The sequence below is a fragment of the Klebsiella sp. RHBSTW-00484 genome, from assembly GCF_013705725.1.
GTDB lineage: Bacteria > Pseudomonadota > Gammaproteobacteria > Enterobacterales > Enterobacteriaceae > Klebsiella.
Genome location: NZ_CP055481.1, coordinates 4,764,649 through 4,995,334 on the forward strand (window position 1 = coordinate 4,764,649; position 230,686 = coordinate 4,995,334).

The 230,686-nt window shown below is 52.5% G+C and carries 201 protein-coding genes, 5 tRNA genes, 3 rRNA genes and 3 pseudogenes (2 of these 212 running past the window's edge); 77 read left to right on the top strand and 135 right to left on the bottom strand.

The annotated features are described in order from the left end of the window. The 3 genes from HV213_RS22455 to HV213_RS22465 all read right to left on the bottom strand — a co-directional run. On the bottom strand, positions 1-20 hold the start of the coding sequence (locus HV213_RS22455) for an amidohydrolase (RefSeq protein WP_181483366.1). Its footprint begins 1,849 nt before the window's first position; only the first 20 of its 1,869 coding nucleotides appear in the window; it begins with the start codon at positions 18-20; the stop codon falls past the left edge of the window. Between the two features lie 24 nt (positions 21-44). Then, positions 45-590 carry an antibiotic biosynthesis monooxygenase gene (locus HV213_RS22460; RefSeq protein WP_181483367.1) on the bottom strand — a complete coding sequence of 182 codons (546 nt, stop codon included), beginning with the start codon at positions 588-590 and terminating at the stop codon, positions 45-47. A 185-nt stretch (positions 591-775) separates the two neighbouring features. Next, complete coding sequence (locus HV213_RS22465) at positions 776-1,417, bottom strand: hydrolase (protein ID WP_112214107.1); 642 nt, start codon at positions 1,415-1,417, stop codon at positions 776-778. Positions 1,418-1,708: 291 nt separating this feature from the next. Between HV213_RS22465 and HV213_RS22470 the strand changes: the two genes are divergently transcribed. Beyond that, on the top strand, positions 1,709-2,611 hold the full coding sequence (locus HV213_RS22470; protein ID WP_181483368.1) for a LysR family transcriptional regulator: 903 nt from the start codon (positions 1,709-1,711) through the stop codon (positions 2,609-2,611). Here the strand turns inward: HV213_RS22470 and malZ are convergent. The 5 genes from malZ to phoB form a co-directional block, all read right to left on the bottom strand. Further along, positions 2,608-4,425, bottom strand: coding sequence for a maltodextrin glucosidase (gene malZ, locus HV213_RS22475; RefSeq protein WP_181483369.1), 1,818 nt, complete (start codon positions 4,423-4,425; stop codon positions 2,608-2,610). The two genes, HV213_RS22470 and malZ, sit on opposite strands and share 4 nt — an antisense overlap. A gap of 152 nt (positions 4,426-4,577) precedes the next feature. Beyond that, positions 4,578-5,948: a proline-specific permease ProY gene (gene proY / locus HV213_RS22480; RefSeq protein ID WP_181483370.1), complete on the bottom strand. Its 1,371-nt coding sequence runs from the start codon at positions 5,946-5,948 to the stop codon at positions 4,578-4,580. A 249-nt stretch (positions 5,949-6,197) separates the two neighbouring features. Continuing rightward, positions 6,198-7,517 carry a branched-chain amino acid transporter carrier protein BrnQ gene (brnQ, locus tag HV213_RS22485; protein WP_181483371.1) on the bottom strand — a complete coding sequence of 440 codons (1,320 nt, stop codon included), beginning with the start codon at positions 7,515-7,517 and terminating at the stop codon, positions 6,198-6,200. A gap of 412 nt (positions 7,518-7,929) precedes the next feature. Further along, positions 7,930-9,225 carry a phosphate regulon sensor histidine kinase PhoR gene (phoR, locus tag HV213_RS22490; protein WP_181483372.1) on the bottom strand — a complete coding sequence of 432 codons (1,296 nt, stop codon included), beginning with the start codon at positions 9,223-9,225 and terminating at the stop codon, positions 7,930-7,932. 21 nt (positions 9,226-9,246) lie between these two features. Then, the gene (gene phoB / locus HV213_RS22495; RefSeq protein WP_181483373.1) at positions 9,247-9,936 is read right to left on the bottom strand and encodes a phosphate response regulator transcription factor PhoB; all 690 of its coding nucleotides are present in this window, start codon (positions 9,934-9,936) and stop codon (positions 9,247-9,249) included. A gap of 386 nt (positions 9,937-10,322) precedes the next feature. Between phoB and sbcD the strand changes: the two genes are divergently transcribed. The 3 genes from sbcD (at position 10,323) to HV213_RS22510 (ending at position 15,289) form a co-directional block, all read left to right on the top strand. Then, positions 10,323-11,525 carry an exonuclease subunit SbcD gene (gene sbcD, locus HV213_RS22500; RefSeq protein WP_181483374.1) on the top strand — a complete coding sequence of 401 codons (1,203 nt, stop codon included), beginning with the start codon at positions 10,323-10,325 and terminating at the stop codon, positions 11,523-11,525. Next, positions 11,522-14,656, top strand: a complete 3,135-nt coding sequence (sbcC, locus tag HV213_RS22505; protein WP_181483375.1) for an exonuclease subunit SbcC — start codon at positions 11,522-11,524, stop codon at positions 14,654-14,656. The genes sbcD and sbcC overlap by 4 nt, the downstream gene beginning before the upstream one ends. 270 nt (positions 14,657-14,926) lie before the next feature. Next, positions 14,927-15,289, top strand: coding sequence for an NUDIX hydrolase (locus tag HV213_RS22510; RefSeq protein WP_181483376.1), 363 nt, complete (start codon positions 14,927-14,929; stop codon positions 15,287-15,289). A gap of 174 nt (positions 15,290-15,463) precedes the next feature. Here the strand turns inward: HV213_RS22510 and HV213_RS22515 are convergent, their stop codons facing one another. Continuing rightward, on the bottom strand, positions 15,464-15,940 hold the full coding sequence (locus tag HV213_RS22515; RefSeq protein ID WP_181483377.1) for a hypothetical protein: 477 nt from the start codon (positions 15,938-15,940) through the stop codon (positions 15,464-15,466). Then, entirely contained in the window at positions 15,937-16,725 is a 789-nt protein-coding gene (locus tag HV213_RS22520) for a winged helix-turn-helix domain-containing protein (protein ID WP_181483378.1), read from the bottom strand. The genes HV213_RS22515 and HV213_RS22520 overlap by 4 nt, the downstream gene beginning before the upstream one ends. Positions 16,726-16,994: 269 nt before the next feature. Between HV213_RS22520 and HV213_RS22525 the strand changes: the two genes are divergently transcribed. Beyond that, the gene (locus HV213_RS22525; protein ID WP_181483379.1) at positions 16,995-17,648 is read left to right on the top strand and encodes an EAL domain-containing protein; all 654 of its coding nucleotides are present in this window, start codon (positions 16,995-16,997) and stop codon (positions 17,646-17,648) included. Between the two features lie 42 nt (positions 17,649-17,690). Here the strand turns inward: HV213_RS22525 and HV213_RS22530 are convergent, their stop codons facing one another. From HV213_RS22530 to mak, 5 genes are all read right to left on the bottom strand, one after another. After that, positions 17,691-18,836, bottom strand: a complete 1,146-nt coding sequence (locus HV213_RS22530) for a fimbrial protein (protein ID WP_181483380.1) — start codon at positions 18,834-18,836, stop codon at positions 17,691-17,693. A gap of 4 nt (positions 18,837-18,840) precedes the next feature. Further along, positions 18,841-21,291: a fimbria/pilus outer membrane usher protein gene (locus tag HV213_RS22535; RefSeq protein WP_181483381.1), complete on the bottom strand. Its 2,451-nt coding sequence runs from the start codon at positions 21,289-21,291 to the stop codon at positions 18,841-18,843. A 21-nt stretch (positions 21,292-21,312) separates the two neighbouring features. Beyond that, the gene (locus HV213_RS22540) at positions 21,313-22,035 is read right to left on the bottom strand and encodes a fimbrial biogenesis chaperone (protein WP_181483382.1); all 723 of its coding nucleotides are present in this window, start codon (positions 22,033-22,035) and stop codon (positions 21,313-21,315) included. 55 nt (positions 22,036-22,090) lie between these two features. Further along, positions 22,091-22,699 (bottom strand): fimbrial protein, encoded by a 609-nt coding sequence (locus HV213_RS22545; protein ID WP_228288568.1) that lies wholly within the window; start codon positions 22,697-22,699, stop codon positions 22,091-22,093. A 380-nt stretch (positions 22,700-23,079) separates the two neighbouring features. Continuing rightward, positions 23,080-23,985 (bottom strand): fructokinase, encoded by a 906-nt coding sequence (mak, locus tag HV213_RS22550; protein WP_181483383.1) that lies wholly within the window; start codon positions 23,983-23,985, stop codon positions 23,080-23,082. A 91-nt stretch (positions 23,986-24,076) separates the two neighbouring features. On the opposite strand from mak, the gene rdgC reads away from it, so the two are divergent. After that, positions 24,077-24,988 (top strand): recombination-associated protein RdgC, encoded by a 912-nt coding sequence (rdgC, locus tag HV213_RS22555; protein ID WP_110273804.1) that lies wholly within the window; start codon positions 24,077-24,079, stop codon positions 24,986-24,988. A gap of 42 nt (positions 24,989-25,030) precedes the next feature. On the opposite strand, the gene ppnP is transcribed toward rdgC, so the two are convergent. The 4 genes from ppnP to aroL form a co-directional block, all read right to left on the bottom strand. Continuing rightward, entirely contained in the window at positions 25,031-25,315 is a 285-nt protein-coding gene (gene ppnP, locus HV213_RS22560; protein ID WP_004099395.1) for a pyrimidine/purine nucleoside phosphorylase, read from the bottom strand. Positions 25,316-25,402: 87 nt separating this feature from the next. After that, positions 25,403-26,083: an AroM family protein gene (locus tag HV213_RS22565; RefSeq protein ID WP_181483384.1), complete on the bottom strand. Its 681-nt coding sequence runs from the start codon at positions 26,081-26,083 to the stop codon at positions 25,403-25,405. A 255-nt stretch (positions 26,084-26,338) separates the two neighbouring features. After that, a complete protein-coding gene (locus tag HV213_RS22570; protein ID WP_110273805.1) occupies positions 26,339-26,530 on the bottom strand; it encodes a YaiA family protein in 192 nt (63 codons plus the stop codon). 71 nt (positions 26,531-26,601) lie between these two features. Next, positions 26,602-27,129 carry a shikimate kinase AroL gene (aroL, locus tag HV213_RS22575; protein WP_181483385.1) on the bottom strand — a complete coding sequence of 176 codons (528 nt, stop codon included), beginning with the start codon at positions 27,127-27,129 and terminating at the stop codon, positions 26,602-26,604. A gap of 335 nt (positions 27,130-27,464) precedes the next feature. Between aroL and HV213_RS22580 the strand changes: the two genes are divergently transcribed. Then, positions 27,465-28,163 (top strand): DUF2076 domain-containing protein, encoded by a 699-nt coding sequence (locus HV213_RS22580; protein ID WP_181483386.1) that lies wholly within the window; start codon positions 27,465-27,467, stop codon positions 28,161-28,163. On the opposite strand, the gene HV213_RS22585 is transcribed toward HV213_RS22580, so the two are convergent. Further along, positions 28,160-28,618: a YaiI/YqxD family protein gene (locus HV213_RS22585; protein ID WP_112214093.1), complete on the bottom strand. Its 459-nt coding sequence runs from the start codon at positions 28,616-28,618 to the stop codon at positions 28,160-28,162. The two genes, HV213_RS22580 and HV213_RS22585, sit on opposite strands and share 4 nt — an antisense overlap. Before the next feature lie 112 nt (positions 28,619-28,730). On the opposite strand from HV213_RS22585, the gene proC reads away from it, so the two are divergent. Then, complete coding sequence (gene proC, locus HV213_RS22590; protein ID WP_181483387.1) at positions 28,731-29,540, top strand: pyrroline-5-carboxylate reductase; 810 nt, start codon at positions 28,731-28,733, stop codon at positions 29,538-29,540. A 246-nt stretch (positions 29,541-29,786) separates the two neighbouring features. On the opposite strand, the gene psiF is transcribed toward proC, so the two are convergent. From psiF to HV213_RS22630, 8 genes are all read right to left on the bottom strand, one after another. Beyond that, positions 29,787-30,107, bottom strand: coding sequence for a phosphate starvation-inducible protein PsiF (gene psiF, locus HV213_RS22595; RefSeq protein ID WP_110273810.1), 321 nt, complete (start codon positions 30,105-30,107; stop codon positions 29,787-29,789). A 91-nt stretch (positions 30,108-30,198) separates the two neighbouring features. Then, entirely contained in the window at positions 30,199-31,629 is a 1,431-nt protein-coding gene (gene phoA, locus HV213_RS22600; RefSeq protein WP_181483388.1) for an alkaline phosphatase, read from the bottom strand. Between the two features lie 90 nt (positions 31,630-31,719). Next, positions 31,720-31,980 carry an anti-adapter protein IraP gene (iraP, locus tag HV213_RS22605; protein WP_181483389.1) on the bottom strand — a complete coding sequence of 87 codons (261 nt, stop codon included), beginning with the start codon at positions 31,978-31,980 and terminating at the stop codon, positions 31,720-31,722. A 228-nt stretch (positions 31,981-32,208) separates the two neighbouring features. Continuing rightward, positions 32,209-33,201: a DNA-binding transcriptional regulator IdnR gene (gene idnR / locus HV213_RS22610; protein WP_061155604.1), complete on the bottom strand. Its 993-nt coding sequence runs from the start codon at positions 33,199-33,201 to the stop codon at positions 32,209-32,211. A 66-nt stretch (positions 33,202-33,267) separates the two neighbouring features. Continuing rightward, positions 33,268-34,557: an MFS transporter gene (locus tag HV213_RS22615; RefSeq protein WP_181483390.1), complete on the bottom strand. Its 1,290-nt coding sequence runs from the start codon at positions 34,555-34,557 to the stop codon at positions 33,268-33,270. 218 nt (positions 34,558-34,775) lie between these two features. After that, on the bottom strand, positions 34,776-35,540 hold the full coding sequence (idnO, locus tag HV213_RS22620; protein WP_061155606.1) for a gluconate 5-dehydrogenase: 765 nt from the start codon (positions 35,538-35,540) through the stop codon (positions 34,776-34,778). A gap of 177 nt (positions 35,541-35,717) precedes the next feature. Beyond that, entirely contained in the window at positions 35,718-36,917 is a 1,200-nt protein-coding gene (locus HV213_RS22625; protein ID WP_181483391.1) for a multidrug efflux MFS transporter, read from the bottom strand. A 169-nt stretch (positions 36,918-37,086) separates the two neighbouring features. Then, positions 37,087-37,770, bottom strand: coding sequence for an extensin-like domain-containing protein (locus HV213_RS22630; RefSeq protein ID WP_181483392.1), 684 nt, complete (start codon positions 37,768-37,770; stop codon positions 37,087-37,089). Positions 37,771-37,869: 99 nt separating this feature from the next. Here HV213_RS22630 and ddlA point away from each other — a divergent pair, with 99 nt between their 5' ends. Continuing rightward, a complete protein-coding gene (gene ddlA / locus HV213_RS22635; RefSeq protein WP_181483393.1) occupies positions 37,870-38,967 on the top strand; it encodes a D-alanine--D-alanine ligase in 1,098 nt (365 codons plus the stop codon). A 238-nt stretch (positions 38,968-39,205) separates the two neighbouring features. On the opposite strand, the gene HV213_RS22640 is transcribed toward ddlA, so the two are convergent. Further along, entirely contained in the window at positions 39,206-39,409 is a 204-nt protein-coding gene (locus HV213_RS22640) for a DUF2754 family protein (RefSeq protein ID WP_110273818.1), read from the bottom strand. A 381-nt stretch (positions 39,410-39,790) separates the two neighbouring features. On the opposite strand from HV213_RS22640, the gene HV213_RS22645 reads away from it, so the two are divergent. Continuing rightward, positions 39,791-40,093, top strand: coding sequence for a DUF2755 family protein (locus HV213_RS22645; protein WP_112214084.1), 303 nt, complete (start codon positions 39,791-39,793; stop codon positions 40,091-40,093). On the opposite strand, the gene HV213_RS22650 is transcribed toward HV213_RS22645, so the two are convergent. From HV213_RS22650 to HV213_RS22660, 3 genes are all read right to left on the bottom strand, one after another. Then, positions 40,090-41,196, bottom strand: a complete 1,107-nt coding sequence (locus tag HV213_RS22650; protein WP_181483394.1) for a DUF1615 domain-containing protein — start codon at positions 41,194-41,196, stop codon at positions 40,090-40,092. The two genes, HV213_RS22645 and HV213_RS22650, sit on opposite strands and share 4 nt — an antisense overlap. A gap of 18 nt (positions 41,197-41,214) precedes the next feature. Further along, positions 41,215-42,435, bottom strand: a complete 1,221-nt coding sequence (sbmA, locus tag HV213_RS22655; protein ID WP_181486482.1) for a peptide antibiotic transporter SbmA — start codon at positions 42,433-42,435, stop codon at positions 41,215-41,217. A gap of 116 nt (positions 42,436-42,551) precedes the next feature. Further along, the gene (locus tag HV213_RS22660) at positions 42,552-43,064 is read right to left on the bottom strand and encodes a cysteine hydrolase family protein (protein ID WP_181486483.1); all 513 of its coding nucleotides are present in this window, start codon (positions 43,062-43,064) and stop codon (positions 42,552-42,554) included. 222 nt (positions 43,065-43,286) lie between these two features. Between HV213_RS22660 and ampH the strand changes: the two genes are divergently transcribed. Further along, positions 43,287-44,447: a D-alanyl-D-alanine-carboxypeptidase/endopeptidase AmpH gene (ampH, locus tag HV213_RS22665; RefSeq protein ID WP_181483395.1), complete on the top strand. Its 1,161-nt coding sequence runs from the start codon at positions 43,287-43,289 to the stop codon at positions 44,445-44,447. Positions 44,448-44,553: 106 nt separating this feature from the next. Continuing rightward, positions 44,554-45,528 (top strand): porphobilinogen synthase, encoded by a 975-nt coding sequence (gene hemB / locus HV213_RS22670; protein WP_181483396.1) that lies wholly within the window; start codon positions 44,554-44,556, stop codon positions 45,526-45,528. Positions 45,529-45,613: 85 nt separating this feature from the next. Here hemB and HV213_RS22675 read toward each other — a convergent pair whose 3' ends face one another. Then, positions 45,614-46,105: an REP-associated tyrosine transposase gene (locus tag HV213_RS22675; RefSeq protein ID WP_181483397.1), complete on the bottom strand. Its 492-nt coding sequence runs from the start codon at positions 46,103-46,105 to the stop codon at positions 45,614-45,616. Positions 46,106-46,364: 259 nt separating this feature from the next. Here HV213_RS22675 and HV213_RS22680 point away from each other — a divergent pair, with 259 nt between their 5' ends. Continuing rightward, positions 46,365-48,083, top strand: a complete 1,719-nt coding sequence (locus HV213_RS22680; protein WP_181483398.1) for a bifunctional ornithine lipid synthase OlsF — start codon at positions 46,365-46,367, stop codon at positions 48,081-48,083. A gap of 152 nt (positions 48,084-48,235) precedes the next feature. Here the strand turns inward: HV213_RS22680 and tauD are convergent, their stop codons facing one another. From tauD to tauA, 4 genes are read right to left on the bottom strand one after another with little or no spacing between them, the layout of a single operon-like run. Next, on the bottom strand, positions 48,236-49,087 hold the full coding sequence (gene tauD, locus HV213_RS22685) for a taurine dioxygenase (RefSeq protein WP_181483399.1): 852 nt from the start codon (positions 49,085-49,087) through the stop codon (positions 48,236-48,238). Further along, a complete protein-coding gene (gene tauC / locus HV213_RS22690) occupies positions 49,084-49,911 on the bottom strand; it encodes a taurine ABC transporter permease TauC (protein ID WP_181483400.1) in 828 nt (275 codons plus the stop codon). The genes tauD and tauC overlap by 4 nt, the downstream gene beginning before the upstream one ends. Next, on the bottom strand, positions 49,908-50,675 hold the full coding sequence (tauB, locus tag HV213_RS22695; RefSeq protein ID WP_181486484.1) for a taurine ABC transporter ATP-binding subunit: 768 nt from the start codon (positions 50,673-50,675) through the stop codon (positions 49,908-49,910). Before tauB ends, tauC begins: the two co-directional genes overlap by 4 nt. A gap of 10 nt (positions 50,676-50,685) precedes the next feature. After that, positions 50,686-51,648 carry a taurine ABC transporter substrate-binding protein gene (tauA, locus tag HV213_RS22700; protein ID WP_181483401.1) on the bottom strand — a complete coding sequence of 321 codons (963 nt, stop codon included), beginning with the start codon at positions 51,646-51,648 and terminating at the stop codon, positions 50,686-50,688. Positions 51,649-52,026: 378 nt separating this feature from the next. Here tauA and HV213_RS22705 point away from each other — a divergent pair, with 378 nt between their 5' ends. The 6 genes from HV213_RS22705 to fbpC all read left to right on the top strand — a co-directional run bounded on the left by HV213_RS22705 (position 52,027) and on the right by fbpC (position 59,937). Continuing rightward, a complete protein-coding gene (locus tag HV213_RS22705; protein ID WP_181483402.1) occupies positions 52,027-52,656 on the top strand; it encodes a response regulator transcription factor in 630 nt (209 codons plus the stop codon). Further along, the gene (locus tag HV213_RS22710; RefSeq protein WP_181483403.1) at positions 52,656-54,197 is read left to right on the top strand and encodes an MASE1 domain-containing sensor histidine kinase; all 1,542 of its coding nucleotides are present in this window, start codon (positions 52,656-52,658) and stop codon (positions 54,195-54,197) included. The genes HV213_RS22705 and HV213_RS22710 overlap by 1 nt, the downstream gene beginning before the upstream one ends. Before the next feature lie 209 nt (positions 54,198-54,406). Then, on the top strand, positions 54,407-55,708 hold the full coding sequence (uhpC, locus tag HV213_RS22715) for an MFS transporter family glucose-6-phosphate receptor UhpC (RefSeq protein WP_181483404.1): 1,302 nt from the start codon (positions 54,407-54,409) through the stop codon (positions 55,706-55,708). After that, positions 55,708-56,739 (top strand): ABC transporter substrate-binding protein, encoded by a 1,032-nt coding sequence (locus HV213_RS22720; RefSeq protein WP_181483405.1) that lies wholly within the window; start codon positions 55,708-55,710, stop codon positions 56,737-56,739. The genes uhpC and HV213_RS22720 overlap by 1 nt, the downstream gene beginning before the upstream one ends. 70 nt (positions 56,740-56,809) lie before the next feature. Beyond that, positions 56,810-58,888, top strand: a complete 2,079-nt coding sequence (locus HV213_RS22725; protein WP_181483406.1) for an ABC transporter permease — start codon at positions 56,810-56,812, stop codon at positions 58,886-58,888. Positions 58,889-58,899: 11 nt separating this feature from the next. Then, positions 58,900-59,937, top strand: a complete 1,038-nt coding sequence (gene fbpC, locus HV213_RS22730) for a ferric ABC transporter ATP-binding protein (RefSeq protein ID WP_181483407.1) — start codon at positions 58,900-58,902, stop codon at positions 59,935-59,937. A gap of 264 nt (positions 59,938-60,201) precedes the next feature. Here the strand turns inward: fbpC and mmuM are convergent, their stop codons facing one another. After that, positions 60,202-61,134, bottom strand: coding sequence for a homocysteine S-methyltransferase (mmuM, locus tag HV213_RS22735; protein WP_181483408.1), 933 nt, complete (start codon positions 61,132-61,134; stop codon positions 60,202-60,204). After that, positions 61,121-62,527, bottom strand: coding sequence for an S-methylmethionine permease (gene mmuP, locus HV213_RS22740; protein ID WP_181483409.1), 1,407 nt, complete (start codon positions 62,525-62,527; stop codon positions 61,121-61,123). Before mmuP ends, mmuM begins: the two co-directional genes overlap by 14 nt. Positions 62,528-62,756: 229 nt before the next feature. On the opposite strand from mmuP, the gene HV213_RS22745 reads away from it, so the two are divergent. From HV213_RS22745 to HV213_RS22785, 9 genes are all read left to right on the top strand, one after another. Then, the gene (locus HV213_RS22745) at positions 62,757-64,139 is read left to right on the top strand and encodes a glycoside hydrolase family 28 protein (protein ID WP_181483410.1); all 1,383 of its coding nucleotides are present in this window, start codon (positions 62,757-62,759) and stop codon (positions 64,137-64,139) included. A 308-nt stretch (positions 64,140-64,447) separates the two neighbouring features. After that, entirely contained in the window at positions 64,448-65,827 is a 1,380-nt protein-coding gene (gene eat / locus HV213_RS22750; protein ID WP_181483411.1) for an ethanolamine permease, read from the top strand. Between the two features lie 11 nt (positions 65,828-65,838). After that, positions 65,839-67,227 carry an ethanolamine ammonia-lyase subunit EutB gene (locus HV213_RS22755; RefSeq protein WP_181483412.1) on the top strand — a complete coding sequence of 463 codons (1,389 nt, stop codon included), beginning with the start codon at positions 65,839-65,841 and terminating at the stop codon, positions 67,225-67,227. Then, on the top strand, positions 67,224-68,000 hold the full coding sequence (eutC, locus tag HV213_RS22760) for an ethanolamine ammonia-lyase subunit EutC (RefSeq protein ID WP_181483413.1): 777 nt from the start codon (positions 67,224-67,226) through the stop codon (positions 67,998-68,000). Before HV213_RS22755 ends, eutC begins: the two co-directional genes overlap by 4 nt. A gap of 396 nt (positions 68,001-68,396) precedes the next feature. After that, positions 68,397-69,503 carry an ABC transporter substrate-binding protein gene (locus HV213_RS22765; protein ID WP_181483414.1) on the top strand — a complete coding sequence of 369 codons (1,107 nt, stop codon included), beginning with the start codon at positions 68,397-68,399 and terminating at the stop codon, positions 69,501-69,503. A 73-nt stretch (positions 69,504-69,576) separates the two neighbouring features. Then, positions 69,577-70,476: a branched-chain amino acid ABC transporter permease gene (locus tag HV213_RS22770; protein ID WP_112214060.1), complete on the top strand. Its 900-nt coding sequence runs from the start codon at positions 69,577-69,579 to the stop codon at positions 70,474-70,476. Continuing rightward, positions 70,476-71,525, top strand: coding sequence for a branched-chain amino acid ABC transporter permease (locus HV213_RS22775; protein WP_181483415.1), 1,050 nt, complete (start codon positions 70,476-70,478; stop codon positions 71,523-71,525). Before HV213_RS22770 ends, HV213_RS22775 begins: the two co-directional genes overlap by 1 nt. After that, complete coding sequence (locus HV213_RS22780; RefSeq protein WP_181483416.1) at positions 71,512-72,294, top strand: ABC transporter ATP-binding protein; 783 nt, start codon at positions 71,512-71,514, stop codon at positions 72,292-72,294. Before HV213_RS22775 ends, HV213_RS22780 begins: the two co-directional genes overlap by 14 nt. Continuing rightward, the gene (locus HV213_RS22785; RefSeq protein WP_181483417.1) at positions 72,287-72,982 is read left to right on the top strand and encodes an ABC transporter ATP-binding protein; all 696 of its coding nucleotides are present in this window, start codon (positions 72,287-72,289) and stop codon (positions 72,980-72,982) included. The genes HV213_RS22780 and HV213_RS22785 overlap by 8 nt, the downstream gene beginning before the upstream one ends. Positions 72,983-73,100: 118 nt before the next feature. On the opposite strand, the gene HV213_RS22790 is transcribed toward HV213_RS22785, so the two are convergent. Further along, positions 73,101-73,277, bottom strand: a complete 177-nt coding sequence (locus tag HV213_RS22790) for a hypothetical protein (RefSeq protein ID WP_110273846.1) — start codon at positions 73,275-73,277, stop codon at positions 73,101-73,103. Between the two features lie 302 nt (positions 73,278-73,579). On the opposite strand from HV213_RS22790, the gene HV213_RS22795 reads away from it, so the two are divergent. Genes HV213_RS22795 through HV213_RS22810 form a run of 4 tightly spaced genes read left to right on the top strand, consistent with a single transcriptional unit; the run spans position 73,580 to position 76,644 of the window. Continuing rightward, the gene (locus HV213_RS22795) at positions 73,580-74,389 is read left to right on the top strand and encodes an ABC transporter substrate-binding protein (RefSeq protein ID WP_110273847.1); all 810 of its coding nucleotides are present in this window, start codon (positions 73,580-73,582) and stop codon (positions 74,387-74,389) included. A gap of 14 nt (positions 74,390-74,403) precedes the next feature. Continuing rightward, positions 74,404-75,222: an amino acid ABC transporter ATP-binding protein gene (locus tag HV213_RS22800; protein ID WP_181483418.1), complete on the top strand. Its 819-nt coding sequence runs from the start codon at positions 74,404-74,406 to the stop codon at positions 75,220-75,222. Then, entirely contained in the window at positions 75,219-75,971 is a 753-nt protein-coding gene (locus HV213_RS22805; RefSeq protein WP_181483419.1) for an amino acid ABC transporter permease, read from the top strand. The genes HV213_RS22800 and HV213_RS22805 overlap by 4 nt, the downstream gene beginning before the upstream one ends. Further along, positions 75,961-76,644 carry an amino acid ABC transporter permease gene (locus HV213_RS22810; protein WP_181483420.1) on the top strand — a complete coding sequence of 228 codons (684 nt, stop codon included), beginning with the start codon at positions 75,961-75,963 and terminating at the stop codon, positions 76,642-76,644. The genes HV213_RS22805 and HV213_RS22810 overlap by 11 nt, the downstream gene beginning before the upstream one ends. A gap of 426 nt (positions 76,645-77,070) precedes the next feature. Here the strand turns inward: HV213_RS22810 and ecpR (HV213_RS22815) are convergent, their stop codons facing one another. From ecpR (HV213_RS22815) to ecpR (HV213_RS22845), 7 genes are all read right to left on the bottom strand, one after another. Continuing rightward, complete coding sequence (gene ecpR / locus HV213_RS22815) at positions 77,071-77,613, bottom strand: ECP biosynthesis operon DNA-binding transcriptional regulator EcpR (protein WP_181483421.1); 543 nt, start codon at positions 77,611-77,613, stop codon at positions 77,071-77,073. Positions 77,614-78,302: 689 nt separating this feature from the next. Next, on the bottom strand, positions 78,303-79,007 hold the full coding sequence (locus HV213_RS22820; RefSeq protein ID WP_181483422.1) for a fimbrial biogenesis chaperone: 705 nt from the start codon (positions 79,005-79,007) through the stop codon (positions 78,303-78,305). Continuing rightward, entirely contained in the window at positions 78,976-80,589 is a 1,614-nt protein-coding gene (gene ecpD / locus HV213_RS22825; protein WP_228288636.1) for a fimbrial adhesin EcpD, read from the bottom strand. The genes HV213_RS22820 and ecpD overlap by 32 nt, the downstream gene beginning before the upstream one ends. Before the next feature lie 19 nt (positions 80,590-80,608). Next, positions 80,609-83,134, bottom strand: coding sequence for a fimbrial biogenesis outer membrane usher protein (locus tag HV213_RS22830; protein ID WP_181483424.1), 2,526 nt, complete (start codon positions 83,132-83,134; stop codon positions 80,609-80,611). A gap of 25 nt (positions 83,135-83,159) precedes the next feature. Next, a complete protein-coding gene (locus HV213_RS22835; protein ID WP_181483425.1) occupies positions 83,160-83,828 on the bottom strand; it encodes an EcpB family pilus assembly chaperone in 669 nt (222 codons plus the stop codon). A gap of 60 nt (positions 83,829-83,888) precedes the next feature. Beyond that, the gene (gene ecpA / locus HV213_RS22840) at positions 83,889-84,476 is read right to left on the bottom strand and encodes a common pilus major fimbrillin subunit EcpA (RefSeq protein WP_181483426.1); all 588 of its coding nucleotides are present in this window, start codon (positions 84,474-84,476) and stop codon (positions 83,889-83,891) included. A gap of 160 nt (positions 84,477-84,636) precedes the next feature. After that, positions 84,637-85,179 carry an ECP biosynthesis operon DNA-binding transcriptional regulator EcpR gene (gene ecpR / locus HV213_RS22845; RefSeq protein WP_181483427.1) on the bottom strand — a complete coding sequence of 181 codons (543 nt, stop codon included), beginning with the start codon at positions 85,177-85,179 and terminating at the stop codon, positions 84,637-84,639. Positions 85,180-86,302: 1,123 nt separating this feature from the next. On the opposite strand from ecpR (HV213_RS22845), the gene phnC reads away from it, so the two are divergent. The 4 genes from phnC (at position 86,303) to phnE (HV213_RS22865) (ending at position 89,929) form a co-directional block, all read left to right on the top strand. Continuing rightward, a complete protein-coding gene (gene phnC, locus HV213_RS22850; protein WP_181483428.1) occupies positions 86,303-87,145 on the top strand; it encodes a phosphonate ABC transporter ATP-binding protein in 843 nt (280 codons plus the stop codon). A gap of 23 nt (positions 87,146-87,168) precedes the next feature. Next, positions 87,169-88,110, top strand: a complete 942-nt coding sequence (phnD, locus tag HV213_RS22855; protein WP_181483429.1) for a phosphonate ABC transporter substrate-binding protein — start codon at positions 87,169-87,171, stop codon at positions 88,108-88,110. Between the two features lie 68 nt (positions 88,111-88,178). Beyond that, positions 88,179-89,051 (top strand): phosphonate ABC transporter, permease protein PhnE, encoded by an 873-nt coding sequence (gene phnE, locus HV213_RS22860; protein WP_181483430.1) that lies wholly within the window; start codon positions 88,179-88,181, stop codon positions 89,049-89,051. Next, positions 89,048-89,929, top strand: a complete 882-nt coding sequence (gene phnE / locus HV213_RS22865; RefSeq protein WP_181483431.1) for a phosphonate ABC transporter, permease protein PhnE — start codon at positions 89,048-89,050, stop codon at positions 89,927-89,929. The genes phnE (HV213_RS22860) and phnE (HV213_RS22865) overlap by 4 nt, the downstream gene beginning before the upstream one ends. A gap of 108 nt (positions 89,930-90,037) precedes the next feature. Here phnE (HV213_RS22865) and HV213_RS22870 read toward each other — a convergent pair whose 3' ends face one another. Then, positions 90,038-90,700: an HAD family hydrolase gene (locus HV213_RS22870; protein ID WP_181483432.1), complete on the bottom strand. Its 663-nt coding sequence runs from the start codon at positions 90,698-90,700 to the stop codon at positions 90,038-90,040. 293 nt (positions 90,701-90,993) lie between these two features. Here HV213_RS22870 and HV213_RS22875 point away from each other — a divergent pair, with 293 nt between their 5' ends. After that, positions 90,994-91,554: a C40 family peptidase gene (locus HV213_RS22875; RefSeq protein WP_181483433.1), complete on the top strand. Its 561-nt coding sequence runs from the start codon at positions 90,994-90,996 to the stop codon at positions 91,552-91,554. A gap of 62 nt (positions 91,555-91,616) precedes the next feature. Here HV213_RS22875 and phoE read toward each other — a convergent pair whose 3' ends face one another. Then, on the bottom strand, positions 91,617-92,672 hold the full coding sequence (phoE, locus tag HV213_RS22880; RefSeq protein ID WP_181483434.1) for a phosphoporin PhoE: 1,056 nt from the start codon (positions 92,670-92,672) through the stop codon (positions 91,617-91,619). A 290-nt stretch (positions 92,673-92,962) separates the two neighbouring features. Here phoE and proB point away from each other — a divergent pair, with 290 nt between their 5' ends. The 4 genes from proB to HV213_RS22900 all read left to right on the top strand — a co-directional run bounded on the left by proB (position 92,963) and on the right by HV213_RS22900 (position 97,876). Next, a complete protein-coding gene (gene proB, locus HV213_RS22885) occupies positions 92,963-94,066 on the top strand; it encodes a glutamate 5-kinase (protein ID WP_181483435.1) in 1,104 nt (367 codons plus the stop codon). Between the two features lie 10 nt (positions 94,067-94,076). Further along, positions 94,077-95,330, top strand: coding sequence for a glutamate-5-semialdehyde dehydrogenase (gene proA, locus HV213_RS22890; RefSeq protein WP_181483436.1), 1,254 nt, complete (start codon positions 94,077-94,079; stop codon positions 95,328-95,330). Between the two features lie 112 nt (positions 95,331-95,442). Further along, positions 95,443-95,518, top strand: a tRNA-Thr gene (locus tag HV213_RS22895). A gap of 1,131 nt (positions 95,519-96,649) precedes the next feature. Next, positions 96,650-97,876, top strand: a complete 1,227-nt coding sequence (locus HV213_RS22900; protein ID WP_181483437.1) for a cytochrome P450 — start codon at positions 96,650-96,652, stop codon at positions 97,874-97,876. A gap of 125 nt (positions 97,877-98,001) precedes the next feature. Here HV213_RS22900 and HV213_RS33800 read toward each other — a convergent pair whose 3' ends face one another. The 3 genes and pseudogenes from HV213_RS33800 to HV213_RS22915 form a co-directional block, all read right to left on the bottom strand. Next, on the bottom strand, positions 98,002-99,630 hold the full coding sequence (locus HV213_RS33800; protein WP_181483438.1) for a class I SAM-dependent methyltransferase: 1,629 nt from the start codon (positions 99,628-99,630) through the stop codon (positions 98,002-98,004). A gap of 24 nt (positions 99,631-99,654) precedes the next feature. Then, positions 99,655-100,199 (bottom strand): annotated as a pseudogene (locus HV213_RS22910) (GNAT family N-acetyltransferase); the annotation flags it as partial. Positions 100,200-100,209: 10 nt separating this feature from the next. After that, positions 100,210-100,467, bottom strand: coding sequence for a YjhX family toxin (locus HV213_RS22915; RefSeq protein WP_110273875.1), 258 nt, complete (start codon positions 100,465-100,467; stop codon positions 100,210-100,212). 685 nt (positions 100,468-101,152) lie between these two features. On the opposite strand from HV213_RS22915, the gene HV213_RS22920 reads away from it, so the two are divergent. Then, the gene (locus HV213_RS22920; RefSeq protein WP_181483440.1) at positions 101,153-102,727 is read left to right on the top strand and encodes an aminoacyl-histidine dipeptidase; all 1,575 of its coding nucleotides are present in this window, start codon (positions 101,153-101,155) and stop codon (positions 102,725-102,727) included. A 31-nt stretch (positions 102,728-102,758) separates the two neighbouring features. Then, the gene (locus HV213_RS22925; RefSeq protein WP_181483441.1) at positions 102,759-104,084 is read left to right on the top strand and encodes an aminotransferase class V-fold PLP-dependent enzyme; all 1,326 of its coding nucleotides are present in this window, start codon (positions 102,759-102,761) and stop codon (positions 104,082-104,084) included. 83 nt (positions 104,085-104,167) lie between these two features. On the opposite strand, the gene HV213_RS22930 is transcribed toward HV213_RS22925, so the two are convergent. After that, positions 104,168-105,142, bottom strand: a complete 975-nt coding sequence (locus HV213_RS22930; protein ID WP_181483442.1) for a LacI family DNA-binding transcriptional regulator — start codon at positions 105,140-105,142, stop codon at positions 104,168-104,170. Positions 105,143-105,242: 100 nt separating this feature from the next. Further along, the gene (locus HV213_RS22935; protein WP_181483443.1) at positions 105,243-106,175 is read right to left on the bottom strand and encodes an ROK family protein; all 933 of its coding nucleotides are present in this window, start codon (positions 106,173-106,175) and stop codon (positions 105,243-105,245) included. Between the two features lie 525 nt (positions 106,176-106,700). Between HV213_RS22935 and uxuA the strand changes: the two genes are divergently transcribed. From uxuA to gabD, 6 genes are all read left to right on the top strand, one after another. Continuing rightward, positions 106,701-107,885: a mannonate dehydratase gene (gene uxuA, locus HV213_RS22940; protein WP_181483444.1), complete on the top strand. Its 1,185-nt coding sequence runs from the start codon at positions 106,701-106,703 to the stop codon at positions 107,883-107,885. A gap of 75 nt (positions 107,886-107,960) precedes the next feature. After that, the gene (locus HV213_RS22945; protein WP_181483445.1) at positions 107,961-109,436 is read left to right on the top strand and encodes a fructuronate reductase; all 1,476 of its coding nucleotides are present in this window, start codon (positions 107,961-107,963) and stop codon (positions 109,434-109,436) included. Between the two features lie 135 nt (positions 109,437-109,571). Continuing rightward, on the top strand, positions 109,572-110,348 hold the full coding sequence (gene uxuR, locus HV213_RS22950) for a Uxu operon transcriptional regulator (RefSeq protein ID WP_181483446.1): 777 nt from the start codon (positions 109,572-109,574) through the stop codon (positions 110,346-110,348). Between the two features lie 166 nt (positions 110,349-110,514). Further along, on the top strand, positions 110,515-111,507 hold the full coding sequence (locus HV213_RS22955) for a helix-turn-helix transcriptional regulator (protein ID WP_181483447.1): 993 nt from the start codon (positions 110,515-110,517) through the stop codon (positions 111,505-111,507). Positions 111,508-111,628: 121 nt separating this feature from the next. Next, positions 111,629-113,737: a ferrioxamine B receptor FoxA gene (foxA, locus tag HV213_RS22960; protein WP_181483448.1), complete on the top strand. Its 2,109-nt coding sequence runs from the start codon at positions 111,629-111,631 to the stop codon at positions 113,735-113,737. Between the two features lie 225 nt (positions 113,738-113,962). Then, positions 113,963-115,411 (top strand): NADP-dependent succinate-semialdehyde dehydrogenase, encoded by a 1,449-nt coding sequence (gene gabD / locus HV213_RS22965; protein WP_181483449.1) that lies wholly within the window; start codon positions 113,963-113,965, stop codon positions 115,409-115,411. 116 nt (positions 115,412-115,527) lie between these two features. Here gabD and crl read toward each other — a convergent pair whose 3' ends face one another. The 3 genes from crl to gpt all read right to left on the bottom strand — a co-directional run bounded on the left by crl (position 115,528) and on the right by gpt (position 117,793). Next, positions 115,528-115,926 (bottom strand): sigma factor-binding protein Crl, encoded by a 399-nt coding sequence (gene crl / locus HV213_RS22970; RefSeq protein WP_181483450.1) that lies wholly within the window; start codon positions 115,924-115,926, stop codon positions 115,528-115,530. 57 nt (positions 115,927-115,983) lie between these two features. Continuing rightward, complete coding sequence (gene frsA / locus HV213_RS22975; protein ID WP_181483451.1) at positions 115,984-117,228, bottom strand: esterase FrsA; 1,245 nt, start codon at positions 117,226-117,228, stop codon at positions 115,984-115,986. A gap of 106 nt (positions 117,229-117,334) precedes the next feature. After that, positions 117,335-117,793: a xanthine phosphoribosyltransferase gene (gene gpt, locus HV213_RS22980; protein WP_110273886.1), complete on the bottom strand. Its 459-nt coding sequence runs from the start codon at positions 117,791-117,793 to the stop codon at positions 117,335-117,337. Between the two features lie 257 nt (positions 117,794-118,050). On the opposite strand from gpt, the gene pepD reads away from it, so the two are divergent. Then, positions 118,051-119,508: a cytosol nonspecific dipeptidase gene (gene pepD / locus HV213_RS22985; RefSeq protein WP_181483452.1), complete on the top strand. Its 1,458-nt coding sequence runs from the start codon at positions 118,051-118,053 to the stop codon at positions 119,506-119,508. Positions 119,509-119,566: 58 nt separating this feature from the next. On the opposite strand, the gene prfH is transcribed toward pepD, so the two are convergent. From prfH to HV213_RS23040, 11 genes are all read right to left on the bottom strand, one after another. Next, a complete protein-coding gene (gene prfH, locus HV213_RS22990; protein WP_181483453.1) occupies positions 119,567-120,166 on the bottom strand; it encodes a peptide chain release factor H in 600 nt (199 codons plus the stop codon). Next, positions 120,163-121,302, bottom strand: coding sequence for an RNA ligase RtcB family protein (locus HV213_RS22995; protein ID WP_181483454.1), 1,140 nt, complete (start codon positions 121,300-121,302; stop codon positions 120,163-120,165). The genes prfH and HV213_RS22995 overlap by 4 nt, the downstream gene beginning before the upstream one ends. Before the next feature lie 175 nt (positions 121,303-121,477). Then, positions 121,478-121,930: a GNAT family N-acetyltransferase gene (locus HV213_RS23000; RefSeq protein ID WP_442788172.1), complete on the bottom strand. Its 453-nt coding sequence runs from the start codon at positions 121,928-121,930 to the stop codon at positions 121,478-121,480. Positions 121,931-121,935: 5 nt separating this feature from the next. Continuing rightward, a complete protein-coding gene (gene dinB, locus HV213_RS23005) occupies positions 121,936-122,991 on the bottom strand; it encodes a DNA polymerase IV (protein WP_181483456.1) in 1,056 nt (351 codons plus the stop codon). Positions 122,992-123,130: 139 nt separating this feature from the next. Continuing rightward, a complete protein-coding gene (gene nqrM / locus HV213_RS23010) occupies positions 123,131-123,346 on the bottom strand; it encodes a (Na+)-NQR maturation NqrM (RefSeq protein WP_167492892.1) in 216 nt (71 codons plus the stop codon). A 2-nt stretch (positions 123,347-123,348) separates the two neighbouring features. After that, positions 123,349-124,572, bottom strand: coding sequence for an NADH:ubiquinone reductase (Na(+)-transporting) subunit F (gene nqrF / locus HV213_RS23015; RefSeq protein WP_181483457.1), 1,224 nt, complete (start codon positions 124,570-124,572; stop codon positions 123,349-123,351). A gap of 11 nt (positions 124,573-124,583) precedes the next feature. Continuing rightward, complete coding sequence (nqrE, locus tag HV213_RS23020) at positions 124,584-125,180, bottom strand: NADH:ubiquinone reductase (Na(+)-transporting) subunit E (protein ID WP_181483458.1); 597 nt, start codon at positions 125,178-125,180, stop codon at positions 124,584-124,586. A 6-nt stretch (positions 125,181-125,186) separates the two neighbouring features. Then, on the bottom strand, positions 125,187-125,825 hold the full coding sequence (locus tag HV213_RS23025) for an NADH:ubiquinone reductase (Na(+)-transporting) subunit D (protein WP_110273895.1): 639 nt from the start codon (positions 125,823-125,825) through the stop codon (positions 125,187-125,189). Then, on the bottom strand, positions 125,818-126,612 hold the full coding sequence (locus HV213_RS23030; protein ID WP_181483459.1) for a Na(+)-translocating NADH-quinone reductase subunit C: 795 nt from the start codon (positions 126,610-126,612) through the stop codon (positions 125,818-125,820). Before HV213_RS23030 ends, HV213_RS23025 begins: the two co-directional genes overlap by 8 nt. Further along, positions 126,605-127,843: an NADH:ubiquinone reductase (Na(+)-transporting) subunit B gene (locus HV213_RS23035; RefSeq protein ID WP_181483460.1), complete on the bottom strand. Its 1,239-nt coding sequence runs from the start codon at positions 127,841-127,843 to the stop codon at positions 126,605-126,607. The genes HV213_RS23030 and HV213_RS23035 overlap by 8 nt, the downstream gene beginning before the upstream one ends. Before the next feature lie 3 nt (positions 127,844-127,846). After that, positions 127,847-129,190, bottom strand: a complete 1,344-nt coding sequence (locus HV213_RS23040; protein WP_181483461.1) for a Na(+)-translocating NADH-quinone reductase subunit A — start codon at positions 129,188-129,190, stop codon at positions 127,847-127,849. 414 nt (positions 129,191-129,604) lie between these two features. Between HV213_RS23040 and dpaA the strand changes: the two genes are divergently transcribed. Next, a complete protein-coding gene (dpaA, locus tag HV213_RS23045; protein ID WP_112214007.1) occupies positions 129,605-130,345 on the top strand; it encodes a peptidoglycan meso-diaminopimelic acid protein amidase in 741 nt (246 codons plus the stop codon). Here dpaA and HV213_RS23050 read toward each other — a convergent pair. Next, positions 130,316-131,083: a class II glutamine amidotransferase gene (locus HV213_RS23050; RefSeq protein WP_181483462.1), complete on the bottom strand. Its 768-nt coding sequence runs from the start codon at positions 131,081-131,083 to the stop codon at positions 130,316-130,318. The two genes, dpaA and HV213_RS23050, sit on opposite strands and share 30 nt — an antisense overlap. A 43-nt stretch (positions 131,084-131,126) precedes the next feature. Further along, entirely contained in the window at positions 131,127-131,708 is a 582-nt protein-coding gene (gene lpcA, locus HV213_RS23055; protein ID WP_112214005.1) for a D-sedoheptulose 7-phosphate isomerase, read from the bottom strand. Between the two features lie 238 nt (positions 131,709-131,946). Here lpcA and fadE point away from each other — a divergent pair, with 238 nt between their 5' ends. Continuing rightward, positions 131,947-134,391: an acyl-CoA dehydrogenase FadE gene (gene fadE, locus HV213_RS23060; protein WP_181483463.1), complete on the top strand. Its 2,445-nt coding sequence runs from the start codon at positions 131,947-131,949 to the stop codon at positions 134,389-134,391. A gap of 56 nt (positions 134,392-134,447) precedes the next feature. On the opposite strand, the gene HV213_RS23065 is transcribed toward fadE, so the two are convergent. From HV213_RS23065 to HV213_RS23150, 14 genes are all read right to left on the bottom strand, one after another. Further along, entirely contained in the window at positions 134,448-135,779 is a 1,332-nt protein-coding gene (locus tag HV213_RS23065; RefSeq protein ID WP_181483464.1) for an HlyD family type I secretion periplasmic adaptor subunit, read from the bottom strand. Beyond that, positions 135,776-137,878, bottom strand: a complete 2,103-nt coding sequence (locus HV213_RS23070; RefSeq protein WP_181483465.1) for a type I secretion system permease/ATPase — start codon at positions 137,876-137,878, stop codon at positions 135,776-135,778. The genes HV213_RS23065 and HV213_RS23070 overlap by 4 nt, the downstream gene beginning before the upstream one ends. Before the next feature lie 58 nt (positions 137,879-137,936). Beyond that, on the bottom strand, positions 137,937-141,092 hold the full coding sequence (locus HV213_RS33375; protein ID WP_327021768.1) for a calcium-binding protein: 3,156 nt from the start codon (positions 141,090-141,092) through the stop codon (positions 137,937-137,939). 587 nt (positions 141,093-141,679) lie between these two features. Beyond that, positions 141,680-142,231 (bottom strand): hypothetical protein, encoded by a 552-nt coding sequence (locus HV213_RS23100; RefSeq protein WP_181483466.1) that lies wholly within the window; start codon positions 142,229-142,231, stop codon positions 141,680-141,682. A 1,073-nt stretch (positions 142,232-143,304) separates the two neighbouring features. Then, a complete protein-coding gene (locus tag HV213_RS23105) occupies positions 143,305-143,814 on the bottom strand; it encodes a hypothetical protein (RefSeq protein WP_181483467.1) in 510 nt (169 codons plus the stop codon). Positions 143,815-143,957: 143 nt separating this feature from the next. Next, on the bottom strand, positions 143,958-144,230 hold the full coding sequence (locus HV213_RS23110) for a hypothetical protein (RefSeq protein ID WP_181483468.1): 273 nt from the start codon (positions 144,228-144,230) through the stop codon (positions 143,958-143,960). A 176-nt stretch (positions 144,231-144,406) separates the two neighbouring features. Continuing rightward, positions 144,407-144,976: a hypothetical protein gene (locus HV213_RS23115; RefSeq protein ID WP_181483469.1), complete on the bottom strand. Its 570-nt coding sequence runs from the start codon at positions 144,974-144,976 to the stop codon at positions 144,407-144,409. A gap of 14 nt (positions 144,977-144,990) precedes the next feature. Continuing rightward, positions 144,991-145,542 (bottom strand): hypothetical protein, encoded by a 552-nt coding sequence (locus HV213_RS23120; RefSeq protein ID WP_181483470.1) that lies wholly within the window; start codon positions 145,540-145,542, stop codon positions 144,991-144,993. 207 nt (positions 145,543-145,749) lie between these two features. Then, entirely contained in the window at positions 145,750-146,289 is a 540-nt protein-coding gene (locus tag HV213_RS23125; protein ID WP_181483471.1) for a hypothetical protein, read from the bottom strand. Between the two features lie 14 nt (positions 146,290-146,303). Further along, entirely contained in the window at positions 146,304-146,855 is a 552-nt protein-coding gene (locus HV213_RS23130) for a hypothetical protein (protein WP_181483472.1), read from the bottom strand. A 392-nt stretch (positions 146,856-147,247) separates the two neighbouring features. Then, on the bottom strand, positions 147,248-147,601 hold the full coding sequence (locus tag HV213_RS23135; protein ID WP_181483473.1) for a hypothetical protein: 354 nt from the start codon (positions 147,599-147,601) through the stop codon (positions 147,248-147,250). 14 nt (positions 147,602-147,615) lie between these two features. Continuing rightward, a complete protein-coding gene (locus HV213_RS23140; protein WP_181483474.1) occupies positions 147,616-148,167 on the bottom strand; it encodes a hypothetical protein in 552 nt (183 codons plus the stop codon). A 318-nt stretch (positions 148,168-148,485) separates the two neighbouring features. Continuing rightward, positions 148,486-149,031: a hypothetical protein gene (locus HV213_RS23145; protein WP_181483475.1), complete on the bottom strand. Its 546-nt coding sequence runs from the start codon at positions 149,029-149,031 to the stop codon at positions 148,486-148,488. Between the two features lie 29 nt (positions 149,032-149,060). Beyond that, positions 149,061-149,546: a hypothetical protein gene (locus HV213_RS23150; RefSeq protein WP_181483476.1), complete on the bottom strand. Its 486-nt coding sequence runs from the start codon at positions 149,544-149,546 to the stop codon at positions 149,061-149,063. Positions 149,547-150,437: 891 nt separating this feature from the next. On the opposite strand from HV213_RS23150, the gene HV213_RS23155 reads away from it, so the two are divergent. Next, a complete protein-coding gene (locus HV213_RS23155) occupies positions 150,438-151,208 on the top strand; it encodes an amidohydrolase (protein ID WP_181483477.1) in 771 nt (256 codons plus the stop codon). A gap of 147 nt (positions 151,209-151,355) precedes the next feature. On the opposite strand, the pseudogene HV213_RS23160 reads toward HV213_RS23155, so the two are convergent. Next, positions 151,356-151,544: pseudogene (locus HV213_RS23160) on the bottom strand (cysteine/O-acetylserine transporter); the annotation flags it as partial. Between HV213_RS23160 and HV213_RS23165 the strand changes: the two are divergent. Further along, positions 151,540-151,980: pseudogene (locus HV213_RS23165) on the top strand (substrate-binding domain-containing protein); the annotation flags it as partial. The pseudogenes HV213_RS23160 and HV213_RS23165 sit on opposite strands and share 5 nt — an antisense overlap. Before the next feature lie 68 nt (positions 151,981-152,048). Here HV213_RS23165 and HV213_RS23170 read toward each other — a convergent pair. Next, a tRNA-Asp gene (locus tag HV213_RS23170) sits at positions 152,049-152,125 on the bottom strand. A 132-nt stretch (positions 152,126-152,257) separates the two neighbouring features. Further along, positions 152,258-152,989, bottom strand: coding sequence for a DNA polymerase III subunit epsilon (gene dnaQ / locus HV213_RS23175; RefSeq protein ID WP_197975052.1), 732 nt, complete (start codon positions 152,987-152,989; stop codon positions 152,258-152,260). A gap of 65 nt (positions 152,990-153,054) precedes the next feature. On the opposite strand from dnaQ, the gene rnhA reads away from it, so the two are divergent. Beyond that, positions 153,055-153,522 (top strand): ribonuclease HI, encoded by a 468-nt coding sequence (gene rnhA / locus HV213_RS23180; protein WP_110273908.1) that lies wholly within the window; start codon positions 153,055-153,057, stop codon positions 153,520-153,522. On the opposite strand, the gene HV213_RS23185 is transcribed toward rnhA, so the two are convergent. Further along, entirely contained in the window at positions 153,519-154,241 is a 723-nt protein-coding gene (locus HV213_RS23185; RefSeq protein ID WP_181483479.1) for a class I SAM-dependent methyltransferase, read from the bottom strand. The two genes, rnhA and HV213_RS23185, sit on opposite strands and share 4 nt — an antisense overlap. Before the next feature lie 33 nt (positions 154,242-154,274). On the opposite strand from HV213_RS23185, the gene gloB reads away from it, so the two are divergent. Together gloB and mltD are read left to right on the top strand one after the other, a co-directional pair. Beyond that, the gene (gene gloB / locus HV213_RS23190; protein ID WP_181483480.1) at positions 154,275-155,030 is read left to right on the top strand and encodes a hydroxyacylglutathione hydrolase; all 756 of its coding nucleotides are present in this window, start codon (positions 154,275-154,277) and stop codon (positions 155,028-155,030) included. A 71-nt stretch (positions 155,031-155,101) separates the two neighbouring features. After that, positions 155,102-156,469, top strand: coding sequence for a murein transglycosylase D (mltD, locus tag HV213_RS23195; RefSeq protein WP_181483481.1), 1,368 nt, complete (start codon positions 155,102-155,104; stop codon positions 156,467-156,469). Between the two features lie 55 nt (positions 156,470-156,524). Here the strand turns inward: mltD and HV213_RS23200 are convergent, their stop codons facing one another. The 3 genes from HV213_RS23200 to HV213_RS23210 form a co-directional block, all read right to left on the bottom strand. Continuing rightward, entirely contained in the window at positions 156,525-157,295 is a 771-nt protein-coding gene (locus HV213_RS23200) for a class I SAM-dependent methyltransferase (protein WP_181483482.1), read from the bottom strand. Between the two features lie 84 nt (positions 157,296-157,379). Continuing rightward, a complete protein-coding gene (locus HV213_RS23205; protein WP_181486486.1) occupies positions 157,380-158,177 on the bottom strand; it encodes an endonuclease/exonuclease/phosphatase family protein in 798 nt (265 codons plus the stop codon). A gap of 103 nt (positions 158,178-158,280) precedes the next feature. Beyond that, positions 158,281-159,471, bottom strand: a complete 1,191-nt coding sequence (locus HV213_RS23210) for an MFS transporter (protein WP_181483483.1) — start codon at positions 159,469-159,471, stop codon at positions 158,281-158,283. A 104-nt stretch (positions 159,472-159,575) separates the two neighbouring features. Here HV213_RS23210 and yafC point away from each other — a divergent pair, with 104 nt between their 5' ends. Continuing rightward, positions 159,576-160,478 (top strand): DNA-binding transcriptional regulator YafC, encoded by a 903-nt coding sequence (gene yafC / locus HV213_RS23215; protein ID WP_181483484.1) that lies wholly within the window; start codon positions 159,576-159,578, stop codon positions 160,476-160,478. 49 nt (positions 160,479-160,527) lie between these two features. Here yafC and dkgB read toward each other — a convergent pair whose 3' ends face one another. The 8 genes from dkgB to gmhB form a co-directional block, all read right to left on the bottom strand. Continuing rightward, on the bottom strand, positions 160,528-161,331 hold the full coding sequence (dkgB, locus tag HV213_RS23220; RefSeq protein ID WP_181483485.1) for a 2,5-didehydrogluconate reductase DkgB: 804 nt from the start codon (positions 161,329-161,331) through the stop codon (positions 160,528-160,530). A 163-nt stretch (positions 161,332-161,494) separates the two neighbouring features. Beyond that, a tRNA-Asp gene (locus tag HV213_RS23225) sits at positions 161,495-161,571 on the bottom strand. A 56-nt stretch (positions 161,572-161,627) separates the two neighbouring features. Then, a 5S ribosomal RNA gene (gene rrf, locus HV213_RS23230) occupies positions 161,628-161,743 on the bottom strand. Positions 161,744-161,941: 198 nt separating this feature from the next. Beyond that, a 23S ribosomal RNA gene (locus HV213_RS23235) occupies positions 161,942-164,850 on the bottom strand. A 206-nt stretch (positions 164,851-165,056) separates the two neighbouring features. Beyond that, positions 165,057-165,132 (bottom strand) — tRNA-Ala (locus HV213_RS23240). Between the two features lie 109 nt (positions 165,133-165,241). Beyond that, a tRNA-Ile gene (locus HV213_RS23245) sits at positions 165,242-165,318 on the bottom strand. 71 nt (positions 165,319-165,389) lie between these two features. After that, positions 165,390-166,929 (bottom strand): 16S ribosomal RNA (locus tag HV213_RS23250). Together the 16S, 23S and 5S rRNA genes with 3 tRNA genes alongside form the textbook arrangement of a ribosomal RNA operon. Positions 166,930-167,296: 367 nt before the next feature. After that, complete coding sequence (gmhB, locus tag HV213_RS23255) at positions 167,297-167,863, bottom strand: D-glycero-beta-D-manno-heptose 1,7-bisphosphate 7-phosphatase (RefSeq protein ID WP_110272441.1); 567 nt, start codon at positions 167,861-167,863, stop codon at positions 167,297-167,299. A 188-nt stretch (positions 167,864-168,051) separates the two neighbouring features. Between gmhB and metN the strand changes: the two genes are divergently transcribed. From metN to HV213_RS23290, 7 genes are all read left to right on the top strand, one after another. After that, positions 168,052-169,083 carry a methionine ABC transporter ATP-binding protein MetN gene (gene metN, locus HV213_RS23260; RefSeq protein ID WP_181483486.1) on the top strand — a complete coding sequence of 344 codons (1,032 nt, stop codon included), beginning with the start codon at positions 168,052-168,054 and terminating at the stop codon, positions 169,081-169,083. Beyond that, on the top strand, positions 169,076-169,729 hold the full coding sequence (locus HV213_RS23265; RefSeq protein ID WP_110272443.1) for a methionine ABC transporter permease MetI: 654 nt from the start codon (positions 169,076-169,078) through the stop codon (positions 169,727-169,729). Before metN ends, HV213_RS23265 begins: the two co-directional genes overlap by 8 nt. A 39-nt stretch (positions 169,730-169,768) precedes the next feature. After that, positions 169,769-170,584 carry a methionine ABC transporter substrate-binding lipoprotein MetQ gene (gene metQ / locus HV213_RS23270; protein ID WP_110272444.1) on the top strand — a complete coding sequence of 272 codons (816 nt, stop codon included), beginning with the start codon at positions 169,769-169,771 and terminating at the stop codon, positions 170,582-170,584. Between the two features lie 108 nt (positions 170,585-170,692). Beyond that, positions 170,693-171,100 (top strand): Rcs stress response system protein RcsF, encoded by a 408-nt coding sequence (gene rcsF / locus HV213_RS23275; protein ID WP_110272445.1) that lies wholly within the window; start codon positions 170,693-170,695, stop codon positions 171,098-171,100. Further along, positions 171,097-171,804 (top strand): tRNA (N6-threonylcarbamoyladenosine(37)-N6)-methyltransferase TrmO, encoded by a 708-nt coding sequence (gene tsaA, locus HV213_RS23280; RefSeq protein ID WP_181483487.1) that lies wholly within the window; start codon positions 171,097-171,099, stop codon positions 171,802-171,804. Before rcsF ends, tsaA begins: the two co-directional genes overlap by 4 nt. Positions 171,805-171,915: 111 nt before the next feature. Then, positions 171,916-173,634, top strand: coding sequence for a proline--tRNA ligase (gene proS, locus HV213_RS23285; protein ID WP_181483488.1), 1,719 nt, complete (start codon positions 171,916-171,918; stop codon positions 173,632-173,634). Positions 173,635-173,688: 54 nt separating this feature from the next. After that, the gene (locus HV213_RS23290) at positions 173,689-174,510 is read left to right on the top strand and encodes a YaeF family permuted papain-like enzyme (RefSeq protein WP_181483489.1); all 822 of its coding nucleotides are present in this window, start codon (positions 173,689-173,691) and stop codon (positions 174,508-174,510) included. Here the strand turns inward: HV213_RS23290 and nlpE are convergent, their stop codons facing one another. The 3 genes from nlpE to HV213_RS23305 are packed head-to-tail and all read right to left on the bottom strand — an operon-like array spanning position 174,511 to position 176,208. Further along, positions 174,511-175,212 (bottom strand): envelope stress response activation lipoprotein NlpE, encoded by a 702-nt coding sequence (nlpE, locus tag HV213_RS23295; RefSeq protein ID WP_228288569.1) that lies wholly within the window; start codon positions 175,210-175,212, stop codon positions 174,511-174,513. It lies immediately after the preceding gene. A gap of 40 nt (positions 175,213-175,252) precedes the next feature. After that, the gene (gene arfB / locus HV213_RS23300) at positions 175,253-175,666 is read right to left on the bottom strand and encodes an alternative ribosome rescue aminoacyl-tRNA hydrolase ArfB (RefSeq protein ID WP_181483491.1); all 414 of its coding nucleotides are present in this window, start codon (positions 175,664-175,666) and stop codon (positions 175,253-175,255) included. Beyond that, positions 175,663-176,208, bottom strand: coding sequence for a YaeQ family protein (locus tag HV213_RS23305; RefSeq protein WP_181483492.1), 546 nt, complete (start codon positions 176,206-176,208; stop codon positions 175,663-175,665). The genes arfB and HV213_RS23305 overlap by 4 nt, the downstream gene beginning before the upstream one ends. Before the next feature lie 196 nt (positions 176,209-176,404). Here HV213_RS23305 and HV213_RS23310 point away from each other — a divergent pair, with 196 nt between their 5' ends. Next, a complete protein-coding gene (locus HV213_RS23310; protein WP_110272452.1) occupies positions 176,405-176,605 on the top strand; it encodes a YaeP family protein in 201 nt (66 codons plus the stop codon). Beyond that, complete coding sequence (rof, locus tag HV213_RS23315; RefSeq protein WP_110272453.1) at positions 176,592-176,852, top strand: Rho-binding antiterminator; 261 nt, start codon at positions 176,592-176,594, stop codon at positions 176,850-176,852. Before HV213_RS23310 ends, rof begins: the two co-directional genes overlap by 14 nt. A gap of 1 nt (position 176,853) precedes the next feature. Here rof and tilS read toward each other — a convergent pair whose 3' ends face one another. The 21 genes from tilS to rpsB all read right to left on the bottom strand — a co-directional run bounded on the left by tilS (position 176,854) and on the right by rpsB (position 202,572). After that, entirely contained in the window at positions 176,854-178,170 is a 1,317-nt protein-coding gene (tilS, locus tag HV213_RS23320) for a tRNA lysidine(34) synthetase TilS (protein ID WP_181486487.1), read from the bottom strand. 69 nt (positions 178,171-178,239) lie between these two features. Continuing rightward, positions 178,240-178,629: a VOC family protein gene (locus HV213_RS23325; RefSeq protein WP_181483493.1), complete on the bottom strand. Its 390-nt coding sequence runs from the start codon at positions 178,627-178,629 to the stop codon at positions 178,240-178,242. Between the two features lie 62 nt (positions 178,630-178,691). Beyond that, a complete protein-coding gene (locus HV213_RS23330) occupies positions 178,692-180,830 on the bottom strand; it encodes a lysine decarboxylase LdcC (RefSeq protein ID WP_181483494.1) in 2,139 nt (712 codons plus the stop codon). Positions 180,831-180,906: 76 nt separating this feature from the next. Continuing rightward, the gene (locus HV213_RS23335; RefSeq protein WP_181483495.1) at positions 180,907-182,703 is read right to left on the bottom strand and encodes a chitinase; all 1,797 of its coding nucleotides are present in this window, start codon (positions 182,701-182,703) and stop codon (positions 180,907-180,909) included. Positions 182,704-182,893: 190 nt separating this feature from the next. Beyond that, complete coding sequence (gene accA / locus HV213_RS23340) at positions 182,894-183,853, bottom strand: acetyl-CoA carboxylase carboxyl transferase subunit alpha (RefSeq protein ID WP_181483496.1); 960 nt, start codon at positions 183,851-183,853, stop codon at positions 182,894-182,896. Between the two features lie 12 nt (positions 183,854-183,865). Further along, the gene (dnaE, locus tag HV213_RS23345) at positions 183,866-187,348 is read right to left on the bottom strand and encodes a DNA polymerase III subunit alpha (protein WP_181483497.1); all 3,483 of its coding nucleotides are present in this window, start codon (positions 187,346-187,348) and stop codon (positions 183,866-183,868) included. Positions 187,349-187,386: 38 nt separating this feature from the next. Further along, entirely contained in the window at positions 187,387-187,983 is a 597-nt protein-coding gene (rnhB, locus tag HV213_RS23350) for a ribonuclease HII (protein WP_181483498.1), read from the bottom strand. Continuing rightward, a complete protein-coding gene (lpxB, locus tag HV213_RS23355) occupies positions 187,980-189,128 on the bottom strand; it encodes a lipid-A-disaccharide synthase (RefSeq protein WP_181483499.1) in 1,149 nt (382 codons plus the stop codon). Before lpxB ends, rnhB begins: the two co-directional genes overlap by 4 nt. Further along, entirely contained in the window at positions 189,128-189,916 is a 789-nt protein-coding gene (gene lpxA, locus HV213_RS23360; RefSeq protein WP_110272459.1) for an acyl-ACP--UDP-N-acetylglucosamine O-acyltransferase, read from the bottom strand. Before lpxA ends, lpxB begins: the two co-directional genes overlap by 1 nt. A 3-nt stretch (positions 189,917-189,919) precedes the next feature. Then, on the bottom strand, positions 189,920-190,375 hold the full coding sequence (fabZ, locus tag HV213_RS23365) for a 3-hydroxyacyl-ACP dehydratase FabZ (RefSeq protein ID WP_004145858.1): 456 nt from the start codon (positions 190,373-190,375) through the stop codon (positions 189,920-189,922). Positions 190,376-190,476: 101 nt separating this feature from the next. Continuing rightward, entirely contained in the window at positions 190,477-191,502 is a 1,026-nt protein-coding gene (gene lpxD, locus HV213_RS23370; RefSeq protein ID WP_181483500.1) for a UDP-3-O-(3-hydroxymyristoyl)glucosamine N-acyltransferase, read from the bottom strand. Positions 191,503-191,505: 3 nt separating this feature from the next. Then, the gene (gene skp, locus HV213_RS23375; RefSeq protein WP_110272461.1) at positions 191,506-191,991 is read right to left on the bottom strand and encodes a molecular chaperone Skp; all 486 of its coding nucleotides are present in this window, start codon (positions 191,989-191,991) and stop codon (positions 191,506-191,508) included. 124 nt (positions 191,992-192,115) lie between these two features. After that, entirely contained in the window at positions 192,116-194,545 is a 2,430-nt protein-coding gene (bamA, locus tag HV213_RS23380; protein ID WP_181483501.1) for an outer membrane protein assembly factor BamA, read from the bottom strand. 31 nt (positions 194,546-194,576) lie between these two features. Continuing rightward, positions 194,577-195,929, bottom strand: coding sequence for a sigma E protease regulator RseP (rseP, locus tag HV213_RS23385; protein WP_181483502.1), 1,353 nt, complete (start codon positions 195,927-195,929; stop codon positions 194,577-194,579). 11 nt (positions 195,930-195,940) lie between these two features. Next, positions 195,941-196,798 (bottom strand): phosphatidate cytidylyltransferase, encoded by an 858-nt coding sequence (gene cdsA / locus HV213_RS23390; RefSeq protein WP_181483503.1) that lies wholly within the window; start codon positions 196,796-196,798, stop codon positions 195,941-195,943. A 12-nt stretch (positions 196,799-196,810) separates the two neighbouring features. After that, positions 196,811-197,569 carry a (2E,6E)-farnesyl-diphosphate-specific ditrans,polycis-undecaprenyl-diphosphate synthase gene (gene ispU / locus HV213_RS23395; RefSeq protein ID WP_181483504.1) on the bottom strand — a complete coding sequence of 253 codons (759 nt, stop codon included), beginning with the start codon at positions 197,567-197,569 and terminating at the stop codon, positions 196,811-196,813. Positions 197,570-197,811: 242 nt separating this feature from the next. Beyond that, positions 197,812-199,011, bottom strand: coding sequence for a 1-deoxy-D-xylulose-5-phosphate reductoisomerase (gene ispC / locus HV213_RS23400; protein WP_181483505.1), 1,200 nt, complete (start codon positions 199,009-199,011; stop codon positions 197,812-197,814). 227 nt (positions 199,012-199,238) lie between these two features. Next, on the bottom strand, positions 199,239-199,796 hold the full coding sequence (gene frr / locus HV213_RS23405; RefSeq protein ID WP_110272467.1) for a ribosome recycling factor: 558 nt from the start codon (positions 199,794-199,796) through the stop codon (positions 199,239-199,241). Positions 199,797-200,000: 204 nt separating this feature from the next. Beyond that, positions 200,001-200,726 (bottom strand): UMP kinase, encoded by a 726-nt coding sequence (pyrH, locus tag HV213_RS23410; protein ID WP_110272468.1) that lies wholly within the window; start codon positions 200,724-200,726, stop codon positions 200,001-200,003. A gap of 148 nt (positions 200,727-200,874) precedes the next feature. Further along, complete coding sequence (tsf, locus tag HV213_RS23415) at positions 200,875-201,726, bottom strand: translation elongation factor Ts (RefSeq protein WP_110272469.1); 852 nt, start codon at positions 201,724-201,726, stop codon at positions 200,875-200,877. 120 nt (positions 201,727-201,846) lie between these two features. Further along, on the bottom strand, positions 201,847-202,572 hold the full coding sequence (gene rpsB, locus HV213_RS23420) for a 30S ribosomal protein S2 (RefSeq protein ID WP_110272470.1): 726 nt from the start codon (positions 202,570-202,572) through the stop codon (positions 201,847-201,849). Positions 202,573-202,895: 323 nt separating this feature from the next. Here rpsB and map point away from each other — a divergent pair, with 323 nt between their 5' ends. The 4 genes from map (at position 202,896) to HV213_RS23440 (ending at position 207,894) form a co-directional block, all read left to right on the top strand. After that, entirely contained in the window at positions 202,896-203,690 is a 795-nt protein-coding gene (gene map / locus HV213_RS23425; RefSeq protein WP_110272472.1) for a type I methionyl aminopeptidase, read from the top strand. A gap of 62 nt (positions 203,691-203,752) precedes the next feature. Further along, on the top strand, positions 203,753-206,416 hold the full coding sequence (gene glnD, locus HV213_RS23430; RefSeq protein WP_181483506.1) for a bifunctional uridylyltransferase/uridylyl-removing protein GlnD: 2,664 nt from the start codon (positions 203,753-203,755) through the stop codon (positions 206,414-206,416). Between the two features lie 156 nt (positions 206,417-206,572). After that, entirely contained in the window at positions 206,573-207,397 is an 825-nt protein-coding gene (gene dapD / locus HV213_RS23435) for a 2,3,4,5-tetrahydropyridine-2,6-dicarboxylate N-succinyltransferase (protein ID WP_110272474.1), read from the top strand. Between the two features lie 107 nt (positions 207,398-207,504). After that, positions 207,505-207,894, top strand: coding sequence for a DUF3461 family protein (locus tag HV213_RS23440; protein ID WP_110272475.1), 390 nt, complete (start codon positions 207,505-207,507; stop codon positions 207,892-207,894). Positions 207,895-207,942: 48 nt separating this feature from the next. On the opposite strand, the gene cdaR is transcribed toward HV213_RS23440, so the two are convergent. The 3 genes from cdaR to dgt form a co-directional block, all read right to left on the bottom strand. Continuing rightward, on the bottom strand, positions 207,943-209,100 hold the full coding sequence (gene cdaR, locus HV213_RS23445; protein ID WP_110272476.1) for a DNA-binding transcriptional regulator CdaR: 1,158 nt from the start codon (positions 209,098-209,100) through the stop codon (positions 207,943-207,945). Positions 209,101-209,290: 190 nt separating this feature from the next. After that, positions 209,291-210,730 (bottom strand): serine endoprotease DegP, encoded by a 1,440-nt coding sequence (gene degP / locus HV213_RS23450; protein WP_181483507.1) that lies wholly within the window; start codon positions 210,728-210,730, stop codon positions 209,291-209,293. A 134-nt stretch (positions 210,731-210,864) separates the two neighbouring features. Next, positions 210,865-212,379 carry a dGTPase gene (gene dgt, locus HV213_RS23455; RefSeq protein WP_181483508.1) on the bottom strand — a complete coding sequence of 505 codons (1,515 nt, stop codon included), beginning with the start codon at positions 212,377-212,379 and terminating at the stop codon, positions 210,865-210,867. An 84-nt stretch (positions 212,380-212,463) separates the two neighbouring features. Between dgt and mtnN the strand changes: the two genes are divergently transcribed. From mtnN to HV213_RS23470, 3 genes are read left to right on the top strand one after another with little or no spacing between them, the layout of a single operon-like run. Then, positions 212,464-213,162, top strand: coding sequence for a 5'-methylthioadenosine/S-adenosylhomocysteine nucleosidase (mtnN, locus tag HV213_RS23460; RefSeq protein WP_181483509.1), 699 nt, complete (start codon positions 212,464-212,466; stop codon positions 213,160-213,162). Further along, the gene (btuF, locus tag HV213_RS23465) at positions 213,155-213,955 is read left to right on the top strand and encodes a vitamin B12 ABC transporter substrate-binding protein BtuF (protein WP_181483510.1); all 801 of its coding nucleotides are present in this window, start codon (positions 213,155-213,157) and stop codon (positions 213,953-213,955) included. Before mtnN ends, btuF begins: the two co-directional genes overlap by 8 nt. A gap of 26 nt (positions 213,956-213,981) precedes the next feature. Continuing rightward, positions 213,982-214,605 (top strand): TRIC cation channel family protein, encoded by a 624-nt coding sequence (locus HV213_RS23470; protein WP_181483511.1) that lies wholly within the window; start codon positions 213,982-213,984, stop codon positions 214,603-214,605. A gap of 97 nt (positions 214,606-214,702) precedes the next feature. Here HV213_RS23470 and erpA read toward each other — a convergent pair whose 3' ends face one another. Both erpA and clcA read right to left on the bottom strand, forming a co-directional pair. Further along, positions 214,703-215,047 carry an iron-sulfur cluster insertion protein ErpA gene (erpA, locus tag HV213_RS23475; RefSeq protein ID WP_110272482.1) on the bottom strand — a complete coding sequence of 115 codons (345 nt, stop codon included), beginning with the start codon at positions 215,045-215,047 and terminating at the stop codon, positions 214,703-214,705. Positions 215,048-215,128: 81 nt separating this feature from the next. Next, the gene (gene clcA / locus HV213_RS23480; RefSeq protein ID WP_181483512.1) at positions 215,129-216,547 is read right to left on the bottom strand and encodes a H(+)/Cl(-) exchange transporter ClcA; all 1,419 of its coding nucleotides are present in this window, start codon (positions 216,545-216,547) and stop codon (positions 215,129-215,131) included. Between the two features lie 373 nt (positions 216,548-216,920). Between clcA and hemL the strand changes: the two genes are divergently transcribed. Further along, the gene (gene hemL, locus HV213_RS23485; RefSeq protein ID WP_181483513.1) at positions 216,921-218,201 is read left to right on the top strand and encodes a glutamate-1-semialdehyde 2,1-aminomutase; all 1,281 of its coding nucleotides are present in this window, start codon (positions 216,921-216,923) and stop codon (positions 218,199-218,201) included. Positions 218,202-218,409: 208 nt separating this feature from the next. After that, positions 218,410-219,330: an Rpn family recombination-promoting nuclease/putative transposase gene (locus HV213_RS23490; RefSeq protein ID WP_181483514.1), complete on the top strand. Its 921-nt coding sequence runs from the start codon at positions 218,410-218,412 to the stop codon at positions 219,328-219,330. 71 nt (positions 219,331-219,401) lie between these two features. Here HV213_RS23490 and fhuB read toward each other — a convergent pair whose 3' ends face one another. The 5 genes from fhuB to mrcB all read right to left on the bottom strand — a co-directional run bounded on the left by fhuB (position 219,402) and on the right by mrcB (position 228,346). Then, positions 219,402-221,384 (bottom strand): Fe(3+)-hydroxamate ABC transporter permease FhuB, encoded by a 1,983-nt coding sequence (fhuB, locus tag HV213_RS23495; RefSeq protein WP_181483515.1) that lies wholly within the window; start codon positions 221,382-221,384, stop codon positions 219,402-219,404. Then, entirely contained in the window at positions 221,381-222,271 is an 891-nt protein-coding gene (gene fhuD, locus HV213_RS23500) for a Fe(3+)-hydroxamate ABC transporter substrate-binding protein FhuD (protein WP_181483516.1), read from the bottom strand. The genes fhuB and fhuD overlap by 4 nt, the downstream gene beginning before the upstream one ends. After that, positions 222,271-223,068: a Fe3+-hydroxamate ABC transporter ATP-binding protein FhuC gene (gene fhuC, locus HV213_RS23505; protein WP_112215816.1), complete on the bottom strand. Its 798-nt coding sequence runs from the start codon at positions 223,066-223,068 to the stop codon at positions 222,271-222,273. Before fhuC ends, fhuD begins: the two co-directional genes overlap by 1 nt. A gap of 45 nt (positions 223,069-223,113) precedes the next feature. Continuing rightward, on the bottom strand, positions 223,114-225,357 hold the full coding sequence (fhuA, locus tag HV213_RS23510) for a ferrichrome porin FhuA (protein WP_181483517.1): 2,244 nt from the start codon (positions 225,355-225,357) through the stop codon (positions 223,114-223,116). A gap of 430 nt (positions 225,358-225,787) precedes the next feature. After that, positions 225,788-228,346 (bottom strand): bifunctional glycosyl transferase/transpeptidase, encoded by a 2,559-nt coding sequence (gene mrcB / locus HV213_RS23515; protein WP_181483518.1) that lies wholly within the window; start codon positions 228,344-228,346, stop codon positions 225,788-225,790. Positions 228,347-228,928: 582 nt separating this feature from the next. On the opposite strand from mrcB, the gene pulS reads away from it, so the two are divergent. Continuing rightward, positions 228,929-229,303, top strand: a complete 375-nt coding sequence (gene pulS / locus HV213_RS23520; protein WP_181483519.1) for a GspS family T2SS pilot lipoprotein variant PulS — start codon at positions 228,929-228,931, stop codon at positions 229,301-229,303. A gap of 29 nt (positions 229,304-229,332) precedes the next feature. Here the strand turns inward: pulS and gspB are convergent, their stop codons facing one another. Further along, a complete protein-coding gene (gspB, locus tag HV213_RS23525; RefSeq protein WP_181483520.1) occupies positions 229,333-229,872 on the bottom strand; it encodes a type II secretion system assembly factor GspB in 540 nt (179 codons plus the stop codon). A gap of 81 nt (positions 229,873-229,953) precedes the next feature. Continuing rightward, a protein-coding gene (gene pulA, locus HV213_RS23530) for a pullulanase-type alpha-1,6-glucosidase (protein WP_181483521.1) crosses the window boundary here: on the bottom strand, positions 229,954-230,686 show its final stretch. 2,540 nt of this gene lie beyond the right edge of the window; 733 of the gene's 3,273 nt are visible here — the last part of the coding sequence; its start codon lies beyond the right edge, outside the window; it ends in the stop codon at positions 229,954-229,956.

Here is a 230,686-nt window from a genome sequence, read left to right on the forward strand (position 1 = left end):
AGTGTGGCAGTTTGCGACATAACGCTCTCCTTCAGGAGGCTGACTCAGTTTTTCTTTAACCAGCCAGCAAACAGACGGGTCACGATGGGCATCCAGAACCAGACCACCAGCGCGACCACACAGGCATCATTGATCAAATGCAGTAACAGACTTCCCTTCAGCGAGGGCAATAGCATTCCGGTTACCGTGGGCACCAGATTGGTACTGGGGAAAATCACCAGCAAGGTGATAAAAAATTGCTTCCAGCGCAGCGGCTGACGGACGTTGGCAGCCGGTGGCGTAAACCAAAAGGCCGGTTCGGTGCGTACTTCGGTCCGGTCGCCTTCGCTCAGCAGCGGTGCGATTTCGGCCACCAGCTCGCGACGCGTTTCTGACTGCGTCCAGGCGTAAAGATGCTCAATGGTGTCAAAGCGAATGATAACGCTCCATAACTTCTGCCCGGCGACCGGGCGAATCACGTTGGCGCCAAGATGTCCGGGAAACTCCGCCGCAATCGGCATAATTTTACCCAGCCACTCTTCATAACGTTGGCCATGTTCGGGGTCGAGTACATGACTGATAACCAGGGTCACCGATTTCTGCTGCGCCATTAAGAGTTCCTTGCTTCAGGGTAATGACGGGATTTACCCCGCCATCAGCCATAAATGACAATACACAAAATCATTCATGCTGCATCGAGGCGGCAAGGTTGTACGTCCCCGGGAGGTGACATAAGTCAGTGACCGGGGCGGGCAAACGAAGCCAACAAAGAGGCAGCTTGAAGGATGAAGTGTATTTAGGCTTGACGCTCCGGCGCGCCATGCACCATGGTATACGCGTAATCCACGCCCATTCCGTAAGCGCCGCTGTGCTCGCGCACCAGGTCCATCACTGCGTCATAGGTCTCTTTACGTGACCAGTCGCGCTGATACTCAAGCAGCACCTGCTGCCAGGTCACCGGCACCGCACCGGCCTGAACCATACGATCAATTGAGCGTTCGTGGGCATCAACCGAGGTGCCGCCAGAGGTATCGGTCACCACATAAACTTCATATCCTTCATCCAGCGCCATCAGCGCCGGGAAGGTCAGGCACACTTCGGTCCACAGAGCAGAGATAATCAATTTTTTACGCCCCGTCGCTTTTACCGCCGCCACAAAAGCCGCATCTTCCCAGGAGTTCATCGACGTGCGTTCAATGGGCTTCACATCAGGATGTACCGCCAGCAGTTCTGGCCAGATATAGCCGCTGAAGCTTTTAGTTTCTACTGAAGTATAAATCACCGGAACATTAAAAATTTTCCCAGCCTTGGCCAGAGCCACCGTATTATTTTTCAGCGTCTGGCGATCAATATTAGCCACGCCAAAAGACATTTGCGGCTGGTGGTCAATAAAAATAAGAGCAGAGTTAGAGGGATCGATCAGTTCACGAATAGACATAACATATCCTGTTAATCAATGAGTTAAAAAGATACTACCGTAGCCGTTGTACTGTCTGGATCCTGACTGATAAAGCATGGTGAGTATAGTCAGTAATTTCTAACGAGTTATTAAAGTTTTTTTTCTAATTTATTTCTGAAGAAAAAGTTATGGCTATTAAATTATCCATCACCATATTAATGAATTTATGTTCATCAAAATTTTACGCTTAACTGTTCTAAATTATTCACTGGAACTGAATATCAGCCTTCGGTAAAACGTAGAGACTATTTTTTTGTTGGAATTTGACTCATGCGTTTAAACCTTGATGTCCTGCTGATCCTCGACGCGCTGGACAGATATGGCTCTTTTGCCACCGCCGCCGAGTCACTCTTTAAGACCCCCGCCGCGCTGAGCTACATGATCCAAAAACTGGAGAACGATCTGAATATTACCTTGCTGGATCGCTCCGGACATCGGGCTAAATTTACCGATACTGGCAGAATGATGCTGGAGAAGGGGCGATTGTTGCTGAATGCTGCCAAAGATCTGGAAAAGCAGGCGGTTCAGCTCAGCGCCGGTTGGGAACGGGATCTGGCCATCGCACTGGATGACTCTTTCCCTTTTAATGCACTGTTACCGCTGATCGACGAGTTCTACTCACTGCATCCGCAAACCCGGCTTAACTTTACCCATCATACTCTCGCCGGTTCATGGGAAGAACTCACCCACAACGGGGCGGATATTATTCTCGGAGCGATTAATGAACCGCCAACGTCTGCCGAATGGTCGTGGAAAATGCTCGGCACAATGGACAATATTTTCGTCGTTGCGCCGGGGCATCCACTGGCGAAAACCACCCAATCGCTGACCAACAAACAGCTGAGCCTGCATCGCGCGGTGGTGATCAGCGACAGCGCACGCAATTGCCATCCACTTAACAGCAATCTGCTGGATGAACAGCCGCAAATTCGCGTCGATAGCTTCGCCAGCAAAGTAGAATTGTTACGCGCCGGGCTGGGCTGCGGCTTTTTACCGCGCCATATCGCCCGGCAGTGGCTGGAAAGCGGCGAGCTGGTGGAAAAGCCCGTCACTTCGTTTCGTGAGAAAGATATTACCTATATGGCCTGGCGTAGCGGGAATGACGGGCTGGCCCAGCGCTGGTGGCGTGAGGCCATTCTCCAGGACGAAAGACTGAGCCAGCTCTATCATTAACGGCTAAACCACACGTTGGCCGAGATAGCGGGTAGCGTCAGCACACCGTCGTGCAGTGCACCGGCTCCCTCTTTCAACTGCCAGCCGTTAACATCAAGCAGCGGTGAATCCTCAATAACGACCTCGCAGGCTTCGCCACGGTTAATCGCCACCAGCACCCGCTGCTGCTTATAGACGCGCGCGAACACTACCACGTTCTCTTCGGCATAAATCACCTGGCAGCCGCCGTAGCGCAGCGCCTGATTAGCCTTACGCAGCTTGCTCATACGCTTATACAAGCCGAGCAGACAGCCATCCTGTAATGCCGGATCCCACGGGAACGGCTTACGGCAGAACGGATCGTTATTGCCATCCACGCCGACTTCATCACCGTAATAAATGCACGGTACGCCCGGCCAGCTAAACAGCCATACCACCGCCAGCGGCAAACGTGCCACATCCTTACCCAGTAGAGACTTAAAGCGGGCAGTATCGTGGCTATCGAGCTGATTGAACATCCGCAACTGCTGCTGATGCGATAGCCCGGCGCGATAGTTATCCATCCACGCCATGCAGGTTTGCGCATCGATTTTCTGCGGATCGTAGGAGATATCGGTATTGGCGAGGAAGCCCCACAGCGGGAAGGTAAACCCGCGGTAGTTCATCGCTGAATCTTCGGCATCAGCCTGTAGCCACTGGCGCGCATCGCCGAAATGCTCACCAAACACAAAGGCGTCCGGCCGCTCTTGCTTCGCCGCCTGAGTAATTCCGGCGATATGGCGCAGGTTATTACGCGCCCCGCCGCCCTCGCCCAGCATATGCACCACGTCCAGCCGCCAGCCGTCCATGCTCCACGGCGCTTTTAGCCAGTGGCGCACGACGCTATCTTCTCCGCCGTAGATTTCATTGACCAGGGTCTCTGATCGATAATCCAGCTTCGGCAAGCTGGCGTATCCCAACCAATCGTGGGCAACGCCCTCTGGGGAAAAGTTATACCAGCCGCGCCACGGCGAAGCGGCATCGTGACAGGCACCGCCGCTGCCGCGCTGATGGCGATCGAACCAGGCGTGCGAATCACCGCTGTGGTTGAACACGCCATCAAGGATCAGACGCATTCCCTCTTTTTGCGTATTGTGGCGCAGGCGCAGCAGCGCCGCATCGCCGCCAAACTGCGGGTCAACGCGCCGATAATCTTCGGTGTCGTATTTATGCACGCTGGGGGCGACAAAGACCGGGTTCAAATACAGCGCCGTGACGCCAAGCTGCTTCAGATACGGCAGCTTTTCGCTGATACCATCCAGATCGCCGCCATAAAAGGTGGAGCCGCCCGCCTCGCCGGTGAGCGGTTCATCCCACTCTTTACGCACAATGTCGTGACCGGCTGCGTGATGATAGTAAACCTTGTCCTGTTCAGCCTCGCGCGACTGGCTGCGGGCAAAACGGTCGGGGAAAATCTGGTAAAACACCTGGTCGGCCACCCACTGCGGCCCGCTGTCCGGAACATCGACGGCAAACTGCTCCAGCCGCGCCGGTGGAAAACGGTTGAACCCCTGCGGCGTGAACCACAGCTGACGGTCGGCCCACAGCAGCTTGAAGCTATAGCGCCGACGCGGCTGCCCGTTGACGAGGTTGATTTCCCCGCGCCAGGCTACCACGCCTGGATGCGGCTCCTGCCGCAGACGATGCATCGGCAGCGAAAGCTCTTCATTGTCCTCCTCCGCACGCAACGTCACTCGCGGCGGCAAATCGTCGCCGCTTAGCCATAATGTAATAAACAGTCGTTCCTGCTGTTCCTTAATAAACGGAGCAACCGGGAGGTGCCATGCCTTCAACATCGTTATTCCTCTCTTTGCAGAATGGGCACACCTTGCCACAGCGTACAGGCGTATGACTCATCATCGGCAGAATTATTGGGGGAGGATGGCGGGGGTGGAGGGATCTCTTGCCGGATAGCCTGAGCGTATCCGGCAAAGAGAGAACAAAATGGCTACGCCTTCGCCAGCTTACGGTCGCGACGAGTTTTAAACTGCCAGCCCACCAGCAGCAGGATAATCCACGCAAAACCGACGTACAGCGAGATGCGGGTATCCGGATGATAACCAATCAGACCAATAATAAAGACGAGGAATATCAGTCCGATAACCGTCGTCGTTACCCCGCCCGGCACCTTAAACTTCAGCGCTTGCGCCTCTTCCGGCGGCAGACGGCGGCGGAAGGCAATCTGCGACAGCAGGATCATAATCCACACCCACACCGTGGCGAAGGTGGCCAGCGAGGCAATCACCAGGAAGACGTTCTCCGGCATGATGTAGTTAAGATAGACCGCAAACAGCAGCGCAATGGTCATCACCATTACCGTCACCCACGGCACCCCGCGGCGTGACGTTTTGGCAAACATTTTCGGCGCGCTGCCCTGCTCCGCCATACCGTGCAGCATGCGCCCCACGCCAAAGACGTCAGAGTTAATCGCCGACAGCGAAGCGGTCAGCACCACAAAGTTCAGGATGCTGGCGGCAAAGGTGATACCCAAATGCTGGAAGGTTAAGACAAACGGGCTACCGTTCGTTCCAACCTGATTCCACGGGTAGATAGACATAATCACGAACAGCGTGCCGACGTAAAACACCAGGATACGCATCGGGACCGAGTTAATGGCGCGCGGAATGGATTTCTCCGGGTCTTCCGCTTCACCAGCCGTGATACCGATGATTTCAATCCCGCCGTAGGCGAACATCACCATCTGCAACGACATCACCATCCCCAGCCAGCCGTTGCTGAAGAAGCCACCGTTGCTCCATAGATTATGGATGCCGGTCGGCTGGCCGCCGTTACCAATACCCCAGATAATGATGCCGAAACCGGCCAGAATCATGATGATAATAGTGGCGACTTTGAAGAAGGAGAACCAGAACTCCAGCTCGCCAAAGACCTTCACGCTCATCAGGTTGACGGCGCAGATGATCAACACCACGCTGAGCACCCAAATCCAGTGCGGCACTGCCGGGAACCAGACGCCCATATAGATGCCGAAGGCTGTTACATCGGCGATGGCGACGATCAGGATTTCAAAACAGTAGGTCCAGCCGGTGATGTAACCCGCCAGCGGGCCAAGGTAGTCCTGCGCGTAGCGTGAGAACGAGCTGGCGGCAGGGTTATGCACCGACATCTCGCCCAGCGCGCGCATAATAATGTACGCCGCAACGCCGCCGATAATATAAGCCAGCAGGACGCTCGGCCCCGCCATTTTAATCGCATCAGCCGAGCCATAGAAAAGCCCGGTACCGATTGCCGAACCAAGAGCCATAAAACGAATATGCCGGGTACTTAGCCCACGCTTAAGCTTGTTACTACTTTCCATCGTGTTCCATGCCGTTTGTCTCCCCTGGCCTTTGCGGGGGCAAAGTTCAAAAGGAGCATATACCCTAAATAATTCGAGTTGCTTGAAGGCGGCAAGGGAGCGAATCCCCAGGAGCATAGATAACTATGTGACTGGGGGAGCGAGCGTAGCCAACGCACAAGCAACTTGAAGTATGACAGGTAGAACCAAAAAACAAAAAACCACGGGAAGTTAAACCCCGTGGTTCATCACTTAAATTTTCGACGTCGTTTAGTGTGCGCCGGATGTCACCTGACGCCCTACGGCACGATCCCAAACAACGGCCAGAATCAGCATTACTGCGGTCGGCATCAGCCAGGCCAGTCCCTGTTCTGCCAGAGGCAGACGCGCGGCCCAGGATGGCATAAAGTCGGCAAACGGTGACGCTTTAATGCCGTCAATAATACCAAACATCAGGCTGATAAACATGGCCGGTGCAATAACGCGGGACGAATTATGCCACCAACCGCGGGTAAAGCTTAATACAACCAGTGCGATACACGGCGGGTAGATTGCCGTCAGCACCGGAATCGAAATCTGAATCAGATGGCTCAGCCCCAGATTGGAGACCGCCATCGAGAACAGGCCGAGGATAAACACCAGCGTGCGGTAAGAGAACGGCAGATACTGGGCGAAGAACTCCGCACAAGCACAGGTCAGGCCAACCGCCGTGACCAGACAGGCGAGAAAGATCAGCGCCGCCAGCAGGAAACTCCCCGCACCGCCGAAGGTGTGCTGTACGTAAGCGTGCAGAATCGCCGCGCCGTTGGCGGATTGCTCGACCAGCATGCCGCTATCGGAACCGAGGCGGAACAGCGCCAGATACAACAGCGTCAGGCCAACACCGGCCATCAGGCCTGCCCAGACAGTGTAGCGGGTCAGCAAGCGGGCTTCAGTGACGCCACGGGAACGCGCGGCGTTGACAATCACGATACCAAAGACCATCGCCCCGAGGGTATCCATGGTCAGGTAACCGTTGACGAAGCCGTTAGAAAACGGTGCGGTGCGATAGGCTTCCATCGCGTGGCTCAGCGGACCGGCAGGCCAGACGAACGCCGCAACGGCAAGAATAATCAGCGCGATGATTTTCAGCGGCGCGAGAAAATTTCCCACCGTATCCAGCAGCTTGCCCGGATAGAGCGAAACGAGGATCACCAGTGCAAAATAGATAACGCTATAAATCAGCAGCGGCAGCGGACCATCACCGGTTAGCGGGGCAATCCCTACTTCAAAAGAGACGGTAGCGGTACGCGGAGTAGCGAACAGCGGCCCCACAGCCAGATAGCAGACCACAGCCAGCAGGATACCGGCGACTTTACCAATCGGCGTGCTCAGGCTCTCGACGCCGCCGCCGACTTTCGCCAATGCCACGACCGTTAGCACCGGTAAACCCACGGCGGTAATCAGAAAGCCAATAGCCGCGGTCCAGACGTGTTCACCAGCCTGTAAGCCAACCATCGGAGGGAAGATAATATTGCCTGCGCCGACGAACAGCGCGAAGGTCATAAAGCCCAACGCAATGATGTCGCGAGATTTTAACTGATGGGTCATAAATTCATTACTGCCTGTGGATGTGGTGTTGTAAAAACGGATAAATACCGCGCCTTCCCTTAGGGGATGATACAGCGGCCATTGTCAGTAAACTCAGCGGGATATGCTCCCAAAGCGGCGTGGAAAAGAATTGTTTTTTGAATTACCACGCAAAAACAGTCTGTCTGCGACTGTAGGGGGGCAATTTAAACGCTTATAACGTTTTAAAGCAAGGAGGGATCGTAAAAGCAGATGATTATGCTAACTCTATTTTCATAGTCAGAATGATTGACCTGACTGATGGAAAACATGTGGCTTATCATGCGAACAAAAAAGCAGCGAACGTTCGTTAATTACGCAAAACGAAATTGCCTGCAAATGAAAATGACCAGCCGAAGCTGGTCATTGGCAACTAATGCTGACAGGGCAGGAACTAGGGCTCATTTTTGGCAATTAAACGTTCCGGCAGCAAGAAGCTAAAACGCGTCCCTTTGCCCAGCGTGCTTTCAATTTCAAGACGGCTGTCGTGATGACTGATCGCGTGTTTAACAATCGCCAGCCCCAAACCGCTGCCGCCGGTTTGCCGCGATCGTGCCTTATCAACGCGGTAGAAACGTTCGGTCAGGCGCGGAATATGCTCCGGAGAAATTCCCGGCCCGTTATCCTCGACGCTAAACAACGCGCCGTGGGATGCCCGCTGCCAGCTCACGGTGATTTCCGTTCCCGCCGGGGTATGATTGACCGCGTTATACACCAGGTTGGAAATCGCGCTACGCAGTTGTTCTTCATTCCCCAACACTTTCAGCGACTCATCGACGGAAAAATGCAGAACATGCTTCTGCTGACTCAGGGTTTGCGCCTCGCGCTCCACCACCCGCAGCATCATCGGCACATCGATTCTATCGTTCATCGCCAGTACCGGAGCGGCCTCTATCCGTGACAGCGTCAGTAGTTGTTTCACCAGGCCTTCCATACGCTGGGTTTGCTCGCGCATGGTGTGTAACGCTTTCTCGCGCGTGCCCCCTTCCAGTATCTGTTCCTGCATCATCTCCAGATACCCCTGCAACACCGTTAGTGGGGTTCGCAGTTCGTGGCTGACGTTAGCAAAGAAGTTACGTCGCGCCCCTTCGAGCTGATGCATCTGCGTAACATCGCGCGCCACCATCAGCAGCTGTTTGTCGCTGTAGGGCATCACGCGAATTTCCAGATGGCGGGCGTTATTCAACACCAGATTCAAAGGCTTCGAGAAATCACGATATTTCAGGTAGTTGGCAAATTCCGGGTAGCGCAGCAGGTTAAGGATGTTCTGTCCGTTATCGTCCGGCCAGCGCAGATTAAGCGTCTGCTGGGCCAGGCCATTACACCAGAACATCACGCCATCTTCGGTAGTTAAAACCACGGCATCAGGGAGAGATTCTGCGCCGCTGCGAAAACGCTTTATAAGACTACCCAGCTCGCGGCGGCGCTTTTTATTACGCATCTGCATCTGATGCAGGCCGTACAGCAGCGGTTCCCAACTGCCGCTGCCCGGCGGTGGCGTCATGCTGCGGTCAACCCACAGCCACCACGACAGACGCATAAGATTCCAGAAATGCCAGATAAGAAGGCCCGTTACCGCCGCCAATAAAAACCACGGCAGATAACCAAAAAACGCCCCAAGGATCAGGGCCGGGATACAACATAAGAAAAGCTCAAGCGCCAGCCTTTTCCATGACAGCCGTTCCAGCACGGTTCACACTCCTGTCGAGATTCAGAAACGGGCGGAGAAACGATATCCCGTGCCGCGAACCGTTTGTACCATCCGGTCATGGCCGCTATGTTCCAGCGCTTTACGCAGGCGGCGAATATGCACATCCACCGTTCTGTCTTCTACATATACGTTAGTTCCCCAAACGTGGTTGAGCAGCTGTTCGCGGCTATAAACACGCTCCGGGTGGGTCATAAAGAAGTGTAATAATTTAAACTCGGTCGGCCCCATATCCAGCGGGTTTTCACCGGTCATGACGCGATGTGAAGAAGGATCGAGGCTCAGCCCCTGCATTTCAATCACCTCTTCCACCGCCATCGGCGAAATGCGCCGCATCACGGCTTTAATTCGCGCCACCAGCTCTTTCGGCGAGAATGGCTTGGTGATGTAATCATCCGCGCCGGTTTCCAGGCCGCGAACGCGATCTTCCTCTTCACCACGGGCGGTTAACATCACCACCGGAATCTCGCGGGTCATCGCTTCGCGCTTGAGCTGTTTAATAAACTGTAAACCTGAACCACCCGGTAGCATCCAGTCGAGCAGGATCAAATCAGGCCAGGGTTCATTGAGTTGATTGACCGCGCTGTCAAAATCTTCCGCCTCGATGGGCTGAAAGCCGTTTTGCTCCAGAACAAAGCAGACCATTTCGCGGATTGGAGCTTCATCTTCAACGACCAGAATTCTTCTCGCCATTATTTACCCTGTATTTTTTAGCCATCAGTATAGAAGTGCGCGGCCATTATGCGTCAGATTTATGACAGATTTATGAAAAAAATGACGGGCAGATGAACAAGGGATTTTGAATTGTGACACGGACTTAACTCACCGGAGTGCAGTGTTATACCCGTCATACTTCAAGTTGCTTGTGCGTTGGCTGCAGATTACTCGGCCCATCCATGGGCCTCGCCCTGGCGGGCCGCCGTTACACGGCGTTCAAATCTGCTCCCGGCAGATTTGTCACTCACCCCAGTCACTTACTCATGTAAGCTCCTGGGTACTCGCTCTCTTGCCGCCTTCCTGCAACTCGAATTATTTAGGGTATATAATGCCGCTTACGCTTTTTTCGCTACGGGACCACTATGCGCATCCTTCACACTTCTGACTGGCACCTTGGGCAAAATTTTTACAGCAAAAGCCGCGCCGCTGAGCATCAGGCGTTTCTCGATTGGCTGCTGACCAGCGCCCAGGAGCATGAGGTTGATGCCATTATTGTCGCGGGCGATATTTTTGATACCGGCTCCCCGCCAAGCTACGCGCGTGAGCTGTATAACCGGTTTGTCGTTCAGCTACAGCAGACCGGCTGCCAACTGGTAGTACTGGCGGGAAACCACGATTCAGTGGCGACCCTCAATGAATCGCGGGATATTCTCGCCTTCCTGAAAACCACGGTAGTCGCCAATGCCGGTCACGCTCCTTTTGTTCTGCCCTTGCGTGATGGTTCAGCGGGGGCGATTTTTTGCCCTGTGCCGTTCCTGCGCCCGCGCGAGCTGGTCACCAGCCAGGCCGGTCACTCCAGCGGTGAAAAGCAGAAGCAGCTCCTCACCGCCATCAGCGACTACTACCAGCAGCAGTATCAGCAGGCCTGCGAACTGCGCGGCGACCGGCCGCTGCCGATTATCGCCAGCGGTCATTTGACCACCGTCGGCGCCAGCAAAAGCGACGCGGTTCGCGAAATCTATATCGGCACACTCGACGCCTTCCCGGCAAGCCACTTTCCTCCTGCCAATTACATCGCGCTTGGCCATATTCACCGGGCGCAAGTGGTGGGCGGCTGCGAGCATATTCGCTACAGCGGATCGCCCATCCCGCTGAGCTTTGACGAAACCGGGAAAAACAAAAGCGTCAACCTGGTGACCTTCACCAACGGATGCCTAACAGACGTCACGCCGCTCATCGTCCCCATTACCCAGCCGCTGGCGGTATTAAAGGGCGATTTCGCCAGCATCAGCGAGCAGTTGAATCAGTGGCAAGATAATAGCCAGCAACCCGCCGTCTGGCTGGATATTGAGATCACCAGCGACGAGTATTTGCATGATATTCAACGTAAAATTCAGGTGCAGACCGAAACGCTACCGGTAGAAGTGCTGCTGGTGCGCCGCAGTCGCGCCCAGCGCGAGCGCATTCTGGCGGGCGAGCGCCGGGAAACGCTCAGCGAACTGCAGGTCGAAGATGTGTTTGCCCGTCGCCTGGCGCTGGAAACCCTGGAAGAGTCGCAGCAACAGCGCCTGGAGCAGCTGTTTAACGAGACGCTGCATAGCCTGAACGATGAGGATCGTCTGTGAAAATCCTGAGCTTACGTCTGAAAAACCTCAACTCGCTAAAAGGCGAGTGGAAAATCGATTTCACCGCCGAGCCGTTCGCCAGCAACGGGCTGTTTGCCATTACCGGGCCGACCGGTGCCGGAAAAACCACCCTGCTCGACGCCATCTGTCTCGCGCTGTATCACGAAACCCCGCGCCTGAGCAGCGTGTCACAATCACAAAACGATCTGATGACCCGCGACACCGCCGAATGTCTGGCAGAAGTGGAGTTCGAGGTCAAAGGCATCGCCTACCGCGCCTTCTGGAGCCAGAATCGGGCGAGAAACCAGCCGGATGGTAATCTACAGGCCCCGCGCGTCGAACTGGCGCGCTGCGACGACGGCAAAATCCTCGCCGATAAAGTCAAAGATAAGCTGGAAATGACCGCCACCCTCACCGGGCTGGATTATGGTCGCTTCACCCGTTCGATGCTGCTGTCGCAGGGGCAGTTCGCCGCCTTCCTCAACGCCAAACCCAAAGAGCGCGCCGAGCTGCTGGAAGAGCTAACCGGCACCGAAATTTACGGCCAGATTTCAGCACAGGTTTTTGAAAAACATAAGCTTGCCCGCATCGAGCTGGAAAAACTTCAGGCCCAGGCTTCCGGCGTCCTGCTGCTGAGTGACGAGCAGCAACAAGCGCTCCAGCAAAGTTTGCAAGTACTTACCGATGAGGAAAAACAGCAGGTTAGCGAGCAAACCAGCCTGCAAAACGCCCGCCAATGGCTGATGCGTCGTGAAGAGCTGACGACAGAAAATCTGAAGGCCCAGGCCACGCTGCGCGAGGCGCAGTCTGCGCTCGAACAGGCGCAGCCGCAGCTGACCGCACTGCTCAATGCGCAGCCCGCCGAACACTTGCGCCCGCATTGGACACGCCAGCAGGAACAAGCCGCCGCGCTGGCGCAAACCCGCCACCAGAGAGAAGAAGTAAATACTCGCTTACATGAACGGCTACGGCTGCGGGCAGGCATTCGCCTCGCCGCCCAGCAGCAGTCCGAACGCCTGCGCGCCCACCAGCACACGCTATCCGCATGGCTAAAAGAGCACGACCGCTATCAGCAGTGGGGAAATGCGCTGGCGGGCTGGCGGGCAGCGTTTCAACAGCAGGCCCGCGATGCGCAGCAGCAATCCACCCTGCAACAGCGCCTGACGGAAACGACCCGCAGGCTGGCTGAACTCCCTTCCGCCACGCTAACGCTGGATGCCGAACAAGTGGCCCTCGAGTTGACGCAGCACGCAAAGGCCCGGCCTCTGCGTCAGCAGCTTTCTTCTCTCTATAGCCAGCTACAGCCGCTCAGCCAACGGTTATTACAGCTAAATGCCGCCGAACAGGCCAGCAAACAGGAACAGGAAAAGCTAGAAGCGACTCTGGCCCAGCGCCGACAGGCCTATAAAGAGAAGAATCAGCAGTTCAGCGATGTGAAAGCCCTGTGTGAAATGGAGGCGCGGATTGCCGGACTTGAGGCCGATCGCGCCCGTCTCCAGCCCGGCTCGCCGTGCCCGCTCTGCGGTTCCGAACAGCATCCGGCTATCGCCGAGTATCAGGCGCTGGTTCCCGGCGTTAACCAGGCGCGTCGTGATACGCTAGAGCGCGAAGTTAAACAGCTAGCAGAGGCCGGGGCACAGCTTCGCGGCGAGCTGGATGCGCTGCTTAAACAGCAGCAAAAAGAGACCGCCGAGAAAACATCCCTTCTCCAACAGGAGCAAGCGCTCACATCACAATGGCAGGAGACGATCGCCGGATTAAATATCGACCTGAAGCCGAAGGATGATATTCCCGGCTGGCTGGATGCGCAGCAAGAGCATGAACAACGGCTATATCAACACCAACAACGCTTGAACTGGCAGGCCCAGCAGCATGAGTGCCAGCAGCAGCTGCAACAGCTTCAGCAAGAACAAGAGCAGCGCAGCGTCGCACTGGCGGCTGAGCTGAGCGCGTTTGCTCTGAGCTTACCCGCCCCAGACCAGGCCACGAACTGGTTAGCGCTGCGGGAAGAAGAGACACGCAGCTGGCAAAACAAACAGAACGAAGCCACGGCTATTCAGGAGCAGCTCCAGCAGTTGACGCCGCTACTGGAAGCACTACCGGAAACCGAGCAACAGGCCGAGCCCGCGCCGCTGGAAGGCTGGCGTCAGGTGCACGACGATTGCCTGGCGCTTCAGAGCCAGTGGCAAACGCTGGGGCAACAGGAAAATCAGCAGCAAACTCAGCTAACGGAGACCGAAAAACAGTTCAGCACCGCGCTGGCCGCCAGTCCGTTCTCCGACCAGCAGGCATTCCTTGCCGCACTGCTGGATGAAGAGACGCGCCAGCGCCTCGAACGGCTGAAGCAGACGCTGGAGAGCACGCTACAGCAGAATCAGGCGCTGGCGCTACGGGCCCGTGAAACGCTGGATAGCCACAGTCAGCAACCGCCAGCAGAAACGGACATCAGCCAGCCGCTTGAGCAAGTACAAGAAAAACTCCAGCAACTGGCATTGCGACTGCGCGAGAACAGTGCCCGTCAGGGCGAGATTCGCCAGCAACTGAAGCAGAATAGCGAAAACCAGCAGCGTCAGCAGGCGCTGCGTCAGGAGATGGAACGCGCGGCTCAGGAAGTGGAGGACTGGGCGTGGCTGAACTCGCTTATCGGCTCCAAAGAGGGCGATAAATTCCGTAAATTCGCCCAGGGGCTGACGCTGGATAATCTGGTGTGGCTGGCCAACCATCAGCTCAACCGCCTGCATGGTCGCTATCTGTTGCAACGTAAAGCCAGCGAAGCGCTGGAGCTGGAAGTGGTCGATACCTGGCAAGCGGATGCGGTGCGCGACACGCGAACCCTTTCCGGTGGCGAGAGCTTCCTCGTTAGCCTCGCGCTGGCGCTGGCGCTGTCCGACCTGGTGAGTCACAAAACGCGGATTGATTCGCTATTTCTTGATGAGGGATTCGGTACTCTGGATAGCGAAACCCTTGATACCGCGCTGGATGCGCTGGATGCGCTTAACGCCAGCGGCAAGGTCATCGGCGTGATTAGCCACGTCGAGGCGATGAAAGAGCGTATTCCGGTACAAATCAAGGTTAAGAAAATCAACGGACTGGGCTATAGCCGCCTGGATAAAACCTTCGCCGTCGACTAGTTCTCCCCCCATCAATATCCTCAAAAAAGGCCTCTTCCTTCGGGGAGAGGCCGCATTTTGCCGTTCGGCGCATTACATACAACCATTCCATTCACGATTAATCTTGATATTGCACGAATTTGCATGATAGTTTATCTTAAAGCTCAGTTATGATTGTTAATCATGTATTTCGTGCAAATTCGTGCATTAACAGTTTTGACTGACGGAAAGTGCCACAGGAAAGGAAACCTTCAACAGCACTCCCTTTCACGCATCAAGAAGGTCTTAAACATGAAAAGCTCTCTTATTTTGATCGCCGGCCCGGTACGCAGCGGCACCAATAATCGTCCGGAATTAATCGACGCTAACCTGAACAACATGGCGCAGGTTGCGCTAAGCGTTTACCAAAAAGGTCATATCCCCGTGGTCGGCGAATGGTTGGCTTTACCTGTTGCCAAAGCGGCAGGTTCAAAGGAAATTGGCGATCCGATTAGCGAGGAGTATCTCTATCCCGTCGCGCACCGTTTGATTAGCCGTTGTAACGCTATTTTGCGGATGCCGGGCGAATCCAAAGGGGCAGATCTGGATATTCAGGAAGGAGAAAAACTGGGGATCCCCATTTACTATGGTCTGGAAGAGATCCCAGATTGCTGACAGCATCATCCCTTTCCCATATTTGAATAGATAATGAATGAAATGGGGCGCAAATCGGCTTGAATTCCCCTTGCCGGAAGGGAATATTTTTGCGCCCACATATGCTCTCTGCTATTAACAGAGGTGATTACACTTATATCCTTCAAAGGCTATCAACTGCGTATTCTGAGCCTGTCAGGTAACTTTACCTATCTTATTTTGCCGGGCACAAAGAAAAAAAGGTGTCGAAACACCACGTAAATAGAGACCATTTTGACCAACGCGGTACATTCCCAAATTGAACCGATGACTATATATTTCCTCCATCAATGCATCAGGGGCTTTATCCGTCTCGGTTTTAATATCAACTCGATTGATCATGATGTCATATAGATTACCATTAAGCTCATCGCTCCAGCTAAACCATATTTTTCGATTGACCAGCCATAGTTCTTTATGGTCAGTTAGCGTGCCATAAAGATTCACAAACCCCTTACCATTTTCCATCATAAATAATGATGCCGTGATGTCCAGAGTCACTTTATTATCTTGTCTTTCAATGGTATGTAACACTTCAGCCTCACAGCGAATCCCCAAATCTGACGATGATCTGTCCATCACTACTAATACGACCGCCACTAAAACAACAATAACGACAAGGTAATATTTCATGCCCCCCTCCATGAAACTGTTTTACTATTTTCACAGCGAGTGTATTTCCCGTTACCTGCGCGCTGACACCAGGCAAAAAAAGTCATTATTCTCCGTTTCCCTGGTTCTTCATAATGGGTGATAAATACATCTCGTGGGTAGCCTTCACAGTTCAAGCTGATATTATCTTTATCCATAATTGATACAACTTCATGCTGACTCAATGGCGTATCCTGTACCGAATAAAAACGGCATTGAGAAAGAGTAAAAAGATAGCGTTCAGAAATTACCGGTAAAGATGAAGGCGGCAACCACCAGATAGCCGCCGCGATCGCTAACCCGCCGCAGCCAATAAAAAAAATTACCTGAGTTATTTTTCGCCAGTTTATAAGCGGTTTAACCTCAGGTTGAGTCTCGACATACTCAATCATCCCGGTGTTTGAGATAGGTTCTTCTTCGCTGGCGCTGACTATATTTTCTTCAACTTGTGCCTGAAAAACGATGCCCTTTTTTGGCAACGTCGTTATCAATACCGTTTGCGGCAGTAAAGAGGTAAGATTTCGACGCAATATGCTTAAATAATTATTCAGATTACTATTGGATGCCCGATAGCCATATTCTTCCCAAACGCGCACCAATAATTCTTCACGCGTGATCATAGTTCCGTTTGTTTTTATAAGCTCACTAAGCAATCGTGCCGATGGCGCGGGCAAGACAAGCGTATTTTCCTGCTCACCGTTAATAGATAACGCCATCGTTTCTTCGTCAAAATAAATACAGCCTTCAATAATGTATAATTTATTCATTGCTATTTACATCTACTTGCAGCATTGATCCGCCTGGAAAAACAACTACCGCAAATTTTTGCCCCAGTTTTATTTCCGATGGGTTAAAAACTCATTTTATCGAATATGGTATCAACAACAAAAGAATTAAATACCATAATTACCCATAAAAAACATAAATAACAGTACAAAAAACTATGTTTTTCGCTTTAATTCAATTAATAACACCAATAAAAAGTCTAATAACTAGAATAATAATCCAATATGAACGTAAGAGTACAAACAAAGTAATGGATAGAGTAAAAAACATTCGCCTACAACCAATATTCGATCTGCACAACGCACAGATCTTTGGTTATGAAGTGTTGTCCGAAATTTCTACGACAACTGATAATGAAGCGTGGTTTCACCATCAATCTGCCAATCAACTACTGGCTCTATACCAATGGCAACTACAGCAGCCGGAACTTTTATCGATAAAAGGCATGTTGTTTTTAAATCTACCTTTCGCCGCATTACAGCTTCCAGAAATCGAAAAGCAGCTTGCTGGGAAGCCTCGCAATACTATTATTGAAATGCAGGATCCTGAAATACTCCTGACAATGAATGCAGAGCAGGTTATGAAACTGCGCCAACAATTGGCAAAACTCAGCCGGGCAGGACTCTCTATTTGGCTTGATGATTATCATCCAAACTATAGCGCTGCACTTAATCAACTCAACTGGCATTTCGGTGGAGTGAAAATTGACCGCCATGCTTTTCAAATGCACCGCCATTCACCGGATATGCTCATTGAACTGGTTAACCGAGCTCGTCGCTATGGCAGCAATATATTGATTGAAGGGATAGAAACGGAAGACGATCTGTTCGCGGTACTGCAGTCATCTGCCGATTTAGCGCAGGGGTTCTTCTGGTCGGAACTACGAATCCCCGTCATTCATTGAAACCATCCCGACCAGCGCAACTGCTGGTCGGGACAAGAGATGCTAATCGTAATTAAACATCAGCTGCGCTGTTCCAAGCACACTGCCTGTTGATAGCACAGACCTATCGTAGACCTGATAGTAAGCAACGAGTCTTAGCGATGTGAGTGGAGAAACTTCCTGTCCTTCTGAATAGCGCATCAATTCGGTAGAGCCTGGCGCACTCCCGATCCCATTGGCAATGGCCACCTTTGTACCTCCAGGCAAACGCAAAGCAATCCCTACCCCTAACGCATCGCTGTCATCGTTCACCAGCACATAGCCAGTCTCGCCATCATCAATCAAATCATTACTCGCCAGCCATGCGGAGATATTACGAGTAACCTGAGTCCCCCCCTTAAGGTTGACGCATTCAACAGGGATACTAAACGCTCGCTCACCAGCCGTGTTTTTGACCTGAAGTTCATCAATTGAAATGGGGTTCAGAAGTACTGTTAAATCATGGGGTAAGTCACAGGTTGTCTCATTGGGTTCGAACTGAATGGACAACATTTCAAAAGCGATAAAGTGATCGGTATTCCATCCCGATGCTGGTGTGCTCTGTTGAACATACCCCATGACCTCGTCACCATAGGTATATTTATTCCCGGTAATCCCACCATATCCGTTATCTGCCCCACCATGACCGCTCATGACCACAGAAGGCAGATTAAATCTGCCGTTAACAACAGTAACAAATCGCCCTTCAACATCTTGTGGCCTTTCTTTGAGCAATTCAGCCGTCATGACATAGGTAGTTTGATAACGTGCAATACTGTAAACCCCCGGTAACCCGCGGATTTTTGTTTTCTCCGGCCCTGTGACTTTGACGTTAAATTTAATCCAGTCATAAGAGTCATTTCTGGAACTGGTAAATAATACATAAAATGGCCCATCACCAATCGCACTAAAAAAAAAGGCATTATCTGCTGTACCCAGGCAGTTCATTTTTCCTGTCCAACTGGTATTCCAGGTAAATGATACCTTGTTTTTATTCAGGAATGCCGTCGATAAGTTGAGCGATTTTAACGACTCCTGAACACGTTTTTTTTTAAAAACAAAACCGTAGGGATCGCAGGTGTTCACCACCACACCTTTATCCATATCCGCTCTGGCACCAGTAGCATATCCAGAAATTACTAACACCATTAACAACCATAACTTAGACATGAAACTAAACCTTTTTTGGTTTGCAAATATTGATATTCTTCTCTGTTGGCTGGGTGATAACACAACTATTAGCCCGTGTTTTATTTCCTATCTGAAGTTGAGCAGATAATGAATCGGCTTTTATGAAGGCCTGACTACCCTGAGCGACATAGCCCACCTCTTCTCCAGATTCGTTATAGACTGTTGTGCCAAAAGCCACGGGAGAATTATTTTCACGGCGTAATTTGAGAATAAATAGCTTACGGGTGTCCGTCTTATATTTTATCCACGAAATACTCCCCTCATAAGGGGCAAGGTGCGCCACATTACCGATAACGTCCACATCAGGATTTTCGCTGTTGGAAGTATCAAGCCAGTACTGATTCATACGGTAGGCAACCGCGCCAGAAACCAGCGCCTGACCACGACTGTTGGTCCTCTGAGCGCTATCACTATTGATCACCGCCCCTTCAATACCCGGCGCTTCAACGATGACAAAGTTATTCCCGGCATCCGGCCCGGCCAGCACTCCACCTCGCCATCCAAGTAACCCTCCGCTAGCTCCCACCGACAGTTGCCGGTAGTCACTGGAATTCGCAACCCCCGCATTCAAGCGCATCCAGGACGTTTTCCAGCCAGCATACAAGTCACTGGATATGCCGCTACCATCGCGGCTATGGGTCATATCAGCACTATAATCCACTTCATTGGCCGTACCGCTGAATCCAAGACTCGTTGAATCATAGTGACCATTATTTATGCGGGTACGAGAGTTGATACTGGCCGGGGTATCAAATATAGAGAACGGTACCGTCAGGGAAAAGGTCACGTTAGTTTCACTACGCATTTTATTTTGATCGGTGATTCCTGATGACCGGCTATATTCGCTACGCCCCAGAGATAAAATGTAGTTAACCTTTTGGAACCGATTGCTGTAGGTCAGGTTATATTGCCTGGTATCTTCGCGATAGTTTCTAAACCAGGCATCAAAAGCCAACCTTCCCGCATCCTCTCCTAGCGGCTGGCTAAGAGAGAGACTAAAGGCTTGTTTACTTCCCCTGGCAGTATCATATTGCGGTTGTTTATCACGATCAGCGAACTCTTGTAGCGTAGTGTAATCACGGGTACGGTAATACCAGGTTGCCAGCGCAATATTCGTTCTGGTGGGTAGATATTTACTCCATGCCAGAGAATATTTTTCACCATGATGGCTCTGCTCATCACGCCAGCGAGTTTGTTCCGCACTCGCGCTCACTGAACCCAACCATGGAAACGATATGGCACTACCCAGCATAATTGCATGGTAGCGCTCGCTAATGGTCAGGCCGTTAAACCAGGTGAGATAGTTATTTAACCCTTTCGTATAGTCCATTTGCCCAAACCAGGCGCGATCGCCTCCACTTGATGAGCGCAGTTTTCCCATATTGAAACGAAAATCCGCTGTGCCTGGGCGCAGCATTGATGACATCGTGGCAAAAGGAACGGTAAAACGCTCGGTCACACCGCCGCTATTTTGCACTTCAACCTTCAGGTCATCTCTTGACCCTGTCGGCATCAGATCGCGAATAGCAAACGGACCAGCCGGTACCGTCACCTGGTAAATGACTTTATTACCCTGCGAAATGCTGACCATGGCGTTTGATGTCGCATTGCCGCTAATCACTGGCATATAAACCTGATCTTTATCAGGAAGCATTTGCAGGTCTTTATTAAGCGTGACCCCTCGAAAAGCGAGAGTGTCAAAATAATCTGAAGAGGTGTACATATCCCCAGCACGCATGAGCATCGTTAGCGGAGCAATGGGCTTTTCAACATAGCGGCTAGAAGTAAACCACTGGGAATTATTACTGTTGTCGGTTTGCCATGATGAGTTATCAACCAAACGCCAGCCAAACAGATTCAGGCCACTACGCAAGCTCAGAAAAGCCGATCGTGACGTATCGCTTTGCGCCCCTTTATCACGCCCGCTATAACCATTAAAACTGTAGTTAGTATATATTCCATTAATACCTTTATCCCACAGTGCTGGCGCAACCCAATTTTTATCATTATACATGACATAAGCTTGGGGAATTTCCAGATCAAGGCGTAGTTCGCCTGTACGTAAAATGCTTTTACCACCATGCAAGATGTCATGAATAATAATATCATCGCTATCATCTTTAGCATCAAGGTGTTCGATACCGCTGATACCTAACAAAAAGACATCTCTTTTCTTCATTGTTATTTGATAGCTGTCAACTCCATTGACTTTTACCGAGTATTTACCTTTCCACTCGTCATCCACAAAGACATCAAGATCATAGCTGCCCGGTGAAATAACTGGTGCAACGCCGCCCCACTCCTGCTGTGAGGAGTCGCCGACAAGTAAACTACTATTAAAGGATTTTGCGTAACCGTAATATGGCCACAAGGCAAGGGTTATTGCATTCAGCAGTAATCCTTGCCTTATTTTACTGGCAATATTCATTTTCATATCAAGCTCTATTTTTGCATATTAAAGCGTGCTGGAAATTACTGCATAGTGCTTGCTACCAAAGTCATTCATACGCGCAATTCGATATTGAGAATTGCCACTTACCCCAGAAGGTAGCGCATAGCAGTTAAATGGAGCAATAAATGCGGTATCAGAAAGTAGATTAGCTTTTACGGTTTTTTTAATATCTCCGCCTTGCCAGGTTACCATTTCCATCAACGTAACATAATATGGGGACTTATTATTTAAACAGAATTTTCCGTCCTGATGACGTACAGAAAGATGCTGATCGATATCATCAGATTTCACTTTCAAATCGTTGGGCCGATAAAACAGCTTTACCCTGCTACGTAGCGCCACCTGCAGATAGTTAGCCTTATCCTCGCTCACTTCGGGTACAGGGGGAACATCCAGAACATTCAGCCAGAAAACAGATTCCCGGTCTTTCGGCAACAACGCCGCATCCCGCGACATTAACTTTAATATTTGCCCTTCATTCGTACCTATTTGCACCACCGCAGGCGCTACGGAGAACGGCACATCAATTTTTTCTGGTGAAACGCTCGGATTGCCGTCATCAATCCAGCTTTGTACCAGATGGGGTGTAGTGCTTTTATTCACTAACTGTACATTAACAACTTTTGTATCTTGCGGGTAAATCACTCGGGTGGAATTAATGACCACGCTGGCCGCTGCGGACCCCGAATAACAGAGAATAGCCAGTAGCGTAAAATAGCGTAACATTATCTCATTCACTCTATTCATTAAAAAAACGGGGGGGAAATCCCCCCGTGAGATATTATTCGTAATTAAACGTATAGGTCGCAGTGGTTACAATGCTACCGGTAGCAATGTTGTTACCGCCGTAGTTGTAGTAGTTAGCGAAGAAACTCACATCCGCGCCAGATTCATTACCTGCTACATCAGTTTTGATGCCGGTATCGACTGCTTTATCAAACTCGATGGTATTAGAGCCATCGGTAGTCAGAGCAATACCAACGCCTTCTGCAGTACCAGACGAATTCTTCAGATACAATTCATCATCAGATACGTGCGGGCTGGAGAAGGTGATTTTCAGTGCCGATGCATTCTCTTTCGAGCTCTTACAGCCGGAGACATGCATGGTGAATTTCTGCGCATTGTGAGTCACTACGCCTGGTTTAACCCCAACCTGCTCGGTCGTAACCGGAGACAGATCGACGGTAAAATCTGCGCCTTTATTAGTGGTCACATTACAAGTTGTATCAGTAACCATCCCACTGAAAGTAATCGTACCACCAGCAACACCAGCATCGGTCACAGCCATAGCCTGGCCAGCAGTCAGCAGCAGCGAAGCTGCAATTATACTTTGTTTTAACATCATAATATCCTGATTAATATAAAGATAATTTTCGTCCTGCTTGCGCATAGCTATCTCTCCATGAGCACTTTCTCTGCTCCATTCACTTTCGCTTGCAGAACGTGATTATCATCACACAACAGAAACCATGCCGACATCTAACTCCGAAAAATAGCGAAAACATAGATTATTTATCTATTATATTTATTTAAATTAGATTTTAATTTCATTAAATGGATTTTATATCTAAGGGCGACCTTAAAAAATCATCAGCAAATCAGTTGGTTGATCCGCTACACCTGAATAATTCTGGAAAGCGTCTGATGATGAGACACACAGGAAGGCAAATTATTGAGATATGAGGCGAAAGGATAAGGGACGAGAGGGTGAAAATGGACAGATGCTACTGGTGGTCGCTTACCCCTTCCTTTTTGGAAGGGGTAATTCTATTACAGCGGCCACAGCCAGGCCGCGCCGCGCACGCCGCTGGAATCACCGTGCATCGCCTGGCGAATCGGCGTCTCGCACTCGCCGCCGAAGACCCAGAGTTTCAGCAGATTCGGCAGCGTTTGATACAACCGTTCGATATTGCTCATCCCCCCGCCCAGCACAATGACGTCCGGGTCGAGAATATTCACCACGTGAGCCAACGACTTCGCCAGCCGCATTTCATAGCGGCTCAGCGCCAGTTCAGCCAGCGGATCCTGCTCATCGACGCGCAGCATAATCTCGCGGCCTTTCAGCGGATTACCGCTCAGCCGCTGATAATCGGTCGCAAAGCCGGTGCCGGAAATAAAGGTTTCGATACAGCCTTGCTTGCCGCAGTAGCACGGCACTTGCGCGCGATAGCGCAATTCGTCTTCATCCATCCACGGCAGCGGATTATGCCCCCACTCGCCCGCCGTACCGTTACCACCAATATGGGCACGCCCATTTAGCGCCACGCCGGAACCGCAGCCGGTACCGATAATCACCGCAAATACCGTTTGCGCCCCAGCCGCCGCGCCGTCTACGGCTTCCGATACCGCCAGGCAGTTGGCATCATTCGCCAGACGCACTTCGCGATTCAGGCGCTGACTGAGATCTTTATCAAACGGCTGGCCGTTGAGCCAGGTCGAGTTGGCATTTTTGACCACGCCGGTATAGGGCGAAATCGAGCCGGGGATCCCCATACCGACCGTGCCGCGCTGCCCCGTACCCCGCTCAGCCATCTCCACCAGCGAGGCAATCGTCTCGATAGTCTGATGATAATCATCCCTTGGCGTAGGCAGGCGATGGCGAAATAGTTGCTCTCCCCGGTCGCTCAACGCGATGACTTCCGTTTTGGTCCCGCCTAAATCAATCCCAATGCGCACTGTAAATTCCTCTCCCCGATTAACAATGCAAGCATAGCGACAATTCGCTATCATGCCCGCTGGATTTAACGACAAAGCCGTGGAAATTATCATGCTGTGGTTCAAAAATTTAATGGTTTATCGTCTCAGCCGCGACATTTCCTTGCGTGCCGAGGAGATGGAAAAACAGCTGGCCGAGCTGACATTTACCCCGTGTGGCAGCCAGGATATGGCCAAAACTGGTTGGGTTTCGCCGATGGGCTCGCACAGCGATGCGCTGACGCATACGGCAAATGGCCAGATAGTTATCTGCGCACGTAAAGAAGAAAAGATCCTGCCGTCGCCGGTGATCAAACAGGCGCTGGAAGCGAAGATCTTTAAGCTGGAAGCCGAACAGGGCCGCAAGCTAAAGAAAACCGAGAAAGACTCGCTGAAAGACGAAGTGCTGCACTCTCTGCTGCCGCGCGCTTTCAGCCGTTTCAGCCAGACCATGATGTGGATCGATACCGTCAACGGGTTGATCATGGTGGACTGCGCCAGCGCCAAAAAAGCAGAAGATACGCTGGCGCTGCTGCGTAAAACCCTGGGCTCGCTGCCGGTCGTCCCGCTGGCGCTGGAAAACCCGATCGAGCTGACGCTCACCGAGTGGGTTCGTTCCGGTACCGTGGCTCAGGGCTTCCAGTTGCTGGATGAAGCCGAGCTGAAAGCAATGCTGGAAGATGGCGGCGTGATCCGCGCGAAGAAACAGGATCTGGTCAGCGACGAAATTGCCGTGCACATTGAAGCCGGCAAAGTGGTTACCAAGCTGGCTCTCGACTGGCAGCAGCGTATTCAGTTCCTGATGTGCGATGATGGTTCGATTAAACGCCTGAAGTTCTGTGATGAGTTGCGCGATCAGAATGAAGATATCGACCGGGAAGATTTCGCTCAGCGCTTTGACGCGGACTTTATTCTGATGACCGGCGAACTGGCCGCGCTAATTCAGAATCTGGTGGAAGGATTAGGCGGCGAAGCGCAGCGTTAATCTCACTCATTCCTTCCTGCCTGAGCAGGAAGGATATTTGTCTTACAGATAGCGGCACAGATAGGAAGTTGGCTCAGCCACCTGCAAATTAAACTCGCTATTCCCCGGAACGTTGAATACTTCACCGGCGGCATACACTTTCCACTCGGTCTCTCCCGGCAGAAGCACGTTCAGCGCGCCGCTAACCACGGTCATCTCTTCTGGCTGCGCGGTACCAAAGGTATATTCCCCTTCCGCCATCACGCCCACGCTCGCACGACCGGTACTGCTGCTGGTGAAGCCAATAGATTTTACTTTTCCGTCAAAGTATTCATTGCTTTGAAGCATAAACTCGCCCTTATGATCTGGTGTTGAAGGCACAATATAGGGGGCGCTCCTTGCCCCTGTCACGTAAAATTAACGCGTTACATCAGGTTAAACTAATAGTTCTGCCGCCAGTCGGGAAACCAGCACATTTGACAACAGAACCGGAATATCCAGCGCTTTTTGTAACACGTCACGATGCTGCTGGTGGTAGCACAGACAATCCAGCATCAGTACATCAGCCCCTTGCGCTATCAACTCCCTGGCCGCGGCCAGTAAATCATCTTTGCTACCGCTAACCGGATTGGAGATGGCATACAGCGGTGTATTTTCCAACACCTGCCATTTCTCCTGCTGTAGCGGCAAAATCTCTTCAACCGGAACAATTACCCCGACCTGGTGACCGTCAACAATGGATGCCACCAGCGGCGGGATGATCCTTTGCGGTTCGAGCAGGATCGCATTATTCGCCGCAAAGCCGCGAAAAGGATGGGTACTCATCAGTAAAATAAGATCGTAATTTTGTTTGTCGAGCATCGCGATAGCACTACGCAAATCCCGCTCTACCTTTTGCCGGGAGACCTGCGCAATTTGATTATCGCTCAGCAAGGTCAGTAACGTCTCTTCGCCGGATTCCACGGCATACTCCTGCATAACCTCTTCACGCGCCATTTTGCCAAGCAGGCTAATGTGGGTGATTTGATCTTCCCTGATATGCTCGGTTAAAAGCGGCAACATCTCCGCCACCGGTACTACCCCAATGGTCAAAATAGCCATCGATGCACTACTCATATCATGTACCTTTTCAGTACCGCTGTTTAAAAACAGGCTTCTATTAACAACATCTGCCCCATGGTGACTAAAAATCAACCGTCGAGAAGCGTAGCAGGTTAACGCCGCTATGGAATGTAAAGATTCCAGAAGCGTTAGAAACGCTCCTGAAAATCCGTAACTTAGGTAATCATTAGTACTGTTAATAGATTAAAAATGTGATATATGCCCGGTAACGGGCCTTTTCAGAGTGAATCCCGGACATTAATAGGGAAATTATGATTTGTCAGGATCTTCGTAGCGCTGTTTTGCATCTCGAGCTTCTTGTTCTGAGGGATGCTCGCTGATAAGCGAATTGGGCGTGGGATGATCAGCGCGTAGTTCATACCATGTCACCGATTGACCTTCCGGCCCTTTTTCAACAGCAACGATACGCGCTTCTCTTGGATATGGAGGTCTGGTCGGCATAACGCTTCCTTTTTCTACTTTAAGAATTTTAAAGTATAGGCGCTGCCGATCCGTTTACCGTAAGCAAAATCTTAACTGCTGTAGGTCTCCCCGCAAACCGTCGCCATAATCTGCTCAACCACTTCATCCGGTGATACGGTGGCATTAATAATATGATGCGCGGCAGCACGATACAGCGCTTCTCTCTGCGCCAACACCTCACCCACTTCATCACGGATGGGTTTCCCGGTCAGCGTCGGACGCTGCTCAGCTTTCGGATAGGCTTCCAGGCGGTCAATCAGTGCAGAAACCGAGGCTTCCAGATAAATCACTACGCCGTTCTCACGCATAAACTGACGATTGTATTCACTAAGAATAATGCCGCCACCAGTGGCGATAATCGTCGCCGGCTGCGCGACTCTTTCCAGAGCCTGAGTTTCCAGCGCGCGAAAACGTTCCCAGCCTTCCTGCTGGACGATAGCCGCGACCGTGCGCTGCTCATGTTCCTGCAGCTCATGGTCCGTGTCAGCGAACTGGAAACTGCGAACTTGCGCCAGCGCGTGACCGATGGTTGTTTTACCGCAGCCGCGAGGCCCGACAAGAAAAATTAGCTGTGCCATTACCGAAGACCCCTTGGTTCCGCGTTTTGCGGATATAAAGAAAGCGAAAAGAGAAACAATGGTACCGCAAACTTACTCAATGACATTCGTAAAATAAACGTTACACACCATCTACAAACCCTTTCACCTTAGTATTTGAAAGGACTTTACATGTAAACTTATCATTGCATTTGGTGTTATGCCAGCTTTACTTTCCCGCAAAAGTTATTTTTTGTTCGCAGTCTGGCGTAAACAGTAACACATTTCTGCATAGCTTTACGCGGCAACATATTTACAACATGAGTCGTTCAGAGAGACTCTGGCGCTCATTAATTAGTATGACTGAGGAATGTATTATGCAATCTGAAGAGCAACGCCTTATTGATGGACTGTTTTCCCGGCTGAAAGAGGCCGAGACCCGCAGCGCATCCCGCGATGCCAGCGCTGAAGAGCGGATTGCCCAGCACGTCAGCGAGCAGCCTTCCGCCCCCTACTATATGGCGCAAACTATCCTGATTCAGGAGGCGGCTATCAAACAGCTCAACGACCGCATTCAGGCGCTGGAAGGTCAGGTGACGCAGCTTCAGGCGGCGAAACCAAGCAGCGGCGGATTTCTCTCTGGGCTGTTTGGTGGCGCCCAGTCTCGCGGCTCCGACTCGATTCCTGGCGCAGAGCAATACGGCCGGCCGCAGGCTAACACGCAGCCGCAGTACGCCCAGCAGGCGCAAAACTATGCTCCTCAGGCGACGGCACGCAGCGGCGGGGGATTTATGGCAGGCGCGCTGCAAACGGCAGCAGGCGTTGCTGGCGGTGTGGTGCTCGGGAATATGCTGACGAATATGTTCAGCAGTTCGCACCCACAGGAGATCGTCAATATTATTGAAGATAAACCGCAGCCGGACCTTAGCCAGGCACAGGACACCAGCGCGGCAGACGATACCTTCCGCCAGGATGATGGACAGTTCCTTGCCGATAACAGTGCTTATAATTCCGATTTCGACGCCGGTTTTGGCGACGATAGCGATTTCGGCAGCGACGACGACAGCTGGGTTTAATTCTGCTGTCGTTTGACCTCTAACAGCCATTTCTCCAGCGCGGCGGCAAACTGTTGTCGGTCGCGCTGGGATAAACTATCCGGGCCGCCGGTCTGCACGCCGCTGGCCCGCATCGTTTCCATAAAATCACGCATCGTCAGACGCTCGCGAATAGTTGCCTCGCTATAACGCTCACCGCGCGGATTCAGCGCCGCGCCGCCCTTTTCCAGAACTTCAGCTGCCAGCGGGATATCTGCCGTAATAACCAGATCTCCCGGCTCGCATAAGCGTACGATTTCGTTATCCGCTACGTCAAAACCCTGGGCCACGCGCAGGGTGCGGATGAAACGCGACGGTGGAACGCGCAGCGGTTGATTAGCCACCAGCGTCGTTGAGATTTGCGCGCGCTCGGCGGCACGGAACAAAATATCTTTAATCACATTCGGACACGCGTCCGCATCAACCCAAATAGCCATTGCGGCTCCTGTCGACGAAAAAGAGAAGCCGTATTGTTACCTGCTTTTGCCTTTCGTGAAAGCGACAAGATGGTAAGCTAGAGAGCTAACGACAAAACAAAGGGGATTGGTGATGGAGAAGAAAATCGGCTTTATCGGTTGCGGCAATATGGGCAAGGCCATCCTGGGCGGCCTGATCGCCAGCGGACAGGTTCAGCCGGGACAAATCTGGGTCTACACCCCGTCGCCGGACAAAGTCGCGGCCCTGCACGACCAGTACGGCATTAATGCGGCACAAAGCGCGCAGGAAGTCGCCCAGGTGGCGGATATCGTTTTCGGCGCCGTAAAGCCGGGAGTGATGATCAAAGTGCTCAGCGACGTGGCCTCCAGCCTGAATAAAGACTCGCTGGTCGTTTCCATTGCCGCGGGCGTAACGCTAGACCAGCTGGCACGCGCGTTGGGCCATGACCGCAAAATAGTTCGCGCCATGCCCAACACGCCGTCTCTGGTCAATGCAGGCATGACCTCGGTCACGCCAAACGCACTGGTCAGCCCCGAAGAAACAGCCGAAATCCTGACTATCTTCCGCTGTTTTGGCCAGGCAGAGCTAATCGCCGAGCAGATGATTCACCCGGTAGTTGGCGTCAGCGGCTCCGCCCCAGCCTATGTCTTTATGTTTATCGAAGCGATGGCCGATGCCGCGGTACTCGGTGGAATGCCGCGCGCTCAGGCTTACAAATTTGCGGCACAGGCGGTGATGGGTTCCGCCAAAATGGTGCTCGAAAGCGGGGAGCATCCGGGTACGCTGAAAGATATGGTTTGCTCGCCTGGCGGCACCACAATCGAAGCCGTCCGCGTGCTGGAAGAGAAAGGTTTTCGCTCCGCCGTTATCGAAGCGATGGTCAAATGCATGGAAAAATCAGAGAAGCTGAGCCGCTCCTGATTTAAATGCCGAATAGCGGGTGAGGCTTTACTCACCCGTCAGGTTACCGACAAAGCGCCGACCTGCGGGAAATGCCCGGCGGCGCTACGCTTGCGCGGGCCTACAAAACCACACCGCGGTTTGATACTGCAAATATTTGTAGGCCGGGTAAGGCGACAACCGCCACCCGGCAGAAACGCGGGCACCAGGTTTAAAACAGCGTTGTCATCAGTGAAACGGGTGAGGTTTCCCTCACCCGCTTATTTCTTACACCTGTTTTTTCAGGCAGGCGCTCATAAATTTGCTGCGATCGTCCCCTTTCAGAGACTGCTGGGTCGCCTGAGCGTTGCACTCACGCATTTTTTGCTGCTGAGGCGTTAGCCCCTTGCCGTCCTGCGTGGTGGCATCTTTCTTCAGGCAGTTACTCATAAACGTCTTACGCTCATCCCCTTTCAACGACTTCGATGACGCCTCTTTATTACAGACGCTCATCTTCTGCTGCTGTGGGGTCAACTCTTTTTCCGCGGCACTCACCGCCGTCATAAATACCAAGCCAAAAAGTAGGGTCACAAGTAATGTTATTTTCATCGCACCATCCTTCTATGAGTGGATCTCTGTAAGTCTGGTCGCTGATGAAGAAAAAACCAGCCGGTAACGAAAATTCGCTACCGGCGGCGGGCTATTTCAGATTTAGCGCGGCTTTCATGGTGTAGAACAGATCGGTCTGATCGGTTAAACCGACCACGTTAGCGGCGTGCGGGCCATAGGCGGCGATACGCAGCTGGGTGCCAGTATGCTCCATCGATTCTTCTTCGGAGTTACCATAGCTCATCACCATCACCGCACCATCTTTGGTGTTCAGCGCCTGCGTCAGACCCGGAGCTTTGGTGTCTGCCGGAATAATCTGGCTGGAGTGTGCGTGGTCGGCGGTAACGATGACCAGGGTATTGCCATCTTTTTTGGCGAATTCCAGCGCCTTCTGCACCGCTTCGTCCAGATCGACGGTTTCACCAATCTGACCGCACGGATTCGCCGCGTGGTCCTGTTTATCAATAGACGCGCCTTCCACCTGCAGGAAGAAGCCTTTTTCATTGCTGCTCAGCAGGTCGATAGCTTTTTCCGTCATCTGGGCCAGCGTCGGCACCGAGGCATCACGTTTCGGGTTCGGAGTACAGGTCACCGCGGCTTTGTCGATATTGCCATGATAAGAGGCTTTCGGCCCCTCCCAGCGTACCGGCATATTGCCCTGAGAGAAGAGCCCCAACAGCGGCTTGTCCTGGCTCGCCTGGTTGATAGCGCTCAAAGAGCTGGCATCGGTTACAATCTGGTAGCCACGAGCGATTGCCTGATCGTGCAGCGTTTTACCCTGCCACTCGCCGGCAGTCGCGCTCTCAGCGAAGGTTTTCGCCCCGCCTCCCAGCGTCACGTCGGCGCGGGCATTCAGCAGTTGTTCGGTAATAGAACCTTTACCGCCCTTTTCCAGCGCGTTGCTGGCGCATTTTTCGCTGGTCACGCTTGGGCCATAGCATTTACGCGAAGTGACGTGGGCCACCAGCGCTGCCGGGGTCGCATCCTGTAGCTCCGCCGTTGAGACGTTACCGGTCGCTAAACCTGCCGCTTTTGCCAGCTCAAGGATGGTCTGATGATCTTTTTCATGGATATCTACACCCAGCGCGCCGTTGTAGCTTTTGACACCGGTGGTCCAGGCCGTTGCGGAAGCGGCGGAGTCGGTAACATAATCCGGCTTGCCGGTTTTCTTATCCAGAGAATAATGAGTGTACTGGCCGGTCAGCGGCAGCGCGTCAATACCTTTAAAGAAACCGCCCGCCCCTTCAGCATAATTTCGCGCGGCGGTAATTTCAGAATCACCCATCCCGTCGCCAATCAGCAAAATAATGTTTTTGGCCGGCTTGTTGATTAACGAAGCACGCAGCGCCTCGGTCTGATCGCCGCTTAAACGACGCGCTCCGCCCGGCGTGGTGATATCGCCCTGAGCGGCACGATTTTCCAGAACCGGTGCGGGTGTCGTTTCAGCATGAATAATCGGGGAGCCCAGCAGAGGTATCAGGGCAATAAACAGGGCGCTTAATTTCACTTTTATCGTCTCCATGTAAAAAATACTTTAAAAAAACAAAACGAGGGAGACTGTATAAAAGCGATGTGACAGTAAAATGACAGCATCCATATCTTGTCACAGAGACTAACTACGAGGATGCTGTAACAGCTTCTTTATATATTGCTGCAATAGCTGGGTGTCACGATCATCGACCAGCGGACCAGGGCTTGCCTGCTCGATGGCCTGCTCAATATCGTTGATTAATGCCTGCTGGGCATCCTGCGCCATATGGCGCAACAGCGCGGTGACGACCACTTCCAGCGCCTCAACCTGGGCCGTTAATTCCTTTGCTTCCTCTTCCTTCTGTGCCAGTTTCACCAGTAGCTCAGCAATGAGATTCTTCACAATGCGTTATCCTTAATGTGAGGTCCGTAGGCTGCTATTTATGTCATACATTAGCCATCGGACACCAGTATTATTTTAAAAATAACATCTCTTTCCATCCCATATTAAGCGAAACGTTTTTCTCATTGCTTATTCAGACTATGGAATATACTCAATAGCAATTAATAAGCCTCATAACCAAATTCATCAACATAAGAATAAAATGGAATATTGCTATTCCATCGATAACTATAACGTATCACCATAATATATCTGGTAGGCCAGATTAACGCTGTCCGGTGCGTCTTTACCTGCCAATCGGGCAATCAGTATTTCACTTGCTGTTTTACCGATGTCATAACGTGGGGTAATGACGCTGGCTATTTTCTGTAAACGTGCGCGACCAATTTCCAACCCATGAAAACCGGCTATGGCTATCTCTTTTGGTACCGCTTTGCCCTGTGACTGACATTCCAGCAATACCCCCACCGCCAGATCGTCATTGGTACAAAAAATGGCGTCGATATCCGGGCGCGACTGCTGCGTTTGCAGGAACATCTGCCGGCCAAGGGCGACCGAGGAGATGGTGCGCGGAGCCATGTGATACGCCTTCAGACCATGAACCTCCAGCGCCAGCTCGGTGCCGCGAAAACGACTGAGATCGCGAGGGTCGTCCATCGAACCAAAAAAGGCAATTGACCGTTTGCCGCTTTCGAGAAAGGCGTTAGTCATATCCCACGCCGCCTTTTCGTTATCGAACCCCACCTGAATATCAAGCTGCTGGCCGCCGAAATCCATCAGTTCCGCAACCGGAATACCGCTGGCGCGTACATATTGAATCATGCGATCGCTATGCTGCTTGCCGGTCAGGATCAGGCCATCAATATTATAGGAGAGCAAATTGAGCACTTCGCGCTCTTCGCGCTGCGGGTCATATTCGTAGTTGGCGATCAGGGTCTGGTACTGATGCGCGGAGGTTACCGATTCAATACCGGCCAACACATCGGCGAAAATCTGATTGCGAAAAGAGGGGATCAGCACGCCTATCGTTTTACTGCGCGCGTTAAGCAGAATTTCCGGCGCCCGATTAGGGATATAGTTATTCTCTTCCATGACCTTTGAAATCAGCTCACGGCTGCGCTGAGAAACCTGGCCGGGGTCGCGTAAATAACGGCTCACCGTCATCTTATTCAGCCCTGCCAGGTTGGCGATATCCTGCAATGTCATCCGGTTGTTTTTCATCGGGTTCTCTGCGATAAACGACTTATGTACTCGCAGAGAACCTTACCACAGCAGCTACGGTTTATGTTAACCCGCGACCTTTTTTGCCGTGACCGATGACGAGGAAGGTTCGTTATTGGCATGCACGTTGTACATCAGCACCACCGAAGCCAACAGCGCGATCGCCATAAAGGTGTAAGAAACGCCAGGCCCGCCCATAATCCCATTCAAATAACCTACCAGCCACGCGCCGAGGAAAGCACCGAGAGCACCGAAGCTGTTAATCAAGCCCATCGACACGCCGGAGACGTTACGCGGCAGCAGTTCCGGGATCAGCGCGAAGAAAGGACCGTAAGGCGCATACATACAGGCAGCAGCGATCACCAGCAGCGCATAGGAGAACCAGAACGCCTGATCACCCACCATCCAGGAACCAAAGAAGGCGATAGCGGCAATCAGCAGCAACGGCCAAATAAACAGCTTACGATTCTGGAACTTATCTGACAGCCAGGAGACCGTCAGCATCAGACAGATCGCCGCCAGATATGGCACCGCCGCCAGCCAACCTACCGCCACAATATCCATCTGCGCGGCGTTTTTCAGAATCGACGGCATCCACATCATGAAACCGTATACGCCAATACTCCACAACGCATGCACGGCGCACAGCATAATCACGTTGCGCGAGCGCAGCGCTTCGCCATAGTTACGTACCGGCTTGATATTGCTCTGTTCGCTATCCATCGCCTTCTGCAGGGTCTCTTTTTCCTGCTCATTCAGCCAGGAAACCTCAGAAGGTTTATCACGGACCAGGATCCACCAGCATACTGCCCACAACACCGCCGGAATACCTTCGATGATGAACATTTCACGCCAGCCCCAGGACTGAATCAGGTAGCCGGATACGATAGACATCCACAGCACGGTCACCGGGTTTCCGAGGATCAAGAAGGTATTGGCGCGCGAACGCTCGGTTTTGGTAAACCAGTTGCTGATGTAAATCAGCATCGCGGGCATCACCGCCGCCTCAACCACGCCAAGAGTAAAGCGAATCGCCATCAGCATCGGAATATTACTGACGAACCCGGTCGCCGCCGCGCAGAAGCCCCATAAAATAAGGCTAAAGAAAATCATTTTGCGCACGCTGCGTTTTACCGCATATATCGCACCGGGCACCTGGAAAAAGAAATAGCCGAGAAAAAAGAGTGCGCCAATCAGCGACGCGGTGCCTTTAGTAATGCCTAAATCACTTTCAATTCCCGCCGCAGCGGCAAAGCCATAATTCGCGCGGTCAAGGTAGGCCAGACTATAGGTAATAAAAATAATCGGCATTAAATACCACCAGCGACGCGCTGGTAATTTCGCGAGCATTTGCATAAGCAATCCTCAGATAATGAATATCATCCACGAGTTTAATTATCTTTTCAGGCTCACGCTGTAAGTCTGCGCCTGAAAGTAACAAAACCTTATATACCCTAAATAATTCGAGTTGCAGGAAGGCGGCGACGCAGGGAGTCCCCAGGAGCTTACTCCAGTAAGTGACTGGGGTGAGCGAGGAAAGCCAACGCACTTGCAACTTGAAGTATGACGGGTATTTAAACGGCAGCAAGCATCCCGCCGTCCACAAACAACAAATGACCGTTAACGAAGTTTGCCGCAGGCGAAGCCAGATACACCGCCGCGCCAATCAACTCTTCCGGTTTTCCCCAGCGTGCTGCCGGGGTGCGCTGATATAGCCAGGCGGAAAACGCCTCGTCGTTCACCAGCGCGGTCGTCATTTCGGTGGCAAAATAGCCCGGCGCAATCCCGTTGACCTGGATATTATATTCCGCCAGCTCCACGCACATTCCGCGAGTCAGCATTTTAACTGCCCCTTTCGATGCGGCATACGGAGTAATGGTTTTGCGACCTAATTCACTTTGCATTGAACAAATATTAATTATTTTTCCCGCACGGCGCGTCATCATATATTTCGCCACCTGCTGCGAGACAAGGAAAACGCCTTTCTGGTTAACTTCAATAACCCGATCCCACTCCTCTTCGGGGAATTCAGTGAAAGGGTAGCGGCGCTGGATCCCGGCGTTATTAATTAAAATATCAATTGCACCGAATTCCTCTTCGATACGGGCGATGGCCTGCTCGACCTCCGCCGCCTGAGTCACGTCAAACGCATAACCTACTGCGCGGTGGCCCTGAGCCACCAACGCCTGCGCCGCCTGGTCTGCCCGCTCCTGAGTACGGTCGTTAATGATTATCTCTGCGCCATACTCTGCAAGGCCACCGGCCAGCAGATTGCCAATCCCCTGAGCAGAACCGGTGATGAGCGCACGTTTCCCTGATAAATCGAATAAATTTCTCATAAAACCTCTTTTTCAATAACTGTTACGCGTAACTGTATACGCGTAACAGTTACAAATAGAAGGGGGTAAGAGGTGAAAATGATCGTTTTGTGATCGGTGATGCATTTACAGATGAGGAAGATCAAAAACCGGCATTGACGTAGTGACGTCAATACCGGTCGAAGAGAAAGAAAGGGGTCAGGCGGCGGTACGGCGACTACGACGCAGCATGATAGCCAGCTGCCAGATATTGATCAGCACAATAATCGCCGTAGCGATAAATACCCAACGGAAACCCGCCATCGCCGATACCGATGCGCCAATCAGCGGGCCGACAACGTTACCGAGATACATAAACGACTGGTTATAACCAAAAATACGCCCAGTGACGCTATCGCTACAGTACTTCAGCAACAGAGTTTGTACCGCAGGCAACATCGCCCCATCGGCAAAACCGAGCAGAAAACGCAGAACCCCGAGCTGGAATGGCGTCGTGACGAACGACATGGCAAAGAACATCACCACCGCGCAGCACAGCGTCGCCAGCAGGATCCGCGAGGTGCCAATCCGGTCGCCAAGTTTGCCCAACTTCGGGGCGGAAATCAGCGCGGAGACGCCCGGTACGGCGGCGATCATCCCAGCCAGGAAGGCGATATTATTGCTGTCTGGTGCCATCGACTTGATAAACAAGGCAAGAATCGGGCCGATTGAGCCATTGCACAGCTGAATCACCAGGGTAGTGAAGAACAGGCTAATCACCAGCCCCGGATAGGGCAGCGAGGCAAACACCGCCTTACCGCTGAGCCTTTGTGCTTTACTAGCCTGTGGGCGAGCGCCCTCTTTAATCAGGAACAACGTGACCAGGAAGCTCACCGTCAGCAGCGCAGCGGTGATAATAAACACCGCCCGCAGGCCTACGTGGTCAGCAAGAAACCCACCGAGCAGCGGCCCACCGATAACCCCGCTGATTTGCGCCGTCGAAAGCGTACTCAGCGCCCAACCGCTGCGCTCGCGCGGGACCTGAGAAGCGACCAGCGCCATAGCGTTGGGAATATAACCAGAAGTCAGCCCCATCACCGCGCGCAGGATAAACAGCTGCCAGACGTTAGTGGCAAACGCCTGTAATAAAATAGCGATAGCCATACCGAGCGAGGCGCGCAGCAGCATCAGCTTGCGCCCTTTGCGGTCTGCCAGACTCCCCCACATCGGCGAAACAATCGCCGACACCAGGAAAGTGACGCTGAAGGTCAAACCAGACCACATGGATAAGGCTTCGTGCGAGGTGACGCCAAGCTGGGACACGTACAGCGGTAAAAAGGGGAGAATTTGGCTGATAGCCAGTCCGGTAAAAAAACAGCCAAACCAGACGGAGATAAGATTAACCTTCCAGGATTCCATAACTACGCGTATTCATTAATTTTTTGGAAATTATTAACTAGCTTAGCAATTTCCCTCCTGCGAGGTAGTACCAGAGGTGCGCTGGCGCAGAGTTTGGTGTTTTATGGCATCTGATTACGCTCAGGCAAACAATTTCATGGTGAAAAACCTTGTATGTAGCGCGATATGCTCAGAAACAGAAACGCTGGCCGCGCATCCCGAGGTGAAAATGATTAGCATGGGCCGCGTTATAGTCCGGCCCTAACGCGTTACCAAAATAACTGCATCCGTTGGTCAGCAGCGCTTGCAGCCAGGGGTGATACTGCGCATCGGGCCATCCCTTCAGCACGCTTATCCGTCGCCCATCGGTCAAGCGAAAACCGCTAATATCCAGCGCCTCCGCGGTGGCATGTTCGCTGCGCCGCGCGTTCTGGCGATGATAAATATTGCGACAGGCAAAGCTGCCAAAATGCTCGACCTGGCGCAGTTCGCTCGCCAGTAGCTGACGAGTCAGCGGTTTTGCCTGCTGCTCCATATATAGCGCGCTGCTCAGCGCCAGCGGACAGCTTGCAAGGAAGCTGCTGCTCAGCTTTATCGCACCAAAATCGCGTACCCGCACCACGTTTTGTAAAGGACACTCTCCCCCGCTATCGGCGACCGGCTGGCTGGTTATGATCTGCCTACGATTGGCCTCCTCTAGCAGGCCAGAGCACTGCTCGGGCGTCAATCGACGCAGCTTGTAGTGACTGATTAACCCGGGCGGATCTTCCAGGCGCAACGGCACCAGCGGATTATACTGCGGTGGAAGATAACGATATCCGTAATACCCGGCTGACAGCAGCGCTAACAGAGCGATAAGACCTTTTCCTTTCACGCCACCTCCCAATGCTTTACAAGGTGAATATTATGGCAGCCAGGCGGCTCTTTCACATGCTATGTTATGCGCTTTGATGTAATCAGGATGGAAGTTGAAATGGCTAAGATGAGGGTTGGGATCGTTTTTGGCGGTAAATCGGCAGAGCATGAAGTGTCGTTACAGTCAGCGAAAAATATCGTGGAAGCGATTGATAAAACGCGCTTCGACGTGGTTCTGTTAGGGATTGATAAGCAGGGAATTTGGCATATCAACGATGCCAGCAACTATCTGCTCAATCCTCAGGACCCTGCCCACATTGCCCTGCGTCCATCCGATGTTACGCTGGCGCAAATCCCGGGCCGTGATACCCAGCAGCTGATTAACGCCGATAGCGGTCAGCCGCTGGCGGCCATCGATGTGATCTTCCCGATTGTCCACGGTACCCTCGGGGAAGATGGCTCCCTGCAAGGCATGCTGCGGATGGCAAATTTGCCTTTCGTCGGCTCCGACGTCCTCGGTTCCGCCGCCTGCATGGACAAAGATGTCACCAAGCGTCTGCTGCGCGATGCCGGTCTGTCGATTGCACCGTTTATCACCCTCACTCGCGCCAACCGCAATCAGCTGAGCTTCGCCGATGTGCAGGCGAAGCTGGGCCTGCCGCTGTTCGTTAAACCGGCGAACCAGGGTTCCTCAGTAGGCGTCAGTAAGGTAAATAGCGAAGAGCAGTATCAGCAGGCCGTCGCGTTGGCCTTTGAATTTGACCATAAAGTGGTGGTTGAACAAGGGATTAAAGGCCGGGAGATCGAGTGCGCGGTATTGGGCAACGATAATCCGCAAGCCAGTACCTGCGGCGAAATCATCCTCAATAGCGAATTCTACGCCTACGACACCAAATACATTGACGATCAGGGCGCGAAGGTGGTGGTTCCGGCAGCCATCGACAGCGACGTGAACGATAAAATCCGCGATATCGCCGTTCGTGCTTACCAGACGCTGGGATGCAGCGGCATGGCGCGTGTTGATGTTTTCCTGACCGCCGATAACGACGTGGTGATTAACGAAATCAACACGCTGCCAGGCTTCACCAATATCAGCATGTATCCGAAACTGTGGCAGGCCAGCGGTCTGGATTACACCAGCCTGATTAGCCGCCTGATTGAGCTGGCGCTGGAGCGTCACGCCGCCGATCGCGCGCTGAAAACATCAATGAATTAATCAGAGATAGCGGTTAACTTTACCGGGCGGCGGCTAGCGCCTTGCCCGGCCTACGGGTTCACCGCCGTTTGCAGGGAATGTGCCGGGCCTGATACATCGGCGCTGCTGCTTCCCGGCTCGCGCTGCGCTTAGCCAGGCTACGGGTTCATTACCGTTTACGGGCCGGTAGGCCGGATAAGGCGTTTACGCCGCAATCCGGGAAACAACTCGCAACGCAGCTTCGGTTTATCTCCCCGGCTCACGCTTCCTCGACCGGACGACGGCGAATAATAAACCCGGCAATCCAGAAGCTAATCACCCACGTCACCAGCCCAACGGCGTATGAACGCCAGCCCTCGGTTTCAAAGCCCAGCAGCCCAACCACGCCATTCATAATAAAAATTAACCCCAGCGCAACCGCATAATAGTGCCAGTCGCGGCGAATTTTTTCAGTGAGCTTCATGACGACTCCGACAACAAAAAAAAGCATCTTCGCATAGCCGCCATCGCCGGTCTGTAGCCGAGTTGAGAATTGTCGCACATTGCGATATCGGTCTAAATTTCACAAATTTGTAGCAAACTCGCAAACCGGTGAAATCAGGAACATTCCTGGACGGAAATTACCAGCAATCTGATACTGAAATCCGATCCTCATTGCCAGAATAGCCTCTATACACATCATCCTTCAAACTGCCTCTTTGTTGGCTACGTCTTCTCACCCCAGTCACTTACTTGAGTAAGCTCCTGGGGATTCTCAGACTTGCCGCCTCGATGCATATTGAATGATTTTGTGTATATGTAGATCGCTGAAAAATTGGCAGGAAAGCGAAGTACGGAGGTAGATATGGCAGAGTTCACCTTTGCAAAGACCACCAACGGCAGCAAAAAGAGGAGGTCTATCACCAGCAGCAACATCGCTTACGCCCTGTTTGTGCTGTTTTGCTTCTGGGCCGGCGCGCAGATGCTGAGCATGCTGATACACACTCCCGGCGTTTTTGAGCATTTAATTCAAATGCAGGACAGCAGCCGTCCCAGGGTCGAAATAGGCCTGGTGGTCGGGACCCTGTTTGGCCTGGTCCCTTTTCTATTGGGCTGTATATTGATTGGAATATTGGGGATAGCTTCTCGCTGGCGCAGCCAGCACTAGCGGCGTGCCATACAGCTGGCCCGTCGATCATCCACCCGTTTGGCAAACCAGGCGGTAGTCAGATTACGGGTGATTTTCGGACTCTCAAGCTGGATCCCCGGCAATACTTCTCGCGGCAGCGCTTTACCGGCTTTCTTATCGGCAATACGAAACACCTTCTTGTAGAGATCGCTCTCCTCAAACGCCAGCGTATCGCCCTTCTTCAGTTGACGATGAATATCGTCATCGCTCATCGCCAGCTGTGAGGATAAACGGCGCACCGCCAGCTCGGTGGTTCCGGCTTCGTCGCTATCGTAGCGAATCAAATCGCCATCCAGCGCCAGCTTCACGCCCGTCGCCTTAGCCACCGCATTCTGGAAAGCGGCGTTACGGCTGGCGTACCATCCGGCGTTAAAATCGGCAAAACGATACAGCGGCACGCTATAGTTTGCTGGATAGTTCAGCAGATGATAGGTGCCAAACCACAGGCCGCCGCGCAGGCTGAATACTTCCTGACGCACGGTGCCGTCCATTTTCCACGGATAGCCGTCGGTATGCTGCTGGGCGAAGGCGATGCTGACCTGCATCGGACCGCCTGTATGCACCGGATTCAGCGAGCCAAACAGCTTCTGCCCCATTGGCACCATGCCGATAAAATCATCGAAAATCGCGCTCAGCTGCTTTTCCGTTTTGACGTTATCCAGGCGTTCGCTATAGCTTTTGCCGTTAGGCGAATTGATTTTCAACGCGGTGTGGACCAGAAACAGCGGAATATGCATTTTCTCCGCCCGGCGGTCTATCTCCTGCCAGGCAATTTTGCTCAGCCCAGGCACCGCAGGATCCGCCTGATAGTTGGACTCCTGCTGCGCTACCGCCAGCACCGAACAGACATTCTCTTCCGTCGGCGCCAGCTTCTGGCTTTCAAACGTTTTGGCGATGGCCTGCGCCCAGGCCTCGCGGTCTTTCACGCTGGAAGGCATTTTTTGCCGTACCACGGCGGCAACATCAATCGGCTTTTCCCCCTCTTTCAGCACCGGTTCCGGTTTACTGGAACAGGCGCTAAGCACCATACCTGCCAGTAGCGTCAGGGAGAGTGAAACAAAACGAGATGAGGCTGCTGCCATATTTCTTCCTTGCGATCGTTAACTTAATGTTGTGGTCACTTCCTGCAGCTCTTTGCCATCCAGCTCGCGCTCAAAGCTGCGCAGACGTTTGTAGATGGACATCAGCTCCACCAGCGTCGTCCAGGAGCTAATAAGATACTGGAACGACCCGCGAACCTGGCTAAAGACGTTGGTTATCTGCGTCATCAGGCCCAGCGTAATCGTACCGGCAACAATCGACGGAAACAGCAGGAACAAACCGAAAACGTTATCCACTTGCAGGTAAAGAATACGAGCGATATTGAAATACATGTAGTGGAAATAGAGACGGAAATAGTTGCGGCGTACGGCGCTGAACAGCTCACGAACGGTCGGCGGCGTCGCGCGGTTGGCATCATCCTCGCCATAAACCAGCTCTTTACGGTAGGCCGCTTCAACGCGCTGGTTTTTAAACTCCAGCCCCGGCAGCTTAATCCCCACCACCGCCAGCAGGCCGGTTCCCATTAACGACCACACAATCGCGGCAATCACCAGGCCGTACGGCAGATGACCAACAATCGGCAAGTCCGGCACGTGCGCGGAGAGCGTCACCAGCACCGGCAGGAAGGCGATAAGCGTCATCACCGCGTTAAGGAAGCTGACTCCCATGCTTTCTAACGTTGAAGCAAAGCGCATAGTGTCTTCCTGCACACGCTGCGCGGCGCCTTCGATATGACGCAAATGCTGCCAGTGCGCCATATAGTGCTCGTTCATGGCGGTGCGCCAGCGGAAGACGTAGTGGCTGACGAAGAAGTTGTTCATCACACCGATAAGCACCGCGATAATCGCGATGCCGAGGAATATGCCTATTTCCTGATAGAACTGATTAATGCTGACCTTATGCGGCGTCGCCAGCGCGCTCTGAATCAAATCGTAGAACGGCGCGTACCAGGCGTTGATCGCCACCCCGACTTCAACGAGGAACCAGGTGACGAAAATAATCAGCGAGGTGCCGAGAATCGACCAATATTGCCAGCGATGTGGGCTGTAAATGAACCAGAACAGGGCGAAAACCCCGACGCACAGCGCGTAGAAGGCGTAGAACACCAGGTAATTAAGCGACCAGAAGCGCGCTGCGCTGATCGCGACATCCTGCGATGCGCCAGTGATTCGCAGCAGCCAGTCGCCGCCGCCCGCCTGCCAAAAGATCACTGCCAGCAGCGACCAGATAAAGGCAGAAATAAAAAACGGCCCCGGTTTGGGGAAAAAAGATTTAAACATCATGCTCTCCTGCTAACTTCTTATCGTTTTATTATGCTGTGTACCACGAAAACGCCCGCCGCAAAGGTGTCGCAGCGGAGCAAAGTGGGCGGGTTATGAGACCGAATGTCAGCGGCTTAGTTCGCCTGCCATTCGCGAAGAATTGTTTCTGTGAGTTTCACGTGTAAAGGATTGCCAGGTACCGTCAAGGTACGCCACACCTCGTTGTAGTGGGCAATCAGCGTGGTGGCCTGCGCCGCCGGGCGGTTGGCGGTGGTGTGAGCATCTTCGGCGACGGTAATGGCATAGCCGCGGCTGGCGCCGTTTTTGATGGTGGTATCGACGCAATAATCTGTGGCGCAGCCGCAAATCACAAACTGCTTGATATCATGCTCGTGCAGCACCTCTTCCAGCCGGGTGTGGTAAAAGGCATCGCAAGCGGTCTTGGTGACGTACAGCGCGCCAGCGGGTTGCTCAAGTTCAGGTAGCAAATCAAAGCCTTCGCTTCCCTCTTCCAGTCCGCCCTCTTCACTGTGCTGAATGAAGATAACGGTATCCGCCGCCCGCACCAGGCGGTTTATCTGCACGACGCAGCGTTCGCGCTCAATACGCGGCGTTGCGAAAACGCCGTTTTGCATATCCACTACCATTACCACCCGTTGAGCCGCCATTGTCACTCTCGCCACCAATCATTAGCCAAACGGTAATCATACGCGCCCGCAGGTAGAAGCGGCTATCCGAAAGCATAAAAAAGGATTTTTTACGCCACGTTACGTTTTTCCGCACAGATTCGCGTTATTCCCGCTTTGCTCGGCGTCGCTTCGTAGTATAAATACGCTCTATATTTTTCTTCACAATGATGGATGCCCCCGTTGAAACGTAGTCTGCTCATTTTTGCTGCGCTGTGCGCGGCGTCGTGGACATCGGTCCAGGCCGCACAACCGAGCGTCGACCCGGAATTCGCCTCTGATGTTGTCGACCGTTACGCTAATCATATCTTCTACGGCAGCGGCGCGACCGGTATGGCGATGGTGGTCATTGACGGTAATCAGCGCGTGTTTCGCAGCTTCGGCGTGACGCGTCCCGGCAGTAATGAGCATCCGCAGCTCGATTCGGTGATTCGTATCGCGTCACTGAGTAAGCTGATGACCAGCGAGATGCTGGTAAAGCTGCTCGACCAGGGAGTGGTGAAGCTCAACGATCCGCTGAGCAAATACGCCCCGCCGGGCGCTCGAGTTCCCACTTATCAAGGGACGCCCATCACGCTGGTGAATCTGGCGACGCACACCAGCGCCCTGCCGCGTGAACAGCCCGGCGGCGCGGCGCATCGTCCGGTGTTCGTCTGGCCGACGCGTCAGCAGCGCTGGAACTGGATCACAACTGCCTCGCTGAAAGTCGCTCCTGGTTCGCAGGCCGCCTACTCTAACCTGGCCTTTGACTTACTGGCCGATGCGCTATCTACCGCCTCTGGCAAGCCTTATCCGCAGCTGTTTGAAGAGCAAATTACCCGTCCACTGGGGATGAAAGACACCACCTTTACGCCTTCTCCGGACCAGTGTCAGCGGCTGATGATCCCAGAGAAAGGGGCCAGCCCGTGCAACAACACCCTGGCCGCTATCGGCAGCGGCGGCGTCTACTCCACGCCGGGCGACATGATGCGCTGGATGCAGCAGTTCCTCTCTTCTGACTTCCACACTCGTGGTCAGCAGGCGGATCGTATGCAAACGCTGATCTATCAGCGCAGCCAGTTGACGAAGGTTATCGGTATGGACGTACCAGGAAAAGCCGACGCACTGGGCCTCGGTTGGGTCTATATGAAGCCGAAAAACGGCCAGCCGGGGATTATCCAGAAGACCGGCGGCGGCGGCGGTTTTATCACCTATATGGCGATGAATCCGCAGGCTAACGTTGGCGCGTTTGTGGTGGTCACCCGCTCGCCGTTGACGCGCTTTAACAATATGAGCGACGGCATCAACGATCTGGTCAGCGAATTAAGCGGCGTCCGCCCCACCATTGAGACAGCCAGTCAATAGCCTTTAGGGGTGTTTTGCCTGCGATTCATCAGGATCGTTTTGGCAAAACATCCCGCCGCCAATTCAGGTAGACTATCTTTTTTCATTTCACAAAATCAGGCAAACCATGACAGATTTAATCACTCGCCCACGCCGCCTGCGCAAGTCCGCTTCGCTACGTGCCATGTTTGAAGAGACAACACTGAGTTTGAACGACCTGGTGTTGCCGATCTTTGTTGAAGAAGAAATCGACGATTACAAAGCCATCGAAGCCATGCCCGGCGTGATGCGTATACCGGAAAAGCATCTGGCGCGCGAGATTGAGCGTATTGCCAACGCCGGTATCCGTTCGGTGATGACCTTCGGGATTTCCCACCACACCGACGCCACCGGCAGCGATGCCTGGAACGAAAATGGCCTGGTAGCGCGCATGTCCCGCATCTGCAAACAAGCGGTGCCGGAGATGATCGTGATGTCCGATACCTGCTTTTGCGAGTACACCTCGCACGGTCACTGTGGCGTACTGTGCGATCACGGTGTCGATAACGATTTGACCCTTATCAACCTCGGTAAGCAGGCGGTGGTAGCCGCTGCCGCAGGCGCGGATTTTATCGCTCCTTCCGCCGCGATGGACGGTCAGGTGCAGGCCATTCGCCAGGCGCTGGACGCCGCTGGATTCACCAATACGGCGATTATGTCCTACTCCACCAAGTTCGCCTCATCATTCTACGGCCCGTTCCGTGAAGCCGCGGGTACCGCGCTAAAAGGCGACCGTAAAACCTATCAGATGAGCCCGATGAACCGCCGCGAAGCGATTCGCGAGTCGCTGCTAGACGAAGCCCAGGGCGCCGACTGCCTGATGGTCAAACCGGCCGGTCCATACCTCGATATCCTGCGCGACCTGCGCGAGCGCACCAACCTGCCACTGGGTGCCTATCAGGTAAGCGGCGAATACGCGATGATTAAATTCGCTGCCCAGGCCGGTGCTATCGACGAAGAGAAAGTGGTACTGGAAAGCCTCGGCGCCATCAAACGCGCCGGCGCGGATCTGATCTTCAGCTACTTCGCCCTCGATCTGGCCGAAAAGAAAATCCTGCGTTAATTCAGGTCCCCGGGCTACGGGCTCACAGTTTTCTGTGGGTTGGTAGCCCGGACAGGCGCAACGCGCCGCCTCCGGGAAAGTCACCTTAACGACGCTCTCCGCATAATAATTCCTTCACCTCCCCACCCCAATCAACAGGATACAAACTACGACTTACATCGCGATGAAAGGTTGAATAGGGCCAATCCCGTACCTGCCTTACCCACCCGTGCTTAACCGGATTGATATAAATGTAATCAACATGGCTACGATAGTCCTCTTGGTTACGAATGGCGTGTTCCCAATACCTTGGTTGCCACACGCTTTGCGCGCCTGTTAAACCTGAAAAATGCTTTTTAATTGATCGCCAGCGCGATGGAAAATCGCTGTCGTTGCCAGGTAAGGTCCAGACGCAATGAAGGTGTTCGGGGAGCACAACCCAGGCATCAATATGAAAAGGTTTCTGTTTGCGGACTATTGCCACCGCCTGGCGTAATGCATCAATACGATGAACCAGAAACCGACTCTCTCTGTCGCGTAAATTGACGGTGAAAAACCAAGTCCCTCCATTAATGTAATGACGACGATAATCGACCATCGGATGCCCCCTGCCAAAGATTTTTTGCCTGTTCCACCAGGATAAAAGAGGGTGAGGTTAGAAGGCAATTAACTGGACATCAATCTGGAAAAGCGCTCGCAACTTTTTCACATATAGCCTTCCCGGAGGCGGCGCTGCGCGCCTGTCCGGGCTACCTGCTCCTGCCCCCGCAGCTCGCCCCCCCAAAATCTTCACTCAACTGTAATCTGAGCGACATCTGCGCCTTCTACTGTCTGGGCAGGACGGAGGAGGTGCCACCATGTTTAGTCTCGACAATGTACTCGATGACCTGTGGCCTCAGGCGAGGCCAGCCCCCTGGCAGAAAAAGGTGCTGAAAAAGCTCCTGCATGAGGAAGAGTTTCAACAGTTTGCCGCACGTCACCACCACCTGAAAGGACTGGATACGGTCGAACAGGTGCTCGAACATCTCAATATCCGCTGCGCTATCCCGGCGCACGATCTCGAAAAAATCCCCGAACATGGCCCGCTGGTCATTATCGCCAACCACCCCACCGGCACGCTCGACGGCCTGGCGCTGCTCTACGCCGTCTCCCGGGTACGCCGCGATGTCAAAGTGGTTACCAACCGCATGCTTAACCATCTCGAACCGATGAGTTCGCTGTTTATTCCGGTCGATAATATTAATGGCCGCACCGCCAAAGCGGCGCTACAGCAAATGGACCAGCAGTTGCAAAACGGCGGCGTGCTGATTTTCTTCCCGGCAGGCGAAGTTTCACGCCTGACCCGTCGCGGCATCCGCGATAAAAAGTGGCACTCTGGATTTATTAAACTAGCGGCCAAATACCGCGCCCCGCTGCTCCCGGCGTGGATACGCGCGCACAACAGCGCGCTGTTTTACGCCAGCACCCTAGTGTCGGCAAATCTCCCGCTGCTCCTGTTGATGCAGCAAATGTTCCGCCGCCGCAACAGCAGCCTACCGGTCAATATTGGGCAACAGATTGCCTGGTCAGCCTGGTTCGACCCGCAGGCCTCTTCTCGCGAGCTCACCGAACGCTGCTACCGTCATCTGGAACAACTCGGAAAAGGGCTGCCGGGGATCTTTAAAACCGAAAGCACTATCGCTCGTCCCGAAGCCCGGGCCCTGCTCAAGCGTGAACTAAGTAAGGCCGAAACGCTGGGACGCACGGCGGATGGCAAAATCATTTATCTCTGGCAGCGCCACGGTCAGGAAGACGCGCCGGTGCTGCGCGAGCTGGGGCGTCTGCGGGAAATTGCCTTTCGCGCGGTCGGTGAAGGTAGCGGTAAACGTCGCGACGTAGACGGTTACGACGATGACTATCTGCACCTGATTTTGTGGGATGAAGAAGACCTTGAGATCGTCGGTGCATACCGCTTTATGCCGACCGCCATGCAGCTGGAAAAACGCGGGCTGGAAGGGATTTACAGCTCCAGCCTGTTCCATTACGACGAACGCATGGACGATATTCTTCAGCACGGCATTGAGCTGGGGCGCAGCTTTATCCAGCCGCGCTACTGGGGTCGTCGTGGCCTGGACTATTTGTGGTCCGGCATCGGCGCGTATCTGGCACGCTATCCGCACTACCGCTATCTGTTCGGTCCGGTGTCGATTTCTGGCGGCTTGCCGCCTGCCGCGCGGGATCTGCTGGTGGCGTTTTACCGCCTGTGGTTCCCGGCAACCCATCCGCTGGCGGAGTCTCGTCGCCCCTACCCCGCCTCACTGCCCGATGTGCTGGCACAGTTTGCCGGTGAAGATTATAACGACGACCTGGCCCGACTGAAGTCCCTGCTCGGCAATCTCGGCTGCGCGATCCCACCGCTGTATAAGCAATATTCGGAAGTCTGCGAACCGGGCGGCGTACAGTTTATCGATTTCGGCAGCGACCCGGATTTCAATAACTGCGTGGATGGTCTGGTGCTGGTGGATTTGACCTATCTGAAGGCGAACCGCTATCAGCGCTATATTGGCGTGCATCTGGATGCGCAAAAATCGGCATAACTCGCTGAAAACAACCTACCCGGTGCAGAGGATTGATCCCCTCGCCCCTTTGGGGAGAGGGTTAGGGTGAGGGGAATATGTGCGGCCTGATGCCCTCACCCCGACCCTCTCCCAAAGGGAGAGGGAGAAAACCGACTTGCCCGGCGCAGAGATTACCCCGCCCGGTAATACGGCTTATCTCCGAGAATCGTTGCGCGGTGCATAATGCGCCGCTGCGGCAGGTAATCGGCGTTAGCGTAATGCTGGGTGACGCGGTTATCCCAAATCGCCACGTCGTTAGGCTGCCAGCGCCAGCGCACCTGGAAGTCCGGTTTGGTGACGTGGGCAAACAGGAAGCTCAGCAGCGCCTCGCTCTCTTTCTCCGTCACGTCAACGATGCGGGTCGTAAACCCTTCATTCACAAACAGCGCCTGTTTCCCGGTTACCGGATGAGTACGCACTACCGGATGCAGCAGCGGTGGATTTTTCGCCACCGCCTCCAGCCAGCGCTGATGCTCCTCTTCGGTTTTACGATATTTATACTCCTGGAACGATTTACGGAAATCATGCTCCGCGCGCAGGCCGCTCAGCAGCTGACGAAATGGCTCAGAGAGCGCCTCGTACGCGGCAATGCCGTTGGTCCACAGGGTATCGCCGCCGGTAGACGGCAGCTCTTTTGCCGCCAGAATCGCCCCGGCGGGCGGCGTTTCAATAAAGGTAACGTCAGTGTGCCAGTTATCGTTATCCGGCGGATTATCGTCGTGGGTATCAAGAACGATAATTTCATCAACGCCGGGAGCATGTGGATAGACCGGATGAATATGCAGGTCACCAAAGCGCAGGGCGAGATTGCGCTGCTGTTCGGGGGTAATATTCTGCTCGCGCAGGAACACCACCTGATGGCGCAGCACCGCGTGATACAGCTGCTCGAACTGGTTGTCGCTCAGCGGGCGGGTAATGTCGACGCCGGATACCTGTGCGCCAATGTATGGCCCCAGCGGGGTAATGCTTAAACGTTCACTCATTGTACTTCTCCATGCCAGGGGGTCAGGCGACGCTGCAGCGCGCGCAGGCCCAGTTCCAGTAAAAAGGCGATGATCGCAATCACCGCGATCCCGGCCAGCACCACATCGGTGGCGAGGAATTCACCGGCGGACTGCACCATAAAACCTAAGCCGCGGGTAGCGGCAATCAGCTCTGCGGCCACCAGCGTTGACCAGCCGACGCCAAGCCCGATGCGCAGTCCGGTAAGAATTTCCGGCAGCGCGCCGGGCAGGATCACCAGCCACAGCACCTGCGCTTTACTGGCGCCTAAAGATTGCGCGGCGCGAATGCGTACCTGCTGGGCGCTTTTGACGCCCGCCAGCGCCGACATCGCCACCGGCGCGAATATCGCCAGGTAGATCAGCAGGATCTTTGATGTCTCGCCGATGCCAAACCAGATAACCATCAGCGGTAAATAAGCCAGCGGCGGCACCGGGCGATAAAGCTCGATCAGCGGGTCGAGGATCCCACGCACCGTTGGGCTCAGCCCCATGGCGATCCCTACCGGTACGCCGATCAGCACCGCTGCCAGCAGCGCGATCACGATACGCGTCAGGCTTGCTGCCAGATGCTGCCAGAGGGTGGCATCCATAAAGCCCTGCGGCCCGGCGATGGATATCAGCTTCTGCAATACCTGCCCCGGCGGCGGCAAAAATAGCGGGCTAATCAGCTGTAGGGCAGCGACGGCCCACCAGATAACCAGCAGCACCGCCAGGGTCGCCACGCTCAGGGTGAACTGACGCGAGAACGGCCAGCGCCACTTCAGCGCCCGCTGACGCGGTTTGTCATTAATGACTACGCTCATGAGAAAGCCTCCCGTTGCTCAAATACCCGGCTGAGGACGTATTCGCGTTGTTCGATAAATTTCGGGTCCGATTTGATGCTGCGGCAGGATTCCCCGGCGACAAAGCGGCGGCCAAAATCGAGCGGCAGACGTTCAAGAACGCGCCCTGGCCCCGGCGAAAGCAGCACCAGCTCGGTGGCCATAAACACCGCCTCTTCGATATCGTGGGTAATCAGCAGCACCTTCTTACCGCTCTCATGCCACAGATTGAGCAGCAGGGTTTGCATTTGCTCGCGGGTGAAAGCATCCAGCGCGCCAAACGGTTCATCAAGAAGCAGCAGCTGCGGGTTGGCCGCCAGCGCGCGGGCAATCCCTACCCGCTGCCGCTGACCGCCGGAGAGTTGCCAGATAAAGCGCTTTTCCGCCCCTTCAAGGCCCACTTTTTTCAGCATCTGCGCGGCGGTTGCCCGGCGCTGCGTTTTGTCGACGCCCGCTAGCTGCAATCCGAGCGCGACGTTATCCTGCACGTTGCGCCACGGCAGCAGCCCTTCGTGCTGAAATACCACGCCGCGATCGGCCCCCGGCCCTTCAACCCGCGTTCCTTCAAGGGTGATGCTGCCGTGCTGATAAGGCACGAATCCGGCAATCAGGTTCAGCAGGGTGGTTTTACCGCAGCCGGAGGGCCCGAGGACCACCAGCAGTTCACCGCTGTCCAGCGTCAGGTTGATATCCGCCAGCGCCGGTTTACCGCCGTAGTCGGCGGAAAGATGCGTGATGTGCAGCATCATGACCTCCTTACTTCACAAAACGGTCGGTAACGTACTGGCTGTAGTCGCTGCCGGCGGCGGGCACTTTGCCCTGCTCTTTCAGGAACTTCGCGGTATCGATAATGGCTTTATTGACCGGCCCGTTCAGCTCCTGCGCCTGCTGGGCGGCGGTCAGGTAGGTGTTGCCTTTCACCAGCCCCGGCACATCGGCTTCCGGTACGCCGCTTAAGCGCGCCAGCTTGCTGATGTTTTCCGGCTGCTTCAGCCACTCGTCAGGGTTGGCGATATAGGGCTGCTGGGCGTCAATGGCGCTTTTGGCGAAGGCTTTCACAATCTCAGGATGCTTTTCGGCAAAATCTTTACGTACCACCCAAACGTCCAGCGTCGGCGCCCCCCACTCACCCACCTGCGACGAGTCGGTCAGCACCGTGCCGTCTTTTTCCAGCGCGTTGACCGCCGGAGCCCAGACGTAGGCACCGTCAATATCGCCGCGCTGCCAGGCGGCAATAATCGCTGGCGGTTGCAGGTTGAGGATCTGTACCTGGCCCGGCTTGATACCCCAGTGCTTCAGCGCCGACAGCAGGCTGTAGTGCGTCGTGGAGATAAACGGTACGGCGATGCGTTTGCCGATCAGGTCCTCTGGTTTAGTGATGTTCTTCTTCACCACCAGCGCTTCGGAGTTACCGAGCTTTGAAGCCAGCAGGAATACTTCAATCGGTACCTGCTGGGTGGCGGCGACCGCCAGCGGGCTGGATCCGAGATTGCCGATTTGTACGTCACCGGATGCCAGCGCCCGCACGATGCTCGCGCCGCTGTCAAACTTGCGCCAGTCGACGGTGGCCCCGCTCTCTTTGGCAAAAGTGTTGTCCGCCTGGGCGACTTTCGCCGGCTCAGCGGAAGTCTGATACGCCACGGTGACGTTAACCGCCTGCGCCTGGAATGCCGCCAGCGCCAGGGCGGCAATAAGAGTGATACGCGATGTGAGTGCCATAGTGTCTGCTTCCCTTATCCCCGTCATACTTCGAGTAGCATGTGCGTTGGCTGCACTCGTTCTTCCCTGTCACATAGTTATCTATGCTCCAGGAATGCCCAAGTTTGCCGCCTTCCTGCTACTCGAATTATTTAGGGGTATGAATGTGTATGGATGCAGTATTTCCGGCGCGATGCGTTTGATGAAGTAATTAAAAATTCTTGCTAAGAACAAAGCGTTTTTAGAAAAAAAGCGGCAATGGTTAGTTAATTTTCACAAAAACCATCTCATCGCTTTTATTGCGATTTTGTTACATTCATTGCATATCCACACCCCGACGATTGCCAGCACAGCGGCGGCAGGCATCATAGGGCCATGATCCGCGAAGAGAGTAGAAACATGATTCGAGTGGTGCTGGTCGATGACCATGTGGTGGTGCGTTCCGGTTTTGCACAGTTGCTCAGCTTCGAAGAAGACCTCAACGTTGTTGGTCAGTTCAGCAGCGCGGCACAGGCGTGGCCAACGCTATTGCGCGATGACGTCAACGTGGCGGTGATGGATATCGCCATGCCGGATGAAAACGGCCTGAGCCTGCTCAAGCGCCTGCGCGCGCAAAAGCCGCAATTTCGCGCCATTATTCTGAGTATTTATGACGCGCCCACCTTTGTGCAGAGCGCGCTCGATGCCGGGGCCAGCGGTTATCTCACTAAACGCTGCGGCCCGGAAGAACTCGTGCAGGCGGTACGTTCCGTCGGGATGGGCGGTCATTATCTGTGCGCCGATGCGCTACGGGCGCTGCGCGGCGGCGCAAAACCGGCGCAGGTGCTGGAAGTGCTCACCCCACGTGAACGCGAAGTGTTTGATTTACTGGTCAAAGGCGACAGCGTCAAGGAAATAGCCTTTAAGCTCGACCTCAGCCACAAGACGGTGCACGTCCATCGCGCCAACGTGTTGGGCAAGCTGCAATGCCAGAGCACGATTGAGCTGGTGCACTTCGCTCTCGACCACCAGCTGCTGGCAGGGCATTAATGTCGCGCGGCCTTCGCCACCGGGTCATTTCGCTGTTCATCGTACTGGCCTGGGGTAGCGGCTGGCTGATGCTGTGGACGCTCGGTTTTTACCTGACCCATAACGGCCAGCAGGCGGCGCTGTTTCTGCCACACGGCGTCTATCTGGCGCTGCTGATCCTGCTTTCCCGCCGCTACTGGCCCGCGCTGGTGCTGCCCCCCATGCTGATGCTGTTCTGGCTGCACAGCGAACAGTTGCTGAACGGCTACACTTTGCTGGCCGCGCCGCTGATTAGCCTGCTCCCCGCCGGTCTGGCGCAACAGTTCTGGCACCGTTTTCCTCTTTACTGGCAGCGGCTGACGCTGCTGCTGGCCACGGTCAGCGTAAGCGCATTACTCAACACCGCGCTGCTCTCGCCGTTTGTGAAAAGCCCGGCAATGATGCTCGGCCTGGCCTCGTTTACCGGCGGCGTGCTGCTGACACCGTTTGTCTATCTGATTTTTGAATTCCTGCGCCAGCAGCACCGCTATCATCTGCTGGGGCTGGATACGACCAATCCGCCGCTGCGCACCTCGCTAATTATCTGGTGCAGCCTGTTTTTTATCATCGGTATCGGCACCCAGATGGTGTTGTCGCCGGAAATTGAACGCCTGCTGCTGATCGTCGTCTTTCTGCCAAACGTGGTGATGGCGTGGAAGTTTGGCTGGCAGGGCGGCGTGCTCTCCGGCCTGCTGGGCAGCATGATGATCACCATTGCCCGCCAGGTTGGTGTGGGGTTCAACAATCTGGTTGAACTGGAGATTTTCCTGGCGACCCAGGCGCTGCTCGGCATCGGTCTGGGGATTGCCATCAGCCGCCAGCAGCACCTGGCGCAAAACCTGCACCACTACCGCCAGCGGCTGGAAGCGGAGCTGGCGGCGCGACGGGCGCTGACCGAAAAGCTGATCCATACCGAAGAGGACACGCGCAAAAATCTGGCGCGCGAGCTGCACGACGAAATAGGCCAGAACATCACCGCGATTCAAATTCAGTCGCAGCTGGTGAAACGGGCGCGCGATCCGGCGCAAACCCAGGCCGCCGCCAGCCAGATTAACGATCTCGCCCGCCGTATCCACCACTCCACCCGCCAGCTTCTGCGCCAGCTGCGCCCACCCGCCCTTGACGAATTGTCGTTTAAAGAGGCACTGCACCACCTGCTCAACGAATTTGCCTTTGCCGAGCGCGGCATCCGCTGCCGCTTTGACTACCAGCTTAGCGCCACCCCGGAGAGCGAAACGGTACGCTTTACCCTCTATCGGCTGCTGCAGGAGTTGCTCAATAACGTCTGCAAGCATGCCGAGGCCAGCGAGGTTGCCATTACCTTGCTTGAGCAGGGAAAGTCATTGCGCCTGGAAGTCAGGGATAACGGCGTCGGTATCAGCGCCGACAAAATTGCCGGATTTGGTATTCAGGGGATGCGCGAACGCGTCAGCGCCCTGGGCGGCGAGCTAACGCTGGAATCGCGTCACGGCACGCGAGTAATTGTTAACTTGCCCACAAATTTGCAACAAACAACCTGCTAACCAGGAAAAAGTCTTAGTCACTGCGGACTTTCTCTCATCCCTTTTCAAGTTAACTTTTCTATAACCTAAATAATTCGAGTTGCAGGAAGGCGGCGACGCAGGGAATCCCCAGGAGCTTACTCCGGTAAGTGACTGGGGTGAGCGAGGAAAGCCAACGCACATGCAACTTGAAGTATGACGGTTATATAGTCAGCAAAACGGAGACGGCTATGCACGCACGCTCAGCAACCGACATCAATCAACAATACCGGACGCTGCGTCCACAACTGCTGATGTGCATGATCATCGGGTATGCCGCGTTTTACCTGACGCGCAAAAGCGTTAACTACGTGCTGCCAGCGCTGCAAACGGATCTTGGTCTGGATAAAGGCGATATCGGCCTGCTGGGATCGCTGTTTTATCTCACCTACGGCCTGTCGAAGTTTACCGCCGGACTATGGCACGACAGCCACGGACAGCGCTGGTTTATGGGCGTTGGCCTGTTCGCCACCGGCCTGTTGAACGTGGTGTTCGCCTTTGGTGAGTCGCTGACGCTGCTGCTGGCGGTCTGGACGCTGAACGGATTTTTTCAGGGTTGGGGATGGCCACCCTGCGCCCGGCTGCTGACCCACTGGTATTCGCGCAACGAACGCGGTTTCTGGTGGGGCTGCTGGAATATGTCTATCAATATCGGCGGAGCGATTATCCCGCTGATTAGCGCCTTTGCCGCCCACTGGTGGGGCTGGCAGGCGGCGATGCTGGCACCGGGGATTATCAGCATGGCATTGGGCATCTGGTTAACACTACAGCTGAAAGGAACGCCCCAGGAAGAGGGATTGCCGTCAGTGGGAACCTGGCGTAACGACCCGCTGGAGCTGCGTCAGGAACGGCAAAGCCCACCGATGGGGCTGTGGCAGATGCTACGCACTACGATGCTGAAGAACCCGATGATCTGGCTGCTGGCCATCTCTTACGTGCTGGTCTATCTGATCCGCATCGCGCTTAACGACTGGGGCAACATCTGGCTGACGGAGAGCCACGGCGTGAATCTGCTCAGCGCCAACGCCACGGTGATGCTGTTCGAAGCGGGCGGCCTGCTCGGCGCGCTGTTCGCCGGTTGGGGCTCGGATCTGCTGTTCAGCGGCCAGCGGGCACCGATGATTTTGCTGTTCACGCTAGGGCTGATGGTTTCCGTCGCCGCGCTCTGGCTGGCCCCGGTGCATCACTACGCGCTGCTGGCGGTCTGTTTCTTTACGGTGGGCTTCTTCGTTTTTGGCCCGCAAATGCTGATTGGCCTCGCGGCGGTGGAGTGCGGACACAAAGCGGCGGCGGGTTCAATCACCGGTTTTCTCGGCCTGTTCGCCTATCTGGGGGCAGCGCTGGCGGGCTGGCCTCTGTCGCTGGTCATTGAACGCTACGGCTGGTCGGGCATGTTCAGTTTGCTTTCGGTCGCCGCAGTCCTGATGGGTTTATTGCTGATGCCGCTGCTGATGGCGAGCATTACTACCTCTCCTGCTCAAAGGATAAAATAATGAAAAAAACTCTGGTCACTACCCTGATTGCTTCCGGCATTGCGCTGGCGACGTTAAGCGGCACAGCACAGGCCAAAGGTCGACTGGTGGTCTACTGCAGCGCCACCAACGAAATGTGTGAAGCTGAAACTAAAGCCTTCGGCGAAAAATATGATGTGAAAACCTCGTTTATTCGCAACGGCTCCGGCAGCACGCTGGCGAAGGTCGATGCCGAGAAGAAAAACCCGCAGGCGGACGTCTGGTACGGCGGTACCCTCGACCCGCAGTCCCAGGCCGGTGAAATGGGCCTGCTGCAACCCTATAAGTCCCCCAATCTTGAGCAGGTGATGGAGCAATTCCGCGATCCGGCGAAGCTGAAAGGCAACTACACTTCGGCGGTCTACGTCGGCATTCTCGGCTTTGGCGTGAACACCCAGCGGCTGAAAGAGAAAAATCTGCCGGTGCCCAAATGCTGGAAGGACCTGACCAAACCGGAATATAAAGGCGAAATCCAGATTGCCGACCCGCAAAGCTCCGGTACCGCCTACACCGCGCTGGCTACCTTCGCCCAGCTGTGGGGGGACGATCAGGCCTTTGATTACCTGAAGCAGCTCAACGCTAACGTCTCCCAGTACACCAAATCCGGTATTGCCCCGGCGCGTAACGCCGCCCGTGGCGAAACGGCCATTGGTATCGGCTTCCTGCACGATTACTCACTGGAAAAAGAACAGGGCGCGCCGCTGGAGCTTATCTCTCCGTGCGAAGGTACCGGCTATGAAATTGGCGGCATCAGCATCCTGAAGGGCGCACGCAACCTCGACAACGCCAAACTGTTTGTCGACTGGGCGCTGTCAAAAGAGGCCCAGGAGCTGGCGTGGAAAAAAGGCAAGTCTTATCAGATCCTGACCAACACCGCCGCCGAAACCTCACCAAACTCGCTGAAGCTCGACGACCTGAAGCTTATCAACTACGACATGGATAAATACGGTTCTACCGAAGTCCGTAAGCAGCTTATCAATAAGTGGGTTAGCGAAGTGAAGATGGGTAAATAAGCCCACATTTTGCGGTTAATGCCCGGTGGCGCTCACGCTTACCGGGCCTACACACAACACCGGAAAACTTATGTCACACACACTTGCACTCCATCCCGTGAAAAAACGGGATGCGATATTCCTTTGGGTTTTGTTCGGCTGGCTGGCGTTCGCCCTGCTGCCGAGCTGGAGCCTTGATTACGGTCTGCTGGAGTCCACGAGCGATGAAATTCTCGCGGCCTACGGCTGGTCACAGTTCAACATCAGTTGGTTGTGGTATTTGCTGCCGAGCCTGCTGCTGATTCGTCCATGGCAGGAAGCCAGGCGTGAGCAGCGCAGCCGTCATTATCTCGATGCAGGCTGGGCGTTCTGCTGTATGGCGTTTATCGTCATCAGCGCCACCGTGGAAGGCCGCGGGTTAGGCTACGCCACCATCGTGCTGTTTGTGGCGCTGGGCGCGATTATGACCCTGGCGCTGACCCGCCTGGAATGGCTGGGCGGCGACCGTTTTGTGATTGGTTCGCTGGTCACCATCGTGGCGTTGATTGGCGTGTTTATCGTCTGGCCGAGCATCGCTATTTTCATCCCGATGTTCACTAACGACGCGGGCGAATTTGCCCCGCTGGCGTTTATGGCCGTGCTGTCGCAGGCGCATATCGTGCAGGTGATCCTCAACTCCATCGCCCTGTCGATGGCGGTTGGCGTTGGCTGCACCTTCTTTGGTCTGGTACTGGCGATCTACACCACCCGCATCGCCAAACGCAGCGCGATTATTGGCCGCATCTTCTCGATTCTGCCGATCGTCACCCCGCCGTTTGTCGTCGGCCTCGGGGTCACCCTGATGATGGGGCGTTCCGGCTACATTACCGAATTGATGGTCGACTGGTTCGGGCTGACCAACACCAACTGGCTGTACGGGTTTACCGGCATCTGGCTGGCGCAGGTACTGGCGTTTACCCCGATGGCGTTTATGATCCTCGATGGGGCGATTAAGACCATTCATCCGTCGCTGGAGGAGGCGTCGTACACCCTGCGTGCCAGCCGCTGGCAGACCTTTAACGGCGTTTTCGTTCCGCTGCTGAAACCAGCGCTGGCGAACGCATTTTTAATCGTCATCGTCCAGTCGCTGGCCGACTTCAGTAACCCGCTGGTGCTCGGCGGCAACTTTGACGTGCTGGCAACGCAGATCTACTTCTACATCACCGGTTCGCAGCTCGATTATCAGGCGGCGAGCACGCTCGGCGCGTTCCTGCTGCTGTTCTCGCTGCTGGTGTTCTGCATTCAGTATATGTGGATCGGCAAGCGCTCTTACGTCACCGTTTCCGGTAAGTCCTACCGTGGCGACGTACAACCACTGCCGGTCACCCTGGTATGGAGCGTGATCGCCATTCTGGCGGTATGGATCGCCTTTAACGCCCTGCTCTACGGCAGCATTTTCTACGGCAGCTTCACCGTCAACTGGGGCGTGGATTACACCCTGACGCTGGATAACTTTATCAAGCTGTTCGGCCAGGGAATGAGCGACGGAGCATGGCCTTCCCTGCTCGACACCCTGCTGTACGCCGGGATTGCCGCGCCAATCACCGCCGCCTTCGGGTTACTGATCGCGTGGATCGTGGTGCGCCAGCAGTTTAAAGGCAAAAAGACCATCGAGTTCACCACCATGCTGTGCTTCGCGGTACCGGGCACCGTGGCGGGCGTGTCCTATATTCTCGCCTTTAACAGCGCGCCGGTGTACCTCACCGGTACGGCGGCGATTGTGATTATCTCGATGGTGATGCGTAACGTGCCGGTGGGTATTCGCGCCGGGATCGCAGGTCTGGGGCAGATCGACAAGTCGCTGGACGAGGCGTCGCTCAGCCTGCGCGCCGGTTCCCTGCGCACCATTACGCATATTCTGCTGCCGCTGCTGCGTCCGGCGATCCTCTCGGCGCTGATCTACAGCTTTGTGCGCGCCATTACCACCGTCAGCGCCATTGTGTTCCTCGTCACACCGGATACCCGCGTGGCGACGGCTTACATTCTGAACCGCGTGGAAGATGGCGAGTACGGCGTGGCGATCGCCTACGGCTCGATTCTGATCGTGGTGATGCTGGCGATTATTTTCATCTTTGACTGGCTGATCGGGGAAGCGCGTATCTCCCGTTCAAAAGCCAAAAACCAGGCGTAATGGAGCGCACTATGAGTCAGAAAAATTTTGTTGAGCTGCGCAACGTCACCAAGCGATTCGGCAGCAACACGGTTATCGACAATATCAATCTCACTATCCCGCAGGGGCAAATGGTGACCCTGCTCGGCCCTTCCGGTTGCGGCAAGACGACCATTCTGCGCCTGGTCGCCGGGCTGGAAAAACCGAGTGAAGGACAGATTTTCATTGATGGCGAAGACGTCACTCATCGCTCTATTCAGCAGCGCGATATCTGCATGGTGTTTCAGTCTTACGCCCTGTTTCCGCATATGTCGCTGGGGGACAACGTCGGCTACGGTCTGAAGATGCTTGGCATGTCGCGCAGCGACGTGAAGACGCGGGTGAAAGAAGCGCTGGCGATGGTAGATCTGGAAGGATTCGAGGACCGCTATGTCGATCAAATCTCCGGCGGCCAGCAGCAGCGCGTGGCGCTGGCGCGCGCGCTGATCCTCAAGCCGAAGGTGCTGCTGTTTGATGAGCCGCTAAGTAACCTCGACGCCAACCTGCGGCGCAGCATGCGCGATAAGATCCGCGAACTGCAAAAGCAGTTTGATATCACCTCACTGTACGTCACCCACGATCAGAGCGAAGCCTTTGCGGTTTCCGATACTGTGCTGGTGATGAACAAGGGGCATATCATGCAGATTGGATCGCCGCAGGATCTTTACCGACAGCCTGCGTCGCGCTTTATGGCGAGCTTTATGGGCGATGCCAACCTGTTCCCGGCCGCCTTCAGCGAGGATTTTGTCGATATTTATGGCTATCGGCTGCCAAGACCGCTGCATTTCGCCGTCCAGGGCGAAGGCACCGTCGGCGTACGTCCGGAGGCGATTACCCTGAGCGATCGCGGCGAGGAGAGCCAGCGCTGCGTGATTCGTCACGTGGCCTATATGGGGCCGCAGTATGAGGTCACGGTGGAGTGGAACGGGCAGGAGCTCTTATTGCAGATTAACGCCACCCGCCTGCAGCCGAACGCCGGAGAGCAGTATTACCTCGAAATCCACCCGTACGGGATGTTTGTTTTATCCTAGGTAAAAGTAAGGTAAAAGCAAAAAGGCAGCTCAGCTGCCTTTTTTAGTGCTTGCTCCCTCTCCCCAAAGGGGCGAGGGGATCGCTCCTCTGCGCCGGGCAAGTCGGTTTTCTCCCTCTCCCTGTGGGAGAGGGTCGGGGTGAGGGCATCAGGCCGCACATACTCCCCTCACCCTAACCCTCTCCCCAAAGGGGCGAGGGGATCGCTCCTCTGCGCTGGGCAAGTCGGTTTTCTCCCTCTTCCTAATGGGCGAGGGAGTTAATCCTCAGCGCTGCGCGTTCAATTCAGCAATATCCTTCGGCGCCGTCCGACAGCAGCCGCCAATCAGCTTCGCGCCCGCCGCCAGCCACTGGGGTAAATATCCCGCCAGCGTGGCGCACGCTTCGCCGTGATGGTGCCAGGTTTTGGTTACCGGGTCATAGTGTTCGCCTGAATTCGGGTAAACCACCAGCGACAGCGGCGTCAGGCTATGCAGGTGCTCCAGCGCGGCAGTAGTATTTTCCAGCGCGATACAGTTAATTCCCAGCGCCACCACCTGCGGGTAGTCTGCCAGCACGGCAATGACTTCGCGCAGCGGTGTGCCGTCGCTGAGATGCTGCGCATCGCGCAGGGTAAACGAGAACCATGCCCGCGCGCGCGGGTATTCCGCCAGCAGCTCAGCCAGCGCCTTAATCTCAGTAAAATTCGGTAGCGTTTCGCAGGCTAACAGGTCAGCTCCGGCGTCGAGCAGCGCTTCCACGCGCGGACGGTGGAACGCCTGAAACGCTTCATGGCTGCGGACATAATCGCCGCGATACTCCGAACCATCCGCCAGATATGCGCCGTACGGCCCGACAGACCCGGCTACCAGCAGCGTGCCCGCCAGCGGGTTTTCGGCAAGATATGCTTCACGCGCTTTGCGGGCCAGCTCTACGCTTTTGCCAATCAGCGCTTTCGACTGAGCTTCGTCCAGCCCACGGGCGGCAAACCCCGCCGGAGTGGCCTGATAGCTGGCAGTGATCGCCACCTGCGCGCCGGCGCGGAAATAGTCGAGGTGGACTTCGCGAATAAGGTCCGGATTGTCGACCAGCACTTTCGCCGACCACAGGCTGTCGGCAAGGTTACAGCCGCGCGCTTCCAGCTCCGTCGCCATCGCGCCATCCAGCAGGACAAAGGGCTGTACGTCAAGAATGGCGGTTAACGGATTATTCTGCGACATGTTGAGGCTCCTGGGTGAGTTTCCGTGAACGAGTCAGATAATACGCACCATAACACAGTGCCACGAACGGGATCCCGCACCACAGCGCAATCCGCTGACTCGGGTCAAACGCCAGCCCCACGCAGGCCACCAGACACAGCACAAATCCCAACACCGGCACCAGCGGATACCACGGTGCGCGATAGTGCAGCTCGCTGAGCGCTTTCCCCTGCTGAATGTGGCGACGGCGGAACATAAAGTGCGAGGCGCAGATGCTCAGCCATACCGCCACCACCGCAAAACCGGAGATCGCCGACAGCGCGACAAACACCGTGTCCGGGGCAATCACACTGGAGAACAGCGCCAGCACGCCGCCGAGCATGCTCACCGAAATCGCCGTCAGCGGTACGCCGTTTTTGGTCAATTTAGTAAAACAGGCCGGCAGCGTTTTTTCATTGGACAGCGACCACAGCATCCGCCCGGAGGCGTAAAGCCCGGAGTTGGCCGCCGACAGAATCGCCGTCAGGATCACAAAGTTAAAAATATCCGCCGCGTAAGGAATGCCGACTTTTTCAAACACCAGCACAAACGGGCTTTTCTCCACTCCCGCCTGCTGCATTGGGATCAGCGCCGCCAGCACAAAAACGGTGCCGATAAAAAAGATAATCAGTCGGGCGATAGTGGTGCGAATAGCCACCGGAATGACTTTATGCGGATTTTCCGTTTCCCCCGCCGCGATGCCGATAAGCTCGGTGCCGGAGAAGGCAAAATTCACCGCCACCATGGTCATCAGGATCGGCAGGCCGCCGTGCGGGAACCAGCCCTCGGCGGTAATATTCGAAAGCCCAGGCGCAGGCGAACCATCCTGCATCGGAATAAAGCCGAAGATCGCCGCGCCGCCGAGGATAATAAAGGCAATGATGGTGACCACTTTCACCAGCGAGAACCAGAATTCACCTTCGGCAAAGAAGCGGGTCGAAATCACGTTGAGGGCGAAAATCACCACGCAGAACACCACGCACCAGATCCATACCGGCACCTGCGGGAACCAGTACTGCATACAGAATCCGGCGGCGGTAAAGCTGGAACCCAGCGCCACCGTCCACGTTAGCCAGTACAGCCACGCCACGGTATACCCCGTCGCCGGGCCGAGGTAGCGCGCGGCGTAGACGTGAAACGCGCCAGTTTCCGGCATCGCCACCGAGAGTTCACCCAGACACTGCATCACCAGCCACACGACCAGCGCGCCAATCAGATAGGCCAGCAGCGTGCCCGCCGCCCCGGTGGTGGAGATGATGTAGCCGGTATTAAAAAATAGCCCTGTGCCAATAACGCCACCCAGCGACAGCATAATCAGGTGACGGGTTTTCATGGTGCGCTTGAGTTGCCCACCTTGTTGTTGTGTTGTTTGCATTTGACCTCATGGGCGTATAGACATCTAAACATCCAGATTAGATATTCCTTATACCGCGCCCGATATGAAATTGCAAAGCCACCTGGCTTGCTACCTATGCATCCGCCCAAATCATCAGCGCTGCTTATGGGCAAAATAACGACAAACTGCAAATCGTGATCGCCGCACCCAAAAAATCAAAACAATGGTGCTAGTTTTACAAAACAATAAACCATAAAAGGATAATTCTATGTCAACCCGCACTTTACCTCTGTGGGCGGCTGCTGCCGTTGTCGGCATTTTGCCGCTGCAGGCCGCGCAGGCCGCCACCTCGGTTAAGTTTCCCGATAAAGTCTGCAACATTACTCAGTACGGCGCTGAAGGCCATCGACTGCAAATCGCGCTCAATACCGACGCGATTCAAAAGGCGATTGATGACTGCGCCGCCGCCGGAGGCGGGACGGTACTGGTGCCGAAAGGTAACTTTCTGACCAACCCGCTGTTCCTGAAGAGCAATATTCAGCTCAAGCTGGAGAAAGACGCGACTTTAGTCGCTTCTACCGAAGTGACCGCTTACCGTGGCGATGACAAAACTAAATACGCCGAAGCGGAAAATGGCTGGCTGCCGTTTATCAGCATTGCTGATGCGCAAAACGTGGCTATCGTCGGCGAAGGTACCATCGATGGTCAGGGCGCGGTGTGGTGGGAGCGCTGGCGGGAAAACATCCGTGCGACAGGCAAAAAAGGCGGCACCGATCGGCCACGACTGATTTACATCACCCGTTCCAGCAACGTGCTGATTGACGGCGTGACCCTCACCCATTCACCCAGCTTCCACGTAGTCACCCGCTACGCGCACGATGTTGATATCAACGGCACACGTATTCTTTCGCCGTGGCATGCGCCAAACACCGACGCCATCGACCCTATCGATAGCCAGAATATCCGTATTACCAATAACTATATCGACTGCAACGACGACCATATCGCCATTAAGGCCGAGAAAGCCGATCCGCGCTTCCCGGAAGGCGTGGTGGATAATATCTATATCGCCAATAACACCCTGAAGCAGGGGCGAGGGATCTCCATCGGCAGCGAGAGCGCGGGTGGCGTGAACAACGTGCTGGTGGAAAATAATACCTTTGAAGGTTCGATGTACGGTATCCGCATTAAAAGCCCGCGCGGTAAGGGCGGCGAGGTGAAAAACATCGTTTATCGTAATACCAAAATGCATAACGTCGAAGTCCCGCTGGTCTTCTCTGCCTATTACAAAGCCGCGCCGATTGTGCAGGCCGAAGTCGATAAGCTGCTACAGGCGGGCGGCTTTACCCTCGGCGAGCAGATCTATCCGCCGGACAGCGATCCAAAGCAGCCGTTCGATAAATACAAAACCCCGCACTTCAGCAATATCACCGTTGAGAATTTAACCTCTACCGGTGCCAGCAAAGCGGCTGCCTACATTATCGGCACCCCGGAAGCGCCGCTGAGCGGTTTCCATTTTACCAACGTCAATATCGAAGCCGCCCACGGCCTGCGCATTCGTAATGCCGAGCTGGAGACCAAAGGGCTTAATCTGCAGGTGAAAGAAGGCCCGGCGATTCAAAAAGACGCGGGGGCCATCGTTCACCAGTAACGCTACATTTGCGGGCAACTGCACCACGGCGACTCTCCCGCCGGGTGTGGTCTGCCCTTTTTTTGATCGTCACTGGCTTAGAGCCTATCCCAGTAGGCGTAATCGTTGCAGGCAGTTTGGACACGGACAGCGCGCAAGAACCGGAGCGTACACGTAGTACGTGAGGATTCTGAGCACTGCCCAGGGCCAAACTGGCAAATAAGATAGCCCTAATGGGATAGGTTCTTAAACCACAGCGTTTATAAGTGGTATGACCTGGCACTCTCTTTGCAATCATCCGGGTAACTTTATCTGGCGAGGCAACGAACATGACAGAGCAAACCACAACGCTAAAAAGAACGCTCGGCAGTTTCCGCTTATGGGGGATTGCCGTTGGGCTGGTTATTTCCGGAGAGTATTTCGGCTGGAGCTACGGCTGGTCCCAGGCCGGGACGCTGGGCTTTATGATTGTTGCGCTGGCGATTGCCGCCATGTATTGCGCCTTTATTTTTAGTTTTACCGAGCTGACCACCGCTATTCCGCATGCAGGCGGGCCTTTTGCCTACGCCTACCGCGCTTTTGGCCCGACCGGCGGCTTTATTGCCGGCTTCGCGACCCTGATTGAGTTTGTCTTTGCCCCGCCCGCCATTGCCATGGCCATCGGCGCCTACCTTAACGTACAGTTTCCGGCGCTGGACCCGAAATGGGTGGCCTGCGGTGCTTACCTCATATTTATGACGCTGAATATTCTTGGCGTCGGGATCGCCGCCACCTTTGAGCTGGTGGTCACCCTGCTGGCCATCTTCGAGCTGCTGGTGTTTATGGGCGTGGTTGCGCCGGGTTTCTCCTGGAGCCACTTTACGGCTAACGGCTGGGCGGGCGCGGAGAGCTTCAGCGGTCTGGCGCTGCCGGGCATGTTTGCCGCCATCCCGTTTGCTATCTGGTTCTTTCTGGCGATTGAAGGCGCATCGATGGCCGCCGAAGAGGCCAAAGACCCGCAGCGCACCATTCCCCGGGCGCTGGGCGGCGGCATCCTGACCCTGACCGTGCTGGCAATTGGTGTAATGGTCTTTGCCGGGGGCGTCGGCGACTGGCGAACCCTGGCGAATATTAACGACCCGCTGCCGCAGGCGATGAAAATGGTGGTTGGCAGCAGCAGCGGCTGGCTGCATATGCTGGTGTGGTTGGGGCTGTTCGGCCTGGTGGCGTCGTTCCACGGGATTATTATGGGCTACTCACGGCAGATTTACTCCCTGGCGCGCGCAGGCTATCTTCCCGCCAGCCTGGCGACGCTGAACCGCCGTACCCGCACGCCGCATCTGGCGATCCTCGCAGGCGGCGTGGTTGGTATCGCCGCCATCTTCTCTGATTCGCTGATCACCATTAGCGGGATGCCGCTGACCGCCTGTATCGTCACGATGTCGGTATTTGGCGCTATTGTTATGTATATCACCTCGATGGCGGCGCTGTTTAAACTGCGCCGCAGCGAGCCGAAGCTGATTCGCCCGTTCCGCGCGCCGCTCTATCCATGGGCACCGGCCTTTGCCCTGGCGATGGCGGTACTCTGCCTGGTGGCGATGGTCTGGTACAACCCGCTGCTGGCGCTCATTTTCGCCGCCATGATGCTCGGCGGCTATCTGTGGTTTCGCAAGACCGCAGGTGCCCGCCAGCGCGCGGCGGTAGATCCGCAGCTGCGCACGGTCTCCTGAGGAGTCGACACATGTATAAAACTACGCTATCGGGCCAGGTATGGCGTTTTGATAGTCTGAAGACACTGATGGCGAAAGCCTCCCCGGCGCGTTCCGGCGACGCGCTGGCGGGGATCATCGCCGAGTCCGCCGAAGAGCGGATGGCAGCAAAAATGGCGCTGGCGGAGGTGCCATTGACGGAAATTCTCGCTAATCCGCTGATTCCCTACGAGCAGGATGAAGTGACCCGGCTGATACTCGATACCCACGACAGCCAGGGCTTCGCGGCGATTCGCCATCTGACGGTCGGCGATTTTCGCGACTGGCTGCTCGATGATGCCACCGACGAGGCGGCACTACGCCAGGTCGCAAGGGCGATAACCCCGGAGATGGCAGCGGCGGTCAGCAAGCTGATGCGTAACCAGGATCTGATCCTCGCCGCCAGCAAATGCCGGGTCGTCACGCGTTTTCGCAATACTATTGGCCTGCCGGGGCATCTCAGCGTGCGCCTGCAGCCGAATCACCCCACCGATGATATGAAAGGGATCGCCGCCAGTATGCTCGACGGCCTGCTGTACGGCGCGGGGGATGCGGTGATCGGTATTAATCCGGCCAGCGACAGCCTGCCGGTACTGGCGCAGCTTAACCATATGCTCGACGATATTATTCAGCGCTTCGCTATCCCCACCCAGTCGTGCATTTTGACCCACGTCACCAACACCTTACAGCTGATTGAGCGCGGCGCGCCGGTGGATCTGGTGTTTCAGTCGGTGGCCGGGACCGAGGCCGCCAATAGCGGTTTCGGCATTAATCTGGCTCTGCTGCAGGAGGCCCGGGAAGCGGCGCTCAGCCTGAATCGCGGCACGCTCGGCAACAACGTGATGTATTTTGAAACCGGTCAGGGCAGCTGTCTTTCCGCCAATGCCCATCACGGCGTTGACCAGCAGACCTGCGAAGCCCGCGCCTATGCCGTCGCCCGCCATTTCGAGCCGCTGCTGGTCAATACGGTGGTGGGCTTTATCGGCCCGGAATATCTCTACGATGGCAAGCAGATTATCCGCGCCGGGCTGGAAGACCATTTCTGCGGCAAGCTGATGGGGCTGCCTATCGGCTGCGACGTCTGCTACACCAACCACGCTGAAGCGGATCAGGACGATATGGATACCCTGCTGACGCTGCTGTGCACCGCCGGACTGACCTTCCTGATCGGCGTACCGGGAGCTGACGATATTATGCTCAACTATCAAAGCACCTCGTTTCACGATGCCCTGTATGCCCGCCGCCTGCTGGGTTTAAAACATGCGCCGGAGTTTGCCGACTGGCTGGCGAGGATGCAGATTATTGACCGCCACGGCGCGCTGCGTCTGACCGATGCCCGCCATCCGCTACTTTCCGTCCTGCCGCAAGGAGCACCGGTATGAATCCTCCCGACGCCTGGAACCCGCTGCGTGAATTTACCGATGCGCGGATTGCGCTGGGCCGTAGCGGCGCGAGCCTGCCGACCCGAGAAGTGCTCAATTTCGGCCTCGCTCACGCCAGGGCGCGCGACGCCATCCACCAGCCCTTCGCCAGCGACCAGCTAGAACAGCCGCTGGCGGATTTGGGCCTCTCTTCGCTGACCGTCCACAGCGCCGCCAGCGATCGGCATGTTTATCTGAATCGCCCGGATCTGGGACGATGCCTGAACGATGCGAGCCGCACTGATCTGGCCGCCAGCCGCGCACGTCCCGCCGACCTGCTAATAGTGGTTGGCGACGGGCTGTCGTCATACGCCGTACAGCGCCAGGCGCTGCCGCTGATCCGTGCCCTTCTCCCCTACCTGGAAACGCTTGGGTTGAGCCTTGCTCCGGTGGTGCTGGCGCACCAGTCGCGGGTCGCACTGGGCGATGATATTGGCGAAACGCTGAAGGCCAGAGCGGTAGCGATTCTGATTGGCGAAAGACCGGGACTCTCTTCGCCGGATAGCCTTGGGGTTTATTTGACCTGGCAGCCGCATCGTCAGCGGCTGGAGTCGGAGCGCAACTGTATTTCCAATATTCGCCCGGAGGGACTGAGCTATGATGCCGCCGCATTTAAGCTGGCCTGGCTGCTGGAGCAGGCCTTTTTACGGCGGCTAACCGGGGTGCGCCTGAAAGATGAAAGCGATAATCCGGCGCTGCATGGAAAAATAAAACCTTTGAGCCAATTAAAATAATTGGCCGCGCGAGCAGCAGAATAGATTTTTAATATTCATGACGCACCTGAATATTATATTCAGGCGCGTGCTGAAATTGCGGATTTTCGAGGCCGGGCAAGGCGTCAGCTGCTACCCGGCAAAATGCGTTCACCGTACCAAAAACAGGGCTGTCATCAGCCTTATGCCCTTTCCTGCAGGTAATAAGAATATTGCATGAGTAAAAATGAAACGAACGTTGTAAGGTAAATCTGCGCATTAAATATATCTCGTTATCCATTCAAAATAACGCCAAATAATTCACCACTTTCTCTGGTGAGTTATTTCTCGATGTTATGCAGTCATTGATGGTAGTGCCCTAAATAATTGACCGACGATGAGGTAAAAATGAAAAAGTTTTCCGGGAAAGCGTCTTTAATGGCCATGCTGGTTGCTGCGTGGGTCGGTGCCAATAGCGTACAGGCGGCTGAAATTAAAATCGGCGTGGTATTGCCGCTAAGCGGCGCGCTGAGCGGTTACGGACAGCCATCACAAAAAGGGCTGGATATTATTCAGAGCATTACGCCGACATTAAAAAATGGCGACACCGTTAAGCTTATCGTGATTGACGATAAGAGCGACAAGGTCGAAGCCGCTAACGCCATGCAGCGCCTGGTTTCCAGCGATAAAGTCGATGCGGTGATCGGCGAAGTCACCTCCTCCAATACCCTGGCGATGACCAAAATCGCCGACGACAGCAAAACGCCGCTGGTCTCCTCGACCGCCACCAACGACCGCGTCACCCGCAACCACCCTTACGTTAGCCGGGTCTGCTTCTCCGACAGCTTCCAGGGCGTGGTTGGCGCAAACCTCGCCTCCCGCGACCTGAAAGCCAAAACCGCCGCCATCGTCTTCGACAGCAGCAACGACTACTCCGTCGGCCTGGCGAAGGCCTTCCGCACTCAGTTCCTGAAAAACGGCGGCACCATCCCTATCGAAGTTCAGGCCCCCGGCGGCAGCAAAGACTTTAAAGCCCAGTTGGCCAGCGTGAAAGCGAAGAACGTCGACATGATTTATATGCCGATTTACTACACCGAAGGGGCGCTTATCGCCGTGCAGGCGAAACAGTTGGGGCTGAGCAAACCGGTGGTCGGCGGCGACGGTCTGGCGGCGGATCAGGTCTTCTTTGACGTCGGTAAAGACGCGGTCAACGGCTATATGACCACCGATTACTATTCGCCGAACGCCAAAGAGCAAACGCCAGCGGGCGAGGTGTTTATCAAAGCCTGGGAAGCGAAATATCAGCAGCCGACCCATACCTGGGGCGCAATGGCAGCGGATGCGTATAACGTCATTATCAACGCCATGAACCAGTGCAGCGACCCGCATGATCGGGTTTGCGTTAACGAAAAAATTCGCGCCACCAAGGACTTCCAGGGCGTGACCGGCACTCTGACGTTGCAAAACGGCGACGCTATCCGCAGCGCGGTCATCAACGAAGTGAAGGATGGCAAACTGGCGTTTCGTACCGTGGTCAATCCTTAACCCCGTCATACTTCAAGTTGCATGTGCGTTGGTTGTAACTCGAATTATTTAGGGTAGATAAGAGAGATAACAGATGGATGGTGCCATTTTTCTCCAGCAAGTGGTCAATGGAATGAGCCTCGGGGGCATGTACGCCCTGATTGCCATCGGCTATACGATGGTTTATGGGGTGCTGCGCCTGATCAACTTCGCCCATGCGGACGTCATGATGGTCGGGGCGTTTACCACCCTGTTTTTATTTTCTTCTATTGGGCTACCCTTTGGGGTAGCTGTTTTCCTGACCCTCGCGCTGTGCGGCCTGTTCGGGATGCTTATCGACCGGGTGGCCTACCGTCCGCTGCGCCAGGCATCAAAAATCTCGATGCTGATCACCGCCATCGGCGTCAGTTTCTTTCTCGAAAACCTGTTCAACGTGCTGTTTGGCGGCAGCTCGCGCTTTTTCGCCGCGCCGGAATTCTTCAATAACACCCGCGCTTTTGGTGACGTGATTATCACCAACGTAGCGTGGATCGTACCGCTGATTACCGTTCTGTTGTTGTTGGCGATCCTCTGGCTGCTGTACCGCACTCGCTACGGAATGGCTATCCGCGCGGTGGCTTTCGACGTCAATACCGTGCGTCTGATGGGCATCGACGCCAACCGTATTATCTCGCTGGTATTCGCTCTCGGCAGCAGCCTCGCGGCGCTGGGCGGGGTGTTCTACTCGATTAGCTATCCGACCATCGACCCGCTGATGGGCGTGCTGATTGGCCTGAAAGCCTTCGCCGCCGCGGTGCTTGGCGGAATAGGCAGCGTCACCGGCGCGGTGTTAGGTGGTTTTATTCTCGGTTTTACCGAAGTGGTCGCGGTTGCGCTATTTCCCGAACTTGGCGGCTACAAAGACGCCTTCGCCTTTATGTTCTTGATTCTGGTCCTCTTATTCCGCCCGGTTGGCATTATGGGCGATGAACGTCTGGAAAGGAGCCGTTTCTGATGCTCAACGCGACAACGACCGCCGGGGCGCAGCTGCGCAACCTGGTCATTATTGTTATCTGCATTGCGCTGCTGGCCGGGATTAACGTGGTCTTCAACGACTATATTATTCGCGTCATCAGCACCATTTTTGTCTTTATGATCCTCGCAGTCAGCTACAACCTGATCAACGGCGTCACCGGCCAGTTGTCGCTGGAGCCCAACGGCTTTGTGGCGGTCGGCGCTTACGTCACCGCTTTATTGATTCTCTCTAACGACAGCAAGCTGGATATGTTTGAGATGGCCGCTCCCAGCCCGTGGATCCTCGTGCTGCACGCCAGTTTCCTGCCCGCGTTGCTTATCAGCGGCCTGTGCGCGGCGGCGCTGGCGGTGTGCCTTGCCTTGCCGGTATTCCGCGTACGCGGCGACTACCTGGCGATCGTCACCCTCGGCTTCGGCTTTATTATTAAAATCCTCGCCATTAACAATCCGCAGATCACCAACGGCGCGATTGGCCTCAACGATATCCCCCAACAGCCGCATCTGCTGTTCTGGTGCGGGCTGTTCGCTCTGCTGGCGACCGGGATGATTTTGCAACTGGTGTGGTCGAAATACGGGCGAATGATGAAAGCCGTGCGCGACGATGAAGACGCCGCCATCGCCATGGGGGTAAACACGTTTCGGATTAAAACCTGTGCTTTCGCCACCAGCGCATTCTTTGAAGGGATCGGCGGCGGCCTGCTGGCATCGCTGCTGACCACCATATCGCCGAACCTGTTCGACTTTATGCTCACCTTCCAGTTGCTGATTATTATCGTGCTCGGCGGTCTGGGCAGCACCACTGGCGCGCTGCTCGGTACCGTGCTGGTAGTCGGCAGCGGCGAGTGGCTGCGCTTTCTCGACCAGCCGCTCCAGTTCTTCGGTCACGATCTCGGGGCATATCCGGGACTGCGAATGGTGGTGTTCTCGCTGCTGCTGCTGATCATCATGCTGTTCGCCCGCGAAGGTCTGCTGGGCAAAAAAGAGATTTGGCAAGTGGGTAAAAGGGGCCGTGGCTATGGCGCAAAATAAGGTCATTTTACAGGTACAGGACGTCACCATGCAGTTCGGTGGGCTGCGGGCCATCGACAACGTCAGTTTCCACGTCGACGAGGCGGAAATTTTTGGCCTGATTGGCCCCAACGGCGCGGGTAAAACCACTATGTTCAACGTGATTACCGCCAACTATAAACCGACCAGCGGCAGCGTGACCCTTGCGGGAAAATCGTTGAAAGGGCTGAAGCCGAACCAGGTGGTCAACGCCGGGATCGCCCGCACCTTTCAGAATATCCGCCTGTTTAACTCGATGACGGTATTAGAAAACGTGATGGTCGGCCTTGATAGCGCCAGCCGCTATTCACTGCTGGAAGCGGCGCTGCATATCGGCCGCTATTTCCCCGCTGAACGAGCGGCGAAGGCCAAGGCAATGGCGATTCTGGACGATATCGGCATCGCCCATTTCGCCGATATGCAGGCCACTAACCTCAGCTACGGCAACCAGCGTAAGGTCGAGATCGCCCGCGCGCTGGCGACATCGCCTAAGCTATTGCTGCTGGATGAACCCGCTGCCGGGATGAACCCAAAAGAGACGGAAGATCTGGCGGACCTGATCTTCCGTATGCGTGACGACTACCAGCTCAGCGTGCTGTTAATTGAGCACGACATGCCGTTCGTCAACAAGCTGTGCGAGCGGGTGATGGTGCTGGAGTACGGTAAACCGCTGTTCAGCGGCCTGATGTCCGAAGCCATTGAGGATCCGGAGGTGATTTCCGCTTACCTGGGGGACGTCCGTTATGCTTAGCGCGCGCGAGTTAAAAGTGTTTTACGGTGTGATTCAGGGACTGAAAGGCGTTGATATTGATATCAACGACCGGGAGATCGTGACCTTAATCGGCAGCAACGGCGCGGGGAAAACCTCAACCCTCAACGGTATCGTCAATCTGGTGCGTTCCACAGGGCGGGTGAAGTTTCTCAACGAGGATATTTCCCGCAGCCAGACGCACCAGATTGTGCGTCGGGGGCTGGCGCTGGTCCCCGAGGGGCGGCGCATCTTCACTAACCTGACTATCGAAGAAAACCTGCGCATGGGGGCCTACAACAATCTCGCCGGATTCACCCGCCTGCGCGATCGCATGTACAGCCTGTTTCCCCGGCTCAAAGAGCGGCGTAATCAGATGGCGGGCACCATGAGCGGCGGCGAGCAGCAGATGCTGGCTATCTCCAGAGCGTTAATGAGCGAGCCGGTTTTACTGATGCTTGATGAGCCAAGCCTCGGGCTGGCGCCGAAAATTGTCGGCGAGCTGTTCGCCACGATTAAGCAGCTGCGGGAGGAGAATATTACCGTGCTGCTGGTAGAACAGAACGCCACGGCGGCGTTGACTATCGCCGATCGCGCCTATGTGCTGGAGAATGGGAAGATTATGCTTTCCGGCCCGGCCCCGGAGGTGCTGGCAAATCCGGAAATTAAGCGGATGTATCTCGGCGGTTAACACGAAAGCAAAGCTGTTCATGGCTGCGGCATCGCTTCCTGCGTCGCCGCAACCGCAAACAGCCTCTCGCTACACAAAGCACACCTCATTCCAGTAGGCTTCACGCGTCCTGCGCCGCTCAGTATGTTTTATCATGGCGAAACCACCTTGTTTCCACGTTACCGAGGTCAATTCCGTAGAGACTGGCGACCGGTAATATCGCCTCCATCATGCGTTGGGTATCCTGCTGCCCGGCTTCACCGTTAGATAAAGATGCCAGCCAGCCCGTGATGCGTTGCCATAGTGCCACTTTCATTTTTCTCCTCCGTCGGGAAGCGTTTTGCTTGCGTCTATTTCAACCACAGTTGACGGCGGGCGGGAAATATCAATTCCTGATTTGTAATTCTGCGGGATGCATATTAGGGGTGAGAGGATGTTCCCGGAGGCGGTGCGGGCTACTTGTCCCTGGTTTGGTAGCACAGAGCCGGATAAACAATATCCACAACTTTGTTAAGTTCTTTTTCGTTATACATAAGAACTTTTTCTTCTTTGCCGCAGACGGTCAATTTGTGGGAGCGTGATTAACACAAAACAAAACAGGGATTCAGGGGATAAATTATGCGCATTGCAAAAACAAAAATCGCGCTGGCGCTGGGCATTCTGGTGCTCGCCGCGCAGGCTCAAGCCGACCAATTAGCCGATATCAAAGCCGCCGGGGTGGTCAAAGTCGCCACCTTCGACGCCAACCCGCCTTTCGGCTCGGTAGACCCGAAAACGCATAAAATCGTCGGCTACGACGTGGACTTCGCCGAAGCGCTGGCAAAATCTCTCGGCGTGAAGCTGGAACTGGTCGCCACTAACCCGGCTAACCGCATTCCGCTGCTGCAATCAGGTAAAGCCGATCTGATCGTTGCCGACATCACCATCACCCCGGAACGTGCACAGGTAATTGATTTCTCAACACCTTATTTCGTTACTGGCCAACAGTTCCTCGTCCCGGCCAAATCAGCAGATAAACTTGATGATTACAGCAAAGCGCGCATCGGTGCGGTAAAAGGCACCACCGGCGAGCAGGCGCTGCATCAGCGTTTTCCGCAATCTCGCGTGCTCTCTTATGACGATATTCCGCTGGCGCTGACCGCCCTGCGCAACGGTAACGTGCAGGCGATCACTCAGGACAGCACCATTCTCGCCGGGCTGCTGGCGGAAGCGCCGGACAAGGCGAACTTCAAAATCATTCCTGACCTGCTGAGCAAAGAAGAGATTGGCGTCGGTGTGAAGAAAGGCGAACCGGCTTTGTTGAAAGCGGTGAACGACGAGCTGGTGAACCTGGAGAAATCCGGCGAAGCGGCCAAAATTTACGACGTCTGGTTTGGCCCGAGCACCAAAACCCCGCAGCCGCGCGCCTTTACTATCGAAGCTAAATAAGCAGAAAATACATTATGTTATCGGCTCTATTTTCACGCTCCGCGGCATCGTCCGCGGATTTTTCGCACCTAAAGCGCGCAAGTATTGAGTTCCGCGATGTCGCCAAAAGCTACGGCGATCATCGGGTACTGAACGGCGTTAATTTGCAGGTCGAACCCGGCGAAGTGGTGGCAATCCTCGGCCCTTCGGGATCGGGAAAATCAACCCTGATCCGTCTGATCAACCAGTTGGAATCCCTCAGCGGCGGCGAGATCCTGATCGACGGCAAACCGACGCGTAAGCTCACCGGCAGCGCCCTGCGCCAGCTGCGCAGCCGGGTCGGCTTTGTCTTTCAACAGTTTAATCTCTACGCCCACCTGACGGCGCAGGAGAATATTACCCTCGCGCTGGAGCGGGTTCACGGCTGGGGCAAAAGCGCCGCCCGCGAACGCGCGTTAGCGCTGCTCAAACAGGTTGGTCTCGAAGATAAAGCCCAACAGATGCCCGCCCAGCTCTCCGGCGGTCAGCAGCAGCGGGTAGCTATCGCCCGCGCCCTCGCCTCCTCACCGCAAATCATCCTGTTCGATGAACCGACATCAGCGCTGGACCCGGAAATGATCGGCGAAGTCTTACAGGTGATGAAAACCCTCGCCCATAGCGGGATCACCATGGTGGTGGTGACGCACGAGATGCAGTTCGCCCGCGAGATTGCAGACCGGGTGGTGTTTATCGACGGCGGCGATATTCTCGAAGTCGCACCGCCGGCCGAGTTCTTCGCCCGACCGCAGCACGCCCGCACCCGTCGTTTTCTGCAAAAGGTGCTCGACCCGCTGCACCAGGAGAGTGAGGCGTGATCCCGCATCTCGACTGGCACGGCGTGCTGAGCGGGCAGCCGCTGCAATGGATAATCTCCGGTTTTCTCACCACCGTCTGGGTTAGCGTCGCCGGGATGATTCTGGCGACCGCGCTGGCTATCCTGCTGCTGGCGCTGCGCCTCGGCGGCGGTCGGCCCGGACGCTGGCTGGTGGCGGCCTGGGTTTCACTGTTTCGCAATACGCCGCTGCTGGTTCAACTGCTGTTCTGGTATTTTGCCGCCTGGAATCTGCTGCCGCTTGGGGCACGGGATTTTATCAACGACGAACATAGCTGGTCGATTCTGCCGGGCAACGTCTGGTGGCTAACGCCGGAGTTTCTCTGCTCAATGTGGGGACTCGGGGTCTTTACCTCGGCGTTTCTGATTGAGGAGATCGCCTCCGGATTACGCGCCGTTAGCCATGGTCAGCGGGAAGCAGCGCTGTCGCAGGGGTTCACACCCTGGCAAGAGCTGCGCCACATTCTGCTGCCGCAGGGGCTGGCTAACGCCTGGCAGCCGATTATCGGCCAATATCTGAACCTGATGAAGCTCTCTTCGCTGGCGAGCGGCATCGGCTTTGCCGAACTCACCTATCAGGTGCGGCAAATTGAGAGCTACAACGCGCATGCGCTGGAGGCCTTTGCCGTCGGCACCGTGCTGTATCTGGCGCTTGGCGTGGTCATGGGCGTGGCGCTGACGCGTTTCGGTCCGGGAAAACATCAGCAAAGGAGAGCCGGGTATGAACGCTAATCTGGCGGTGATTGTCGATAACCTCGACTATCTGCTGTGGGGACGACTGGCGGACGGTATTCCCGGCGGCGTGGTGTTAACGCTGCTGATGGCTATCGGCGCCGCCGCGCTGGCGCTGCCCGGCGGGGTGCTGTTGGCGGGTATCGCCTGGCGCTACGGCGGGATCGTGCGGCGATTATTATTTCTGTGGGCGGAAATCATTCGCGGCATTCCGCTGATTTTCGTGATTTTCTGGCTGTGGTATCTGCTGCCAATGCTTACCGGCAGCGACCTGCCGGGGGCGGTGACCGTCACGGTAGCGCTGGCGTGGTTTACCGCCGCCTCGGTGATGCACTCGGTGCTGGCTGGCCTGCAATCGCTGCCGCACGGGCAGTACGAAGCGGCGCTGACCCAGGGGTTTGCTCCCGGACAAACGCTGCGCCTGATCCTGCTGCCGCAGGCGTTACGCAATGTTCAGCCGTCACTGGTCGGGATATTTATCGGCCTGCTCAAAGACACTTCGCTGGCCTTTATCGTCAATGTACCGGAACTGACCACCGTCGCCGGGCAGGTCAATAACCGCGTGCAGATATATCCGCTGGCGATTTTTGTCTTTACCGGCGCGGTTTATTACCTGCTGTGCTGCGGCCTGAGCCTGCTGGCAAATCGTCGGTATACGAGAGCAGCCGGGTAAATCATTCGACATGGCGCGGTTAATTGATATCGCGCCATGTTGCTTTAACGTGGATTTTTATGGCTATCCTGAGGTGATACAGGTCAGCGCGGAGTACATACAGGAAAATACAATGACCAAATCAAGGGTAATATTTTATATTTAATACTGATTGCTATTTAAGGGTGTGTGAATCCTCTATACCCTAAATAATTCGAGTCGCAGGCAGGCGGCAAGGAAGTGGATCCCGATGAGTTTACTCTGATAAGTGATTCGGGTAAGCGACAAATCTGCCGGGAGCAGATGTGAACGTCGCTTGCGACGGCCCGCCAGGGCGAGGCCCATGAATGGGCCGAGTCATCCGCAGCCAACACACATGCCACTTGAAGTGTGATGGGTATATACATTTCAAAAATCACCCTCAGGATATTATTAACAAAAACACTATCAAATGGCTATTCGATTTATCTTTGAATACAGCTTCCCCTCAGCATTGCGCTGATGGGTATATACCGTTTTCACACTGCAATTTTCTATTCTGGCAATTGATTTAGGCTGCATGCCTTGCGCAAGGAGACCAATAATCTGCATCTCTTTTTTGGTCATTTTTCCTTTTTTAATATCCGTGCGCAGAAATCTACCATTTATTACCCGAGCTAATTCATAGCGGACATTGCGTAGCGAACCAGCGTAAACCACACCTCTGGCCTGGCTATTAAAATACCAATAATTAGCCAACGCCTCCAACCGGGTAGCGGCAATTAATACCACCTGTTTTTTCTCTGTTTTCCTCAACCATTGCTGCTCATGGCTGATAAAGTGGCTCATAAATTTTGGGCTAATATTAATAAATATAAAATCTTCCCGTATAGTTTCCAGGGAAGGGTAAATTAAATCTCTAATCTCAAAAATAATCTCGGATAATCCATCAGCAAAGTAGCGATCTTCCTTTGGCCAGATGCATGACCTTAAATCAGATTGATAGTCCATATATCACGCGTTCCTCCTCCATGATCTTACCGATCTCCCCTAACGCTAAAATGGGACAGAAGGCGGTTATTCCCCCTTCCTGAGTAAAAAAACAAATATACACAGAAAAAACAATCCATTTCGTGCATAAATCAAAATAAAACATAGATAAAACGAATAATCACTATATACACACAGAATAAAAAATGAAATATCTCTTCTGCCATTAAGAATCTATGTGTTTAATTAACATGAGTCAATATGAAGGGCCGGTTAAATCTTAATTCACACACCAAGCATTAGAACAACTGAAATAAAATAACAAAAAAAGTTAGAAATACTTAACTAAATAAAATTAAGCACAGAGGAAGAAACAGATAAATATCAACAAGATAAGAAAAAATGATTAAATGGAAAAATTCTCAATTCACTCTACCCAGGAATTTTACCGAAGTTCATTCGGAATTCCTTTAGGAATAATGGAATAAATAAAGAATATAAATAACAAAAGATAAAATAAAAGACAGCGTGAATCATTCTATTGAAGAATATTATATATATTCGGGATACAAAAATACCATTTCATAATATTCATAAAAGGTGGAATTCGATCCGGGTTACTGAACAAAAAATAGACAAAGGAACATCATGAATCCAGAACAGATCATTTGAGATTATGAGTTAACTCACGTTTACCTGAGTGTACCCGGCTACTTCACCGGGCAATCGTCAGTCATTTTAATAAATTTATCGTTATAGATGATGTAGTGGTTCCCAGGCTGGCGCAGCGTAGCCTGCCGGACAACGTCGCCGGGACGTAAATACCATGCATCTCCCTCCTCTTCCGTCGTGTCACATCCGGGCTTGATCAGCAGCTTAAACCAGGTGTTACCGGTATTGCTGACGGTACCCGCCGCACGATCAAAAAACCACTTGAACTGCACCTGGCGCGGGCGTACGACCAGGATGGTATCTATCACCACCACAGGTTCCATGCTGACCTCGGTACCGCCGGGATTGCGCATCACGTAGTTACGCGACGGAATTTCACGAAATGAAACCCGATAATAGCGTTCGCGATTGTCTTTCGGACCGTGGTAGTAAAACTTAAAATATTCGCTCTCGCCTGCCTGTAACGTCAGCTGACGTGGGGCAAACAGCAGCTCGCCATCTGCCGGGCGTGAACGCACTTCTTTGCCGCCAGGGCGGTCAATCGCCACGATTGAAACGCGGTACAGGCGCGCGCTTTTGTTATTATTTATCACCCGCTTAGCGGCAAATTCTGCGTCTGCCGCCAGCGAAAAGGTTAAGTTGCCGACGGAGATAGCCTGCGCCGCTGAGGATGCCCACAGCGCCAGCAGGCAGAAGGCTGTTGGCAGCCAATTAATTAATGTTACGCCACGTCGCCTGGACATGAATCTCTCCTGAAGCACTCACTTCACCAAACCAGCCGTTATTCTCTACCGTGCGCAGCGATATATCGTTATTCATCGGAATCGAAAACTTCACCGTTGTTTTATCCATCTGTCCCGTATCGCCGGAAATATCGGCCCATGGGGTGGTTAACCATAATGCGTCGGTCATATCGCGCCAGGTATCATCGCACCCGGCATCATAAGTTTTGGTGGTTCCTGCCCGGGTAAGAAATGCCAGCGTCGCCGGGAACGGTACTCTCGACGTCCCGTCAGGGGAACTAAAAATACAGTATGAACGCCCACCAATAACCTGTGCCGGACCGGTCACTTTAATTAGCACTTCATCGGCGGCGGTTTTACCGCTGGTCGTGACAATATAGCCGAAGTCCAGCGACGGTTCGCCGCTGCCAACATATCCTTCACGGGTTGGAGCAGAAGTATATTCATCGGAAATAATACTGATGCTGAAATCACGCGGTTTAATAATCAGCGTATTGGAGGTAGAAAACTCATACCAACCTGACTCCGGCGAGGTAGTGTTATAAAAACGGAAATTAAATAAATCTTTCGTATTAACATCACTGATGCCGAGATTCACCATCTGCTTAAAAAAGTTACTCGAGAAGAAAACATAGACTGAATCAGAGGATTTCATCTCATTGAACGTGTAGTACTGGGCAATGCCGTTAACCGGTTTCCATGAATTACCGTTCAGGCTGAACTGCATATCATAGGTACCCACCGCGGAAGCCAGCGACGAGTTGCTGATAGCTGGGAAAATATGAATAGAAGTATTACTCAGGCCGTTGGTTTGCAAATTGTAGTTCACCATTTTGCAGCTCAGGCCGGAACGGGTACCGATAGTTTGCGTCCGGCAATCGGCATTCCCCTCCCCCAGCGTTGGCACACCATCGCTATTAATAAACACTTCCGCCAGCGCATGGGTGTTAATTAGCTTTAGGCTTGCGGCTTTGGTATGAGTGACTTTACGCACGTACCAGCTTCCTGAAGCCTGATCTTTACAACGCGCGCCACTGCTGGCGTCATAGTTGACCGAGGTCTGACAGGAGTTGATGGTCATAGAGAAGCTGCTGCCGACCGACATCTGCTGCAGATACTGGTAGAAAGCGTCAGACATCATGCCGTGCATCCACTTTTGCCCGCCAGGCGTCACCGTCGCGCCATAGAAACCGCTGGCATCGGTGGTTTGCGGCTGAATCAGACTGGTGGTCATATTGCAGCCCGCATACCAGTTAATACAGCGCAGGCCCTGTAACGGATGAGATGTGGGGGAGTTATCGAACCACATATCAAACTTCCAGTTGGCAATCAGGCCCGTGTTATAGCCATTGTCGATATAGCCCAGACTCTGCTGATAGATAGTGCCCGAGCCGTTATATTTCAGCCCGGTCCAGCGGTTAGCCCCGGTCATACGCGGGTCTAAGCCGCCGCCAGGGGTAACAAAGAAGTTATCATCCGAGTTATTTTCGACGAACACAAACTGCATGGCCGCCGCATCCGGCCAGGTGGTTTTTGAGACCGCAGCATAGGTCCGGGTCACGCAGAGCGCCGCCGTTATCATCACTAAATATGCCAGCCACTTAGCTTTCATTACCTTCTCCTGTCGGCTGAACGCTGGCATAGGTCGCAAGTCCGCTACAGACCACATCACCTACCCACACCGCACCGCGCGCCTGGCTTAACTCCAGCGCCACTTCACAGCTCTGGTTTTTACCGTAACTGAAATCAATGGTCGGATATTTTTTATCCACATCCATCACAAACTCACCGTTGTCATCGGTACGGGTTCGCCCGATATGATTATTAATGCGCGCATTTGCCAGCAACGTGCCGTCTTCTGCGCGAATACGTCCAGAAACGGTCACCATCTGCTTCACTTCTGGCTCAATGACCGCCACGTTCCCCGGATAAAGGGTTAATTGGCTCTTACGCCCGGTGACGATGTCGTAGCTATCAAGCGAATTTTTGCTGTTTTGCAGCTCAATTTCATAACGGCTGTACGGCGACAGCGGCAGGTAGTTACGCTTGCCGGAAAGCTGCACGATCCGCCCGTTGACCTTCGCGCTCAGCTTGCCGTCATCCTCAAGACCGGTATTGAAAATCACCCCGGCGTTGCCGTCGGTACGCCCGCTGGCGGCGATATTTTTCCCCTGCCAGCCGACGCTGCCGTTGGCAGTCAGGTTAGTGTTTACATAGCCGTCCGCGCCGCTGTTCACGTTCAGCGTGCCGGTGGAATAACGGGTATCAAACTGAGCATAGGCGCCACCGCTGAGGGTTTTGTCATCGCCGGTATCGCCGGAAATCGCCCGCGAGATATTCGCGCCAATGGTACGAATGCTGCCTTCATCAAACTGTTTACGCGCCGACAGGTTAGCCATAGTGTAGCCGTTCTGGTGCGTCATCCCGGCACTGAACCAGTTGCCCAGCGGCAGCGAGAAGTCGAGCGCAATGTATTTCCCGGTATTCGCGCTGCTGTCACCATTATTAAAACGCTGGATCCCCGCGCGCAGCCCCATCGATCCCCACGATCCGGTATACAGCGTCTGATAATAATCTGCGGTGTAGTAATGGCTGTTATAGCGACGATCGTCGTTATAGCTGATGCTAAACGTTCCCAGTTTTGACCAGAGTGAATTCAGGTTCAGCGTACCGCCAATTGCCCGGTTATCGGCATTACTGCGCCGCAGTTTATCGCCGATTTGAGTTTTCTCCTGGTTGACCCAAACCGAACTGAATCCGCCGGGAAGCGTGGCGCTGATGCTACCGATGCTGCTCCATGAATTATCGCTGGCCAGCATATTTTGCAGGTTCACATTGATAGATTCAGTGAGCGGCAGCGTCAGACGAGTTTCGGCAACCGCATTGTTATCATAGCCGTAGCCGGTCGCCGCCCAGCTGAAGGTACTGACTGAACCGGAGGCCGAAGCCCCTGCCAGCCAGCTGTCTTTGGCCGGGAGCGTCTTTTTGCCGCTTTCGGACCAGCGGTCCATATGGAAGCTTCCGCCCCAGAACTGCCATGCCAGCGGCGCTCCTGCTCCTCGCCCGCGGCTAAACAGCTTATTCACTCTCTGGGTGCGTTTGCTGACTACCCGGCCATTCACAATCACTTCAACTTCAACATCATAAATCCCGTATGGCAGGCCGCGCGTATCCACCTCATGGTTACCCATGGCAAAGTTCTGCACGCTCACCAGCCGTCCCTCGCGGGTAAGATGAACTTCCCCTGCGGCGGGTAAAAAGGCAACCACTGGGGTGGCCGACTGGGTGTTATCAAACACCGTCGAACTGGCCTGGTTGCCCCAGGAAGCCCCGTAGATCTTCCCTGCTGAAATCGCGGTCATTGGGCCGAGCGATTGCAGGTTCCAGGTATCCAGCATTCCGCCCGCAAAGCGATGACCAGCAAAATCCCGCTCGTACATCGCTTTATACACTTCGCTATCCTGGTTACCTGAACCAATGCCGTACAGCGAGCCGTCCAGCACAACGTGATGTTCACGTAGCGCGGTGACATTATTCAGTGACAGATAGCTGGAGGTGTTGTTGCCACCATTGCGCATCTGGTTGTTATAAACGCCGAGGTTATAGTTCAGGGTGCTGCTGACGGTGTTAACGCTGGACTGACCAATATCCTCACTACGAGAACGCAGCACGGTACCCAATGCCTCTTTTTTCACCACCAGCTGTAGCAGCAGCTGGCGCAGGCTAAGTTCCAGCTGCGCGTCATCGGTCAGATTGATTTTAAGGTCTTTGCTGAAGGCTTCATTCGCCAGCGAAGTCAGCTGCTTTCGGGTTTGTTCACTCACGGTAGCGTTGCTGTCGCTTTCTTCCAGCTGAATTTGCCGCACGCGCAGAACGCCATTATCCAGCCAGATAAAGGCGTTACCAATTCTTTGATCGTCCTGGGTACCGGTGCTGCCTTCGAGATGAATATACAGCGGGATACTCATTCCATCCTGAAGCGCCTGACTGAAGGCCTGGGGGATAATCACGCCGCCGATTTGCTGTACCTTATCAGTAGCTGCACTCACGCTGAGCGGAACGGACAAAATGACCATGCCGGAGGCTAGAAGCGTTTTCAGTCCTGGGGTGATCCTTGGTAGAGCCATAGTCTTGGTCCGTCAGCACAGATGTCTATTTCACGGGAACAAACTGCTCGCCCTGCCAGAAGGCGACCCGTCCTTTTTTGTCAGCGACATTGACGCGCGTAAATCGGCGCTCTTTCCCCGGCATCAGGAAGTAGTTTTCTTTGCACTCTTTACCATCGGCGGCTTTCAGGCACGGGCCGTAGGCAAGAATGCGCAGCGTAGCGTTGCCGGTATTCACCATCTTTCCATCTGCGTACTGGTAGCGAAAATTCGCTTTTCTCGGCGCGACCACCAGGATGGTGCCAATGCGGGCTGAGGCCGTCGCCACCGCGCTGCGGGTGGAGCCATTACGCTGAGCGTCACTTAATGCCTGATCGAACCAGACGATGCGGTAATAGCGTTCTTTATCGTCCGCCGGGCCTTTATAGAAAAAGCGAATAACGTCGCTGGCCTTCGCCGGCAGCAGCAAACTGGCGGGAGTCAGTAAAATCTCGTCCTGCTTATCCATCGGAATCACCTTGCCGCCGTCTAGCGGTGAGGAGAGGCGTTCCATATGGATGTTAATGAGGCGACCACTGTCGGTCGTATTTTTGATCTCTTTACTCAGCGTGCTGCTGTCGCTGTTCATAAATGAAGAGATATCGCCCACATCCAGCGCCAGAGCTGGCGTCATTCCGCAGAGCAACAGGCCGATGGCCAGAATGTGATTTTTCATATGAATTCAGTCCGTGAAATAAGGCAGGGAGAAATCTCCCTGCCTGGTACGTCGGGAGGATCAGCTGGTCCAGGTTGCGTCGAACTGAACGCTGACGTCGCCGCTCCAGATACCTTCTGGCAGCGTGCTGTAGTCAGTCACGTCCGCAGTACCATCAGTGGTGCCGCTGATGATGGAGAACGTGAAACCGTCCTGCGCAGTGGTACGGCCAGCAGTTTTGTAACCGTTAGACAGCGCGCTGAGGTTGCCACCCAGGATGCCAGCAGTGGTGTCGATCATGGTGGTGTCACCGCTTTTTTCTACCGCAGCACCGTTATAATCAACGCCAACGTTCAGCGTAGAGCCGGAAGTATCCAGCTGAGTCAGGGTGTTGGTGATCAGACGAGAAGTCAGTTTGAATGAAGTCGCGGTGGAATCACCTTCGATAGCAACATCAAACAGGCCCTTCTGAGTATTAAAGCCTTTAATCCCTTCGGCATACTGGAAAGCCAGGCTGCCCAGTGGAGTAACCACCAGCTTGCTGGTAGTGTCTTTTTTGGCGGTTGCTGACCAGGTAGCGACTGCCTGAGCAGTAACGTCAGCAGCCTGAGCGACACCCATACCGGCAAACGCGGCTACCAGAGCAATTGCAATAACCTTTTTATTCATAGCATTTTCATCCTGAGTTTATTTAGGGACTTGATGTCCCACGTCTGTGTGCATTTCATTTCCCGCCATAGCTCAAGTCACATAAATATTACTTGTGACGTTAATTATTTTGGGTATAACGACTTGGTGCACAATTTTTAAAAACAATGTTTACTACTAATTAGAGCGCTAACTTATAAATTTTTGAATACAGTTTCGCCTCGGCATTACGTCGATGGGTATAAACTGTTTTCACACTACAATTTTCAACTTTGGCGATAGATTTCGGATGCATTCCCTGAGCCGTCATGCGAATTATTTGCATTTCTCTATCGGTAATTTTTTCTTTCTTTATATCTTTACGCAGAAAACGTCCATTAATAACGTAAGCCAGTTCCTGACGAATATCTTTGGTCAAATCAACATAAACTACACCGCGAATTGATCCATTGTAATACCAGTAATTGGCCAGTGCTTCTGATCGCCTTGCGGCGATAAGCACGATCTGCTTTCCTTTCATTTCTGCCAACCACTCGCTATCACGGCGGATAAAATAGTTCAGAGAACTGGCGCTAAGATTGATAAAAACAAACTCCTGGCACACTTTCGCCAGTGGCAGATAAATTAGTTTATCGATATCTAAAATAAGCTCAACCAGACCCGTCATAAAATAATTATCATGCGCAGGCCAGATGCACTTATCTAAAGAACATTTATGATCCATATAAAATTAAACCCCATAGTCCTGGAAATCTCGAACGTATCACACACTGCTGATAGCCCAGGCCTGCAAAGTCTAAGTCAGCAAATCCCTCTTTAATCGATATCCAATATAAAATCCAAACAGCATTACTTGAGATAAATAACACTAAAGAAATTGCTTGTTTCTAGTGGTTACAAATTTAGGATTTTTCTCGATGAGTGTCAATAAGTGTGGTGAATGCTAATTGCCGACCAGGTCAATTTAGGCCTTGAGAATAAAAATAAGAATATTGAGTTAAACATAAAAACCATTTATTTTCATGTGGTTATTGACGACCTATACGTAAATTCTTAATCAATTATTACCTAACATAGGATCTTATCTATATAAACTTAAGACTATTCTTAAGTGCGTGATTATTTAAAAAAGCTAAAAAACCGAACAAATACATAAATTAAGAATATAAACCTAAAATAAAAATAAATTACAGATAATAATTCCATTAACAATGCTTATTATCAGTTTTATGTTCCGCACAAAAGGCATAAAGGCAGACTAAAAAATTAGTGATGAAAATCGTAATCAATCGCTAAAACATTATCTATTCGATTAAACCGACTTAGAGCACAAGATCGTACGGACATCTGGAATCGTTTACCCGATATACCCTAAATAATTCGAGTTGCAGGAAGGCGGCGACGCAGTAAGTCCCCAGGAGCTTACTGAAGTAAGTGACTGGGGCGAGCGAGGACAAATTCGTCAGGAACGAATTTGAACGCTGTTCACAGCGCCCGTGAGGGCGAGGCCCAGGGATGGGCCGAGTATTGCCAACGCACATGCAACTTGAAGTATGACGGGTATAAACCTGGGTTTGCAGTTTGTGAGTAATGTCGCACAAAATTCCCAGTCTCCATCAGAGGAAAAATGTATCGGTATTTTTCTCAACAAATAGCGTAATAAAGGTAGCAGAACAGCTCGCGCCTCCCGGAAGGAGATGAAAAAATGTGATCCCTCACGTACTTTTTTACTCATAAAGCTGTTTGTTTTTTACATCCGTTCACTATTTGTTCGCTTTACTGTCATCTGGCAGTCATAAAAAACACCATTAATAGTGCCCAGTTTAATGACGAATCTGGACGCACTTATGAACAGCACTCTCGCTGCGGTTGCAGAAACCGATTATCAGCAGTTTACGCAACCCCATACCGCCCGACAGCGGACGGTCTTAAGCGTACGCAACCTGAGCAAATCCTACAGCGCGCAGCAAACCGTACTGGATAGCATCAGTTTCGATCTCCATACGGGCGAGCTGGTTGGCGTGATTGGCCGATCCGGTGCAGGCAAATCCACCCTATTACATGTCCTGAATGGTACCCATAGCACCAGCGGCGGCGAGATCCTGAGCTATCCAGAAGTAGGGACGCCACAGGATATATCAAAGCTGACAGGCCGCGCGTTAAATGCCTGGCGCAGCCAGTGCGGGATGATATTTCAGGATTTCTGCCTGGTTCCCCGTCTCGATGTGTTAACCAACGTGCTGCTGGGACGCCTGAGCCAAACCTCAACCCTGAAATCGTTATTCAAAGTCTTTCCTGATGCTGACCGCGCCCGCGCTATCTCTCTACTCGAATGGATGAATATGCTGCCACATGCGCTACAGAGGGCGGAAAATCTATCCGGCGGTCAAATGCAGCGCGTGGCAATTTGCCGGGCGTTAATGCAAAACCCGGGTATTTTACTGGCCGATGAACCCGTCGCCTCTCTCGACCCAAAAAATACGCAGCGGATCATGAATGTTCTACGCGAAATTAGCGAACAGGGTATCAGCGTAATGGTAAACCTGCACTCGGTGGAACTGGTGCGTGAATATTGCACCCGAGTTATCGGCGTAGCCAAAGGCAAGATTATTTTTGACGACCATCCCACTCGGCTGAATCAGGATATTCTGCATCGGCTGTACGGCGATGAAATTAGCCAATTGCATTAAATTTCACTCACACGGGCAAAATAATGAAAAAGTACATCACTGGCGCAGTTCGTTTATCCGCAGCGGTTGCAGGCATTATGATGGCGTGGCAGGCAAGTGCTGCTGAGCAACCGAAGGAATTAAATCTGGGCATCCTTGGCGGTCAGAACGCAACGCAGCAAATTGGTGATAACCAGTGCGTTAAACAGTTCCTCGATAAAGAGCTGAACGTGGATACCAAATTACGCAACTCCTCCGACTATTCTGGCGTGATTCAGGGGTTGCTGGGCGGAAAAGTTGACGTGGTATTAAGTATGTCGCCGTCATCTTACGCTTCGGTTTATATTAACAACCCGAAGGCCGTTGATATTGTCGGTATCGCCGTTGATGATAAAGATCAATCCCGCGGCTACCACTCGGTGGTGGTAGTTAAAGCCGATAGCCCTTATAAAAAGTTAGAAGACCTGAAAGGTAAAGCGTTTGGTTTTGCCGATCCGGATTCCACTTCCGGCTTTTTAATTCCGAACCACGCCTTTAAACAGCAGTTCGGCGGCACATCGGATAATAAATATAACAACTTCTTCTCCAGCGTGACCTTCTCCGGCGGCCACGAGCAAGACATTCTTGGCGTGCTGAACGGTCAGTTTGCCGGGGCGGTGACCTGGACCTCCATGGTGGGCGATTACAACAGCGGCTACAGCGTCGGTGCTTTCAATCGCCTGATTCGCATGGATCACCCGGACCTGATGAAACAAATCCGTATTATCTGGCAATCGCCGCTAATCCCGAATGGCCCAATCCTGGTGAGTAACGCTCTGCCTGCTGACTTCAAGGCCAAAGTCGTCACTGCGATTAAAAAGCTGGATACCGACGATCACGCCTGCTTTATTAAAGCGATGGGCGGTACCCAGCATATTGGCCCCGGTAGCGTGGCTGATTTCCAGCAGATCATCGATATGAAACGCGAACTGGTTAGCGCGCGTTAATCCCGCCCTGACGCCGCCGCCCGGCACATTTCGCGGGCGGCGGCGACTCGTTGAAGACACTGCGACGCATGAATAACACCCATACCGAATTTGAACGCTATTACCAGCAGGTCCGCGCACGGCAAAAGCGTGACACTTTTAGCTGGTCTCTGCTGCTATTGGTTCTCTATTTCGCCGCCGGTAGCATGGCCGAGTTTAATCTCTTCACCATCTGGCATTCGCTGCCCAACTTTCTCGATTACATGTTTGAGACCTTGCCGACTCTGCATATCGCCGATCTGCTTGCTAATTCACATACCAAAGGCTCGCTGGCGTACTGGGGCTATCGCCTGCCCATTCAGTTGCCGCTTATCTGGGAAACGCTACAGCTGGCTCTGGCGTCCACGCTGGTTGCAGTAGTTATCGCCACCCTGCTGGCGTTTATTGCCGCCAATAACGCCTGGTCCCCAGCCCCGCTGCGCTTTGCCGTTCGGGTGCTGGTGGCGTTTCTGCGCACCATGCCGGAGCTGGCGTGGGCGGTGATTTTCGTTATGGCCTTCGGTATCGGCGCGATCCCCGGCTTTCTGGCATTAATGCTGCACACCATTGGCAGCCTGACCAAACTGTTCTATGAAGCGGTAGAGAGCGCGCAGGATAAACCGGTGCGCGGGCTGGCCGCCTGTGGCGCTTCGCGGCTGCAACGCATTCGCTTTGCCCTGTGGCCGCAGGTGAAACCGATTTTTCTCTCCTACGGCTTTATGCGCCTGGAGATTAACTTCCGCTCTTCAACCATCCTTGGACTGGTGGGCGCGGGCGGCATCGGCCAGGAGCTGATGACCAATATCAAACTGGATCGTTACGATCAGGTCAGTATCACGCTGCTGCTGATCATTATTGTCGTGTCGCTGCTGGATATGCTGTCCGGCCGCCTGCGGCAGTGGGTTCTGGAGGGAAAAAAATGAGTCAATGGCAAAACCAACCGGATATCGCCGCCAGCCGTCATCAGCATCAGCATTTATATAAGGCTCAGGGACGCTATCTGCGCTACGTCGGCCTGCTGGCTCTGGCCAGCGTGCTTTATTATGTTTGGTTCTTTATGCAGTTCGGCATCAGCGGCGAGCAGCTCACCACCGGGCTGCAGCAAATCGGCCGTTATCTGCTGCGGATGTTCGTCTGGCGCGACTTCTTCAACTGGCCGTTCGGCTATTATTTCACCCAAATCGGTATTACCCTGGCGATCGTTTTTGCCGGGACCATTACCGCGACGGTTATCGCCCTGCTGCTTTCATTTCTCGCGGCGCGCAATATTATGCGCGGCTTTATTCCAGCAACCATCGCCCTGCTAATGCGCCGGTTGTTTGATGTCCTGCGCGGAATCGATATGGCGATCTGGGGTCTGATTTTCGTGCGCGCCGTCGGGCTTGGGCCGCTGGCCGGGGTATTGGCGATCATCATGCAGGATACCGGGCTGCTGGGTCGCCTGTACGCCGAAGGGCACGAGGCGGTTGACCGCTCACCGGGGCGCGGGCTGACGGCAGTGGGTGCCAACGGTTTGCAGAAGCACCGCTTTAGCATTTTCACCCAATCTTTTCCGACGTTTCTGGCGCTGAGTCTGTATCAGATTGAGTCCAACACCCGTTCAGCAGCGGTGCTGGGTTTTGTTGGCGCAGGGGGGATCGGTCTGATTTATGCGGAAAACATGCGCCTGTGGAACTGGGACGTGGTGATGTTTATCACCCTGCTGCTGGTCATTGTAGTCATGGCGATGGATACGCTTTCCGCGTGGCTGCGTCGCCGTTATATCGGCGGCAATGTGGTGCCGCTGTTTAAAGCCGATTAGTTCTGATATTGCGACGTTCCCGGAGGCGGCGCAATGCGCCTGTCCGGGCTACCAAACGGCACGAAAAGTAACCCGGGTAAGGCGTTTACGCCGCGACCCGGGGAAAACTCAAAGCCGCCACTCCAGCACCGGCCACTGATGCTCTGCATTCACCGCGACCAGTTGCGAGCATGGATTGACCAATCGCACATGGTCGGCGTGCAGGCACAGCGGCATGTCGTTAATAGAATCGGTATAGAACGTCACCTCACCCGAGTATTCGGGATGTGCCTGTCGCCACTGCGCCAAACGCACCACTTTCCCCTGCTGATAGCTCGGCGTACCGGCAATCACCCCGGTATAGCCGCCTTCGGCCATCTCCACATCAATCCCTAACGCCTGTTCGATGCCCAGCTCCGCCGCTACTGCCTGCACCAGCAGGCTAACCGACGCCGAGATAACCAGCATCTGCTCACCCCGAGCTTGTAGAGTACGAATCAGATCCCACGCCTGCGGGTAAACGCGCGGCACTATCTCTTCACGTACGCAGCGCACCAGCAGACTGTCCACTTCCTGCTTTGGTACGCCAATCAGCGGTGCCTGAATCAGGGCGACGTAATCGGCAATGTTCATTTCACCACGATCGTAGTCGTCCATCAGCATCGCTTCACGCGCCAGATAGCCAGGATCGTTCACCCAGCCTTCGCGCACCATGAATCGGCTCCACACCGTGCTGCTATCCCCCTTAATTAACGTGTTATCCAGATCGAAAATCGTCAGCGTTTTGCCCATCGTTTGTTTTCCCTAATCAGCAACAGAGTCTCGCGAGAGCATGCGTAAATAAAATGACAGGAGCATGACCTGCGCCGAAGCGGTTAATTGTGAAATATTATTTCAAACTGAATTTATTTATTAATGAGTGATAACTCTTTTTTAACGAAAATAGCTCTCGTGAAATTTAAGTTCGTGATCCAGCGCATTCTATTTACGTAAGGTTTCGTAAATTTTGCGTTTAGTCATTCTGAGGCTGTAACGAATCGGCTATAAAAGACCACGGCCCGTTCCACAGTAACGAAAATAATGACATGAAGCCTAAACTCTCCTACGCGCTATTATTAGTTCCCTTTTTGATTTTGGCAGGATGTTCATCCTCAACTAAACCCTCCAAAACCGTTCATCATAGCAATACGACTATCGACGAAGGTTCTGATGACCTGATTCCAGTGATCGCCGCGCTGCACGATCAGATGCATACTTGGGAGGGAACCCCCTACGAGTGGGGCGGTACGGAGCAAAGCGGCGTCGACTGCTCCGGGTTCGTCTGGCGCACGCTGAAAGATCGCTTCAACCTGCCGATGGAGCGCATTACCACCCGCGAACTTCTGCATATGGGTGAGCGCGTGAGCCCGCGGCAGCTGCGTCCGGGAGATTTAGTGTTCTTCCGTATTAAAGGCGGAATGCACGTCGGCTTCTATGATACCGACCGTAATTTCCTTCATGCCTCTACCAGCCAGGGCGTCATGCGTTCTTCACTGGATAATCCATACTGGCAATCGGTATTCTACCAGGCGCGCCGCCTGCCGAAGGAATATAACGCCCAGATAACGATGAATAACGATAATCTGCATCTGGCCAAAAATCGTTAATTACCAATAATAAAGCCGCCCTGTCACCACGGCGGCTTTGTTATCTCTTACCAGTGAATTTATTAGAACTGGTAGGTCATACCGACAGCGACGATATCGTCATCGTTGATGCCGAGTTTATTATCGCTCTTCAGCTGGTTGATTTTGTAATCAACGAAGGCGTTCATATTTTTGTTGAAGTAATAAGTCATGCCGACGTCAATATAGTTGACCAGGTCTTCGCTACCCACGCCTTCGATATCCTTGCCTTTTGACAGCACGTAGCCCAGGGACGGACGCAGGCCGAAGTCGAACTGGTATTGTGCGACCACTTCAAAGTTCTGCGCTTTATTAGCAAAACCACCGCTGATTGGGGTCATTTTGCGGGTTTCTGAATACATAGTCGCCAGGTAGATATTGTTGGCGTCATATTTCAGGCCGGCAGCCCAGGCTTCCGCTTTTTTACCGACGCCGCGAGCCAGCAGGTTCTGGTCATCAGTACGATCGGAGCTGGTGTAAGCGGCACTGGCGGCGAAATCGCTGCCACCGAAGTCATAGCTTAACGCAGTACCAAAACCGTCGCCATTTTGTTTCTTGGCATCACGATCGCCTTCGTTTTTGCCCTGATATTGCAAGGTCAGATCCAGGCCATCCACCACGCCGAAGAAGTCAGTATTACGGTAGGTTGCCAGGCCGCTGGAGCGCTTGGTCATAAAGTTATCGGTCTGCGCAGAAGAGTCGCCACCGAATTCCGGGAACATATCGGTCCAGGCTTCAACGTCGTACAGCGCGCCGAGGTTACGACCATAGTCGAATGAACCGTAAGTCTTTAATTTCACGCCAGCGAACGCCAGACGCGTTTTCTGCGAAGAGTCGCTTTCGGTTTTGTTGCCAGAGAATTCAGATTCCCAACGACCGTAGCCAGTCAGTTCGTCATTAATCTGCGTTTCGCCTTTGATACCGAAACGAACATAGGTCTGGTCGCCATCTTTGCTGTCATAGTCACTCAGATAGTGCATCGCTTTGACTTTGCCGTAGACGTCCAGTTTATTACCGTTTTTATTATAAACTTCTGCTGCCTGCGTCGCCGAAGAAGCAATAAGACCCATCATCATTAATGCCAGTGAGCTCTTTTTCATTATTCAGTCCTGGTGATTTATTTATACGCGCTAATCAATTCCGGGCGGAAGCCCTGTCAAAAACTGCAGGTTTTTTAACGCTCTAATATTAAAAATTTATGACAATGTGGAACTTTTTATAAAAAAGGGTATTTAATTATTTCCGTCATGAATGTGTCACACTTCCCCGCCAGAATGCCCGATCCGCGCAATGAAGTGGTTTGTCCATGACGCCAGGTGTTGGCAAGCGGGCTGACTCCTGTTACAACATCAATTCGATATCGAAACTCCTTTTTGAACGGCAGAGAATCATGAGTGATAGCCAGACGCTGGTGGTAAAACTGGGCACCAGTGTTTTAACGGGCGGATCCCGCCGCCTGAACCGCGCCCATATCGTTGAATTAGTGCGCCAGTGCGCACAGCTACACGCGATGGGCCATCGAATTGTGATAGTGACCTCCGGGGCAATCGCCGCCGGACGTGAGCACCTCGGCTACCCGGAACTGCCCGCGACCATCGCCTCCAAACAGCTACTGGCGGCAGTCGGTCAAAGCCGTCTTATCCAACTGTGGGAACAGCTATTTTCTATTTACGGCATTCACATTGGTCAGATGCTGTTGACCCGCGCCGATATGGAAGACCGCGAGCGTTTCCTTAACGCCCGCGATACCCTGCGCGCGCTGCTGGATAACAACATCGTGCCGGTCATTAATGAAAATGACGCTGTGGCAACCGCTGAAATTAAAGTCGGCGATAACGATAATCTTTCGGCGCTGGCGGCTATTCTCGCAGGCGCCGACAAACTGCTGCTGCTGACCGATCAGCAGGGCCTGTTTACCGCCGACCCGCGTAACAACCCGCAGGCCGAGCTGATTAAAGACGTTTACGGTATTGATGACGCCCTGCGCGCCGTCGCGGGCGATAGCGTTTCTGGCTTAGGTACCGGCGGTATGGGTACCAAATTGCAGGCCGCCGACGTCGCTTGCCGCGCGGGTATCGACACCATTATTGCTGCCGGTAGTCGTCCGGGTGTCATTGCCGATGTGATGAAAGGCGTCTCTGTAGGAACCCGCTTCCACGCGCAGGAGTCGCCGCTGGAAAACCGCAAGCGCTGGATTTTCGGTGCGCCACCGGCGGGTGAAATTACCGTTGACACCGGGGCGACCCAGGCAATTCTCGAGCGCGGCAGCTCTCTGCTGCCGAAAGGGATTAAAACCATCACCGGCAACTTTTCGCGCGGCGAAGTTATCCGTATTCGCAACCTCGAAGGCCGCGATATCGCCCACGGCGTCAGCCGCTATAACAGCGATGCCCTGCGCCGTATCGCCGGGCACCACTCGCAGCAAATTGATGCCATTCTGGGCTATGAATATGGCCCGGTCGCCGTCCACCGTGACGACATGATTATCCGTTAAGGAGCTGAAAATGCTGGAACAAATGGGCATTGCTGCCAAAGCGGCCTCATACAAACTCGCGCAGCTTTCCAGTCGCGAAAAGAACCAGGTGCTGGAAAAGATTGCCGACTATCTTGAAGCGCAGACTGAAGAGATTCTGCGTGCTAACGCTGAAGACCTGACGGAAGCACGCGCCAACGGTTTAAGCGAGGCGCTGCTTGATCGCCTGGCGCTCAACCCTGCGCGCCTGAGCGGAATTGCCAACGACGTCCGCCAGGTTTGCAATCTGGCCGATCCTGTCGGTCAGGTGATCGATGGCGGCCTGCTCGATAGCGGCCTGCGCATTGAGCGCCGCCGCGTGCCGTTGGGCGTGGTCGGCGTGATTTACGAAGCGCGTCCAAACGTCACCGTCGATGTTGCCTCTTTATGCCTGAAAACCGGTAACGCGGCGATCCTGCGCGGCGGCAAAGAGACCTGGCGCACCAACGCCGCCACGGTGAAGGTGATTCAGCAGGCGCTGCAAGAGTGCGGCTTACCGGCAGCCACTGTCCAGGCAATTGAGAGCCCGGATCGCGCGCTGGTCGGCGAGATGCTGAAGATGGATAAGTACATCGATATGCTGATCCCTCGCGGCGGCGCAGGTCTGCATAAGCTATGCCGCGAGCAGTCGACGATCCCGGTGATCACCGGCGGAATTGGCGTGTGCCATATTTATATTGACCACTCTGCCGACGTTGCCGAGGCGCTGAAAGTTATCGTCAACGCTAAGGTTCAGCGCCCGAGCGCCTGTAACTCGGTCGAAACGCTGCTGGTACATCAGGATATCGCCGAGCGCTTCCTGCCCGCGCTGAGCAAGCAAATGGCGGAAAGCGGCGTCAGCCTGCACGCCGATGCGACCTCCCTGCCCGCGCTGCAAAACGGCCCGGCCAACGTAGAACCGGTGAAAGCGGAACAGTATGACAACGAGTATCTGTCGCTGGATCTGAACGTGAAAGTGGTTGCCGACCAGGACGAGGCCGTGGCCCATATTCGCGAGCACGGCACTCAGCACTCGGACGCTATTCTGACGCGCACGCTGGGCAATGCGAACCGCTTTATCAACGAAGTGGACTCCTCTGCGGTGTACGTCAACGCCTCTACCCGCTTTACCGACGGCGGCCAGTTTGGCCTCGGTGCGGAAGTGGCGGTCAGCACGCAGAAGCTGCACGCACGCGGTCCGATGGGCCTGGAAGCGCTGACGACCTATAAGTGGATTGGTTTCGGCGACGATACCATTCGTGCTTAAAGCTGAAAGGGTGATGCAAAAGTAGCCGTTTGATTCGCAAGGGCATTGACGCATCACCCACTTAGTTTTAACCTTCTAACCCGTGTTTACGCTCGTAAGCACCTCTTGCAGGGCCGATATAGCTCAGTTGGTAGAGCAGCGCATTCGTAATGCGAAGGTCGTAGGTTCGACTCCTATTATCGGCACCATTTCAAACTCTTCCCAAGTCTACCGAAATCCACTCAACGCCCGTATACTGCGGTTTCTAGCCCGTATCTTATCTCCTGTTATCAACTGGACTTAACCGAAATCAAGTCACAGTTGGGGGCATAAGTGAGGCATTCTGTGTTCGGTCCTGGGAGATGCCCCCAATGAAGCTAAATGCACGCAGGTAGACGGCGCTAAACCCAGAGATAAAGCCTATTAGGCGTTTAAGTAATCATCTTGCCGCTACATTCTGTTAAGTAGAAGTGTTTCATTGCCAATGAATCTACCGGAAAATATGATGTAGCTCACACTTAAAAAAGAGTCAGCAAGATGATTCCTAAGTATTAACGATTGCGTAATCTGTTAATATAAACATGTTTTTAAAAACAGTGTTGACTCACCCCAATAAATGTGTAAATTAAAGTTTAACAGCACAATGATAGTAGTTAGTTTTATTAGAAGTACTGGGGTAGACCATTTTGCAATAAAGGCCACGAAGTTTGTAGTTTGGGGTGCAGTATGCTTTAAAGCCGCGTAGTAATTGTGCTAAAAAGCAAAATGGCAGTGTAAGCGCGACGATGTAAGGCCTTGTTTTATAGTTATTTTCTGCGGTTATTGCATCATGATAAGCGCAACGGTAATAAGGCAACGCATCAAAGAGTATATGTCGCGATGGGGATGTACTTGTTTAAGATGCCAAGCTTGTTTTTAAAGCTGGTAAGTGTGTAACTAGATAACTAGAGGGAGGTTTTTAAGTCTTAATGCCCAATATTATCTGTAGCAAACGGGTGCATTTAAAAGCAGCATAAATTGCAGTAATAATTCAGTAAGTTCATTAATGTTAAATCTGAAGTCTGTAGTACCTTAAAAGCCCTTACCGCAATGGTAAGGGCTTTTAAGATCTCTCACTCTGATACTCAGTCGAACTCTTTTACTCCAGATATACCCAACACCTGCTTGCGGTGCAAGGGTGAGCCACTTGGCCGCTTCGTCGCATTTTTCATCGGCGATATAACCGGCGGTATCCTGATAGATAAAATCAACGAGCCCCACCAACCATTGCAGAAATATTTGAAGTGCAACATATCCCTGCTTAACTCAAAGGATATTCATCCTGTGATGAGGGTTCACATATGGCATATGTCGATAAAGCTCTGCGGTTTAATCCTTCCTCGCCCACCTTCCAGGAAAATCTTCATAACGTTTATCACCACATGCGCAACCACCAGCCGACGGCGCGGATCGGTAAAACATGGGTGCTCACCCGCTATCAGGACGTTTATCAGGCGCTGAAAGAGCGCGCCTTTGTGTCTTCCGGGATCCCCGAAGATTTACATGCTGAACTGCAAAAGCAGAACCTCTACCTGTCCCCCGCTTTGCGAGATCTTCTTTACGGCATCGTTCTTTTTGAAGGCGGCGGAGTACATCAGGAGCACCGTCAGGCATTACAGGCCTTATTCACAGGCGAATCATGGGCGGCCTTAACCGACATCATTTCACACGAGGCCAATTCGCTGATAGCTGAGCTTGCAGGGCTCCATTCCTTTGACGGCATTAGCCAGATTGCTGCGCCGCTTTGGGGAAGGCTTTTTACCGCCTGGCTTAATTTGCCAGAAGAGGTGCAGACAGTTGTCGGGCAGGAGAAAAATGCTATTCGATTATTGCTCGATCCCAGCGCAATTGACAAACAGGGGCTTGAAAGACTGTTACAGGCGCTTTCACATCTGGATCAAAGTTTTAGCCAACTAGCGCGCAGAGATGACTATGACTCTCTTTTTTATCGCAGCTTACTGAGAGGTTATGGCGGGGATAAAGACGCCCTTTCAGAGCGATTCAGCACCGATTGCGTCACGATGCTCATTGGCGGCAGCGAAACCAGCGAAGCGCTGACCGGAAACCTACTGCTGATGCTTGCTCAACATCCGGAATTACAAGAACGCGTCCGGAATAACTCCCTGCGCATGAAAGACATCGTCAGCGAAACTATGCGCTTTGAATCGCCGCTACAGATGGGCAGGCGAAAGGTTGTAGCCCCAGTGGCGTTTCTTGGTCGCGAGCTTAAAGCGGGTGATAACATTCTACTTTGTCTTGGCTCAGCTAACAGAGATGAAACCGTTTTTGCCGAGGCATCGCGCTTTACTCCGGGCCGAAAAAATGCTCAACGACAACTGGGATTTGGTGCTGGAGCGCATCAATGTATTGGTCAAATACTGGCGCAGTTTCAAGCTGAAAATCTGGCCCTGGCGTTAAGTCACCGAGGCATAATCTCTATGCAGGGGGAGGCTAAATGGTCCAGAAGAAGCCTGATTCTGAGAACGCTGGATTCGTTGCCCATGAAAATTAATGAGCTAACTGATTAATCAACCAGCACTTCATCAGATATTCTCGCGGCTTCATAATAGATTAGGCGTCCAGGTAACAGAACCCCGTAAAGTTAAGCAATGTGAACCCGGCATAGAACTTCGCCTATGCCGGGCACTTCACACTACCGCGCTATTAGAGCAAACACGCCCCAGCCAAAATACTCACGCGTGTACGTTACATGGCGTTTTGGCGCTATCGTCAGCTCAGCCCGGGCTTCTGGCGCAAAGTCATCATGCGGATTTTCCTCTAACCAGCGGCGCAGGGTGAGCCACTTGGCCGCTTCGTAGCGGTCCCAGCCCTCCTGATCGGCCAGAACCATCTCCACAAGGTCGTAGCCGAGTGCATCAAGAGAGGAAACCAGTTCAGGAAGAGTGAGAAAGTCTGCGAGCGAAGAGGCTCCACAGGCTTGTGCTATCTCTTCCGTTGCCGGTACCTGACGCCAGTACGGCTCGCCGATCAGCAGCATTCCACCGGGTTTGAGGCTTTGGCTCAGCAGCTCAACAGTCCCGGCTACGCCGCCGCCAATCCAGGTGGCGCCCACACAGGCTGCGATATCGCATTTTTCATCAGCAACATAACCGGCAGCATCCTGATGGATAAAATCAACGCTGTCGGCAACGCCAAGTTCTTGCGCCCGCTGTTTGGCCTGCTGGCTAAATAGCGCGCTCATATCGACACCCATACCGCTAATACCGTGGTCGCGAGCCCAGGTACAGAGCATTTCTCCCGAACCGCTGCCGAGGTCGAGTATCCGGTACCCTGGCTTCATACGTAACACGCGGCCCAGCATGGCATATTTTTCCGGCGTAAATGGATTATGGATGCGGTGAGCGCTTTCACTAATGGTAAAAATACGTGGGATATCCAATGTTGGAATTCCTTTTATTGAATTTGAAGTAAGAGAATTGGGCTTATTTTTTTCCGCCAGCAGCGCATATAGCTTGCCTTCAAAGGTCTCGCTGACCGGCCATTCCGCCCTATCCGGGCGGATAATCGTGGTCAAACCTGCCGTGCGCAGCAGGTCGAGATACTCTGTATCCTGCCAGGCGGTCATTTGGCTGCCGAAGCGCGTCACGTTGCCGTTCTCTTCAATTGCCATAAACAGCGTTGAGCTGGTTTGCGCTGCCGGCTCCCAGGCGTACTCCGTCAGCAGCAGATGCGGCGTGGCAAGAAACAGCCCCTGCGGACAGCGCTGCCAGCCGGGTTCCGCCATTCCCTGACGTTTAACTTCATCATAAGTATGAACCTCGATAAGCAGTTTTCCCCCCGGGGCCAGCCACTGCGCACAGCGGTTAATCAGCGCCCGGGCATCCATCTCGCTGAACACATTCAGTTCACCAAAGGTCATCACGATGAAATCAAACTGTTCTCCCGGCTCGTAGGCACGTACATCCTGCTGCCGATAATCAATATTCAGCTCGGCGGTCTGCGCCTGCTGCCGGGCCCAGGCGATCGAGGCCGGAGAAAAATCCACGCCCGTACAGCAAAAGCCGCGTTCAGCCAGCAGACGGGTGTAAAAACCCGGCCCGCAGCCAAGATCCAGAATGCGGGCTCCGATGGGCAATTGTCCGGCAATCCACGCCACCTGCTGTTCGATAACCGCCTGCCTGCGGCTGGCCCAGTCGTGGTCCTGTGAAAGATGGTTCTCCAGCATACGCTGGCTAAAAGCCGGCTCATCCCAGGGGATTTTGCGCTCCCCGGATAACAACGCCACGTGTCCAGAACCGGTAATAATCGTGCCAATAGTCATTATCATTTCCTTATTGATTACTCGCGCCAATGCTCGGGTTTCATCAACGCGCGAGCGCACTGTATCTGACCGGTTCGACTCAGCGGTCCAGCCGAAAGCAGTTGCAGCATCCAGCAGGCTTTATGCTCCTCCGGGATGGGGTAAGGAGCTGGGTAGCCTTTATCTCCGGCGCAAGGTTCAAAGCCATGCCGCGGGTAATAAGTGGCATGTCCCAGAACGAATACCGCCAGGCTCCCCATCGCCTTCAGATGCTCAATACCGCTTTGGATAAGCCATCCGCCAACCCCCATGCCCTGGTATTCGGGTATTACCGCCAGGGGGGCAAGGATATGCATCATCGGGGAGTCAGACTCTCCTTTGAATGTCGCCCGGGTGAACAAAATATGCCCGACCGCTTTTCCATTATGTCTGGCCAGCAGAGATAACCTCGGACAAGCGCTCTCATCGTTGAGCAAATCGGCCACCAGCTCAGCCTCTTTGCTAAAGCCGAACGCTCGGGTTTCGACCTCGCAAATATCACCGGCGTCACCTTCGGTAGTGATATGAAAAGTGAAGTTGTGGTTTGTCATCAGATGCTCCTTAGCGATTATCCAGTTGGGCGCGGACGTTGTTCAGCCCGGTGGTATTGATGCGGTAGGGCTGCCCATTGACGGACTTAATCAGCTTTTTGGTTTTGAGTTTTTTGAAAACGGCGAGCGTACAGTCGGTGAGCAGAAGCCCTTCGCGGCTGTAGCATTCAACAGAGGTCACGCGGCCTGAAGTATCGCGAACGTGCGCGATCCGGCCGCCTTTAGCGAGAACGTGTAAGGTACGTTGTTCCTGACGGGATAGATTCATACTGAAGAAACCTGTTAATCATCATGCGTAAAAACGAGCCAACACCCAAAAGTGTTCGCGTAAAGTTTAAGCGCAGCGATAACCAGTCCGGCCTGAGAAGGTCGGGAAGCTGATTATCTAATGATTACATTCTCCAGCATCAAAGCCTCGGTAAGAGTTGAAAGGTATTTTCGATGCGAATGATAACAGAGAGAGCATGGATGGGAATAATCAAAACTAGAAAATGTGATCTGAAAAGGAGAAATGGTTAGTACAAAACTCTTTTCTCCAGATATCGGCTTACACCTCCAGGGCGTATTTGTTAACAATAAATCATTCATAAAACAAAATAATAAACACCCATGCATATATGTAAATAATATGTTAATAACATGATACAAATCAATAAATGAATTAGAAAATAGTTCCATTATCGTTTCAAAGGTTAAACGATCAAATGCACGGCATATATTCCTGTAAGGATAACATTATGAACAACTCAGTTTACCTCCCCTCCCAGAAAATTATTTATTTTATATTTATCACATCAAACAAAAAGAAATAAATCAACAAAACCAATACCAGTCAATTACACATGACATCATCACCGATGACTGATGTTATTTATTCTATCGCGATAATTGAAACCCAGAATGTTTTTTGGTTCACGCTACCCTACAAGATTATACCGATTAAGGAAAAGAATATGTCTATCGAAATCACCCGACAGCTGGTACAGGAAACAAATGAAAAAGTTTTTCATTATTTCAAAGAAATCAGCAAAATCCCTCGGGGTTCGCATAATGAAAAAGCCATCGCCGACTGGATTGTCGATTTTGCACTAAAACGAAATCTTGAAATCAGGCGCACAGAAGCTTCTGAAACGGGGCAATCCGTCTATAACCTCGTTATCTGCAAACCCGCAACGCCAGGCTATGAATCCGTAGCCCCGGTCATCTTGCAGGCGCATATCGACATGGTTTGCCAGAAAACCAAAGAGTCGCAGCATAATTTTTTGACCGACCCCATCGAAATTGTCAGTGACGGCAAATATATGACCGCCAAAGGCACCACGCTCGGTGCCGATGATGGTATTGGCGTCGCGTGCATACTGGCTATTTTAGACAGCCACGTTCTTGCGCATCCCCCTATCGAAGCACTCTTCACATCTGATGAAGAAGACGGTATGTCCGGAGCTATGGCGGTAACTGACAAACTAGTAACAGCAAAGCGACTTATCAATATCGATACTGAACACGCAAGTACGCTGTATTACGGCTGCGCGGGCGGTATTGATGCTAACTTTACGCTACCCGCCACGTACGAACCTATCGCGGAAAATGCCGCACAAATAAAAATCACGCTTTCCGGCCTGCTTGGCGGGCACTCGGGAGTGGAAATCCATAGAAAACACGCCAATGCGCACAAGCTAATGGCCCGGACATTACGCGCCGTTCAGGAAGCGTATCCATTTAGCCTTATTGCCTTTGAAGGCGGCGATAAGCGCAACGTCATTACCCGGGAAGCCTGCGCGCTTATCAGCGTCGAGCCTCGGAATGCCGACTCGGTCAGAGCGTTGATTAAGAGTCAGGAGGCGATATTTCAGCATGAATATGAGGGTACTGAAAACGCCATTAATCTAACAGCGGAAGCAGTGGCGGAATCGCATACACAAGTGTTGTCACAGCAATCGCTGAATAAATTTATTGCTGCCATCCTTATCATCCCCAATGATATTCAGGCCATGCACTGCAATGAACCAAGCCTGGTGGAAACCTCCTGTAACCTGGGTATTGTTAGCCTGAAGCCGGACGGCATTCGCCTCTGTTCGCTGATCCGTAGCTTCTTCAGAACCAAAAAGCTGTATGTACTCGAACAAATGCGGCAGCTCGCTACCCTTCTCGGCGCTGAATTCACCGCAACAGGCGACTACCCGGATTGGGAACCTAAACGCGAGTCAGAGATCATTGCCCGTTTTGTCCATGCTTACCAAACGGCTTTTTCAGCCGAGCCAACGCTCGAGTCTATTCATGCTGGTCTTGAGTGTGGTTATTTCACCGAAAAATTCCCCTGGATGGAAATGATAGCTTGCGGCCCAACCATCACTGGCGCGCATACGCCAGAAGAAAGGCTGGATATTGAGAGTACAGAAAAAGTCGTGGAGTTGTTACTTCAGGTATTGAATCAAATGGACGAGGCTGCGCCTGTCCGGGAAATGAATAATTTCTGTGCTGAAGACAGAGCACATACCCATACACCTGTTTGCCAGTGTATTCGCTAACCAAAGCGATCATATAAAAGGATATTTGATAATGAATACTGTTCTGGAAATTATAGGTCTGGATTCACTGGTTGAGCTTGATGATAAAAGACAAGTTCCCGCTATTAATTTAGATAATGCGGCAACAACACCCGCGTTTAAGCTAGTCGCCGAAGAAATTAACCGGCAGCTTCTGTTCTATGGTTCTATCGGGCGCGGAAAGGGGCAGAAATCTGAACACTCTTCCCAAATCTATAGCGCTGGACGAGATATTGTTAAGGATTTTGTCGGTGCAAGGAGCGATCTATATACCGTCTTTTATGTTAACAGCACAACAGATGGGATGAACAAACTGGCTTCGGCATTAATTGAGAGCCCGGAAGATATCGTTCTGACCACCCGAATGGAGCATCATGCCAATGATTTGCCCTGGCGTGAACGCGTGACAACTTTATACGCGGAGGTCGACAGTAAGGGGCGGCTTATTATTGAAGATCTGGAGCGAATATTGCGCGAGCAAGGAGGAAAAGTTCGCTACGTTTCCGTCACCGCCGCATCTAATGTCACCGGCTATGTTAATGATGTCCACCGCATTGCCAAAATAGCGCATAAGTATGGCGCTCAAATTATTGTCGATGGCGCCCAGATTGTCGCTCATCGTGCATTTAAAATGCTGGGGGAAACTTCTGAAGAAAATATTGATTACTTTGTTTTTTCAGCCCATAAAATGTATTCCCCCTACGGCGGCGGTGCGGTTGTCGGTTTAAAGGAAACATTAAGCGAACGCTTACCCGTATTCTATGGCGGCGGTATGGTTAAGACGGTAATGGATGATAAGGTCATTTATAACGACTTACCCGATCGTTATGAAGCTGGCTCCCCTAATTATCTGGGAGTCGTCGGGATGCTTAAGGCAATCGAGATCCTTCGCAAAGTTGGCTTTAACGCCATCAAAGAGCATGAGCAACGGTTGATTAAAAAAACGTTAGCGAGATTAAAAACGATACCAGGCGTTATCCTTTACGGTGACAACGAGCAAGTTTCGGACCGGGTAGGTATTATCGTATTTAATCTGAAAGACATCACTAATGAGACCGTCGCGAATAAACTCGCCGGACGCAGAGGGATTGCGGTTCGTCATGCTGCATTCTGCGCCCATCCTTACGTTCGCCGCCTGGCCGAGCGCGAGGCTGAGCGGGAAAATACCGTTGATGGATGCTTCCCGCCAGAAGGCATGGTTCGTATCAGCTTTGGAATATATAACACCGACGCCGATGTCGATGCGCTGATCGAAACGCTGCACCTTATTCTCAACGATAAAACATCCTATATGGTACAAAATACGGATATATCAACTCAACCAAGCGATCGTGGATAGTTGATTAATTTATTATTTTAGTGAACGTCCGATAGCCAATAAGGCTATCGGACAGACATTCTCTCCACGAACAAATTTAGCCTTTACGCGCTATTTCTCAGCCTGAGCTGCACGGGCAGTAAAATATTATCTGCACTCGAGCGGCAAATAAGCTCTTCCACGGCCCGCTTGCCTAATGATTCTTTATCAATGGCTATCGTGGTCAGCGCGGGCGTCAGGTGACTGGACAAATCAATATCATCGAAGCCGACGATAGCCAGATCCTCTGGCACCCTTATCCCATTTTGATGGCAATAATTCATCGCCACGATGGCCGCCGCATCGTTGTAACAAAACAGGGCATCAGGGGGTTCGGGTAGCGCCATCAGTTCATCAAGCGCATATTCCAGAGATGGCGTTAGCTCCGTCAGCGCGGGCGCCGTCACTTCATATTGAGGAGACATCAGCATGCCAGCATCAAACAGCGCCTGTCGGTATCCTTTCTCACGCTGGCGAATACTGTAATGTGCAAGGCTGCTGGCCAGAAAGGCGATACGATGATACCCCTTTTCAATCAGATGCTGCGTCAGCACTATCCCACCCTGGTAATTATCAGGATTGATACTGACCATGCCGGGGATCGCGTGATCAACCAACACCATCGGCTGCGGTAATTTTCTTAATTCCGCCATCAGCTCCGGCTCTATAAACCCAACGCACAGGAGAGCATCGGGGGAATGCTGCCGTACCTGTTGGGTCACATTATCCGTCGGCCCCATCGCCAAAAAACTGAGCGCAATGTTGCATTTCCGGCAGGCATCTTCAACGGCCAACAGGACGGGTGAGTAGAAGTTCATCGCACTGGCGGTGTTATGTTGGCGGTGGAGTATGAAGAGAATTTTTTTAATTTTCTCATCACGAAGTCTGGAGAAGTCATACCCCATCTCCTGTGCTACCTGCATCACCCGCTGCCGGGTTTCTTCGCTAAGTCCGGGGCGATGGTTCAACGCCCGCGACACCGCCCCCACCGATACACCCGCTTTCTGCGCGATATCCCGCACCCTGACTGTCTTCAACATGCCTGACCTACCCCTTGTTTACGGTTATCGCTATCATACTTCAACTCGCATGTTTGTTCCTGAAAATGAAGGAGTTAGCAAGGATTCGCATCATTGAAAACTATTCTGTACTGACGCTTGCCCTCAATGCCGCATCGCGTCCCAGCCATGCCGCACCACGAACGCCGCTGCTATCGCCATGCATCGCCGGGACAATTGGCGTAGTGCATTGCGTATTGAAAATATATTTTTCCACAGCCTGAGTCAGGTCAGTAAAGATCTCCGGAATGCGCGAAAGCCCGCCACCAACCACCACAATATCAGGATCGTAGATATTGATAACCGATGCTAACGCCCTCGCCAGCTGATCTTTAAATAGCCGGAACAAAGCGGTTGCATCAGGATCGTATTGATCAATAAGCGAAAAAATGGCTTTTGCATCCAGGGTATTGCCGTCAATCAGATTATATTGCCGTGCCAGCCCCGATCCCGAAATAAAAGACTCTGTGCAGTTTAGCTGCCCGCAATAGCATTTTACGCCAGCACCATCCCGCAGCGGATCATAGTGAGGAAGCGGATTATGACCCCATTCTCCGGCGTTACCGTTGCGTCCTCGCCAGAGCATTTTATTCATTGAAAGCCCGCCGCCGCAGCCGGTTCCCAGAATCGCGCCAAACACAATCCCCACCTGTGCGCCCGCACCATCCGTCGACTCTGATAATGTAAAGCAGTTGGCGTCATTGTCCCACGCGACGGGATGGCCCAACGCCTGTTCCAGATCCTGAATCAGCGGTCGTTGGTTAAGGACCACGATATTGGAGTTTTTGATGAGCCGGGTATCAACATCTTCTGTTCCCGGCAGGCATAAACCGACGCTGACCGGGACGGCAAAAGAAGACTTAACGTCCTGAATAAAATCGACCAGCGATGTCAGAAACCCCTGATAGTCAGATTTCACCGTACTTATTCGCTTTGATAACAAGATATTACCCTGAGCATCCAGGATAACTGCTTCTGTTTTCGTCCCGCCAATATCCAGTCCCATACTTAACATTCGATCACCTCAGCAAGCGCTCATTAGATGTTTACTAAACAATTATTAATACCCATTATCCTAAGTGAAAAATCCGTTATTTGAAGCTTATTAACACGCATTAGTGATAAAGATCACATAAACAAAAACAGAAAAATATGATGTTTACTAAACAAAGTGAGAGTTTATCAACCTACTACTTTTGTCGGTAACTTTCCCATGGACCAACAGTCTCGGCCGAATTCCATTATTTGGTTGAGACGTGACTAAATTGGTAAACCATTACCAATCACCTGACCCCTGACAGAGACATTTCTGTACAGAAAAAATGTCACACGCCGTCCTGTCTTCCCGTTAATACGCCTTAAAACCTGCTTACATGTGATTTGGTTAACCAATTCAACCTTTACGGTTGACATGTATGACAAATTAGAGGAATTTATGCGCCATATCGTCCGGCTCTCGGTTTTATGTCGTTTCAGGGAACCTGACAATCCAACCAAAGCAGTGGCCTGAAGCGGGTCAACAACGTGAAAGAGGTTAAGCATGGAACAGACATGGCGCTGGTATGGCCCTAACGATCCGGTCACTTTAGCTGACGTTCGTCAGGCGGGAGCGACCGGAGTGGTCACCGCTCTGCACCACATCCCGAACGGCGAGGTGTGGTCGGTTGAAGAGATCCTCAAGCGCAAAGCTATCGTAGAAGAGGCAGGCCTGGTCTGGTCGGTGGTCGAAAGCGTACCGATTCACGAAGAGATCAAAACCCACTCAGGCAACTATGCACAGTGGATAGCCAACTATCAGCAGAGCCTGCGCAACCTGGCTCAGTGCGGCATTCGTACCGTGTGCTACAACTTTATGCCGGTTCTCGACTGGACCCGTACCGACCTGGAATACGTCCTGCCGGATGGATCCAAAGCGCTGCGTTTCGATCAAATTGAGTTTGCCGCCTTCGAGCTGCATATCCTCAAGCGTCCGGGCGCACAAGCGGATTACACCGCAGAGGAGGTCGCTCAGGCGGGCGTTCGTTTCAACACCATGAGCGACGAAGACAAAGCACGTCTGACCCGCAATATCATCGCGGGCCTGCCGGGTGCCGAAGAGGGTTATACCCTCGACCAGTTCCGTCAGCACCTTGCGACCTATAAAGATATCGATAAAGCCGCGCTGCGCGAGAATTTTGCCGTCTTCCTGAAGGCGATAATTCCCGTTGCCGAAGAGGCTGGCGTCCGCATGGCAGTACATCCGGACGATCCGCCGCGCCCGATTCTCGGCCTGCCGCGCATCGTCTCGACCGTAGAAGATATGCAGTGGATGGTCGATACGGTCAACAGCATGGCGAACGGCTTCACCATGTGTACCGGCTCCTACGGCGTGCGTGGCGACAACGACCTGGTTGATATGATTAAGCAGTTCGGCCCGCGCATTTACTTCACCCATCTGCGCTCCACCCTGCGCGAAGAGAACCCGAAAACCTTCCATGAAGCGGCGCATCTGCACGGCGACGTCGACATGTATGAAGTGGTGAAGGCCATCGTTGAAGAAGAGCATCGTCGTAAAGCGGAAGGCAAAGAGGATCTCATCCCGATGCGCCCTGACCACGGCCACCAGATGCTTGACGACCTGAAAAAGAAAACCAACCCAGGCTACTCCGCGATTGGTCGCCTGAAAGGGCTGGCGGAAGTCCGCGGCGTCGAGCTGGCCATTCAGCGCGCCTTCTTTAGCCGCTGATCCTGACTGGCGGGGCCGAGCGTCCCGCCCTTCTCTCCCTTTGGTCGCGTTTTGCGACCCACTCTGGAGTTTGCTATGACTGCAACCCTTGCCGACAGCAACCTGCCGGTTACACGCCCTACGTGGGATCGTTCTCGACTGCAATCCCGTATCGTTCACCTGGGCTGCGGCGCGTTTCACCGCGCACATCAGGCGCTTTACACCCATCATCTGCTGGAAACCAGCGATAGCGACTGGGGTATCTGCGAAGTCAACCTGATGCCGGGCAACGACCGCCTGCTGATTGAGAATCTGAAAAACCAACAGTTGCTGTATACCGTGGCGGAAAAAGGCGCCGAGCGCACTGAGCTGAAGATTATCGGTTCGATGAAAGAAGCGCTGCACCCGGAGATTGACGGCTGCGACGGTATTCTGAACGCGATGGCGCGCCCGCAAACGGCGATCGTCTCACTCACGGTGACGGAAAAAGGTTACTGCACCGATGCCGCTAGCGGTCAGCTGGATCTTAACAACCCGCTAATTCAACACGACCTCGCCAACCCGGCCACGCCGAAATCCGCCATTGGCTACATCGTCGAAGCCCTGCGCCTGCGTCGCGAACAAGGGCTGGCGGCGTTTACGGTGATGTCCTGCGACAACGTGCGGGAGAATGGCCATGTGGCGAAAGTCGCGGTGCTGGGTCTGGCACAGGCCAGAGACCCAGAACTGGCGGCGTGGATTGAAGCTCATTCCACCTTCCCATGCACTATGGTTGACCGCATCGTGCCCGCGGCAACCCCTGAAACGTTGCAGGAGATTGCCGACCAGCTTGGGGTCTACGATCCGTGCGCTATTGCCTGCGAACCGTTCCGTCAGTGGGTGATTGAAGACAACTTCGTTAACGGCCGCCCGGAATGGGACAAAGTCGGCGCGCAGTTTGTGGCAGACGTGGTGCCGTTTGAAATGATGAAGCTGCGGATGCTCAACGGTAGCCACTCTTTCCTCGCGTATCTTGGCTATCTCGGCGGCTATGAAACCATCGCCGATACCATGGGCAACCCTGCGTATCAAAAAGCAGCCTTTGCCCTGATGATGCAGGAACAGGCCCCAACGCTATCCATGCCGGAAGGCACCGATCTACAGGCTTATGCCACGCTGCTGATCGCCCGGTTCAGTAACCCTTCTCTGCGCCACCGTACCTGGCAGATTGCGATGGACGGTAGCCAGAAGCTACCGCAGCGCCTGCTGGATCCGGTACGCCTGCATTTGCGCAACGGTAGCGACTGGCGTCACCTGGCGCTCGGCGTAGCGGGCTGGATGCGCTACACCCTGGGTGTTGATGAGAAAGAGCAACCTATCGATGTGGTCGACCCTTTACTGGCCGATATTCAGCAAATTAACTCGCGTTACCAGGGCGCCGAGCGCGTGACCGCCCTGCTGGCCTTAAGCGGGATTTTTGCCCAGGATTTGCCGGAGAACAGTGACTTCGTCGAGGCGGTTACGCAGGCTTATCACAAACTGTGTAAATGGGGCGCACGTGAGTGCGTCGCGTCATTAAGAACTGACGCCTAATCTCATCTAAATCGCGGGTCAACTCAATGGAAATTTGGTTGACCCGTTTTGCGTATCTAAGGCGTGAGAGATGCTAATCCGCCACTCAAATGCTATAGTCAGCCACCACACCATCGCATGCCACTGCATAACACCATGAAATCACAAACTTCTCAGCACAGACCCTATCAGGAAGTCGGCGCGATGATTCGCGATCTGATCGTACAAACGCCGTACAACCCAGGCGATCGTTTACCGCCGGAGCGAGAGATCGCCGAGATGTTAGACGTGACCCGCACGGTGGTGCGTGAAGCGCTGATCATGCTGGAAATTAAAGGACTGGTAGAAGTCCGCCGCGGTGCCGGGATCTACGTGCTCGACAATAGCGCCGAAGAAGGGGTTGCTGAGAGCGCCGACGCCAGCCATTGTGATGATGCCGGTCCGTTTGAACTGCTGCAAGCGCGCCAGCTACTGGAAAGCAATATCGCTGAATTTGCCGCCCTGCAGGCAACTCGGGAAGATATCAGCAAAATGCGCCAGGCTTTACAGCTGGAAGAGCAGGAGCTGGCCAGCAGCGCGCCGGAGAGTTCAGAAAGCGGCGATATGCAGTTCCATTTGGCGATCGCCGAAGCCACACACAACAGTATGCTGGTGGAGCTATTTCGTCAGTCATGGCAGTGGCGGGAAAACAATCCCATGTGGATCCAGCTGCACCGCCACCTTGGGGATACCCACTATCGCCAGGAGTGGCTGGTTGATCATAAACGGATCCTCGCGGCATTAATTAAAAAAGACGCCCGCGCGGCAAAGCTCGCCATGTGGCAGCATCTGGAAAACGTCAAACGTCGCCTGCTGGAGTTCTCCAACGTCGATGATATTTTCTTCGACGGCTACCTGTTTGACTCCTGGCCACTGGACAACGTCGACGCCTGACCCCTTATCAAACCGTGCGGGTAGACTCCCCGTGCGGTCCCCCCTTCCCGTAACGGCAATACGTAAAGCAAATATTGATAATGATTCTCATCATTATTGTCGCACTGCGCACGCAGTGATAAAGTTGCTCTACCCAATGACACCCTGCCTCAGTGCCAAAAACCGCATGAACAATATGACTCCGCAGCATGAACCTGCCCGCCCGGTGCTGAGAAAAACCTTCTCCGTCAGCGAGTTTATGGACTTTGGCGAACGTTACGGTATCGACTACCGTTTCCCGCAGCAGCAGCAAAAACCGCAGGCGCCGCACGCCAGCCTCGTGCTGCGAGGAGAAGTTGAAGAGATGACGCTGCCGTGCGGAATGTGCGTTACCCATTCTGATGTTCATGTGCTGCAACCTTATGAGACGACCTCCCGCCATAGCAGTCCGCTATATATGCTGGTGGTGCTGGAGGGCTGCGTCGACCTGACCCTGAACGGAGAACAGCATCTCGTACGCTCCGGGATGGCGTTCACCTCGCGGCTTAGCGAACACCAGGCGATGAGCGCCCGCCACGATGCCGACAGCAGGCTACGGACGCTATCTCTGGGGTTGTATCCTGATGGCGCATGGCGCGATGGCCTGCTCGATTCATTGATGCGCGAATGGGAAAGGTGTCAGACGCCAACGCTTATCTGGCAGATACCGGGCTTTCTGCTGAGCGGCTTGCAATACGCGCAGCAGAGCACGCTCGGGGGCGTTTCCCGCCAGCTGATGCTGGAAGGGCTCATTTTACAGCTGTTCGGCCATGGTCTGAGCGTGTGCCAGGATGAAAGCGCTAAACACATCGCCCCGGCAGGCGGCGAGCAGCAGCGGCTGGAGAGAGTTCGCCGCCTGCTGGAGCAATCTCCGGAGAACGACTACACCCTCAATGAGCTGGCCCAGCGGGCGGCGATGAGCTCCAGCAGCTTACGCAGCAAGTTTCGTCACGCCTACGGCTGTTCAGTCTTCGACTATCTGCGCGACTGCCGCCTTGAGCGGGCAAGAGGCTATTTGCTTGAAGGATATAGCGTGCAGCAGGCGGCATGGATGTCGGGTTATCAGCACGCCACCAACTTCTCTACCGCCTTTCGTCGGCGCTACGGCATCTCGCCCTGCGACGTACAAAAGACGGGGTAATGCATTTTTCACATTTCCGCGAAGAATACTTAGACGCTTTGGCAGCGCGCATACGCATTCTGGCATTCCGCATAGCTATAGAAAGCATCAAAAAGGTAATAATTCTTATTAACAATTAGAAATGCCTTTGGAGATGTTCATGTTTGCGAAAACTCGCCTGGCGCTACTGGTAGGATGGGTGACCGGCAGCGTCGCCTTCCCACTGCTGGCTCAGGAAACAACGAAAAACGAAACCATCGTGGTCACTTCGCAGATGCAGAGCGGCGCGACCAAAATTGCCACCCCGGATATTGAGACCCCGCAGTCGGTCTCCATCATCACTCGCGAGCAGTTTGAAGAGCAGGGAGCGATTAGCGTCCGTCAGGCCGTGAGCTATACGCCGGGGGTTTACAGCAACCAGATTGGCGCCTCCAACCGCTTTGACTACATCGTCCTGCGCGGCTTCTCTGACGGCAGTCTGGATAACGTCTATCTCGATGGCCTGAAGATGATGGGCGACACCAACTCTCACAGCTCGCTGGTGGTCGATCCGTGGTTCCTGGAAAATATTGAAGTGGTGCGCGGCCCGGCCTCGGTGCTTTACGGTCGCTCATCGCCCGGCGGCATCGTCGCCCTCACCTCGCGTAAACCCTCATTCGATCCCGGCGGAGAAATCAAACTGTTCGGCGGTAATAACAACCAGCGCGGGGCGGCGTTTGATGTCACTGGCGCGCTGGACGATAACGACCGGGTGGCGGCGCGGTTAAGCGGGATGACCCGCTATGCAGACTCCCAGTTTGACACCTTAAAAGAGCAACGCTACGCGATTATGCCCAGCCTGACCTGGCGCATCACCGACCAGACGCGTCTTGATTTAATGGCCTACCTGCATCGCGACCCGGAGGGCGGCAGCCACTCAGGCCTTCCCTATGAAGGCACCGTGGTCCCGCATGACGGCAAGAAAATCGCCAACACCTTCTTCGAAGGTGAAGATGATTACGACAAGTATGACCGCCGCGAAAATATGGTCGGCTATAACTTCGAGCATATGTTTGATAGCGGCTGGTCGGTACGGCAAAAGCTGCGTTATCTGCATACTAAAGTCGAGCTAAATCAGGTCTATGCTGCGGGCTGGTTGAATGAAACCGATCTGAACCGAGGTTATTCCGGCTCAGACGAGAAGATGAACGCTATTACGCTGGATAACCAGCTTGATGGCAGCGTCGATACCTGGGCGGTGAACCATCGCCTGCTGATGGGCATTGACTACCAGGATCGTAGCAACGACACCACCGGTTATTACGGTGCATTCCCGGCCATCAACGCTTTTAACCCGGTCTACGGCGCGAAGCCGGATTACATCACCATGTACAGTCGTGAAAAACATAAGCTGCGCCAGACCGGTTACTATCTGCAGGATCAGATGTCCTGGGACCGCTGGCGCTTCACGCTCGGCGGGCGCTACGATCAGGTGAGCGTTTCTAATATCGACAAGCTCAACAATTCCCGTAGCGATCTGGATAAGAACAACTTCAGTAGCCGCGCCGCGCTGATGTATCTGTTCGATAGTGGTTTTGCACCGTACATCAGCTACTCCACCGCCTTTACGCCAACCAGCTTCGCCGATGAAAACGGCAACATACTGGATCCGATGAAAGGCAAGCAGTGGGAAGCCGGACTGAAGTATGAGCCAGAAGGGCTGAACAGCCAGTTCAGCGCCTCGGTATTCCGCATCAACCAGACCAATATCGCCACCAAAGAAGAACCGACCGATCCATATCGTTCGATTGGCGAAATTGAGTCGAAAGGGGTGGAGCTGGAAGCCATCAGCCAACTAACGGACAGCTTCCGTCTGCAGGCCGCCTATACCTACACCGACATCCGCTATAAGAAAAGCAGTCCGGAAGAACAAGGCAAGCGCGCTGTTTACGCCCCGCGCAACCAGGCCAGCGCCTGGCTGAGCTACGATGTGAAAAGCGGCCCGCTGGATGGCCTGACGCTCGGTTCCGGCGTGCGCTATGTTAATGGGATCACCAGCGATCGCCTGAATACGCATACCCTGCCATCCTATACGCTAGTGGATATGACGGTTGGCTATGACCTGTCGAAGGTAGGGATTAAAGGCCTCAGCGCGCAGCTGAACGTCAATAACCTGACCGATAAGAGCTATATCGCGGCCTGTAACTCGCTCTCCTACTGCTACTTCGGCGCAGAGCGCAGCATCGTCGGCAGCGTCTCCTGGAAGTTCTGATTCAGCGAAAAATGCCCGGCGTTTTTCTCGCCGGGCATCTGGTTAATCCTCTGCTTTAACGTCCTGCCAGTTCAAAAAAACCACAAATTTAAGCTGGTTATTGTCACATCAGCCAGAGCTGTACCCGGTCCCTTGCGCATGTTCGTCTACACTAAACAAGGACAGGTGTTTGACGCCGCAGACCGGACGCATTCACAGCTTTTACCGATAAGACAGGACGCAACCATGCAACTTAACGACCCCACCCTTTTTCGCCAACAGGCATTAATCAACGGACGCTGGCGCGACGCCTCCAGTGGAGAAACCATCGCGGTGACCAACCCCGCCAACAACCAGCAGCTGGGCAGCGTACCCAAAATGGGCACCGAGGAAACCCGCGAGGCCATTGACGCCGCCAACCTCGCCCTGCCCGTCTGGCGCGCCCTCACCGCCAAAGAGCGGGCCAATATTCTGCGCCGCTGGTTCGAGTTAATGATGGAACATCAGGACGATTTAGCCCGCCTGATGACCCTGGAACAGGGTAAACCGCTGGCGGAAGCCAAGGGCGAAATCAGCTACGCCGCCTCTTTTATTGAGTGGTTTGCCGAAGAGGGTAAGCGCATCTATGGCGACACGATCCCGGGTCATCAGGCCGATAAGCGGCTGCTGGTGATTAAGCAGCCGATTGGCGTAACCGCCGCCATCACCCCGTGGAATTTCCCCTCGGCGATGATCACCCGTAAGGCAGGCCCGGCACTGGCCGCAGGCTGCACGATGGTGCTCAAGCCCGCCAGCCAGACGCCGTTTTCCGCGCTGGCGCTGGCGGAGCTGGCGAACCGCGCCGGGATCCCCGAAGGTGTGTTTAACGTCGTTACGGGTTCCGCCAGCGCAGTGGGCAATGAGCTCACCAGCAACGCGCTGGTGCGCAAACTCTCCTTTACCGGCTCGACGGAAATTGGTCGCCAGCTGATGGAACAGTGCGCGAAGGACATCAAAAAGGTCTCACTGGAACTGGGCGGCAACGCGCCGTTTATCGTCTTTGATGACGCCGATTTAGATAAAGCCGTAGAAGGCGCGATGGCCTCTAAGTTTCGCAACGCCGGGCAAACCTGCGTATGCGCCAATCGCCTGTACGTCCAGGACGGCGTCTATGACCGCTTTGCCGAAAAACTCCAGCAAGCGGTAAGTAAACTGCAAATTGGCGACGGCCTACAGCCCAATATCACCATCGGGCCATTGATTGACGAGAAGGCCATTGCCAAAGTGGAGGAGCATATTACCGATGCGTTAGACAAAGGCGCACAGGTGATGACCGGTGGGAAAGCCCACGAGCTGGGTGGGAATTTCTTCCAGCCGACGATTCTGGTAGACGTGCCCGGCGATGCTAAAGTCGCCAAAGAAGAGACCTTCGGCCCGCTCGCCCCGCTATTTCGCTTTAAAGATGAAGCCGACGCGATAAAGCAGGCCAACGACACCGAGTTTGGCCTGGCAGCCTATTTCTACGCTCGCGACTTAAGCCGCGTATTCCGCGTCGGCGAAGCGCTGGAGTACGGCATCATCGGCATCAACACCGGAATTATCTCTACCGAAGTTGCTCCTTTCGGCGGCGTGAAATCTTCCGGGCTGGGCCGCGAAGGCTCGAAGTACGGCATAGAGGATTATTTAGAAATCAAATACATGTGTATTGGGGTTTAGTAGATTTAATCCGCAACAATGCAATTGAGCCTAAAGGATGTTGTAACTATAAGAAAATTTAAAAATCCACGCTACCAGGGCGTGGATTTTTTCTGAAGATGAGATTAAGAGTCTGATTAGGCTCGCAGTTTCACCGGCTCGCTGAAATCATCGGCAGGTTCCAGCTTCAGGCTGAACGTCGCCAGTAGCGCCTCGGCTCGTTCGTGAAAGCCGCGTAGCGTCTTTTCGAGCTTTTCAGTGACTTCAGGGTCGTCAATAGCAACTGCGCGCCAGACCCCTTCTTTATCAAATAAACCAAACTGATAGCTGTAGACGAAGCGTGATTTCTCTGCGTCCATTTCCATCCACCATCCCCAGAACTCACGTTTTTCCGGCGCCGGTTTAACGTTGACGCAAACTGCCAGGCAATCGAAAAAGAAGCGGTTGTCTTCACACTGCTCCTCACGGATGTAAGGGCCAAGAGCCGTGAATTTCTTAATCAGCTTACTCTTTAGGTGTCCACTCGGTAACGTCATTGCGATCTCCTTTAGTGATACAATGACGTTACCAAATCAATAGAATTTAGCAATATATTAACTAAATCTATGGCTAATCCAGCGGGCGATCTGCCGCAAGGCGTGATCGAAGTTGCGATAAACCGGGTTGAAAGGAATTTCCATCAGCTTGCCATCGGCTGATGATGAGGTAATCAAACGTGACTCCTCTTCCGGGCTGAACGGATCGTCCTTCCAGTAACCCGAGAGCATCGGTGTTGGGCTGCGGCGGCCCAGCAATCCCTGAACTTTTAACGAATAGCGGCTCAGCTCAACGCGCAGCGCCTCATCAGAAGCATCATGCATCCCCAGACGCGAAGCCAGAACGTCAAGATACATTTCCGGTACCCGCCCCTGATGAAGAGGATCAACCAGCAGACCATGCACCACCGGCCCAAGGCAGGCTACAGCTTTCAGGCGTTGTGACTCAAGATAACCCAGCCGCACCGCAATATTGGCGCCGAAACGAAAACCAAATGCGGCCACGCGGGTATGATCGACCCAAGGGACATTAGACAGATGCTGCAATACATACTGGTGCAGCAAACTGGTGTCCTGGGTCAGCTTACATTTTGATGAGAAACCAATAGAAGGCATATCCACGGTCAACATGGCGATACCTAACGGCGCAAAATAGTTCTCATACAGGTTGTAATAATCGGTCTGTAGCCCGTCCAGCCCGCCGCACATCAGCACAGTCGGGAACGGGCCATCGCCTGACGGCATATGCAAGAAACCGGTTATCGGCGCTCCACCGGGGATGGAGAACTCCAGTTCGCGCAGCTTACCCGGCAGCCGCTGGGCCGCTTCTTCATAAGCACGATACGCCAGGACCTGCGCCTGCTCAGCCAGCTCATCGCCCTTAATGTGCGGATAAGCGGCAATGCTGTACAGGTTTGCCGCATGGAGCCAGTGACGGCCGCTAACCAGAAGATCCTCTTCCTGACCAGCCTTTTGCTGCCAATCCATCGCCTGTTTGGCCCACTCAAAGATCCAGTTACCGCCGCGATAGCCGACCACCGTATCGTAAAGCTCCGGGTCAGTGCGTTCTGCATCGCTCATGACGATGCGCGCCTGCACGTCGAGGATCTCCTGCGGCGTCACGCCACGCCAAATCCACATCAAGCGGTTAATGAGTCGATACCAGTGATCAACATTATTGCCGCTCAGCGCGGTCTGAATCGGTTGTTGCGATCCAGTGGAAAACCGACGCACCAGCGTTGAGGTTTCCGGATGTTTGAATCGGGGTTTAAACAGCGTTTCGCTAAGGTTAGCCTGGGACATGTGCAGCCTCCATCATGTTGCCACTGAGACTATTGTAACCTGCACAAGGGTAAAAAAAACCACGCCCGGCAAAACCGGGCGTGGTAATTAGCATTTACGCTGAAAATTAACGACCTGCGATAGGCGGTACGAACACCACGCCCATATCCCACGGTTGTTCAATCCAGGTTTCTTGCGGAATATCAACTACATAATCATCAACCAGCGGACGTCCTGCCGGTTTAGCGAAGATAGTGACAAAATGCGCTTTTGGATACATCTCACGAATAGCTACCGCGGTACCGCCGGTATCGACCAGATCGTCGATGACAATGAAGCCTTCGCCATCGCCTTCAGCACGTTTCAGTACGGTCAGTTCGCGCTGGTTATCGTGGTCATAGCTGGAGATGCAAACGGTATCAACATGACGAATACCCAGTTCACGCGCCAGTAAAGCTCCCGGTACCAGACCGCCACGGCTAACGGCAATAATGCCTTTCCATTGTTCAACCGGCAGCAGACGAGTAGCCAGTTTGCGGGCGTGAATCTGCAACATGTCCCAGGTGACGACGTACTTTTCGCTCATGTGAAGTGTCCCAGCCTATGTAATACGGCTTAAATTGTGTTCGAGGGGAAAAATGGTTGCGCGAGATTATAGAGATCTGGGGCGTTAAAAACCAGCGTTAAGCAGCCATCGCGACTCTTTTTGCGTGGTTTACACTACCGGAGTACGCGGAAAGTGGTATTCTCAACCCCATCGCGCAAGCCCTGGCTTGTAGTGTACTTGATTGCTAACCCCCGACCTGTAAACGACTTTTGCAGGCGCTCGTAAGGAGACTCATCGTGTCTGAACTGTCTCAGTTATCCCCGCAACCGCTGTGGGATATTTTTGCCAAAATCTGCTCAATTCCCCATCCGTCCTATCACGAAGAACAGCTCGCTGAGCACATTATGGGCTGGGCAAAAGAAAAAGGCTTACACGCAGAACGCGACCAGGTTGGCAACATTCTGATTCGTAAAAACGCTACCGCCGGTATGGAAAATCGCAAGCCGGTTGTTCTGCAGGCACACCTTGATATGGTGCCGCAGAAGAATAACGATACCGTCCACGACTTCACTAAAGACCCCATTCAACCCTATATCGACGGTGAGTGGATCAAAGCGCGCGGTACAACGCTGGGCGCTGATAACGGTATCGGCATGGCCTCCGCACTGGCGGTACTGGCTGACGACAACGTGGTCCACGGTCCGCTGGAAGTGCTGCTGACCATGACTGAAGAAGCCGGTATGGACGGCGCATTTGGTCTGCAGGCCAACTGGCTGCAAGCGGATATCCTGATTAACACTGACTCTGAAGAAGAGGGTGAAATCTACATGGGTTGTGCGGGGGGGATCGATTTCACCTCTAACCTGCCGCTGACCCGCGAAGCCGTGCCGGCTGGTTTCCAGAGCTTTAAATTGACGTTAAAAGGGTTGAAAGGCGGTCACTCAGGCGGCGAAATTCACGTTGGTTTGGGTAATGCTAACAAACTGTTGGCGCGCTTCCTGGCGGGCCATGCAGAAGAGCTGGATCTGCGTCTGGTCGATTTCAACGGCGGCACACTGCGTAACGCCATCCCGCGTGAAGCTTTTGCCACCGTGGCCGTCGCGGCAGATAAAACAGACGCATTGAAGGCACTGGTCAACGAATACCAGGAAATCCTGCAAAACGAGCTGGCAGCCAAAGAAAAAAATCTGGTTATCCTGCTGGAGTCGGTCAGCAACGACCAGGCGGCGCTGACTGCACAATCCCGCGATAGCTTTGTGCGCCTGCTGAACGCTACGCCGAACGGCGTCATCCGCAATTCTGACGTGGCGAAAGGCGTGGTAGAAACCTCCCTGAACGTCGGCGTTGTCACCATGACCGACGACAACGTGCAGATTCACTGCCTGATTCGCTCGCTGATCGACAGCGGTAAAGACTACGTCGTGAGCATGCTGGACTCTCTGGGCAAGCTGGCGGGTGCAAAAACCGAAGCCAAAGGCGCATACCCTGGCTGGCAACCGGACGCCAACTCTCCGGTGATGCATCTGGTGCGTGAGACCTATCAGCGTCTGTTCAATAAGACGCCGAACATCCAGATTATCCACGCGGGTCTGGAATGCGGTCTGTTCAAAAAACCGTATCCGGAAATGGACATGGTTTCTATCGGGCCGACCATTACCGGTCCACACTCTCCGGATGAGCAGGTTCATATCGAAAGCGTTGGCCAGTACTGGACGCTGCTGACTGAACTGCTGAAAGCCATTCCAGCGAAATAAGTCAAAAAAAGGTCCACACCGCAGGGTGTGGACCTTTTTGTTCATACTGACTAGCTAATTACCGCCCGCTAAACGTCCGCACTGGATTGCCGCGCTCAATCTGATGATGAAACATTCGCCGTTCAGATTTCAACGCTGCGCTATCATCCTGCCGCTGCTGTTCCAGCTTCCAGGCAATTAACAATCGCGCCAGCCGTTTATTGGCATGTTGACTCCGTTCCGACTGCACCTTCACGCTGATCCCGCTCGCCAGATGCGTGGCGCGCACTGCGGAGTCGGTCTTATTTACATGCTGCCCACCGGGGCCGGAAGAACGTAGCGTTTCAAAGCGAATCTCTCCGGACCGCTCCTGCTCGTCGCTGGAAAAACTTCCTACGCCAACATACCAGTTTTTACGCCCGTGATTGGGCCTGAACGGGCTGGGGAAAATCCACTTTAGAGTGCCGCACCAGCTTTCACTTAAGGCAAACGCGGCGTCGCCATCCAGCGAAAGCAGAGCCGAACGCAGCGTACCGGAATGTCGACCCGGCTCGCTTTCCAGCAGCGTCAGAGAAACCCGCTGCTCAGTTGCTTCCTGCATTAGCCGATCCAACGACATTTTTACCGCCAGACAACATTCATCTGGCCCTTGGGCAGAAGAGAGTTGCAATAAAATCATGCGCCTTTCCCTCCGCTGGTTTTCAGCGTCAGCAGAGGACGCAAACGAGCGACCGGCTCAACCAGCCCAGCCTGCACCAGGCACTCCAGTACGCTTTCAACTGATTTATACGCCTGCGGCGCTTCTTCGTAGATCAGCTGTCGATCGCGGCAAATCACCCGGCTTCCCAGTTCGGTGCGTGCCATCTGCACCGGGCTGTATTTAGCGGATAGTCGCCCTTTGCATTCGGTACGCATCCATTTACGCCCCGCCCCATGGGCCAGCGAATGCAGCGTTTCTTCGCTGATAACGGGCTGAACCAGCCAGCTGTAGTCGCCGCGTGAACCCGGAATAATCACCAGACCACTACCGTCCGGCGTCGCCCCTTTGCGATGTAGCCAGCCTTGTTGTCCGCTAACAGAACACGGCTCGACAAAGTTATGCGCAACATCCAGCACGCGCTGCCCAGTCGCGCGAACCTGCTGCAAAATACGGGTAGCAATCAGTTCGCGATTGACTCGAGCAAAAGCCAGGGCATCGTTATGCTCCGCCAGATAATCCGCTGCCGCCACGCTCCCTTCGGGTAAACCATCGTGCGAAAAAGACGTGATATGGCGTTGCAGAATAGATTGCCCCAGTCCGCGAGAGCCGCTATGCGCCAACAGCAGCAGATGCTGAGCGTCAAGACCGGCTTGCTGGAAACGCTCGCTATCGACGACCTGATCCACCTGTTGCAGTTCGGCGAAATGGTTGCCGCCGCCAATGGAGCCCAGCGCGCTGCGCCAGGGGTGCGCGATAAGATTTTCCGGCAGGTGCTCATCCAGCCAGCGTTCTTCAGCAACGTCATCCATAGCGGCCAGTTTTTTCTCAAACTTATCCGCGTTGTATTTCCGCCCGAGGATATCCGTTTGCCACAGCGCCATGCCGCAGCCGATATCGTTCCCCACCAGGGCCGGGTAGAAATGACCACGTGAGAAAAAGGCCGCGCCAATCGGATAACCGCGACCAGGATGCAAGTCAGGCATTCCCACCACGCGATGCATGTGGGGTAAATTTGCCGTAGTGTGTAATTGTTGGATCGCTAAACCTTCGATCCACAGATCGTCTGAAGCAATATAAGAAATATTATCAGACGTATAATGAACATTATTGCCCATATACCAATCCATATAAAAAATAAATAAAGGATGTGGCAGACGTTACCAGGGCAAAAAAGAGAGTTATTCCTGGGAAGGTCTGCAAAGTGCGTTCTGAGAATGTATTTTCATGGTGAACCTCCTTTGCAGTTAATAAATTAGGTGAAAGCGCACGTATAGTAATCAGGCGCAATTTTTATTGCAAGACGATTTGTCGCCGCATCAGATAATTAAGAAAACATTCACCGCGTGCTTCCACCACCTGTTTCTCTACAACGCTGAAACCATGACGTTCAAAGCAGGCTTTTGCCGTAATACTGGCTTCCACCGTCCAAATACGTTCAGGAAACTGTATAAACAATGCATTGAGCAGCGCGCTGGCAATTCCCTGACGGCTATAGTCAGGCGAGACAAACAGTAAATCGATATAGTCATCAACGGCAGTAATAAACCCAACGGGCGATTCATTTTTTACCGCCACCAGCACCTGCGAGGTGGCTATTTTCTGTCGCCAGCGAACTTCATCAACCTGCGCCCAGGCGGCAATTTGCTGTGAGGAATAATCAGCGTTGGCGGTCTCTTTAACGGCCCGTAAAAAGATGGCGCATAGCGCAGAAAAGTCATGCGCCTCGTAAGGTCTTATTTTCAGCATCGTTATAATCCCAGAACTAATTGTCTCTCAAGCTGTGGGTCAAGAAGCGTCACATGCAGCCCCACCAGCCTCACTCCCCGGCCACCTCGCCGCTCTTGCCAGGCTTTGTGAGCAGTGCTGATCAAGTCATCTTTATTCAACCGGGGCCAGACATGTTCCTGCGTGGTGAGCTGGAAATCATTAAACTTCAGTTTGACTCCCTGGCGGGCAATCAGCAAATCCGGCTTTACCTTCGCCAGACGTCGTTCCAGCTCAGGGTAGAGATTTTCAATAATCGACTCACACTCCGCCCACTCGTGGATATCCTCCACCAGAGTGCGCTCGACGCCAACCGATTTGCGCTGCCGCTCACTGTTGATCTCTCGCTCATCGATCCCCTGACTGCGCTCCCATAATATCCGACCAAATTTACCAAAGCGCTTAAGCAACATCGCCAGATCGCTGTTTTGCACATCTTCACAAGTTCGCAGCCCCATGCTTTCCAGCTTTGCGGCAGAAACTTTGCCGACGCCAGGGATTTTCGACAGCGGCAATGTTTTGACAAACTCCGCCACCTGATGCGGCGCAATGACAAACTGGCCGTTGGGTTTGTTAAGATCCGAGGCGATTTTAGCGAGGAACTTTACCGGCGCAATTCCGGCGGAGGCGGTCAGATTTAGTTCACGATGAATGGTTTCACGGATCTCCTGCGCCATCAGCGTCGCTGAGCCCAGGCAAAGTACGCTGTCGCTGACGTCAAGATAGGCCTCATCCAGAGATAACGGTTCGATTAACGAAGTGTAGCGGGAAAAAATCTCCCGGATATGATTTGAGGCTTCTTTGTAAGCATCGAAACGACCGGGTAGCAGGGTCAGATGCGGGCAAAGTTTGAGAGCAGTAGCTGTCGGCATGGCGCTGCGCACGCCGAATTTACGCGCCGGATAGTTGGCGGTACTGATAACGCCGCGCTGTACCCGACTACCGCCAATGGCGACAGGAATATCGCGCAGCGCCGGATTGTCGCGCATCTCAACCGCCGCGAAGAAACAGTCCATATCAACATGGATGATTTTGCGCATAGTTAGCCCTCACTGACCACTGGATAAGTATACAGCAAAAATCGAGATGTTGAGAAGAGATGTGTTGTAAGCGGCGATGAATATTGTGATGAGGAATAACCCGGCGTCGCTACGCTCGGCCGGGTGGAAACTGAAGAAATTACAGAATTCGGTTCTGCTGGCGTTGCTCTTCACGCGCTATTCGCCGTTTACGCGCATCGCAAGGCTCGGGGCAGTCACAGACTTTCTCTATCCCCAGCGAGGAGATCCCGCCACAGCTGCCCTGAATACTTTTACGCTTGATCAGGTATCCCAGCGACATCCCCAGAATAACCAGCGCGAAAATAACAAAGGTCGCCACAAATACCGTCAACATCATCAGCCTCCAAAGTCATCCAGCATGATGTTTTCATCTTCAACGCCGAGATCTTTGAGCATCTTAATCACCGCAGCGTTCATGACCGGCGGGCCACACATATAAAATTCACAATCTTCCGGTGCCGGGTGATCGCGCAAATAGTTTTCATACAGGACGTTGTGAATAAAGCCAGTATGGCCGGTCCAGTTATCTTCCGGCAACGGATCGGAAAGCGCCACATGGAAGGTGAAGTTTGGATTCTCTCGCGCCAGTAGCTCGAATTCATCATCGTAGAACATTTCTCGCAGAGAACGAGCACCGTACCAGAAGCTAATTTTACGCGTGCTGTGCAGACGCTTAAGCTGATCGAAAATATGCGAACGCATCGGCGCCATTCCAGCACCGCCGCCGATAAATACCATTTCAGCCTGCGTTTCTTTGGCAAAGAATTCACCAAACGGCCCGGAAATCGTCACCTTATCGCCCGCTTTCAGCGACCAGATATACGAAGACATAATGCCTGGAGGCGCGTCAGGTACTTTCGGCGGCGGCGTCGCGATACGCACGTTAAGCATGATAATGCCTTTCTCTTCCGGATAGTTAGCCATTGAGTAAGCGCGCAAAGTCGGCTCTTTTACGTCAGAAACGTAGCGGAAGAGGTTAAATTTATCCCAATCGCCGCGATACTCATCCGGTACATCAAAGTCGGCATAAGCGACCTTGTGCGAAGGACATTCAATCTGAATATAACCACCCGCGCGGAATGGAACCTCGTCACCATCCGGCACGCGCAGCTTCAGCTCTTTGATAAAAGTGGCTTTATTATCATTAGAGATAACCTCGCATTCCCACTTCTTAACTCCAAAGATCTCTTCCGGCAGCTCAATTTTCATGTTCTGCTTCACCGCGACCTGACAGGCCAGGCGGCAGCCCTCTTTCGCCTCACGTTTGGTGATATGGGAAAGTTCGGTCGGCAGAATATCGCCGCCCCCCTCTTTCACCGTCACCCTGCATTGACCGCAGGAACCACCGCCACCGCAGGCGGATGAAACGAAAATACCGTTGTTGGAGAGTGTGTTGAGTAACTTATCACCCGCCGGAGTACGGATCTGTTTATCCGCCTCGTTATTAATTTCGATGACCACATCACCAGCATTCACCAGTTTTGAACGCGCGGCCAGTATCAACCCTGATAGCACCAGGACGATCAGCGTGAACATCACAACGCCAAGAATAATTTCCATACTTTCCGCCCTTATAGCTGCACACCGGAGAATGACATAAAGCCCAGTGCCATCAGACCCGTGGTAATAAAGGTGATCCCTAACCCGCGCAGGCCTGCGGGCACGTTTGCGTATTTCATTTTTTCACGGATGCCGGCCATCGCCACAATCGCCAATAGCCAGCCAATACCAGAGCCAAAACCGTACACGATGGATTCGGTGAAGTTATAGTCACGCTGCACCATGAATGAGACACCGCCAAAAATCGCGCAGTTAACGGCGATCAGCGGTAAGAATATCCCCAGCGCGTTGTAGAGCGCCGGAAAGTACTTATCGAGGATCATTTCCAGAATCTGCACCAGCGCGGCGATAACCCCGATAAAGGTGATGAAGTTGAGGAAACTTAAGTCAACGCCCTCTACCAATGCGCTGTCGCGTAGCACCAGGTTATACACCAGGTTATTGATAGGCACGGCCAGACCAAGCACGACCGTTACCGCAATGCCAAGTCCAAAGGAGGTCGAGACTTTTTTCGATACCGCGAGGAAGGTACACATCCCCAGAAAGAAAGCCAGCGCCATGTTTTCAACAAACACAGCGCGGACAAACAGGCTAATGTAATGAGCCATAATCGGTTACTCCTTTTCCTGCTGTTCAGGCTTCCAACTGCGCACGGCCCAAATCAACAAACCGATAATGAAGAATGCGCTCGGTGCCAAAAGGAACATACCATTTGGCTGATACCAGCCGCCGTTCTGCACCGTTTCCAGCACAGTGATGCCAAACAGTTTGCCGCTGCCAATAAGTTCGCGCAGGAAGCCGACAATCAACAGAATCGCACCATATCCCAGACCGTTGCCGATACCGTCCATAAAACTCGCCAGCGGCGGCGACTTCATGGCATAGGCTTCCGCCCGCCCCATCACAATACAGTTAGTGATGATAAGCCCGACAAACACTGATAGCTGTTTCGAGGTCTCATAGGCAAAGGCACGTAGCAGCTGGTCAACCACAATAACCAGCGAGGCGATAATCGCCATCTGTACAATGATGCGCACGCTGTTAGGAATATGGTGACGAATCATAGAGATAAACATGCTGGAGAATGCCGTAACCAGCGTTACCGCGATGGTCATAACAAAAGCGGTTTCCAGCTTGGTGGTTACAGCCAGTGCAGAACACACGCCCAAAACCTGCAGAGTAATGGGGTTATTAGCGATAAGCGGCCCCACCAGCACACGCTTCATTTCTTTCATGTCGCCCAAATCAGCCATTATTCAGCTCCCCTTCGCGCACCTTATTCAGGAATGGACCAAAGCCCAGTTTGCCCATCCAGAAATCAAAGCTATGCTGGACACCGTTCGCGGTCAGCGTTGCGCCTGACAGACCATCAACAGCATGAACGTCACCCGGACGCGCACCGCCTTTTACTATTTTCAGCGCTGGCATGCCTTTGTCGTCAAGTACCTGTTTACCAACAAACTGCTGACGCCAGTTCGGGTTTTCTATTTCCCCGCCCAGCCCTGGCGTTTCACCGTGATCGTAATAAGTAATCCCTTTAACCGTACGGCCATCGGTTTCCAGCGCAACAAAGGCATACATCACCGACCACAGGCCGTTACCGTAAATTGGCAATACGACTTCCTGAACCTGCTGCTTCTCATCGCGCACCAGATAAATTTCGGCAATATTGCTGCGGCGTTTGATTCCGGCCGGGTCCTGACTGGCTTCCAACTGTATGCTCTGCTGCGGATCCTTCAGCGCCTGGGACTGATTAAACTTGCTCGGATCTTTATCCAGCAGTTCACCAGTGGCTAAATCGACTAATCGTGGAGAGATGCGGGCATTAAAAATGCCAGCCACCTCATCTGCATTCATCCCCTGCTTCATCAGCCCTGCAACCGCCAGGATATTGCGCTGTTTATCCAGCGCGCGCTGCTCCTGCTGGCGCGACTTCAGCCCCACGGCAGAACCGGCGACCACGATGGAGCAGACCAGACAAAGCACCAGCACCACCAGCAGCGTTTTGCCGATGCTATCGTTACTTTTATTCTCAGCCACGCGACTTCCTCCGCTTAATATTGGCCCGCACCACCAAGTAATCGAACAGCGGCGCGAAGAGGTTGGCGAAGAGGATCGCCAGCATCATCCCTTCCGGATAGGCCGGGTTGACCACGCGAATCAGCACGCACATCACGCCGATAAGCAGGCCATAACTCCATTTTCCTTTATCCGTAAAGGACGCGGATACCGGGTCCGTGGCCATAAACATCATGCCGAAGGCGAAACCGCCAAGCACCAGATGCCAGTACCACGGCATGGCAAACATCGGGTTGGTATCAGAGCCAATGAAATTAAACAGGGTCGCGGTGGCAACCATACCGATCAGCACTCCAGCGACAATGCGCCAGGAGGCCACGCGACCGAAGATGATAATTGCACCGCCGATGAGAATCATCAGCGTCGAGACTTCGCCAATCGAGCCAGGAATATTGCCCAGGAAGGCGTCCATCCAACCGATCGGCTGGCCGGTAATAACGTTAACCAGTGATTCACCACCACCGCTCGTCCACTGAGATAGCGGCGTTGCGCCGGAGAAACCATCCGCCGCGGTCCACACCAGATCGCCAGAAATTTGCGCCGGATAGGCAAAGAATAAAAAAGCGCGCCCAGCCAGCGCCGGGTTAAGGAAGTTGCGCCCGGTGCCGCCAAAAATCTCCTTGGCAATAACAACGCCAAATGAGATCCCCAATGCGGCCTGCCACAGCGGCAGAGTAGGCGGCACTATCAGCGCGAACAGAATTGAGGTAACGAAGAAGCCTTCGTTTATTTCGTGCTTACGCACGATAGCAAACAGAACCTCCCAGAATCCGCCGACAAGAAACACGGTGATGTAGATGGGCAGGAAGAATATCGCCCCCAGAGTCATCATGCTGAGCCAACCGGCATCAGCAGTGAAGTTCACCCCCAGCCATTGTGCAATGCTGTAGTGCCAGTTCCCGGCGATAACCTGCTGCAGTTGTTCAGCACCGTATAATTTATGCAGTGCCGGGATAGTTTCCTGACCAACGTTATACATTCCCCAGAACATCGCCGGGAAAACCGCAAACCACACCAGAATCATCATCCGCTTGAGGTCGATGGCGTCTCTGACATGCGCCGCACCGCGCGTCACCTGCCCCGGAGTGTAAAACAGGGTCGCCGTCGCTTCGAACAGCGGATAGTATTTTTCCAGCTTGCCGCCATGCGTAAAGTGCGGCTCAAGTTTGTCAAACAGTTGCTTTAAGCCCATCACTTATCCTTCCTGCTCAATCTGGGTTAACACACTGCGCAACGCCGGGCCAAATTCATATTTGCCGGGGCATACGTAGGTGCACAGTGCCAGGTCTTCCTCATCCAGCTCCAGACAGCCCAGCGCCTGCGCGCTATCGGTATCACCCGCCAGCAAATCTCGCAGCAACATCGTGGGCAAAATATCCAGCGGCATCACGCGCTCATAGTTACCAATTGGCACCATAGCCCGCTCGCCACCGTGGGTATCCGTCGAGAAGTTAAACAGCTTATGCTTGAGGAAATGACCAAGCGTGGTGCGGGTAATGGAGAATTTATCTTTCCCCGGCATCACCCAGCCGAACAGTTCTTTTTCACGCCCCTCTTTCACCACGCTGACCTGTAAATGAAAGCGCCCAAGGAAAGCATGGGGTCCATGGGCATGGGTTCCGCTGAGAACTGAACCCGAAATAACGCGGTTTTCATCATCCAGCAGTTCATCGACAAGCAGCTCATCGAGGCTGGCACCTAAGCAAGTCTTTAACAGACGAGGCTCTTTTACCTGCGGACCACCGAGGGCAATAATGCGTTCGCTATATATTTCCCCTTCGAGGAATAATTTACCGATAGCGATGACATCCTGGTAGTTAAGATGCCAGACCTGCTTTTTCAGGCTAACCGGCTCCAGAAAATGGATGTGCGTTCCGGGTAGCCCTGCCGGATGTGGCCCGGTGAACTGGTTGAAAGTCACCTGCCCAACAGGATGCCCACCAAGCTTGCCGCCGCTGGCCTGACACACGTGAACTTGACCGTCAGTCAGATGCGTCAGCACCGTCAGCCCGGCATCAAAAGCGTCGCGCTGGGCCAGGATGATGGGCTGAGGTTCGGCTGCTAGCGGGTTGGTGTCTATCGCCGTTACAAAAATCGCCACTGGCACGCTGCCCGGAGCTGGAATTTTGCTGAAAGGACGGGTACGAAATGCAGTCCACTGCCCGGACTCCAGCAGCTGTTGCTGCACACTCTCACGCGTCAATCCAGCAAGTTCAGCGGGTTCATAGCGGGAAAAATGAATGGCCTTATCGCCCTCGACATCGATAACAACCGATTGCAGAACCCGTCGCTCACCGCGGTGAATGGCGCTAACGATTCCGCTCGCGGGGGCGGTAAAACGCACGCCAGGGTTCTTTTTATCTTCGAACAGGAGTTGGCCTTTTTGCACCCGGTCGCCTTCACGCACCGCCATCGAAGGGCGCATACCGATGTACTCTTCACCTAACAGCGCAACGCGTTTGACCGCAGTCTTCGAAGAAATTTGCTGTGATGGCATGCCAGCTATGGGCAGATTAAGCCCTTTCGTGATTTTAATCATATCGTTAGCAGGTATCCGTTACTTAAACCCCGGCATCAGGCCGAGGCCAGCATCATTGATGGAAAAATAAGAGGAAGAAAGGAACACCATAGTCCAGGTGATTCACAAGACGGGAGAGAAGCATCCTTTCTTACCCTGATCATTTAGCAGACCAAGTGTAACATTTCGTGAGCTGCGCCTGTAGACAAACCGCCATTAAGTCGTTCTAAAATGCGAGCTATTACGCAAAGTTCTGACTGCGCTTTGCCGTGAGATTCGCTATAACAGGAAACTAAAACGTAAACGCAGCACGTCGTGCTTGCGAAAAACTGCCGTGATGCTAATGTGAGCGCTCTAAATCCAGAAAACTCTGATTTCGGATCTCTCTTGCCGTCCTGGCAATGTGGTTATTTGTTTTATCAAGGAACAAGTAGTATGCGCAAAATCGCATTATTTATTGCGATGCTTCTGTTGCCATGCGTGTCATTCGCAGGGTTACTCAGCAGTAATAGCTCGACAACACCGATGAGCAAAGAATATAAGCAGCAATTAATGGGCTCACCGGTCTACATTGAGATCTTTAAAGAAGAGCGCATGCTCGATCTTTACGTCAAAATGGGCGAAACCTACCAGCTTCTCGATAGCTACCGGATCTGCAACTACTCCGGTGGTCTCGGACCCAAGCAGCGTCAGGGCGATTTTAAGAGCCCGGAAGGTTTCTATAACGTTTCCCGCAATCAGCTAAAACCTGACAGTCGCTTCTATAAAGCAATCAATATCGGCTTTCCGAACGCCTACGATCGTGCGCACGGTTATGAAGGTAAATACCTGATGATTCACGGCGCGTGCGTATCAGTCGGCTGTTATGCCATGACCGATACCGGTATTGATGAGATTTTCCAGTTCGTCACCGGGGCGCTAGTCTTCGGTCAGTCCAGCGTCCAGGTCAGTATTTATCCTTTCCGCATGACCGATGCCAACATGGCCCGTCACAAGTTTTCCTATTTCACCGATTTCTGGAAACAGCTGAAACCTGGCTATGATTACTTCCAGCAGACGCACAAGCCACCGGTAGTCTCAGTGGCCGATGGCCGCTACGTGGTAAGCAAGCCGCTCAGCCACGAAGTTGTCCAGCCGCAGCTCGCATCAAACTACACGGTCCCCGAGGCAAAATAATGCCCACTCGCCTGGCATGATCTTATTCCAGGTTTCGTTGCCGGTTAACGGCTGAGTGGCGATCACGGAGACCACATCATTCGGTGTGGTCTCGCGTTGAAAATCGATTTCCACATCCTGATCCAGCAACGTTGCTACACCAAACGGCGCGCGTCGCGTGATCCAGTATAAATTGGTTGAGCAAAACGCCATCACATAGCGTCCATCGGACAGCAGCATGTTAAACACGCCTTTTTCGCGCAGCGTTCCGGCAAGCGTAGCGATAAATCTAAACACCTCGACCATATCATCCGGCGTATTGGGATAGCGTTCAGTTACGCTATGCAGTAACCAGCAGAAGGCTTTCTCGCTGTCCGTCTCACCAATTGGCTGCAGGTTTCCCGTCTCCAGAGACTCATATCCTTCTAACTGGCCGTTATGCGCGTAGGTCCAGTTACGTCCCCAGAGTTCACGGGTAAACGGATGAGTATTTTCCAGCGCGACGATCCCCCGGTTAGCCTGGCGAATATGGGCGATGACTGAACGTGATTTGATGGGATAGTCCTGTACCAGCTTAGCAATCGGTGACTGAAAGCTAGGCTGTGGATCTTTAAATGTGCGACAGCCTTTACCTTCATAAAAGGTAATGCCCCAGCCGTCTTTATGCGGCCCAGTTCCGCCACCGCGCTGAACCAGCCCGGTAAAACTAAAGCAAATATCTGTTGGCACATTCGCGCTCATCCCGAGCAATTCGCACATAGATCACCTCATACAACAATACGGGAGTCACCCCCGCGATTTATCAGGCTTTAACCATCTCTTTTTCAATCAACATAATCAGGATATGAATCACTTTAATGTGAATTTCCTGAATGCGATCGGCATAGCCAAAATGCGGTACGCGAATTTCAACATCCGCAGAGCCCGCCATTTTACCGCCATCTTTGCCGGTCAGAGTGATGACTTTCATCCCCTGAGCGCGAGCGGCTTCAATCGCTTTAATAACGTTGCCAGAGTTACCGGAAGTAGAAATCCCCAGCAACACGTCGCCTGCACGGCCCACCGACTCAACGTAGCGAGAAAAAACATATTCATAGCCAAAATCATTACTGACGCAAGAAAGATGGCTCACGTCTGAAATCGCAATTGCTGGATAGCCCGGGCGATTCTCGCGATAGCGTCCGGTCAGTTCTTCCGCAAAATGCATCGCATCGCAGTGAGAACCGCCATTACCGCAGGAAAGAACTTTGCCGCCAGCCTTAAAGCTATCCGCCAGCAGCACCGCTGCACGCTGAATGGCATGAATGTTGGCATCGTCCTGCAGAAAATTAGCCAGCGTTTCCGCAGCTTCGTTCAGTTCGTTACGAATAAGATCCTGGTACATGAGGATAATCCTTCAGTATTTGTGGGATAACTCAGGCAGTTTACCGGATAGCCGCCGAAGCGAGAAGCAGCAGACGGGTCTATCCCCTGCGGTTTTGATTTTATGTGCCGCATTTCCGTACAACAATGTGAGCAATGTTGTAATTATTTTGTAAACACATTGCTAAAACAAATTACATCCACTACAACCATATCATCACAAGTGGTCAGACCTCCTACAAGACAGGGAGCATTTCTTTATGATGATTTTGAGTATTGTTGCAACCGTTGTTTTACTCGGTGCGCTCTTCTATCACCGAATCAATCTGCTGCTTAGCAGCGCGATTTTGCTTGCCTGGACTGCGGCACTCGGCGTTGCTGGACTGTGGAATATCTGGCTACTGGTACCGCTGGCTATCATTCTCCTGCCTTTTAACTTTGCGCCAATGCGTAAATCAATGATTTCAGTTCCCGCATTTCGCGCTTTCCGCAAGGTTATGCCGCCGATGTCGCGTACTGAAAAAGAAGCCATTGATGCCGGTACCACCTGGTGGGAAGGCGACCTGTTTCGCGGCAACCCTGACTGGCAGAAGCTGCACAACTACCCACAGCCGCGCCTGACCGCTGAAGAACAAGCCTTTATTGACGGCCCGGTTGAAGAAGCCTGCCGCATGGCGAACGACTTCGAAATTACCCACGAGATGGCCGATCTACCGCCGGAGCTGTGGGCTTATCTGAAAGAGCATCGCTTCTTCGCGATGATCATCAAGAAAGAGTACGGCGGCCTGGAGTTTTCTGCTTTCGCCCAGGCGCGCGTGCTGCAAAAACTGTCCGGCGTTTCCGGAATTCTGGCGATTACCGTCGGCGTACCTAACTCATTAGGTCCAGGCGAACTGCTGCAGCATTACGGCACCGAAGAGCAGAAAAATCACTATCTGCCACGTCTGGCGCGCGGTCAGGAAATTCCGTGCTTCGCGCTGACCAGCCCGGAAGCAGGCTCAGATGCTGGGGCCATTCCGGACACCGGCGTGGTCTGCATGGGCGAATGGCAGGGCCAACAGGTGCTGGGTATGCGCCTGACCTGGAACAAACGCTACATCACGCTCGCGCCAATCGCCACCGTTCTGGGACTGGCGTTTAAACTCTCCGACCCCGACCGCCTGCTGGGTGGTGAAGAAGAGCTGGGTATCACCTGTGCCCTGATCCCAACAGCCACACCAGGCGTTGAGATCGGTCGTCGCCACTTCCCGCTGAACGTTCCGTTCCAGAATGGCCCGACCCAGGGTAAAGACATTTTTGTTCCTATCGACTACATCATTGGTGGTCCGTCGATGGCCGGTCAGGGTTGGCGGATGCTGGTTGAATGTTTATCCGTGGGCCGCGGCATCACGTTACCGTCCAACGCCACGGGCGGCCTGAAATCCGTCGCCATGGCTACCGGTGCCTACGCGCACATTCGTCGCCAGTTCAAAATCTCTATCGGTAAAATGGAAGGGATTGAGGAACCGCTGGCGCGTATTGCAGGTAACGCCTATGTGATGGATGCCGCAGCCTCGCTGATTACCTACGGTATTATGCTCGGTGAAAAACCGGCGGTACTATCGGCAATTGTGAAATATCACTGTACCCACCGCGGCCAGCGCTCGATCATTGACGCAATGGATATTACCGGCGGTAAAGGCATTATGCTCGGCACGGGTAACTTCCTGGCGCGAGCCTATCAGGGCGCACCAATCGCTATCACCGTGGAGGGGGCGAATATCCTCACCCGTAGCATGATGATCTTCGGTCAGGGGGCGATTCGTTGCCATCCGTACGTGCTGGATGAAATGGCCGCCGCGCAGAATAACGATGTTAACGCATTCGATAAGCTGCTGTTCAAACATATCGGTCATGTGGGTAGCAACAAAGTACGCAGCTTCTGGCTGGGTCTGACTCGCGGCCTCACCAGCAGTTCACCGACCCGCGATGCCACTCGCCGCTACTATCAGCATATGAATCGCCTGAGCGCCAACCTGGCCCTGCTGTCCGATGTCTCAATGGCGGTACTCGGCGGTAGTCTGAAGCGTCGCGAGCGTATTTCAGCGCGCTTGGGCGATGTACTGAGCCAGCTCTATTTGGCCTCTGCGGTGCTGAAGCGCTATGACGATGAAGGGCGTAACGAAGCAGATTTGCCGCTGGTTCACTGGGGCGTGCAGGATGCGCTATATCAGGCAGAACAGGCCATTGATGATCTGCTGGTCAACTTCCCGAATCGCCTGGTGGCTGGAGCACTTCGCGTAGCTATCTTCCCGACCGGGCGTCATTATCTGGCCCCTTCAGACAAGCTGGATCATAAAGTAGCGAAAATTCTGCAGGTTCCGAGCGCGACTCGTTCTCGTATCGGCCGCGGTCAGTACTTGACGCCGAGCGAGCATAATCCGGTAGGTCTGTTAGAAGAGGCTCTGCTTGATGTCATGGCAGCAGACCCCATCCACCAGCGTATTTGCAAAGAGCTGGGTAAGAACCTGTCGTTTACCCGTCTTGATGAACTGGCCCATAACGCGCTGGCAAAAGGGTTAATTAATCAGGATGAGGCAGATATTCTGCTCCGTGCAGAAACCAGCCGTCTGCGTAGTATTAACGTCGACGACTTCGCCCCGGATGAACTGGCGACCCGTCCGGTAAAGCTGCCGGAGAAAGTACGTAAGATTGAAGCGGCATAAAAGCCACGTTTTTAAAACAAAGCCGGATGTCGATATGACTCCGGCTTTATTCTTATCTATCTCTGCTTGCCAACGCTATCCAGCGCCTCAGATATCGGGCTAAGCAAATAGCTTAACAACGTTCTTTTACCTGTTGTTATTTCGGCAGTGACTTCCATTCCAGGCTCCAGGTCTATTTCCCTGCCCTCAATCGTCAACGCTTTTTTATCTAATTCAATAATCGCCTTGTAAAGTAGCCCACGCTCTTTATCTTCTAGCGCATCGGCTGAAATGCGGCTTAAACGCCCCGATATCCAGCCGTAGCGAGTAAAATCAAAGGTGTCGATTTTGACGGTAGCGTGCTGACCAGGTTGAAGAAATCCAACATCGCTATTGCTCACCAGTACCTCAGCCTTGAGCATTTCATTCTTAGGGACGATACGCAAAAGTTCCTGTGGCGCATCCACCGCTGCACCGCGATCGCGAAACATCAAAGCGTCCACAATGCCAGCAACTGGTGCTCTGAGAGTATACTGCGCAATTTGCGCACCCAGTTCCTGGTGCTGTTTCTCCAGAACCTGGTTTTCATGTTGCTTTTCTGAAAGCATCTCTTCAACCTGCTGTAATTTCGCTGCTACGCTTGCCTGATATTCCGTTTCCGCCTGCCGATAGCTCGCATCCATTTCAACAAGCCTGGCTTGCGAAGATTCAAGCGCATAACGAGCCTCCGTGAATCGTTTTTGCATTTCCAGCATACTATCCCGACTGGTCAGTTGCTTATTGTGCAGCGTAATCAGCGCCTGATATTGCTCCTGATAAATAGGCAGAAGACGCTCAGATTGCGCTTTCTGTGATTCATAGCTGCCCTTTTGCGCTTGCAGAACGGTCATTTTGTTACGCAGTACGGCTTTCTCCTGGCGATCGTTGTTGATTTCCGCCAGCAACCGTTCGGAAAGCTGCTGCGCAAGCACTGCATCTTCTTTAAAAAAAGCTATCGCCAGCTGGGAGTCCGCGCTATTTTCCTGTAAATGTTCGCGAAGCAGCATCAAACGGGCAATATGAAAGCGGTTGTTTTTGTGCCGTAAACGATTTTCGTCAAGACGAGCATCCAGCGCCCGGCTGTTAAGCCGAATCAAAACCTGCCCTTTTTCAACGTGCATACCATCATGCACCAGTACGCTTTCTATCTCTGCCAGCACCGCGCTGCTGACGGGGCGGGATAGTTCACTGACTACTATTTTACCTCGCGTCACCGCAACAATATCAATGCTGCTCAAAGCAGCCCAGCTCGCCGCAACCACCAGCAAGGTGATAATAACCCAAATAATCACACGCCCAACCGGCGAGGGCGGCGTTTCCTGAATTTCCAGAATGGCGGGCAAAAATTCGCGATATTTTTGCTGGTTCATACACTCTTCTCCTGGATTGCATGCAGCCGGGAATAGAGACCATTATCTTCCAGCAGTTGATGATGGCTTCCTTGTTCAACGATCCGGCCCTTTTCCATCACGATTATCCGATGTGATGGGCGGAGAGCTGATAGGCGATGGGCAATAATAAACACTGTTCTGTTTCGGCAGATCTCAACCATATTACGCTGGATAATTTCCTCGGATTCATAATCCAGCGCGCTGGTTGCTTCATCAAATATCAAGACCCGAGGATCTGACATCAATGCGCGGGCAATCCCCAGCCGTTGTTTCTGGCCTCCAGATAGTCGCCCTCCTTGCTCACCAACTGGTGTGTCATAACCCAGAGGGAATTCACTGATGAATTCGTGAGCGCCAGCCAGCGTGGCGGCGTGAATGACTGATTCCAGAGAGGCCTCAGGAACCGCCAACGCAATATTGTCACGGATCGTACCGCTAAAAAGCTGAGTTTCCTGAAGGACAACACCTATTTGTCTCCTGAGCCAGTGCGGATCAACCTGTGCAATATCAATCCCATCGACAAATATTTGCCCACAGCCGGGAATGCATAACCGCTGGATAAGACGCGTTAATGTACTTTTCCCAGATCCCGAACGACCCGCAATGCCAATTATCTCGCCCGGACGTACCGACAGGTTCACCCCATCAATGACGGGAGCGCTTCCTGTTTGCCAGGTAAAAGCCACGTTTGCCAGCCTGATGGCACCTTTGACTTCTGCCAGAGAAGAACTATTCTCCTGATGCTCGGTAGGGACGTTAAGAATGTCCCCTAGTCGTTTAACGGAGACTGAGACCTGCTGAAAATCCTGCCACAACTGTACTAAGCGCAATACCGGTGCGGTAACCTGCCCTGCGAACATATTAAATGCGATAAGTGCCCCAACGGTCATTTTGGCTTCAATGACTAAATGCGCGCCATACCAGAGAATCGCCACGCTGGTGATTTTACTGACGAAACGGGAGATTTGACCGGCGATATTGCCGAGATTCTGGGTTTTGAAACAGCTGGTAACGAAGGTCGCTATTTGTTCATCCCAGCGACGGGTCATTAGATTCTCTACCGCCAGCGCTTTTACTGACTCCATTCCGGTCAGGCTTTCAACTAAAAATGCCTGGTTCCTCGCCCCCTGTTTAAATTGTTCATCGAGGCGTTTGCGCAATATGGGAGTAATCACAATGGAAAGAATGATATAGGGGATCAGCGACGCCATAACGATTAAGGTGAGCGGCACGCTGTAAAGCGCCATTACCGCGAAAAAAACCAGAGTAAACAGTAAATCCAGGCATAGCGTTAGCGCGCTGCCCGTTAAAAATTCGCGGACAGTTTTGAGTTCATGAACGCGGGCAACGATAACGCCGGCCTGGCGCTGTAAAAACCAGGTCAGCGGCAGCGCCAGAAGATGGCGGTACAACAGCGAACTCAGCGTTGCATCTATTCGCTGCGAGGTATGCGCCAGTTGATAGCTGCGCAGGCCATCAAGGATGACATCGAATAACGCGACAAATAACATCCCCAGCGCCAGCACATCCAGGGTCGTCAGGCTTTGATGGGCCAGAACCTTATCCACGACTACCTGAAAAAAAAGCGGAGTGACCAGTGCCAGTAATTGAATAAAAAAGGAGGCCAGCAAAACTTCGCCAATCAGTTTCTTATAGCGCCAGAACGCATCGGCAAACCAGCGTAAATTAAACTCGGTATTCAGACGCTCCAGTGAAAAACGCCGGGCAAATAAAAAGCCTGAATAGTTAACGCCCGGCTCCGGTGTAAATATTTCCGGCGCGGCCTGTCCATCTCGCTGGATTAGCCACTCGCCCTCTCTGGCGGCGAGCAGGATCACATACCCTGTATCAGGCAATTCAAGCAATGCAGGAAATACCATCTTCCCTTTTATCTGCAAACGCCGAAATCGCTTACATTTTAGCCCGACATGACGAACAGCCCTGACAAACTGAACAGTAGTATCGTGAAGCTCATCAACAGCAAATTGCTCCTGCAGAGCAGGAATATTGACGGCAATTCCATAATAGCGGGCAATAAAATTAAATCCACGCCATACATCCTTGTCTAGTGATGACATACAAATTATTCACATCCAGATAAAAACCATCGCTGACATTTGCCAGCGACATTAATGATTACGCGTTCATCAACGAGCTGACGGACGAACGAGAGGTATTGAGTTGCGGTATTACATCGCCCACACCCTCATCATCGCCATCATCGCCCGCCAGAAAACCGGCCATTTGCTGGCGTACTCGTTGAAGAGAATCCGACGTTTCAACAGAAGAGGCTAGCGGTAGCGGGATATCGTGCTCAATATGACTCTGAATATCTTCGGGTAGCCAATCGGTACCATCGGCAAAGGAGATAGTTTCCACCTGATATTTTGCGGAGGAAAAATAACGCGTCACAGTTACGCTATCGGAATTGTTGCGAAAACCAATAATTAGATCGTTGCCACTGCGCTGAACGAGCGCATCTTTTGCCAGTAATCCATCCCCAAAACGTAGGGTATCGCTATTACCGCTATTGCTGCTGCCTTCAACGATCGTGTCCTGGCCATCGCCAGCGTTAAACAAATAAGTATCGCTGCCAGTACCGCCTTTGAGCGTGTCGTTACCCGAACCGCCTGCCAGTAAATCGTTCCAGGTTCCGCCATCGAGAATATCATCGCCCGCTCCGCCGTACAGTTCATCATTACTGCTGCCGCCGGTCAGCGTATCGTTGCCGTCGTCACCGTACAGTCGATCCTCTCCGTCTCCACCCTTCACAATATCATCACCGCCACCTGCGTGAATTTCACTGCCGTAACTAAAAGCGCTTAACGTTTGCGCGTCGTCGGTACCTACAATCAGCATCGCTTTCACCGTCGCAACGTCCCAGACGGTGCCGTCGGCAAAGGCAATCTGCTCCACGCGGTAGCGGTTACTCTCGCTAAAAAAATAGTTATCCAACGTCACGCTGTCGCTGCTGTGGCGAAAACCAATCATCAGGTCGCTCCCGCTGCGCCGCAGAACAGCATCTTTCGCCAGCAACCCTGCGCCAAAATGCAGCGTGTCAATATCACTGTCGGAACTGTTATTTTCCTCAATGATGTCCTGGCCATCCCCGGCATTAAACAGATAGGTATCACTGCCGTAGCCGCCGTTCAGCGTATCGTTACCCGCACCACCAGCCAGAAGATCGTTGCCGCCATCGCCTGTCAGTTTGTCATTGCCGTCATCGCCGTACAACTGGTCCGCGCCTTTGCCGCCCTTCACGGTATCATCGCCACCACTGGCGTGGATTTCGCTGCCATGCGCATAGGCGGTCAGCGTCTGCGCCTTATCCGTGCCCACAATCAGCATAGCTTTTACCGCTGCAACATCCCAGACGGTGCCGTCGGCAAAGGCAATCTGCTCCACGCGGTAGCGGTTGCTCTCGCTGAAGAAATAATCGTCCAGCGTTACGCTGTCGCTGCTGTTACGGAAGCTAATTAGCAGATCGCCTCCGCTGCGACGTAAGATTGCGTCTTCAGCCCGCAGGCCCTCGCCAAAGCGCAACGTGTCGATATCGCTGTCGTAACTGTTATCTTCTTCAATAATGTCCTGGCCATCCCCGGCATTAAATACGTAGATATCGCTGCCGTAGCCGCCGTTCAGCGTATCGTTACCCGCACCACCAGCCAGAAGATCGTTGCCGCCGCTTCCGCTTAACGTATCGTTTCCTGCCCCGCCCCACAGGTAATCATTCGTCTTTGCTCCCTTAAGGACATTATTTTCGTCATTGCCCATAAACAATAGATTATCGGCAATCCCGATTCGGGAACGTGCTTGCGCAAAATCTGGCAGGTACTCCAGCTGGTTATAAAAAATATTCCGTACCTGTAAATAGCGTGCGAAATCCGTTTTTTTTAATTCCTCCAGATGATTTTCGAAGGTGGCAAAATTAAGCGTCATCCCGCTGAGATCGGCTTTTATCTGCAAACCAATATGGGTAAAGTCCTCACGATAAATGGTTTGCGATAACAAGCTGGCCTCGACATAAGCCGCAAAACGACGATACTCATCTTTTAGCACGGCAGCTGCGTTGTTCAGCGGATCGACAGTACCGTTAGTTACATTTTGATAATTATCTCCAGTCGCGCTTTCCAGCACGGCCAGGCGACGAGCATCAATATAGCTGCCTCTGCTATCGGTGGCGATCTCAGTCACACCGGCCCATGTGAAGATAATATTCTGCAATAAGTCATCAGCTCTCTGCGGGTCGGCAATATATTGTTCAATCATTTCCCGCAATTGCGTATTCTGGCTCATCGCAACATGCAGGTTCGCCATATTGCCAAAGCCGCGAATATAAGGGAGCGCACGAACGCTGCGCGAAATATCCACATCTACGGTATAGCGAGTATTACCAGGATTGGTAGCAAACCAGACATCGGCGGCGGCGCGAATGGAGCCATCAGTCATGGTTATATTTCCGGTCTGCTTATGCGAATTCCCCTGCTCGTCCACAAAGGAAGATTTCTTATAATGTGTATCAATGGCGGCAATATTCGCCTCTTCCATTGTTAACAGTTCGCCATCGTCGGTCCGGGCATTGCCGTTGCGATCCCGCCAGATCTTCAACTGCGCCCAGGCTGCATCTTCAGCGTTCAGAACGCCATCCTGGTTGCTATCCAGATCCTGCAATGCCTGATAACCATTGGCCGCCAGCGTACCATCCTTCAGCCGGGTATTATTGCCGAATAGCTCATTGCCGGTTTCGATGACGCCATTACCGTCTTTGTCCAGCACCAGCAGGCCATCATCTGCGCCCACCCAGCCGGTATTTTCCGCAAACTGATTTCCGTCATGGTCAAAATATATTCCGTCCTGTAAAGAGCGGGTTTCCACGCCGTCGCCGTCCAGATCGAGGATAATGGGGCTGAACGTTTTTTCCGCACCGCCTATATCCGGGCCACAGGCTCCCGGCGGGATAAAACCGGGTAACATCATTCCGGGAAACGAGACACCAGGGGGAAGAGAACAGTGTTTAACCATATCCAGAGGAAGCGTTCCTCCGTTGAGCAAATAAGCCAGGCTATTGGCCAGATTTTGTAAACTCTGGTGATAATAACTGGCCAGCTCTTTGAGCCACTCACTACCTGCTGAAATATTTTCATCAACAGCATCTATGGTGTTATTAACGATCGTTTTGCTGGCATCAAGGCCTTCAGACAAACGCTGTAGCAAATTATTAATAAAACCGGATGCTTCTATATTCAAGGCATTAATATATTCACGAATACTATTATTAGCACTATCTGTCATATCTTTGATAAGATCGATAGCATCCAGTGATGTTTCAATAATACCGATATCATAGGTTCTGTCGCCTATATTTATCCCCAGATCGGCTGTTAATGCGATCTTGAAGCCATCAAGCAGAGTAACAGGTCTTTCATTTCCTCCTTTTTCATCGGCAAAACTTAGATCGACAGAAAACCCTTTGATTCTGCCAGCGACACCGTAGGGAGTCTGAACACCATCTAAATAATTAATTCCGGCACTTTGTAAGATTGCATCTGCTGCTACGGTACAGTTATAAAATTTATCATTGGGGATAACATTATAATCTGGTGGTGTTTTTTTAAACTTGTCAATGCTATTACTTAAAACATAATATTGTTGACTTGATATTTCCAGGGTGGCACTTTCAGTATAGTGCCTGTCCCATAATTTTTCAGAATCATCCACCACTCCATTAGTGCCAGCATCAGGCGCTCGAAAATAGCTAAACCCTGTATGCCTGCCATTTTCATTAGTGATTACCAGCCAGGTATGAATAAGCCCATAGCCATCCCAATACCGTGAGTCATTTCTGACAGTGACCGTATAAGACATCGCTCATCCTTAAGTTATTTAGTCATTTCACGAACGCGTGAGAACGTTAACATATAGTCATTATATTCTGCATCACCGCCATACAGCTCACTGTGTATGGCATAGAACCCTTCTTTATCTATTGGAAAATAATTTCCAACCATACCCAGACCAATGTAATCATGGCCAAAAACAGAATATTTAGAAATATAATCACTTGGTTTGAAATCAAATTCATATAATGACTTATCTCGTTTCTCATCATATATATATATACTTCCTTTAATATTACTAATTAAACCTGTTATTCTTTCCTGTTCCATACCCCATATACGGATCTCTTCAGGAGACATATCTTCTCGCCAGGGAATGCGGTTTTCCATCAAAATGGAAATGTAATATCTCCCCGGTGTCTCCACATAGACCATAAACTGCCGGAGCGGCAACGGGCTGACTTTAGCCTCACTCCTGACCACAGGAGATGGTTGTTGTGGTGAAGGCGCGGAAAACGCGACAAGTGGCGTCATACATAAGGCCCCGAGAAGGAGAAACTTATCTAACCTGTTATTTATCAGCCAGTGATTCATAAACGCTCCGTGTTAGTATGAAAAGTAATAGTGAAGGTAATATGAAATGAAAAATGAGATTATTCAACCTGAAAAACAATGATTATTTCATATAAGAAAAATGCATCAATAAAATATAACCATACTCAAGCCGAATACACCAATAACTTCAATGCGGCCTGGTCATAATGAAGTCTTTAACAGACAATAAAGTGGATTATTTTATTTCTATGCTGGCAATACTCTCCGGTTTTGTCGCCTGTATTCATCTCCGGACTGGTTGTTAATGCGCCCATCCCCCCCTCAAGCAGAGTAACAGGTCTTTCATTTCCTCCTTTTTCATCGGCAAAACCTAATTGCCGAATAGCTCGTTTCCGGTTTCGATGACGCCGTTACCGTCTTGTCCAGCACCAACAGGCCATCATCTGCGCCCACCCAGCCGGTATTTTCCGCAAACTGATTTCCGTCATGGTCAAAATATATTTCGGCCTGTAAAGAGCGGGTTTCCACACCGTCGCCGTCCAGATCGAGGATAATTGGACTGAACGTATTTTCCGCCCCCCCATATCCGGGCCTGATGAATCATTTCCATAAATATCCAAGGGCATATTTAAGGGTAAAGGGTTACAATCAGTATCATTCAATGATGCGGGAGCCCAATTATCCCATATACCATCATCCTGCGGTAAATTCAGGCCTGCTGCACAAAGAGCTAAATCAACAGCAGTATTTGAATTATAATTCAACGGGCTATATAATTTTTTGTCACTCAACCCCACCATAGCATTTTTAATGCTATCCCAAAAATCAGAAAGATCATCCCCTTCTATAATGGTTTCATAATGATTAGTATGTTTTTTATCGTAGTCTTCATGATGTCTATCATATACTGAATCATATGTTACTAAATTACCGTAGCCATTTTCATTATTATACTCAGCCCCCCTCTCACAACAAATCTATCACCTTCAGTATTTACATATACAATATATTTATGATGGTAATGCAGCCCTATCCATTTGTAACCCACTTCTATTCTTTCAAAATTATCAGACATAGCATCCTTACTCCATTAAAAATTACATTACAATAAATCAATAACCCCAATAAACCCGAGCGAAGACACTTGATAATTTATCATCATTAAAACCCATGAAAATCTCAACCTTTCTATCACCAAGACCGCCAAAGAATATAGACTCCCTTTTGTATTTGTAAGAATAATACCTCGAAGAAGGATCTTTAAGTCGCTGACTAATGAATTCACAACTTAACTCATCATTAATAAAATCGCTACCCTGTTTTTCATTAAAATAATCACGCAACAGTTCATCAGGGACTAAAATAACTCTCCTGTCACTGCGAGACACCGCAGGATCTATTTTATTAATCGCCACCCACTCATATAATTTATAAGAGAATTTTTTCTTTAAATCCTCAGGAGATAAAAACGTGCTAATGCAATGCGGTTTATTTATAATAATATGTGCATTAGTAATTATAGCATCATAATTCTTACCATAAACAACAAAGTGAACCAAGGAAAAATAAACCATGAATATAAAAAATAAAAAAGGAATGCAAAAAATTGTTTTCTTAATCATTTATCTCTCCACCACTAAGGGAATTTAATCACTCAATATGCACGATAACTAACCAGTGGGGGATCTTGTCCCCCCAGCCCTAATTTCAACTAGCATTTCATATATACCTCTTATTAATTACTGATTAAGGTTTTTATTCTTATCTATTCCATAACCCAGGTATGAGTCTCTTCAAGGGACATCCCTTTTCGCCAGTGAATGTGGTTTTCCATCAAAATGGAAATGTAATATCTCCCCGGTGTCTCCACATAGACCATAAACTGCCGGAACGGCATCGGACGGACTTTAGCCTCATCCGTAGCCACAGAAGATGACTGTTGTGGTGAAGGTGCAGAAAGCACGACAAGTGGCGTCATACATAACGCCCCGAGAAGAACAAACTTACCTAACCTGTTATTTATCAGCCAGTGATTCATAAACGCTCCGTGTTAGTATGAAAAGTAATAGTGAAGGTAATATGAAATGGGAAGTGAGATTATTCAACCTGAAAAACAATAATTATTTCACATAAGAAAAACGCATCAATAAAATATAACTATACTCAAGCCGAATACACCAATAACTTCAATGCGGCCTGGTCATAATGAAGTCTTTAACAGACAATAAAGTGGATTATTTTATGTCTATGCTGGCAATACTCTCCGGTTTTGTCGCCTGTATTCATCTCCGGACTGGTTGTTAATGCGCCCATCCCCCCCTCGAGCAGAGTAACAGGTCTTTCATTTCCTCCTTTTTTATCAGCAAAACTTAGATCGACAGAAAACCCTTTGATTCTGCCGGCGACACCGTAGGGGGTCTGAACACCATCTAAATAATTAATTCCGGCACTTTGTAAGATTGCATCTGCTGCTACGGTACAGTTATAGAATTTATCATTGGGGATAACATTATAATCTGGTGGTGAGCGTTTGAATATGCCAATATTTTCTATTAATTGTTCATGCTGCTCAAAAGATATTTCCAGAGTGATATTTTCAGTAAAGTGTCTGTCCCGTAGTTCTTCAGAATCATCCACCGCTCCATTAGCGCCGGAACCAGGTACAGGAAAATAGCTAAACCCCGTGGGTTTGTCATTTTCATCAGTTAATACCAGCCAGGTATGAATAAGTCCATAGCCATCCCAATACCGGGAATCATTTCTGACAGTGACCGTATAAGACATCGTTCATCCTTAAATTATTTAGTCATCTCACGGATGCGTCTAAATGTTAGCGTATAGTTATTATATTCCGCATCACCACCATACAGCTCACTGCGTATGGCATAGAATCCCTCCTTATCTATTGGAAAATAATCCCCAACTATACCTAACCCAATGTTATCATGACCAAAAGAGAAATATTCAGAAATATAATCATTTGCTTTAACATTAAAATCATATAATAACACCTCCCTCCGAACATCATATATAGCGATACGTCCTTTTATATTATCAACTAATGACAATATTTTCCTTCTTTCCGTAAACCGAGCATCACTCTCCTCATCAGTCATTCCTTCGCGCAATGGAATTCGTCTTTCCATCAAAATGGAAATGTAATATCTCCCCGGAGCCTCCACATAGACCATAAACTGCCGGAGCGGCAACGGGCTGACTTTAGCCTCACCAGTAGCTACAGAAGATGGTTGTTGTGGTGAAGGTGCAGAAAGCGCGACAAGTGGCGTCATACATAACGCCCCGAGAAGGACAACCTTACCTAACCTGTTATTTATCAGCCAGTGATTCATAAACGCTCCATGTTAGTATGAAAAGTAATAGTGAAGGTAATATGAAATGGAAAATGAGATTATTCAACCTGAAAAACAATAATTATTTCATATAAGAAAAACGCATCAATAAAATATAACTATATTCAAGCCGAATACACCAATAACTTCAATGCGGCCTGGTCATAATGAAGTCTTTAACAGACAATAAAGTGGATTATTTTATGTCTATGCTGGCAATACTCTCCGGTTTTGTCGCCTGTATTCATCTCCGGACTGGTTATTAATGCGCCCATCCCCCCCCTCGAGCAGAGTAACAGGTCTTTCATTTCCTCCTTTTTTATCAGCAAAACTGAGATCGACAGAAAACCCTTTGATTCTGCCAGCGACACCGTAGGGAGTCTGAACACCATCTAAATAATTAATCCCGGCACTTTTTAGAATAGCATCTGCTGCTACGGTACAGTTATAGAATTTATCATTGGGGATAACTTTATAATCTGGTGGTGAGTGTTTGAATATGCCAATATTTTTTATTAATTGTTCATACTGCTCAAAAGATATTTCCAGGGTGACACTTTCAGTAAAGTGTCTGCCCCATAGTTCTTCAGAATCATCCACCGCTCCATTAGTGCCTGCATCAGACGCTGGAAAATAGCCAAACCCCGTATGTTTGTCATTTTCATCAGTTAATACCAGCCAGGTATGAATAAGTTCATAGCCATCCCAATACCGGGAATCATTTCTGACAGTGACCGTATAAGACATCGTTCATCCTTAAGTTATTTAGTCATTTCACGAACGCGTGAAAATGTTAACATATAGTCATTATATTCCGCATCACCCCCATACAGCTCGCTGCGTATGGCATAGAATCCCTCTTTATCTATTGGGAAATAATTACCGACCATACCCAGACCAACGTAGCCATGACCAAAAACAAAATGATCATCAATGTATTTACTTGATTCAAAGTCAAAAACATATAATAACTTCCTTTGTTTTTCATCATATATAGAGATATTACCTTTAATATTAGAGATTAAGGATGTTATCTTTTCCTCCTCCATAACCCAAGTATGGATCTCTTCAGGGGACATCCCTTTTCGACTGGGAATTCGTCTTTCCATCAAAATGGAAATGTAATATCTCCCCGGTGTCTCCACATAGACCATAAACTGCCGGAGCGACAGCGGACGGACTTTAGCCTCATCCGTAGCCACAGAAGATGGCTGTTGTAGTGAAGGTGCAGAAAACACGACAAGTGGCGTCATACATAACGCCCCGAGAAGGACAAACTTACCTAATCTGTTATTTATCAGCCAGTGGTTCATAAACGCTCCATGTTAGTATGAATAGTAATAGTGAAGGTAATATGAAATGAAAAATGAGATTATTCAACCTGAAAAACAATGATTATTTCATATAAGAAAAATGCATCAATAAAATATAACCATACTCAAGCCGAATACACCAATAACTTCAATGCGGCCTGGTCATAATGAAGTCTTTAACAGACAATAAAGTGGATTATTTTATTTCTATGCTGGCAATACTCTCCGGTTTTGTCGCCTGTATTCATCTCCGGACTGGTTGTTAATGCGCCCATCCCCCCCTCGAGCAGAGTAACAGGTCTTTCATTTCCTCCTTTTTTATCAGCAAAACTTAGATCGACAGAAAACCCTTTGATTCTGCCAGCGACACCGTAGGGAGTCTGAACACCATCTCAATAATTAATCCCGGCACTTTTTAGAATAGCATCTGCTGCTACGGTACAGTTATAAAATTTATCATTGGGGATAACATTATAATCTGGTGGTATTTTTTTAAACTTGTCAATGCTATTACTTAAAACATCATATTGTTGACTTGATATTTCCAGGGTGACACTTTCAGTATAGTGCCTGTCCCATAATTTTTCAGAATCATCCACCACTCCATTAGTGCCAGCATCAGGCGCTCGAAAATAGCTAAACCCCTTATGCTCGCCATTTTCATCAGTGATTACCAGCCAGGTATGAATAAGCCCATAGCCATCCCAATACCGTGAGTCATTTCTGACAGTGACCGTATAAGACATCGCTCATCCTTAAGTTATTTAGTCATTTCACTAACGCGTGAGAACGTTAACATATAATCATTATATTCTGCATCACCGCCATAGAGTTCGCTGCGTATGGCATAGAACCCTTCTTTATCTATTGGGAAATAATTACCAACCATACCCAGACCAATATAATCATGACCAAAAGCGGAATGTTCAGAAATATACTTACTTGATTTAAAATCAAACTCATATAATGATTCCCTTCGCCTCTCATCATATATATATATTTTCCCCTTGATATTTCTAATTAAAGTTCTTATTCTTCTCTGTTCCATAACCCAAGTATGGATCTCTTCAGGAGACATCTCTTTTCGCCAGGGAATGCGGTTTTCCATCAAAATGGAAATGTAATATCTCCCCGGTGTCTCCACATAAACCATAAACTGCCGGAGCGGCAGCGGACGGACTTTAGCCTCATCGGTAGCCACAGAAGATGACTGTTGTGGTGAAGGTGCAGAAAGCACGACAAGTGGCGTCATACATAACGCCCCGAGAAGAACAAACTTACCTAACCTGTTATTTATCAGCCAGTGATTCATAAACGCTCCATGTTAGTATGAATAGTAATAGTGAAGGTAATATGAAATGAAAAATGAGATTATTCAACCTGAAAAACAATAATTATTTCATATAAGAAAAATGCATCAATAAAATATAACCATACTCAAGCCGAATACACCAATAACTTCAATGCGGCCTGGTCATAATGAAGTCTTTAACAGACAATAAAGTGGATTATTTTATTTCTATGCTGGCAATACTCTCCGGTTTTGTCGCCTGTATTCATCTCCGGACTGGTTGTTAATGCGCCCATCCCCCCCTCGAGCAGAGTAACAGGTCTTTCATTTCCTCCTTTTTCATCGGCAAAACCTAATTGCCGAATAGCTCGTTTCCGGTTTCGATGACGCCGTTACCGTCTTGTCCAGCACCAACAGGCCATCATCTGCGCCCACCCACCCGGTATTTTCCGCAAACTGATTTCCGTCATGGTCAAAATATATTTCGTCCTGTAAAGAGCGGGTTTCCACGCCGTCGCCGTCCAGATCGAGGATAATGGGACTGAACGTCTTTTCCGCACCGCCCGTATCCGGACCACAGGCTCCCGGCGGGAGAACCCCACCATTAAGCAAATACGCAAGTCCATTAGCATAATTTTGTAAGCTATGTTGCAAATTGTCTGCAAGCTCATTTAACCATACACGGCTATATAAAATATTTTTATTAAGAGAACTAAGCATGTTATCAATAACAGATTTACTATTACTCAGTGCGGTGTCCACGTTCTTTAATAAATCATCCAGCAAACCCGATGTATACATACCAAGAGAGTAAACATAGTTATTAATTTTATCATTATAAATCTCATCGATGTAATCTTTAGCATCTAAAGAACTTTCAATCAAACCAACATCATATCTTTTACCATTGATATCTATTGTCCACCTATTTGTGAAATCATTAAAAAATCATCAATTAAACACTTAAGTAATGTGTCAGCATCCTTAAATTTAGTTTCTGGTAAACTAGCATCATGGCGAATTCGACTAGAAATTTCAAAGGGTGACTGAACGTCAGATAAGTAATTAACACCGCCACTTTCCAGAATATAATTAGCCAGTGTAGTATAATTGAAATCAGATCCACTATCGTTATCTGGTATCAAATCATATAGAGAGATTTTTTTACAGCATATTGTTCCTTTATTACTTTCAGCGTAATACGCTCTAAAATAACCTTTTTTTAGATACTCATCATTATCAAATATGCCATCTACATTAAAATAGCCGCTGTCTTCTTTTGGAGAAAAACCAAAATATAGAGTTTCTTTTTCTGGAAAAGAAAAATCCAACCATGTATGAACAATGCCATCATCGTTAGTAAATCTAGAGTCATTTTTTATTGTTACAGAGTATTCCATGTAAGTTTCCATTTATTTATGACCATAAGGTAGAGTAAACCCAATCATGTATTCTGAATACTCAACTGAAGGAGAGTAAAATGCTGTGGTAACAACATAATCATTGGCTACTTTTATATCAACTGCGGGAAAGCCAATACTACCCCCCCCATTCCCTTCTGCATCACGAACGTCATTTACCATCCCAACTTGTTCATGAAATGGAAAATCAATTTCATATTCTAGTGAATTTGAACCACTGTCATAAATTTCAACCTTTCATTTCATGGAATAATTTGTATATCTTGTGCCTCTCCTCCATATATTCTCGAAATTTATCTTTGGACATATCCGATGAATAATAAACTTTCTTCTTAAGATAAATTTTAATGCTATAATCTCCTGTTTTTTTTCAAGAGATATAACAAATTGCTGCGAGGGTAGCTTATGCCGCCATTTATTACCTTCAACAATTGCATCATCGTTACCAGTGACATTATCGGGCATTTTTACCTCGGAGTCAGCAATAAAAGGCGTCATGGCTATAGAAACCAATAATATATATTTTTAAAAATAACTTACTCACCAATACGCCCTCCAAAATATTTGATTAAAAATATCAATATAAACCTAAACAACACATTAACTTATTATATCAATGATAATGGAACTTTGTTACTACAAGTTCTAACACAATCGTATGATTATGAAAATAATAATAAGCGAACAAAAAAAACAATACGCTGAATGAATAAGCACAGGAAACTGCAAGGAATAATAAAAAAACATTTCATATTATTAATAAATATATATCAGCAAGGAATACACGCAGGAAACCAAGTCACCTTGTGCACATCCTGTCGTCAGTCATGCTACAGTATAAAAATACTGCTAAATGAAGGAATCCTGATCGTGCCCGGACTGAAAATTACCCTTTTACAACAGCCGTTGGTATGGATGGACGGTCCCGCCAACCTGCGCCATTTCGATCGTCAACTGGAAGGGATTACCGGGCGTGATGTGATTGTTCTACCGGAAATGTTCACTACCGGTTTCGCAATGGAGGCTGCTAAACAGTCGCTAGCGCAAGGGGATGTTATTGCCTGGATGGAAACAAAGGCCGCGCAAACCAACGCGCTGATCGCCGGCAGTGCGGCATTGCAAACGGAACGTGGGCCGGTTAATCGTTTTCTACTGGTTGAACCGGATGGTAAAACACATTTCTATGATAAGCGACACCTGTTCCGCATGGCGGATGAGCATCATCATTATGAGGCGGGTAATGAACGCGTGATTTTTGAATGGCGCGGTTGGAGAATTCTGCCGCTGGTGTGCTACGACCTGCGCTTCCCTGTGTGGTCGCGTAACCATAACGACTACGATTTAGCCCTTTATGTAGCCAACTGGCCCGCGCCGCGCTCCACGCACTGGCAGTCATTACTGGTCGCCCGGGCAATTGAAAACCAGGCCTACGTCGCCGGTTGTAACCGCGTTGGTACCGACGGCAACGGCCATCATTACCGGGGAGACAGTCGGATTATCACCCCGCAAGGCGAGATAATCGCTACCGCCGAACCGCATCAGGCAACGCGCCTGGATGCTGAACTATCGCTGACAGCGCTGAAAGAGTACCGCGAAAAGTTCCCAGCCTGGCAGGATGCTGACCCTTTCACACTCAACTAATGCAAATAATTCAAGTTGCTTAAAGGCGGCAAGGGAGTGAGTCCCCGAGGAGCATAGATAACTATGTGACCGGGGTGAGCGAGCGCAACCAACACATAGGCAGCTTGAAGTATGACGGGTATAAAGGGGGAGCCAATGCTCCCTTTCCTATATTTCAAACAAGATCCTTGCTGCGCAGTAGACCAGTAACAAAGCTAAAAGGAAATTTACCTGACGCCCATAATGCAGGAATAAGCGCTGAAACAGACGCCCGGCCAGCGCCCAACACACGTTGCCGAAAGTCTCAATTGCCGCAAGAAGCAAACTCACGCTCACCAGCCAAACAGGATCACGCGTCGGTAATGATGAAGCATTGAAAATTCACCACTTTGGCGAGCAGCAACTGGTACTGGTCGCTTTGCGGGAACACGCTCCGGTTAACTTTATGCGCCGGGACCAACACATTCCGCTGAGTTTTATCATCAATGAGCCACAGTGCATTTTCCGGCAAATATTTGAAAGCGAGCTGCGCAAGCGCGGCATTACTCTGGAAAATACGATTGAGCTATGGAGTATTGAAAGTATCAAGTAATGCGTGGCTGGTAATCTCGGCGTAAGCTACCTGCCGCGATTTGCCGTAGAACAAGAATTGCGTGAAGGTAAACTGGTGGAACTGCCTTTCAGTAAAAAACCGCTGACTATTAATGCGGTATGCGGGTATCACGCCAGCAAAGTTGTCAGCCCGGCGATGCAGGTCTTTGTCGAGTGTATGGAAGAGTGCCTGAAGATCTGATTCATAAAATTACACAGGCCTAAAACGACGAAAGCCTGAATCATTGCTGATTCAGGCTTTCTGAATAGTGGCGGAACGGACGGGACTCGAACCCGCGACCCCCTGCGTGACAGGCAGGTATTCTAACCGACTGAACTACCGCTCCACTTACTGTTCCCTTGGGAACGAGGCAGATACTACGGTTTCCCCTCTACTCCGTCAATGGTTTTTCTTCATTTATGAATCGCTTGCTGCAAAAATCGCCCATCGGACTATTTTTCATGCATGTTCCGACAATTCAGGCCCGCCACAGGCAGCTCCCGCCTTTCTTTTGTACCAGATCGAGCCGCGATTCATGGTTCATCAGCTCTTCGTCTGAGGCATAAAGCACACGTAATTTACTGGCAGCCCGAACAACGCGCTGTATTCCTATTTCTCCGGCCTGCTGCTGCCCTTCCCCTTCCATCGAGAAAGCCATTGTTGTCTGACCACCGGTCATCATCAGATAAACGTCAGCCAGAATCTGGGCATCGAGCAATGCCCCGTGCAGCGTTCGCTTACTGTTGTCTATTTCATAACGCGAGCAAAGTGCATCAAGGCTATTACGCTTGCCCGGGAACATTTTACGCGCTACGGCCAGGCTATCGGTGACCTTACAAAACGTATCGGTTTTCGGAATTCCACGCTTAAGCTTGCCAAACTCATAGTCCATAAAGCCGATATCGAACGATGCGTTATGGATGACCAGTTCCGCACCGCGGATGTAATCCATAAACTCATCGGCAACATCAGCAAACACCGGCTTATCCATCAGGAATTCATCAGCAATACCGTGAACACCAAATGCTTCAGGGTCCACCAGCCGATCTGGTTTTAAATAGACGTGGAAGTTATTCCCGGTCAGGCGGCGGTTAATCACCTCCACCGCGCCGATCTCGATTATCTTGTGCCCTTCATAATGAACACCGAGTTGGTTCATACCGGTGGTTTCAGTATCGAGAACAATCTGTCGTGTAATTGCAGTGCTCATAGCGGTCATTTATGTCAGACTTACCGTTTTACGTATCGATTTCAATTACAGGAAGTCTACCAGAGATGCTCAAACAGGTAGAAATTTTCACCGATGGCTCTTGTCTGGGAAATCCAGGCCCAGGCGGTTACGGTGCAATTTTACGCTATCGGGGGAAAGAGAAAACCTTTAGCGAAGGTTTTAATCTTACGACTAATAACCGCATGGAGATGATGGCGGCAATTGTCGCTCTGGAAGCGCTGAAAGAACAGTGCGAAGTGATTCTCAGCACCGACAGCCAGTATGTTCGCCAGGGGATTACTCAGTGGATCCATAACTGGAAAAAACGAGGCTGGAAAACCGCGGACAAAAAACCAGTCAAAAACGTCGATCTCTGGCAGCGACTGGACACAGCGCTGGGCCAACACAAGATAAAATGGGAATGGGTCAAAGGCCATGCCGGCCATCCGGAAAATGAACGCTGCGACGAACTGGCACGCACAGCAGCCTCTAACCCCACCCAAGACGATACCGGTTATAAGGCAGAAAGTTAATTCTGCCCTTTGCGCCACTGTCGTGTGGCGCCGACAGCCTGCCGTATCCGGTTTTTTGCTTTACCCGATTTCATCGGGTTTAGCGTCAAGGGTATGGTGCGTTTACGAGCAATAATCAGCTGTAAGCAGCCCAGAGCGGGTAAATGCGTACTAAGCATTTTCCCCCCATGACGGGACCAGGGTAACACCTGATAGCGACCACAGTGGAGCACTTCAAAGTTCAGCAACGCCAGCCAATCTAGCTGGCGCGTCAACGTAAACATCCGGCTGTTATACGGGGTCTTATTGCGTAACACGGGCACTAGCTTACGTAACCCCATCAGACTCATTGGATTGAAACTGGTTAAAATAATCCAGCCATCATCAATCAGCACCCTGTCCGCCTCCCGCAGCAGGCGGTGCGGATCGCTACACCACGGCAAAGTATGAGCCAGTAAACAGGCATCAACTGATTTCTCGGCAAAAGGTAAATACAATGGGTCGGCTTTCACCTGTATCGGGTTACCCTGCAAAGAAACATTCACCTGATGAGAAATAGCGCAGGATTCGGTATTGATTTCCGCGCTCAGATTGCCAATTTTAAGTAAATGAAAACCATATAATTTAGCCAGCCACGGTTTCATCTGCCGTTCTAGTGATTCGCGATAGTATTCACCCCACGGCATGCTGGACCAATGCTCGGGCACTGCCACTGTATGAGGTATCCTTGCCGGCTTCATCACAACCTTCCGCTATGCTTTGAGAGGTAATTTATGAATCTTATCAGTATTCCCGCATTTCAGGACAACTACATCTGGGTTCTTGCTGAGGATAGTGGACGCTGTCTGATAGTCGATCCTGGCGAAGCGGCCCCCGTGTTGGCCGCAATAGAACAGAACCACTGGCAACCAGAAGCTATTCTACTGACTCACCACCACCACGATCACGTTGGCGGAGTAAAACAACTTCACGAGAAATTTCCTACAATCGTGGTTTACGGGCCGGCAGAAACCCTGGATAAGGGAACCACTCACCTTGTGGCTGATGGCGATAGCATCTCCGTTTTAGAGTGTGAATTTTCTATTTTCGCCACTCCGGGTCACACTTTAGGACACATCTGTTTCTTCATGAAACCTTATCTATTTTGCGGCGACACTATGTTTTCAGGTGGCTGCGGTAGGTTATTTGAAGGCACTCCAGAGCAGATGTATCAATCATTTATGAAGATCAGTGCTCTTCCCGATGAAACATTAATATGTTGCGCACATGAGTACACTTTAGCAAATATGAAGTTTGCATTAAGCATCCTGCCCCTGGATAGGGATATAAATGATTACTACCACAAAGTTAATGAGTTACGTGCAAAAAAACAAAATACACTGCCCGTAATTCTGAAAAATGAGCGTCGTATAAATTTATTTTTACGCACAGATGATAATGATTTAATTAAAGAAATTTCCAAAGAAACAAATTTGCAACACTCTATTGAGAGATTTGCATGGTTAAGGTCAAAGAAAGACGTCTTCTGATATTTAATTCTTGTCTTCGGTCGACTTCACCGTTATTCTTGCTCGTCTTTTAAGCAACTATTGACACACACATGAAGGCACGAGCGATTTTACTCGTCTCTGTCCTGCTGGTAGGGTGCCAGGCGTCTAAACACGATGGCACCGTTCAACAGCACGCACAGAGCCTTTCTGCAGCGAGTCAAGGGGAAGCAGGTAAGTTCACAAGTCAAGCGCGCTGGTTAGATGATGGAACCTTCTACGCGCAAGACCAGGATCTGTGGGCTTCCATTGGCGACGAGCTGAAGATGGGAATTCCGGAAAATGTCCGGATTCGCGAACAAAAACAGAAATATTTGAGAAATAAGAGCTATCTCCACGATGTAACTTTACGGGCAGAGCCGTATATGTACTGGATAGCCGGGCAAGTTAAGAAACGTAACATGCCTATGGAACTGGTATTACTACCCATAGTGGAGAGCGCTTTTGACCCGCATGCAACGTCTGGTGCCAATGCCGCAGGCATTTGGCAGATCATTCCGAGCACCGGGCGCAATTATGGTCTGAAGCAAACCCGCAGTTATGATGCGCGTCGTGATATCGTCGCCTCAACAACTGCGGCGCTGAATATGATGCAACGTCTGAACAAAATGTTCGACGGCGACTGGTTGTTAACCGTCGCGGCATATAACAGCGGCGAAGGCCGGGTAATGAAGGCAATTAAAGCCAACAAATCGCGTGGAAAACCCACTGATTTTTGGTCACTCTCATTACCTCAGGAAACCAAAATCTACGTACCTAAAATGCTGGCTTTGAGTGATATTCTCAAGAACAGCAAGCAGTATGGCGTAAAACTGCCCACAGCAGACGAAAGCCGAGCGCTGGCACGTGTACGCCTCGACAACCCGGTTGAGATTTCACAGCTAGCCGATATGGCAGGAATGCCCGTTAGTAAGCTAAAGACGTTCAACGCAGGTGTTAAGGGTTCGACCCTGGGCGCTAATGGGCCTAACTACGTATTGGTGCCGCAGAAACACGCAGCTCAATTGCGTGAGTCTTTGGCTTCCGGTGACATTGCTGCCGTGCAACCGACTCAGCTTGCGGATAACAGACCGTTGACCAGTCGTAGTTACAAAGTGCGTTCTGGAGATACTATCTCCGGTATAGCATCTCGACTCGGTGTATCAACGAGAGATCTGCAGCAATGGAATGGTATTCGCGGATCAAACCTGAAAGTGGGTCAGAGTCTTGTAATCGGTGCAGGTAGCAGTGCAGAGCGTCTGGCAAACAATAGCGATAGCATCACTTATCGCGTGCGCAAAGGCGACTCGCTATCGAGTATTGCAAAACGTCATGGCGTGAACATTCGCGATGTGATGCGCTGGAACAACGATGCCGGCAACCTGAAACCTGGCGATCAGTTAACGCTGTTTGTGAAAAACAGCGACAGACCTGAATCCTGATAGCTCCGGATTCATTTTAAAAGGCACCCATGTGGTGCCTTTTGTTTTTTCTGCTCTAGATCGCTTTATGAGCCTCAAACATAATTGTATCGCTGGTAAAAGATCCATCCAGCTCCAGTGCAAAGTAAGCCTTAACCTCTGCGGATGCGCTCTCCTGATACAGGCGAATAGCCTCCACCAAAGGCGCAGGCGTCCGCATCCGGGCAACCCATGAGCTGAATTCCAGCGGCAAGCGATCAGTCAGCAAATTATTCGTCACTAATCCCGCCTCATTCGCCATTGCCAGCCATTCACCGCTTGAGTAATTGCGAACATGAGAAGTATCGCGCAAAGCCTCTACGGTCTGCAGCCAAACATCACGAACCGGATGCCCTGGCGACATGACGTCCATGATAATTACGGCTCCTCCCGGTTTCAGCACCCGCTTGACTTCGCGTAATGCCTGACCGACATCATGCCAATGATGTGCAGAATAGCGGCTAATCACCACATCAAAACTGGCATCAGCGAAAGGCAGTGATTCGGCATAACCCTGCTGGGTCGCAATATTAACAAACCCTTTATCCGAAGCGGCCTGAGCTACAACCTCCAGCATCTGACTGGATAAATCATACGCCACCACCTGTGTAACCTGTCCTGCAGCTGCAAAACTGGCATGACCGGCGCCACATCCCATGTCCAGCACGTGAGCCTGCGGAAAATCGGCTAACCTTTCTGCCAGACGTTGCAGATCGCGCCCGGATGCGTGTACAGCACTAGTCAGATAAGCGCTAGCCTGCGAGCCAAACTGTTTTTCGACATTGTCATGATGAGAGCGTGTTGTCATTGCTTTGTCCTTCGGTTGTTTGAGTAATAAAGGCAGCACCATGCTTACGCAGGCCCGCCCCATGGCAGGCCTGACATACCTTAATTAATCAGGCTTGCCGGGACTGAATTCAACTAGTAGAGGGTTGTGGTCGGAGGCGCGGGTCACCAATACGGAAGCGTCGTGTACGCTTAAGCCTCGATAGAACACAAAATCAAGCGGACGACCAAAAGCGCGACGGCGCTGATCGTCAGAGAAGCGGACTTCACGCAGCGACATTTCTCGCGCAAAGCGGTACAAAGCGTTCATTCGCGGACGGCTCCAGGCGTTGAAATCACCCGCCATAATCACCGGTCCGCTGTGATGGGCTATCTGATCACCTATCGGCAACAGCTGCTTGCTGTAGACATCGACGCCAAGGCTGAAGTTGACCGCATGAATATTCACCACCATCAGCAAACGGGCATCTGGTAACGGATAAACTGTCACTAGCGCTGACTTCGCCAACCGCAGGATCGGCTCACGCTCACGCAGAGGGCAGCAGTATATCGGATGAGCAGAGGCTAACGTCATCACGCCAGAAGGATGCTGAGGCAGTACCAGCGCCGGCACCTGATCAGCGGCCAGATAATTGGACGTAGCAAATTTTACTAACTCAGGCGTGGTTTGCGCTTCCTGTAACAGCACCAGGTGGGCATCTTTGCCGAAATTATTAAGAACGGATTTCCACTCGGCGCGCTGCTGTTTGAAGATATTCCACACCAGCACGCGGATTTTTTCATCCGAGCTTAACGGCACCCCAGAAGGGAAAGCCGGAGTAATGCCTGCAAACGACCCCGGAGGTAAAATTCTCTCCGCGGGTTGTCCGGCGACATAGCGCATGGCATAGGTATTCTTTCGCAATTTAGGCATCAAACCTCGATAACAGGAAACCAGCCCGACTGCGGCTGGTCCTTCTGTTATAGGGATTTTTGTATACACTTTCAATGCAATTTGCCAGAAACCGTTATCCTTCTACGGAAAGGCCCGTAGCACAGCGCTGAGGCTTATCGAGCCGACCGCTAATAACCACCAATAACAACGCAACCAGCACAATCAGCGCGCCAATCCAGGGCGTCTGAGCCAAACCATAATGTTCCACCGTCTGTCCACCAATCACGGAACCTAACGCAATACCAATATTGAACGCTGCAATGTTCAAGCCGGAGGCGACATCAACCGCATCGGGAGTATATTGCTCCGCTTTTTGGACTGCGTACACCTGTAGACCAGGAACATTACCGAAAGCAAAAATACCCATCACCAGTATCGTCGCTAACGCGGCATAGTGAATACTTGCCGCGAACTGAAATACCAACAGCAGAACAACCAGGGCAGCAAAGATAAACTTCAGCGCTACAACGGCACCATGTTTATCTGCCAGTTTACCGCCCCACACGTTACCAATTGCGACCGAAACACCATACCCCAATAAAATCCAACTCACTGCTGATGGGCTAAAACCGGCCAGATCTTGCATCATCGGTGCCAGGAAGGTAAAAGCGGTAAATACGCCACCATAACCAAGTGCAGTAATAGCATAAATAATCAGTAAACGTGGATGAGTCAGGACCTTAAGTTGATTACGTAGGCCAGTACTGACGCGGCCAGGGATATTATTCGGTACCAAAATCAGGCTGCTAACTAACGCGATTGCTCCAAGGATCGATACCGCCAGGAATGTCTCACGCCAGCCAAAATGTTGGCCAATAAAAGTGCCTAGCGGAACACCGGTCACCAACGCAACTGTCAAACCACCAAACATAATTGCAATCGCCGAAGCAGCTTTCTCTTTTGGCACCAGGCTGGTGGCAATTGTCGAACCTATCGAGAAGAATACGCCGTGTGCCAAACCTGTCAAAAGGCGGGCCAGAACGAGAGTTTCATAGCCAGGCGCCTGCCAGGCCAAAAGATTACCAGCGGTGAACAGTACCATCAATGCCAGTAGTAGCTGCTTACGCGGCATACGACCGGTCAATGCGGTGAGTACCGGGGCCCCAATCGCCACGCCTAACGCGTAGATAGAAACCAGCAAACCCGCAGAGGGCAATGAGATAGACAGCTGTTCAGCAATTGCAGGTACCAGACCTACAATTACAAATTCAGTCGTGCCGATAGCAAAAGCACCGATCGTCAAGGCAAGTAGCGCCAGTGGCATAATTTACTCCGTATCATCAGGATTAAGATGACACGTAGTATGAAGGGATGTTTTAATAACAAAAACAATCAAAATATCAATAGAATTTTGCCACAGGTGCAATAATGAGAGCTACCTCAGAAGAAATCGCCATCTTTGTCGCCGTAGTAGAGAGTGGTAGCTTCAGCCGCGCAGCTGAACAGTTAGGACAAGCCAACTCTGCCGTGAGCCGGGCCGTGAAAAAACTGGAGTCAAAACTCGGTGTTAGCCTGCTTAACCGTACCACTCGTCAGCTAAGTTTGACCGAAGAGGGGGAGCGTTATTTTCGCCGTGTACAGGTGGTGCTTCAGGAAATGGCAGCGGCTGAGAATGAGCTACTGGAAAGTCGGACGACACCAAGAGGATTATTACGTGTTGATGCCGCAACACCAGTGATGCTGCATTTTCTGATGCCTTTGATAAAACCTTTTCGCGAACGCTATCCGGAGATGAGTCTTGCTTTGGTCTCCTCAGAAACGTTTATAAATCTGATTGAGCGTAAAGTTGATGTTGCCATCCGCGCGGGTACCCTGACTGATTCCAGTTTGCGCGCCAGACCGTTGTTTAATAGCTACCGAAAAATTATCGCCTCGCCGGCGTATCTTGCTTGTTTCGGTACACCGCAAAACGTAGCTGATTTGAAAAATCACCAGTGCCTGGGTTTTAGCGAACCCTTGTCATTGAATACATGGCCCGTCTCCTGCTGTGATGGCCAACTGCTTGAGGTTGAATGTGAAATATCGTCTAACAGCGGGGAAACACTCAAGCAACTTTGCCTCGCAGGTAATGGCATCGCTTGCCTGTCGGACTATATGGTGGATAAAGAGATTGCCAGCGGGGAGTTTGTTGAATTGCTTGCCGACAAACGCCTGCCGGTCGAGATGCCATTCAGCGCGGTGTACTACAGCGACAGGGCCGTAAGCACGCGAATCAGGGCATTTATTGATTTTCTTAGCGAGCACGTCAAACAGCTCCCGAAGGAGCTGTAAGAGATTGTCTTCCGGCAGCGGCGTAAACCGCCGTGCCGGAGGCCGTGGATTAATCCCACTTCGGCGCCAGGCCTTCCGGGCTTACCAGGCGGTCGTTGCAATCCAGCGCGGCGATCGTTTGACGATCTTCATCATCCAGCTTCAGATCCAGCGCTTTCAGGTTGCTCGCCAGGTTTTCACGCTTGGTGGAAGATGGGATAACCGCATAACCCTCGCCCATCGCCCATGCCAGGATGACCTGAGCCGGAGTCGCATTATGTTTAGCGGCAATACGGGCAATCACTCCATCTTTCAGCGCTTTACCGTAGGCCAGCGTCATATAAGAAGTGATATGGATACCGTGCTCACGCGCCCAATCGACCACTTTACGGTTCTGCAGGTACGGAGACAGTTCGACCTGGTTGGTCGCGATGTTCTCCGCACCGACAGTAGCAATCGCACGCTCCATCAGCGGGATAGTGAAGTTAGAGATACCAATCTGACGGGTCAGCCCCTGTTTTTTCGCTTCCAGTAGAGCGCCCATAAACTCTTCGACTACAACAGCATCATTCGGTGACGGCCAATGGATCAGCGTCAGGTCGACATAGTCAGTACGAAGCTTCTGTAAACTCTCTTTCAGGCTGGCGATCAGCTTGTCTTTGCCCAGGTTTTCAATCCAGATCTTGGTGGTGATGAACAGCTCATCACGCGCGATGCCACTTTCAGCAATGGCCTGACCTACAGCCGCTTCATTATCATAGATTTGCGCGGTATCAATGGCACGATAGCCCAGCTCCAGCGCCGTTTTTACAGAAGCGATTACCACATCATCTTTCAGGCGGAAGGTGCCAAGACCAAATGCAGGGATTGTCATGATTTTCCTCTTTATTTATCAATATCGGTTAACGAGGATAATTATGGCGAATGAAAGGAGCGAGAAAAAGATCGCTATATGCAGAGGATTTTTGCTAAATCAGCAATAATTAAACGACAAGAAAAGAAAAAGCCCTGAGCATTTGCTCAGGGCTTTTAATAAGTGGCGGAACGGACGGGACTCGAACCCGCGACCCCCTGCGTGACAGGCAGGTATTCTAACCGACTGAACTACCGCTCCACCGAATTTCTTTACAACCACCGGTTTAATGCCCCGGTTTCACTTGCTAATTTGATGCCTGGCAGTTCCCTACTCTCACATGGGGAGACCCCACACTACCATCGGCGCTACGGCGTTTCACTTCTGAGTTCGGCATGGGGTCAGGTGGGACCACCGCGCTGTCGCCGCCAGGCAAATTCTTTGTGCTCAGTACGCAATTCTTTATCGCATCAGCCGCGTTGCCCGCGCTCGTAAAGTCAGTCACATACTTCAGTATGCTCCTTCCTTTCCATCGCTTGTCGCCTTGCTGCTGCGTAAATTATTGCCTACTCAACTCTGAATCTAAGCTGAAAATCTTCTCTCAATTCCGCCAAAACATCTTCGGCGTTGTAAGGTTAAGCCTCACGGTTCATTAGTACCGGTTAGCTCAACGTATCGCTACGCTTACACACCCGGCCTATCAACGTCATCGTCTTTAACGTTCCTTCAGGACTCTCAGGGAGTCAGGGAGAACTCATCTCGGGGCAAGTTTCGTGCTTAGATGCTTTCAGCACTTATCTCTTCCGCATTTAGCTACCGGGCAATGCCATTGGCATGACAACCCGAACACCAGTGATGCGTCCACTCCGGTCCTCTCGTACTAGGAGCAGCCCCCCTCAATTCTCCAGCGCCCACGGCAGATAGGGACCGAACTGTCTCACGACGTTCTAAACCCAGCTCGCGTACCACTTTAAATGGCGAACAGCCATACCCTTGGGACCTACTTCAGCCCCAGGATGTGATGAGCCGACATCGAGGTGCCAAACACCGCCGTCGATATGAACTCTTGGGCGGTATCAGCCTGTTATCCCCGGAGTACCTTTTATCCGTTGAGCGATGGCCCTTCCATTCAGAACCACCGGATCACTATGACCTGCTTTCGCACCTGCTCGCGCCGTCACGCTCGCAGTCAAGCTAGCTTATGCCATTGCACTAACCTCCTGATGTCCGACCAGGATTAGCTAACCTTCGTGCTCCTCCGTTACTCTTTAGGAGGAGACCGCCCCAGTCAAACTACCCACCAGACACTGTCCGCAACCCGGATCACGGGTCCACGTTAGAACACCAGCCATTAAAGGGTGGTATTTCAAGGTTGGCTCCATGCAGACTGGCGTCCACACTTCAAAGCCTCCCACCTATCCTACACATCAAGGACCAGTGTTCAGTGTCAAGCTATAGTAAAGGTTCACGGGGTCTTTCCGTCTTGCCGCGGGTACACTGCATCTTCACAGCGAGTTCAATTTCACTGAGTCTCGGGTGGAGACAGCCTGGCCATCATTACGCCATTCGTGCAGGTCGGAACTTACCCGACAAGGAATTTCGCTACCTTAGGACCGTTATAGTTACGGCCGCCGTTTACCGGGGCTTCGATCAAGAGCTTCTCCTTACGGATAACCCCATCAATTAACCTTCCGGCACCGGGCAGGCGTCACACCGTATACGTCCACTTTCGTGTTTGCACAGTGCTGTGTTTTTAATAAACAGTTGCAGCCAGCTGGTATCTTCGACTGAGTTCAGCTCCGTGAGCAAGTCACTTCACCTACCATCAGCGTGCCTTCTCCCGAAGTTACGGCACCATTTTGCCTAGTTCCTTCACCCGAGTTCTCTCAAGCGCCTTGGTATTCTCTACCTGACCACCTGTGTCGGTTTGGGGTACGATTTGATGTTACCTGATGCTTAGAGGCTTTTCCTGGAAGCAGGGCATTTGTTACTTCAGCACCGTAGTGCCTCGTCATCACACCTCAGCGTTGAATGACGTTCCGGATTTACCTGGAACATCCGCCTACATGCTTAAACCGGGACAACCGTCGCCCGGCTAACATAGCCTTCTCCGTCCCCCCTTCGCAGTAACACCGAGTACAGGAATATTAACCTGTTTCCCATCGACTACGCCTTTCGGCCTCGCCTTAGGGGTCGACTCACCCTGCCCCGATTAACGTTGGACAGGAACCCTTGGTCTTCCGGCGAGCGGGCTTTTCACCCGCTTTATCGTTACTTATGTCAGCATTCGCACTTCTGATACCTCCAGCAGCCCTCACAGGCCACCTTCAACGGCTTACAGAACGCTCCCCTACCCAACAACGCATAAGCGTCGCTGCCGCAGCTTCGGTGCATGGTTTAGCCCCGTTACATCTTCCGCGCAGGCCGACTCGACCAGTGAGCTATTACGCTTTCTTTAAATGATGGCTGCTTCTAAGCCAACATCCTGGCTGTCTGTGCCTTCCCACATCGTTTCCCACTTAACCATGACTTTGGGACCTTAGCTGGCGGTCTGGGTTGTTTCCCTCTTCACGACGGACGTTAGCACCCGCCGTGTGTCTCCCGTGATAACATTCTTCGGTATTCGTAGTTTGCATCGGGTTGGTAAGTCGGGATGACCCCCTAGCCGAAACAGTGCTCTACCCCCGAAGATGAGTTCACGAGGCGCTACCTAAATAGCTTTCGGGGAGAACCAGCTATCTCCCGGTTTGATTGGCCTTTCACCCCCAGCCACAAGTCATCCGCTAATTTTTCAACATTAGTCGGTTCGGTCCTCCAGTTAGTGTTACCCAACCTTCAACCTGCCCATGGCTAGATCACCGGGTTTCGGGTCTATACCCTGCAACTTAACGCCCAGTTAAGACTCGGTTTCCCTGCGGCTCCCCTATACGGTTAACCTTGCTACAGAATATAAGTCGCTGACCCATTATACAAAAGGTACGCAGTCACCCCATTAAAGAGGCTCCTACTGCTTGTACGTACACGGTTTCAGGTTCTGTTTCACTCCCCTCGCCGGGGTTCTTTTCGCCTTTCCCTCACGGTACTGGTTCACTATCGGTCAGTCAGGAGTATTTAGCCTTGGAGGATGGTCCCCCCATATTCAGACAGGATACCACGTGTCCCGCCCTACTCTTCGAGTTCACAGCCTGTGTGTTTTTGTGTACGGGAGTATCACCCTGTACCCTGCGACTTTCCAGACGCTTCCACTAACACACAAACTGATTCAGACTCTGGGCTCCTCCCCGTTCGCTCGCCGCTACTGGGGGAATCTCGGTTGATTTCTTTTCCTCGGGGTACTTAGATGTTTCAGTTCCCCCGGTTCGCTTCGTTAAGCTATGTATTCACTTAACGATAGTGTGTCGGAACACACTGGGTTTCCCCATTCGGAAATCGTCGGTTATAACGGTTCATATCACCTTACCGACGCTTATCGCAGATTAGCACGTCCTTCATCGCCTCTGACTGCCAGGGCATCCACCGTGTACGCTTAGTCGCTTAACCTCACAACCCGAAGATGTTTCGTAAAACACTTCGCGCTGCAAAAATTTGAGAGACTCGAACACACTGTCATTCTGTTCTTATTACGGAGAACAGACACAGTGTGTCGTTTCAATTTTCAGCTTGATCCAGATTTTTAAAGAGCAAAACTTCGCAGTGCACCTTTTCAGGTACACTCTGAAGTTTTCTTATTTTTTGCAGTAAAAGGATGGTGGAGCTATGCGGGATCGAACCGCAGACCTCCTGCGTGCAAGGCAGGCGCTCTCCCAGCTGAGCTATAACCCCATCGTAAAAACTTATCTCTGTACCGTTAATTCTTGTTGAGGCAAGGCGTGGTGACACGAAGCATACTGAAGTATGTGAGTGTCGCCACAACGCAACATCAGCAAGAATTTGGTAGGCCTGAGTGGACTTGAACCACCGACCTCACCCTTATCAGGGGTGCGCTCTAACCACCTGAGCTACAAGCCTGCAGAGATTTTTTACTGCTAATTTTTCATCAGACAATCTGTGTGGACACTACAAAGGCAGGTTCTTTAAGGTAAGGAGGTGATCCAACCGCAGGTTCCCCTACGGTTACCTTGTTACGACTTCACCCCAGTCATGAATCACAAAGTGGTAAGCGCCCTCCCGAAGGTTAAGCTACCTACTTCTTTTGCAACCCACTCCCATGGTGTGACGGGCGGTGTGTACAAGGCCCGGGAACGTATTCACCGTGGCATTCTGATCCACGATTACTAGCGATTCCGACTTCACGGAGTCGAGTTGCAGACTCCGATCCGGACTACGACATACTTTATGAGGTCCGCTTGCTCTCGCGAGGTCGCTTCTCTTTGTATATGCCATTGTAGCACGTGTGTAGCCCTACTCGTAAGGGCCATGATGACTTGACGTCATCCCCACCTTCCTCCAGTTTATCACTGGCAGTCTCCTTTGAGTTCCCGGCCGGACCGCTGGCAACAAAGGATAAGGGTTGCGCTCGTTGCGGGACTTAACCCAACATTTCACAACACGAGCTGACGACAGCCATGCAGCACCTGTCTCAGAGTTCCCGAAGGCACCAAAGCATCTCTGCTAAGTTCTCTGGATGTCAAGAGTAGGTAAGGTTCTTCGCGTTGCATCGAATTAAACCACATGCTCCACCGCTTGTGCGGGCCCCCGTCAATTCATTTGAGTTTTAACCTTGCGGCCGTACTCCCCAGGCGGTCGACTTAACGCGTTAGCTCCGGAAGCCACTCCTCAAGGGAACAACCTCCAAGTCGACATCGTTTACAGCGTGGACTACCAGGGTATCTAATCCTGTTTGCTCCCCACGCTTTCGCACCTGAGCGTCAGTCTTTGTCCAGGGGGCCGCCTTCGCCACCGGTATTCCTCCAGATCTCTACGCATTTCACCGCTACACCTGGAATTCTACCCCCCTCTACAAGACTCTAGCCTGCCAGTTTCGAATGCAGTTCCCAGGTTGAGCCCGGGGATTTCACATCCGACTTGACAGACCGCCTGCGTGCGCTTTACGCCCAGTAATTCCGATTAACGCTTGCACCCTCCGTATTACCGCGGCTGCTGGCACGGAGTTAGCCGGTGCTTCTTCTGCGAGTAACGTCAATGAATGCGGTTATTAACCACATCCCCTTCCTCCTCGCTGAAAGTACTTTACAACCCGAAGGCCTTCTTCATACACGCGGCATGGCTGCATCAGGCTTGCGCCCATTGTGCAATATTCCCCACTGCTGCCTCCCGTAGGAGTCTGGACCGTGTCTCAGTTCCAGTGTGGCTGGTCATCCTCTCAGACCAGCTAGGGATCGTCGCCTTGGTGAGCCGTTACCTCACCAACAAGCTAATCCCATCTGGGCACATCTGATGGCAAGAGGCCCGAAGGTCCCCCTCTTTGGTCTTGCGACGTTATGCGGTATTAGCTACCGTTTCCAGTAGTTATCCCCCTCCATCAGGCAGTTTCCCAGACATTACTCACCCGTCCGCCACTCGTCACCCGAGAGCAAGCTCTCTGTGCTACCGTTCGACTTGCATGTGTTAGGCCTGCCGCCAGCGTTCAATCTGAGCCATGATCAAACTCTTCAATTTAAGTTTGATGCTCGTGAATTAAACTTCGTAATGAATTACGTATGTTCACTCAGAGACTTGGTATTCATTTTTCGTCTTGCGACGTTAAGAATCCATGTCACTTTGAGTGCCCACACAGATTGTCTGATAAATTGTTAAAGAGCAGTGCAACGCGGCTTTCGCTCACCGTTGCGAGGTGGCGTATATTACGCTTTCCTCTTTCAGAGTCAACCTTATTTTCAGGTTTTTCTCTTCAACTGACCCGGCTGTTTGTGTGAAGTGATTCACATCTGCCGTGTCAGTGGGAGCGCATTATAGGGAGTTCTTCGGCGGTGACAAGCGGAAAAATACAATTTTATTTCAACCGCTCATCTTTTATACGTAACGTTTATTTTTGCTGCTTTTTGATGGCATCAGGCAGGTCCGCCAGGCTATTAAGCACCCAATCCGCGGCATTTTCCGCTTCCGGAGTAACTGGCTTGCCAGTGCGAACTAATACTTTTGTCCCAATATCTGCAGCCAAAGCCGCCTGCATATCTTCTACTTTATCACCTACCATATATGAAGCAGCCATATCTATATGCAGATAGTCGCGTGCCGAAATAAGCATTCCAGGATGCGGCTTGCGGCAGTCACAGGTCTGACGAAATTCTTCTACAGTACCCTGCGGGTGATGCGGACAATAATAGATACCATCCAGATCAACGCCACGGTCAGCCAACGACCAGTCCATCCACTCAGTCAGCGTTTCAAACTGATCTTCAGTAAATTTACCGCGGGCAATGCCGGACTGATTGGTCACCACCACCAGCGCATAACCCATCTCCTTTAATTGACGCATTGCGTCAATGACGCCATCAATAAATTCAAAGTTATCGATTTCGTGCACGTATCCGTGATCAACATTAATTGTGCCATCACGGTCAAGAAAAATTGCGGGTACTGACTTTGCCACCGGTTTGCTCCTGATAAAGGCTAGTCTGATTAGTATCGCATGTTTCCAGACGCAAGAAAGTGCTCATTATACAGAGTCAGATTGATTTAGACGTCTGGATGCCTTAACATCCATTTCATTGACAGGCATCGCCTGGACACGGCAGAAGAAAATGCCACGACAAACGGCTAAACGATAATAAATAACTGATGATTAAACTTTCGAATATCACCAAAGTGTTCCAACAGGGGAACCGCAGCATACAGGCGCTGAACGATGTCAGCCTGCATGTGCCTGCTGGTCAGATTTATGGCGTCATCGGCGCTTCTGGCGCGGGTAAAAGCACGCTTATTCGCTGCGTTAATCTGCTTGAGCGTCCTACGGAGGGCAGCGTGCAGGTTGGAGGCCAGGAGCTAACGGCACTTTCTGAAAAGGAATTGACTCGCGCTCGCCGCCAAATTGGCATGATCTTCCAGCACTTTAACCTGCTTGCTTCCCGCACTGTATTCGGTAATGTGTCGCTGCCTTTAGAACTGGATAACACGCCGCAGGCAGAAATTAAACGTCGAGTGACAGAGTTGTTAGACCTTGTTGGTCTCGCGGATAAGCATGACAGCTACCCGGCGAACCTCTCAGGCGGGCAAAAGCAGCGCGTCGCCATTGCGCGCGCGTTGGCCAGCAACCCGAAGGTTCTGCTCTGCGATGAAGCCACCAGCGCCCTGGATCCAGCGACCACTCGTTCGATTCTGGAGTTGCTGAAAGATATCAATCGTCGCCTGGGCCTGACGATTCTGCTTATCACTCATGAAATGGATGTGGTCAAACGCATCTGTGACTGCGTTGCTGTTATCAGCAACGGTCAGCTGATTGAACAGGATACGGTGAGCGAAGTCTTCTCTCATCCCAAAACGCCGCTGGCGCAGCAGTTTATTCAGTCAACGCTGCATCTGGATATCCCGGATGATTATCAGGCCCGCCTGAAACCTGAGGCTCTTCCTGATAGCGTACCGATGCTGCGCATGGAGTTCACTGGTCATTCCGTTGATGCCCCGCTTCTCTCTGAAACCGCTCGTCGCTTTAATGTAAACAACAACATTATTAGCGCGCAGATGGATTACGCTGGCGGTGTGAAGTTCGGCATTATGCTGACCGAAATGCACGGCACGCAGGAAGACACCCAGGCCGCAATCGCCTGGCTGCAGGAACATCATGTAAAAGTAGAGGTACTGGGATATGTCTGAACCAATGATCTGGCTGCTGGTTCGCGGCGTATGGGAAACGCTGGCCATGACGTTTGTCTCCGGCTTCTTCGGTTTTGTTCTCGGCCTACCGGTCGGCGTACTGCTGTATGTCACCCGTCCAGGGCAAATTGCGGCTAACGCGAAGCTGTACCGTACGCTGTCTGCGGTCGTTAACATCTTCCGCTCAATTCCTTTTATCATTTTGCTGGTATGGATGATTCCATTCACTCGTATTATTGTCGGGACGTCTATTGGTCTGCAGGCAGCAATCGTCCCGTTGACAGTTGGTGCCGCACCCTTTATCGCTCGTATGGTGGAAAACGCCCTATTGGAGATTCCGACCGGTCTTATCGAAGCATCACGCGCTATGGGCGCTACGCCGATGCAGATCGTGCGTAAAGTCCTGCTGCCGGAAGCGCTGCCGGGTCTGGTGAATGCGGCAACTATCACGCTAATTACCCTGGTCGGCTATTCCGCGATGGGCGGTGCTGTGGGTGCCGGTGGTCTGGGGCAGATTGGCTACCAGTATGGCTATATCGGCTACAATGCAACGGTGATGAATACCGTACTGGTATTACTGGTTATTCTGGTTTATTTAATTCAATTCTCTGGCGATCGTATCGTCCGGGCTGTGACTCACAAATAACATTACACACAATACAGAATCTTACAGGAAGGAAATAACATGGCCTTTAATTTCAAAACCTTTGCGGCTGTCGGTGCGTTAATCGGTTCTCTGGCTCTGGTGGGTTGCGGTCAGGATGAAAAAGATCCAAATCATATTAAAGTCGGCGTTATCGTCGGTGCGGAACAGCAGGTTGCTGAAGTCGCGCAGAAAGTAGCAAAAGAAAAATACGGCCTTGATGTTGAGCTGGTAACCTTCAACGACTACGTTCTGCCGAACGAAGCGCTGAGCAAAGGCGATATCGATGTTAACGCCTTCCAACATAAACCTTATCTTGATCAGCAGATTAAAGACCGTGGCTACAAACTGGTTTCCGTGGGTAACTCTTTCGTCTACCCCATTGCCGGTTATTCGAAAAAAATCAAATCGCTGGACGAGTTGCAACCGGGTTCTCAGGTCGCAATCCCTAACGATCCGACAAACCTTGGTCGCTCACTACTGCTGTTGCAGCAAGTTGGTCTGATCAAACTGAAAGAAGGTGTGGGTCTGCTGCCAACCTCTCTGGATGTTATTGAAAACCCGAAAAACCTAAAAATTGTCGAGCTTGAAGCTCCACAGCTTCCACGTTCTCTGGATGATGCACAGATCGCCCTGGCGGTTATCAATACCACTTACGCCAGCCAGATTGGCCTGACGCCAGCAAAAGACGGTATTTTTGTGGAAGGTAAAGATTCTCCATACGTGAACCTGATTGTTGCTCGCGAAGACAACAAAGATGCGGAAAATGTTAAGAAATTTGTTCAAGCCTACCAAAGTGACGAAGTTTACGAAGCGGCTAACAAAATCTTTAACGGCGGCGCAGTGAAAGGCTGGTAATCTTTTTTCAGCGTAATATCATGCAGGGCGGGCTTTATGCCCGCCTTGTCATTTATGCAAGCACCTGATTCAATAGCGCCCTGTTTTATTATTTACTGAGGAAATACTATGCGTGCTTTACCGGTCTGTTTGTTAGCACTCATGTTAAGCGGCTGTTCGATGTTAAGCAGATCTCCTGTTGGCCCTGCACAAAGTATGGTAAGTCCGCCAGCCAAATCAGAACCGACAAAGCCGAAAGCGACGCGTCCGGCTCCGGTAAGAATCTATACTGATGCCGCAGAATTGGTGGGTAAACCTTTCCGCGAACTGGACGAAGTTACCGGTGAATCATGTCAGGCATCGAATCAAGACTCTCCGCCAAATATCCCGACAGCCCGTAAACGTATGCAGGTTAACGCTGCAAAAATGCAAGCGAATGCCGTTTTGCTGCATCGTTGTGAAGTCACCAGCGGTACGCCAGGCTGCTACCGTCAGGCTGTTTGCTTTGGTTCGGCTCTTAACGTTTCGGCGCAATGAGTGCCTTTCAGTTTGCACAGATAGGCGTAATTCGCTCGCCATATAAAGAAAAATTTGCCGTCCCCCGCCAGCCTGGGTTGGTCAAAAATGGTGGCGGCGAATTACACCTCTTGCCTCCTTATAACCAGGCCGATGCCGTACGCGGCCTGGAGGATTTCAGTCATCTCTGGGTGCTGTTTGTTTTTCATCAGACGATGGAAGGCGGCTGGCGCCCAACCGTCCGCCCGCCTCGCCTCGGAGGAAATGCGCGGATGGGCGTATTCGCCACCCGTTCAACCTTTCGCCCTAACCCAATAGGCATGTCGCTGGTTGAGCTAAAAGGTATTCGCTGTCAGAAAGAGCAGGTTATTCTTGAGCTAGGGAGCCTGGATCTGGTAGATGGAACCCCGGTGGTCGACATAAAACCTTACCTGCCGTTTGCAGAGGCATTGCCAGATGCCAGCGCCAGCTATGCTCAGCAGGCTCCGCTGGCGGAAATGGCGGTCTGCTTCACGCCAGAAACAGAAGCTCAGCTTTTGACGCTGGAAAAACGCTACCCACGGCTGAAGATGTTTATCACCGAAGTACTAGCGCAAGATCCTCGACCGGCTTATCGCAAGGAAGAAGATGCAGGAAAAACATATGCCGTCTGGCTGCTTGATTTTAACGTGCGCTGGCGGGTGATTTCGTCCGGTTTTGAAGTCTTTTCTCTCGAACCACGCTAATTTTATTTTCCTCTCTTTTGGCATCTTTGCCACACTGGTAAACTAAACCACTTTTTTTGTGTCAGGCTGGCTTTCGGCCTGTACCGATCGCCCAAATGGAACCGTAACAACATGCGTACTAGCCAATATCTGCTCTCCACTCTGAAGGAGACACCTGCCGACGCCGAAGTCATCAGCCATCAGCTGATGCTGCGCGCCGGGATGATCCGCAAGCTGGCCTCTGGGTTGTATACCTGGTTACCGACCGGCGTGCGCGTCCTGAAAAAAGTCGAAAACATCGTGCGTGAAGAGATGAACAACGCCGGTGCGATCGAGGTGTTAATGCCGGTCGTTCAGCCATCTGAACTGTGGCAAGAGAGCGGACGTTGGGAGCAGTACGGCCCGGAACTGCTGCGCATTGCTGATCGAGGCGATCGTCCTTTCGTACTCGGTCCGACTCATGAAGAAGTCATCACCGATCTGATTCGCAACGAGCTGAACTCCTATAAGCAGTTGCCGCTGAATTTCTTCCAGATTCAAACAAAGTTCCGTGATGAAGTTCGTCCTCGCTTTGGCGTCATGCGCTCACGCGAATTCCTGATGAAAGATGCCTACTCTTTCCATACTTCTCAGGAATCTCTGCAAGAGACCTATGACAAGATGTACGAGGCCTACAGCAAAATCTTCACCCGTATGGATCTGGATTTCCGTGCGGTGCAGGCTGATACAGGCTCTATCGGCGGCAGCGCTTCCCATGAATTCCAGGTACTGGCGCTGAGCGGCGAAGATGATGTGATCTTCTCTGATTCTTCCGATTACGCGGCCAACATTGAGTTCGCCGAAGCTGTTGCGCCGAAAGAACCACGCGCTGATGCAACCCAAGAAATGACGCTGGTCGATACACCGAACGCGAAAACCATCGCCGAACTGGTTGAGCAGTTCAATCTGCCAATCGAGAAAACCGTGAAAACCCTGCTGGTGAAAGCGGTAGAAAACAGCGCATATCCTCTGGTTGCCCTGCTGGTTCGCGGCGACCATGAGCTGAACGAAGTCAAAGCCGAGAAGCTGCCTCAGGTTGCCAGCCCGTTAACCTTCGCCACCGAAGAAGAAATCCGCGCCGTTGTGAAAGCAGGTCCGGGTTCTCTTGGGCCGGTCAACATGCCGATTCCCGTGGTTATTGACCGCACCGTTGCGGCAATGAGCGATTTTGCCGCTGGCGCGAACGTGGATGGTAAGCACTACTTCGGTATTAACTGGGATCGCGACGTAGCGACTCCAGAAGTAGCTGACATTCGTAACGTCGTTGCCGGTGACCCTAGCCCAGACGGTCAGGGGACACTGTTGATTAAACGCGGTATCGAAGTGGGTCATATCTTCCAGTTAGGCACCAAGTACTCAGAAGCGATGAAAGCCTCCGTACAGGGCGAAGATGGTCGCAACCAGATTCTGACCATGGGTTGCTACGGTATCGGGGTGACTCGTGTGGTGGCTGCTGCCATTGAGCAGAACTTTGACGATCGCGGGATTTTGTGGCCGGAAGCTATCGCACCGTTCCAGGTTGCGATTCTGCCGATGAACATGCATAAATCCTATCGTGTGCAGGAGCTGGCCGAGAAGCTGTACGCTGAGCTGACCGCTCAAGGTATCGAAGTACTGATGGACGACCGCAAAGAGCGTCCGGGCGTGATGTTTGCTGATATGGAGCTAATTGGCATCCCACACACCATTGTGCTGGGCGATCGCAACCTCGACAACGACGATATTGAGTATAAACACCGTCGTCACGGAGAGAAACAGCTGATCAAGACCGGCGATATCGTAGATTACCTGGTCGCACAAATTAAAGGTTAATACCAAAAAGGGGCTCTGATTTTTCAGAGCCCCTTTTTTACAAGGATTGTAATCATGGCTAACCGAGCTGCAAGTTACGGCTTACTTTTTCTCATATCTGTATTGCTTTGCGCCTGTACGATGGACCTCAGCCAGCCTGATCCTTCAGAATCGACTATTAACAAGCAATCAAAACAATGGGCAATCAAACTTCAACGTCAGGGCTCAATTACAGATAAAGCACTGCTTGAGATTAGCGAAAAAGACCTGCGTCCCGGGGACTTGCTTTTCTCTTCCAGTATTGGCGTCACATCGCTGGGGATCCGTGCTTTCAGCACATCTTCCGTTAGCCACGTCGCCATCTACCTCGGGGATAACCAGGTTGCAGAAGCCACAGGCGCTGGAGTACAGATTGTATCCCTTAAGCAAGCAATGCAGCACAGCGATAAACTATTTGCCCTAAGAGCGCCAGACCTCACGCCTCAACAAGCCGCAGAAATTAAAAACTTCGCTTATAAAAATAAAGACAGCGGCTATAACTATCGCGGCATTATTGAATTCATCCCTTTTATGATGACAAAGCAGATGTGTTCTCTGAATCCTTTCTCCAGAGATTTTCGCCAGCAGTGCGTTAACGGTCTGGCCAAAGCTCAGCTAAGCGACATTGCTCCCGAAGATAAAAAAACCTGGTTTTGTTCTGAGTTTGTCAGCGATGCCTTCGCTAAAGCCGGGCATCCGCTGACAATGGCGCAGCCGGGCTGGATTAGCCCCTCAGACCTGCTGCATATGCGCGAAGGCGACGTTTCCACCTTTAAGCCCGAAACACAATTACTGTACGCCGGGCATCTAAAGCTGGGGGTCTATATTAAAACAAGCCGCCTCGTAGGGCTGAATTAATCAACGAGTATTGCAATCTTTGTTTTGATAAAACGACCCTGCGGAATCCGTCGCCAGAACTTTAACCGGCTCTCCCGTATCAGGGTTAGCTTCGAGGGTAAAATGCCCTTCTACCACCAGCAATACTGGACGTGTATCTGTACCACGCGCAGCAGCATAGCCACGCTCGAGCTGAGCGTTGTTGGCCACAGCCACTCGCTTACCGGTCGCACAATCGGTAAAGGTCGCCGCATCCGCCATATAGAAGTACATTCCACGCATCGCCATCGGGGTTATCGGCAGGCTGGCTTTGACCGACTCAAGCGTATAATTCAGCGTCGACTCAATGGGATTACCGTCACGATCGAGCATTTCTAGCTTGTCGCCTTTTGCACGATAATAAGACTTCTCGCCCTTACTATCAGTCAGCACCAGTTTATCGGCAGTACGCGCCCAGATACCGTAGGAAGCAAAAGAGGAAGGCTCGCGGCTAACCCCCTGATAGCGTTCATTCATGACCCAGGTACCATCTTTCTCCAGAAAGAGCGTGGTTTCGATACCTTCACAATCGGCACAAGGTAATACGCCACGCCAGCTCTGCTGCATCGGTTTGAGCTCTTCCATCGGTGTAGGTTGTAACGTTTCAACTTCCGAACGATGATTACAGCCAAACAGCGCAAAAAGCGAACAGGCCGCCACGACTGAAAATACGATTCTCTTCACTGTAAATTCCTTATAATCCATTCCACCCGTTCGTCACGCCTTAAGGACGAACTTTCCCACGCAGCGCTTTGACTGAGGATTTTTGCGCCTTAGAGGCAAGTCGACGCTCTTTGGATGCCCGAGTCGGTCGCGTCTCCCGGCGACTTTTTTGCGCTGCGGTTAATTCTTGTATTAGGGCAACCAGGCGAGCAATCGCCGCTTCGCGATTCATTTCCTGGCTGCGATATTCCTGAGCCTTAATGATAACCACACCGTCAGCAGAAATTAAGTGGTGGCTGGCAGCAAGCAGACGTTCCTTATAATACTCAGGCAGGCTTGATGCCTTAATATCAAAGCGCAAATGAATAGCCGTTGATGCCTTATTCACATGCTGCCCACCCGCGCCCTGCGCACGTATGCCGGAAAGAGAAATCTCTTCATCCGCAATCGCCACGCTGCGGCTAATGGTAATCATGCGGGTGTTTGCCAGGCCGTTAAGTTAATTTCCAGATTATTCTTAGCGTCGGATAACCAGATACTGCCATCCTGGATGGTCGCCTGCAGTATCATGGTGCGATCGGCAAATGCACTGAGCTGCGCCAGTTGAGTATCATCTAAATACCAGACCGTCAGCTTCGAAAACTGTGCCATTTTACTCTTATTCTGCTGCCACCAAATTTCAGCCGCCCGACTATTATAGGCAAACAGCGCAACCTCTTGTGCTCGTGAGCAAGCTTTTTTAATCCGCCGATCGTCAGGCAGCCCCAGTTCAATCCATAAATCAACGCCCAGATGATCGTTAAGCAGCCAGAGCTCCGCCTCATCATCGGAAGACAAACCGCGGGTAAACTGCAGACGCTCGTTGGCATATTTGATCCACGCCAGCAGTCGCAGCATCATGCGCTCCTGGGTTTCAGACGGATGCTGAGCTAACGTCAGACTGGCATCCAGAAACTGGTTACGGTCCAGGTCAGCCACGTTCACCGTCGCTTTAAAAATCGTCGCTTTCAGCGCCATGAATAAACTCCTGATAAAAATGGCGTACATTGTAGCGAAACTCGCGCCAAAAGGCTGTCAGCAATCAAAGGATCCCGTTTCATCCTGCTGATATTGCTTAAATGACTATGGTATAGTCACCTTGCTAAACAGAGTTTATCTTCGTAGGCTTAAACTTACATCCCACGGTTGAGTCAGGATGCTGACAGGAGGGCATGTGGACAAATATTGTGAGTTAATACGCAAGCGGTATGCGGAAATAGCCAGCGGGGATCTGGGGTATATTTCGGACGCGCTCGGTTGCGTGTTGAAAACATTGAATGAGATTGCGGCGGATCAGGCCCTTTCTGAGTCAGTCAGGGAAAAGGCCGCTTATGCGGCAGCAAACTTACTGGTGAGCGATTATGTCAATGAATGATACTTATCAACCCATCAATTGCGATGATTATGACAACCTCGAACTTGCCTGCCAGCACCATTTAGTTCTGGCGCTGGCGCTCAAAGATGGCGAACAGCTGCAAGGGAAGGCCAACGATCTGATCTCGCGCAAAAACATCGAGTATCTGGTAGTGGAACTCGCCGGCGACGTCCGCGAGCTACGCCTGGATAAAATCGCCAGTTTCAGCCACCCGGAAATCGGTACCGTCGTGGTCAGTGAGTCCTGAATCAAAACGGGTGGCCCTGGTCACCCGTTTTCCTCAACACCATCTGTACGCCTTTACCTTGCTCTACTCGCCCCTCTTGCGTGACAAACAGGCCATCGGCGGCAGCAATCAGCGTTTCGCCATAAAACAGTAACGGCGTAGTATCACGACGCCAGGGGGCTACGCCCAGTTCCTGCCAGATCTTTTTCAGCTTGCGGCCACCGTGGCGGCCCACGATATGTAGATTACCGCTGGCGCGAAAGCGTATTGTCACCGTATCTCCCTGATTCGGCTCACGTAACGCCCCACCAGGTTGTAACGCCAGCTCACCAAGATCAGCGGGTAACAACAGCGGTTCTGAAATATCGGGCCAGCTCAGCACGGCTTCTGTCTGACCCGGAATATACTTAACCCAATGCAGCCGCTGCTGATAACGACGAACGGTAAAATCGCCAAGACGTAGGCAAGGAAATGCATCTTCTCGCGCCTGCGCAACTTCACGCCAGATACGCTCCGGTACATCACGAGAAGGCATCAGCGCATTGTGCGCACTGAGCCAACGCCGCAGCAGCGCAGCCCGACGCGGCGCGCTCAGCGTAGTTAACGGCTCGACAGCCAGAGAACCGTCGCTCGCCATCAGCGTGGCGAGCTCCGCTGCCAGCATTTCGTCAAGCAGTTGTTCCTGCTCGCCGCACAGGCTGGCGCTACGGGCTACGGCCTCAGCAAAGTGCGGCCAGCGTGCGCTGAGTAACGGAACGATACGTAGGCGAAGAAAATTACGGTCGTAAGCATCATCCTGGTTACTTTCATCTTCGATCCAGGTGAGCTGATGAGTCATTGCCCACCGATATAGCGACTCGCGACGTTCATTGAGCAGCGGGCGCAACAGTTTCGTTCCGGCAAAGTTAGATTCACCCGACATCGCCGATAATCCGGTCGGTCCACTCCCCCGCTTAAGCGCCAGCAGGAAGGTTTCACACTGATCATCAAGATGTTGTGCGGTGACGAGTGCTTCTCCAGGCAAAAGCGCCATACGGAATGCCTGATAACGCGCTTGTCGCGCGTGAGCCTCAATCCCCAGCCCCTCATCGCCGAGCACCACTCGTTCGACCAAAAGCGGCACCTGCCACTGCTGACAAACTTGCTGGCAGTGCGCCACCCAGCCATCGGCGTTAGCGCTTAGCCCGTGGTGAATATGAATCGCCCGCAGTTGAATGGTTGGATCCTGTTCACGCCAACGGACCAGGCGGTGCAAAAGAACGGTCGAATCCAGCCCGCCGCTGAAGGCCAGCAAAAACTGGCGGTGCGGTTGGAGCGTTTGCGCAAGATCTGAGATCATCATCATGTGAGTACTGACTGAGGAAAGCGTGTCCGGCACGTTACCCGGCAGGACACCTTCTGACAAGAATTACTGTTGATAGATTTCCAGCGGCAAGCCATCGGGATCATTGAAAAAGGTGAAGCGCTTATCGGTGAACGGATCGATACGTACGCCTTCACAAGCGACACCGTGTGCCTCAAGATGGGCAACGGCGGCATCAATATCATCAACGCTAAACGCCAGATGACGTAATCCGCAGGCTTCAGGACGGCTTGGGCGTGAAGGAGGAAACGGGAAAGAAAACAGTTCAATGACATATTCGCCATTTAACGCCAGATCGCCCTTCCACGAATCGCGCTCTTCACGGTAAAACTCCCCCTGGAGAGTAAATCCCAAAACGTCGCAGTAGAAAGCTTTACTCTTCGCATAATCCGTCGCAATGATGGCGATATGGTGAACCCGTTTTAAACCCAGCATCGTAAAACTCCTCCTGTTGAAGCCAGCAAAGTTACTCGCGCCATCCGTTATCGCGCAAGCACTTAGTCATTTTTTAAGACTCGAACCCAATACACGCCGTCTTCATCACGCTTCGCCCCGTGGATATCGGTTTCAAAACCCGGGTAATGACGCCCAATCGAACACAGCATTAGCAGGAAGTCGAGTACCGCCCGGCTCTCTTCGGTAATCATTTCCCCAGGCATCAGCAGCGGCACGCCAGGCGGATACGGCAGGATCATATTGGCTGAAATGCGTCCGACCAGATTCTCCAGCTCAATGGTCTCCACTTCACCTTTGATTTGCCGCTGCCAGGCTCGGTAAGGTGTCATTTTCATCTCAGGCAGAACATCAAAGGCTCGCAGCATCAGTTGAGAAAGCTGGTGCTGGCGAATCAAGCGATGAATACCCTGAGCCAGTTCCTGAATGCGCATGTTGCGATAAAAATCCGGATCCTCAGCATAGAGATCCGGCAACATATTCTTCACTCGCAGATTCAGATCGTAAGAGCGCTTAAATTCCGTCAACCCACGCAGCAGTCCCATTGCGCGGGTTTTATCAATGCCGATACTGAAAAGAAACAACAGGTTATACGGCCCAGTTTTTTCAACCACCACACCGCGCTCATCGAGGAACTTCGCCACCAGCGAGGCTGGGATCCCCTCATTATCCATGTTACCTTGCTCATCCATTCCGGGCGTCAGAATGGTCACTTTCACCGGGTCGAGGAACATATGGTCATCATCGGCATCCTGAAAGCCGTGCCACGGTTCACCCGGTGCGACTGGCCAGCACTGCGCTTCCCCCACCTCTTCCGGCTGCCAGATATCAAAGAACCAACCGTCAGACTCTTCACGTAGCCGCTGCACCTCTTTGCGAAAATCAAGCGCCCGTTCAATTGAACGCTGAATAAGGCGCCTGCCGGAGTTACCACGTAGCATCGCCGCCGCCGTTTCGATGGAGGCGACAATCGGGTAGCTCGGCGAGGTCGAGGTATGCATCATAAAAGCTTCATTAAAGGTATCTTCGTCGTAGCTGCCTTTAATATGGATAAGCGAAGCCTGCGACAGCGCCGCCAGCATTTTATGCGTCGACTGCGTTTCAAAGATAACTTTCCCGGCAATGCGATCGCCGCTCATGCCGCTTTTTCCCTGATAGATCGAGTGAAAATGGGTGTAGGGTACCCAGGCAGAGTCAAAGTGAATAGACGGCACGTCGAGGGTTTCTTTAATCCAGGTGGTGTTGTACAACAGTCCGTCATAGGTGGAGTTGGTGATCACCGCATGTACAGGCCATCCAGCACCACCCGCAGCATTTACCTTTTGCTGTATCACATCGCGGGTAAACTCGCGCTTCGGAATACCGCCGAGGATCCCCAGCGCATTGCGCGTCGGTTTTAACCATAACGGCACAACGTCACTCATCATCAGTAAATGCGCCAGCGATTTATGGCAGTTGCGATCGATAAGCAGGGTACTTCCCGCCGGAGCGGAATACATGCCGACAATTTTGTTCGACGTTGAAGTCCCGTTGGTCACCATATAGCTTTGTTCCGCGCCGAAAGCACGCGCAATATACTCTTCAGCCTCCAGATGTGGGCCGCTATGGTCGAGCAGCGACCCCAACTCCGTCACCGAAATAGAAACATCGGCCTTTAAGGTATTACCGCCGAAGAAATCATAAAACAAGCAACCTACCGGACTTTTTTGATAGGCAGAGCCGCCCATATGCCCAGGGGTGCAGAAGGTATATTTTCCCTCTTGCACATAGTTGAATAATGCTTTAGTAAACGGTGGCGTGATGTTGTCGAGGTATTCGCGGGTGTACTGACCAATTCGAGTCGCGATCTCTTCCGCCAGCCCAAGCGCATATTCGAAAAACCACAGCGTCATACGCAAATCCTGACCGCTGACATCCATCGTCGAATGCGCGTTGATAAAGGCGTATAGCGGCAGGTATTCATTCAGCTGGTTAATCTCGCTACACAAATCAACGTTGTACTCATCCCAGTCAAAGATAACCCCACAGATCCGCGGATTATGTTCGATAAACTGCAACAGGTCGGCGCTGTTTTGCGGCCAGATGGTCTGGAAGCCTTGCCGTTGCAGGGCGGCTTCCAGTTCTTTGATCGGTTCGTCTTTGTGATAGACGCCATGGGGGCCCATGATGGCGATGATATTCACGCTTTCCTCCTGGAATTTACCTGAGGGAAGCATCATAACAATCACGCCAGTGCTTAGCACTGGCGGATTCTTCTTATTACATTGCTTTCCAGGCGTCTCCCCATGCGATGCCTGCACCAGGCTCGTAGTAGGTTGGCGCCACGTTGCACCATGCGCCTTCTGGCAGGGGTTTACACTGATACAGCGCACCATGGTTATTAACGATATCACCCGCTTTCCAGCTCTGAGTCGCGCTCCAGGATGGGTAGCTGATGGTGCCATCATCTTTGCCATCCGTCGATTCATCCGCAGCAGCCTTGGCTTTAACGTTCAGGGTATAAGTTGTGGTGCTGGACAACACACCATCGCTCACCTTCAGGCTAACGACGTACTGAGCGTCCTGGTCTTTTTCCGGGGCGGTAAAGTTAATGACTGCTTTATCTTGACCGCTAAGTGTCTGACCATCCTGAGACATCCAGGTATAGCTCAGCTTGTCACCGTTGGCATCAGAAGAACCTTCTGCGCTTAAAGAAATCACCGCACCCGCTTCAACAGCACCAATCGGACCCGCGATACGCGCAACCGGTGCGACGTTAACCGCCGGAGCTGGCGTCGTATCATCAGTGGTATCTGTAGGCGTCTCTGGAGTCGTATCCGCCTGATCGTTGTCGTCTACGATGTTGACGTTGAAATGGCTCTGGACACACTTGGCATAATCGCCCTCTTTAAAGGCGGTATATGGCGTCTGGTAGCCTACCAACTGGCAAGAGTTAGTTTTACCGTCAGAGGTTTCCGCGCTCCATCCCCAATCCATTTCCCAGTAGATCGGCAGAGCGCCCGCGCCGCCTTCATCAAACTGCTTCATGTTCTTACAGCCGAGAACTTCGTCATCAGCAATCGGGACTTTCAGATAGTTAGCAAACTCTTTGTAGTAAGCGATACGGTTAAGAGACTGGGCGTTCTCTTCCGCGCCACCACACTCAACGCCGCCGTTGATGATTTGGATGCTCACACCAAAGCCGGTGACCAGACCGTTTGCTTTATCGTGATCGTTTGGCTGCCAGGTACCATCAATAACGTGCAGCATAGATGGCTTCGGCGGCTGCGGGTAAACGAAGAAGAAGACTGCGCTCGCCAGGTTCATCCAGGTATCAGCAACCAGTTCCGGTTTATCCAACAGCGGGCGAACGTCGCCGCCGTACATAGCATCAGAGAATGGGCCATAGTTATAGTTGTAGGAGAGCTGTTTCGCCCCACGACCAAAGTAGCTAAGGAAATCGCCATCTTTGTCTTTACCACACGGCCAGGTCTGCCCCTGCCAGATATCCGGGTTACATTCGCCGTTGTAGCCGCCTTTCTGCCCTTCTACCCAACCTACTTCGCGGAGATAGACCAGAGCCTGACGCCATTCAGGAATATCACGCCAGCTTTCATGGCCGCCGGTTTCCTGCGCAAAGTGAGCAAACATGGTTGCCAGAGATTTACGGCAGATGGCATCGCTGTCGCGGCCATCGGTATAGGTACCGCAAACAGCAGGGAATTTACCAACCGCTTTGAGGAAGTTGGAGTAAGTATATTCCGGAGCACGCATCGGGAACAGATAGTCCCAATCTTGCTCAGATAGCATACCCTCAACACGTTTAACGTTTGCCGGGTTGGTCGAAAGACCCGGTTCAATTTTTTCAACTTCACTATTAGACAGCGTCTGAATAGATGATTTTACCGCATCCATCAGTGGGAAGTCGGTTAATGCTTTTTCTTTAGCGCTCAGATCGCTCGCTTTAATAGTTGTCGCTTCTGTTGCACCAAGTAACGGTGCGGCCTGTGCGGCCCCCAGGCTTAACATGATCCCTGCGGCCACGGCGCTCAACGCGACGGTTTTATACAATGCCATAGTATTTCTCCTTTATCCTTGTTAACTGCCTGCCGGGTCGCAATACCTGGCAGTTGCTGCAGTTTTAGGGAAGAATGGCATCATCTGCTAATCACATTACCTCTCACTGCTCTCATCTCGCATCAGTAAACAACATATAAAAAAAGGGCCGGAAAATCCGACCCTTAGAGGTAAAAAATGATATTGATAATCAGGCGTAACCGTAGCTCATCAGACGCTGATAGCGACGGTTGAGCAGCTCTTCCTCATTCAGAGTGTCGAGGTCAGCTAGGTCAGCCAGCAGTTGAGCTTTCAAGCTCGCCGCTATCGCTTCCGGATTACGATGCGCGCCGCCCAGCGGCTCCGGAATGATAGAGTCAATCAGCTTCAGCTCTTTAAGACGCGGAGCGACGATACCCATCGCTTCAGCGGCCAGCGGCGCTTTGTCGGCGCTCTTCCACAGAATGGAAGCACAGCCTTCCGGGGAGATAACGGAATAAGTGCTGTACTGCAGCATATTCACTTTATCGCCCACGCCAATAGCCAGCGCGCCGCCGGAACCACCTTCACCAATCACGGTGCAGATAACCGGTACGCTCAGGCGTGACATTTCACGCAGGTTACGGGCAATCGCTTCAGACTGGCCGCGTTCTTCCGCTCCCACTCCCGGGTAAGCCCCTGGAGTGTCGATGAAAGTGATGATGGGCATTTTAAAACGCTCAGCCATCTCCATCAGACGCAACGCCTTACGATAGCCTTCTGGTGCCGGCATCCCGAAGTTGCGACGAATTTTCTCTTTGGTTTCGCGCCCTTTTTGGTGGCCGATAATCATCACCGGACGCCCGTCCAGACGCGCAATCCCACCAACGATAGCTTTATCGTCAGCGTAAGCGCGGTCACCAGCCAGTTCGTCGAATTCGTCGAAAGCCAGGCGAACATAATCCAGGGTGTATGGGCGACGTGGATGGCGTGCCAGTTGAGCGACCTGCCATGCGCCAAGATCGGCGAAGATCTTGCGCGTCAGCTCTACGCTTTTTTCGCGCAGGCGATGCACTTCTTCATCGATATTAATATCCAGTTTCTCATCCTGGCGGCTTACCGCAGTCAGAGAATCGATTTTCGCTTCCAGCTCTGCAATCGGCTGTTCAAAATCAAGGAAATTCAGACTCATAGTATTCCTGTATTAGTCAAACTCCAGTTCCACCTGCTCCGAGCCGATAAGGCCACGCAGATCGTTGAGTAAACGATCGCTCGGAGAGACGCGCCATGTTGCGCCAAAACGCAACCGCGCGCGCGCATCCGCCCTCTGATAATAGAGGTGTACTGGAATGGTTCCCGAACGATGGGGTTCCAGAGACTGACGGAGTCGGTTTAAAAGCTGGTCATCAATTTGCCTGTCCGTCAGCGAGATAGCAAGCCCGCGAGCATATTTTTCCCGGGCTTCGTCAATGTCCATGACTTCACGAGCGGTCATTTTAAGCCCCCCGCTGAAGTCATCAAAGCTGACCTGTCCGCTGACGATAAGTATGCGGTCTTTTTCCAGCAATTGCTGGTATTTATCCAGGGCATCGGTGAATAACATCACCTCCAGACGCCCGGAACGGTCATCCAGTGTACAGATGCCGATACGATTGCCGCGCTTGGTGACCATGACCCGCGCCGCAATAACGAGCCCCGCCGCCGTGGTCACTTTACCACGATCGGTCGGATGCATGTCTTTGAGTCGTACGCCGCCAACATAGCGTTCGATCTCTCTCAGATACTGGTTAATCGGGTGCCCGGTCAGATACAGCCCCAGAGTCTCCCTTTCGCCCTCCAACACCACCTGTTCCGGCCACGGCTGGCAGTTAGCGTAGGATTGTTCAATTTGTTCCGGCTCTTCTGCCAGAACGCCAAACATATCAGCCTGGCCAATCGCTTCAGCTTTGGCGTGCTGATCGGCAGCCTTCAGCGCATCGCTCAACGAATTCATCAACGCCGCGCGATGCGGGCCGAGGCGGTCAAACGCCCCGGACATAATCAGTTTTTCCAGTACCCGACGGTTTAGCTTTTTGATATCAGTTCGCGCGCAAAGATCAAACAGCTCACGGAAATAACCGCCCTGGTTACGCGCTTCAATGATCGCTTCAATCGGGCCTTCACCAACGCCTTTGATGGCGCCGATACCATAAACGATTTCGCCATCGTCATTGACGTGGAAATGGTATAGGCCAGAGTTAATGTCCGGCGGCAGGATTTTCAATCCCATGCGCCAGCACTCATCAACCAGACCGACCACTTTCTCGGTGTTGTCCATATCCGCGGTCATTACCGCTGCCATAAACTCAGCCGGATAGTGCGCCTTCAGCCACAGCGTCTGATAGGAAACTAACGCATAAGCGGCAGAGTGCGATTTGTTAAATCCGTAACCCGCGAATTTCTCCACCAGGTCAAAGATTTTCATCGCCAGTTCACCGTCCACGCCGCGACTCTTCGCACCCTCTTCAAAGGTGCCACGCTGCTTGGCCATCTCTTCCGGCTTTTTCTTACCCATTGCACGACGCAGCATATCTGCGCCGCCGAGGGTGTAACCGGACAGTTCCTGGGCAATCTGCATAACCTGTTCCTGGTACAGGATAATACCGTAAGTCGGCTCCAGTACCGGTTTCAGACATTCATGCTGCCACTGCACGTCTGGATAGGAGATTTCTTCACGGCCGTGCTTACGGTCGATAAAGTTATCTACCATGCCCGACTGCAGCGGGCCCGGACGGAACAGGGCCACCAGGGCTATCATATCTTCGAAGCAGTCGGGCTGCAGGCGTTTGATCAGGTCTTTCATGCCGCGGGATTCAAGCTGGAATACCGCTGTGGTTTCCGAGCGCTGCAGCATATCGAAGCTTTTTTTATCGTCGAGCGGGATCGCCGCGATATCTATCGGCTCCAGCCCCTGCTTCGCCCGACGCGGGTTGATCATTTTCAACGCCCAGTCGATGATCGTCAGCGTACGCAAGCCAAGGAAGTCGAACTTCACCAGCCCCGCGTATTCCACGTCGTTTTTATCGAACTGAGTCACCGGGTTTTGCCCCTGATCGTCGCAATATAGCGGAGCGAAATCGGTAATTTTAGTCGGCGCGATAACTACACCACCGGCATGTTTACCCGCGTTACGCGTGACCCCTTCCAGCTTACGCGCCATATCGATCAGTGCTTTGACTTCTTCATCGGCTTCGTAAATTTCCGGAAGCTGTGGTTCAGCCTCAAAAGCTTTCGCCAGGGTCATACCCGGATCGGGCGGCACTAGCTTGGATATGCGGTCAACAAACCCGTATGGATGTCCCAGCACGCGGCCCACGTCGCGGATAACCGCTTTCGCCGCCATCGTACCAAAGGTAATAATCTGCGAGACCGCGTCACGACCGTACATCTCCGCCACATGTTCGATAACCCTGTCACGTTTCTCCATACAGAAGTCAACGTCGAAGTCGGGCATTGAGACACGTTCCGGGTTAAGGAAACGTTCGAACAGCAGGTCAAACTCTAGCGGGTCAAGGTCGGTAATTTTCAGCGCATAGGCCACCAGCGAACCCGCACCGGAGCCTCGCCCAGGACCTACCGGCACGCCGTTATCTTTCGACCACTGGATAAACTCCATAACGATCAGGAAGTAACCCGGGAACCCCATCTGGTTGATAACCTGGAGTTCAATATCCAGACGTTCGTCATAGGGAGGGCGGGATTCTGCGCGCTTTTCAGGATCCGGGAATAAAAATTCGAGGCGCTCTTCCAGCCCCTCTTTTGATCTGACGACGAGAAAGTCTTCTGTCGACATTTCCCCGGTCGGGAACTGCGGCAGGAAGTATTCGCCAAGCCGCACGGTAACGTTGCAACGTTTGGCGATTTCAACGGTATTTTCCAGCGCTTCCGGAATATCAGAGAACAGCTCGCACATCTCCTCCTCGCTGCGCATATATTGCTGCGGCGAGTAGTTGCGTGGGCGTTTAGGATCATCAAGGGTAAAACCGTCGTGGATAGCTACGCGAATTTCATGCGCATCAAAGTCGCCGGTTTCCAGAAAACGGACATCGTTAGTCGCGACAACGGGTAAACCGCACTCTTCCGCCAGTTGCACAGCCGCATGAAGATAGGTCTCTTCATCAGCGCGTCCAGTGCGGATCAGCTCTAAATAGTAACGATCGGGAAAATACTGCTGATAAAAAGAGACGCACTGCGCAACCAACGCCATGTTACCGCGCGTCAGGCTTACGCCAACGTCACCCTTGCGCGCGCCAGATAACAGAATGAGGCCTTCCTGATGTTCAACCAACCAGTCGCGATCGATCCACGGCCCTAATGCGCCGTAACCGCGTTGATAAGCGCGGGAGATTAGCAGCGTCAGGTTTTGATAGCCGACGTTATTCGCTGCCAGCACCGTTAGCTCAGTCAGCTCATCACCCATCAAATCGCTCTGGACGTGAAAATCCGCACCGACAATCGGTTTAATCCCGGCGCCATGTCCCGTTCCATAGAACTTCACCAGCCCACAGAGGTTGGTAAAATCAGTGATCGCCAGCGCTGGCATGCCAAGTCCGGCTGCCTTTTTCACCAGCGGCCCGGTTTTCGCCAGCCCATCAATCATGGAATAGTCGCTGTGCACCCGCAGGTGTACGAAACGTGGTTCAGCCATCTTCAGATTCCGCGTTACTTAATTGCTTGCGTGTCGGTTCAGGACGCCAGGTCCAGCGCGCGTTTCACCGGGCCAAAACTGCGCCGATGATGCTCGATTACGCCATGTTCCAGCAGTTTTTGCAGGTGGAAAGCGGTGGGATAACCTTTATGTTGTGCAAAACCGTACTGGGGGTATGCCCGATCCAGTTCGGTCATTTCAGCATCGCGCGTCACTTTAGCCAGAATAGATGCAGCGCTAATTTCCGCCACCCGGCTATCGCCTTTGACAACTGCCAGTGAAGGTACAGGCAGCGGCGGACAGCGGTTGCCATCAATCAGGACATACTCTGGGGGAATACTTAAACCGGCGACAGCGCGCTGCATTGCCAGCATGGTCGCGTGTAAAATATTCAGTTCATCGATTTCATGCGGCTCAGCACGACCGAGGCTCCAGCACAGCGCTTTCTCTTTGATCTCATCGAATAGCGCCAGGCGGCGTTTTTCGCTTAACTTTTTGGAGTCATTAAGACCCACAATCGGCTTTGCCGGGTCGAGAATAACCGCGGCAGTCACTACCGCGCCAACCAGCGGACCGCGTCCGACTTCATCAACTCCGGCAACCAGATGGGTATGCGGATAAACGAATTCCATCATTTTGCTAGCTCCAGTACTGCATCCGCCGCCTGTTCATCAGCGTTACAGCGGATCTGCTGATGCAGCGCGCGGAAGGTTTCATGCATATAGTGGCTAGTTTTACCATCGGCCAGCAGCGGCTTCAGCGCATCGGCTAACGCCTGCGGCTGGCACTCATCCTGCAACAGCTCTTTGACCAGTTCGCGCCCGGCCAGGAGATTTGGCAACGACACATAGTCGGTTTTAACAAGCCGCTTAGCTAACCAGAAGGTAAATGGCTTCATACGATAACCAACCACCATCGGACACTTCGCCAGCATGCACTCCAGCGCAGCCGTTCCGGAAGCCAGTAGCGCGGCATCGCTGGCTATCATCGCGTCTCGCGCCTGACCGTCCAGCATATGCACTGCAAGATCCGGTGCCGTTTCCGCTTTGATACGCTCGAACTGCTCCCGCCTTTTCGCATTGACCAGCGGCACAACAACTTCCAGGTCAGGATAATAACCCCTCAGGATCTGCGCCGTTTTCAGGAAATCGGCGCTAAGCATCTCGACTTCAGCGCCGCGGCTTCCCGGCAGTAGCGCCAGGCAATGCACGTCGCGGGCAATCCCCAGACGCTCGCGCGCCGCGCCTTTGTCCGGATCCAACGGCATCGCGTCCGCCATCGTATGGCCGATAAACCGGCAAGGAACATTAAATCTGTCATAAAACGCTTTTTCGAAAGGCAGAAATGCCAGTACCAGATCGGTGGATCTGCCAATTTTGAAAACGCGTTTTTGCCGCCATGCCCAAACCGAGGGACTGACGTAATGGATAGTTTTGATACCCTGCTTCTTTAGGCTACCTTCAAGAGTGATATTGAAATCAGGCGCATCGATACCAACGAATACATCAGGCTTAAGATCGGTGAATCGGCGGGTAAGATCGGCACGAATATGCAGCAGGCGGCGCAGGCGTCCGAGGACTTCGACAATGCCCATTACCGCCAGCTCTTCCATCTCATACCAGGCTTCACAGCCCTCGGCCTGCATCAGCGGCCCAGCAACGCCGACAAAGCGTGCATCAGGTATACGGGCTTTAAGCGCACGGATAAGACCTGCACCAAGAATATCGCCGGAAGTTTCTCCGGCGACCAGGGCAATCGTCAGGGGACGCGATTCAATCATTAACGAATCAGGCCGCGCGTTGAGCGGGCAAAGAAATCAGTGAATGCCTGAACTTCAGGGTGCTGTGTCGCCAGTTCGGCGATCTCAGGTTTTGCTTCGTCCAGCGTTTTGCCACTACGATACAGCAGTTTATACGCGTTGCGAATGGCCGTGATCGCTTCACGGCTAAAGCCACGGCGTTTCAGCCCTTCGATATTAACGCCAAACGGCGTTGCGTGGTTGCCCTGAGCAATAACAAACGGCGGAACGTCTTGCGCAACACCGGAGCAGCCGCCAACCATGACATGTGCGCCGATGATGCAGAATTGATGTACTGCGGTCATGCCGCCGATGATAACAAAATCATCCAGCGAGACATGGCCAGCAAGCGTCGCGTTATTGGCCAGAATACAGCGGTTGCCAAGCGTACAATCGTGCGCCACGTGCGCGTTGATCATCAGCAGGTTATCGCTGCCCACCTTCGTTAATCCACCGCCCTGTACTGTGCCACGATGAATGGTGACGCTTTCGCGGATGCGGTTGCGATCGCCAATTTCCACGCGGGTTGGTTCACCAGCATATTTCAGATCCTGGTTAACTTCGCCGATGGAAGCGAACTGATAGATCTCGTTATCGCGGCCAATTTTGGTATGACCATTAATGACAACATGAGACTTCAGTACGGTGCCTTCGCCAATTTCGACGTTAGCGCCAACAATACAAAACGGACCAATGTGAACGTTAGCACCAATAACGGCGCCTTCTTCTACAATGGAGGAAGGATGAATAAAGGCGGTTTTATCAATCACGTATCAGGCCTCCCGGCTACGGGCACACATCATCGTTGCTTCGCAAACCACTTTTCCATCAACCAGCGCAACGCCTTTAAAACGAGTCAGGCCGCGACGGGTTTTCTCAAAAGTGACTTCCATAATCATTTGATCGCCAGGTACGACCGGACGTTTGAAACGCGCTTCGTCGATCCCGGCAAAATAATACAGCTCGCCCGGCTCCAGTTTTCCCACGCTTTTGAATGCCAGAATGCCGGTGGCCTGCGCCATTGCTTCCAGAATCAGTACGCCCGGTAAAATCGGCTTACCAGGGAAGTGTCCCTGGAAAAATGGCTCATTTACAGAAACATTTTTTACTGCGCGCAGAAAACGACCTTCTTCAAAATCCAGCACGCGATCTACCAGCAGGAACGGGTAACGGTGAGGGAGAAGTTCCAGAATCTCTTCAATGTGCAGAGTATGAGTGTCAGTAGTCAAAATACTCTTCCTGTCTAAATATACTAAAGGGCAATAATAACACGGCCTGCGGCAATCTCATGAATGCAACAGGCCGAAAATTTAATGTGTCGGGTGAAGCACTAATCTTGCTGATTAACCTTGCGCTCAATAGCTTTGAGACGCTTGCTCATATCATCAATATTCAGCACCAACGCTGCCGTTTTTCGCCAAACCTTATTCGGTTGCAGCGGAATACCTGAAGAGTAAACTCCCGGCTCGGTGATTGGACGCATAACCATTCCCATCCCCGTTACGGTAACTTTATCGCAGATTTCCATGTGTCCGTTGATCACGCTGGCGCCGCCAATCATGCAGTAGCGGCCAATTTTCAGGCTGCCTGCCATGATCACACCGCCAGCAACGGCGGTATTGTCACCAATCGTCACGTTGTGCGCAATTTGACATTGATTATCGATGATCACACCGTTGCCGATCACAGTATCGTCCAGAGCACCACGATCAATGGTAGTACAAGCGCCAATCTCCACACGATCGCCAATAATAACGCGACCCAATTGTGGGATCTTAACCCAATTACCACGATCGTTGGCGTAACCAAAGCCATCCGCACCAATTACCGTACTGGACTGGATCAGACAATTCTCGCCGATCTCAATACCGTGGTAAACGGTCACATTGGCCCACAAACGCGAGCCAGCACCAATTTTCGTATTTTTCCCAACGAAGCATCCCGCGCCGATAACAACGTTATCGCCGAGCACAACGCCCGATTCAATAACAGCATTCGGGCCAATAGCAACGTCAGTACCCAGCTTAGCCGTGGCGTCAATAACCGCGCTGGGCGCGATATTCTGCGCCGGCTGCGGCGTGGTATCAAGAATTTGAGCCATGCGCGCGTATGTCAGGTAGGGATTACGCACTACCAGCGCGGCACTATGGGCAAAGGGCAAATCATCCTGCGTCATCACGACAGCAGACGCCTGGCAAGCGGCCAGGTGTTCACGGTACTTAGGATTTACCATGAAAGTAATATGGCCCGTTTTAGCGGATTGCATGGACGCAACGCCGGTGATGACGATATCGCCATCACCGTGTAGTTCTGCATCCAACTGCTGTGCTAAATCAGCCAGTCGAATTGAAGGCATTACTTATTTAACCTGTTTCAGCACATCAGCGGTGATGTCTTTTACATCGCTGCTGTTGTATGCCACGGCATTAGAGTCAACAACCAGATCGATGCTCTGATCTTTAGCAACGCTCTGCACTGCGCTCTGGATACGAGTCACCAGCTTGCCACGTTCTTCGTTAGAACGACGTGCGCGGTCCTGCTCGAAAGACTGGGCTTTCTGGGAGAAAGTCTGGCGCTGAGCCATAACGTCTTTTTCCAGTTTGGTACGATCAGCACCGGCTTTCATGGACTGCAGACGCTGCATTTTAGACTGCAGGTCGCCTTCCATACGCTGCAGCTCGCTTGCGCGGCCTTTAAACTCGTTTTCCAGCGTGTTAGAAACGCCTGTTTTCTGGGCAACCTGTTGGAACAAGTTGTTCATGTTAACCATTGCAATTTTATCTGCCGCCTGAGCAGAAGTTACCATTGCTAAACCCAGACCTGCAGCTAATAACCACTTTTTCACAATAAACTCCTTACCATCCCATGAGTACCCTGAGGTACCGTTATTTGCGTGGCCAGGCGATAACCTCAGTTATCGCCAATAGTCAGCGCTATACTGCTCTTGCATTCCATTGCAGCCAACACAATTACCAGGTTTTACCGATGTTAAACTGGAACTGTTCAGCTTTGTCTCCATCGTACTTTTTAAACGGCTGGGCGTAGGAGAATACCAACGGCCCTAACGGCGACATCCACTGTACTGCGATACCCGCAGACATACGAATGTTACTCGGATCGCTGTAATCCGGGTAGCCGCCATACGCGCTCGAATCCCAGTTAGTATCCCACACGGTACCCATATCCCAGAAGAAGGAGGTACGTACTGAGTTCGCATATTTATCGCTGATAAACGGCGTTGGGGTGATCAGCTCCAGGCTGGCAACCGCCATAGCGTTACCGCCTACCGCATCATCAGATTTACACGGAGCGGATTCACTGCTCTTACATTCGTTATCGTAGTCGTCATCATCGTCATGACGGCTGCTGGCCGGGAAATAAACCGCTTTCGGACCAATAGTATTGGACTGGAAGCCACGCACGGTGCTTGAACCACCGGCATAGAAGTTCTCATAGAACGGCATCTCTTTACCGCCCAGACCATCACCATAACCAAACCGAGTTCGACCCAACATAACCCACTTGTGATCATCGTCGATCGGCACATAGGTCGCGGTATCAAGCGTCGCTTTGTAGTATTCGTTGTCAGAGCCCGGAATCGTGACTTTACCATTCAGGTTGACGCGCGAACCTTCCGTCGGGAAGAAACCACGGTCGAGCTTGTTGTACGTCCAGCCATAGTTGAAGGTGAAGTCGTCAGCACTGAACGAGTTTCTGTCATTCGTATCGTCTGGATATTGACCCATCGAATTCAAATAACGCCACATCGACACCTGCGGCTGCATATTGGACAGCTTGTTATGCACATAGCCCAGACCCGCACGCAGCGTGTTATTCTCGTTGACCGGGAAACCCAGCGTGATATCTGTACCATAACTTTTGTTGGTATAGTCAGACAGGTCCGCATCGTTAGCATCGAAGTCGTTATAGAAGACACGACCACCGAGGCTGACGCCATCCACGGTAAAGTACGGGTTAGTCACCGACAGTTCAGTATAGGTCTGGTAATCGTTTTTGGTGCCGTTAATACCAACAGAATAGCCGGTACCGAGCCAGTTATCTTGCTGAACGCCAGCCTGGAAGCTAACGCCGCTTTCAGTACCGTAACCAACACCAAAGTTAAAGCTACCGGTATTACGTTCTTTAACCTTGTAAACTACGTCAACCTGATCCGGGCTACCCGGTACACGCTGCGTATCAGTATCAACCGTTTCAAAATAGCCCAAACGGTTCAGACGATCTTTACCCTGGTCAACCAGGTCGCTACCCAGCCAGGCACCTTCCATCTGACGCATTTCGCGACGCAGAACGGAATCTTTCGAGGTATCGTTACCTTCAAAACGCACTTTACGCACGTAATAACGGTTACCCGCATCCACGTTAACGTGCAGCTTCACAGTCTTGTCGGTATCGTTGATTTCCGGCTGGGACTGAACGCGCGGATAGGCGTAGCCATAGCGACCGAGGAGTTTCTTAATGTCATTCTCCATTTTGGTCACTTTGGTGCCGTTATACAGCTCGCCCGGCTCCACTTTGGTCAGCGCTTCGATTTCTGCCGAATGTCCCGCCAGATCGCCCGTCACCTGCACACCAGAAAGCTTGTACTGATCGCCTTCGGTAATGTTGACGGTGATGTAGATGCCCTTTTTGTCCGGCGTCAGGCTAACCTGCGTGGAATCAATGTTGAAACGGGCATAGCCGCGATCCAGATAGTAACTACGCAGAGTTTCGAGGTCCCCTGCCAGCTTCTGTTTCTGGTATTTGCGATCGCCAACCACGTTCCACCATGGCACTTCATCGCGCAGTTGGAATGTCGAAATCAGTTCATCAGTGCTGAAAGCATGATTGCCGACGATATTGATCTGCTGGATTTTAGCCGATACGCCTTCCTGGAATACCAGTTTCAGGTCGACACGGTTACGCGGCAGCGGCGTCACGACAGCTTTTACGCTGGCGCTGTACTTGCCGACGCTGTAGTAAAAATCTTCCAGCCCTTTTTCAATATCAGCGAGCGTGGTGCGATCGAGAGATTCCCCTACGCGTACGCCAGATGCCTCAAGGTTTTGCTTGAGCATGTCATCTTTCACCGACTTGTTGCCGGAGAAAGTGATGCTGGCAATCGTTGGACGCTCTTTCACCTGCACCAGAAGGGTATCACCATCGCGCAGGACGCGGACATCCTCAAAGTTGCCAGTGGCAAACAGAGCTCGGATGGTGTTACTGATATCATCATCGGTTACGGTATCGCCAGGACGCACTGGCATACTGAGGAGGGCCGCACCAACAGCGACACGCTGCAAGCCGTCGAAATGAATGTCCTTCACCACGAACCCTTCAGCACCGTATACGGTTGCGCTGCTAAACAGCAGCGACGCTATGAGCAACTTTTTCATCGCCATCGTTATTATGCGTTCTTCCTAACAAACTCTCTTACAACCGAGAGAAATCATTGAAAAGTGCAAGCCCCATTAACAACACCAGCAATATTGAGCCAATGCGATAACTAAAGTCTTGAACTCGCTCGGATACCGGTCCGCCCTTCAGCTTTTCAATCGCCAAAAACAGCAGATGCCCCCCGTCAAGAACGGGAAGCGGGAACAAGTTGATTATTCCAAGGTTCACGCTAATCAGCGCAAGGAACATCAGATAGTAAATCAACCCAAATTCCGCTGACATTCCAGCCCCTTGGGCGATAGAAATCGGCCCGCTGAGGTTGTTCAGTTTGACATCACCGGTTATCAATTTGCCCAGCATCCTGACCGTTAACGACATCAGTTGCCAGGTTTTATCCGTGGCTTCAGCGATGGCGGCAAACGGTCCGTACTGACGCACTGTCTTATATTCATCAGGCAGCGGGATGACCTTAGGTACAACCCCTGCAAACCCCTCAGATTTACCTTTAGCGGACTTCGTATCTGGCGTCAGCGTCACGGACAAGGGATTCCCCTGCCGTTCGATCTCCAGAACTAAGGCTGTGCCCGGATTATCACGCACCAGATTAACAAACGTCATCCACTGCGTTAACGGTTGACCATCGACTTTAACGATCCTGTCGCCCGCTTGCAAACCCGCCTTTTGTGCTGCCGAGTCAGATTGTACTTCCGCCAGGACTGTATCAATCTGTGCACTACGGGGCTGAATGCCCAGTGATGCGACCGGATCTTGTTTATCCGGCTCGAACGCCCAATGCTGCAGATCGAGGATTTTATCCTGACGTTGATTGGTCCCGAAAGGGGCAACGGTAAGTATTGTTTGCCGATCGCCTATCTTCGCCACCAGCGCCATACGCACAGCATCCCAATCAGGCGTTTCGATGCCATCTATCGCTTTAAGTTCCGTTCCTTTTGCAATTTGTGCTTGCGCGGCTATCGAGTTGGGCGTTATATCGCCAACAACCGGACGAACGCCAGGGACACCAATAATGAAGACCAACCAGTAGGCAAAAATGGCAAAAAGGAAGTTGGCGATAGGCCCAGCGGCAATAACAGCAGCACGCTGGCCAACGGTTTTGTTGTTGAAAGCGTAGTGGCGCATCTCGGGCGCCACCGGCTCGACGCGTTCGTCGAGCATTTTGACATAGCCGCCTAACGGGATAAGGGCAATAACAAATTCCGTGCCCTGCTTATCAAAGCGCCGCCAGAGTGCCTTACCAAAACCGATGGAGAAACGCTCAACGCGAATGCCACAGCGACGAGCTACCCAGAAATGGCCAAACTCATGGACGGTGATCAACACGCCCAGCGCAATAATAAAAGCAGCCAAATTCCAGAGAACGCTCAGCATAAAATTTTCCGTCAAATCGTCCTGAAAACTAACAATAGCAGACACGCAAACACAGGGACCGCAGCCGTCAGGCTATCGATACGATCCAGAATACCACCATGTCCAGGAATCAGATTTCCACTATCTTTAATACCCGCTTCACGTTTGAACATGCTCTCGGTCAGGTCGCCAAGCACTGAAGCTAACGCTGCAACGACAGAACAAACCAGCAGGACCGTCGGTGTCACATCCAGATGCGCCCACCAGCCGTAAGCCCAGGAAATCACCGCGGCCGTCAGCAGACCGCCGAAAAAACCCTGCCAGGTTTTGCCCGGGGAAACCTTCGGCGCCAGCTTATGTTTACCGAACATTTTACCGAACATATAAGCGCCGGAATCGGCTCCCCAGACCAGGATCATCACGTACAGCAACCACAGCGCACCACTGTAATGGTCATCGGCGTAATGCCAGGCCCGCAGGGCCAGCATGCCCCAGAAGAATGGCACGATAGTCAGGACGCCAAAAATCAGGCGCAATGCTTTTGAATTCCGCCAAAATGTTGCAGAAACCGGGTAGGTCAGCACCAGAAGTAGCGCGACAATCCACCAACCAAATGATGCCCATAGCGATCCTTCAACCAGCGGTTGATGGACGTCATAATGGTATTCCGGCATCAGGAAAAGCATCAGCGCCAGCAGCAGGCCGCATAGCACCGACAGCCAGACTCTCTGCGTAGTTGAAGTGAACCCGCTAAATTGCCCCCATTCCCACGCGGCGAGCATACACACGACCAGCGTGACGATGGCAAAACCCGCGGGCGGCAATAGAAAAAGCGCCGCTATAACGACGGGGATTAAGACGAAAGCAGAAATCAGGCGATACTTCAGCAAAAGTGACCCCCATCAGGCATTGTTGCCACCCGGCTCAGTGCCGCCGAAACGACGCTCTCGATTAACAAAGGCATGGAGTGCACCTTCAAAGTCCTGTTCAGCGAAATCGGGCCAAAGAACATCCGTAAAGTAAAGTTCGGCATAGGCAATTTGCCAAATCAAAAAGTTACTAATGCGATGCTCTCCCCCGGTCCTAATAACTAAATCTACGGGTGCAAGCTCATTCATACAAACCTGCTGGCTCAGCATCTCTTCCGTGATTTGATCGGGTTGCAGCACCCCGTCCTGTACCTGTTGGGCCAAATGGCGAACGCCCTGGACGATATCCCAGCGGCCGCCATAGTTCGCAGCAATGTTCAGGGTCAAACCTGTATTGTTCTCAGTCAACGCCTCCGCTTTACGGATACGCTCCTGCAAACGTGCGTTAAAACGTGTTGTCTCGCCGATAATGCGCAGACGAACGTTGTGTCTGTGCAGGCTTTTCACTTCGCTATCCAGCGCCCAGACAAACAGCTCCATCAGCGCACTGACTTCCTGCGCCGGACGATTCCAGTTTTCACTACTGAATGCGTATAACGTCAACGCTTCAATACTATTGTTCGCCGCGAAAGAGACGGCTCGACGAACAGATTTCGCCCCGGCTTTATGGCCAAAGGCGCGAATTTTTCCTTGCCGTTTCGCCCAACGACCGTTGCCGTCCATAATAATGGCAACATGACGACAGCCATGTGCGGACGACATTTCGCTGACAGTTTGATTAGCAGACAACATAACGCGTTTTAAGTCCATAATAAGGATTAGCTAAGCTACCAAACACGGGTCACCGGTCAGCGCTGGATACGCATTTTTATCCGGTACCGGAACTACGGCCAATCGCAGAGAACAACCAAAAGCTTTACGCAAAAAAGCCGTGTCTTGCCACGGCCACCGTAATCTTTCACAACAAAATGCAACGATCGGATGGCGCAGACTATATCACTGAAGCCCAGCGCCCACAAATATCACAACGAGTATCAGAATTTGCTTCGAGATGCCAATATCTGGCTTGCGCAAGCCCGAGCCATAGCGTCAATCGCCAGTACTTCATCAATACTTTGTGGTTCATTCAACGCTTGTTGATCCAGCACTGACTGGTTAACCGCCGCGATATCGGTAAAACGAATATCGCCATTCAGGAATGCGGCAACGGAGACTTCGTTCGCCGCATTAAGCGCCGTTGTTGCCGCCTGACCAACATCAAAGGCATCCATCGCCAGCTTCAGGCACGGATAACGCCCGTAATCCGGCGTCGAGAAATTCAGGTTACTTAATTGACAGAAATCCAGCGGTTTTGCCCCTGAGTTCAGACGATTAGGCCAACCCATTGTGTGGGCAATCGGCGTACGCATATCCGGCTCACCGAGCTGTGCCAGGACGCTACCGTCCTGATAACGCACCATCGAATGAATCACTGATTGCGGATGGATAAGCACTTCCATTTGCTGCGCCGAAGCATTAAACAACCAACGGGCTTCGATATACTCCAGCCCTTTATTCATCATGGTGGCAGAATCGACAGAGATTTTACGCCCCATTGACCAGTTTGGATGACGACAGGCCTGATCCGGCGTCATTGCCGCCAGTTCGCCAATTGCCATATCCCGGAAGGGTCCGCCTGAGCCGGTCAACAAAATCGACAGCACACCATTCTGCGTTAAATTAGCGTATCCCAAATTATGTTGAATTGTTTCCGGCATACTCTGAAAAATCGCATTATGCTCGCTATCAACAGGCAATAGACGCGCGCCATGTTGCTGAACAGCATCCATAAACAGGCGCCCGCAGGTTACCAGCGACTCTTTGTTCGCCAGCAAGACCGTTTTTCCTGCGCGTATTGCCGAGAGAGTCGGTACCAGACCTGCGGCACCAACAATTGCCGCCATAACCTGATCGACATCGTCCAGCGCAGCAACGTCTGCCGCAGCCTGCTGGCCGCTCATCACTTCAGTACGACTGCTGTGCCCGCGCAACCTGACCCGCAGCGACTCAGCGCTTTGCGCATCGTCCATTACCGCGTAACGAGGGGCGAACTCCAGACATTGTTCAACCATACGGTCGACATTTTTCCCCGCGACCAGCGCGGCGATGGAAAAGCTACCGGGGTTATGGCGCACCACATCCAGCGTGCTGCAGCCAATAGAACCCGTCGAACCGAGAATGGTTAATTGCTTCATGAGACGTCCAGAAGAATTATGACAAAATAAAAAGCAAAACGCCGTCAGCAAGCCCCTATGCATCAATCATCGGGTTACAGAACGGAAGCATTGAACCTTTGACATGGCGCCAAAGGCTACAAGGCCAGCCGTCTAAACGCAATCCCGAAAATTGAGCGTACGGTCTCCTGTACGGCGTTTCAGACTTTACGTAGACCCATACTTCGAATCTACGTGTCGGCAGAGGATCAGAACTGCATCAGTTCCGCTTCTTTATCCGCCAGCGCCGCATCAACTTTCTTGATAGCAGCATCGGTCATTTTCTGCACATCATCCTGAGAGCGGCGATCGTCATCTTCACTGATCTCTTTCTCTTTCAGGAGTGCTTTCACTTTATCGTTGGCATCGCGGCGAACGTTACGTACGGCAACGCGCGCCTGCTCGGCTTCGCCGCGCACGATTTTGGTTAGATCTTTACGACGCTCTTCAGTCAGCGGCGGCAACGGAACGCGGATATCGGTACCCGCAGAGCTTGGGTTCAGACCGAGGTCAGATGCCATAATCGCTTTTTCAACGGCTGGGCTCAGCGAGCGATCAAACACGTTAATTTTCAGAGTACGGGAATCTTCTACCGTTACGCTTGCCAGCTGACGCAGCGGCGTCGGCGTGCCGTAGTATTCCACGACAATGCCATCCAGCAGGCTGGGAGAAGCACGACCCGTGCGTATTTTGCTGATTTGGGTTTTGAACGCTTCAACGCATTTTTCCATGCGTACTTCAGCATCTTTTCTGATATCGCTAATCACGTTACGAATCCTTGAAAACTTGTCTCAGACAGACCAGACGGTCGCCCACACAAAAGTGAGCTAAGTATAGTCATGTTTATGCTCATCGTCTTTCAAGCTGCGCGTTAGCTGCAACTTGCCGTTCATAGAGCATATTGAAATATGCCGGGTCACAAACCCGCAAAAGTAAAGCTGAATATTACCCGTATTTAACGCTGACGGGAATTATTCCGTAATTAATGTGCCTTCTTTTTCGCCCATCACCACACGGCGCAGCGCGCCCGGCTTGTTCATGTTGAACACGCGAATCGGCAATTTATGGTCACGGGCCAGGGTGAAGGCTGCAAGATCCATCACTTTCAGCTCTTTATCCAGTACTTCGCTGTAGGTCAGCTGATCGTACATGGTTGCAGAAGGATCTTTGGCCGGGTCAGCGGTAAATACGCCATCAACTTTCGTCGCTTTCAACACAACATCAGCTTCGATTTCGATACCGCGCAGGCAAGCTGCGGAATCAGTGGTAAAGAAAGGGTTGCCAGTACCGGCGGCCAGAATCACCACGCGGTTGTTACGCAGCAGGCTGATGGCTTCCGCCCAACTGTAGTTATCACACACGCCGTTCAGCGGAATAGCTGACATCAGGCGGGCGTTCACATAGGCGCGATGGAGAGAATCACGCATTGCAAGGCCGTTCATGACCGTTGCCAGCATGCCCATGTGGTCGCCCACAACGCGGTTCATACCTGCTTTCGCCAGACCAGCTCCACGGAACAAGTTACCGCCACCAATCACTACGCCAACCTGAATACCCAGTTCAACCAGTTCTTTGATTTCCTGAGCCATACGGTCAAGTATGCTTGCATCAATACCGAAGCCTTCTGAACCTTGCAGAGCTTCGCCACTTAATTTAAGCAGAATACGTTTGTAGACGGGTTTTGCATTGGTAGCCATGTTTCTTTCCTGAGACTGTCAACGAATGAGATGAATTATTTCCGGCGACATTGTACGTCGCTTTCCAGCGTAGCCACCAGAGCGGTTGGCTGAATTTACAAGTTAGGCACAAAAAGAAGCCGCCCTCAGGCGGCTCCTTTTTTGAAAATTAAGACTGCTTGGACATCGCAGCAACTTCTGCTGCAAAGTCAGTCTCAACTTTCTCGATGCCTTCACCCACTTCAAAGCGGATGAAGCCAGTCACGTCAGCGTTGTGCTCTTTCAGCAGCTGAGCAACAGATTTGCTCGGATCCATAACGAAAGGCTGACCAGTCAGAGAAACTTCGCCGGTGAATTTCTTCATGCGGCCTTCAACCATTTTCTCTGCGATTTCTTTCGGCTTGCCAGACTGCATGGCGATGTCCAGCTGAACCTGGTACTCTTTTTCTACTACGTCAGCAGAAACATCTTCCGGCTTAACGAATTCAGGCTTGCTTGCAGCGATGTGCATAGCCAGCTGTTTAACCAGCTCAGCGTCAGCGCCTTTAGCCGCAACCAGAACACCGATACGCGCACCGTGCTGGTAAGAACCCAGAACTTCGCCTTCCAGGGAAGAAACGCGACGAATGTTGATGTTCTCACCAATTTTAGCAACCAGCGCAACGCGTTCTTCTTCGAACTGTGCTTTCAGTACTTCAACATCAGTGATTTTGCCTGCAACAGCAGCGTCCAGTACTTTGTTAGCGAATGCCTGGAAACCACCATCTTTAGCTACGAAGTCAGTCTGGCAGTTAACTTCCAGAATGATGCCGTAGGTGCCGTCAATTTTAGTGATGATCACGCCATCAGCAGCAACGTTGCCTGCTTTTTTCGCTGCTTTAATAGCACCGGATTTACGCATGTTTTCGATTGCCAGCTCGATGTCGCCGTTAGCTTCGGTCAGCGCTTTTTTGCAATCCATCATGCCTGCGCCAGTACGCTCGCGCAGCTCTTTTACCAGGGATGCGGTAATTTCAGCCATTCTTTAATCCTCGGGAGATTTGACTCGCCCGGTTCCAGGAACCAAACGAATTTAAAAGTGAAAAAGGGGCCGCTAAGAGGCCCCTATTTATACACGGTACTAAATAAGGGGATAACCTTATTATTCAGCTTCTACGAAGCTTTCTTCCGCTTGAGAAGCCAGATCCTGCGAACGACCTTCACGCACGGTAGTCGCTACAGCACCCAAGTACAGGGTAACTGCGCGGATTGCGTCGTCGTTACCCGGGATAACGAAGTCAACACCGTCCGGATCGGAGTTAGTATCAACGATAGCAAATACCGGAATACCCAGGTTGTTTGCTTCTTTGATAGCGATGTGTTCGTGGTCAGCGTCGATAACGAACAGTGCGTCCGGCAGGCCGCCCATGTCTTTGATACCGCCCAGGCTGTTTTCCAGCTTGCCCAGCTCACGAGTACGCATCAGCGCTTCTTTCTTGGTCAGCTTGTCGAAAGTACCGTCCTGAGACTGAATTTCCAGATCTTTCAGACGTTTGATAGACTGACGAACGGTTTTCCAGTTAGTCAGCATACCGCCCAGCCAACGATGGTTCACGAAGAACTGGTCGCAGCTGTTAGCAGCTTCTTTCACCGCTTCGCTTGCAGCGCGTTTAGTACCAACGAAAAGGATTTTGCCTTTACGAGAAGAGATCTTGTTCAGTTCAGCCAGAGCTTCGTTGAACATCGGTACAGTTTTCTCAAGGTTGATGATGTGAACTTTGTTACGTGCACCGAAGATGAAAGGCTTCATTTTCGGGTTCCAGTAACGGGTCTGGTGACCAAAGTGAACACCAGCCTTGAGCATGTCGCGCATGGAAACAGTTGCCATGTTTAAAACCTCTATATTAGAAAGTTGGGGTTAAGCCTCCACGTATCCCATATTACCGACCCCTAGGGGCACCCCGGAATATGTGCCGATACGTGTGTGTTGTTACACAAAGTGAGATTTATCGCTTCAGTCCATCTTGTGTATCTGAGAATGGAACGGAAGTCCGGCGCGCTTTATACCACAAAACCAACCCAGACACCAACTGTTGTTGACGTAGCGTGCTGTTAATGATTCTCAGTTTGGCAGCAGGACACCCGGACTGTTAACATTGATCGGACATAATCTATTATTGTCGAAAAAATCGACACTGCTGGACACTATCCATGGCTATTTCTATCAAGACATCTGAAGACATCGAAAAAATGCGCGTCGCCGGTCGCCTGGCCGCCGAAGTGCTGGAAATGATTGAACCTTACGTAAAACCGGGCGTCAGCACCGGCGAACTGGACCGCATCTGCAACGATTATATCGTTAACGAGCAAAAAGCCGTTTCAGCTTGCCTGGGCTATCACGGTTTCCCGAAATCCGTCTGCATCTCTATTAATGAAGTGGTATGCCACGGGATCCCGGATGACGAAAAATTGCTGAAAGATGGCGATATCGTCAACATTGATGTCACCGTGATTAAAGATGATTTCCACGGCGACACCTCGAAAATGTTCATCGTCGGCAAGCCAACCATCCTCGGCGAGCGCCTGTGCCGCATCACCCAGGAAAGTCTGTATTTGGCGCTGAAAATGGTCAAGCCAGGTATCAACCTGCGCACCATCGGTGCTGCGATTCAGAAATTCGTTGAAGCGGAAGGTTTCTCCGTGGTGCGCGAATATTGCGGTCACGGCATCGGTCGCGGTTTCCATGAAGAGCCGCAGGTTCTGCACTATGATTCAGCGGAAACCAACGTGGTTCTCAAACCGGGCATGACCTTCACTATTGAGCCGATGGTCAACGCGGGCAAAAAAGAGATCCGCAGCATGAAAGACGGCTGGACGGTAAAAACCAAAGACCGGAGCTTGTCTGCACAGTACGAGCATACTATTGTGGTGACAGACAACGGCTGCGAAATTCTGACGTTACGCAAGGATGACACCATCCCGGCGATAATCTCGCACGACGAATGATGAAAAGCCGGCGCCAGCCGGCTTTTTTATGACGGGCGATAGTTTTTTCTTATGGTGGCGCGATGAGCAACTCTTTACCTGACACTGTCTCCCCTGCTCTGTCTGGTCAGCCGGATAATCCAGACGACTGGTCGCAAAGCGATTTCAACTGTGCCGCCATCAAGGCGCATATCGATACATTCCAGCGCTGGCTGGGCGAGGCTTTTGATAACGGCATAGCCGCCGAACGATTAATAGAAGCACGTACCGAATTTATCGACCAGTTGCTCCAGCGACTATGGGTCGAATACGGCTTCGGCTCGGTCAACGATACCGCCCTGGTCGCGGTAGGCGGCTATGGTCGTGGCGAGCTCCATCCGCTCTCCGACATTGACCTGCTGATTCTAAGCCGCAAAAAGCTGCCCGATGAACAGGCGCAAAAAGTCGGTGAACTGCTGACGCTACTGTGGGATATCAAACTGGAAGTCGGCCACAGCGTGCGCACTCTCGAAGAGTGCCTGCTGGAGGGGTTGTCAGATCTCAGCGTCGCCACCAACCTGATCGAATCGCGCCTGCTCATCGGCGATGTCGCGCTATTCCTTGAATTACAAAAACACATATTTAGCGACGGCTTCTGGCCATCAGAAAAGTTCTTTGCCGCAAAAGTCGAAGAGCAGAACATACGCCATCAACGCTATCACGGCACCAGCTATAACCTGGAGCCGGATGTCAAAAGTAGTCCTGGCGGCCTGCGCGATATTCACACTCTCCAGTGGATCGCACGCCGTCATTTTGGCGCCACTTCTCTTGATGAAATGGTCGGCTTCGGCTTCCTCACCGAGGCCGAGCGTAACGAGCTTAACGAATGCCTGCACCAGCTCTGGCGGATTCGCTTTGCCCTGCATCTTGAGCTAAACCGCTACGATAACCGCCTGCTTTTCGACAGACAGTTCAGCGTCGCCCGACGCCTGCGCTATGAAGGCGAAAGTAACCAGCCCATTGAGCATATGATGAAGGATTTCTTTCGCGTCACGCGCCGGGTGAGCGAGCTGAACCATATGCTAATCCAACTGTTCGAAGAGGCGATTCTCGCTCTCACAGAGGACGAGAAGCCACGACCGATTGATGATGATTTTCAACTGCGCGGCACGCTTATCGACCTGCGCGACGACACGCTGTTTATCCGCGAGCCGCAGGCCATTCTGCGCATGTTCTATATGATGGTGCGTAACAGCAGCATCACCGGTATTTACTCCACCACGCTTCGCCATCTGCGCCACGCCCGTCGCCATCTGACGCAGCCTCTTTGCTACATCCCGGAGGCGCGAACCTTGTTCCTCAGCATGCTGCGCCATCAGGGCGCGGTAAGCCGCGGTCTGCTGCCAATGCACCGCCATAGCGTGCTGTGGGCGTATATGCCGCAATGGTCACATATTGTCGGTCAGATGCAATTCGACCTGTTTCACGCCTATACCGTTGATGAGCACACCATTCGCGTCATGCTGAAGCTCGAGAGTTTCGCCAAAGAAGAGACCCGCAGCCGCCACCCGCTATGCGTTGAGCTGTGGCCACGCCTGACGCATCCAGAACTGATCCTTATTGCCGCCCTGTTCCACGACATCGCCAAAGGACGTGGCGGCGACCATTCGATCCTCGGCGCCCAGGACGTACTCAAATTTGCCGAACTTCATGGTCTCAATTCACGTGAAACGCAGCTTGTCGCCTGGCTGGTGCGTCATCATTTACTGATGTCAGTTACCGCTCAGCGTCGCGATATTCAGGACCCGGAAGTGATCAAGCAGTTCGCCGAAGAGGTACAAACGGAGAACCGTCTGCACTATCTGGTCTGTCTGACCGTCGCCGATATCTGCGCCACTAACGAAAACCTGTGGAACAGCTGGAAGCAAAGCCTGCTGCGCGAACTCTATTTCGCCACCGAAAAACAGCTGCGCCGGGGAATGCAAAATACTCCAGACATGCGCGAACGAGTACGCCATCACCAGCTTCAGGCGCTGGCGCTGCTGCGGATGGAAAATATTAATGAACAAGCTCTGCACCTGATCTGGAACCGCTGCCGCGCCAACTATTTCGTACGCCATACGCCGAATCAGCTCGCCTGGCATGCGCGCAACTTACTCCAGCACGATCTCAGCAAACCGATGATTTTACTGAGTTCTCAGGCAACGCGTGGTGGCACCGAAATTTTTATCTGGAGCCCGGACAGACCGTACCTGTTCGCTGCCGTTTGCGGTGAACTGGACCGCCGTAACCTTAGCGTCCACGATGCGCAGATCTTTACAACACGCGACGGTATGGCAATGGATACCTTCATTGTTCTTGAACCGGACGGCAGTCCGCTTTCCGCCGACAGGCACGAGGTTATTCGCCTGGGCCTGGAACAGACCATTACCCAACGTAGCTGGCAGCCACCAGCCCCGCGTCGTCAGGCGGCAAAATTACGGCATTTTTCCGTCCCGACGGAGGTTAACTTCCTGCCAACGCATACCGATCGAAAATCGTTCCTTGAGCTGATCGCCCTCGATCAGCCGGGTCTGTTAGCGCGCGTCGGCCAGGTGTTTGCCGACCTCGGAATTTCGCTCCACGGAGCGCGAATTACGACAATTGGTGAGCGAGTAGAAGATTTATTTATAATCGCCACGGCAGACCGGCGTGCCCTTAATAATGAGCTGCAACAAGAAGTGCAACAACGGTTGACAGAGGCCCTCAATCCAAACGATAAAGGGTAGCGAATTTAAATGTACATACACAAAGTCATTCGAGCTGCATCAAGGCGGCCAGGGAGAGAGTCCAGGGAGCTTACGATAGTAAGTGACCGGGACGAACAAGCGCAGCCAACGCAGAGGCAGCTTGAAGGATGAAGTGTATAAATGGAAAGAGAAACGATGCAGCAATTACAGAATATTATTGAGTCCGCCTTTGAGCGTCGCGCCGACATCACGCCGGCAAATGTGGATACCGTAACCCGCGAAGCGGTTAATCAGGTGATTTCTCTGCTTGATTCCGGCGCACTGCGCGTCGCTGAAAAAATCGACGGCCAGTGGGTAACCCATCAGTGGCTGAAGAAAGCGGTTCTGCTCTCTTTCCGTATTAACGATAACCAGGTTATCGATGGTGCGGAAAGCCGCTACTTCGATAAAGTTCCGATGAAATTCGCGGATTATGATGAAGCGCGTTTCCAGAAAGAAGGTTTCCGCGTGGTTCCACCGGCAGCTGTCCGTCAGGGGGCGTTTATCGCTCGCAACACGGTTCTGATGCCGTCTTACGTGAACATCGGCGCATACGTTGATGAAGGCTCGATGGTGGATACCTGGGCGACCGTCGGCTCCTGCGCGCAGATCGGTAAAAACGTTCACCTGTCCGGCGGCGTCGGCATCGGTGGCGTACTGGAGCCGCTGCAGGCGAACCCGACCATCATCGAAGATAACTGCTTTATCGGTGCGCGTTCTGAAGTCGTCGAAGGCGTGATCGTCGAAGAAGGTTCCGTGATCTCCATGGGCGTGTACCTGGGCCAGAGCACCAAAATCTACGATCGCGAAACCGGCGAAGTGTTCTATGGCCGCGTACCGGCTGGCTCCGTAGTAGTATCCGGCAACCTGCCGTCGAAAGATGGCAAGTACAGCCTGTATTGCGCCGTTATCGTGAAGAAGGTCGACGCCAAAACGCGCGGCAAGGTCGGAATCAACGAACTTCTGCGTACCATCGACTAAGCAGTATAAAAAGCGGGAGGCATCCCGCTTTTTTTATATATTAAGCTGGCGAAGATAGATTTTTTCGTTAATTATTCAAAGATTACGATGATATCAAAGGTACCGTTATGTACGATAATCTGAAAAGTCTTGGTATTACCAATCCCGATGAAATCGATCGCTATAGCCTGCGGCAGGAAGCCAACAACGACATTCTGAAAATCTATTTTCAGAAGGACAAAGGCGAGTTCTTCGCCAAAAGCGTCAAGTTTAAGTACCCGCGTCAGCGTAAAACCGTTGTCGCAGACGGCATTGGTCAGGGATATAAAGAAGTCCAGGAGATCAGTCCAAACCTCCGCTATATCATTGATGAGCTGGATCAGATCTGCCAGCGCGATCGAACTGAAATCGATCTTAAGCGCAAAATCCTCGACGATCTGCGTCATCTGGAAAGCGTAGTTACCAATAAGATCAGCGAAATTGAATCCGATCTGGAAAAACTGACCCGCAATAAATAAGTTTTTACCCTGTTCCCGGCGGTAATCCGTTCAGCCGGGAACAGGGCTCTATCTCTGTTCATCCAGCTGCAGCGCAATATACAGCAACAAACGGTCGTCAAAACTCCCCAGGTCCAGTCCGGTCAGTTCAGAAATACGATTCAGACGATATTCCAGCGTATTACGGTGAATAAATAGCGCCTTTGAGGTCGCTAGCGGTTGCACGTTGTGACGAAACCACGCCTGCAGGGTACGCCGTAACAGACCGTTATTATCCATCGCTTTCAAACGAACCAGCGGACGCGCCAGCTCGTTGGCCTGCCAGCCGCCGCGCAGGCTATCCAGCAGTACCGGCAGCATCAGGTCCTGATAAAAATAGCTCCGACTCTCCGGCATTCGCTGTTTACCGACCATCATTGTGGTTCGAGCGGTACGGTAAGAACGTGCGATGCTACCAGGTCCGGTAAAGAAGTTACCCAGCGCCACACGAAAACGCAGCTGACCATTCTCTTTCATCCTGCTGATCAACTGCTCGACCCGTTTACAGTGATCTTCTGCATCCCAGCGGCCAAAAGCATTCAACGCAGGCTTCAGCACCACCATTTCAGTCAGCGAGACAATGGCCACCAGATTATTACGGTCCGGCGTCGTCAGCGCGGTTTGTAGCTGCTGTAACTCCGCCATCGCGCTGTCTACGCCCAGTTGGCCACTATCTACTTCAATCATTGCGACAACACGCGGCTGATTCAGATCGATTCCCAACCGCTGCGCCCATTCGGTCAGCGCTGGGGTGTTCTCCTCCGCCTGAATCAGGTTCATCACCAGCTCTTCACGCAGGCGGCTATCCTGGGCCAGAAGGTGCATCAGCCGCGACTGCTCCAGCATCATTTCAGCCGTCATACAGACCAGCTCACCGTATTTGCGCAGCGATTCAGGCTCGCCGGTCAGACCGATAACACCGACGATTTCCCCCTCCAGACGCAGCGGCAGGTTGATGCCCTGGCGCACGCCGTGCAGATGTCGCGCCACGGCATCATCAATATCGACAACGCGCCCTTGTGAAAGGACCAGCAGCGCACCTTCGTGCAATTCACCAATTCGCTCGCGATCTCCGCTGCCGATAATGCGCCCGCGAGCATCCATTACGTTGATATTGGTATCAATGATGCGCATCGTGCGCGCCACGATATCCTGCGCCATTTTGGTATCAAGGTGCCAGCCAGCCATGTAACCCTCCCGTGAGCAGGTTACCAGCATAGAAGAGTTGGCAAAACGCTGCATTGTGCATTCGCACAAAGCAGGGGTGAGAAGTATGGAGTTGTGGAAGGGGTCACAGAACGCCAGACAGAATGTCCCGCAGAGTAAAAAAAGCCCCCTGCCTCACAAGGAGACAAGGGGCTTTACGATTCGCTAGCGATTACTGCATCAGCAGGTAAATAGAGGTATCACCACGCTGAATGTTCAGCGCCAGAACCGAAGGTTTAGCGTCGAAGATTTTGCGCAGGTCAGCAATATTTTTCACCGGCTGCTGGTTAGCGCCAACGATAATATCGCCTTTCTTCAGGCCAATCTGCGCAGCCGGAGTCCCCGCCTTCACGTTGCTCACCGTGACGCCTTTATCCTGACCCTTGTTGCTCATTTCCGCACCTTCAATACCGTTGAAGATGGTGCTTGAGTCAACCTGAGTCTGATTACTTTGCTGCAGCTCTACGGTTACCGTTACTGGTTTACCGTCACGCAACAGGCCAAGTTCAATTTTGCTGCCGATAGGCATGGTACCGACCTGTGCACGCAGTGCGGCAAAGCTGCTGATTGGCTTACCGTTCAGCGTGGTGATCACGTCACCGGCTTTAATACCTGCTTTACCCGCCGCAGAACCCGGCATAACCTGGCTGACGAAAGCCCCGCGCTGAGCGTCGACTTTCATCGCTTTCGCCAGTTCGGAGTTCAGCTCGGTTCCCATGATGCCCAGCTCACCGCGCTTAACCTGGCCAAACTTCACCATCTGCTCGGTCAAGTTTTTCACCATGTTGCTCGGGATCGCAAAGCCGATACCGATATTACCGCCGTCCGGTGCCAGGATCGCGGTGTTGATACCGATCAGCTCGCCGTTCAGGTTAACCAGCGCGCCGCCGGAGTTACCGCGGTTAATCGCCGCATCGGTCTGGATAAAGTTCTCGTAATTTTCAACGTTCAGGCCGCTGCGGCCCAACGCGGAAACAATCCCGGAAGTCACGGTTTCACCGAGACCAAACGGGTTACCAATCGCCACGGTGTAATCACCGACGCGCAGAGTATCAGAGTCCGCCAGCTTGATTGCGCTCAGGTTTTTCGGATCCTGAATTTGAATCAGCGCGATATCAGAACGCGGATCTTTACCGACCACTTTTGCCTCAAACTTACGGCCATCGCTCAGTTGAACTTTGATCGTTGTCGCGTTATCCACGACGTGGTTGTTGGTGACGACATAACCTTTAGCGGCATCAATGATCACCCCAGAACCGAGGGCCATAAATTTCTGCTGCTGGCCGCCATTGCTACCCGGAGCGCCACCCTGCCCGCCGCCCTGACAGAACGGAGAGCTTTGGAACGGTGAACCGTCCTGGCAGAACGGTGAATTATCACCAAAGAACTGCTGGAAGTTACGCGGCATCCGCGGGGTATTAACGGTGGTGCTCCCCTCAACGTTGATGCTCACGACAGACGGCATCACCTTTTCCAGCATAGGAGCCAGACTCGGCATCTGCTGTGCATTAGTAGCCGAAGAAGCTGTTTCCGCCGCGCTCGCAGAGAGAGGGGACAACGCCAGACCTAAACTAAGAGCCAGAGCACTCATTGCTAACGTGGTTTTTTTCATATGTTTCAATCTCGATTTCAGATAACGAATAGTTGCTGTTTACGTGACTATGAGAGTCATTTTATAGCGCGAAGTTCCGGAATGAAGTTTTGGCAAAAGTAAAAATTTATTGTTCGTCTTTACAAAACTCATGCTTATTCTACAGCCATCAATCGCCGATATTCATCCCATGCATACAAGTCCGTCATTCCGCTGATATAGTCCTGAATGAGACGACAGCGATAATAATATTCCCATAGCGGAAATTCAGCGCTATCGCGCGGGATCTTATTTACGGCTTCTACGTAGGCCAGACGATGGCGAGTCGAAAGTTTCTGGAACAAGCGTGAGGCGATCGGCAAACTTCGTACCCGTTCTTTTTCCACCAACAGACTAAACTCATCCAGCGATAATTTTAACAACGGCTGGTAGATATCCAACAGGCCGCTAATAACACGATAGCCTTGCAATTCCAGTTGCTCAACATCTGGATGGCTAAATACATGTTTTACAGCAACATTTTTATAAAGCTCAAGCAACTGGCTGCAATCACTTTCGTCTTCAAGCAGCGCGTGATTAAAATCACCGGTAAAGATCCTTGGCAAATTATCAATAAAGCGACGCGCCGCATACGGTACCAGCTTATTCAGCGTATTGACCCGTAAATACATAAAGAACTGATCTTCAGTACTTCGACTAAGAGAATTCGCACGAGATTTATCCCAGGCATTTTCAACAACCATGTTAAACAAAGAGCCTTTTTCGTGTACCCCCCAAGCCTCGTAAAGATGCTGATATAGCTGCTCCACGCTGAAAATACGTTTTTCTACCGCATCCTCAAGGTCAGCAACGCAATACGAGATGTCATCTGCGGCTTCCATAATCCACGTTAATGGGAACCGATTGTAAGGAGCCAGATCCAGTTCTTTACGCAACCTCGCAACATAGCCCTCTTCAGCTAAATAATAACCTGGTTTCTTCATTAAATAACTGTGGCTGGCAGGCGGTTCCCCTCGCCACCACGCCGGACGGGTATATTTAAGTATACAGCCCACCTGCGCCCAGGTCAGATTCATCCGCATCAGGGTATGCACTAAACGAATTCCCTGCGCATTTCCTTCAAACCAGCACAAATCCTGGCGAACCTTGCGGCGTAGTTCATTTAATTGGCTATCCCCCTCCTGCAAACGCAGCGCTTCGACCACGCAACGGTCTTCGGTTAGCGGCTGGCTGGCGGCATCGCCGGGGAACAGCCGCTGGCTGAACCAGTCGTTGATTGCCGCTTCGCCAAAATGGCCAAACGGCGGATTGCCGATGTCGTGCATCAAGCAGGCCATCTCGACGATACTTTCAAATGGACCGGTTAGCTCATCCAGCCCATAGCTCTCCAGCAGCTTCTGTTCTTTTAGACGACTTAGCACTTCTTTAGCGATATAGCGGCCAACCTGCTGAACTTCAAGAGAGTGGGTCAGACGGGTGCGCACCGCCGCGTTACGCTCTAGCGGGAATACCTGCGTTTTTTGCTGCAATCGGCGGATCGCCGGCGAGTTAACAATACGCCCGCGATCGCTTTCGAAAATGCGCAGGATTTCATGTTCCGTCTCAACCCCTTGCGGTGAACGATAGCGGCGACGCCAGTTAATCTTGTTACGAAAATCGATCTTTGCCATGGCCTTCCCCGTGCGAGCAATAACGTTTCCTTCTAAGCGCATGATAGACTATGCCGCTAAAACCCACACATCGCGAGTAAATCTATGAAAATCGGCATTATTGGCGCTATGGAAGAAGAAGTTACCCTTCTGCGCGACAAAATCGACAACCGCCAGACCATCACTATCGGCGGTAGCGAAATCTATACCGGACAACTTCAAGGTACCGACGTCGCTCTGTTGAAGTCGGGTATTGGTAAAGTGGCCGCCGCCATGGGCGCAACCCTGCTGATGGAACACTGCAAACCGGATGTGATTATTAATACCGGTTCGGCGGGCGGGCTGGCATCTACCCTGAAGGTTGGCGATATCGTTGTTTCTGACGAAGCGCGCTACCACGATGCTGACGTCACCGCATTCGGTTATGAATATGGCCAGCTTCCGGGCTGCCCTGCCGGTTTTAAAGCTGATGAAAAACTCATTGCCGCCGCGGAAACCTGCATCAAAGAGCTGAATCTTAACGCAGTACGCGGTCTGATTGTCAGCGGCGACGCCTTTATCAACGGTTCCGTCGGCCTGGCGAAAATCCGTCAGAACTTCCCGCAGGCCGTGGCGGTCGAGATGGAAGCAACGGCCATCGCTCACGTCTGCCACAGCTACGGCGTGCCGTTTGTTGTCGTTCGCGCCATTTCCGATGTTGCCGACCAACAGTCCCATCTGAGCTTCGACGAGTTCCTCGCCGTTGCCGCAAAGCAGTCCACCCTGATGGTGGAAAACCTGGTGCAGCGCCTGGCTCGTGGCTAAGTCACTTCAAACGGCTCTTGCCGCCCTGCTACTGCTCGTCCCGGCGTGGCTATTCGCTGCGCCGCGGGTGATTACGCTCTCCCCCGCCAATACCGAACTGGCGTTTGCCGCCGGTATTACGCCGATTGGCGTCAGTAGCTATTCTGATTACCCGCCAGAAGCCGCAAAGATAGAGCAGGTCTCCAGTTGGCAAGGGATGAATCTGGAACGGATCGTCGCACTTAAACCCGACCTGGTACTGGCCTGGCGCGGCGGTAATGCCGAGCGGCAAGTTAACCAGCTAAATTCGCTCGGTATTAAAGTTATCTGGGTCAAAACGTCTACTATCGAAGATATCATCACCACGCTTCGCCAGCTGGCGCAGTGGAGCCCACAGCCGGAAAAGGCGCGGCAGGCTGCCCAGAAGATGCAGGATGATTACCAGACCCTGAAAGCCCGCTACGCGAGCGCCCCTAAAAAGCGCGTCTTTTTACAGTTTGGCGCCAACCCGCTCTTTACCAGCAGCAAAGGGTCGATTCAGGATGAGGTTCTGACGCTGTGCGGAGGGGAAAACATTTTTGCCGCCAGCCGGGTTCCCTGGCCGCAGGTCAGCCGTGAGCAGGTGCTGGCAAGACAGCCGCAGGCCATTGTTATCACCGGAAATGCCAGCGAACTTCCCGCCGTTGCCCGTTACTGGCAGAATCAGCTAAAAATTTCGCTCATTGCGCTACATGGCGACTGGTTTGAACGTGCGAGCCCACGTATTATCCTCGCCGCAAAACAACTCTGTACTGCGCTCGAGCAGGTAAAATAATTACCTGATAACCCAGGGAACTCACGATGCTTGTCTATTGGCTGGATATTATTGGCACCGCGGTGTTTGCCATCTCCGGCGTCTTGCTGGCAGGAAAGCTGCGCATGGACCCTTTTGGCGTACTGGTATTAGGCGTGGTGACCGCGGTAGGCGGCGGAACCATTCGCGATATGGCTCTCGCCAACGGCCCGGTATTTTGGGTGAAAGACCCGACCGATCTGGTGGTTGCAATGGTCACCAGTATGCTCACCATTCTGCTGGTACGTCAGCCGCGCCGGTTGCCTAAATGGGTGCTGCCGGTACTGGATGCCGTTGGGCTGGCGGTATTTGTCGGTATCGGCGTCAACAAAGCGTTTCTTGCCCATAGCGGGCCGCTGGTCGCTGTCTGTATGGGCGTTGTCACCGGCGTTGGCGGCGGGATTATCCGCGATGTGCTGGCGCGCGAAATCCCGATGATCCTGCGCACGGAAATCTACGCCACAGCCTGTATCGTAGGCGGTATCGTTCACGCAACGGCGTACTACACTTTCCACGTTCCGTTAGAAAACGCGGCAATGCTTGGCATGGTGGTCACGCTGGTAATTCGCCTGGCGGCAATTCGCTGGCACCTGAAGCTACCGACGTTTGCGCTAGATGAGAATGGGCGCTAATAAAAGCAAAACGGTAACCTTAAAGTTACCGTTTTTAGTGTTTGCTCCCTCTTCCTGTGGAAGAGGGCTGGGGTGAGGGCACCCGGCCGCACTATCTTTAGACGCTGAACGAGGACCCGCAGCCACAAGTGCTTTTCGCATTCGGGTTGGTCACGATAAAGCGTGAACCTTCCAGGCCTTCAGTATAATCGACAGCCCCGCCGACCAGATACTGCAGACTCATTGGGTCAACCACCAGGCCGACGCCCTGCTTCTCGATAGTCATATCCCCATCGTTTACCTGATCGTCAAAGGTAAAGCCGTACTGGAAACCGCTGCAGCCACCGCCGGTGATGTACACGCGCAGTTTCAGGTTCGGATTGTCTTCATCCGCAATCAGGTCTTTTACTTTAATCGCTGCGGCTTCGGTAAACTCCAGCGGCAACGCTACGTCATCACTCATTTTATGCTCCCATTGATACTTCTGACCGGTTAAAGAATAACCCGACCTTTTGAGCCATTATCCAATACCCGAGTAAATCGTTCAAGTATTCTCCCCGCTAACCGGCTGTACCTTTGCCGCCCGCTCAGCTTCCTGTTTTGCCAGAGTGCGCTGCAGAATTGTCGAGTATAAAGGCTTACCGCCGAGGAATTGCGCCAATAGTGTTGCGCCCAGGCAGGTAATAATCATTGGCAAAATGAGCTGATAGTTATCGGTCATCTCGAGCACCAGCACGATGCCGGTTATCGGTGCACGGACCGAAGCGGCAAGGAGTGCGCCCATACCGGCAATGGCAAACGTCCCCGCATCCAGATGATACGCAGGAAACAGCGGCGTCGCCGCCATACCGAAGGCCGTTCCCAGTAGTGTTCCCAGCGCCAGCATCGGTGCGAAGATACCGCCGGGCGCGCCGGAAGAGAAACAGAGCAGCGTGGTAATCACCCGGGCGATAAAAATAAACAGTAGCAGGCCGACGGAAAAATTGCCCTCCGCGGCGATGGGAATCAGGTTAAACCCGCCGCCGGACGCCGTTGGCTGAATCAGCCCAAGAACGCCGCAGCAACCGCCGATTAAGCCGCCAATCAGCACCCATTTTTTAATATTTCCACCATGAATACGCTGGAACATATCCTGGGTACGCAACACCAGAGTGTTAAATAGCGGGCCGATACAGCCGAAAATCATCCCCAGCACCAAATATAACCACAGCGTGTTAACCGGCGCGTTGCTCAGCTTGCCAACCTCGATAACCGCATGATCGCCATTAAAAATACGAAAGACAATCGTCGACATAATAACGCCGGTAAACACGGCTTTAATGGAGATCAGGTTGTAGCGAAACTGCGGACGCATCTCTTCAATAATAAACAGAATACCGGCCAGCGGCGCGTTAAACGCGGCGGAGAGACCCGCTGCTGCACCGGTCGCCAATAGCGTATGACGTGCCTCCGGGCTGCGCATGCGGAACACATCCACCACCATGCGACCAAGATTGCCGCCCAGTTGCACCATCGGCCCTTCACGACCCAGTACCATTCCTGCGCCCAGCGTCCCCATACCGCCGATAAACTTCACCGGCAGCACGCGCCACCAGCGCACGGGACGCAGCTCTTCAAGCGCTCCCTCTATTTCCGGGATCCCCGATCCGCCCGCTTCTGGGGCAAAACGACGCACGAGGAAATACCCCACCATCGCCAACAGCGCAGAGAAAATAAAAGCCAGCGGCCAGACCAGAAACCAATGGTCTGCTACCGCAACCAGCGCGCCAATACGCAGGTTTTGCACCCAATTGACGCTTTTCTCAAACGCGACGCCTACCAGCCCTGCCAGCGTCCCTACAACGGCCGCCATCAATAAGACCGCCAGCGGCGTTTTATCTCGCTGTATCAACCGGCGCACGGCATCACCACGGCGAATCCGCACAAACTGATGTGTTGAAGAAGAGGGATTTTCTGCTTTCATGTCATTATCAATGATTAATAATACAAATGGAAAGAAGGGCATTCTAGCCAACCGAACAGGCCCCGTCGTCAAAAAAAATGCGCCGTGACCACATTGTTTCAATTGGGCAAAACTTTCATACCCTAAATAATTCGAGGTGCAGGACAAAACGGTTAACCATTTTGAACAGCACTTGTGCTGGCCCCGAAGGGGTGAGGCCGTAGGCCGAATCACGCGGCAAAGGAGTGAATCCCGATGAGCTTACTCTGGTAAGTAATTCGGGTGAACGAGCGCAGCCAACACACCTGCAACTTGAAGTATGACGGGTATATAACCTTCCTGGAATAACTTAGAATAGCCGACAAAACATTTTTCACGAACCAGGACCCTGGCTATGAGCAAATCTGAAAATCTGTATAACGCTGCGCGTGAACTTATCCCCGGCGGCGTGAACTCTCCGGTACGCGCCTTCACCGGCGTCGGCGGTACGCCGCTGTTTATCGAGCGCGCCGACGGCGCATATCTCTACGACGTCGATGGCAAAGCGTATATCGATTATGTTGGTTCCTGGGGCCCAATGGTACTCGGTCACAACCATCCGGCAATTCGCAACGCCGTGATCGAAGCTGCGGGACGCGGTTTAAGCTTTGGCGCGCCGACCGAGATGGAAGTCAAAATGGCGGCGCTGGTTACCGAACTGGTGCCGACCATGGATATGGTCCGCATGGTGAACTCCGGTACCGAAGCGACGATGAGCGCCATTCGTCTGGCGCGCGGCTTCACAGGTCGTGACAAAATCATCAAATTTGAAGGCTGCTACCACGGCCACGCCGACTGCCTGCTGGTGAAAGCCGGTTCCGGCGCGCTGACTCTGGGCCAACCGAACTCTCCGGGCGTTCCGGCAGATTTCGCCAAACACACCCTGACCTGCACCTATAACGATCTCGCATCTGTGCGCGCCGCGTTCGAGCAGTATCCGCAGGATATCGCCTGCATCATCGTTGAGCCGGTCGCCGGTAATATGAACTGCATCCCGCCGCAGCCTGAATTCCTGCCGGGCCTGCGCGCGCTGTGCGATGAATTCGGCGCGCTGCTGATTATCGATGAAGTGATGACCGGCTTCCGCGTGGCGCTGGCCGGCGCGCAGGATTACTACGATGTGGTACCGGATCTGACCTGCCTGGGCAAAATCATCGGCGGCGGCATGCCGGTTGGCGCGTTCGGCGGCCGTCGCGAAGTGATGGATGCGCTCGCCCCGACCGGCCCGGTTTACCAGGCGGGAACGCTGTCCGGTAACCCGATCGCCATGGCGGCGGGCTTCGCCTGCTTAACCGAAGTGGCGCAGCCTGGCGTGCATGAAACCCTGACCGACCTGACCAATCAGCTGGCTCAGGGTCTGCTGGACGCCGCCCGTGATACCGGTATTCCACTGGTAGTGAATAACGTCGGCGGCATGTTCGGCATTTTCTTTACCGATGCGCCAACCGTGACCTGCTATCAGGACGTGGTGAAGTGCGACGTGGAGCGCTTTAAGCGCTTCTTCCACCTGATGCTGGAGGAAGGCATCTACCTGGCGCCGTCAGCGTTTGAAGCGGGCTTTATGTCTATCGCCCACAGTGAAGAAGATATCGATAACACCATCGCCGCAGCGCGTAACGCCTTCGCGAAGCTGTAACCCTAAACGCCGGGGCAACGCTGCCCCGGCGATAAAGTCATGCCTTAAAAAAACATAAATTTGCGTCGGCCGACGCATAACATTGTGCAAACTCGATCGCCTCGAAAGATTGTCATCATCGCGCCTCGTAGAACCAAAAATCGTCAGCAGACAGCTTGCCGTCAGAAGCAGATTCTCAGCGAAAACTCAGCCGCAAGGATCGCTCAGGATGACCATTCAGGCTTCCCCTACACCGCATGACGCCATTTTCAAACAGCTCATGGCCCATACCGACACCGCCAGAGATTTTATTGATATTCATCTTCCACCAGATCTGCGCACGCTGTGCGATCTGAACACGTTACAGCTGGAATCAGGCAATTTTATTGAAGAGGACCTGCGCGCCTATTACTCTGACATACTTTACTCCCTGAAAATAAAAGATAAGACGGGCTATATTCACGTACTTATTGAACACCAAAGCACCCCGGACAAGCAGATGGCTTTTCGCCTGATGCGCTATGCCGTAGCCGCCATGCAGCAGCATCTTGAGGCCGGGCATACGCATCTCCCGCTGGTCATTCCCATCTTATTTTATCAGGGTAAAACCTCGTCTTACCCCTTCCCGATGGACTGGTACAGCATGTTTGACTTGCCGGAGTGGGCAAAAACAATCTACAACCGCCCTTTTCCGCTGGTCGATATCACCGTGATACCTGACGACACGATTATGCAACATCGACGTATTGCGATACTGGAGCTTCTGCAGAAACATATTCGTCAGCGCGACCTCCTGTTGCTGCTGGAGCAATTGGGGGTTCTGCTTAACGCCGGATACACTACCTCCGAACAACTAAAAATGTTATTTAACTATATGGGACAGCGCGGTCACACCGAGAACCCTAAGGCTTTTTTCAATGGACTGGTAAGTCATATACCGCAGGAGGAGTCAATGGAAACACTGGACGAATGGCTGGAAAAGAACGGTAAAGAGCTTTTTCTTGAATGGGGCGTTGAAAAAGGCGAAGCAAAGGCCCGGATAAAAATTGCCAACCGGATGCTGGAAAACGGAATGGAGCCATCACTGATAATCCAGCTCACCGAAGTAACGGAAAACGAAATAAAACAGCTCCAGAGTTCAGATTCTTAAGCAGCTCTAAATATGTACAAAAACAGCTTTTGACATCGCGATGCCCGGTCGAGCACCGCGATGTCGAAAAGTTATCGGCTCTGTTTTCTTAACAGATAGATAAAGTACGGTGCGCCGATAAAGGTCGACAGCAGTCCCGCCGGGATCTGGTAAGGGAACATCATCATCCGCCCGCACCAGTCGGCAAACACCAACAGCACCCCGCCAATCAACCCGGACATCACCATATGCGGCATCGTACGGCGAAAACCCATCATACGAGCGATATGCGGTGCCATCAGACCCACGAAGCTAAGCGGGCCGATAGTTAGCGTTGCGCTGGCGGTTAAGCACGCCGCCAACAGCAGTAACGCGATGCGCGACGGGGTCAACGCCACCCCAACGGCCCTTGCCGCCTCACTGCCCAACGGTAGAATCGTCAGCCAACGTCGACATAGCGGAGCCAGCGCCAGCAGGATGATCATCACCACGCCGCTGCGCACCACTAATTCCGGCGTTGCGCTGTAGGTTGAGCCGGAGATCCACGTCAGGATCTGCGCCATTCGCGGGTCACCGCTGGCCTGGAGCATCATCAGCAGCATGGTAAACGCGGTGCTCAGCGCCATCCCCGCCAACAGCATACGATGCGGCGAGAACCCGCCGCGTCCGGCAGCAATCAGGATAACCAGCAGCGTCGCCGCGGCCCCGAGGCTACCGGCAGGCAGCAGCCAGCCAAACGCATTGCCCGGCACAAAAAACAGCATCACCACCACGCCGAACGCCGCGCCGGAGCTGATCCCAAGCACTTCCGGGCTGGCCATCGGATTACCGGTCAGACGTTGAATGATGCAGCCTGCAACCGCCAGCATCATTCCGGCAAACAACGCCGCCAGAATACGCGGCCAGCGCCAGGGCATCAGCTCATCCAGTAACGTACCGCTGGCCCAGTGCCAACCCTGCGCGTCGCGGCCAAAGGTCAGCGCCACGACAATTGCCAGCAGCAGAATCACCAGCCCGCCGAGCGCGAACCACTGCACGCTTTGCCGCTCCGCCAGCACTTTGTCACCGCCGTTCATCACCGGTGCGCTAATGCTACGCAGGCGCGGCAGCAGCCATAGCAGCAAGGGCGCGCCAATCAGCGCAGTTACCGAGCCGGTGGAGATTTCCATCCACACCCGGGTGAGCCACAGAATAACCTGATCGGAAATCCACAGCAGCAGCGCGCCAATCAACGCTGCCAGCAACAAGCGCGATAACAGACGACGAGCACCCAGCATCTTCGCCAGCAGCGGCGCAAACAGACCGATAAAGCCGATAATTCCTACCGCATTGACCAACAGCGCGCTAATGATAATCGCCAGCGTCAACGCCCCCAGCCGCGCCAGAGATAGCGCCAGTCCGAGGTTACGCGCTACACCGTCATCCAGCCCCATCAAGGTCAGCGGACGCAGCAGCAGCAGGGTTAAAATCGCCCCGCCGAGCAGCTGTGGCCACAGCCGCTGCACCACGCTCCAGTCGGTCTGCGTCAGGGTACCGGTGCTCCACAGGAACATACTTTGCAGCTGATCATGATGGAAAATCGCCATCAGCTGGTTGAGCGCACCGCAGTACAAACTCACCACCAGCCCCGCCAGAATCAAGGTCACCGGCGAGAGCCGTTTACCCCAGGAGACACCAAATACCAGCGCGCCGACGAGGCACGCCCCGGCCAGTGCGGCAAACTGCGAAGCCAACACGCCAGGGATCGCCCACAGCGTAGTAACCGTCATCCCTAACTGCGCGCCGGTCGCGACGCCAAGCGTTGTCGGTTCCGCCAGCGGATTACGCAACACCTGCTGGAACAGCACGCCCACCAGCCCCAGCCCGGCACCGACCAGCAGCGATATCGCCAACCGCGGCAACAGGCTGTAGTGGAACAGCATCTGGGAAATATTATCGATATCCGGCAGCCAGAGCGCCTGCCCCCACTCGTTTCTCGGCAGCGCCACGCTGAGGTTGAACAGCGTTAGCGTAAAAGCGGCGATCAGCAAAACAGAGAGCAACAATACCGCCAACGGAGAAATTCGCTGCCTCATGCCGGGACTCCCTGCGCATCGGCCAGCACGCGAGCAAAATACATCGCCGATAGCGTCGCGCCATAGAACCACACCGCCGGGACGCGCTGAAAACGCCCAGAGCGAACAAAAGGCATCGCTCGCCATAGCGGCGTCGCCATTAATTGCGCCATTTCCCGCTCGTTACCATGATCGAAACAGAGGACATCGGCATCTTTATAGGCCGCCAGCCGGTCGATCCCGACGGTGACGCTGCCCCAAAAGGTGGTTTCGCCCTGCCAGGCATTTTTGATATCAAAGCGATCGAGCACTTCCTGGAACAGGCAGTTTTGCGCAAAGACCAGCACGTGACGGGTATCAAGCAGGGTAATCATCAGCAGAGGGCGATCGCCACGCCGGGCAAAGCGAGGCCGCAGGCTTTCCATCAGCGCGTCAAACTCCGCCAGATGGCGCTTCGCTTCCTGCTGCTTGCCAATCAGTTCAGCCATTTCATTGAGCGACTGTTGCGCCATCATCAGCGGACGCTTGCCGTCGCTGAAGGTGAATCCTCGCCCGGGCGCAATGCGCGCCAGCTTTTCCGACGAAGGGCCGTATCCTGCCGACCAGACCAGAAACGACGGCTTCATTTGCGTCAACAGCTCCAGATTCGGCTCGGTGCGCAGTCCAACATCAATCACCGATGGCGGCAGCGCAGGTTCGTTAACCCACAGCCTGTAGTTCGGGATATCGGCGACGCCATAGGGCGTGACGCCCAGCGCCAGCAGCAGCTCGACCGGCAGCCACTCCAGAGCCACAATACGCTGCGGGTCAACCTGTGCCGCCCGCGCGCCGCGCATCTGCCACAGTAGCGGTGAGAGCGCCATCGCGGTCAGCAGGCGCCGCCGCGTGATTAAATTCAGGTTTTCCATCAATAGACAAAACTTACCGGCGCTGCGCCAGCCGGATGCGGCAGGATCCCCATCGGGATACCGTAAATTTGTTCCAGGGTTTCACTACGCATCAGTTCCGCAGGCGTTCCCTGAGCAATCATTTCACCACCGCGCAGGGCCACCAGATAGTCGCAGTAACGGGCAGCCATATTGATATCATGCAGGACGGCAATAACCGTCAGCCCGCGCTGCTGGCTAAGACGGTGAACCAGTGCCAGAACATCCACCTGGTGGGCGATATCCAGCGCCGAGGTTGGCTCGTCGAGCAGCAGGCAGCGGCTATCCTGGGCTACCAACATGGCAATCCACGCGCGCTGACGTTCGCCGCCGGAGAGGCTATCCACCAGCCGATGGGCCAATGGTTTCAGGCCAACCAGCGCAATCGCCTCTTCGACCTTTTCCCGATCCGCGGCGCCAAAACGCCCCAGCGCTCCGTGCCACGGATAGCGGCCGATAGCCACCAGTTCACGCACCGTCATGCCTTCCGCTGGCGGCAGCTGCTGTGGCAGATAGGCCACTTTGCGGGCAAACGCTTTGCTGCTCCAGCTATCGAGCGGCTGGCCGTCAAGCAGGACATCGCCTTCCGAGGGCGGCTGATGGCGACCCAGCATTTTTAACAGCGTCGATTTGCCGGAGCCGTTATGGCCAATCAGGCCAGTCACTTTTCCTGCCGGGAAGGTTAATGAGAGAGGATGCAATAGCGTGCGACCGGGCACGCGGAAGGTCACGCGGTCCAGCGAAAACGTAGTATCAGAGTGCGGAGTGTTTTCCTGCATAACGGGACCTGGTAAGAGGCGCGGCGAACCGCGCCCATTAAGTGGTTAGAAACGGAAAGTTGCGGTCGCCACGACCTGACGCTCTGCGCCCCAGAAGCAGCCATAAGTATTGAAGCAGCTTGCAACGTACTCACGATCGAACAGGTTGTTCACGTGAAGCGCCACGTTAGAACCAGCCATGCCCACGCGAGCCAAGTCGTAACGGACTAATGCATCCACAACCGTGTAGCTACCCACCTTGAAGGAGTTCGCAGGATCGCCGTAGCTGGAACCTGTAAAACGAGCACCAGTCCCCAACGTCAGGCCAGACAGCGGACCGTTAAATAAAGTGTAATCGCCCCACAGTGATGCCATGTGTTTTGGCACCTGTGCTGGCGTGTTGCCTTTGTAGTTAGTATCCGTGGTGTATTCAGCATCGGTATAAGTGTATGAACCAACCACATTGACGCTGGCAGAGAGTGCCGCTTTCGCTTCAATTTCCACACCGCGCGAGCGAATCTCACCGCCTTCAACTGAGAAGAATGAGCCAGCCGGATCGGCCATCAGGTTGTTGGTTTTGGTCAACTGATAGACGGCGCCAGTAATCACGATTGGACGTTCGTTCGGTACGTATTTCACACCAGCTTCGTACTGTTTACCTTTAGACGGAGCGAAAATATTGCCAGTAGCCCCTGTCTGCGAAGCCGGTTCGAACGATTCACTGTAGCTGAAATAAGGCGTTACACCATTATCGAACAGGTAGTTAACACCACCGCGCCAGGTGAACTGCTTATCATCACGGTTAGCAGTAGTACCATAAACGCGATTCAGAGAGTCCTGCTTCGCCCAGTCATAACGGCCACCCAAGGTAACCAGCACTTTATTCCACTGCGCCTGATCCTGCACATACAAGCCAGTTTGCTTTTGCTTATTCAGGACTTGATACGGGCCAGTAATGACCGGAACTTTAGAGTTGAAATCAAAATCAGTAGATACAGGATTGTAAAGGTCAAGCAACGGAACAGAGTCGTCATAACCAAACCAAGAGTTGATATCATTGCGCATGCGCATAAAGTCAACGCCAGTCAGCAATATGTGATCGATCGAGCCTGTTGCAAAGCTACTCTGCAACTGAGTATCCACGGTGAAGTTCTGCAACTTTTCATCATCAATGACGTATTTACGCGCTAGATAACGCCCCTTATCCTCAGGCGCTAATGCTGCGCACTGCTTACTATCCTTGTTCGCTGGATCAGAACATACCCCGTAGCCATACACACTGTTTTGTGAGGTCTTGTTCTCAGCATAACGCAGGTTCTGACGCACGGTGAAAGTGTCATTAAATTCGTGGTCGAAGCTGTAGCCAACCATTTTCTCGTTACGAGAGTAGGTATTGTTGTTAGCGCCTTCGTTGAAATCGGTTGGGAGACGTTTACCGTTCGGTAACGGCGTCACCGTTCCCTCTTTTGGCAACCAGCCGTAGTAGCCAGTCTCCGGCTCATTCTGGAAGTAGGAGAGGAACGTAAAGTTGGTTTTATCATCCGGACGCCAGCTGAATGATGGCGCAATGGCATAACGCTGTTCTTCTGCTCCCTTCTGCTGTGCGTTCGCTGAACGCGCCAGACCGGTAAGGCGATAGGAATAAACGCCGTCATCATCGATGGCATCACTGAAGTCAAAGCCGGTCTGCCATAGGTTATCGGTGCCCATTTTAAACTGAACTTCTTTTAGCGGCTCCGTAGTAGGACGTTTGCTGACCATATTCAGCAAACCACCCGGGCTGCTCTTTCCGTAAAGAACGGAGATCGGGCCACGCATGACTTCTGCACGCTCCAACATATACGGGTCGACCACCGCATCGTTGTAGAAGTTACCCTGCATCTTCAAGCCATTTAGAAAGTTATTCTGGCTTTGGCCATCAGCAGCGAATCCGCGGATGATCAGATAATCGTAAGTATTAGAAGCACCACGCGTGCCCACCGCAACACCAGGTGTATAGCTCAACGCTTCTTTAACTGATTTCGGCTGGTGGAGAGCCATCTCCTCAGCGGTCACCACGGATATAGACTGTGGTACCTTTTGAATAGGGGTATCCGTTTTAGTCCCCGTGGCGGATTGCCTCGCCGCGATGGTCGCCGCAGGTCCCCAAGCGCTCTCCTGCGGAGCTGGAGCTGCGGTTACGGTAATCGTTTCTTCTTTCGCTTCAACTGCCGCCTGTGCATAGACAGACATGCCGCTAACCGCCGTGGCTACTACGACTGCGATTTTACGCAGCGAGTGGTTTGGCTGAGCAGTTTTTGGACGCGCCATGGGTATATCTCTAATAAAAGTGAATGATAACGTAAACGAGAATTATTATTATGACGGATGCCATGATAGGCGAAACGCAGAATATATGGCAAGAAATATGCCCCTGATTACGTGTCAAAGGCTGAATTAATAACCAGACGGTAATTGTGGAGTTAAACTGCTGTTAAGTTTTTTACAGATATAAATAAGCCCTCTAATACTGAGGTATTAGAGGGCTTATTTATAATCCGCAAAATCATTCAAGCCGCATCGAGGCGGCAAGAGAAGAAATCCCCAGGAACATAGATAACTATGTGACTGGGGTTTCTGACAAATCTGCCGGGAGCAGATTTGAACGCTTTTTGCAGCGGCCCCGTAAGGGGCGAGGCCCAGGGACGGGCCGAGTAATCCGCAGCCAACAAAGAGGCGGCTTTAAGGATGAAGCGGATAATTAATTGCTGCCGAACATATCCTTAATCCAGCCCGCTACGCCATCGCTCTTCTCCTGCTTCGGCGGTTGCTGCTGCTGATTTTGCTGCTGTTGCGGCTGCTGCCCGGACTGGTTGAACGGGTTATTCGCCTGCTGCTGTTCGAGCTGCTGCTGTTGCATCTGCTCGCCCTGGCGGCACAGCGTATCCGGTGAAGTCGTCCATACCGGAAGGGAACGCATTCCGCCGCCGCAGACGAAGTTACCGCTACCATCGACGCCCATATCCACCACGTCTTCCGGCGCAGTGAGCACCAGCGGCGTCGGGGTCTGGTTAGCCAGATAACGCTGATAAATCGACATCGCACCGCTGGCACCGTACAGCCTGGTCGGCTGGTTATTATCGCGACCCACCCAGGTAATCGTCACCTGACCACCGTCAATACCGGCAAACCAGGTATCAACGTTGTTGTTGGTGGTCCCGGTTTTACCCGCCAGATGCAGACCCGGATACTTCGCGCCCAGCTGGCGGCCGGTACCACGCTGCACAACCTGCTGCATGGTCCAGAGCGTCATATACGCCGCTTGTGCCGGAACCGCACGTTCAGCCTGCGGATAGCTCTGATACAGCACGGTACCATCTTCGGCAATAACCGAACGCAGCGCCGAGAGCGGTGCGCGGTTGCCGCCGCTGGCAATGGTCTGGAACGCCTGAGCCACTTCAATCGGCGTCAGGTTTAGCGCCCCCAGCAGCATAGCCGGAACTGCATTGAGCTGATTCTTCGGTGCGCCCAGTTTAGTCCAGGTATCGACCACCGCCGGTAGGCCCAGCGCCATCCCGAGGTTCACCGTCGGCACGTTCATTGAACGAGTCAGGGCGTCAACCAGCATCACTTTACCGCTATCGCTGTAGCGACGATCGTCGTTCTGCGGCGACCACGTCTGTCCGTTGGACAAACGAATCGCGATTGGCGCATCGGCAATCCAGGTATTCAGTCGATACTGATTCGGCTGGCTCAGGGCGGTCAAATAGGTCGCCGGTTTTGCCAGAGAACCAATCGAACGACGCGCCTGCATCGCACGGTTATAACCGGCAAACTGCGGCTCCGCCCCGCCGACCATCGCCCGCACCTCGCCGGTGAAGCGATCGACGACAACCATTGCGGTTTCCAGATCCGGCAGCTTACGCTGTTTCTTCAGCGCCGGAATGCCTTCTGTCGCCGCTTTTTCCGCCGCATCCTGCGCGACTGAGTCGAAAGTGGTAAAGATCTTCACGCCGGAGAGCTCTTTCACTTTATCGCCCAGCTTCGCCTGCAGCTCCTGACGCACCATCTGCATAAACGCAGGCTGCGGAGAGATAACCCCGCCGCGCGGTTGCACGCCCAGTGGACGCGCGCTCAGCATGTCATACAGTTCCTGATCGATAACCTGCTGCTGTTGCAGAAGACGCAGCACGAGGTTGCGTCGCTCCAGCGCCAGCTTCGGGTTACGCCACGGGTTATAGACCGACGCACCTTTAACCATCCCTACCAGCAGCGCCTGCTGATCGAGGCTCAGCTCTTCTACCGGGCGACCAAAGTAATACAGGCTCGCCAGCGGGAAGCCGCGGATTTCGTTATCGCCGCTCTGCCCGAGGTACACCTCGTTCATATACAGCTCAAGGATACGATCCTTGCTGTAACGCGCATCAACGATCAGCGCCATATAGGCTTCGTTAATTTTACGCCAGTATGAACGTTCGCTGGAGAGGAACAGGTTCTTCACCAACTGCTGGGTCAGCGTACTCGCCCCCTGCACCGTACGACCAGCGGTCAGGTTAGCCAGCACCGCACGGCCAATCGAGTAAAGGCTGATACCGTCGTGCTCGTAGAAATGGCGGTCTTCGGTCGCCAGCAGCGTATCGACCAGCAGATCCGGGAAGCCGTTACGCTTCACGAACAGGCGCTGTTCGCCGTTGGCCGACTGCAGCATGGTAATCAGACGCGGATCGAGGCGGAAGAAACCGAACTGGCGGTTGTTATCCATATTCTCGATGGTGTCCAGACGATCGCCAGAAAAGCTCAGACGCGCGCGCACCTGACCTTCTTTACTGTCCGGGAAATCGAACGGACGGCGGATCATCTCGATGCTGTTGGCCTGCACGGTGTATTCGCCCGGGCGCGTCATCGCGCTCACCTGACGATACTGCGTGGCGTTAAGCAGCCGCACCATTTCGTTTTTGCTGATCTGCATATCCGGTTCAAGGTTAACCATCCGGCCATATACCGCGGCAGGCAAATCCCAAACTTTACCGTCAATGCGGCTACGGATTTTCTGATCGAGATAGACGCCGTAGGCGGCAATGATCACCGCAAAGACGATACCAATCTTAATCAGCAACCATAGCCAGGTGCGTTTACGACGAGGGGGTTTACCGCCTTTGCCTTTTCCTTTCTTCGGCATCGGTTTTTCATCCTCATAGTCATCATCATCGTAATCGTCGTCGTAGTCCTCTTCCCGAACCCGACGACGAGTTACCTTTTGTTTTGTCGGGCGCGTGGGTTTCCCCTTACGTCCGATCGGCTCGCGGTCATCTCCCGCCATGCTTTTTCTCCGCAACTTTCAGGCGTAAAAGCCTGATTCTCAATGTTTCCCCCGACAGGAGGAAGAAGAAATCTCTCAAATTGACGCCTGAATGTCTTCGTTTTCAGGTATCCATTTATGGACTGCGCGACGTCTTATCATGTCGCTCGCATGATTTTCACTTTAAAAATTCACCATACAAATCACATTGTTACACGCTTCATTGGCAGAATAATTCGGGACACAGCATTTATTGTCCAGGAGACACAGGATAGCACTAAACCGCGACATTCTTAACCAGCATTTTACATGCTCATCGGGTAACAAAAGGGAAATTATTATGTTTTTTAATAACATAAAAATGTGCGCCTGTACCCATCGCAACAGCAGCTGACTGCCAGCGGAAACGGGAATCGCAGCAGCAGAAAATATTATTTTAGTCAGGAAAAGAGAGTCATCTCGGCCGAAAGAAAAAGAATTTTAAAAGATCGCAATGATAAAAACGAGAGCCGCTTAACATTTATAATTTGGCAGATTTTGTGATGAATCCATACAAATATTTGTTAAACTGTCAGCCAATTAATTTTTCCCGATTAATATATTATGCGCAATTTCGTTATATTTCCGCTTCTGGCGGTCGCCCTGCTCTCAGGCTGTCAGCAAAATCGTTCGACATCCCTTAGCCCTGCCGTTAGCGGCCAGGCCCAGCTTGAGCAACTCGCCTCCGTTGCTGCCGGGGCACGCTATCTGAAGAATAAATGCAACCGTAGCGATCTTCCCGCCGATGATGTCATTAACCGCGCGGCAATAAATGTGGGTAAAAAACGTGGATGGGAAAATATTGATGGAAATATGCTAAGCCAGCGCAGCGCGCAGCTATATCAGCAGCTCCAGCAGGACAGTACGCCGGAAGCCACAAAATGCAGTCAATTTAATCGCCAGTTAGCACCGTTTATTGATAGTCTGCGCGGAAAATAGCTATTTTCTTAATTTCGATCGCGATATTTTTATTCTCCCTGCTGACTCTCCTCAATGGTCCCGCCCGGCCAGTCGTCCAGCGCCGCCAGGGTAAAAGTTTGACCATTAAAACTAAACACGGTGACATCCTGTTGAATCTGCTCGATAACCAGGTTCGGCAGCGGCGAATCGCCCTCCTTCCATGATTGTCCGTTCAATACAATGCTGCGCTTCTCCGCCAGAGAGGCGTAGACGTGCGCGCTGTAGCGCAAAGGCGGCAGATTATCTTCATCAACCTCAGTTTCCGCCTCGATCTGTATTTCTGCCTCAGCTTTAACCGGCACCGCCGCTTTTTTTACCACTGGTTCAGCGGGAGGCTGATTGAGCGGCATCAGCGCCGCATGGGCTACCGGCAGCGTCATCGGCTGCGGCTCAGGTTTGTTGCGCCATTGCTCACCGCCAAACCAGCCCAGCGCAATCAACAATGCGGCATACAGTGGCACGATTACATACGGGATTTGCACCATTCTCCCGATCACCACCGGGGGCTCATCAGGTTGAGGAAACGGCTCTTGCTGGCGAACAAGCACTGGCTTTCTCCTTAATAAAGAAACGCCATCCCGGCCTGCGGTTTTCACACCGCAGGCCGGGAGGTTCAGGACTAACTTAATTTACTTACTGCTCACCGGCAGGCCAGCGCCCTGGGCATCGCCTTGCGGCAGTTCCAGTACCGCAACGGACCAGGCCGGAAGCGTAACGGTACCGTCAGCAGCAATCTGTACGCCATTTGCCAGCGAAGATTCGCCCGCCTTCTGCTGGATAGCGCTCAGTTGCAGCGTTTCCCCGGCAAAATCATTCAGCGTCCGGCTTTCCGGCCCGGCGTTAATCGCCACCACCAGACCATCAAGGCGGCTATCCAGGCTCGCGCCCGCTTTCGCACCGTCATCCACGATCATAACCAGCAGACCTGCCTGCTGATCAGAACCGGTATTACGGAAATCAACGCGCTTCATCACCTCGCTACCGTCGCCCAACGTGAACAGCGGCGAAGATTTACGCAGCTCGGTCAGTTCCAGGTAGAACGCGGTCATCTGCTTCAGCTCAGCTTCGCCCGGCGTAGCAACCATATCTTTGACGCGAGAAATCACATCATAGTTGCTGCCATCATCACTGCTGCGCGGCATCCCGACGTTGTAGTTGTTATCCTGCATAGAATAATCAACGCGGTTGAACCAGTCGCCGGAGTCGTAGGAGTCGCGGGTGAAGGACTTCGAGCGCAGCAGTTCAGAGCCCTGCTGGTCGAACGCAATCCCCTGCCCCAGCATCACCGTCGCCAGTGAAACCGCCTGCATGCGAACGCGGGTCGCCAGGTCAGCTTCCTGGGACGCTTTATAGCTGATCATG

Bases quoted from the DNA above. Each gene is read 5' to 3' on its own strand.
- HV213_RS22460 (WP_181483367.1), bottom strand. From the start codon at position 590: ATGGCGCAGCAGAAATCGGTGACCCTGGTTATCAGTCATGTACTCGAC.
- HV213_RS22465 (WP_112214107.1), bottom strand. From the start codon at position 1,417: ATGTCTATTCGTGAACTGATCGATCCCTCTAACTCTGCTCTTATTTTT.
- HV213_RS22470 (WP_181483368.1), top strand. From the start codon at position 1,709: ATGCGTTTAAACCTTGATGTCCTGCTGATCCTCGACGCGCTGGACAGA.
- malZ (WP_181483369.1), bottom strand. From the start codon at position 4,425: ATGTTGAAGGCATGGCACCTCCCGGTTGCTCCGTTTATTAAGGAACAG.
- proY (WP_181483370.1), bottom strand. From the start codon at position 5,948: ATGGAAAGTAGTAACAAGCTTAAGCGTGGGCTAAGTACCCGGCATATT.
- brnQ (WP_181483371.1), bottom strand. From the start codon at position 7,517: ATGACCCATCAGTTAAAATCTCGCGACATCATTGCGTTGGGCTTTATG.
- phoB (WP_181483373.1), bottom strand. From the start codon at position 9,936: ATGGCGAGAAGAATTCTGGTCGTTGAAGATGAAGCTCCAATCCGCGAA.
- sbcD (WP_181483374.1), top strand. From the start codon at position 10,323: ATGCGCATCCTTCACACTTCTGACTGGCACCTTGGGCAAAATTTTTAC.
- HV213_RS22510 (WP_181483376.1), top strand. From the start codon at position 14,927: ATGAAAAGCTCTCTTATTTTGATCGCCGGCCCGGTACGCAGCGGCACC.
- HV213_RS22515 (WP_181483377.1), bottom strand. From the start codon at position 15,940: ATGAAATATTACCTTGTCGTTATTGTTGTTTTAGTGGCGGTCGTATTA.
- HV213_RS22520 (WP_181483378.1), bottom strand. From the start codon at position 16,725: ATGAATAAATTATACATTATTGAAGGCTGTATTTATTTTGACGAAGAA.
- HV213_RS22525 (WP_181483379.1), top strand. From the start codon at position 16,995: ATGGATAGAGTAAAAAACATTCGCCTACAACCAATATTCGATCTGCAC.
- HV213_RS22530 (WP_181483380.1), bottom strand. From the start codon at position 18,836: ATGTCTAAGTTATGGTTGTTAATGGTGTTAGTAATTTCTGGATATGCT.
- HV213_RS22535 (WP_181483381.1), bottom strand. From the start codon at position 21,291: ATGAAAATGAATATTGCCAGTAAAATAAGGCAAGGATTACTGCTGAAT.
- HV213_RS22540 (WP_181483382.1), bottom strand. From the start codon at position 22,035: ATGTTACGCTATTTTACGCTACTGGCTATTCTCTGTTATTCGGGGTCC.
- HV213_RS22545 (WP_228288568.1), bottom strand. From the start codon at position 22,699: ATGCGCAAGCAGGACGAAAATTATCTTTATATTAATCAGGATATTATG.
- rdgC (WP_110273804.1), top strand. From the start codon at position 24,077: ATGCTGTGGTTCAAAAATTTAATGGTTTATCGTCTCAGCCGCGACATT.
- ppnP (WP_004099395.1), bottom strand. From the start codon at position 25,315: ATGCTTCAAAGCAATGAATACTTTGACGGAAAAGTAAAATCTATTGGC.
- HV213_RS22565 (WP_181483384.1), bottom strand. From the start codon at position 26,083: ATGAGTAGTGCATCGATGGCTATTTTGACCATTGGGGTAGTACCGGTG.
- HV213_RS22570 (WP_110273805.1), bottom strand. From the start codon at position 26,530: ATGCCGACCAGACCTCCATATCCAAGAGAAGCGCGTATCGTTGCTGTT.
- aroL (WP_181483385.1), bottom strand. From the start codon at position 27,129: ATGGCACAGCTAATTTTTCTTGTCGGGCCTCGCGGCTGCGGTAAAACA.
- HV213_RS22580 (WP_181483386.1), top strand. From the start codon at position 27,465: ATGCAATCTGAAGAGCAACGCCTTATTGATGGACTGTTTTCCCGGCTG.
- HV213_RS22585 (WP_112214093.1), bottom strand. From the start codon at position 28,618: ATGGCTATTTGGGTTGATGCGGACGCGTGTCCGAATGTGATTAAAGAT.
- proC (WP_181483387.1), top strand. From the start codon at position 28,731: ATGGAGAAGAAAATCGGCTTTATCGGTTGCGGCAATATGGGCAAGGCC.
- psiF (WP_110273810.1), bottom strand. From the start codon at position 30,107: ATGAAAATAACATTACTTGTGACCCTACTTTTTGGCTTGGTATTTATG.
- phoA (WP_181483388.1), bottom strand. From the start codon at position 31,629: ATGGAGACGATAAAAGTGAAATTAAGCGCCCTGTTTATTGCCCTGATA.
- idnR (WP_061155604.1), bottom strand. From the start codon at position 33,201: ATGAAAAACAACCGGATGACATTGCAGGATATCGCCAACCTGGCAGGG.
- HV213_RS22615 (WP_181483390.1), bottom strand. From the start codon at position 34,557: ATGCAAATGCTCGCGAAATTACCAGCGCGTCGCTGGTGGTATTTAATG.
- idnO (WP_061155606.1), bottom strand. From the start codon at position 35,540: ATGAGAAATTTATTCGATTTATCAGGGAAACGTGCGCTCATCACCGGT.
- HV213_RS22625 (WP_181483391.1), bottom strand. From the start codon at position 36,917: ATGGAATCCTGGAAGGTTAATCTTATCTCCGTCTGGTTTGGCTGTTTT.
- ddlA (WP_181483393.1), top strand. From the start codon at position 37,870: ATGGCTAAGATGAGGGTTGGGATCGTTTTTGGCGGTAAATCGGCAGAG.
- HV213_RS22640 (WP_110273818.1), bottom strand. From the start codon at position 39,409: ATGAAGCTCACTGAAAAAATTCGCCGCGACTGGCACTATTATGCGGTT.
- HV213_RS22645 (WP_112214084.1), top strand. From the start codon at position 39,791: ATGGCAGAGTTCACCTTTGCAAAGACCACCAACGGCAGCAAAAAGAGG.
- HV213_RS22650 (WP_181483394.1), bottom strand. From the start codon at position 41,196: ATGGCAGCAGCCTCATCTCGTTTTGTTTCACTCTCCCTGACGCTACTG.
- sbmA (WP_181486482.1), bottom strand. From the start codon at position 42,435: ATGTTTAAATCTTTTTTCCCCAAACCGGGGCCGTTTTTTATTTCTGCC.
- HV213_RS22660 (WP_181486483.1), bottom strand. From the start codon at position 43,064: ATGGTAGTGGATATGCAAAACGGCGTTTTCGCAACGCCGCGTATTGAG.
- hemB (WP_181483396.1), top strand. From the start codon at position 44,554: ATGACAGATTTAATCACTCGCCCACGCCGCCTGCGCAAGTCCGCTTCG.
- HV213_RS22675 (WP_181483397.1), bottom strand. From the start codon at position 46,105: ATGGTCGATTATCGTCGTCATTACATTAATGGAGGGACTTGGTTTTTC.
- HV213_RS22680 (WP_181483398.1), top strand. From the start codon at position 46,365: ATGTTTAGTCTCGACAATGTACTCGATGACCTGTGGCCTCAGGCGAGG.
- tauD (WP_181483399.1), bottom strand. From the start codon at position 49,087: ATGAGTGAACGTTTAAGCATTACCCCGCTGGGGCCATACATTGGCGCA.
- tauC (WP_181483400.1), bottom strand. From the start codon at position 49,911: ATGAGCGTAGTCATTAATGACAAACCGCGTCAGCGGGCGCTGAAGTGG.
- tauB (WP_181486484.1), bottom strand. From the start codon at position 50,675: ATGCTGCACATCACGCATCTTTCCGCCGACTACGGCGGTAAACCGGCG.
- tauA (WP_181483401.1), bottom strand. From the start codon at position 51,648: ATGGCACTCACATCGCGTATCACTCTTATTGCCGCCCTGGCGCTGGCG.
- HV213_RS22705 (WP_181483402.1), top strand. From the start codon at position 52,027: ATGATTCGAGTGGTGCTGGTCGATGACCATGTGGTGGTGCGTTCCGGT.
- HV213_RS22710 (WP_181483403.1), top strand. From the start codon at position 52,656: ATGTCGCGCGGCCTTCGCCACCGGGTCATTTCGCTGTTCATCGTACTG.
- uhpC (WP_181483404.1), top strand. From the start codon at position 54,407: ATGCACGCACGCTCAGCAACCGACATCAATCAACAATACCGGACGCTG.
- HV213_RS22720 (WP_181483405.1), top strand. From the start codon at position 55,708: ATGAAAAAAACTCTGGTCACTACCCTGATTGCTTCCGGCATTGCGCTG.
- HV213_RS22725 (WP_181483406.1), top strand. From the start codon at position 56,810: ATGTCACACACACTTGCACTCCATCCCGTGAAAAAACGGGATGCGATA.
- fbpC (WP_181483407.1), top strand. From the start codon at position 58,900: ATGAGTCAGAAAAATTTTGTTGAGCTGCGCAACGTCACCAAGCGATTC.
- mmuM (WP_181483408.1), bottom strand. From the start codon at position 61,134: ATGTCGCAGAATAATCCGTTAACCGCCATTCTTGACGTACAGCCCTTT.
- mmuP (WP_181483409.1), bottom strand. From the start codon at position 62,527: ATGCAAACAACACAACAACAAGGTGGGCAACTCAAGCGCACCATGAAA.
- HV213_RS22745 (WP_181483410.1), top strand. From the start codon at position 62,757: ATGTCAACCCGCACTTTACCTCTGTGGGCGGCTGCTGCCGTTGTCGGC.
- eat (WP_181483411.1), top strand. From the start codon at position 64,448: ATGACAGAGCAAACCACAACGCTAAAAAGAACGCTCGGCAGTTTCCGC.
- HV213_RS22755 (WP_181483412.1), top strand. From the start codon at position 65,839: ATGTATAAAACTACGCTATCGGGCCAGGTATGGCGTTTTGATAGTCTG.
- eutC (WP_181483413.1), top strand. From the start codon at position 67,224: ATGAATCCTCCCGACGCCTGGAACCCGCTGCGTGAATTTACCGATGCG.
- HV213_RS22765 (WP_181483414.1), top strand. From the start codon at position 68,397: ATGGCCATGCTGGTTGCTGCGTGGGTCGGTGCCAATAGCGTACAGGCG.
- HV213_RS22770 (WP_112214060.1), top strand. From the start codon at position 69,577: ATGGATGGTGCCATTTTTCTCCAGCAAGTGGTCAATGGAATGAGCCTC.
- HV213_RS22775 (WP_181483415.1), top strand. From the start codon at position 70,476: ATGCTCAACGCGACAACGACCGCCGGGGCGCAGCTGCGCAACCTGGTC.
- HV213_RS22780 (WP_181483416.1), top strand. From the start codon at position 71,512: ATGGCGCAAAATAAGGTCATTTTACAGGTACAGGACGTCACCATGCAG.
- HV213_RS22785 (WP_181483417.1), top strand. From the start codon at position 72,287: ATGCTTAGCGCGCGCGAGTTAAAAGTGTTTTACGGTGTGATTCAGGGA.
- HV213_RS22790 (WP_110273846.1), bottom strand. From the start codon at position 73,277: ATGAAAGTGGCACTATGGCAACGCATCACGGGCTGGCTGGCATCTTTA.
- HV213_RS22795 (WP_110273847.1), top strand. From the start codon at position 73,580: ATGCGCATTGCAAAAACAAAAATCGCGCTGGCGCTGGGCATTCTGGTG.
- HV213_RS22800 (WP_181483418.1), top strand. From the start codon at position 74,404: ATGTTATCGGCTCTATTTTCACGCTCCGCGGCATCGTCCGCGGATTTT.
- HV213_RS22810 (WP_181483420.1), top strand. From the start codon at position 75,961: ATGAACGCTAATCTGGCGGTGATTGTCGATAACCTCGACTATCTGCTG.
- ecpR (WP_181483421.1), bottom strand. From the start codon at position 77,613: ATGGACTATCAATCTGATTTAAGGTCATGCATCTGGCCAAAGGAAGAT.
- HV213_RS22820 (WP_181483422.1), bottom strand. From the start codon at position 79,007: ATGTCCAGGCGACGTGGCGTAACATTAATTAATTGGCTGCCAACAGCC.
- ecpD (WP_228288636.1), bottom strand. From the start codon at position 80,589: ATGATAACGGCGGCGCTCTGCGTGACCCGGACCTATGCTGCGGTCTCA.
- HV213_RS22830 (WP_181483424.1), bottom strand. From the start codon at position 83,134: ATGGCTCTACCAAGGATCACCCCAGGACTGAAAACGCTTCTAGCCTCC.
- HV213_RS22835 (WP_181483425.1), bottom strand. From the start codon at position 83,828: ATGAAAAATCACATTCTGGCCATCGGCCTGTTGCTCTGCGGAATGACG.
- ecpA (WP_181483426.1), bottom strand. From the start codon at position 84,476: ATGAATAAAAAGGTTATTGCAATTGCTCTGGTAGCCGCGTTTGCCGGT.
- ecpR (WP_181483427.1), bottom strand. From the start codon at position 85,179: ATGGATCATAAATGTTCTTTAGATAAGTGCATCTGGCCTGCGCATGAT.
- phnC (WP_181483428.1), top strand. From the start codon at position 86,303: ATGAACAGCACTCTCGCTGCGGTTGCAGAAACCGATTATCAGCAGTTT.
- phnD (WP_181483429.1), top strand. From the start codon at position 87,169: ATGAAAAAGTACATCACTGGCGCAGTTCGTTTATCCGCAGCGGTTGCA.
- phnE (WP_181483430.1), top strand. From the start codon at position 88,179: ATGAATAACACCCATACCGAATTTGAACGCTATTACCAGCAGGTCCGC.
- phnE (WP_181483431.1), top strand. From the start codon at position 89,048: ATGAGTCAATGGCAAAACCAACCGGATATCGCCGCCAGCCGTCATCAG.
- HV213_RS22870 (WP_181483432.1), bottom strand. From the start codon at position 90,700: ATGGGCAAAACGCTGACGATTTTCGATCTGGATAACACGTTAATTAAG.
- HV213_RS22875 (WP_181483433.1), top strand. From the start codon at position 90,994: ATGAAGCCTAAACTCTCCTACGCGCTATTATTAGTTCCCTTTTTGATT.
- phoE (WP_181483434.1), bottom strand. From the start codon at position 92,672: ATGAAAAAGAGCTCACTGGCATTAATGATGATGGGTCTTATTGCTTCT.
- proB (WP_181483435.1), top strand. From the start codon at position 92,963: ATGAGTGATAGCCAGACGCTGGTGGTAAAACTGGGCACCAGTGTTTTA.
- proA (WP_181483436.1), top strand. From the start codon at position 94,077: ATGCTGGAACAAATGGGCATTGCTGCCAAAGCGGCCTCATACAAACTC.
- HV213_RS22900 (WP_181483437.1), top strand. From the start codon at position 96,650: ATGGCATATGTCGATAAAGCTCTGCGGTTTAATCCTTCCTCGCCCACC.
- HV213_RS33800 (WP_181483438.1), bottom strand. From the start codon at position 99,630: ATGACTATTGGCACGATTATTACCGGTTCTGGACACGTGGCGTTGTTA.
- HV213_RS22915 (WP_110273875.1), bottom strand. From the start codon at position 100,467: ATGAATCTATCCCGTCAGGAACAACGTACCTTACACGTTCTCGCTAAA.
- HV213_RS22920 (WP_181483440.1), top strand. From the start codon at position 101,153: ATGTCTATCGAAATCACCCGACAGCTGGTACAGGAAACAAATGAAAAA.
- HV213_RS22925 (WP_181483441.1), top strand. From the start codon at position 102,759: ATGAATACTGTTCTGGAAATTATAGGTCTGGATTCACTGGTTGAGCTT.
- HV213_RS22930 (WP_181483442.1), bottom strand. From the start codon at position 105,142: ATGTTGAAGACAGTCAGGGTGCGGGATATCGCGCAGAAAGCGGGTGTA.
- HV213_RS22935 (WP_181483443.1), bottom strand. From the start codon at position 106,175: ATGTTAAGTATGGGACTGGATATTGGCGGGACGAAAACAGAAGCAGTT.
- uxuA (WP_181483444.1), top strand. From the start codon at position 106,701: ATGGAACAGACATGGCGCTGGTATGGCCCTAACGATCCGGTCACTTTA.
- HV213_RS22945 (WP_181483445.1), top strand. From the start codon at position 107,961: ATGACTGCAACCCTTGCCGACAGCAACCTGCCGGTTACACGCCCTACG.
- uxuR (WP_181483446.1), top strand. From the start codon at position 109,572: ATGAAATCACAAACTTCTCAGCACAGACCCTATCAGGAAGTCGGCGCG.
- HV213_RS22955 (WP_181483447.1), top strand. From the start codon at position 110,515: ATGAACAATATGACTCCGCAGCATGAACCTGCCCGCCCGGTGCTGAGA.
- foxA (WP_181483448.1), top strand. From the start codon at position 111,629: ATGCCTTTGGAGATGTTCATGTTTGCGAAAACTCGCCTGGCGCTACTG.
- gabD (WP_181483449.1), top strand. From the start codon at position 113,963: ATGCAACTTAACGACCCCACCCTTTTTCGCCAACAGGCATTAATCAAC.
- crl (WP_181483450.1), bottom strand. From the start codon at position 115,926: ATGACGTTACCGAGTGGACACCTAAAGAGTAAGCTGATTAAGAAATTC.
- frsA (WP_181483451.1), bottom strand. From the start codon at position 117,228: ATGTCCCAGGCTAACCTTAGCGAAACGCTGTTTAAACCCCGATTCAAA.
- gpt (WP_110273886.1), bottom strand. From the start codon at position 117,793: ATGAGCGAAAAGTACGTCGTCACCTGGGACATGTTGCAGATTCACGCC.
- prfH (WP_181483453.1), bottom strand. From the start codon at position 120,166: ATGATTTTATTGCAACTCTCTTCTGCCCAAGGGCCAGATGAATGTTGT.
- HV213_RS22995 (WP_181483454.1), bottom strand. From the start codon at position 121,302: ATGGGCAATAATGTTCATTATACGTCTGATAATATTTCTTATATTGCT.
- dinB (WP_181483456.1), bottom strand. From the start codon at position 122,991: ATGCGCAAAATCATCCATGTTGATATGGACTGTTTCTTCGCGGCGGTT.
- nqrM (WP_167492892.1), bottom strand. From the start codon at position 123,346: ATGTTGACGGTATTTGTGGCGACCTTTGTTATTTTCGCGCTGGTTATT.
- nqrF (WP_181483457.1), bottom strand. From the start codon at position 124,572: ATGGAAATTATTCTTGGCGTTGTGATGTTCACGCTGATCGTCCTGGTG.
- nqrE (WP_181483458.1), bottom strand. From the start codon at position 125,180: ATGGCTCATTACATTAGCCTGTTTGTCCGCGCTGTGTTTGTTGAAAAC.
- HV213_RS23025 (WP_110273895.1), bottom strand. From the start codon at position 125,825: ATGGCTGATTTGGGCGACATGAAAGAAATGAAGCGTGTGCTGGTGGGG.
- HV213_RS23035 (WP_181483460.1), bottom strand. From the start codon at position 127,843: ATGGGCTTAAAGCAACTGTTTGACAAACTTGAGCCGCACTTTACGCAT.
- HV213_RS23040 (WP_181483461.1), bottom strand. From the start codon at position 129,190: ATGATTAAAATCACGAAAGGGCTTAATCTGCCCATAGCTGGCATGCCA.
- dpaA (WP_112214007.1), top strand. From the start codon at position 129,605: ATGCGCAAAATCGCATTATTTATTGCGATGCTTCTGTTGCCATGCGTG.
- HV213_RS23050 (WP_181483462.1), bottom strand. From the start codon at position 131,083: ATGTGCGAATTGCTCGGGATGAGCGCGAATGTGCCAACAGATATTTGC.
- lpcA (WP_112214005.1), bottom strand. From the start codon at position 131,708: ATGTACCAGGATCTTATTCGTAACGAACTGAACGAAGCTGCGGAAACG.
- fadE (WP_181483463.1), top strand. From the start codon at position 131,947: ATGATGATTTTGAGTATTGTTGCAACCGTTGTTTTACTCGGTGCGCTC.
- HV213_RS23065 (WP_181483464.1), bottom strand. From the start codon at position 135,779: ATGAACCAGCAAAAATATCGCGAATTTTTGCCCGCCATTCTGGAAATT.
- HV213_RS23070 (WP_181483465.1), bottom strand. From the start codon at position 137,878: ATGTCATCACTAGACAAGGATGTATGGCGTGGATTTAATTTTATTGCC.
- HV213_RS33375 (WP_327021768.1), bottom strand. From the start codon at position 141,092: ATGACAGATAGTGCTAATAATAGTATTCGTGAATATATTAATGCCTTG.
- HV213_RS23100 (WP_181483466.1), bottom strand. From the start codon at position 142,231: ATGAATCACTGGCTGATAAATAACAGGTTAGATAAGTTTCTCCTTCTC.
- HV213_RS23105 (WP_181483467.1), bottom strand. From the start codon at position 143,814: ATGATTAAGAAAACAATTTTTTGCATTCCTTTTTTATTTTTTATATTC.
- HV213_RS23110 (WP_181483468.1), bottom strand. From the start codon at position 144,230: ATGAATCACTGGCTGATAAATAACAGGTTAGGTAAGTTTGTTCTTCTC.
- HV213_RS23115 (WP_181483469.1), bottom strand. From the start codon at position 144,976: ATGTCTTATACGGTCACTGTCAGAAATGATTCCCGGTATTGGGATGGC.
- HV213_RS23120 (WP_181483470.1), bottom strand. From the start codon at position 145,542: ATGAATCACTGGCTGATAAATAACAGGTTAGGTAAGGTTGTCCTTCTC.
- HV213_RS23125 (WP_181483471.1), bottom strand. From the start codon at position 146,289: ATGTCTTATACGGTCACTGTCAGAAATGATTCCCGGTATTGGGATGGC.
- HV213_RS23130 (WP_181483472.1), bottom strand. From the start codon at position 146,855: ATGAACCACTGGCTGATAAATAACAGATTAGGTAAGTTTGTCCTTCTC.
- HV213_RS23135 (WP_181483473.1), bottom strand. From the start codon at position 147,601: ATGTCTTATACGGTCACTGTCAGAAATGACTCACGGTATTGGGATGGC.
- HV213_RS23140 (WP_181483474.1), bottom strand. From the start codon at position 148,167: ATGAATCACTGGCTGATAAATAACAGGTTAGGTAAGTTTGTTCTTCTC.
- HV213_RS23150 (WP_181483476.1), bottom strand. From the start codon at position 149,546: ATGGAATACTCTGTAACAATAAAAAATGACTCTAGATTTACTAACGAT.
- dnaQ (WP_197975052.1), bottom strand. From the start codon at position 152,989: ATGAGCACTGCAATTACACGACAGATTGTTCTCGATACTGAAACCACC.
- rnhA (WP_110273908.1), top strand. From the start codon at position 153,055: ATGCTCAAACAGGTAGAAATTTTCACCGATGGCTCTTGTCTGGGAAAT.
- HV213_RS23185 (WP_181483479.1), bottom strand. From the start codon at position 154,241: ATGAAGCCGGCAAGGATACCTCATACAGTGGCAGTGCCCGAGCATTGG.
- gloB (WP_181483480.1), top strand. From the start codon at position 154,275: ATGAATCTTATCAGTATTCCCGCATTTCAGGACAACTACATCTGGGTT.
- mltD (WP_181483481.1), top strand. From the start codon at position 155,102: ATGAAGGCACGAGCGATTTTACTCGTCTCTGTCCTGCTGGTAGGGTGC.
- HV213_RS23200 (WP_181483482.1), bottom strand. From the start codon at position 157,295: ATGACAACACGCTCTCATCATGACAATGTCGAAAAACAGTTTGGCTCG.
- HV213_RS23210 (WP_181483483.1), bottom strand. From the start codon at position 159,471: ATGCCACTGGCGCTACTTGCCTTGACGATCGGTGCTTTTGCTATCGGC.
- yafC (WP_181483484.1), top strand. From the start codon at position 159,576: ATGAGAGCTACCTCAGAAGAAATCGCCATCTTTGTCGCCGTAGTAGAG.
- dkgB (WP_181483485.1), bottom strand. From the start codon at position 161,331: ATGACAATCCCTGCATTTGGTCTTGGCACCTTCCGCCTGAAAGATGAT.
- metN (WP_181483486.1), top strand. From the start codon at position 168,052: ATGATTAAACTTTCGAATATCACCAAAGTGTTCCAACAGGGGAACCGC.
- HV213_RS23265 (WP_110272443.1), top strand. From the start codon at position 169,076: ATGTCTGAACCAATGATCTGGCTGCTGGTTCGCGGCGTATGGGAAACG.
- metQ (WP_110272444.1), top strand. From the start codon at position 169,769: ATGGCCTTTAATTTCAAAACCTTTGCGGCTGTCGGTGCGTTAATCGGT.
- rcsF (WP_110272445.1), top strand. From the start codon at position 170,693: ATGCGTGCTTTACCGGTCTGTTTGTTAGCACTCATGTTAAGCGGCTGT.
- tsaA (WP_181483487.1), top strand. From the start codon at position 171,097: ATGAGTGCCTTTCAGTTTGCACAGATAGGCGTAATTCGCTCGCCATAT.
- proS (WP_181483488.1), top strand. From the start codon at position 171,916: ATGCGTACTAGCCAATATCTGCTCTCCACTCTGAAGGAGACACCTGCC.
- HV213_RS23290 (WP_181483489.1), top strand. From the start codon at position 173,689: ATGGCTAACCGAGCTGCAAGTTACGGCTTACTTTTTCTCATATCTGTA.
- arfB (WP_181483491.1), bottom strand. From the start codon at position 175,666: ATGATTACCATTAGCCGCAGCGTGGCGATTGCGGATGAAGAGATTTCT.
- HV213_RS23305 (WP_181483492.1), bottom strand. From the start codon at position 176,208: ATGGCGCTGAAAGCGACGATTTTTAAAGCGACGGTGAACGTGGCTGAC.
- rof (WP_110272453.1), top strand. From the start codon at position 176,592: ATGTCAATGAATGATACTTATCAACCCATCAATTGCGATGATTATGAC.
- tilS (WP_181486487.1), bottom strand. From the start codon at position 178,170: ATGATCTCAGATCTTGCGCAAACGCTCCAACCGCACCGCCAGTTTTTG.
- HV213_RS23325 (WP_181483493.1), bottom strand. From the start codon at position 178,629: ATGCTGGGTTTAAAACGGGTTCACCATATCGCCATCATTGCGACGGAT.
- HV213_RS23335 (WP_181483495.1), bottom strand. From the start codon at position 182,703: ATGGCATTGTATAAAACCGTCGCGTTGAGCGCCGTGGCCGCAGGGATC.
- accA (WP_181483496.1), bottom strand. From the start codon at position 183,853: ATGAGTCTGAATTTCCTTGATTTTGAACAGCCGATTGCAGAGCTGGAA.
- dnaE (WP_181483497.1), bottom strand. From the start codon at position 187,348: ATGGCTGAACCACGTTTCGTACACCTGCGGGTGCACAGCGACTATTCC.
- rnhB (WP_181483498.1), bottom strand. From the start codon at position 187,983: ATGATGGAATTCGTTTATCCGCATACCCATCTGGTTGCCGGAGTTGAT.
- lpxB (WP_181483499.1), bottom strand. From the start codon at position 189,128: ATGATTGAATCGCGTCCCCTGACGATTGCCCTGGTCGCCGGAGAAACT.
- lpxD (WP_181483500.1), bottom strand. From the start codon at position 191,502: ATGCCTTCAATTCGACTGGCTGATTTAGCACAGCAGTTGGATGCAGAA.
- bamA (WP_181483501.1), bottom strand. From the start codon at position 194,545: ATGGCGATGAAAAAGTTGCTCATAGCGTCGCTGCTGTTTAGCAGCGCA.
- rseP (WP_181483502.1), bottom strand. From the start codon at position 195,929: ATGCTGAGCGTTCTCTGGAATTTGGCTGCTTTTATTATTGCGCTGGGC.
- ispU (WP_181483504.1), bottom strand. From the start codon at position 197,569: ATGTTGTCTGCTAATCAAACTGTCAGCGAAATGTCGTCCGCACATGGC.
- ispC (WP_181483505.1), bottom strand. From the start codon at position 199,011: ATGAAGCAATTAACCATTCTCGGTTCGACGGGTTCTATTGGCTGCAGC.
- pyrH (WP_110272468.1), bottom strand. From the start codon at position 200,726: ATGGCTACCAATGCAAAACCCGTCTACAAACGTATTCTGCTTAAATTA.
- tsf (WP_110272469.1), bottom strand. From the start codon at position 201,726: ATGGCTGAAATTACCGCATCCCTGGTAAAAGAGCTGCGCGAGCGTACT.
- rpsB (WP_110272470.1), bottom strand. From the start codon at position 202,572: ATGGCAACTGTTTCCATGCGCGACATGCTCAAGGCTGGTGTTCACTTT.
- map (WP_110272472.1), top strand. From the start codon at position 202,896: ATGGCTATTTCTATCAAGACATCTGAAGACATCGAAAAAATGCGCGTC.
- glnD (WP_181483506.1), top strand. From the start codon at position 203,753: ATGAGCAACTCTTTACCTGACACTGTCTCCCCTGCTCTGTCTGGTCAG.
- dapD (WP_110272474.1), top strand. From the start codon at position 206,573: ATGCAGCAATTACAGAATATTATTGAGTCCGCCTTTGAGCGTCGCGCC.
- HV213_RS23440 (WP_110272475.1), top strand. From the start codon at position 207,505: ATGTACGATAATCTGAAAAGTCTTGGTATTACCAATCCCGATGAAATC.
- cdaR (WP_110272476.1), bottom strand. From the start codon at position 209,100: ATGGCTGGCTGGCACCTTGATACCAAAATGGCGCAGGATATCGTGGCG.
- degP (WP_181483507.1), bottom strand. From the start codon at position 210,730: ATGAAAAAAACCACGTTAGCAATGAGTGCTCTGGCTCTTAGTTTAGGT.
- dgt (WP_181483508.1), bottom strand. From the start codon at position 212,379: ATGGCAAAGATCGATTTTCGTAACAAGATTAACTGGCGTCGCCGCTAT.
- mtnN (WP_181483509.1), top strand. From the start codon at position 212,464: ATGAAAATCGGCATTATTGGCGCTATGGAAGAAGAAGTTACCCTTCTG.
- HV213_RS23470 (WP_181483511.1), top strand. From the start codon at position 213,982: ATGCTTGTCTATTGGCTGGATATTATTGGCACCGCGGTGTTTGCCATC.
- erpA (WP_110272482.1), bottom strand. From the start codon at position 215,047: ATGAGTGATGACGTAGCGTTGCCGCTGGAGTTTACCGAAGCCGCAGCG.
- clcA (WP_181483512.1), bottom strand. From the start codon at position 216,547: ATGAAAGCAGAAAATCCCTCTTCTTCAACACATCAGTTTGTGCGGATT.
- hemL (WP_181483513.1), top strand. From the start codon at position 216,921: ATGAGCAAATCTGAAAATCTGTATAACGCTGCGCGTGAACTTATCCCC.
- HV213_RS23490 (WP_181483514.1), top strand. From the start codon at position 218,410: ATGACCATTCAGGCTTCCCCTACACCGCATGACGCCATTTTCAAACAG.
- fhuB (WP_181483515.1), bottom strand. From the start codon at position 221,384: ATGAGGCAGCGAATTTCTCCGTTGGCGGTATTGTTGCTCTCTGTTTTG.
- fhuD (WP_181483516.1), bottom strand. From the start codon at position 222,271: ATGGAAAACCTGAATTTAATCACGCGGCGGCGCCTGCTGACCGCGATG.
- fhuC (WP_112215816.1), bottom strand. From the start codon at position 223,068: ATGCAGGAAAACACTCCGCACTCTGATACTACGTTTTCGCTGGACCGC.
- fhuA (WP_181483517.1), bottom strand. From the start codon at position 225,357: ATGGCGCGTCCAAAAACTGCTCAGCCAAACCACTCGCTGCGTAAAATC.
- mrcB (WP_181483518.1), bottom strand. From the start codon at position 228,346: ATGGCGGGAGATGACCGCGAGCCGATCGGACGTAAGGGGAAACCCACG.
- pulS (WP_181483519.1), top strand. From the start codon at position 228,929: ATGCGCAATTTCGTTATATTTCCGCTTCTGGCGGTCGCCCTGCTCTCA.